Genomic DNA, 228628 nt, shown 5'->3' with positions numbered 1-228628 from the left:
TGATCACATCATTATTTGAAAAAGAAGGCTGGCGGAGACGAAGGGATTCGAACCCTCGATACCCTTTTGAGGTATACTCCCTTAGCAGGGGAGCGCCTTCGACCACTCGGCCACGTCTCCACTAACCGGTGTAGCCGGGCTTGCACCGCGCGATCAAGTCGCTCGCGCCTCTCAGCTGCAGTTTATGCTGTAATGGGCTGGTTATCAGTCCGCTCGGCTTTGCGTTCTGGCGCAGGCTCACCTATTTCAGCTGCATGAACGACATCGTGCTCAACGCTCTCGCCTCCGTCGCCGACCCGGCCACCGGGGCGCCCTTGAACCGGTCAGACCGCATTGACGGCGCGGATTTGCGTGACGGCGTGGCGACGCTGGTGCTCAAACCCGGCGGGGCTGATGAGGATGCGGGCGCCTTGCGGCAGGCAATCCAGACGGCGCTGACCGCCCATCCTGAGATCGAGCGCGCCCGAGTGATCATTGAGACCTCGCTCAGCGCCAAAGCTTCAAAACCTGTGAAACCTGAATCATCCGCGCCGAAAGCACCAGCCAAGGCTGTGATCGCGGTGGCGTCGGGCAAGGGCGGCGTCGGTAAATCCACCACTGCGGCCAATCTGGCGGCGGCCTGCGTAAAGATGGGTTTGTCAGTGGGATTGATGGACGCCGACGTTTATGGCCCGAGCGCGCCTCGAATATTTGGCCTGACAGGTGCGCCGGGCTTGCAAAAGACGGATGGCGGTATCGAGCCGTTGGAAGCGCATGGCGTCAAACTGGTGTCCATGGGCTTTTTAGTGGGCGAGCGGGACCCGGTGGTCTGGCGCGGACCCATGGTGACAGGCGCGATCCGGCAGTTCCTCAACGAGGTGAATTGGGGCGATCTGGATGTGCTGATCATCGACATGCCGCCCGGCACAGGCGATGCGCAGCTCGCTATCGCGCAGAGCGCGCCAATCTCAGGTGTTGTGATTGTGTCGACCCCGCAAACCCTGGCGCTTGATGATGCGCGCAAGGCTGTGGCGCTGTTTGATCGCACGGCGATCCCCATCCTCGGAATTGTCGAGAATATGAGCTTTTTCCTGTGTCCGTCTTGCGGCGAGGGAACCGAGATTTTCGGTCGGGGCGGCGCGCGGGCGGAAGCCGAGCTTCTGGGCGTGCCCTTCCTGGGTGAAATCCCGCTGCATCCTGAATTGCGTGAAGCCAGTGATGAAGGCCGGCTGGTGGCCTCGGGTGACGGCCCCGTCGCCAAGGCGTTCCATCGCGCTGCATCGGGCATGCTGCATGCCCTGGAAGGCGCGCATCGGCCCGCGCCTGAAATCGTCTTTGAAGACTAAAGCTCTACAATGGGCTCAAACCCGCCAAAGATCATACGCTTGCCGTCAAAGGGCATTTGCCCAAGCGCTTCCATGCGCGGGTCGTCCATGATCGCGCGCCAGCCTTCATCGCGTGTGGCTTTGTCTGGCCACACCATCCAGGAGAGGACCACGCTTTCTCCGTCCTGAAGCTTCACCGCCAAGGGAAATGAGGTCAGATCGCCTTCGGGGACGTCTTCGCCCCAGCATTCTATCAAAGTCAGTAAGCCATGATCCTTGAAGATGGCGCCGGTCTGGCGCGAAAACTCTTCATACACTGCCCTGTTCGCATTGGGCACGGCGCTCACTGCCGCTTCGATATATGTCATCCTAGTCTCCCCTGACTGTCTGCGCGCACTTTATCAGCGCCGCCTATGCCAGCGAAACAAATACTCGGGTGCGCCAATATCAGATACGGCCCTTGTAAGGGGTGTCAAACTTGTCAAAATTGATAATTGATGAAGCGCAAAGCGTGCGCGAGCTGTATGGAGTGCTGACAATGGTAGACTGGTCCCCCGAGCAGGTGGATGCGGCCCTCAAAGCGGGTGAAATCATCCTCGTGGATGTGCGTGAACCGGGCGAGTATGAGAACGAGCGCATTCCCGGCGCGCTGCTCTTGCCGCTGTCGACCTTTGACCCGGCGGCGCTGCCGACCGGGCAGGGGCGCAAAGTGGTGCTGCATTGCGCGGCGGGCGGTCGATCCGGCAAAGCCTTGCAGGCCTGCGCCGCCGCCGGATCCGAGGTGACAACGCATATGGCGGGCGGCATGGGCGCCTGGAAAGCCGCGGGGCTTGGCTATTATAGAATTGAACCGTCAACCGGGCAGATGGTGCTGCAAGCCTGACCGGTTCAATCCCTGAATGAAAAAGGGCGCGCAAGAGATTGCGCGCCCTTTATGTTGGGTGATGCGCTGGATTAGTTGTTGAGGAAATCGCGCACCAGTGCGGCGGTTTCAACCGGCCATTCCTCCATGGGGACATGGCCGGTGTTATCCATCAGCACCAGGCGAGAGTTGGGAATGGCGGCGTCAAAGCGCGGACCGTGGGTGGCCGGGATCATCGCGTCGTTACTGCCCCATACGATCAGGGTGGGCGCGGCGATGCGGGCGAGGTCCGGGTTGGGGTCAGGCAGAGTGAACTGCTCGATCCGTGCGATCAGCGCCTGGCCATTGCCCTCGACCCGCATCATGGCGCGGATACGTTCAAGCTGTTCAGCCGTGACGCGTGAGGGGTCTGCATACAGGCTGGAGGTCGCATAGGCGACGCCGGCTTCCGGGGCCAGCGAGAGATAGGCGCGCATGGCGTCCGGGACCGGGGCGGGATCATCGCCCACGCCCAGATTGGGATAGCCGCCCGGATCGATCAGAATCAGATGGTCCACGCGATCAGCATGGTCCGCGGCATAGCGCCAGGCGATCAGCCCCCCCAGCGAATTACCGCCAATCGCGAATCTGTCGGGCGCAATCATATCCAGAAGGGCGCTGACCTGGGTCACGGTGTCAGTCACGGAATAGGCCTGATCGGCGCGCGGGCCGGTCAATCCGTGTCCGGGAAGGTCAAACCGGATGATGCGGAATTGGTCTTCAAGCTCGGCCGCCATAGCCTCCCAAGATTCAAGCGAATGACTGAATCCGTGGATCAGGACGAGGGCCGGAGCGTTTTCAGGGCCGCTTTCGCGGACGCGCCAGTCTTCTCCATCCACCGTGACGAAGCGGTCTTGCTCAGTCATCCATTGCTGGCTGACCGCGTCCATATCAAGCGGACGCAGCGTCCAGGCGAAAAAGGCGATCACCAGAACCGCCAGCAGGATCACCCCGCCCAGAATACGCAGCAGCATGTCAGTCATTCCTCAGATGCCTCAGTCCAGACGACTCAAGAAGGCCTTGATCGGCTCAAGCGCGGCCGGTTCTGTCAAAAGGGGAGCATGGCCGACATCAGGGACCTGGGCCAGCTCCATCGCGCGATGGCGATGTGACATTTCATTGACACACTCCATAGCCAGAAGGTCGGAAATGGCGCCACGCACCAGCAAGAGAGGCGTGCCCTTCAAGCCTTCAAAGAACGGCCATAGATCGGGCGGCGCCACATCGCCGTCTTTGACCGGTTTGGAGATGTTGGCGTCGTAATCGAGCACGATCTCGCCTGTGTCGATGGACCGGCAAGTGCGTTTGGCGAACGCGATCCAGAAGTCCGCGCCGGTCTCCTTCGGGAAGGCGACGCCGTTGATGGCGCGCAAGGCCTCTCCGGCTTCCTCCCAATTGGCGAAGCGTCCGGCCCCGCCCACATAGCCCTGGATGCGGGCCAGACCGGCCGGGTCGAGCTCCGGGCCAATATCATTGATCACCGCGCCGGTCAGAAGGCCCGGGCGAGTAGTGGACAAGATCATCGTCATCAATCCGCCCATAGAGGTGCCGACCGAGATCACAGCCTTCCAGCCCAGCTCATCCAGAAGGCCTTGTACATCCTCGACATATTTGGCCGGATTATAGTTTTCGATCTGGCTGTCGTAATCCGATTTGCCACGTCCGCGGACATCCACAGCCACGACCGTACGGCCCATTTCGGCGATGATCGGCGCCAGATCCTCAAAATCACGGCTATTGCGCGTCAGGCCATGCAGGCAGATGACCGGCCTCTTGCCGCTTTCGCCCTGCGCCGGATAGCGTCTGTAATAGGTGCGGACGCCATCGGGGGCGGTGAAGTAATGCTCTGAAAACGGGGTCATCAAACCGTCTCGGCCTCCTGGTTCTTGCTCGATTGACGTTGCGCCAGACGCTGAAAGCCTGCGGCGAGAAATTCAGGCATGCGCTCGGTCACAGCCTCTAGATCGCTTGATTTGCACAGACCGCCTGACAGCGCGTCTACGCGTCCGGTGTCGGCAAAGGTCAGAACCAGCGCGCCGGACAGGAAATGATAGCTCCAGAACAGCTCTTCTTCTGGCGCATCGGGCAGGGCGCGCCGGACGGCATCCAGAAAATGGCGCACAATGGGGTCAAAATATTTGGACATGATCGCCACGCCCCATTCCGGCGAGTTGGTGACCTGGCCCACCAGGGCGAAATAGCTTTTCCAGCCCGGGCCGCCATTGGCGCTGCGGTCCAGCAATGGATGGGTGAAGGCGTGAATGATCGCCTCCAGCGTCGGGCCATCCGGGCCGGCATTGGCCTCGCACGCTTCCAGTTCAGCGAGGCGAATCGTATTCAACTCCTCGGCGCGGCGCAGAAGGACCGCGTCGAACAATTCTCGTTTGCCGCCAAAATAATAGGCCACGAGCGCCGGGTCGCTGTCTGCCTGGCGGGCGATGGCGCGCACAGTGACGCCATGAAACCCCTTTGCGGCGAACAGGCTCTCTGCGGCGTCAAGCAGGCGTGTGCGGGTGCGCTCTCCCCGTCGCGTTCCTCCGGCGTCGGTCATGATGTTAGTCCTCCCTTAAGCCCTTTTAGAGCCCGGAGCCTAGGATTGACCAGACTTTGCCTGTGTCAGGGCCTGTGTCTGGGAAGCCTCAGCTCTTCTGTTTGTTATGACCGAAGTCCTAATGGTTCTTGACTTTTCATTCAACGTTGAATTTACCTCATGCAAAAGCTCATAGAGGCTACTGTTCACAGGGAGGGATTACCCCATGACTATGAAACGCACCGTATTGAGTGCGGCCGCATTACTCGTATCTGCGTCCGCTCTGCCGTTCGCCGCGACGGCCATTGCTCAGGAGACCGGGGCTTCAGACGGCCCGGCCCGCGACGTGGTGACCGTCACCGCACGCCGCCGTGAAGAAACACTGACGGACGTCCCGATCTCTGTGACCGCTTTCTCCGGCGATCAGCTGGACGCTCTTGGCGCGCAGGACATCACCGCAGTGGGTCAGGTGACCCCGAACGTGACGCTGGAAGTGTCGCGCGGCACCAACACCACGCTCAGCGCTTTCATCCGCGGCGTTGGCCAGCAAGATCCGGTTGCAGGTTTTGAAGCCGGCGTGGGTATTTATCTCGACGATGTCTATCTGAACCGCCCCCAGGCTGCGGTTCTGGACATTTACGATGTGGAACGCATCGAGGTTCTGCGGGGTCCGCAGGGCACGCTTTACGGCCGCAACACCATTGGCGGCGCCGTCAAATACGTGACGCGCGGCCTGTCAGACGAGCCGACCGCAAGCGTCCGTGTGAATGTGGGCAGCTATAACCAGCTTGATGTCATCGCATCCGCTTCCACCCCGCTCTCCGATACGGTTCGGGTCGGCGGCGCCTTGGCGCGTCTGTCGCACGAAGGTTATGGCGACAATCTCTACAACGGCATTGATAACTACAATAAGTCAGTTTGGGCTGGACGGCTCTCGGCGGAGTTTGACCTCTCTGAAACCTTTCAGGTCCGCGTATCTGCTGATTACACCGATGACGCCTCCAACGCCCGTCAGGGGCATCGTCTGATCCCTGATCAGTTTCCGACCTTCGACTATCCCGTTCTCGATGACGAGTTTGATACGCGCGCCGGCCTCGATTTTCCCGAGCAGTCAGTTGAAGCGTATGGCGGCTCGATCACGGCGGAATGGATGGTCAATGACTCCATCACGTTGAAGTCGATCACCGCCTATCGCGAAGATGAGAGCACCACGCCCATCGACTTTGATTCGCTGCCGGAAGCGGACCTGGACGTACCGGCGATCTACAAGAACGACCAGTTCTCTCAGGAATTCCAGATGCAGTATTCCGGCGACCGCCTGAACGGCGTGGTCGGCGCATACTATCTGGACGCCAGCGCCTCCACGGCGTTTGACGTGATCCTGGCCACAACGGGCGCCATCATCGGTTTGCCGGGTCTGAACGCGCAGACCTTTGGTGACGTCTCCACGGAAACCTGGTCAGTGTTCGCAGACTTCACCTATGACCTGACTGATACGCTCGAGCTGTCTCTTGGTGCGCGCTACACCGAAGACGAGCGCTCCTCCATCGTCCGCCGCACCACCTTCATCGGCGGTGCGTCCGACATCTTCGGCGGCAGCGCGGTTCCGATCGCTGTCACTTCGGACTTCAATGGCACTGCGGACTTTGACGACTTCTCGCCGCGCGCGTCCCTGGCCTGGTCGTTTGCGGATGGCCAGAACGTTTACGCGACCTACTCCCAAGGCTTCAAGGGCGGCGGGTTCGATCCGCGCGGCCAGACCAGTGCTGCGCCTGATTTTGACAATGACGGCACGGTTTCGGACGGGGAAGTCTTCCGCTTCATGCAGTTCGATCCCGAGGAAGTGAACAGCTATGAGCTGGGCTGGAAAGCCGATTGGGGCAATGGCTGGCGCCACTCCCTGGCCGTATTCCAGATGGATTACACCGATGTTCAGGTCCCAGGTTCCGTGGGTGTCGATACTGATGGCGACGGCGTCGCCGACACCTTTACGGGCGTCACCACCAACGCCGGTGAAGCAACCCTGCGCGGCGTGGAATTCGAACTCTCCGGCGCCTGGGAGACCAACGCTTTCGTCGATGGCGATTACATGAGCCTGAACGCGACCGTAGGCTTGCTGGACGGTGAGTATGACCAGTTCATCAATGCGTTCGGTCAGGATATCTCAGACCAGGCCTCGATCCAGAACACGCCGGAAACGACGGCTTCGCTGTCGCTGGGCTATAGCGTGCCGGTTTATTCTGGTGAGCTGAACCTTCTGAGCACGGTCTCCTATCGCAGCGACTCCCAGCAGTTTGAGTTGGCGAGCCCACTGATTGACCAAGAGGCCTATACCCTTTGGAACGCCAGCGCTGTCTGGAATTCTGACGATGGCGTCTGGTCTGCGGGTCTGTACGGTCGCAACCTGACCGACGAACGTTACAAAGTCGCTGGATATGATTTTGTTGATTATTCCAGCAATAGCGGTCCGTTCACCCCGACTCTGGGGCTTGAAGGCACGCTGACCGCCTTCTACGGCGATCCGCGCACCGTGACGGCTTCAATTACCTACCGCTACTAATTGCGCCTAAGGTGAGAACGCCGCCAACCTGTCCGGGTTGGCGGCGTTTTTTCTTTGCCTTTTGAAGGTTTACCCCTTCAGTATGTGGAGAGCGCCACAGAGCGCTTCCAAATAGAAAAGACCAGGGGAGAGACATGACCACTCAAACCGAGGCGAAGCCTGGAGCCCCGCTCGCGCCCCCTAGCAAGGGGTACAGCGCATGGGTTCTCGCCATGCTGTTCATCGTCTACGCGTTCAATTTCCTGGACCGGCAGATCATTTCCATTCTGGCGATCCCGATTCAGGAGGAGCTGGGCTTGTCGGATCGTCAGCTCGGTCTTCTGGGCGGGATCGCTTTCGCTCTGCTGTATTCCACGCTGGGCGTCCCGATCGCCTGGCTGGCGGACCGCACCAAACGCACCTGGATTATCACGATTTCGCTGTCGGTCTGGTCCGGGTTCACAGCGTTGTGCGGCCTTGCGACCAATTTCACTCAGCTGTTCCTGGCGCGCGTCGGGGTCGGTGTGGGCGAAGCCGGCGGGGTCGCCCCGTCCTATTCCCTGATCGCAGATTACTTCCCACCGCAAAGCAGGGCGAGGGCGCTCGCCATCTATTCGCTGGGAATCCCGATCGGCTCCGCCTTTGGTGTGATCGCCGGGGCGCAGATTGCGGGGGGCGCAATGGGCGAAAACCTGGATTGGCGTACGGCTTTCATCATCGTCGGGCTCGCCGGCATCGCGATTGCGCCCTTGTTCAAACTGACCGTTCGCGAACCCAAGCGGGGCGGCCTGGACATCAAGGCGGAAGAGGTCGCGACGGGGATATCCGCCGAGGCGGAGGCGACGGGCGGAGAACCTGTCTCCAGCGCTGCGCTGAAGGCCGACGGCGTGGCCCTGCGGCCTGGGCCGGTGGCCTCTATCATTACCGCGTTGGGGCGCCTTTTGCAGTTTGGCGGCCGGGCCCGCAGGTCAGAATTCTGGTGGTTCACCACGGCGTTGATCTGTGTGACCGCGGTTCTGGTTGCGATCGGACTCTTCATTAGCGAGCTGGCGGCGTTGGCGACCTATGGACCACTTGTGATGGTGCTCGCCCTGCCTGCGGCGTTGCGGCGCGTTCATGATGCCGGAAAAAGCATCACGGCCATGCTGCTGCCGCTGGTGATCGCCGCCGCCGGGTTTGCCGTCGCTCTGGTATCCGGTGAGGCCGTTCTCTTGGGTCTGGCTGGCGCTGTGGTCGGCATTGTCGGGCTTGTAATGCTGGCGCTCATTCTCATTCAGCGTTCAGACGCGGACAATCGCTATGGCGCACAGTTATTGCCTGAGGGCTACGAAGCCATTATGCGCCAGAAGACCAGCCCTGGCTTTTTGGATGTACTCGCCATCCTCAGCAGCAAGCGGTCCTTTTTCCTGCTTGTGCTGGGCGCCTCTTGTTCATCCATGATGGGCTATGGCGTGTTTTTCTGGGTGCCGAGCTTTTTCGCACGCAGCTTTCAACTCGATATCATCACCACCGGCTGGTATTTCGGCGGGGTCCTGCTGATCGGCGGTACGCTGGGGATCTTGCTCGGCGGGGTTCTGGGCGACTTGATGGGCAAGGGCTCTCGGCGCATGTTCGCGATTGTGCCCGCTGTCGCTTTCCTTCTGACCTTCCCGATGTATGTGGCCGGCACCTTGTCGCCGACAGCGATCATCGGGGCGATGCTGTTCATCATTCCGACAGGGCTGGGACTTGCCTGGTTGGGGCCGACGCTGTCCGCGTTTCAGCATCTGGCGCCGCCGAACATGCGCTCCATGGCTTCGGCGATCTTCTTGTTGGTCAATAACCTTCTGGGCATTGGCGTCGGGGTTTATGTTCTGGGCGAACTCTCGACTCTCATGACCCCGATTTTTGGTGACGAGGCGTTGCGCTACTCCATCATGATCGGCGCCTCGCTGTACCTTGTGGCTGGCGGTTTGTTCCTCCTGGCCGCTCGGACGATTACCCAGGACTGGGAAAACGCTTGAGCCTTCATGGATGCGTCATGACGAAAAACGCCCCGGCCTGAGGCCGGGGCGTTTGCATCTCTAAAGCATAACCTGAACGGTCAGGCGGCGGCGGCGGTCATCGACATCGCCTTGATGAACAGGCTGCGTGCGTCAGAGCGTGCATCTTCACCATCCGCGGCGAACAAATCGCCCTTCAGAGCCAGAACCGCTTCCGAGTTGGGGTTTGCGGTCTCGGCGATCTCGGCAACCATGGCCACAGCTTCGCCCAGGGCGCATACCGGGGCGCCCGCGCGCAGGAAGTCCGCGATCAACAGGCGTGAGTCCTGATCATTACGCAGTCGCTCAATGCTTGCGGCGCCAGCAGGAATGACCAGGCCTGTGAACGCGCTTGCGGCCTTTTCACCCGGCTGGGCGTCGACCACGAAATTCATTTCATCGCCGCCTTCAGGGCGACCTGTGATCAGACCTTTCTTGGGGCTGATCATCACAGTCCGGTAACCGGCGCGTTCAGCCGATCCGGCAATATCGGTCAAATCACCGGCGTCAAATCCGTCCACCGCGAGAACCGCAATGTCACCGGACGCGCCCAGGTGTGTGAGATCGATTCGATTTTGACGTGCATTGGGTTTGGAAAAAGCCACATGTCCTCCTGCCGCTGCCAGCGGCTCTAAATGAATGAAAGGGTGATTGCTAATGATACATAGGAGTGTTTGGGGTCAGGTCAAGGTGATGCGCAGATAAGAGTGCAGACAATCGCAAGAAAGCATCGAGATTCACCTGTAGATTAACCCATTAAACAGTAATGTATTAACTTTAACTCTATCAGACCATATTCAATCTTATAAATAATCGGACGGGCGAATACTCTGAAAGTATGCCAGTGTATGCTCGACGCAGGTGGTGCGATTTGACGCGCAGCGCGCGCTTGCATGTTTGTCGGGCGGCAGGCATCCGAGAGGGCGTCGAAAGGGATACCATGTCTGAACCTGTCATTCGCACCGCATCCGCCCGCCAATCCGAGATCGCCCGCCAGGCCGAAAGCATGGGCGTGGACGAGGCGTTCATTTCTGATCTGGTTGACGCGTTTTATGCGCGAGTACAGGCGGATAAGGATCTTGGTCCCGTGTTCGAAGCGGCCATTGGAGATGACTGGACCGGGCATCTGGTCACCATGAAGCAGTTCTGGTCGTCTATCGCGCTCAACGCGGGTACGTATGGCGGTCGGCCGATCCCGGCCCACCACAAGCATTTGGACAAAATCCGTCCAGAGCACTTTTCGATCTGGCTATCCCTGTTTCGACAAACCCTTCAAGATCGTGCGCCAAGCCCGGAAGCGACTGCATTCTTCTATGAGCGCGCTGAGCGAATTGGTCTGAACTTTCAGAATATTCTATTCAAATAACGGCCACTGCACCCGCACCATTGTTTTATCACGCTAACACGCTATAACGCCTTCTCGAGTTGGAGGTGAGTGATGGCTGATCCCATGTCGGAGACCCGTGTCGGCGGCCCCGAGGACATCAGCGCCCTGTGTGAGGCGCTGTTGACCTTGCGTGATGGCGACGAGATGCGTCGGTTCCTGCGCGACCTGACCACGCCGGGCGAAATGCAGGCGCTGGCGGAGCGTTGGCGTGTCGCACGGCTGTTGTCAGAGGGGAAGAAATCCTACCGCGAAATCAGCGCGGATACCGGGGTCAGCACCACCACCGTCACGCGCGTGGCGCGTTTTCTCAGTCAAGAAGATCATCAGGGATACCGGCTGGTGCTGGATCGTTTGAAGGAAAAAGGCCAATGAATGAGACCCGTTTGACCCTGGCTGTTCAGAAAAAGGGACGTCTGGCCGAGGGCGGGCTGGACCTGCTCAAGCGCGCGGGCGTGAAGCTGGCCTATGGTCGGGATGACCTGCTGCGCCGCTCTGAAAATCAGCCCATCGACCTGATGTTGATCCGCGATGACGATATTCCCAGCTTTGTCGCCTCAGGTGCATGTGACTACGGCATTGTTGGTGAAAACGTTCTGTACGAAGCGCAAAACAAGACCGCACGCATGGCGGATCTCGAGATCGCGCTGAAACTGGGGTTCGCCCGTTGCACGCTGAAGCTGGCGGCGCCTAAGGACGGTTCAATCACCAAGGCTTCAGACCTTGAGGGCAAGACGGTCGCCACCAGCTATCCGGCGTTGACGGCAGCGTATCTGAAGGAGCGCGGCGTTAACGCCGAGATCGTCGAGATGGGCGGCAGCGTGGAAGTCGCGCCGCGCATGGGCGTTGCGGATGCGATCTGCGATCTGGTCTCGACCGGGGCCACTCTTGAGGCGAATGGGCTGGCGGCGTTCGAGACGGTTCTTGAAAGCGAAGCGGTTCTGGTGCGTCGCAAGGGCGCCCAGACAGACGGCGTATCTGAGACCGCAGAGCGCCTGATCGAGCGTTTCAAAGGCGTCATCGCGTCTCGCCAGACGAAATACATTTTGCTGAACGCCCCGAAGGACCGGCTGGAGGAAGTCCGCGCCATTCTGCCGGGCACCGATGCGCCCACCGTCGCGCCTGTAGTGGGGCGTGATGATGTGGTTGCAGTGCACGCCGTGTGCACAGAGGCTGTGTTCTGGTCCACGCTCGAGCAACTTAAGGCCGCAGGCGCCCGCTCCATCCTTGTTATGCCCATTGAAAAGATGATGGCCTGACATGTTGACCCGAATTGAGTGGAAAACGTCTGACGCTCAGACCCGTCAGCGCCTGTTTGAGCGGCCGTCGCTGGGCTCTGACGCGGTCGCTGTGGCTCAGGAAATTCTAGACGCTGTGCGCGCCCGTGGCGAAGCTGCGGTGCGTGAGTACGCCCTCTCGCTTGATGATTGGGCGCCAGAAGCCGGATTCCGTGTTCCTGACAGCGCCCTGTCGGAGGCAGAGCGAGCCCTGGCCGATGAAGACCGTGACGCGATCCTTGCGGCGGCGGAGGCGGTGCGCGCGTTTCACGCTGAACAAGGGTATCGCGAGTACGAGGTTCAGACCTGGCCGGGCGCACGCGCCAACAGGCGGGCGACGCCGATCGACGTGGCGGGTCTGTATGTGCCGGCAGGCACGGCGCCGCTGGTCTCCACCTTGATCATGCTGGCGATCCCGGCGCAGCTCGCGGGCGTGCCGCGCATCGCGGTCATCGCGCCGCCGCGCAAGGGGCAAGGCGTCGAGCCGACTGTTCTGGCCGCCGCCAAACTGCTCGGGGTTGATGAAGTCTACGCCATCGGCGGTGCGCACGGTGTAGCCGCGCTAGGGCTCGGGGTCGCTGGACTGCCCAAGGCGGACAAGATTTTCGGTCCAGGGAACGCTTATGTCGCCGCCGCCAAGGCATTGTTGTCACAAAGCCCGAACGGCGCTGCGGCGGATTTGCCGGCAGGTCCGAGCGAAGTCATGGTGGTGGCTGATGACGCCTCCGACCCTGAGCTCGTTGCGATCGATCTGCTCAGCCAGGCTGAGCACGATCGGATGGCGCAAGTGGTGCTGGTCGCTTACTCCGAAACATTCACCGCACAGGTGGAAGCGCACATCGATGGCTTGCTCACACAGCTGCCGCGGGCGGACACGGCGCGGGCTGCGCTGGCCAATTCTCGGGCGGTCATCGTCGCTTCAGAGGATGAAGCGGTGGATGCAGCCAATGCTTACGCCAGCGAACACCTGATCGTTCAAACCCGCGATCCGCGCGCCTTTTCGGACCGTATACGTCATGCCGGGTCGATTTTCCTGGGGCCATGGACGCCTGAGGCGGCGGGGGATTACGCCGCGGGGCCAAACCATGCTTTGCCGACCGCAGGCGCTGCACGCGCCTATGGCGGCGTGACAGTTGAGATGTTTCAGAAGACGACAACGCTTCTGGAGCTGAGTGAAGAGAGCCTTGAGTCCATCGCGCCCGTGGTTGAACGCCTGGCGGCGCTTGAAGGACTGGATGCACACCGCCTGGCGATGGCGTTGCGACGAAACAGAAAGACGGATCAATGAGCGGCGTATTTGACCTCTCCAAACGTCCTGAAGACATGCGCGCAATGAGGGAAACCATGTTGCTTGAGCGCTTGTCGAGCCTTCTGGAAATTCCAGCCGCCAATCTGTCGCTGGCCTCCAGCACGGACGAAGCCCGTCAGGCGGTCTGGAGCAGTGATCTGACCTTGGTGCACGACTTTGGCGCTGACGGCGTGATTGCGCTGGACGAACCGGCCCAGCACGGACTGACACTCTACAGGATCGGCGGACAACAAACGCCCATCACCGTTTTGTCGGCCGTTGATGAAGACCAGGCATCGTTGTTGCGCACCAAGCTGAATGCGGTGCCCTATTGCCTGCTTGAAGAGGCCATGAAGCAGCTGAGCCCTGGCGCCCGTCTTGCGGCGCGCAAGGACCGTCAGGAGCGCGACGCGATCCTGATGGATATCGGTCAAGCGTTGGCTGAAGAACTCGGTGAGGTGGGGCAGGTCACCGCCCGGGGGCTGGTGTATGAGCACACCAATCTCAAAACTCTCAGCCGGCTAGGCCTTGTTCTGGCCGAGGATGGCGAAGGGCTGGTCGGCCATGTGCGAGACGCACAGACGGCCCGCGAATTGCGGGCTTTCCTGGGCCTGCGCACTCAGCGACGCACAGCCACCATTCGCCGTGTCACCAAGGAGACGGAGATCACGCTGAGCGTCGATCTGGATCAGGAAGGCGCGCGGATCGACACTGGGCTCGCCTTCTTTGATCACATGCTTGAACAAGTGGCCCGACATGGCGGGCTGGCGTTGGACGTGTCGTGTGAAGGCGATCTGGACGTGGATTCCCACCACACGATTGAAGACGTATGTCTGGCGCTCGGCGAAGGGCTGAAGGAAGCGCTTGGCGACAAGCGCGGCATTGGGCGCTTCGGGTTTGAAGTGCCGATGGATGAAACGCGCGCGGGCGTCTGGATCGACTTGTCAGGGCGTCCCTATGCGGTGTTTGAAGGCGACATCCCTGGCGAGCGCGTCGGTGATTTTCCGGTTGAGATGTGTGCGCACGCTTTCCGCTCTATCGCGGAAAGCCTGAAAGCGGCGCTGCATGTCAAAGTGGAGGGTGAAAACGCCCACCACATGATCGAAGCCTGTTTCAAGGCGTTTGGCCGCGCCTTGCGGATGGCGTCCCGGATTGAAGGCGAGGCCTTGCCGTCCACCAAGGGTGTGTTGTGATGACCACGGCGATTATCGACACCTCGACCGCGAACATCGCTTCGGTGCGGTATGCGCTGGAGCGCCTGGATGCCCGCTATCGACTGACGGAGACGCCGGACGAAGCGCAGGGTTGCGACCGCATTATCCTGCCGGGCGTGGGCGCAGCCGGACCAGCCATGAAGCGTTTGCGCGAGACCGGCTGGGCGAAAGCGCTGCAGACCGATCAACGCCCTCTGCTGGGGGTGTGCCTGGGCATGCAGCTCTTGTTTGACTATTCGGTCGAAAGCGAGTGCGAGCTGTTGGGCCTTATCCCAGGGCGCATTGAGCGCCTGGATCAGGGCGTAGCCGGGCCTTGGCCGCATATGGGCTGGAACACCTTGACTCAAACGAGCGCCGACGAGCCTTTGCTCGAAAGTGTTGAGACGGGCGCGCACGTCTATTTCGTCCATGGCTTTTATGCGCCCGTAGGTCCGTACACAGTCGCCTCCACCCGATACGGGCCTGAAATCACGGCCATCGCCCGCAAGGGCCATGTGGCCGGTTGTCAATTCCATCCCGAGCGTTCGGCCAAAACCGGCGCACATATCCTGACCAATTTCATAAAGGGCGCGGCATGATCCTCTATCCCGCCATCGACGTTCTGGACGGCCGCGTGGTGCGGTTGGCCAAGGGCGATTTCGACGCTGTGACCGAGTATGGCGACAACCCGGTTGCGGTCGCTGAGCAGTTCAAATCCGCCGGCGCCGACTGGCTGCATCTGGTGGATCTGTCCGGCGCGCGCGACGGCGCGCGGCGTCAGCAGGACCTGGTGCGCGCCATCGCCGGTGTGGGGCTGAAGGTTCAGACCGGCGGCGGCGTGCGATCGCGTGAAGATGTGGACGCCATCCTGAACGCTGGCGCCAGCCGCGCGGTGATCGGCAGTCTGGCGGTCAGCGATCCGCAGACCGTGATCGGCTGGATCGCGGCCTATGGCGCTGAACAGATCGCCGCGGCGTTTGACGTGAAGATCGCAGACAACGGTGTCGCCTATCCCACCCTCAAGGGCTGGACTGAGCAATCAGTGACGCCGCTTGCGGACCTTCTGTCGGAATACCGGCTGGCGGGGCTGAGCCACGCTCTGGCGACCGATGTGGCGCGCGACGGCATGCTCGAGGGTCCCAATCTTGAGCTTTACCAGGATCTGGCGAAAATCCGGCCTGACATGAACTGGCAGGCGTCCGGCGGGGTGTCCTCACTTGACGATCTCCGTGCGCTCAAGGCGAACAAGCTGTCCGGCGTCATCATCGGGCGAGCCCTGTTTGAAGGCCGGTTCACGCTGGAGGAGGCGCTGGCATGCTAGCGCGCCGCATCATTCCCTGCCTCGATGTGCGCGATGGCCGCGTGGTTAAAGGCGTGAAATTCCAGAATCACGAGGATGTGGGCGGAATCGAGGAATTGGCGCGCCGCTATGCCTATGAAGGCGCGGATGAGTTGGTCTTCTATGACATCAGCGCCAGCCCGTCGGGCCGAACGGTGGAGCCGGAATGGGTGGGCCGCGTGGCGCGCCAGATCGACATTCCGTTCTGTGTGGCGGGCGGCATCCGCTCGCTCGAGCACGCGCGGGCGCGCCTGTTTGGCGGGGCGGACAAGATCTCGATCAACACGCCCGCGCTGGAAAATCCCGACCTGATTGACGCGCTGGCGACCGAGTTTGGTTCGCAATGCGTCGTCGTCGGGATCGACAGCCGGGTGATCGATGGCGTTTGGCGCTGCCACAAGAACACGGGGGATCCCTCCAAGACTTCCACCGAACACCGCAAGACGCTGGACTGGATCCGCGAAGTCATAGACCGCGGCGCGGGCGAGATAGTCCTAAACTGCATGGATCAGGACGGCGTGCGCGAAGGTTATGACATCGACCAGCTCTCCGCCGCCCGCGAAGCGTGTTCCGTCCCCCTGATCGCTTCGGGCGGAGCCGGGGCAAGTGAGCATTTCCGCGACGTATTCCAGCAGTCGAATGTGGACGGCGCCCTGGCGGCAAGCGTCTTTCATAAAGCCGTGATCGCCATTCCGGAGCTTAAGGCCTGGCTGGCGAGCGAAGGTGTGGAGATGCGTGTATGACCTTGCAGATCGACTGGAAGAAGGGCGGCGGGCTCGCCCCCGCCATTGTGCAGCACGCCGACACCGGCGAAGTGCTGATGCTGGGGTATATGAACGCCAAGGCGCTTGATGAGACCCAGACCCGGGGCCTCGTCACCTTCTGGTCGCGCTCCAAGGAGCGGCTCTGGACGAAGGGCGAAAGCTCCGGCAACACGCTGTCTCTGGTGTCGGTGGCGACCGATTGCGATTCAGACGCCATTCTGGTGCGCGCGCGCCCGGCCGGTCCGACCTGTCACCTGGGAAGTCGGAGCTGTTTTGGTGAGACGCCCGGCCCGGAGATCGGCTTTCTGGGGCAGCTGTCGCACGTGATCGACACTCGCGCCGCGGACGACCCCGAAGAGAGCTACACCGCCAGGCTGCTGTCCAAGGGCGTGCTCAAATGCGCGCAGAAAGTCGGCGAGGAGGGAGTCGAGACCGCGCTCGCCGCCGCCGCTGAGGATGACGACGCCCTCTTGGGGGAAGCCGCTGACCTGATCTTCCATTTGATGGTGACGCTGAAAGCCCGCGGCCTGTCTCTGGCGGACGTGACGGCGCTGCTGGCGCAAAGGCATGCGGCGAAGGCCTAAGCAGCCAAGCCAGGTTTTGGTGACAGTGTAGAAAAAGGCCCGGTCTTTCGACCGGGCCTTTTCGTGTCTTTAGTCGATGGTGCGGCGACGCGGATTTCGGAAATCATCCCCGAAGAAAATCGCGTTCATGAACACCTTGGTCGGGCCGCGGAAATACGCCCGGTAATAGGGCGGATCGGCGAACAAGATCACCGAGCCTGCGCCCCGGCGTTCTGCAAATACCGACCCGGTTTGCGCTATGGCGCGCCGGATTTCTTCTGCAGCATATCCAGACTGTAGCGGATCCCCATCAACATAACGCACGGGGAGGGCGAACGGGTTGTCCCCGCTGTCAAACGCTGTTGTGCCGATGCGATGGGTCGACAGCGCTTCGTCGCGATAGCCAAAGCCGAGCGGGTGGGTGATGTCGATTTCAGCACCGAAGATGGCGCCTGAAATATTCATCTCCGTGTCCCACACAGACAGGCCGTCATAATTAGGCGGCGTTGCGCTGTCGGCGGCTTCCGTCTCAAGCTCTGCGATTGTGGCTGAGGTGAGCTCCTGATCGATCAGCCAATTGGCGCCGCTGCGCACGCCGATGACGACGCCGCCTGCGCTCACCCAGGCTTGCAGGCGTTCAGAGAACCCCTCATCAAGCTGGCCGTAAGACCCGCCCGGCAAGACAATATGGGTGTAACGGCTGAGATCTGCGCGTCCCAGATTGTCCAGATCGATCATCGAGACCGGCATGCGCATGTCATGGTCGAGCAGATGCCACAACTCACCCGCATCATTGCTGCTTAGGCCTCGGCCGGTGGCCAGAAGCACTTCGGGGCGCTCCACCGGCGACAGGGCGAAACCGCCCAGATCCGAGCCGCTATCCGTGTTGGAGCTGAGGGCGGCGTGGATCGTCACCCCATCCTCGCGCGCGGCCTGCACCATCAAGTCATGCAAAGCCTCGGTGCTGATGTCTTGCTGGTTGACCGGAATGACCACGGCGCCGCGCCCGGGCTGTTGCGCCCCGCGTGCGGTTTGCACAGTCATCTCGTCGGGCGCGACTTGCGCGCGTCCGCCAGCATCCAGAACGCGGTACAAGGCGCGCGGGGCGTAATAGCTGTCCCACTCCATCACATAGGCGATAGAGCTGCGGTCAGGCGCAGGCACGGCGATGTCGAAGCCGTCCGCGCGTTCGCCGATCAGCTGGCTGCGATATTGATTGCCGCGCAGTTCCACATAATCGAGATCATAGGCCAGCGGCTGGGTCCAGCCCGAGACATCATAGAATTCCACCTTGTCGGTAATCACGCGGGTCTCAAACAGGCCCTTGACCACGCGGTACTGATCCTGACGGACCGGTACGATGAAAGCTTGTCCCGGCTCAAAGCGCTGTCCGTTCTGAGTGACGGCCTGAGCCAGCTCATAAACCTCGACATTATGGGTTTCGAGCACGGTCATGAAATCATCCAGACGACCGCGATCTGAGGAGCCGAACAGATAACCACGCACCGAATCCGATTGCGCCATCTGGCGGCTTTCATCAAAGAATGTACGCAGATGGTCATGCAAAGCCGTGCGGTTTTCATGCCCGGCGCGGATCAGCGCCAAGGCTGCGCGCGCCTGCTGACCAATCTTGTCGTCATAGCGCAGGGTGCCGAAATCGGTTTCCTGGATGAGGCCGCGCACCGAACTTTGTTCAAACAGATAGGGGATCGCCCCAAGCAAGCCTGGATAGCTGGAACCGTATCCGAGGTAGAAATCGTCAAACACCTCTGCAGTGACATAGAGCGCGCCTTCACCGTCAAACTGGGCGTTCAGGTGCTCATTCATCTGAAGGTTCAGCTGCAGGCCGCGCTGGCTGAGCAGGGGATGCAGGCCGTCATGCGGCCCCGGTGAGAAGAAATAGGTCGAGTTCACGCCCATCTCATGGAAATCACCCGCGATATTAGGCAGCCAATCATGGGTGGCGCTGACCACCACGCGAGCTTCGGGCTGGGCGACAGGCAACCATTGTCGGTTCAGGTCAAACCAGTAATGGTTGGTCCGGCCCCAAGGCCATTCATGGTAATGCTCGCGATGTTGCGGGTCGGCTACCGGCGTATGAGCCCAATGGGCGTTGGTCCATTGCGCGAACCGGTTTGAACCGTCCGGGTTGACCATCACGATCTGGTGGATGACCGTCTCGTCCAGCAGGCGGTCAATCTCGGGGCCCTGAGCGGCGGCCAGATGATACAGAACCATCGGGGCGGCGTCATAGCTTGAGGGTTCAGATCCGTGAACGCCGTGGGTGAACTGAATGATCACCGGATGATCGGCGGGCGCTGCGGACGCGCCAGCCTGGCTCAGTCTCAGCTGGGTTTGCCGGATGCTGTCCAGACGCGCCTGATTGTCCGGCGATGTGATGGTGATGCGCTGAATGGGGCGGCCGAACTGGCTATGGCCGACAGTTTCCACGCTGACCCGGTCAGAAGCGGCGGCCACGGCCAGATTGTAGGCCATGTGCATGTCAGGCGTGAAAATGATCTGACCCAGCTCATAGCCCAGAACATCTTCCGGTTTCGGAATAGCGGCGTCGTATTGCGTATCCTGATCAAGCAGAACATCAATGGGCCTTGGGTCATAGGCCGAGGCGGCGCCCGCTGAGGGCAAGGCCAACGCCAGTGAAAGTGCGAGCGTACGCAGCATGGAAAACAGCTCCCCGATTGTTGTTTGGGAGGAACGGTAAGCGAGCAACGGGCGGGGTCAAGCGTGCTGCAGTGCAAACCTCTCTTACCAAAAGCACTTAAAGCACTACCTAGGGGCTGGTTAGTCAGGAGAATCCATAATGAATGTCCGTCACATCCGCCGTCTGTCTCTGGTCCTGTGTGTTTCCGGGCTGGCCTTTCCTCTGGCCCCGGCGACGGCTCAGACGGCGCAAGAGGATGTGATTGTGGTCACCGGCGCCCGTTCGGAAACACTGCGCAGCGACAGCACGCTTGCGACGGCCATACTGGAGGCCGAGGCCATTGACCGGGTCAGCGCACAGCATGTGAGTGAGGCGCTCAACCGTTTGCCCGGCGTCAACATCAATCGCGGCAATGGCGCTGAACACCTGACGGCGATCCGTTCGCCGGTCTTCACAGGCGGGCAGGGCGCGGGCAGCTTTCTGTACCTAGAAGACGGCGTGCCGCTGCGCGCCGCAGGGTTCTCCAATATCAACGGCCTATTTGAAGGTGCGGACGGGCTTGCGGACCGGATCGAGGTGGTGCGGGGGCCAGGCTCTGCGGCTTATGGCTCAAACGCGCTGCATGGTCTCGTGAACATCATCACCCCTGACCCGCAAGACGCAGAGCGCTCCTTGCGGCTGGAAGCGGGGTCTTTTGGACGGGCGGCGGCGCGGTTCAACCTGGCCGGTGAAACCGGGTTTGGGGCGGGCTGGCTGGGTCTGGGCGTGCGCCATGAAGATGGATGGCGCGACGACGCGTCAATGGATCGCCGCGTCCTTCAGGCTCGTTTGGACGGCGTTGCCGGGCAGACAGACTGGTCCTTGCGCCTGGCCGGTGTGGATCTGGAGCAGGAAACGGCGACATTTGTAAACGGGTTTGAGGCGTATAAGGATGAAGTGGCCTCACGCCGGAATGCTGACCCGGAAGCGTTTCGCAATGCCTACGCCCTCCGTGCCGCCTTGCATCTGAACCGCCCGATCACCGAGACGCTGAGCGCGCAGGCGGTCGTGTTCGCGCGCAGCAATGACATGCAGTTCCGCATGCATTTCCTGCCCTCCGAAGCGCTTGAAACCAGCGGGCATGATTCTGTGGGTTTTCAGTCCGCACTGGTCTGGACGCTTGATGAGAGCGTTCTTCGGCTCGGACTCGATACCGATTTCACCGAAGGTGCGCTCAGGGAATTTCAGACCCGCCCGACGGTGGGGCCGTTTGTTCAGGGGCTGCATTATGACTACGAAGTGCAATCACACACCGTCGCCGCTTTCGTCATGGGCGAACATCAGCTGACATCCCGGCTGAGGCTTGATGCAGGACTGCGATGGGAAAACACCCGTTATGACTACGCAAACCTGGCGCCCGACGGGCAGATCGGGCGCTATCTCCGGTTACCCGATCGCGATGACAGCTTTGACACGCTGGCGCCGCATGCGGGTTGGGTGTTTGAGGTGAATGACGCCCTGTCCACGTTCGGTCGCATCGCACGCGGTGTACGTGCGCCCCAGACCGCAGAGCTCTATCGCCTGCAACCCGGTCAAAGTGTTGAGGGCATTGAGCCAGAAACACTCGATAGCGCGGAAACAGGATTGCGTTTGCAGTTTGGTCGTACGGCGCAGCTGGAGATGAGCGGATATGTCATGCGCAAGGAAAACGTTATCTTGCGCGATGCAGACGGGCTGACGGTCACTGGTGCGAGCACGCGTCATCATGGCCTTGAACTTGACGGTGTCTGGTCGATCACTGACTCGCTCATGCTTTCGGGCGCGGTGAGCTGGGCCGTCCACGAATATGACTTTGACGGTGGAGCCGGGGCAGGCTCTGAACGCATCCGGAAAGGCGCGCGCATCGATACTGCGCCGGAATGGCTCTCCAATGTTCGCCTGCTCTGGCGCCCCGTTGACCAGGTTTTGGTCGAGACCGAATGGGCGCATGTGGGTGAATACTTCGCGGATGCAGGCAATACAGCCACGTATGACGGGCATGATCTGTTTCACCTGCGCCTTTCAACCGACATTCATGACCAGCTCCGGGTCAGCCTCGCCGTACGCAACGTGCTCGATGAGCGATATGCCGAGCGGGCGGACTTTGCGTTTGGGCGTTATCGCTATTTCCCTGGCGAGCCGCGGACGGTCAGCCTGTCCGCTACAGTCGGTTTCTAGAGCCGCGCCCCGAAGGGCGGTGACAGCAGAGATGACGGGAGGCTGCGTCGCCTGACGCTTGCCTTTTCCTGCCGGAGCGCGTTAGCAGATCAGGTCCACTTTAGCGGAGACCTTTATCATGCCCTCACGCACCGGCGCCGAGCATCTTATCGCCGCATTGTCCGCGAACGGCGTAGAGCGAATTTTCGGTGTTCCGGGAGAAAGTTACCTTGCCGCTCTTGATGCTCTGATTGAAGTGGATATTCCCTTCATCCAGTGCCGTCACGAAGCCGGCGCCGCCAATATGGCCGAAGCGCACGGCAAGCTGACCGGACGTCCGGGTATTTGTTTTGTGACCCGAGGGCCGGGCGCGACCCAGGCGGCGGTTGGAGTTCACACTGCGCTTCAGGACTCAACGCCCATGATTTTGCTGGTGGGTCAGGTTCGCCGCGAGGATGAAGGCCGCGAAGCGTTTCAGGAGCTTGATTACGCCCAGGCTTTTGCGGGCCTCGCCAAGGCCGCGTTCGAGATCCGAGATCCCGCCCGCGTGCCTGAAATGATGATGCGCGCCTTCGCGCTGGCTATGAATGGCCGCCCCGGGCCGGTGGTCGTGGGCTTGCCTGAGGATATGCTGACCGAGATTGCGGATGCACCTGAAGCCGCGCCGTTGATCCCGGCGCGCAGCGAAGTTTCCGCTGAGACGGCGTCAGAAATCGCCGCCATGATCGACGCCGCCGCGCGTCCTGTGATGATGGTGGGCGGGCCGGGCTGGCGCGACGAAGATCGCGAAGCGCTTCATGAGTTCGCGGTTCGCACCAATTGCCCCATCTTGACCAGCTTTCGCGTCAAGCATCTGTTTGACAACGCACATTCACATTATGGCGGCGAGGCGGGCATTGGCGCCTGTCCGGCCGTCGTGACCGCTCTGCGGGAGGCGGATCTGATTGTCGCGATCGGGCCGCGTCTGGGGGAGATGACCACGCAGAGCTATGATTTGTTTGACGTGCCTGAAGGCGTCGCTGATCGTCTGGTCCATATTCACCCGGGCGGGGAGGAACTGGGCCGGGTGTATCGTCCGAAACTGGCCGTAACCGCTCAAGCGGGCCCGGCGCTGAGCGCCATCAACGCCGCCGCCAAGCCCCAGAATGCGGCCTCCAGGGCTGACTGGGTCAAACAATGCCGCGCTGCCTATGACGCCTGGATTGAACCGGTCGAAGTGACAGGCGATGTGAACCCGTCCGTGATCTGGCGCAAGACATCAGACAAGCTCGGCGGACAGGCGATCATGACAAATGGCGCGGGCAATTTCGCCGCCTGGCTTCACCGTTATTGGGTGCACCGGTGTTGTCCCAGTCAGCTCGCGCCCACATCAGGTGCGATGGGCTACGGCCTGCCTGCCGCGATCGCCGCGAAGCTCCATTGCCCGGACCGTCCGGTGATCGCGGTGTGCGGGGATGGTGATTTCATGATGGCCGCGCCAGAGCTGGCGACCGCGGTTCAGCATGGCGCGAACATTGTCGTGTGCGTCTTTGACAATGGCGCCTATGGCACCATCCGCATGCATCAGGAAAAATCCTATCCGGGCCGGGTGAGCGGCACAGACCTCGCCAATCCTGACTTCAAACTGATGGCGGAAGCGTGTGGCTGCGCAGGATATTTCGTCGACAAAACCGAGGACTTCGCCGCCGCGCTCGATCAGGCGCTGATGGCCGGCAAGCCCGCGTTGATCCATGTCAAACAAAGCCTGGCGGACATTGCGCCGGGCAAGACTTTGTCACTTTAGGGCTGGCGCTCAACCTTGAGTCCGGCCAGCACATGAATCAGCGTGCACGCGCACTCGACAGCTTGCAGGTCATCGATGCCGATGATGGGTTTGTCGCAGAGCGTCTGGCCGGTCTGGTCCGAGACTCGGACCAGACACTGGCTTTCCCCACTGACAGGGCAGGGTTCCGGCGGCCAGATCGTGTAGCTCAACACACGTGTTGGGTCGTGAAAGTCAGCGCATTGGCCTGTCAGAAGCGGGGCGGGCTTGGCGATCATTTAGAGGTCCAACTCCTGCGTCTGTGATTGCCCAAACCAGTCTGCTCGCTTATCTCGCTGTTCGTCCACTCATTTGCCGGAGCGCTTCATGTCCCAGAGCTTTTATGACCGCCTGACCGAAACCCTCGCCGAGATCGATGCGGATGGGCTCTACAAGCGCGAACGCACCATCACATCGCAGCAGTATTCCGAGATCGATGTGCGCGGGACAGACGGGACCGAGCGCCATGTGCTCAACTTCTGCGCCAACAATTATCTCGGCCTCGCCAATCGGCCCGAGCTGATCGACGCCGCCAAGACGGCGCTCGACCGGTATGGATATGGCGTGGCGTCAGTGCGCTTCATCTGCGGCGCGCAGGAGGTCCATAAAGAGCTGGAAGCGGCCATCGCCGACTTCACCGGCCAGGAAGACGCCATCCTTTATGCGGCTGCGTTTGACGCCAATGGCGGCTTGTTCGAACCGCTTCTGGGCCCGGAAGACGCGATCATCTCCGACGCGCTCAACCACGCCTCGATCATTGACGGCGTGCGCCTGTGCAAGGCCAAGCGCTATCGCTACGCCAATTCGGACATGAATGATCTTGAAGCCCAGCTTAAACAGGCCCGCAAGGATGGCGCGCGGACGATCATGATCGTGACGGACGGCGTGTTCTCGATGGATGGCTATATCGCGGATCTGAAATCGATCTGTGATCTGGCCGACAAGTACGACGCTCTGACCATGGTCGATGATTGCCATTCCCATGGCTTTATGGGCGCAAAGGGCCGCGGCACGCACGAGCATTGCGGCGTGATGGGACGGATCGACATTATTACCGGCACGCTGGGCAAGGCGCTTGGCGGCGCCATGGGCGGGTTCACCGCCGCGAAAAAGCCGGTGATCGACATTCTGCGCCAGCGCTCTCGCCCGTATCTGTTCTCCAATTCACTAGCTCCGGCGATTGCCGGCGCCAGCCTGAAGGCGCTGGAGATGGTGCGCGAGGGAGATGATCTTCGAACGCAACTGTTTGACAACGCCAAACGCTTCCGCGCCGGCATGACCGACGCCGGCTTCGATCTGTTGCCCGGCGAGCACCCGATCATTCCGGTGATGCTGGGCGACGCCGCTTTGAGCCAGAAAATGGCCGACAAGTTGATGGAGGAGGGCGTTTATGTGATCGGCTTCTTCTATCCCGTGGTGCCCAAAGGCAAGGCTCGCATCCGCACCCAGATGAGCGCGGCGCATACGCCCGAGATGATCGACCGCGCCGTCGCCGCCTTCACCAAAGTTGGCAAGGAGCTGGGGGTGGTCTGATGGGAGACGCTGGTCGCCTTCAGAGAAAGTACCCTGAGTATTTTCTTGAGGCTGGGAAGCGCGCAGAAATAGATATTACCCGTGTTGTTCAAGCGCGAGCAATCTACTCTCAGGCAAAATTGGAAGGAGGGCCATTCCAAAGATTTTCGGGAACGTACAGGGGCAACGTAGCTCAATATTTATTAAATTCTTTGACCAACGAAATGGTGGCGGGTTTGTCCCGACTATTTGCTCCTGTTAGTAGTAAAAGACCTTTAAAGGAACGTGACAGGTCGCTTTGCCTTTCGGCGTATGCTCTCAAAAATGATGCTAAACTGATCGAGATATTTAAGAGAAATGCTCGTCGATGGGGTGCCTCAGGTGAGTACTCGCTTACTGAAAACGGGGTTGTCCGCCAAATGGGCTTCGCTGAAACTCTCCGCAACCGGATAAAAGGAGCGAGAGCGCAAGAGCGGATCGTAATGCTCGATGTGCAAGAGGCTGTTGCGGAAGTTGAAAGGTTTTCAGTCTCTGAGGCGTACGGTCGTGTGAGGTCGTATCGATCGGAGCGGCTATCTCATTCACTTTTAAAATCATCTGATCGTAGAAAATATCGCATTCCTGAGGACTATTCTCTTACATATGGCGATTTGATTGATGCTGTAGATGAGGGAATTCTTGTTGCAGATATCGCTTATGGTGCGTTTTACAGGACATCATTGGGGCTAGAGGACCTTTCTCAGATTTGGTCGCAATATGCACTTGAGTTTTGGCATGCCGCAGCGGAGCAAGAGCTTCCTCAACTCGATTTTTCAGATGTACTTCGATCTTAAGTCTCATGTTGAATCTACTTCAGCACTTCTAGTTTTTGCCTATCTATTTAATAGCGCCTTCGCCGCCTTCACCAAGGCCGGCAAGGAGCTGGGGGTTATCTGACCCAGACTTAAGACACTTAAGTCGCTTATTGCGGGCGTCAGGGTTTCAAGGCGTTGAGACATGATGTAGACCCCGGATCAATTCGGGAGTTTACATCATGTCAATTTCTGCGCTCGCCCTTGCGCTTTTTACCGCACAGCCTGTTCCGTCTTACGATCTCGTCATTCGCAATGTCGCGATCGCCAGTCCGGAGCGTGATGCGGTTCTGACGGGCCAGTCGGTGCGCATCCGCGATGGTCGGATCGTCGAGATCGGCGACAGCCCCATGAGAGTGTCTGAGGGAGAGGCGGTGCTGGAAGGCGAGGGGCGCTTTCTGGCGCCCGGCCTGACGGACTCGCACCATCATGTGTCTTTCGTGCCGGGCATGGGCGCGGTGGGCCTTCCGCCCGCGACGGAGCACCCCGAACTGGTCGCAGCTTACATGGCGCAACAGCCCCGCAGCCTGCTCTATCATGGCGTCACCCAGATACTGGACCCTTCCCCGCTGACAGGTTGGGAGGCATTCACCGATCAACCTCAGCATCCTGATCTCTTGCGCTGTGGCGAGGTTCCCGGACCCCATGACGGCTATCCGGTCAATCAGCGCGCGGGCCAGAACCCGGAAGACGCCTATCCCTACGATATTGACACGCCTGAAGACGCTGCGCCGGTCATCGCGCGCATGCAGGCGGACGGCGCGATATGCGTAAAAGTCTATCTCGAAAACGGGTTCGGCGCGGCGAGCGTGTGGCCTTTGATGAGCGATGCGACGCTGGACGCGATCAAGGCGGAAGCCTCAGCGCGCAACATGCCGGTGTTGGTGCACGCCAACGCCATCGACATGTATGAGATCGCACTTGATCACGAGCTAGGCGTCATGGCGCACGGCTTGTGGAACTGGCAATGGCCCGAGGGCGAACCGCCTGTCGTCGAAACGCTGGATCGTGTTATTGCAGGTGATGTGGGCTATATGCCGACTCTGCGTGTGATGGCTGGCCTGGCGGATCATGTGCGCCCTGGATCGCTCGACAATCCCGATCTTGAACCCGTGACGCCAAGAGACCTGATGGACTTCTACCGTGAGGGCGGGGCGGACTGGTTCGCCGATGAGCTGGCGTCGGACTTCCCTGCTGATATGCCGCGCGAGGAGATCGCTGATATTTTCGGCTTGGGCGTTCAACGCGGTCAGCGCGCGCTTGCCTATCTGCACGGGCAGGGCCATCCGGTGATGCTGGCGAGCGATTGCCCCGGCAGCCCCACCGCCATCAACCAGCCCGGCCTGTGCACAGTGTTGGAAATGGAAGCCATGGCTGCAGCTGGTATGAGCGCGAGAGATATCTTGCGTTCTGGCACACTGAGCATAGCTGAACAGTTCGGCCTTGAAGCCGAATACGGCCGGATCGCCCCTGGTTTTGTCGCCAATCTGGTGCTGCTGGAAGAAAACCCGTTTGAGAGCGTCAGGGCGTGGCGCAGCCTCGACGTCGTGATCCTGCGAGGCGAGGTGATTGAGCGGGACAGTTTGCGGGCGCGCTAAGCGTTTTTTGATCGGGTTCTTGGCCTGACCCGGTAAAAAGTCAGATCAGATGTGCATGACGGGCGCTCTTTTCTTTCAACGCGCGGCGTGTTCAAACCGAGCCGAGACGTCCACCTCTCACTCCGGGAGTCCCCCTCATGAAAGCCCTCGTCAAAGCCAAAGCCGAAGAAGGTCTGTGGTTGCAAGATGTCGACAAGCCCGAAATCGGGCCGGACGATGTCCTGATCCGTGTGCACAACACAGCCATTTGCGGCACCGACGTGCATATCTACAACTGGGACGCCTGGGCGCAGAAGAATGTGCCGGTGCCCATGGTTGTGGGCCATGAATTTGGCGGTGTGATCGAGGCGGTCGGATCCGATGTGCACCGCGTGTCAGTCGGCATGCGGGTGTCCGGCGAGGGCCATGTGGTGGGCGAAAAATCGCGCGCGGTGCGCGCAGGCCGGTTCCATCTTGATCCTGACACCAAGGGCGTGGGCGTGAATATGCCGGGCGCTTTCGCGGAGTATCTGGTGATCCCGGCGTTTAACGCTGTGCCTCTGCCTGATGACGTCTCCATGGAGCAAGCGGCGTTCCTCGATCCGCTCGGAAATGCCGTTCACACCGCCACCGCCTTTGATCTTGTGGGTGAAGACGTTCTGATTACCGGCGCCGGCCCGATCGGCATCATGGCCGCTGCGGTCGCACGCCATTGCGGCGCGCGCCATATTGCGGTGACCGACATCAATCCCGATCGCCTTGCGCTGCTTGAGAAGGTTTGCCCGACCGCCGTGCCGGTGAACACCACCACGGACGATCTCATGGATGTGCGCGCCCGCCTGAAGATGACTGAAGGTTTTGACGTCGGCCTTGAAATGTCGGGCGCGGAACCGGCCTTCAACCAGATGGTCGAGAACATGGTCATGGGCGGCAAGATCGCCATGCTGGGCCTGCCGGGAAAACCCTTCAATCTCGACATGGGCAGCCTGATCATGCGCGCCATCACCTTCAAGGGGATCTATGGCCGGGAAATGTTTGAGACCTGGCACAAAATGCTGGCCATGCTGCAATCAGGCCTCGATGTCAGCCAGCTGATCACCCATCGCCTGCCGGCGACCGACTTTCAGTCCGGCTTTGACGCCATGCGCTCGGGCAAGGCGGGCAAGGTGATTCTAGACTGGACGGACGTCTAGCGCGCCTGTCCGATCCGTAACTCGTCAGTTTCAGGGCGACATGCTTGCATGCCTTCGTATCGAGCGAAGGAGGGCCAAGCGTGATCTGGACAGACCTCTTACTGGCTGTCGCAGTTGGTTTATGTACGGGATTGGCGGTTTATCTGACCGCCCGCTTGTGTGTCGCCCTGGGCTTGGGATGGGGCGACGCAGAGCAGGTGCTCTTGCGCCTTCGAGTGCTACTGGGCGGCGGCGCACTTTTGGCCGCTATAGTCATCGTCACGGCTGAAACCTGGGACCGCCCCGTTTCTGTGGGGCAACTGACACTTGAGGTGGCGCTCCTGGGACCGCTGGTCCTGTTCTCAGGCGGCATGCTTCTCAATCTGGTTGCAGCTCAGCGCACCGAGCCGGATGAGACCAAACTGGCGCGGCATATCGGGCTTGGCATAGGTGGAATTGTGGGATCAGCGGCTGTCAGCGGCGTGCTTGTCTATCATCTGGGCGCAAATTGACCCAATGTGACCTCAGAGACGCTGACACCAGGCCTGCTTGATGACCCATCCCGTGACTCCGCTTGAGTTTTCCGAACTTCCCCCCGCTGAGATGCGTGCGCGGGCGGAGGCGTTTTACAACACCATGCGCCAGCGGCGCACAGTGCGCGATTTCTCGGACCGCCCGGTGCCGCGCGAGATCATTGAGACGGCGATCCTGACCGCAGGCACGGCGCCCAATGGCGCCAATCACCAGCCCTGGCATTTCACCGTTCTGGGGCAGGGGCCTCTGAGGACGCAATTGCGCGAGGCGGCGGAAGCGGAGGAGCGTGCTTTCTATGAGGGCAAGGCCAGCGCGGAATGGCTCGAAGCGCTGGAGCCGCTTGGCACGGACGCCAGCAAGCCATTTCTGGAAATCGCGCCCTGGATCATCGCGGTGTTTGCGCAACGCCGGGGCGGACCGAAACCGGGCGATGACCGAAAGAATTACTATGTCTCTGAAAGCGTCGGAATCGCCTGCGGTCTTCTGATCGCCAGCCTGCATCAGGCAGGGCTCGCCACTTTGACCCATACGCCAAATCCGATGGGCTTTCTGACCGAGATCTGCGAACGCCCGGTGACGGAAAAGCCGATGATGCTTGTGGTCTGCGGCTATCCCGCTGAGAGCGCGCAGGTGCCGTTACATGCGCTGGAGAAGAAAGCGCTTTCAGAGATCAGCGATTTTCGATGAGGTGAGATAAACGCGCCAGCGGCGCCAAAGCATTGCTGGCGCGGTGTCATCTCTAGGCCTTGCTGAGATCCGTTATCAGACGGTCGAGCGCTGTCAGCACGTCTTCAGACGATGCTTCCATCTCTTCTACAGCGGCTTCAGCGCCGTCGAAATCGCCTTGCGCGCAGAGACGGGCGGCGCGTTTGCCGCACTCATGCGTGCGCGCGTGCGGCGCTTCAATCGCAACAAAAGCCGGCATCGAGCCATACTGGCCGCGGGCCTTTTCATACCATTTGCCCAGGCGGCAGGACCGGTGATCGGAAAGTTCGCTCTCAGAGAGTTTGGTTGCACCCACCAGCATGCTGCTCAGACGCTTCTTCCACAGCAAATGATCAGACTTGGCGCAATGCAGCACGAAATTCTCGATATTGCGATCGCTCAGATCGCTCAGTGTCTGGCCAATGGTGGATTCCGTTCCGGCGCTGGCCTGAACCACATTCTCGACGCGTTCACGCGCTTTGGTGGCGCCATCCGCGATCTGGGTCACCGATTGTGACAACTCGGTCGTGGCGCTGGACTGTTCCTCGATCAGGCGCGCGATGTCAGAGACGATCTGGGCGCTTTCGCGGACCTTGTCCGTCACGGAATTGACCGCTTGTTCGGACGCATTGGCGGCATCAATTCCGGCGTGGATGGAGTTGGAGGAGTGCGACACCGCTTCGGTGATGGCCGTGACCTGGCGTTGCAAATGGTCCATGCGCTGGCGAATGTCTTCGGTCGCCTTGGCGGTTTGACCCGACAGCGCTTTGACTTCACCAGCCACCACAGCGAATCCCTTGCCCGCTTCGCCAGCGCGCGCCGCTTCGATCGTCGCGTTCAGCGCCAGCAAATTGGTCTGGTCCGCGATGGCGGCGATGGTGTCGACAATTTCGGCGATCTGGCGTGACGCCTGTTCCAGGTCGGTCACCCTGCCGGTGATCGTCTCGAACGCGCCGCCCAGTTGTTCAGTTTCAGAGCGAGTCAGCCTCACTGCTTCCAAACCGGATTGGGATTGTTCGACGCACAGGCCCAACGATTCAGCGCCACGATTGGCGAGCTTGGTGATTTCGTGAATCGAATGATCGAGCTCTTCCACAGCGGTCGACATGCCGCCTGCGTGGCGATCCATCTTGCGCACTTCGCCGGTTGCGCGCGAGACAGCAGCCATGGCGTTGGAGTTCTGCATGGACGCATTGACCGTCCGCTCAAGCTCAGCGGCGTTGCGTTGTGTCAGCTCTCGGTGCAAATCCGCAAGAGCCTCAGCCGCCTCACCTGGCAGACCATCCAGAACAGGCGCATGGCCAACTTTGATGCTGGCGATCGCTTTCGCGAACAGGCTGGACATATCCTGAGCGGGCGAGACGTGTTCTGCCGAGAAAGCAGGCTGGGCTGTGGCTTCCGACACGGCCTTGCGTCCAAAACTGAGCATGAAGTTTCCCCATAAAAATTATTGCTTTATGGGTAGCCAGTGTTTGGTAAACGCAGGGTTCACAAAGTCCTGGCTAAGCGCGAATGCGTCGCTCCACTGCTGTGCATGACCAGATCAGGGCGATCAGCCAGCCGATGACGGTCCATCCCAGCAACAGATTGGTCAGGAAAATCGCAAATCCGTTGTGATGGCCGCGCAGCAGCGCGATCAGCGTGGGCAGGAAATGCAGCACCGCCAGCAGAATCATTACGTCCATGACCAACCTCCTTATTGTTTGTCGATAAATGTGGGGAGGGCGGCGATAAACTGCAAGTGACGATCTGGTAAGGTCGCGCAGAAAAAACCCCGATGCAGCACACCGGGGTTTTGTCCGTCTCAGCCTGTGGCGAGCTGTTATTCAGGGAAGGTGTAGTCCTTGAACATCTCACGCAGCTTGGTTTTGAGGATCTTGCCCGTGGCTCCGATCGGCATTTCGTTGATGAACTCGATCCCGTCAGGCAGCCACCATTTTGGAACCCGCGTCGACAGATACTCGCGAATGGAGTCCGGCGTGGGCGTAGTGTTTGGCTTGGGCTGAACGATCAGAAGCGGACGCTCCTGCCATTTGGGGTGGGGCATGCCTACGGCGGCAGCCATTGCGACATCGGGATGACCCATGGCGGCGTTTTCCAGATCAATGGAGCTGACCCATTCGCCGCCGGACTTGATCACGTCCTTGGACCGGTCGGTAATGGTCATATAGCCGTCCTGGTCGATATGGCCGACATCCCCGGTCTTGAACCACCCGTCATCGGTGAAGCTGTCCGGGCCTGCGCCGCGATAATAGCTGTCGATGATCCAGGGGCCGCGCACATGGATATGGCCGGCGGACTGCCCGTCGCGCGGCAGCACATTGCCGTCATCATCTACCGTGCGCATTTCCACGCCGAACAGAAGACGGCCCTGTTTGAGCTTGATGCCGGCCTTTTCGTCCTCGGTCAGCTCTTCATGCTTGGGCAGGAGTTTGCCGACTGTGCCCAGCGGGCTCATTTCGGTCATGCCCCAGCCTTGTTGCATCTCGACGCCGTATTCGTTCTCGTATGCGCGCATCAGCGCTTCGGGCATGGCTGAGCCGCCCATCAGCACCTTCTGGACGCAATCAATCCGCTTGCCGCTGTCGCGCAGATACTGAAGCAGGCCCAGCCAGACCGTCGGCACGCCCAGAACCTGGTTCACCGCTTCGCCTTCGATCAGGCCTTGCAGGCTTTCACCATCAAGCTGTGCGCCCGGCATGACCAGTTTCGCGCCCGCCATGGCGGCGGCGTAGGGCACGCCCCAGGCATTGACGTGGAACATGGGCACCACTGGCATCACAACGCCGTCCGCGCCGACGCCGATGGCGTCCACGCTGCAACAGGCCATAGCGTGCAACACCGTTGAGCGATGCGAATAGAGTGCGCCCTTGGGATCGCCCGTCGTGCCGGACGTGTAGCACAGCCCTGCGGCGGCATTCTCGTCGAGCTCGGGGAAATCAAACTCGTCATGCGCGTTTTCGAGCAGGGTCTCGTAGATATCGATCTTTGTCTTGGTTTCAGGTTTGGTCGCTTCGCTGGTCATGGCGATCCAGCGCTTCACCGTCTTGCAATGCTTGGCCACCGCATCGACCAGCGGCGCGAAGGTTACGTCAAAGAAGACATGCTTGGCCTTGGCGTGATCAATAATCCAGGCGAGCTGTTCGGGACTGAGCCGCGGATTGGCGGTGTGAATCACAGCGCCCACGCCGGAGACCGCGTAATAGAGCTCCATATGACGATGTGTGTTCCACGCAATGGTGGTGATCCGGTCGCCCGGCTTCACCTTTAGCGGGCCTGTCAGCACATTGGCGAGCTTCTGGGTCCGCTTATAGCAATCGGCATAGCCATAGCGGTGTATTTCGCCAGTGTCGGGCAGGCGCGATACGATTTCACGCTGACCGTGATTGAGAGCTGCATGGTGTAAAATGTCCGCAATCATGAGCGGACGGTTCATCATCTGACCGCGTAGCAAGGCTCAGTCCTCCCCTGTGACCTGACGCTCAGCCGAGCCAAGCGCCGGTTCGTTTTGTTGTTGCGCCTATCAAAAGGCCCGAAAGCGCAGTACGCAATCCCTTTCGCACCAGTTTCTTGCAGCCGCACAAAAGTTCGAAAGGCTTTGTAGCCATGACGTCTCCGCTTCCCGAGTTTAAAGATGTCCGTGCAGCCGCCGCACGCTTGGAAGATGAGGCGGTCCGCACGCCTTTGCTGACCAATGCGGCGCTCGATGAGCGTCTGGGCGGACGAATTTTTTTAAAAGCGGAATGCTTGCAGAGAACTGGCACTTTCAAATTCCGAGGCGCCTATAACGCACTGTCCAAGCTCAGCGAATCGCAAGCCCGCAAGGGCGTGGTGGCGTTTTCCTCTGGCAATCACGCCCAGGGCGTGGCTGAGGCCGCCCGCATACTGGGGATCAAGGCGATTATCGTCATGCCCGAAGACGCCCCCGAGGTGAAGAAGGCGGGGGTTCTGGCGCGCGGCGCCCAGATCCGGTCCTATGATCGGGCGACCGAAAGCCGCGAAGAGATCGCCAAAGCGCTCTGTGATGAGAGCGGCGCGGCGTTGATCCCCTCTTATGATCATCCCGACATCATCGCTGGGCAGGGAACGTGCGGGCTGGAAATCTTTGAGACGCTCAAGACTGAGGGCGTTAGAGCCGATCAGCTGGTCTGCTGCGTCGGCGGTGGGGGGCTGATCGCTGGCATCAATCTGGCGGCGCAAGCCCTGTCGCCTGAAACAGCGATTTATGGCGCGGAGCCGGAAGACTTTGATGATCATGCCCGCTCCCTGGCCAGCGGCCATAGGGTCGAGAATAGTCGGAAATCCGGGTCATTATGTGATGCGCTTCTGAGCGAAACCCCAGGAAAGCTGACCTTCGCCATCAACCAGCCTCGGTTGAAAGGCGTGGGGGTCGTGAGTGATCTAGAGGCGTTGCAGGCCGTCCGGTTCAGCTTTGAAACGCTCAAACTCGTTCTGGAGCCCGGCGGCGCGGCGGCACTCGCAGCGCTCTTATCCGGCAAGATCGACGCGACGGGCAAAACCACAGTTGTGGTGCTGACCGGCGGCAATGTGGACAGCGCTGTCTTTCAAAAAGCGCTGTCCAGCTAGGTCTAACGGCCTTCAGCGCCGCCTTCTGCGTCTTCTTCCGGGGCGGTCAGGACGGGGGCGTTCGGGGAGGAGGCGTCTGCTTCGGCTTCCAGCGCGCGTTCCATCGCCTGGGCCTCTCGCAGAGCGGCGACGAAATCATCGGGCAGGGCCGGCAGATCGCGAGAGAACTGCCCGGAGAGGTCTTGGGTGATGTTGAGCGGCGTTGCTTCGCCATTGTTGAGGCGCGCGCGATAGACCTGAAGGTTCTCGATGATGCGTTGCACATAATTGCGCGTTTCCGAGAACGGTATGGATTCCACCCAGTCGATCGGGTCGATGTCATCGGTGCGCGGATCGCCATAGTTATCCACCCAGCGCCGCACCCGGTGCCCGCCCGCATTATAGGCTGCGAGCGCCATCACCAGCGAGCCTTCATAATCGGTCACCACTTCCTGAAGGTGGGCCATGCCCAGGGTCAGGTTGTACCCCGGATCATCTGTCAGCCATTGGAAGTTATAGGGCATATCCAGCTGGCGTGCGGTCTGGCGCGCGGTGGCGGGCATCATCTGCATCAGACCGCGAGCGCCGGCGCCGGACACGGCCCGGGGGTCAAACTCTGTCTCCTGACGAATAACGGAATAGGTCAACGCCACTTCTGGCGCCATGGGCGCAGCGTCCGGAAGGTCGATCATCGGATAGGCGCGTTCCGCCAGGATCATGCCTTGCAAACGGCCCGCTTTCGCGGCGCGTACAGCCTGACGGATCTGGAAGTATTCCAGCGCAATGTCAGTGATCATCGCCTGTTCCTCAGGCGTCTGCATCTCATCATCAAAATGGTACATGAAGACCCGGAACAGATAGTCCGCATTTACTTCCGCCAGTAAGCGCAGAGCCTGGATTTCGGGCCTGGCGTTGAAGGCGGCGCGCGCTTCTTCGCTGGGAACGGGGTCTGGCGGCAGATCAAGCTCGGCGGCGTCCGGCCCCAAAGCCAGCAGCGCCAGCTGCCCGTAATATGCGGTCGGGTATCCCGCCGCTGCGGTGAAGCGTTCTGAGGCCAGTTCCAGCTCGCCCGACGCTTCTGCAGCGCGCCCCTGCCAGTAGAGCGCGCGTGATGTGGAGACCGGCGTCGTGACGCCGTCTTCCAGGCGTTCGAAATGCGCGAACGCAACGCCCGGTTGGTCGAGTTTGGTCAGCGCCAGCCAGCCCGCCAGGAATTCGGCGTCGGCGAATTCCACGCCGCGCTCCATGCCATTGGCGGCGGCCAGCTCATAAGCGGTGTCGAATTCGCGATCCCGGATCAGGTCCAGGATCATCAATTTGCGCTCGGTCCACATGGATTCAAGCGCTGCCTCATTGTCATAGCTGTCAGGCAGCTCGAGCAGCAGCTCCAGAGAGGTGTCCAGACCCCGGCGGCGACGCCACCGTGCGCGCTCATAGACCAGGCCTGGAGTGTCGCTCAGCGAATCCGGAACGGCTGACACTGCGCTATCCACACCGCTGGAGCGGCTGGCCAGACGGATGCGTGCTTCCGCCACGCGACGTTCACCAGCAGAAAGCTCTGGCAAGAGGCGGCTGGCGGCGGTGCGCTGACCGGCCCACAACAGGTAATCGACGCGAGCCGCGTGATCATCATCAGTCAACAGATCGTCATGCTCACGCAGAACGTCGCGTTGATTTGACAGGCGCATGCTTTGGGTGCGCCAGGCGGTGCGGATCTGCTCGGCGCCTTCCTCTTCGCGTCCCAGTGCAATGAGCGATTCGCCCAGGGCGATGCGGCCTTCGCCGGTCACCGGCTCACGGTTTTCAAACCAGGCGACGATCAGGGGCGGGCTGAGCCCTGAATCCTCGATCTTCCATTCCGCTTCACGCAGGATCGAGGCGTGGCGCGGCCAGCCGTCCAGCTCATCGATGGCGCGATCCAGGTCTGAAAAGGGCGCGCGGGCGTCGCTGACCGCAATCCGCCACAGCAGAACGTGGTCCGCGACCGGATTGTCGAGCGCAATAATGGCGGCGCGCACATCATCCCACTCGTCATCGTCGGCGGCGCGCATGCCGTGCCTGAACGCCGTGAAGTCGGCGTCTGACAGCAAGACCGAATGGTTCGGCACAGGCGGTTTCAGCCGCGGTTCAGGCGTTTGAGCCTCCGCGGTTGTCAGCGGCAGGGAAAGGGCGAGCAGGAACAGCGCGGCGCGGGCCAGGGTCACGTCTGTATGTCCTATGTAAGAGCCGGATAAAGGGCAGGGTGAGCCAAGTGCAAGCCGCTGTCCATGATTGTCCTCTGCACTTGGCGCAAATCGGCGCGGCGCGTATGGTCCGCGCCCAAATTTGAAGTTCCCATGAAGGTCCGTCCCATGTTCCAAGGCTCCCTGACAGCGCTCGTCACTCCGTTCAAGAACGGCGCCGTTGACGAGAAAGCCTACGCCGCCCTGATTGAGCGTCAGATCGCAGCGGGTACGACGGCGCTTGTTCCGGCGGGCACGACAGCGGAAACGCCGACCCTGACCCACGCCGAGCGTCTGCGTAGCGTTGAGCTGTGCGTGGAGATCGCAGCCGGGCGGATCCCTGTGATCGCAGGGGTCGGGGTCAACGCCACAGCGGCGACAATCGAGCTTCAGGAACACGCCAAGCGGATCGGCGCGGACGCCGGTCTTGTCGTGGCGCCGTATTATAACAAGCCGTCTCAGGACGGGATCATCGCCCACTTCACCGCCATCGCGGACGCCGTCGCCCTGCCAATTTTCGTCTATAATATTCCGGGCCGGTCCATTGTGGACATATCAGTCGAGACCATGGCGGAGCTGGCGCGTCATCCCAATATCATCGGGGTGAAGGACGCGACAGGCGACATCCAGCGTGTGACCCGGCATCGCAATGTCATTGGCGAAGACTTCATCCAGCTGTCTGGCGAGGATGCTTCGGCTCTGGGCTATAACGCCCATGGCGGTCACGGCGCGATCTCCGTGACGTCCAATGTGGCGCCGGAATTGTGCGCCCGGTTTCAGAGCGCCTGCCAGGACGGCCGCTGGGATGAGGCGCGGGCGCTGAATGATCATCTGCAGCCTTTGCATGAGGCGTTGTTTTCCGCGCCCAGCCCGGGGCCCAGCAAATATGCGCTGTCGCTTCTGGGGCTGTGTGATGAAGAGGTGCGCCTGCCGCTGGTGGCGTGTCCTGACGCCGTGAAGGTCAAAGTCCGCGCGGCGATGGAAGGCTGTGGTCTGCTATGAGCAAGAAAAAAGAGGATAACGGCGTCGTGGCGGTCAATCGCCGCGCCCGGTTCGACTATGAGCTGGAAGACACGTTTGAGGCCGGCATCCAGCTTGTGGGCACAGAGGTGAAATCCCTGCGCGCGGGGAAAGCCAATATCGCTGAATCCTATGTCAGTCCCGAAGATAACGAGATCTATCTGATCAACGCCGATATCCCGCCCTATGACCATGGCAATCGCTTCAATCATGCGCCGCGCCGGCGTCGCAAATTGCTGCTGAAGAAAAAAGAGATCAACAAGATCGCAGGTTCAGTGGCGCGTGATGGCCGGACGGTCGTGCCCTTGCGCATGTATTTCAACGAGCGCGGCATCGCCAAGCTTCAGATTGCGCTCGCCAAGGGCAAGAAGACCGTGGACAAGCGCGAGACCAAGAAAGAACGCGACTGGCAGCGCCAGAAGTCCCGCCTGATGAAGAATTTCGGTTAGAGACGTTCAGCTTTCGTCCAGATGCGCCCGCGCGGCGCGAAACACGTCATGGAACATGGCTTCGGTTAGCCGTCCGGTGTTCGTATTGTAGCGCGAGCAATGATAGCTGTCGAACAGCGCCAGCGGACCGTTCGGCCCCTCCACATCGTGACCTGCGCCATGGGCGAACTTGAACGCAGATTGCTTATAGCCAAGCGCCTTGAGCGTGTTCTCATGCGAAACCCGGCCCACGCAAATAAGGGTTGAAAGCCGGGGCAGGGCCTCGATCCGGGCTGTCAGGAACGGCCGGCAATTATTCATTTCAGCGCCGATGGGCTTGTTCTGCGGGGCACGCAGCGCACAGCGTTGGTGATCATGGCGTCCACAAGTGTCAGATCGTCCTGGCCGTCAGGGTCGAACTGTCCTGTCGAAAAGCCGAACGTTTCGAGCGTCGGATAGAGCAGATCACCCGCCCAGTCGCCCGTAAAGGGGCGGGCGGTGCGATTGGCCCCGCCACGGCCGGGCGCCAGCCCGACGATCAGAAGGCGTGCATTCTGATCGCCAAAGCTCGGCACGGCGCCGTTGAACCAGTCTGGTTCAGCCGCGATGTTTTCAAGCCTGTACTCGACGAGGCGAGGGCAGAGCGCGCAATCGGGCGCTGGCTCCGCCGGGGCCTGACTATTCGTCATCACCGTTTTCGCCGTCTTCAAACTCGCGCTGGCGGCGCTCACGGCCTACCAGCTGCCCCAGGTCGCGCAGTTCGATGAAGGTGTCGGCCTGGCGGCGCAGATCATCGGCGGCCATGGGCGGGGAGGATTTCAGGGTCGAGACCACAGACACCCGGACACCTTTGCGCTGGACCGCTTCGACAACCTTGCGGAAATCGCCATCGCCGGAAAACAACACGATATGATCAAGGTAATCCGCGGCTTCCATCACATCGATGGCCAGGTCCACATCCATGTCGCCCTTGATGCGGCGACGCCCTGAATCGTCAGTATATTCCTTGGCCGCCTTCGTGATGACCTTGAACCCGTTATAATCGAGCCAGTCGATAAGGGGACGGATGGGCGTGTACTCTTCGCTTTCAATCAAAGCGGTGTAGTAATTGGCCCGGACCAGGCGTCCGCGCTTGCGAAACTCTTCGAGCAGACGTTTGTAATCAATGTCGAAATCAAGGTTTCTGGCGGCGGAATACAAATTTGCGCCATCAATGAATAAACCGAGCTTCTCGTTCGGGTAGAAGGTCATGTCTATGCCTTTCCAACAATCTCTATGTTTCAATGAGGCTCAGCGGGGCATATTCATCGCCCTGGGAGCCAATCGACCTTATCGCCGTCACACGCTGTTTGAAAACCTGCAGTCTGCGCTGCAACTGCTATCCCAGCGTGAGGTTTTGGTCCTTTCGTGTTCGCGGCCCTGGCGGACGCCCGCCTGGCCTGATCCGTCTCAACCGCCTTTTCTGAACGCCGTCGCCCAAATTGCTTGGGCGGGTGAAGATCCGGCGATCCTGATGCAGACCCTGCACGAGGTTGAAACGGCTTGCGGGCGGGTCCGATCCGTTCGGAATGCGCCGCGCACGCTTGATCTTGACCTGATTGATTTCAAAACAAGGGTCCAGGCGCCAAAGACTGCAAAGGATTTGGCGCTGCCGCATCCGCGCGTCAATGACCGCGCCTTTGTGCTCTTGCCTCTGCGCGAAATTGCGCCACACTGGCGATGTCCGACCAGCGGGGCGTTCATAGATACGCTGATCAGTCGGCTAAGCTGGAACGACCGCAAGGGCTGTCGCCCTGCGGGCGGAGTGCTTCATGCTGCGACGCACAGGTTGAAGCCCGACGCCACATAAGCTATCAGCAGTCTTTCAAGTTTTACGTATCCAAGGAGCGCCCCGGCATGGCTCGCGTTACCGTCGAAGATTGCATTGACAAGGTCGACAACCGGTTCCGTCTGGTTCTTTTGGCCGCGCACCGTGCTCGGAACATCTCCGCCGGCGCGGAGCTGACCCTGGATCGCGACAACGACAAGAACCCGGTTGTGGCCCTGCGTGAGATCGCTGATGAAAAGCTTGATCTGGATACGCTGGGTGAAAGCCTCGTCTCCGGCCTGCAACGTGTGATCCCGTCTGACGATGAAGAGGGCGGTATTGAAGAGCGCGTGCCGCAGACTGAAGCGCCCGCCGCACCGGCCCTGCCTGCGCCTGAAATGGACGAGACCGCCATGCTCAAAGCGTTGCAGTCAGACCGTGACGGCCCCGCTGACGGCCGCCTCTAAGCCTCATGAGTGCGCTGGCGTCTCCGTCTGCGCTCGCTTCCGCCGACGCGATCCCGAGCGCCGACGATCTGATCGCGCGCGTTCAGGCCTATTATCCGCAAGCTGATGCGGATCTTATCCGACGCGCTTACGACTTTGCACGCGACAGCCATGAAGGGCAGTCGCGTCAGTCGGGACATCCCTATTATTCTCATGTCGTCGCCGTCGCCATGCTGCTGGCTGAGTTGCGTCTGGACGTGGCCACCATCTGCACGGGCCTGTTGCATGACACGGTCGAGGACACGCCCGCGACGCTAGAGGATGTCGAGCGCCTGTTTGGCGCGGACGTCGCCCAGCTGGTGGACGGGGTGACGAAGCTGGGGCAGATGGAGCTGGGCTCCAAACGCACCAAGCAGGCGGAAAATCTCCAAAAACTCGTCGTCGCTATTACCCGCGACGTGCGCGTCCTGTTGGTGAAGCTGTGTGACCGGCTGCATAATATGCGCACTCTGCATTATGTGCCCAAGCCAGAAAAGCGAGAGCGGGTCGCACGCGAAACGCTTGAAATCTATGCGCCTTTGGCAAGGCGGATCGGGGTCAACCGCGTTTGCGTCGAGCTGGAGAACCTTTCCTTCCAGAACGTCAATCCGGCAGCTTATGAATCGGTCACCCGTCGTCTGACAGAATTGCGCGAAACCCGGGCGGACGCCGTCTCGATCGTCTCCTCCACTCTGTCCGAACGACTGACCGAAGCCGGCATTGAGTGCCGTGTCTTCGGACGGGAAAAGCGGCCGTATTCGATCTGGCGCAAGCTGGAGAAGAAGGGGGTGTCGTTTGATGATATCGCCGACATTTACGCCTTCCGCATCCTGACGGAAGATGCTGAGGCCTGCTACGCTGCATTGGGCGTTGTCCATCGGACCTGGCGCTGCGTGCCAGAGCGGTTCCACGATTACATTTCGACGCCGAAGCCCAATAATTACCGCTCGCTTCACACCACCATCATCGGTCCGGGCAATATCCGGATCGAATTGCAGATCCGGACGGAAGAGATGGAGCTGGTGGCGGATACCGGCGTCGCGGCGCACTGGCGCTACAAGACCGACGACGGTTACGCCTATGATCCCAACGCCGCGCGCGAGGCGGGCGGTGATCCGCTGGATCGCTTGCGGCCCTTCGTTGAAATTCTGGAGCAGGGCGGCGATCCGGACGAATTTCTCGAGCACGCCAAGCTCGAGATGTTTTCAGACCAGGTGTATTGCTTCACCCCCAAAGGCCGCCTGATCGCCTTGCCTAATGGCGCGACACCGCTGGACTTTGCGTTCGCGGTGCATACCGAGCTTGGATATTCCACAATTGGCGCGCGCATCAATGGACGCGAACGTCCCTTGAGGACGCGTCTGGGCAATGGCGATGTGATCGAGATCGTCAAGGGTGGCGAACGCCATCCTCCCGCAGGGTGGGAGGACATGGTCAGCACAGGCCGCGCCCGGGCCGCAATCCGCAAACTGATCCGCGAATCTGAAAGCGAAGAATTCGCCCGGATCGGCCGGGTGATTGCGGAACACGCTTTCGCACGCGAGGGCAAGGAGTTCCGCGACAGTGCGCTTGGCGATGCGCTCAAACGGCTGGAGCTGGACGATGTCGAGGCCCTGATGATCGCTCTGGGGCGCGGCACGGTCAGCTCGTCAGAAATGTTGGACGCAGTCTTTCCCGGTCAGCGCGAATATGACGGCGATTCCCTGTCTGATCGCGAGCGGATCGAGGACGGCAAAGGATCGCTCTTCGTGCATGGTCGCGGGCTGACGCCGGGCGTCTCGCTTCATTTTGCGGAATGCTGTTCGCCCATGCCCGGCGACCGGATTGTCGGCGTAATGCAGCCAGGTCGCGGAGTCGTGGTGCATGTCATTGATTGCGAACGGTTGGCAGAGTTTGAAGACGACGCCAGCCTGGCGAACTGGATTGACCTGAAATGGACGCCGGAAGCGGATACGCGCGGCGTCTCCATTGGCCGCATTCACGCGACCGTGCGCAACGAGCCGGGGGTGCTGGCCGAGATCGCAGGCGTGGTCGGCGATGCGCGTGGCAACATCACAGATGTAAAAACGCTGTCGCGCACGCGTGACTTTTTCGAGATGGCGTTCGATGTGGAAGTGTTCGACGCGCGCCATTTGTCCAATATTGTCTCGGCGCTGAAAACCAGCGACCGGGTGGTGTCGGCGGAGCGCGCGCGCTTCACTGAAGACCCTGCGTTAAAGGAGACCGCATGACCACCGAGGACGTGCTGGCGGAGTTCAAGGAAGCGGGTGCGCTTCTTGAAGGTCATTTCATTCTCTCATCCGGGCTGCGCAGTCCGGTCTTTTTGCAAAAAGCCCTGGTGTTTCGCGACGCGGCGCGCACAGAGCGCCTGTGCAAGGCGTTGGCGGAGGGTTTGAAAGCGGCCGGTCACGGGCCGTTCACCGCCATTGTGTCGCCCGCCATGGGCGGGATCATCCCTGGCTATGAAACCAGCCGTCACATGCAATTGCCCTTCATGTTCGTGGAACGTGAGAATGGCGAGTTCGCCCTGCGCCGCGGGTTTGAGCTGACTGCCGCTGACCGGGTTCTGGTCATTGAGGACATCGTCACGACGGGCCTGTCCTCACGCGAATGCATTGCCGCTATTGAAAAATCCGGCGCAAAAGTGGTGGCGGAAGGGTGTCTGGTGGACCGGTCCGGCGGTAAAGCGGATGTGGGCGTGCCGTTGGTGGCGCTCGCTACGGTGAATTTCCCGGCTTATCCCGCTGACGCACTGCCAGAAGATCTGGAGCGCATTCCGGCGATCAAGCCAGGCAGCCGAGGGCTGGCCTGATGTCGGAGCCGCGCCAGCGCCTTGGTTTGAATATCGACCATGTGGCGACCATCAGGAACGCCCGCGGCGGCGTGCACCCTGATCCCGCGCGGGCGGCGGCTATGGCGCATGCGGCCGGCGCAGACGGTTTGACCATACATCTGCGCGAAGACCGTCGTCATATCCAGGACGCGGATTTGCAAAAGGTGCGCGAAGCCTCGGACTTGCCGATCAATCTTGAAATGGCGGCGACCGAGGAAATGACCGAGATCGCGGTGGCGTTCAAACCACACGCCGCCTGCATCGTTCCAGAAAAGCGCGAGGAGCGCACCACCGAGGGCGGGCTCGACGTGGCGGGGCTGCATAATCAGATCGCGCCCATGGTGCGGCGATTGGCGGATGCGGGATGTCGTGTCTCCCTCTTTATTGAGCCGGACCCCGTTCAGATCGCGGTCGCGGAAGTTCTGGGCGCGCCGGTCGTCGAGCTGCATACCGGGCGTTATGCAGAGTTGTGGCTCGAAGGCGGTTCGGATGCGGCGTCCTCCGAGCTGGAGCGCATCCGCCTGGCGGCGGTTGAAGCGCGCAAGCGCGGTCTGGAGCCCCATGCCGGCCACGGCCTGACGTTTGACAATGTGAAGCCGATCGCCGCCATTCCGGAAATCGCGGAGCTCAATATTGGTCATTTTCTGATTGGCGAGGCGATTTTTACAGGTCTCGATGCGGCCGTGAAACACATGCGCGCCTTGATGGATGAAGCGCGGGCGGAGCGCGCCCGGTGATCCTGGGGATTGGATCAGACCTGACCGATATTCGCCGCATCGAGCGGGCGATCACCCGGTTTGAGACGCGGTTTCTCAATCGGATTTTCACTCCCGCTGAGCAAGCGCGCGCGGAAGCCCGACCAGGGCGAATAAATACATATGCCAAACGGTTTGCCGCGAAAGAGGCCTGCGCCAAGGCCTTGGGCGGCGGGTTGTGGCGCGGGGTCAGCTTCACCGATATCGAGGTCATGAACCTGAAGGGCGGCAAGCCCAGCATCGATCTTAATGGCGCGGCGAAAACCCAGCTCGAGGCCTTGTGTCCTGAAGGTCACGAGACACGCATTCATCTCACAATGAGTGATGAACCGCCCTATGCGCAGGCTTTTGTGGTGATCGAAGCGGTTGACCCAAGGGCCAGTTGAGAGAATGAAGCCCCGTATCATGAGTGATCGGATCAAAGATTTTGAAGCGCGCATACACTACCGGTTCAAGGACCGGGAGCTTCTCGAGCGCGCGCTGACCCATGCCTCCCACGGTGATGGCCGTTCGCGGGCCGCCTCTAATGAGCGCCTAGAATTTCTCGGAGACCGGGTTCTAGGGCTGATGGCGAGTGAAAAGCTCTATGAAACCTTCCCCAGTCTGGAAGAAGGCGGGCTGGCCCAGCGTTTGAACGCGGTGGTGAACAAATCCGCCTGCGCTCGCGCGGCGCGTCGGTGTGATCTGGGTGAGGGATTGCGGCTCTCCGCCGCCGAGGAACGCTTGGGCGGACGTGAGAAGGAATCCATCATCGCTGATGCGTGTGAAGCGGTGATCGGAGCGCTCTATCTGGATGGCGGTCTGGAGGCCGCGCGGGCCTTTTTCACCACCTTCTGGGCGGACGAGTTTGATAAGCTGACCCGTCGCCCCAAGGACGCCAAATCCCAGCTTCAGGAATGGGCGGCGCAAAAAGGCTATGGTGTTCCGGTTTACGAGACCGTGGCGCGCAAAGGGCCGGATCACCGACCGATGTTTGAAATAGAAGTCCGGCTCGACGGAGTCGCGCCGGCCCGCGGCGAGGGCGGATCCAAACAGGATGCGCAGCGCGCTGCGGCCTCGGAAATGCTTAAACGGGAGGCCGTGGATGGCTGAACAAAACGCCACGCGCGCGGGCTTTGTCGCCATTATCGGTGCGCCGAACGCAGGCAAATCAACCCTGGTGAACGCTTTGGTGGGCCGCAAGGTCTCCATCGTCACCCCCAAGGTCCAGACCACGCGCTTTCAGGTGCGCGGCGTCATGATGCATGGCGCAGCACAATTGGTGCTGGTGGATACGCCCGGCGTGTTCGCCCCGCGCCGTCGCCTTGATCGCGCCATGGTCGCCAGCGCCTGGGAAGGCGCCGATGATGCGGACGCCATCGTCCATGTGGTGGACGCCGCCGCCCAGATCAGCAAGGCGCGTCGCACCATGGAAGATGTAGAGCGCGTGATCGACGGCCTCAAAGCCCATGATCTGAAAGCCGTTCTGGTCCTAAACAAGATTGATCTGATCAAGCGTGACGAATTGCTGTCCTTGTCTAAAAAGCTATTTGAATCAGGGGTCTATAGCGATGTCTTCATGATCAGCGCCAGCAATGGCGACCGTATCAAGGATTTGGCGGACTTTCTGGTCACCCTGATGCCGGAAAGCCCGTATCTCTACCCTGAGGACCAGATTGCGGATCTGTCAGAGCGCATGCTGGCCGCCGAGGTGACCCGCGAAAAACTCTATCTGCGCGTTCACGACGAGTTGCCTTATGGGCTGACAGTGGAGACGGAAGGCTGGAAGGACCAGCGTGACGGCTCGGTTCGGATCGAACAGACAGTGTATGTGGAGCGTGAAGCACACAAGCCGATGATCCTGGGCAAGGGCGGTCAGACCATCAAATGGGTCTCCACCGCCGCGCGCACCGATCTTGAGGAACAGCTGGGCCGCAAGGTTCACCTCTTTCTCTTTGTGAAAGTGCGTCCCAACTGGGGCGATGAGCGCACCCGCTTCAACGCGCTCGGGCTCGATTTCGACGCCTGATGGAGTGGACCGCCTCAGGCCGCATCATCGCCGTGCGCCCTCATGGGGAGACGAGCGCGGTGATTGAGGTTCTGACGGCGGAGCATGGCCGACATGCTGGCCTTGTGCGCGGCGGACGATCCCGCGCCATGCGCCCTATCTTGCAACCAGGCAACCGCGTGCGCGCTGTCTGGCGCGCCCGGCTTGAAAGCCATCTGGGCGGATTTCAGGTCGAGGGTGAAGATCTGTCCGTCGGCGTCGTTATGGATGACCCGCTGGCTCTGTCAGGTCTGAACGCCGCCTGCGCCATGGCCTCCTTATGCCTGCCTGAGCGTGAAGAGCATCCAGCGGTTGCGAACGCGTTTGAAGTGCTGATCGCGGCTCTGGAAGACCCGGATCTTTGGCCTGCGCTCTATGTGCGGTGGGAGGCGGGGCTGTTGTCTGATCTTGGCTATGGCCTGGACTTGCGTCGCTGTGCGGCGACCGGCGTCGAGACGGATCTGGTGTATGTGAGTCCCAAGTCAGGTCGCGCGGTCAGCGCCGAGGCGGGCGCGCCTTATCAGGATCGCATGCTCGCCTTGCCTGATTTCATGAAGGGCGGCGGCGCCATCCGCGAAGGCGATGTGGGCGCGGGATTGAAACTCACCGCTCATTTTATCGAGCGCCGCGTGCTCTGGCCGATGGACCGTATGCTGCCGGACGCGCGTACGCGCATGATCGAACGGCTTGAGGGCGAGGGGCGACTTTAGGGCGACGGCCGCAACTGTTGAAAAGCCTGCGTCATGACCTGCCCTGACACGACGTTCCGCTCCATACTGGTGCCCAATCGAATCACTAAGGTGACCTGAGGGACTTTGGATGGGCGAGCAATTTCCGGGCGATGGCGGCCGTATTTTCGATGAGAGCTTCAATGAGGCGCTCTCTTCTCGCTATCTCGCCTACGCCCTGTCCACGATCACCCAGCGGGCTCTGCCTGATGCTCGCGACGGTCTGAAGCCGGTTCACCGGCGCTTGCTTTATGCGATGCGTCTTCTGAAACTGGCGCCGGACACGGCGTTCAAGAAATGCGCCCGTGTGGTCGGCGATGTGATCGGCCGGTTCCACCCCCATGGCGATCAGGCCGTTTATGAAGCGCTGGTGCGTCTGGCGCAGGATTTCTCCTCGCGTTATCCGCTGGTCGAGGGTCAGGGCAATTTCGGCAATGTGGACGGCGATGGCGCCGCGGCCATGCGATACACCGAAGCGCGCCTGACCGAAGCCGCCCAGCTGATCTTGCAAGATTACGATGACGGCACGGTCGATTTTCGCGAGACCTATGACGGCGAGGACAAAGAACCGCTGGTTCTGCCCGCCGCCTTTCCAAACCTGCTGGCCAATGGTTCCGCGGGCATTGCCGTGGGCATGGCGACCAATATCCCGCCCCATAACGCGGCCGAGCTGTGCGACGCCGCGCGCCATCTGATCAAGACGCCGGGCGCTGCAACAGAAACCTTGCTCAACTACGTGCAGGGGCCAGACTTCCCTACGGGCGGGGTGTGCGTGGAGACGCGCGAAAACATCCTCGACGCTTATGAGACAGGCCGGGGCGGCTTTCGCCTGCGCGCCCGCTGGGAGGTTGAAGAGCTGGGCCGCGGTCAATGGCAGATCGTGGTCACCGAGATTCCATATCTCGTTCAGAAGGCCAAGCTGATCGAGCGTATCGCCGCGCTTCTGGATCAGAAAAAGCTGCCGCTTCTGGCCGATGTGATGGATGAAAGCGCGGAAGATGTTCGCCTGATCCTGGAGCCGAAATCGCGCACGATTGATCCGGCCTTGCTGATGGAATCCGTTTTCAAGCTGACTGATCTCGAAATTCGCTTCGCGCTGAACCTCAATGTCCTCGACCCGACCGGCGCGCCGCGCGTGGTGGGGCTGAAGGAAGCGCTGCAGATCTGGCTCAACCACCGCCGTGACGTGGTGGTGCGCCGCGCCACCCGCCGACTGGAGCAGGTGGAGGACCGGCTGGAAGTCCTGTCGGGCTTCATGGTCGCCTATTTGAACCTCGATGAAGTGATCCGCATCATTCGGTTCGAAGACCATCCCAAAGACCAGCTGATCATGACCTTCTCACTGACCGACCGTCAGGCCGAAGCCATCCTCAACATGCGCCTGCGCAGCTTGCGCAAGCTTGAAGAGATGGAGATCCGCGACGAGCAGAGCCGGCTTGAAGGCGAGCGCGATGAGCTGACCGACCTGATCGGCGATGAAGCCCTGCAATGGAAAAAGGTCGACAGCGAAGTCGCGGACGTCAAAAAGCGCTTTGGTCCGAACACGCCGCTGGGCAAACGCCGCACCACCTTCGCTGATGCTCCGGACGCAGATTTCGCCGATATGGTGGAAGAAGCGCTGATCCCGCGCGAACCCATCACGATCGTGTTGTCGCGCATGGGCTGGATCCGGGCGCTCAAGGGCCATACCGACGATGTAACCGGCATCAAGCACAAGGATGGCGACGAGACGGCGTTCTCGCTAAAAGCGGAGACCACCGACAAGATCCTGATGCTCACGACCGATGGTCGCGTCTACACGCTCGACGCCTCCAAACTCCCCGGTGGGCGCGGCTTTGGCGAGCCGGTGCGTCTTCTGATTGATATGGATGAAAGCGCGGAGCCGGTCGCTCTCTTTAAATACAAGGCGGATCGCAAACTGCTACTCGCCTCCACCTCGGGGCATGGCTTTGTGGTGGCGGAAAAAGACCTGCCCGCCATCAAGCGCGCCGGGCGTCAGGTGCTCAATGTGATCGACGGGCACAAGGCCATGATGGCGCTGCCGGTCACGGGCGACCGCATCGCGGTGCTGGGCGAGAACAAGAAGCTGCTGGTCTTTAACGCCAATGAGATCCCCGAAATGGTGCGCGGCAAGGGCGTGCGCCTATTGGGCGGCAAGTCTGGTGATGTGGCCGATATCAGCGTCTTCAATTCAGAAGAAGGCCTTGTACGCGTCGATCCGGCCGGCCGCCGTCATCTGGTTGAAGACTGGCGCTATTATGAAGGTAAACGCGCCAGCGCCGGCAAACTCGCCCCGCGCGGCTTCGCCAATAAGAGCTTTGGCGGACGCTAACCACAAACGAAGAGGCCTAAGCCCTTCACCGCGCTGTCACTTGGCCTTCTCCCCCAATCGGAGTAAGGCTTTAACCCGTTTCCCTTCAGCGCCATCAAGGAGCGTTTCATGGAATTGCTGATTACTTTCGGTGTGATCGTCCTGATCGGCCTGTTCATCATGACGATCTACAACCGTCTGGTGGCGCTGCGTCAGACCACGCGACAGGCCTGGGGCGATATCGATGTCCAGCTCAAGCAGCGCCATGATCTGGTGCCCAACCTGGTTGAAACCGTCAAAGGCTATGCCAGCCATGAGAAAGAGACGCTGGAAAGCGTCGTGAAGGCCCGCCAACAGGCCGTGGACGCGAGCTCGGTCAAGGATCTGGCCGCCGCCGAGAACGTCCTGTCCGGCGCGCTGCGTCAGCTCTTCGCCCTGTCTGAAAGCTATCCGGATTTGAAGGCGAACGAGAACTTCCTGTCGCTGCAGAACGAGCTGGCCGATCTTGAAAACAAGATCGCCGCCGCGCGTCGCTTCTTCAACAATGCGGTCAGCGAATACAACACCGCCCGCGAGCAATTCCCCGCCGTGGTGCTGGCCAATTCCTTTGGCTTTAACGAGGCGGATTTCTTTGAAGTCGCCGCCAATGAACGCGCCGCCGTCAACGCCGGCCCGTCTGTGAAGTTCTAGGGCCATGCGCAGGCAGGAGGAGGGCGCATCATGATCGCCGCCGCCGGCCTGCGCACCCATATCTGGAACAATAATCTCAAATCCATCGCGCTGCTCGCCGGCTTTCCTGTTCTGGTGCTGGCCATCGTGTTCGCTGGCGCTCTGGCCTGGAGCGGATATGCGGACGCCCCCGCCAAAACCGGCGCCTCTGCCGACGCGATGGGACCGGCGCTTGAACTGACCTTGCGCGCCTTTCCGTCTGTGATGATCGGCGTCGCGGTCTGGTTCGTCATCGCCTGGCTGAGCCATCAGGCGATGATTGATGCGGCGACCGGCGCGCGCAAAGTGAGCCGCACCGAAGAGCCCGAGCTTTATAACCTTCTTGAAAATCTGACGATTTCACGCGGCATGCCAATGCCGTCCTTGCGCATCATCGAGACCGATGCGCTGAACGCCTATGCATCGGGTCTGAGCGAAAACAAAGCGGTCATCACCGTGACTCGCGGTCTGATGAACACGCTGAACGCACAAGAGCTGGAAGCGGTTCTGGCCCATGAATTGAGCCATGTGATCAACCGCGATGTCCGGCTGTTGGTGATCGCGGTGATATTCGTGGGGATCATCTCCTTCACGGTCGAGATCGCCGCGCGGGGTCTGTTTCATGGTTCGCTGGCCCGCGCGGGCGGCGGTCGCCGCGGGCGATCGGGTAATGCGGGCGTGATCTTGCTGGTGGCCGTGCTGATCGTCGCTCTGGCCTATGCGCTCGCGATCGTCATCCGCTTCGCCCTGTCACGCTCACGCGAATTTATGGCGGACGCCGGGGCGGTGGAGTTGACCAAAAATCCTGACGCCATGATCTCAGCATTGGAAAAGATTTCAGGTCGTAGCGAAATCAAGTCCGCGCCGGAAGAAGTGCGTCAGATGTTTATCGAGAACAAACCCAAGGCGAGCTTCGCCGGCCTGTTCGCCACCCATCCGCCGATCGAGAAGCGCATCGAGGCGCTGGAGACCTATGCCGGCGGGCGTCGTCGCCCGCGCGACACCTCGATCCCGTCCATCTAGTTTGCGCCTGAGTCCAGGTCGTTTTCAGGGTGGTCTTCATTCAGAAGCGGCGCATAGGACTGGGCGTAGAGATACCAGACCGAGGCGAACAGGGCTGCGATCATGGGGCCGACAATCAGGCCCACGGCGCCAAACAGTGTGAGCCCGCCCAGGGTTGAGATCAGGATCATCAGATCAGGAAGCTTGGCGTCCTGTCCCACCAGGCGGGGACGTAAAAGATTGTCGATCAGCCCCACCACGAGCGCGCCCCAGGCGATCAGCAAACCGCCTTCGACATAACGGCCGCTGGCGATCAGCCACAGTCCCGCGGGGCCCCAGACCAGCGGCGGGCCAATGCCGGGAATGACCGACAGCACGGCGGTGAGCGTCGCCAGGAACAGGGCGCCAGGGACTTCAGCCAACGCCAGCGCGCCACCCGTCAGAACGCCTTGAATAATGGCGATGACGAACGTGCCTTTCACGGTGGCGCGAATGGTGGACATGGCGCGCTCGACCAGCAGATCGCGATCTTCAGACGGCATGGGCATGAGCTTCAGCCCCTGACTGGCGAGGCGAGGGCCCTGGGTTAGGAAGAAGAACAAGGCGAACAGCATCACCACCAAATCGAGGAATGCGCCGAAAGTGCCCGAGGTCGCTCGGCGTAGAGCCTCCACCAACCAGCCACCGGCGTTCGATGCGAACTGCGCGGCCTGACTGGTGATGTCCTGCTGGTAGGGCGCCAGACTTTCGCGGAAGGGCAACCAGGCGGGCAGAGCTTCAAGCCCGCCTTCGCGGATGGCGGCGATCTGGTCTTGCAGCCAGGGCGCGACCGCGCCGGTCACCTGCACGGCCTGATCGGCGACAATCACCAAAATGGCGGCCAGCGGGATCAGCACGACCACTACAGCCAGAAGCAGCACCACGCCGGCGGCGGCGGAGCTGGAGCCAAACAGAACCCGTCTCATAAAGCGATGGACGGGATGCAGGAACATCGCGAACACAGCCGCCATGAAGAGCGGGCTGAGAAAGCCGCGGATCATCCAGATGAAGATGACTGAAATACCGAGCGCCAGCACCACGATGAACAGGCGCTGCAGCGCTTCACGATCAGACATCAGGGCGGAGATGTTGCTGCCGCTGGGTGAGGCCTCGGATTTGTTCTGATCAGTCATACAGCAATCCCGGAAGCGCGGTCGCCAGCCAAGGCATCAGCGCGACCATAGCGATCATTAGAAGCTGAATTATGACGAAAGGCGCAGCGCCCCGATAGATCGCGCCCGAGGTCAGCGAGGGCGGCGCAACGCCGCGCAGATAGAACAGCGCAAAGCCGAATGGCGGTGTCAGGAAACTGGTTTGAAGATTCAGCGCCATCATCACGCCCAGCCAGACGGGGTCCACCCCCATCATGAACAGCACCGGAGCCACGATCGGCACAACAACAAAAGTGATCTCGATGAAATCCAGGAAGAAGCCCAGAAGGAACATCACCACCATCACCACGATCAGCGCACCGGTGACGCCGCCGGGCGCGGCTTCCAGAGCCGTGCGGACCGTGTGATCGCCGCCGAGCTCGCGGAAGACGAGAGCGAACAGGCTGGCGCCGATCAGAATGACGAAAACCATCGCCGAGATTTGTGCCGTGGACCGCATCACCTGATCCAGAACCTCGGTCTTGAACAGTCGCATGCAGGCGAACAAAACGCCCAGGCCCGAAAGCGCTGACAGCCCGTAGGCCAACCCCATCTGCACCCCCGAGCCGCCCGCTCGCAGGTCAAGGACAAGCGGTGAAAGCAGTAGCAAGAACAGGCTTATTGAACCGATGATGATGACGGTCTGGCCAAAAGCGGGATTGTCCGTCCCACCACTATTGCGATAGCCCGCCAGCAAAATCGCACCCAGCGCGCCCACGCCCGCAGCTTCCGTAGGCGTGGCGAGCCCGCCCAGGATCGAGCCCAGCACAGCAATGATCAGGATGAGGGGCGGAATCAATGCGCCCAGCAGCTTGCCCCAATCGGCATGGATTTCATCCGGGGGGATCGCGGGCGAGGCGCTTGGACGCACAATGGCGACGCCGACCTGATAGAGGATATAGACGGCGACCAGCAGCAGGCCGGGGATCAGCGCGCCTGCGAAAAGATCGCCCACCGAGACGATGTCAGGCGAGAAGATGCCCTGCGCCCGTTGCGCCTCGGCATAGGCGGAAGACAGCTGATCGCCCAGCAGAACCAGAACGATTGATGGCGGGATGATCTGGCCCAGCGTGCCGGCGGCGGCGATGGACCCGGCGGCGAGAGACGGCGAATAGCCGCGTTTGAGCATGGTGGGCAGGGACAAAAGCCCCATGGTAACGACCGTGGCGCCCACAATGCCGGTTGAGGCGGCCAGAAGCGCGCCGACGATCACGACCGAGATCCCCAGCCCCCCGCGCAATGTACCGAAGAGCGAGCCCATGGAGTCGAGCAATTGTTCGGCGATGCGAGACTTTTCCAGCATCACACCCATGAAGACAAAGAGCGGCACCGCCACCAGAATGGCTTTGTCCATCTCCATGATGTTGCCGTAGATGCGCTGCGGGAAGGCGCGCAGATGGAAGGGATCAAACAGACCCAGCACCAGTCCAATCAGGGCGAATGCGAGACCGACACCCGCGAGGGTGAACGCCACCGGAAAGCCGCGCAGCAGGGCGGCGAAGGCCGCAACAAACATCGCAAAGGGCAGGAGACTAAAAATCAAATCCATAATTTAGTCTCTAAAGCTCATGTTCTGCATTATCGCAACCCACAGGAGGCGGGGTTTCGCCAGATAGCGTCAGCGCGGCGCGAGACGCCAGGGCGAAGCCCTGGCCAATCATCATGACAGCGAAGACAGGGATGGCGGTTTTCAGCAAGAAGACCAGCGGCAGACCGTCGCTTTCCCGTGATCGCTCGAGGATGCGCCAGGCGCCGCCCACATAGCTCTCTGCCGTGATAAGGATCAGCCAGCACATGGGGATGAGGGCGAGATAGACGCCGAAGAGATCGGTCCAGGCTTTGCCGTGATCAGAGAGCTTGGAATAGACGATATCTACTCGGACATGACCGCCATTATAAAGCGTCGCCGCGCTTGAGAGCAGAAACAGGATGGCGTGCAAATAGATCACGCTTTCCTGCAGCTTGGTCAGAGAGACGCCGAACACATAGCGCTGCACCACAATCAACCCGGTCACCAGCACCAGCGCCAGCGCCGCCCAGCGCACCATGTCGCCAACCGTGACGGAAATGGCGTCAAACAGCGCGATCAGTCGACGCAGCAGCCTGGATACCGGAGCGGGCAAACCCTTGAAGCGGCCATAGATCGCGCACACCAAGGCGATCAGCAGGAACGGGCTGAGCGCCCAGCCGAGATAACCCAGGACACGCCCGGTGATCGCAGCGACAGCGCTGATATGATCCGTCAACACAGCGCCGATTGCGCCCTGTGAAAAGGCGTCGGCCGCAAGCAATAGAGCCGTGACAGCGATCACGGCGAGCAGAAGGCGATCCGCAAGTTTCATGGTCTATCGGCCAAGCACCATTTCACGCTTCTGGTAATAGGGGGCTTCAGACACATTGGCCCAGTCCCGGCCCAGGCGTCGGGCTTCGCGATAGCTGTCATAGACGCGGCGGCTCAAAGGATCCGCATTAGCGGTGTCAGCGACAACGGCTTCTGAAATGCGCCCCACTTCTCGCCAGATTTCGTCTGAGAATTCACGCAGCTGCACGCCATGCTCGCCTGTGAGAGTGCGCAGGGCGAGGCCGTTCTGGTAGGTGAACTCGGCCAGAGATTGATTGTTTGCTGCGCGAGCGGCGGCGCGGACGACAGCTTGTTGATCCGTCGGCAGGGAATCCCACACGCCGCGATTAAGGCCGACTGCCAGAGACGAGCCCGGTTCATGAAAGCCCGGCCCGTAATAGTAAGGCGCCTCTCGGTAAAATCCGAAGGCGAGGTCATTCCAGGGGCCGACCCATTCGGTTGCGTCAATGGCGCCAGATTGAAGCGATTGGTAGATTTCACCGCCTGACAACGCGACAGCAGCGCCGCCCAACTCGCGCAGGACCGAGCCGCCCAGGCCCGGAATGCGCATGCGCAGGCCGCGGAAATCTTCCAGTGTATTGACTTCACGTTTGAACCAACCGCCCATCTGGTGACCGGAATTGCCAGCCTGGAACGCGATCAGGCCAAACTGACCAGACAGTTCCTCCCACAATTGCTGACCGCCGCCATATTCCACCCAGGCCATGATTTCATGGGCGGTCATGCCCAGGGGCACGGCGCAGAAAAAGTTGAAGGCGGGCGAACGGCCCTGCCAATAATATTCGGCGCCATGATACATGTCGGCGACGCCGTTGGAGACCGCGTCAAAGACTTCAAACGCGCCGACGATTTCACCTGCGCCATAAACTTCGACTTCAAGCGCGCCACCGGTCATCTCGGTGATGAATTGCGCCGTGCGCTCGGCCGCAGAGCCTAGACCAGGAAAGCCTGTGGGCCAGGTGGTGACCATGCGCAAACGTCGCGTGCGATTGCGGTTCACCGCTGGCGCGGCAGGCGCTGACTGTGCGCCCGTATCCTGCGAGCAGGCCGATGCGGCGCCAGCGGCGACCACCGCGGCGCCGGACAAAAACGTACGACGATCCATCTATTCCTCCCCAGGCGGACAGACTGATTATGGTTCAGTGCTTGTCCGTGATGTCAGCGTTTGATCACTCTTGTGCTTTCGAGGGCGGCTGCAAGGGCCGCCAGCCTTCAGGTTCAAGCACTTCGAGCGGTTTGTAATGAGCCTTGTAGTCCATTTTCGGACTGCCTTGCACCCAGTATCCCAGATAGACAAACGGCAAATTCTCGGCGCGGGCGCGCTCGATATGATCGAGGATGATGTAAGCGCCCAAGCTGTCCTTGACCCGTTCGGGTGCAAAAAAACTGTAGACCAGTGAGAAGCCGTCAATCAGCCGATCGACCAGAACGCAGGCGATCAGCTGACCGTATGCGTCACGGTATTCGACGAGCTCGGTATGCTCGGCGCCATCCTCGATCATGGATGCAAAGTCGAAGAAATCCATGCCCGCCATATCGCCATCACCATGGCGAGCGTTGAGATAGCGGCTGAGCAGAGCGAATTGTTCTGGCATCGCTTCGGCCGGGCGAGGCAGGCGCAACAGTCCGGCATTGCGTTTCAGCACCCGGCGCTGCGTGCGCGAGGCTTTGAATTCAGATACCGGGATGCGGGCGGATTTACACGCCGAGCACATCTCGCAGGCCGGCCGATACAGGATGGATTGTGAGCGTCTGAACCCGGCATGGGTCAGGATGTTGTTCAGATGCGCCGTCTGTTCGCCATCCACCCGCGTGAAAATCTTCCGCTCCATCCGGCCCTCAAGATACGGGCAAGCGGTGGGCGCTGTCAGGAAGAAGGGCAGTTGACGGGTCGCAAACGGGCGAGTCACGAGCATCCTCTTAAACGCTAAAGTCCAGCCATCCTAACCTGAGCTAGGCCAAGGCGAAACTGATGCCAACCAAAACGGTGAAGGCAAGCCATATCAAAACAGCGAGGGGTGCGCCGGCGCGAATGAAGTCCGCAAAGCGGTATTTTCCAGGCCCCATCACCAGAAGATTGGTCTGATAGCCGATCGGCGTCGCAAAACAGGTGTTGGCGGCGAACAGCACCGTCAATGCGAAGAGCGTTGGGTCTGCGCCCACAGAGTTGGCCGCCGTCACTGCAATGGGGGTGAACAGGATGGCGGTCGCGTTATTGGACAACACATTGGTCAGAACCATCACCAGGAAGAACAGAGCCGAGACCAGCGCTGTCGTGCCCAATGGCGAAAACACATGCACTACGCCCATGGCCAGGACCGTCGCGCCGCCCGTGGCCTCCATCGCTGTCCCCAACGCAAAAGCTGAGCCGATCAGCAGATAGAGCTTGAGGTCGAACGCTCGCGCGGCCTGACGCACATTCAGGCACCCCGCGCCGATCATGGCCGCCGCGCCAATCAGAGATGCGACGACGATGGGGAGCAGACCCGTGGAAGCGGCCAGCACGACACCGCCCAGAATCGCGCGTGCGATGGACGCCTTGCGAATATCAGGCAGATCAGAGGTCGCCCAATCCATCAAAAGAACATCTCGATCCGCTCGCAGGCGGCGCATGGCGTCCGCACCCCCAAAGAGCAGCAAGACGTCACCGGCTTCCAGGCGGATTTCGCCCAGCTTGGCGCGGATCATTCGCGAGCGCCGCTGCACCCCCAGAACAATGGCGCCAACAGCATGACGGAACCCGATCTGGCGCACGGTGCGGCCGATGAGACGCGAACCCGGTGAGACCACTGCCTCAGTCAGCGCCAGGCGTTCTCCGCGTGTGGGCAGATCTGCTGGCCCCGCGGACCGCAGGACGCCTTCGACGAATTCAGCGCGACTGGAGAGAAGTTCTGTGAGTTTCTTGCGGGTGGCGGCGATGATGATCAGATCGCCCTGTTTGAGTACGATGGAGTCAAAAGGCGGCAAAAACGCATCTTCATTGCGCTGAACCATCCGCACAGTGATGTCGCCCAGCTCAGTGAACATGCCGGCCACCGGCTTGGCCCCGACCAGCGGATGACCTGCGGTCACTTCGATCTGGGCGATATACTGCTTGCCCGGCGATCCCGCCTTGTCGTCTTCGGATTCTTCACGCTCTGGCAGCAGCTTGGGCATGATAAAAGCGATATAGATCATGCCGACGATCGAGAGCATGACGCCCATTTGGGCGGGTTGGAAAAAGCCCAGCGTCTCGCCCGTGCTCGCCAGCAGGCTGTCAGCCACCAGAAGGTTGGTGGACGAGCCGATGAGCGTCGTCATGCCGGCGAAGATGCACACAAAGCTCAGAGGCATCATGAAGACCGACGCCGAGCCGCCCATCCGAGCCGCCACGGCGCCCAGTATGGGGATGAACATCACGACCACGGGCGTATTGTTGATGAAGGCGGAGACGCCAAACACCAGTGCAAACAGCGTCACAATGGTCAGCTTGGGCCGTACATCGAACATGGACAGCAAAGTGCGGGTCGGGCCATCCAGCGCACCGGTGTGGAAAATGCCCTGACCCACGACCAGAAGCGCCATGATCGTCAGAAGGGCCGGGTTAGAGAAACCCGCCAGGAGCGCGGCGGCTGTGGGGGCGTCATCTGCGCCGAAGAGTTCAAAAAAGACCAGCGCAGAGCACAGGATTACGACCGAGACGAGCTCTAAAGCGAACTTCTCCCAGCAATAAAAAACGATGGCTCCGCCGACACCGACCAGAACCGCCCACATTCGCCAGTCCGATAATACGGAGAGGTCGTCCATGCCCGTCACTCTTGCCCCGCGCGGATTCGCGCCAAAGTGAGCAGGTTAACGCCTTTGCAGCATGATGCGAGCGTGAACCGCTGTGCGCAGAGACTCTTTTAGGAGAGCCTCTGCGTCCGGCTAGAGCGCATGACCGGGCGGAATGGCCGGAGCCTCGCGCAGCAGGGTGATCGACAGACGGCGATTGCCCGGCAGATAGGGATCGTCAGGGAAAAGCGGCTCCGCACCGGCTTTGCCCCGGACTTCCGCGATCCGATGATCGGGGATGCCAGCGTTCGCCATGATGTTCAGAGCCGCGTTGGCGCGGGCCGACGACAGTTCCCAGTTGGACGGGCCGCCAACCGGCGCCGGGCTGGCGTCCGTATGACCAGACAGGGTGATGCGGTTCGGCAGACGCAGAACGATCTCGGATATGGTCCGCAACAGGACGCGCGCCCGGCTGTTAGGCTCAACCGCGCCAGGCTCGAACATCGGACGCCCTTCCTGGTCGATCAGCTGGATGCGCAATCCTTCTGGCGTTTCTTCAATCAAGACGTGCCGCGACAGCTCGGCCAGTTCGGGCATGTCTTGCAGGGCCTGACGCAGGGACTGCTCGGCGCTTGCAAACTCAGCTGCTTCACGGCGGGCGAGGGCGCTGGCGAGGGCGTCGGTTGAGGCCTGCGGCTGACCGCCGGCCGCGCCGGACGCTTCATCAGCTTCCTGTTCGCGAGACACGTCCTGTTCCGAACGGGGCGCAAGGCGCTCGACAACAGAGGACGAGCCCGAGCCGCGTGCGCCGTCATCGCCGAAGCTGGTGCCGCCCAGAACACCGCCGGAACCCGATGTGGTGCGGCTCACGCTGGCAGGTGCGAAATAGTCCGCAATGCCCTGTCGCTGTTCGGGTTCTGTGTTATTGATCAGCCACATCATGAGGAAGAACGCCATCATGGCCGTCACGAAATCGGCATAGGCGACCTTCCAGGCGCCGCCATGATGTCCATGGCCGCCGCCCTTTTTGACTTTCTTGATGACGATCGGTTGATCCGAGCTCATATCCACCCACCTTCGGCATTTGAGGCGGACACTCTGGAGCAACAGGGTTAAATCTGCGTTGTCAAAACGAATCAGGAGCGAATTTTGTCACTTTTTGAGCGCGAATTTCGCGATTGCCTGGGACGATTCCCCACAGGCGTGGCCCTGATCACGGTCATGAATGAAGGATCGGCGCGGGCAATGACGATCAATTCCTTCTCGTCCGTCTCTCTCGATCCGCCACTTATCCTGTGGTCTTTGGCCAAGGACAGTCATCGCTATGAGCGGTTCCTGAACGCGCAGGATTTTGCCGTGAACATTCTGGCGGCGGACCAGGCGGACTTATCCACAGCCTGCGCGCGATCGGATGATCTGGAAGCGAATGGCGGGCGCTGGACGCCTGCCGGAAACGGCGCTCCCCTACTAAAGGGCGCCATTGCGCGATTTGAGTGTCGTCGGCATCAGGTCTTTGCAGGCGGAGATCATGATATCATTCTGGGCGAGGTGCTCAGCGCCGACCGGCCTCGTGATACAGACGCATTGGTGTTCGTGCGTTCAGGCTATTCGAAAATCTGAAGGGGGCGCGCATGCTCACAGACGTCAAACGCCTGCAAACCGAGTTTGACCAGATTTCCGAGTATTGGTCGCCGCGCGTCATCGCCAGGGTCAATGACCAGTACGTCAAGCTGGCCAAGCTCAAGGGCGAGTTCGTCTGGCACGATCATGCGGATGAAGACGAGATGTTCTTCATCGTGAAGGGCCAGCTCGAGATGCAGTATCAAGACGGGTCAGTGATGCTGTCTGAAGGCGACATGCACGTCGTGCCAAAGGGCGTCCGCCACAATCCGGTGGCGGAGCAAGAATGCTGGGTGATGCTGGTTGAACCGGTCGCCACCAAACATACAGGTGATGTGTTGGCGGACAAAACGCGCAGTCTGGACGAACAATTGGCCGGAAGCGGCCTTGAGGGAGCATAATATGGCGAATGTCGCGTTTTTGGGGCTGGGCGTGATGGGCTTTCCCATGGCCGGGCATTTGTCCAAGGCCGGTCATGCGGTCTCGGTCTGGAACCGAACCGCCGCCAAGGCACAGGACTGGTCAGGCCAGTATCACGGTCAGGCCTGTGACAGCGTCGACATCGCCGTGGCAGACGCTGATTGCGTCTTGATGTGTTTGGGCGACGACCCGGATGTGCGCGCGGTCGCTGAAATCGCACTCCCCGTCATGAAAACCGGCGCCGTGCTTGTGGATCACACCACGGCCTCCGCAGAGTTGGCGCGTCAGCTGGATGAGGCAGCCAATGCTCGTCAGATCGGTTTTCTGGATGCGCCCGTGTCGGGAGGGCAAGCGGGCGCAGAAAACGGTCAGCTTTCGATCATGTGTGGCGGAGATGAGGGTGTTTTCGCCAAGGCTGAGCCCATCATGGAGGCCTACGCAAAGGCCATCGTGCATGCGGGGCCGGCTGGGGCCGGGCAGTTGACCAAGATGGTTAACCAGATCTGCATCGCCGGGTTGGTGCAGGGCCTGGCGGAAGGCCTGCATTTCGCCAAGAAAGCCGGTCTTGATCCCGAAACGGTTATCTCGGCGGTCTCCAAAGGTGCGGCGCAAAGCTGGCAGATGGAAAACAGATGGCGCACCATGGTTGATGGTGATTTCGATTTTGGATTTGCAGTCAATTGGATGCGTAAAGATCTTCGCATAGCGCTGGACGAGGCCCGCAGCAATGGCGCACGCTTGCCGGCCGCGGCCTTGGTCGATCAGTTTTATGCCGAAATCGAAGCCATGGGCGGCGGGCGTTGGGATACGTCCAGCTTGATCGCCCGGCTTGAAAACGCGGATCGGAACTGATCGCGATGCGCCTGATAGAAGTGACTTTTCCCGACGGCGACAAGGTTCAGCCCATTCTCAAGGCGACGCTGAAGACCGAGCCATTGGACCATCGCCTGACTGAACCTGATACTCAGGGAAAACGGCTGTTGCGGCTGACATTCCGTGATGGCGATGGACAGAAGGCCATAGACGCCGTTCAGGCGATCCTTGAGGGCGAACAAAACTGGCGTCTTGTGGTTATTCCCATCGAAGCGAGCGTCCCGCGCATTGATGAAGACGCCGACGAAGCCACGCGGAAGAAACGCCGGCTCGCCTTGCGCGAGGAAATGTATCAAGACATCGACCAGGGTGCACAGATCAACTCCGACTTTCTGATGTTGACGGCTCTGTCCACGGTCGTGGTGGTCTTTGGCCTGTCCGCAGACAATGTGGCCGCTGTCATCGGCGCCATGGTGATTGCACCGCTTCTGGGGCCGATCCTGGCGTTCTCCTTCGGGTCGGCGCTCGGCGACCTGCCCTTGATGATCAAGGCGGCGAAGACGGCTGTCACCGGCCTGGCGTTTGGACTGGCGCTCAGCTTTGCGGTCGGACTGGTTTATGAGCCCAATCTCTATTCTAACGAATTGATGAGCCGAACGGTTGTGGGCCCTGACTCCGCCGCTCTGGCATTGGCGGCTGGCGCTGCGGCTGCGTTATCCATCGCCACGGGTTTGCCGGCGGCGCTTGTGGGCGTGATGGTGGCGGTGGCTTTGTTGCCGCCTGCGTCTGCGGCGGGGCTGCTGGCGGGTAGCGGAGAATGGCAACTCGCGGGACGCGCAGCGCTCTTGCTGTCGATCAATGTGGTGGCGGTCAATCTGAGCGCCTTGATGGTGTATTATTTCAAGGGTGTGCGCCCGCGTACCTGGCTGGAACGACGTTCAGCAAAGCGGTCGGTGTATGTGAACGCTGGCGTGTGGATCACCTTGATCCTGTTGCTCTCGGCGCTTGCCGCTCATTTCGCCGCCACAGGCGGAGAAGGCGTGCAGTTGTGAACGTCGCACTCGTTTTTATCATCCTCAACTATATCGGCATTTTCGTGTTCGCGCTTTCCGGCGGCATTTTGTCAGCGCGCAAGCATCTTGATCCGTTCGGCGCGGCCGTGATCGGCGCGGTCACGGGCATGGGCGGCGGTACGCTGCGGGATGTGCTGCTCGGGCGTTTGCCGGTCTACTGGATCGATGCGCCACATTATCTGATCCTGGCGCTCGCGGGCGGCGTGATCGGATATTACGGCTCTGAGCTTGTCCGCGGCGAAGAAGGTGCGCGCTATCGCGCCCTGATCTGGGCGGACAGCGCCGGTCTCGCCGTGTTCTGTGTCCTAGGCGCTCAGGCCGGCCTGATGGCTGGTGCGCACTGGTCGATTGCGCTGGTCACCGGAGTGATGAGCGCTGCCTTCGGTGGTCTCGTGCGCGATATCATCGTCAATGATGTGCCGCTGATCTTGAGAGCGGATGTCTACGCGCTCGCGGCCCTGTTTGGCGCTGCTGTGTATGTGGGGGCGCTGGAACTGGACGTACCCACAGGGGCTGCGGCGGTCGGCGCGGCCCTCGCAGCCTTTGTGCTGAGGGGCTGCGCGATCATTTTCAAGTGGTCGATTCCGCCGATCGGGCGCGTGGATTAACGCGCGATCGGGCGGAAGGCGCACAGGGCGAGATAGCCGCACACTCCGATGAGGGTCGGGATCGCAAGGCCCGCCATCACGACAGGCATGATCGAGATCGTCATCAGCAGTGCAATGACGCTGGCGATGACCATGAAGACCATCAACAACATCATCGAACGTGACACATCCCAGCCATAACGCTGTCCACAGTGCAGGCATGTGGACAGCGTATTCGGGTTCATGCTGAGCAGGGCGGCGCCGCCCAAGGACTCAAGACAATGTGGGCATCGATACATAGGCGATCTCAGGTGAATATACTCGCCCGAGAGTTTAATTTTAGACGCGGTCTAGAGCAAGACACAGATCTTCAATCAGATCCTCCGCCGCCTCGATCCCGCATGACAGCCGCACTAGATTATCGGGTGTCGGACTACTGAGCCCTTCAATAGGCTTTCTATGCTCAATGAGGCTTTCCACTCCGCCAATGGATGTGGCTTGCATAAACACTTGAGTAGATGCGCAAAGTTTGCGCGCAGCCTCCGCGCCGCCCTTGAGCCGGATCGAAAGCAGACCGCCAAACCCGTTTGTCATCTGACGCGCGGCGATGGCGTGACCGGCATGCTCCTCGAGCCCCGGATAGAGCACATGAGTGACAGCGCCATGGGCTTTCATCGCTTCAGCGACTTTCAGGGCGTTCGCGCTCTGGCGCTCAAAGCGGACAAACAAAGTCCGCAGTCCGCGCATCATCAGCCAGCTGTCAAATGCGCTCGGAATAGCGCCTGTGAGGCTGTGTCCTGCGCAGAGCTTTTCCCAGCGTTCATCCGTGGTTTTCGTCACCACAGCGCCCATCAGAACGTCGGAATGGCCGTTGAGATATTTGGTCGCCGAATGCATGACGAGGTCAGCGCCCAAATCAAGCGCGCGCGTGGTGCAGGGCGGTGAACACGTGCCGTCCACCCCCAGTATCGCGCCGGCGGCATGTGTGATCTCGGCCGCATAAGCCACATCGACCACCGCCCAGCTGGGATTGGCGGGGGTTTCGATCCACACAAGCTCGGTCTTTCCCGATTGCACAGCCTGCTTCAGACCCGCCTTGTCATGAGGTTCGAAGAAGGTGAGAGAGATCAGCCCCTTGGCGGCGAGATGATGGAGCAGTTTCTTGGCGCCGTAATACATTTCTGTCTGGGCGACCACGTGCGCGCCAATCTCCAGCGTATCCAGAATGGCGGCCAGCGCAGCGAGGCCGGAACTGAACAGGCGTGCATCCGCCGCACCTTCGAGCGCCGCCAGCACGTTCGCCGCCTGTACTTCGGTCGGTCCCTTGGGGCGGCGATAATCCATGTCGCCGACAAGCGCGTTTTTCGCGTCGCGCATGAAGGTTGTCGCAGGATGGATGGGCGGGATGACCGCGCCGGTTTCAAGGTCCGTCTGGTGCAGGGCCTGGGCGGCGAGAGTTTCGGGGCGTTTAGTCATTGAGCAATTCCGCCGCCTTGGGTGCAAAATAAGTCAGCACGCCGTCCGCGCCCGCGCGTTTGAACGCCAGCAGGCTTTCCATCATGGCGCGCTCGCCATCAATCCAGCCATTTTGTGAAGCGGCCTGGATCATCGCGTATTCGCCAGACACCTGAAACGCATAGGTGGGCATTTCAAACGTCGCTTTCAGGCGCGTGACGATGTCGAGATAGGGCAGGCCGGGTTTGACCATGACCATGTCCGCGCCTTCATCGATATCGAGCGCAACCTCGCGGATCGCCTCATCTGTGTTGGCGGGGTCCATCTGATAGGTCTTCTTGTCGCCTTGGAGCGCCTTCGCGCTGCCAATGGCGTCACGATAGGGGCCGTAGAACGCCGAAGCATATTTGGCGGCGTAGGACATGATCAGCGTGTCCTGGAAGCCTTCAGAATCGAGCGCTTCGCGAATCGCGCCGATTCGTCCGTCCATCATGTCGGATGGCGCGACCACATCGCAGCCGGACGCTGCTTGCATCAGCGCCTGACTGCACAGACGTTCCACGGTCGCGTCATTCAGGATCACACCGTCTTCCATCAGCCCGTCATGGCCGTGATCGGTGAACGGGTCGAGAGCGACGTCGCAGATGATACCGACCTCTGGCGCCGCGTCTTTCATCGCCTTGATCGTTTGCGCCACCAGACCGTCTGGATTATCCGCCTCGCGGCCGTTTTCGTCTTTCAAAGATGGGTCGAGATGAGGAAAAACAGCGATGGCGGGAATGCCCAGATCCCGCGCCCGCCGGGCGGCGTCCGCCGCGGCTTTGACGTTCAGGCGCTCTACGCCGGGCATGGAGGCGACTGGCTCTGTGGGATTGGCTGTGTCGGAGACGACCAGCGTCCAGATCAGGTCATTTGGCGTCAATGTGTTCTCGCGCATCAGGCGGCGCGACCAGTCATTGGCGCGCATCCGGCGCATACGGGTGGTGGGAAAAGCGGCCATCTTGGTCTATCTCGCTTGCAGCAAATCAGGACACATCGCGTTTCATGCGGTCGGAACCGGTTCAACCCGGTCTGTTTAGGAGGTTTCCCCGTGCATTTCGAGCTGACTGAAGAGCAAGCACTGATTCAAGACGCAGCCCGCAAGTTCGCGGACGATCGTCTCAAGCCCCATGCAGCGGAGTGGGACGAGAATAAACACTTCCCCGTGGACGTGCTGAAAGAAAGCGCCGCCATGGGCTTTGCCGGCATCTACACCCGCGATGATGTGGGCGGATCGGGCATGAGCCGGGTCGACGCGGCGCTGATCTTTGAACAGCTCTCGCGCGGGTGCGTGTCCACGGCGGCCTTCATCTCCATCCACAACATGGTCAGCTGGATGATCGACAGCTGGGGCAGCGAAGAGCAGCGCCAGCGCTGGCTACCGGACCTGACGGCGATGAACACGATCGCGTCTTATTGCCTGACCGAGCCAGGCGCGGGCTCAGACGCCGCCAATCTGCGCACCAAGGCGGTGCGTGATGGCGATCATTACGTTCTGAACGGCTCGAAAGCCTTTATCTCCGGCGCGGGAACAAGCGATCTCTACGCCGTGATGTGCCGGACGGGCGAGGACGGACCCAAGGGCATCTCCACCATTATCGTCGAGAAAGACACGCCGGGTCTCAGTTTTGGCGCAAACGAACGCAAGATGGGCTGGAACTCCCAACCCACACGCGTCGTCACATTTGAAGACTGCCGTGTGCCCGTCGAAAACCGGATCGGCGAGGAGGGCCAGGGCTTCGGCTTCGCCATGCAGGGCCTGAATGGCGGCCGCATCAATATCGGGGCGTGCTCGCTCGGCGGCGCAGCCGAAGCCGTCGATCTCGCCATCGAATACGCCAAGGGGCGCAGCCAGTTCGGCCGTCATATCGCGGATTTCCAGGCCACCCAGTTCAAGCTGGCTGACATGGTCACCGAGCTCGACGCGTCGCGCATGATGCTGTTGCGCGCCGCGGACGCGGTGGATCGCAAGGATCCGCAAGCGGCGAAATACTGCGCCATGGCCAAGCGTTTCTCGACCGATCTGGGTTCCAAGATCGCCAATGATGCGCTGCAGATCCATGGCGGCTACGGCTATCTGAAGGATTACCCGCTGGAGCGCATTGTGCGCGATCTGCGGGTTCACCAGATCCTTGAAGGCACCAACGAGATCATGCGCGTCATCATCGCCAAAGACGTGCTGCGCTAAGTCGCGGTATCCTCAGGCTCGATTATGCCTAAAACGAGTTTCAATTGGCCTGTGTTTCAGCAGGGCCAGAAGCAGAATTCCGTCCGGAGAAGCCTCTCATGACTGAAGACGTCATCACTCGCAAAGTCGGCTCTGTCGGCCGTATCACGCTGAACCGCCCCAAGGCGCTCAACGCCCTGAATCAGGACATGGTCACCGCCATGGTCGAAGCGCTCATGGCCTGGCGCAATGATGACAGCGTGAAGGCCGTCATCGTAGATGGCGCTGGCGAGAAAGGCTTCTGCGCGGGCGGCGATATCCGCATGCTGGCGGAAAGCGGTCAGGCGGGTGATGACCGCGCCTGGACCTTCTGGCGCGACGAATATCAGCTCAATACTCTGATTGCGGAATATCCTAAGCCTTATGTGGCGTTGATTGACGGCATCACCATGGGTGGCGGCGTCGGCGTTTCCATTCATGGCGAATTCCGCGTCGCGGGCGACCGGACCCTGTTCGCCATGCCTGAAACCGGGATCGGCTTTCACCCGGATGTGGGCGGCGCGTTCTTCTTGCCGCGCCTCATGGGGGAGCTGGGCGTCTGGATGGGCCTGACCGGCGCACGTCTGAAAACAGCGGATTGCATCGCAGCAGGGGTCGCCACTCATTATGTGCCGACCGATTCCCATCCGGCTCTGATTGAGGCGCTCGAAAGCGAAGCGCTGGATGACGATGGTGAGAAAGTTGACGCCATCCTCGCCAGGTTTGTCGGCGATCCGGGCCAGTCCGATCTGGGCATGATTCAGCCGCTGATTGATGCGGCGTTTGAAGGTGATGATCTGGACATCATTCTCAACCGACTGGAAACGGCAGATGACGCGTGGTCCAAGGCTGTGCTGAAAATCCTGTCGGGTAAGTCGCCAACAGCTGTGAAAGTGACGCTGGCGGCGCTGCGTAAGGGCGCAAATCTGTCGCTTCGAGACGTCATGGTGCAAGACCTTCGAGTGTCGAGCCGCTTTCTCAATGAGGGGTCTGACTTTTACGAAGGTGTTCGCGCCGTGATCATTGATAAAGACAATGCGCCGAACTGGTCTGCGCCGATCAATGACGCTGATGTGGCGGCCTATTTCGAGCCGCTTGCGGCTGACATGGAAATGACGTTCCTCGACTAGGAACACCGGGCAGGGCGGATCAACCGCCCGCCCTGGAGAACACAAGGGAGGACCGCATGGCGGTTGTTGCATTTATCGGCCTTGGCAATATGGGCTCAGGCATGGCGGCCAACCTCGTGAAGGCCGGTCATGACGTGCGCGCGTTTGATCTGAACGCGGACGCTGTGGCGGCGCTGGTCGGTAAGGGCGCGACAGCGGCGTCTGACCTCACCCACGCCGTCAACGGCGCTGACGCCGTGGTCACCATGCTGCCGGCCGGACCGCATGTGCGCGGCGTGTACCTTGATGACGGGGGCGTGCTGTCTCTGGCGAGCAAGGATGCCGTGCTGATTGATTGCTCCACCATTGATGTGGACAGCGCCCGCGCCGTGGCGGCGAAAGCCGCTGAGGCGGGATTTGCGTTTGTGGACGCCCCTGTGTCCGGGGGTGTAGCGGCGGCTGAGGGCGGTACGCTGACCTTTATGGTTGGCGGTCCTGAAGACGCTTTCACAAAGGCTGAGCCGATCCTGTCCAATATGGGCAAGGCCGTGATTCGCGCGGGGGAAGCTGGCGCGGGGCAGGCGGCGAAGATCTGCAACAACATGCTGCTCGGCATACACATGATCGGCACCTGCGAAGCGATGAATCTGGCGATCAAGCTGGGCCTTGATCCGCAGAACTTTTTTGACATCGCCTCCAAAGCATCGGGTCAGAACTGGTCTCTGACCAGCTATTGCCCGGTTCCAGGCCCGGTTCCTGCGGCGCCGTCAAACCGTGACTACAAGCCGGGCTTCGCAGCGCCGATGATGCTGAAAGATTTAAACCTTGCCATGCAGACATCGAAAACGGCTGGCGTGAATACGCCTATGGGCGAAAAAGCGCAGACCATCTATGACGCTTTTGTCGAGCAGGGCGGTGAGGACATGGACTTCTCTGGCGTGATCAAATGGCTCGCCGGAGAGATGAAGTAAAGCACACTTGAGTTTGCGACGCGCTATCAGTCAAACCGCGACCTTTGGTCCCTGACCGATGATAAGACAAGCTCAGAATCCTATGTCATTGTGCTGATGACATGCTGACCTCTAAGGAGAGCCGCTCGCACTGAAATGCGAGTGCAACAACAATGGATTACCGCAGCGCTTTCAAAGCCTCAGTCGCGCGCGTCCGCGCCGAAGGCCGTTATCGTGTGTTCGCCAATCTGCGTCGCGTGAAAGGGCAGTTCCCCCGTGCACGCCTGCGCACCGATGAAGGCGACACGCGCGATGTGGTAGTGTGGTGTTCCAATGACTATCTCGGTATGGGGCAAAGCCCCTGCGTCACCGGCGCTATGAAACAGGCGATAGACGATGTAGGCGCTGGCGCTGGCGGCACGCGAAATATCTCCGGCACGACGCATTATCATGTCGAGCTCGAAGCCAGCCTAGCTGATTTGCATGACAAGGAAAGCGCGCTGCTTTTCACCTCGGGCTATATCGCCAATCAGGCGACGCTTGCCACCTTGGGCAAGATTCTGCCCGGCCTGATCATCTTCTCTGACGAGCTCAACCATGCCTCGATGATCGAGGGCGTGAAGGGCGCTAAGTGCGAGAAGCATGTCTGGCGGCATAACGACGTCGAGCACCTGGAAGCGCTTCTGAAAGCAGCGCCGCAAGACGCCCCCAAGCTGATTGCCCTGGAATCAGTTTATTCCATGGATGGCGATATTGGCCCGCTCGAAGCTGTTTGCGATCTGGCGGACAAGTACAACGCACTGACTTATCTTGATGAAGTGCACGCGGTCGGCCTGTATGGCCTGCGCGGCGCCGGCATCGCTGAACGCGACGGGCTTCTCGACCGGTTTGACATCATTGAAGGCACGCTGGGCAAGGCGTTTGGCGTCATGGGGGGCTATATCGCCGCCGACGAAGTAATCGTGGACGCCATCCGGTCCTGGGCGCCAGGTTTCATCTTCACAACCTCATTGGCGCCGGCTCTGGCGGCTGGCGCGCGCGCCAGCGTTGAGTACCTCAAGAGCGCTTATCATCTGCGTGAGCAGCATCAAGAACGCGCCGCGACCTTGAAAGCGCGCTTTCATGACGCTGGCATTCCGGTGCTTGAATCTGTCACCCATATCGTGCCCGTCCATGTGGGCGACCCGGTGCTCTGTAAGCGCATGACCGATGAACTTCTGGACGTTCACGGCATTTATGTTCAGCCCATCAATTACCCCACCGTGCCCAAAGGCACGGAGCGGATGCGTCTGACCCCGACGCCCATGCATGATGACGCCATGATGGACGAGCTACTGGAGGCGGTGAAAACCGTCTACGCCAAACATGTCGGCCTCAAGGTCGCATAATGTCTGGCGGTCCCGGTCCGGATCGTGAGTTTATATTCGAGTTTGTGTCCGTGGGTGATTCTGTCCGGGTTGCGGCGGTGGATGTCGAAACCGGCATAGAAGTGGTCGTTTTCGGGCCCATTAAAACCCGTCAGGATGACCTTCAGCGTCTGGCAGCGCGCAAACTGGTGCGCCGTCTGGAGAAAGAGGGGCTGACGCCTGAGTCAAAAACGCCCCGACCAGGCGGTCGGGGCGTCATTGTCTAACACTTTACTTCGAAGCGCTTATTTCTTGCGTGCGCCGCGACCGAGGCCGATTTCCTTGGCGAATTCCGAACGGCGCTTGGAATAGTTCGGAGCAACCATCGGATAGTCAGCGGGCAGGCCCCATTTGCGGCGGTAATCTTCCGGGGACATGTCGTATTGCGAGCGAAGATAACGCTTAAGCATTTTCAGCTTTTTGCCATCTTCCAGGCAGACGATGTAATCATCGCTGACTGAGCGAGAAACGGGCACAGCCGGTTTGGCTTTGGGTTCAGGTTTGGCCGGCTCACCCGAAATTTCTTTCATGGTAGCGTAAACCGATTTGATCATATCCGGGACGCTCTCCGCCGGCACAGAGTTGTGCGACAGAAAAGACGCGATGATATCTGTGGTCATACGCATCAATTCTTCATTGTCGACGGGCAGCAGTGTCTCTTCAGTCATGTTCTGATCCTTGCGCAACATGGTCGCGTTTGCGTCTGAAAACGAGATGTCTTGTGTTTAATGACAGTATATTCGCTATACAAGTATTGAATTGAGAAATCTGCAGATACCATAGCATTTTTAAGGTTGCTGAATGCACCCCTTAAACTTTGTTGGTGCAATGAGATGAAAATACGCCTGGTCTCCGCCTTGTCCGCGACCCTATCCAGCCGTATGTAGCTATCTAGATCCGCTATATGGAGTGCGAGCGAGATGGCTGACGTTCAATCGACCGCCCAGAACACCTCTTTCTTTGCCCAGTCTCTGGCTGACGCCGATCCTCAGCTCGCCTCGGCGATCAGCAAGGAAATACAGCGCCAACAGACCCAGATTGAACTGATCGCGTCCGAGAACATCGTTTCGCGCGCTGTTCTGGAAGCGCAGGGCTCGCCGCTGACGAATAAATACGCCGAAGGCTATCCGGGCCGTCGCTATTATGGCGGATGTGAGTTCGTCGACATCGCTGAAGAGCTTGCAATTGAACGCGCCAAGAAACTGTTCGGCGCCGCTTACGCCAATGTTCAACCCAATTCCGGCAGCCAGGCCAATCAGGCTGTGTTCCTGGCGCTTCTGAAACCGGGCGACAAGATTCTTGGGCTGGATCTGTCTTCAGGCGGGCATTTGACCCATGGCGCCCGGCCGAACATGTCCGGCAAATGGTTTGAAGCGCATGCCTATGGCGTCCGCGAAGACAATGCTCTGATTGATTACGACAAGCTGCGCGAGCAGGCCAAAGAGATCCAGCCGCAGATGATCATTGCGGGCGGTTCGGCATATCCGCGCGAAATCGATTTCCAGGCGTTCCGCGATATCGCCGATGAAGTCGGCGCCTACCTGCTTGTGGACATGGCGCACTTTGCAGGCCTCGTCGCAGGCGGCGTTTATCCCAACCCCGTTCCGCTCGCCGATGTGTGCACGACCACCACGCACAAGACCCTGCGCGGACCGCGCGGCGGCATGATCATCAGTCGCGATGTAGCTTTGGGCAAGAAATTCAATTCCGCCGTCTTTCCCGGCCTGCAAGGCGGGCCCTTGATGCATGTGATCGCCGCAAAAGCGGTCGCATTCGGCGAAGCGCTGCGCCCGGAGTTCAAGGCCTACGCCGCGTCCGTGATCGAGAACTGCCGGGCCATGTCTGGCGCGCTGGTTGAAGCGGGCTATGACATTGTCTCAGGCGGCACCGACAGTCATCTCGCTTTGGTGGATTTGCGCCCCAAATCGTTGACGGGCGATATCTCCGAAGCCGCACTCGAGCGTGCGCACATGACCTGCAACAAGAACGGCGTCCCGTTTGACCCCGAGAAGCCGACCGTGACGTCTGGTCTTCGGGTCGGCGCGCCTGCGGGCACCACAAGGGGATTCGGCGCCGCCGAGTTCCGCCGCGTGGGTGAGATGATGGCGGAAGTCCTGGATGCGCTGGCGGTCAATCGTGAAGGCGACGCCAAGGTCGAAGCCCGGGTGCGTGATGAAGTGGTCGCACTGTGCGAACGCTTCCCGATCTACCCTGCGCTCGGCTAGGATCAGGGCATGCGGTGTCCGTTTTGCGCCAACCCTGATACTCAGGTGAAGGATTCACGCCCGGCTGAAGACAGCCAGGCGATCCGACGCCGCCGTCATTGCCCGGCATGCGGCGGCCGCTTCACCACGTTCGAGCGCGTGCAGTTGCGCGATCTTCATGTCCTCAAGTCCGACAACAAGCGTGAAGCGTTTGATCGCGACAAGATGGCGAGATCGGTTTTACTGGCGACCCAGAAACGCGCCATTGAGCGCGAACGGGTCGAGCAGATGATCTCCGGCATTGTCAGGCGTCTGGAAAGCCTGGGTGACCCGGATGTTCCCGCCAGCGTTATCGGTGAGCTGGTGATGGACGGATTGCGCAATCTCGATACGGTCGCCTATGTGCGTTACGCCTCGGTCTATAAAGACTTTCAGGAAGTTGATGACTTCTCCGAGTTCATCAAGGGCGAAAAACTCGGGCATGAGGATGATCTGGACGCAGATCAATGACAGCGGCGCACCCCCTGCGCGTCACGTTGAAACTCGCCACCAGCCTTGATGGCCGCATCGCTCTGGCCAATGGCCAGTCGCAATGGATCACAGGCCCTGAGGCCCGCGGGCAAGTCCATCGCCTGCGCGCCGAACATGACGCCATATTGACGGGCATCGGGACGGTGCTCGCCGATGATCCACAACTCTCAGCGCGTCCGAACGGCGTTGTCAGCGGGGACCAACCGCAACGCGTGGTGATGGACTCTCGACTGCGTATGCCGGCTGACGCCGCCATGCTCACCGGTACGCCGGTATGGGTTTTTCATGCATGTGATGCGTCCTATGGATTTGCAAACGCCAAACTGATCCAGACCGAGGCGGATGAGGCGGGCCGTGTCTGTTTTAAAGCTGTCCTGGACACACTTCGCTCGAAAGGCGTCAAGAGCGTCATGATTGAAGCCGGGGCTGAGATCGCGGGCTCGGCAATAAGGTCGGGGCTCGTCACGCACATTGAATGGTTTCGCGCGCCCATGCTGATCGGCGCAGAGGGAATTGCGTGTATCGCAGGGCTTGGGCTTGAGGAACTGGCGCTCGCGCCCACATTCCAACGCATATCTGTTCGCGCCTGCGGCGCGGATCTCTGGGAAACCTATCAACGGGGATGATCCCATGTTCACCGGCCTAGTCTCTGCTCTCGGGCGGATCGTTTCTGTTTCTGAAGGCGATGTGCGCCGCATGACGGTGTCGAGCCCGTATCCGGCGTCATCCATCGAGCTTGGGGCGTCAATCGCTCATGCCGGAGTCTGCCTGACGGTGGTGGCTTGCCGGGATGTGGGCGAGGGGGCCGAATATGATCTCGACGTGTCGCCCGAGACCCTCTCCAAAACCACGCTCGGAGGCTGGAAATCGGGGGATACGGTCAATCTCGAGCGCGCCTTGAAAGTCGGCGACGAGCTGGGCGGACATATTGTTCAGGGCCATGTGGACGGCGTCGGGAGAGTGGTCTCCCGATCTGACGAAGACGGCTGGATCCGCTTTCTCGTAGAAGCCCCTACAGAATTGAGCGCTTTCATCGCCTATAAGGGATCGATTACGGTCGATGGCGTCTCTCTGACGGTGAACCGGGTCGACGGTGATGAGTTCGAGTTGATGATCATTCCCCATACCGCCGAGGTCACGACATTGGGATCTTTGCAGGCTGGGACGCGCGTCAACCTTGAGGTTGACGTCATGGCGCGCTACGCCGCGCGTTTAATGGAGGCGCGTGCAGACGGCGCCGCGAATAATGAGGTCCAGTCGTGAGCGAAGCCGCCCCCCAATCCGCGCTGTCGCCGGTGGAAGAGATCATCGACGAGGCCCGCAACGGTCGCATGTTCATCCTGGTGGATGCTGAAGACCGTGAGAATGAGGGGGATCTGATCATCCCCGCCCAGTTCGCCACCCCGGACGTCATCAATTTCATGGCGCGCTATGGCCGTGGCCTGATCTGCCTATCGATGACCCAGGACCGGGCGAAAACTCTGCAGCTGCCCTTCATGAGCCAGCGTAATCAGTCGCGACACTCCACCAATTTCACGGTGTCGATTGAGGCGCGCGAGGGCATCTCGACGGGCATTTCCGCCCATGATCGGGCGTTGACCGTCGCCACTGCGATCGATCCCTCAAAAGGCTCCGAAGACGTGGTCTCGCCGGGGCATGTTTTTCCGCTGGTGGCGCGTGATGGCGGTGTACTTGTGCGCGCCGGTCATACAGAGGCGGCAGTGGACATTGCGCGTCTGGCGGGTGTGAACCCCGCCGGTGTGATCTGCGAGATCATGAAGGATGACGGGACGATGGCCCGTCTTCCCGACCTTATCGAGTTCGCCAAAGAGCATAATATGAAGATTGGCGCGATCGCCGATCTGATCGCCTATCGCCGTCAACATGATCGCTTTGTGGAGCGCCGGATGGACACCGAAGTGTCCACTCAGGCGGGCGGTCCGTTCAAACTGACGGTGTTCCGCTCTCTGGTGGATAATGTGGAGCATGTGGCTCTGCATAAAGGAGAAATCACCGCGGATTCGCCGGCTCTGGTGCGCATGCACAAGGTCAGCTTCGCGGATGACGTGTTGGGCGCGCTTGGCGGACGCACGGGTCTGGTGGATAAGGGTGTGAAAGCGCTGTCAGGCCATGACGGTCCAGCGGCCATGGTCTTCATCCGTGAGACCAATCGCGCTGCGATCACCGAGCGGTTTGGCGCAGCGCCGTCAGACCCGCCGGATACGCGCGAAGAGCGTCGCTTGCGTGAATATGGTCTCGGCGCGCAAATATTACTGGATCTGGGCGTGCGCAAGATGATCCTCTTGTCTACTGCGCCGCAAAACATTGTGGGGCTGGACGGCTACGGTCTTGAAGTCGTCGAGCAACGCGAAATTGATTAAAGGAGGCGCTTGTGAGCGCTGAAACACGTGTGCTGCTGATTGCAGCGCCTTTTTACGAAGACATCACCGAACAGCTGGTTGCTGGCGCTCAGGGCGCATGCGAGGCAGCAGGCGTCACGGCGGAGGTGGTTGAAGTGCCTGGCGCGCTTGAAATCCCGGCTGTGATCGCGCTGTCCGAGCAAGGCAAGGCGCCATACGACGCCTATGTCGCCTTGGGATGCGTGATCCGCGGTGAAACCAGCCATTTTGATTATGTGTGCGGGGAATCTGCGCGCGGCCTTATGGATTTGACGCTGAAGGGCGTGCCGGTCGGCAATGGCATTCTGACGGTTGAGAATATCAAGCAGGCCCGTGTGCGCGCTCATGTTGATGAGAAAAACAAGGGCGGTGACGCCGCGAACGCCGCTCTTGCGCTGTTGAGTCTGAAGAAGAAGTTCGGGGCGGCCTGATGAGCGGCAAGTCACAGGAAGCGTCATCTGACAAACATGCCCGGATGCGTCGCGCCGCGCGTCTCAGCGCTGTGCAGGCGCTCTACCAGATGGAGACATCCGGTTCCGGCGCCGCTGCGGTCGTGAAGGAATTTCGCGATCACCGGTTCGGTTATGAAGGCGAGCCGGGTGATTTTGTCGAAACCGATGAAGTGTTTTTTGAGGACCTGGTGACGGGCATCATCACGCACCAGGCGGATGTAGACACGCGCTTGTCCGGCGTTCTGAAAGAGGGCTGGAAGCTGTCGCGTCTCGACGCCACCGTCCGCGCGATCTTGCGAGCTGGCGGTTATGAGCTGGTCGCGCGCAAGGATGTGCCGGCCGCCGTGGTCATCAATGAATATGTCGATGTCGCACATGCTTTCTTTGACGGGTCTGAATCAGGCTTTGTGAATGCGACGCTGGACGCTCTGTCCAAGCAGGTGCGCAAGCCCTGATTGATATGAGCGGATCGGGCGAGTTTGATTACATACGGACGCGGCTCGCCCCGCTCAGCCTTGGATTGCCGGGCGCCGCTGCACTCACAGATGACGGCGCTGTTCTGACGCCTCCTGAGGGCTGTGACTGGGCGGTGACGGCGGACACGCTGATCGAAGGCCGCCATTTTCCACACAACGAAGATCCTGCGCTCGCCGCCCGTAAGGCTTTGCGCGCAAACCTGTCTGATCTGGCCGCCATGGGCGCGGACCCCCACGCATATATGGCGTGTGTGGTCTGGCCCGAAACGGGTCGCGAAGCGCGCATGAGCGGCTTTGCGGATGGGTTGGCTCTGGACCAGGATATTTTCAGCGTCCATCTGGCGGGGGGCGACACCACCAGCGCTCCCGGACCCTGGATGATCTCCATCACCGCCTTTGGCGCGGTCCCCAAAGGACAAGCAGTCCGGCGCAGCGGCGCTCAGCCGGGGGATCAGGTTCTGGTGACCGGAACCCTTGGGGATGCAGGTCTCGGCCTAAAAGCAAGACAGGGACTCCATGCGCCCGCGAAGCTGGACGCTGACTATCTGGCCCGGCGCTTCACCTTGCCTGAGCCGCGCTGTGCGCTGTCAGGGCTGGTTCGCCAGCATGCGCATGCCGCGATTGATGTGTCCGATGGTTTGTTGGCGGACACTCGACACATCGCTGACGCGTCCAACTGCACGATTGAGCTAAAGCTGGAAGATGTTCCGCTCTCAAAGCCCGCGCGCCATTGGCTTTTACAACAGCCGGATCGGTCACAAGCCTTGCTGGAGCTGGTTTCGAGCGGTGATGATTATGAGCTGGTGCTGTCGCTGTCAGCGGACGCTGCGCGAGACTTTATCGGTGCGGCAAGCCGTCTTGGCGTTCCAGTGACACGCCTGGGTGAAGTCACTTCCAAGGGCGACTCACAGGGCGGTTTGATCGTCTTGATGGACGGCGAGCCCATCACGCCTTCGTCTTTTGGATTTACGCATTTTTGAGTCTTGCCTGCTAAGCAGGATCTATGATTCGCCATTTCGCATATGCACTCTGCGCCGCATTTCTGCTCTCCACGCCCGCTCTTGCGGCAGTCGGTGGAGGGGGCGGGCCCGGCAAGCCCAGCGGTCCCAGCGGACCTGGCGCTGTGACGTCTACGGACTTGCCGCTTTACAACTCAGTCGAAGAGGCCACCCAGGCGTTGATGGCGGAGTTTGGCGAAGACGAGACCTGTCCCCGCAGAGTTGATGTGCCTTCGATTGTCATTCCTATTGAGTCTCGGCGGCACCTTTACGGCTACGCCTTTGTAACGCCTCGTATTTGCCTCGCGCGTGGCGTGAGTGCGACCCGCTTTATTGAAGACTTGCACTTCCTGGTCGACACCATGGTGCGGTCCGCCCATCGCCATCCGTTTGTGATGGATGATGCGGGCGAGATTGACCGTGAATCCACGCGTCAGATTCTGTACGCGGCGATCGGTGAAGTTGTAGATCCAACCCAGATCGAACGTCTTGATCTTCTGGGCGCAGACATTCGCCCCATTCATTGATTTGAGAATATAGCTGCACCGCAGCATTTCTCTTTACTGTTGCATATCCCTAAAAACCGGGACTAGGCTTTCATTGTCAAAGCAATAGCCGCCCATGTCTTGGAAGCGTCCAAGAACTCGATGCGGCGTTGCAAGAAGCCTTTAGACGCTCGGGGAGGGTGTCATGCAATCAGTGTATATCTGGCTATGGATTTCCTTAGCCTGCGGGGGACTTGCGGTTCTCTACGGTGCGGTTCAGATTCGCTCCATTCTGGCGGCGAGCGCGGGTTCCGAGCGCATGCAGGAAATCGCCAGCGCCATCCAGGAAGGCGCGAACGCCTATCTCAAACGCCAATATATGACGATCGCCGCCGTTGGGGCGGCGATTTTGATTCTGGTCGGGTTTTTGCTCGGTCCGGTGGTCGCCCTGGGCTTCCTGATCGGGGCGTTGTTATCGGGCGCAGCCGGTTTCATCGGCATGCTGGTGTCTGTCCGGGCGAATGTGCGGACCACGCAGGCGTCAATGGTCTCGCTTCAGGCGGGCTTGTCCATGGCGTTTCGCGCCGGAGCGATCACCGGGATGCTGGTGGCGGGGTTGGCGCTGCTGGCTGTTACCGGATACTATCTCTGGCTCACTCAAGGCGCATCATTTGGCGCTGCCGAGGATTCCAGACAGATCATTGACGGGCTCGTCGCCTTAGGTTTCGGCGCCTCGCTGATCTCGATCTTCGCGCGTCTGGGCGGCGGTATCTTCACCAAGGGCGCCGATGTGGGCGGGGATATGGTTGGCAAGGTCGAAGCCGGGATTCCCGAGGATGACCCGCGTAACGCCGCCACCATCGCAGATAATGTGGGCGACAATGTTGGCGATTGCGCCGGCATGGCGGCGGATCTGTTTGAAACCTACGCCGTGACCATTGTGGCCACCATGGTGCTCGCCTCGATCTATTTCCGTGATGCAGCGGGCGCGATCACGCTGGACGCCATGATGATTTACCCGCTGGCGATTGGGGCTGTCTGTATGGTCGCCTCCATCCTGGGGGCGTTCTTTGTCCGCCTTGGCAAGGGCTCAACCAATGTCATGGGCGCGCTCTACAAGGGGTTTTTTGCTGCTGCGATTTTCTCCGCCATCGGCTTGGCGATCGCCACGCATTTCGTACTGGGTTTTGACGGCGTCGTTGAAAGCGCGAACGGTCTGCAAATTTCAGCGATGTCGCTGCTTTATTGCGGCCTGACCGGTTTGGCGGTGACGGGGCTGATCGTCTGGATCACCGAGTTCTATACCGGTGTGAACTACGGTCCCGTGAAGTCTGTCGCCAAGGCGTCTGAGTCCGGCCATGGCGCGAACGTCATCCAGGGACTGGCTGTCTCCATGGAAGCCACGGCGCTTCCGGCTCTGGTGATTATCGGCGCCATCATGCTGACCTTTAACCTCGCTGGGTTGTTCGGCATCGCGATCGCGGTGACGACCATGCTGGCGCTGGCGGGCATGGTTGTGGCGCTCGATGCGTTCGGCCCGGTGACCGACAATGCTGGCGGCATTGCTGAAATGGCGGGGCTGGAAGGTGCGGTGCGCGACACAACCGATATGCTCGATGCCGTCGGCAACACCACCAAGGCCGTCACCAAAGGCTACGCCATTGGTTCAGCGGGGCTGGGCGCGCTTGTGCTCTTCGCCGCCTACACCGAGGATCTGGCGTATTTCGCGTCAAACCCGGAGACCTATCCCTTCTTTGCCGGTTTGACTGTCAACTTCTCGCTCTCAAACCCCTATGTGGTCGTCGGGCTGCTCTTTGGCGGGCTCTTGCCCTTCCTGTTCGGCGGCATGTCGATGACGGCTGTGGGGCGCGCCGCCCAGGCGGTGGTCGAAGAAGTGCGTCGGCAATTCCGCGAGAACCCTGGCATTATGAAAGGCGAGGTGAAGCCTGATTACGGCCGCGCGGTGGATTTGCTGACCAAGGCGGCGATCCGGGAGATGATTATTCCCTCGCTCTTGCCCGTGCTCAGCCCGATCGTGTTGTTCGTCGTCGTCAACTTCATCGCCGGACGGGCCGAAGCGCTCGCCAGCGTGGGCGCGATGTTGCTCGGTGTGATCGTGACAGGCCTTTATGTGGCGATCTCCATGACCGCCGGCGGCGGGGCCTGGGACAACGCCAAGAAATACATCGAGGACGGCCATCATGGCGGCAAGGGCTCTGAAGCCCACAAGGCTGCCGTGACGGGCGACACCGTAGGTGATCCCTATAAGGACACCGCAGGCCCGGCAGTGAACCCGATGATCAAGATCACCAATATCGTGGCCTTGCTCATGTTGGCGGTGCTGGCGGGGATGTAGCGCCTCCGTCCAAGCAAAAGAAAACCCCCGGCGCTCGGCGTCGGGGGTTTTCATATTCCAAGATGAGAGCGTCTAGCCGCCCGGACGCGGGCCGCCGGCGCCGCCGGGCAGGTTCTGCTCGCCGCCAAACTGTTCGCTCGGTAGACGCCCCACATTCCCGAGCAGCTGTTCGAGAATGGTCAGCTCACGACCGCGGGTCGGGGTTTCACGATCCACAAAGGCCACCACGCGGCCGTCCTCCATGCCGAACTCATCCACGGCGCTTACCGTGCCGTCTTCGTCAAAGCGCACGGCGATGATGCGGCGTTCACGGGTGTCTGGGCGCAGATAGGCGAGATACTCGCGCGTCGCCGAAATGTAATACCAGGTGTCTTGCTCGAACGTGCCGCGAGTGGACGGATTGCCCAGCGTGGCGAGCACGGTGGACTGGCTGTCCACGCCTACGGTCAGCTCGGGGACTTCGCCATCAGGATAGCGGAAACCATGGCTGCGCAGGGTCGGGTTACAGGCCGTAACCACGGCCGCGCTGAGAGCGACAGTGGTGGCGAGGATCACTCGGCTGAGGCGCATGGAGGCTCCATTGATAGCGTTCGAGACGTCAACGTCGGTGGTCAGTCAGCTTGCGCAGGACTATCTGCTTGACGTAACCGGATGGAACCATAGCCGCAAGCGCTCAGTGAGGGGAGCCTGTTAATACATGTTCAGTCGTTTGTTCAGGAAAGATCGCGGCAAGCAGATCGCTCGCAGCCTTTATGATTCCCTCGTGCGCTCGGCGCGTCGTCCCGCGTTTTACGGGCCTGACGGCGTGGAGGACAGCGTGGACGGTCGCTATGACATGATCGTTCTGCACGCTGTTCTGGTGATGCGCCGCCTGCGTGAAGGCGGCGATATCGGCCGTGATCTCGCACAGCGCATCTTTGACGTCATGTTTGACGACATGGACGCGGCTTTACGCGAAATGGGCACCGGAGATCTCAGCGTCGGCAAGAAGATCAAGGAGATGGGCGAAGCGTTCTATGGCCGTGCCAAAGCCTATGAAACACCGCTTGCTGAAGGGGATCTGGCGGCGCTCTCCTTGGCCTTTGAACGCAACATGCTGGAAGAAGGCGAGCCCAATCCCGATGTTTGCGCACGCCTTGCGGACTATGCCCTCAAGAGCGTCAAAACACTTTATGCGCAACCGATCGAAGCGCTGATGGCCGGCGAGGCGCCGCGGTTTGCTGAGGCTTGAGCTGCGGCTTGCGTCGCTTGCAAAGAGAGGGTCAATCGCTAAGGTTCGCCCGCCGTCGGCTGCCTGTCGGCGCATAAATTGTTTTAAGACGGATTGTCTATGAGCTCAGCGCTGGTCCTTTCCATTGACGCCATGGGCGGCGATGACGCGCCGGAAATCGTCGTTGACGGCGTCGCGCATTTTCTCAAAGGCCGCAAACGTGCGGTGCGTTTCATTCTTCATGGCGACAAAGCGCAAATTGCGCCTTTGCTCGACCGACATGAAGGCTTGGCTGAAGTGTGCGACATACGCCATTCAGACACCGAAGTGGATATGTCCGCCAAGCCGTCTGAAGCCGTGCGCCGGGCGCGCGGCTCATCTATGTGGAACGCCGTTCTGTCCGTGAAAGACGGCGAGGCCCAGGTCGCGATCTCGGCGGGCAATACCGGCGCACTGATGGCGATCTCAAAGGTCATCCTGCGCATGAAAAAGGGCGTTCATCGCCCCGCGATCGCCGCTAGCTGGCCAGCGCCGACAGGCTTCTCCACTGTCCTGGATGTGGGTGCGAATGTGGATTGTTCGCCGTCGCAACTCGTCGAATTCGCCGTTCTGGGCGAAGCCTTTCATCGCGCCGTGCATGGCGAGAAGGCTCCGACGGTGGGCTTGCTTAATGTCGGCCAGGAAGAGCTTAAAGGCGATCAGACGATCCGGGATGCGGATGCGTTGATCCGCCAAGCCGAGCTTGACCTTGATTACCGCGGCTTCATCGAAGGCGATGATATTTCCGCCGGCACCACCAATGTGGTCGTCACCGATGGCTTTACCGGCAATGTGGCGCTGAAGACAGCTGAGGGCACGGCGCGGCTTGTGGGCGGCTGGCTGCGCGAAGCGCTGACCAGTTCAATCATCGCCAAAATCGCGACAGGGCTGTTGAGTCTCGGCGCGCTTGGTCAGCTGCGCGCCAAGATGGATCCGCGCAACGTCAATGGCGGCGTGTTTCTCGGGCTCAACGGCGTCGTGGTGAAAAGCCATGGCGGCACGGACGCGCTCGGCTTCGCCACCTCCTTACGCATTGCGCTGGAAATGGCCGATAGCCGCTTTCTGTCCGAGATCGAACGCAATCTTGAAAGACTGTCTGCCTTGCAAGCAGATAGCGTGTCCGAGGGGGAAAGCGCTTGACCTATTCACGCATCGCCGGGATCGGTTCCTACCTGCCTGAGAAAGTCCTGACCAATAAGGGCATGGAGGCGATTGTCGAAACCAGCGACGAGTGGATTCGCGAGCGCACAGGCATCAACAAGCGTCATATCGCTGGTGATGGCGAGCGGACCTCTGACCTCGGCGAAGCCGCTGCTCGCAAGGCTGTCGAACATGCCGGACTGGCATTGGAGGATGTAGATCTGATCGTTGTGGCCACGGCCACGCCCGATCTGACCTTTCCCGCCACCGCCACCATCATTCAGCACAAACTCGGCGTGAAGAACGGCTTCGCCTTTGACGTTCACGCTGTCTGTTCTGGCTTTCTCTACGCCCTAGCCACAGCGGACACCTTCATCCGCACCGGACAGGCGAAATGCGCCCTGGTGATCGGAGCGGAGACGTTCTCACGCATTCTCGACTGGACGGACCGCACTACCTGCGTCCTGTTCGGGGACGGCGCTGGCGCGATGGTCCTGACAGCGGAGGACGGTGAGCCGGAAGAGTACAAGGGTGTTTTGAAAACCCATTTGCGCTCGGATGGCGAGTATTGCGACCTGCTTTACGTCGATGGCGGCCCCTCCGCGACAAAAACGGTGGGCCATTTGCGCATGCAGGGCAATCAGGTGTTCCGTCACGCCGTGACGAAAATCTCTGACGCCATGACCACGCTATGCGCCCAGACGGGCGTTGACATCGCAGATATCGACTGGGTCGTGCCGCATCAAGCCAATCAGCGCATTCTGTTGGGCGTTGCGAAAAAGCTAGGGATTTCAGTAGAGCAGGTGGTCTCCACTGTCGCTGAACACGGCAACACCTCCGCCGCCTCCATCCCGCTCGCCTTTGACGCCGCGGTCAAGGATGGCCGCATCAAACGCGGTGATACAGTATTGATGGAAGCGCTCGGCGGAGGTTTCACCTGGGGCGCCGCGTTAGTGCGTTATTAAGCGCGTTGATTGTGCGACCTATGGTTAACGTTGACCAGTAAGCGGTTTGCGACGTAACGTCTTCATCGCAGACATTAAATGGGGGCCAACATGGGTTCGAAGACTGTCACGCGCGCAGATCTGTCAGATGCCGTCCATCGCGAAGTCGGCCTGTCCCGACATGAAAGCGCGGAGTTGGTGGAAGCCGTCCTCGACATGATCTCTGACAAACTTGTGGGCGGGGAATCGGTCAAGCTGTCGTCTTTCGGGTCATTCCTGTTGCGCGATAAAACCGGACGCGTTGGACGTAATCCGAAAACCGGCGAAGAAGTGCCGATCGAGCCGCGCCGGGTTCTGGTGTTCAAACCCTCCCAGGTGCTCAAGGACCGGGTCGACGCCGCCCTGTCCAAATAGGACACGCCATGAGCGATAAAGCGCCAGACGCTTACCGGACCATTTCCGAAGCCGGGGAGGAGGCGGGACTGCCCCCTCACGTCTTGCGATTTTGGGAAAGCAAGTTCGCCCAGCTCAAACCGGTGAAACGCGCCGGCGGCCGTCGCATGTATCGCCGCCAGGACGTGCAGCTCCTCAAAGGCTTGCGTCGGCTGCTTTACGATGACGGATACACCATCAAGGGCGCACAGAAATATCTGCGCGAACATGGCGTTGCGTCTGTCGCGGCCCTGGCTGAGCCAAGCACGCCCAGCCCGGACCCTGCTCAGGAGATCAAGGCCGCGCCGGTGGAGCCTCAAGCCCCCGTCCAGGCTGACAGTGCGCCTGTGACTCACCCCAGTGACGCACCGCAGCAAGCACCGAGATTATCCGGTAGCCAGATCGACTTGGCGCGCAGCGCGCTGTCCCGTCTGGAAAAAGCGAGGGCGCGGCTCACTGAAGTGCTTGAGAAGACGGCCTGAGCATTCCGCCCGCACAAGGCTGCAACAGGTCTGCGACACACCGCGCAGAATGGTTGCCTGTCCGCTTTTTGGCCCTTATACGTCTCTCCTCTCCGAACGCCGGGACTTGTTCGGAGACTGAAAAGTCGGAACGTGGCGCAGCCCGGTTAGCGCACTGGTCTGGGGGACCAGGGGTCGCGAGTTCAAATCTCGCCGTTCCGACCATTTCCCTTCTTCACGACTTCTGATTTGTCCTCTGCAAACTCATGAAACATATGACGATACTGTGAGAAGATCAGTGCGCTGTCTTCTGGTATCCGCGTATGAAAGTCTGCTTGTTTGAGCGGGGTTCAAAAGGATGAGCAGAGGGAGAGACGGATGCGATGTCTACCGCAGGCCATAGCGCTTGCGCTCACAGTGATGCTGAGCGCCGCCTCTCTGACAGAAGCGCAATCTGAAAATCAGGCCGAGATCGTCCGCCAAGAAGTCGAGGCCATGATGGCGCAGAACGGATTTGGTGCTGTATCCGTGGCGATTGTTGAGCAGGGAGAAATTTCGACCTATCACTTCGGACAGCTGTCCGATGGTGCGGCTCCTGATGATGAGACGCTGTATGATATTGGCTCTTTGACCAAGACACATACCGGCCTGTTATTGGCGCTGGCTGTCTCTGATGGGCTGCTCGCTCTGGATGATCCTGTGGCGCTGTATATGCCGGAACTGGATCCAGGGGTGTTCTCGAAAAACGGCGAGCACGCCACGATCCGACATCTTGCGACCCATGTCTCCGGCATGCCTCAGGATCTCGCGTGCGACGCCTCTGATCTGCCCCCCGACGCGCTGCTCGTCTGTTTTCTGGACCATGACCAGACAGACCTAATGAATCGCTTGCAGTCCATGGAGCTTCTCTCAGTCCCTGGTGAGCAATACCGATATTCCAATGCAGCTGTGCGTCTACTTGGCGTGATACTAGAGCGTGTCTACGAGACATCGTACGATGAGCTCCTGACCGAACGGGTTTTTCCCCGCACTGGCCAGACGCAAACCTATAGCGCGCTCACTCCAGAACAGCACACTCGCTGGCAAGTCGGGCGGCAATCCAATGGCGAGCCTGCGCCGGACGCATCAATGTATTTCAATGCGGCGGGCGGGTTGAAGTCCACGGCTCCGGATATGAGCCGATATATGCGCTATTATTTGACCAGTGGGGAGCCGCTGGCGCGGGACGTCGTCACATTGCTGGTAGGCGAGCCTGACGGACTTGGGCGCGCCTTCATTTGGAACACCTTCAATCTCGATACTGTCGGTCAGCTTTATCATGGCGGCGGCACGTTCGGGACTTCCGCTTGGATTTCCATTTATCCCGAAGCGGGATTGGGCATTTTCATGGTGACCCCTTCTGTCACTTCGACCGCCCAGGCGGACCTGAATGGCGCTTCAAACGCGATTATTGCGCAGTTGCGCGATGATAACTGACGCAAAAAAGTTGAGCCGTCTGGCGCGTCTGTAAAGTTAGGAGGGATTTGCGGATTAATCCGTCCGATTTCCCTTTCCGAACAAACTCATGATAAGCCAAACGGATGCTCTCGTATCCGCTTATGCTCATGATGGGGTTCGATGACTGATTATGATGAAATCCTGATCGCCTTGCGCCGGATTACGCGCGCGATTGACATTCACTCCAAACGGCTTGTGAAAAGCTCAGGTCTGACAGCGCCGCAGCTCGTAGTGATCCAGGCCTTGCGCAAGGATGGCGAACTGGCCCCGAGCGCGATTGCGCGAGCCGTGTCGTTGAGCCAGGCGACCATCACATCCATCCTGGATCGTCTTGAAAACCACGGATATGTCGTCCGGCGCCGTAGCGAGAACGACCGCCGGGTCGTGATGGTGGGGCTGACATCGGCCGGGCTTGAGAAAGCCGACAGTGCGCCTGAGCTTTTGCAGGCTGGATTTCTGCGCGCCTTTCGGGAGCTTCCCAGCTGGGAGCAGCACATGCTGATTGCGTCCGTCCAGCGGGTGGCGGAGCTGATGGACGCCGAGGATATTGACGCGTCACCGATCTTGCTGGCTGGCGAAATGAAGCAGCTTTATGAACTGGGGGCTGACGCCGCCCAGGCGCAAACCGATCCGACGAACGAGACCGATCCCTCATGAACAAAAAAGGCGGAGCCGCAGAACGGCCCCGCCTTGATCTGGAGACAAGCGGCGACCTAGTAGCCGCTCATTCGCGCCACTTCGCCTGCGTTAAAGGCGTCATCGCCCATAAACTCGCCCGCCGCCTGCGCGCGCTTGTAGTACAGACCGATATCATACTCGTCGGTCATGCCGACCCCGCCATGCATCTGGATGCCTTCGGCGGCGGCGAGCCGGGAGACTTGGGTCGCCTTGGCTTTCGCCGCCACACACCAGAGCGGCGCCTGGCTGGGCTGGGTGTCGAGCGTGGTGAGCGCGCGGCGCACCAGAGAACGGGCCAGTTCCAGCTCGCCCAGAAGATGGGCGGCGCGATGCTGCAAGCCTTGAAAGCTTGAGATCGGCACGCCGAACTGCTCGCGTTCTGAGATATAGGCGATGGTGTCGTCAAACGCCTGTTCGGCGACGCCCAGGGATTCTGCTGCCTGACACGCCCGGCCGGCGTCCAGAAGACGGCGATAGGCCGCATCCGCGTCTTCAGCGCTGGACAAATAGGCGTCGCCATCCAGTTTCACATCTTCAAACTCGAAATCGGCGGGCACATGGCTGTCCACCGTACGGCGGTCGGTGCGCGTCACGCCGTTCGCTTTGGGATCCACGAGGAATAGACCAATTTGGTCGTCATCCGTGCGGGCGACGACGATCAGCATATCCGCGCCGGCGCCTTCATTCACGAAACGCTTTTTCCCTGACAGAACAAAGCCGTTGCCGTCTTTCTTCGCGCGGGTCTGGATGTGGTCAGGGTTATGTCGCGCCCGCTCGTCCAGCGCCACTGCAATAACGGTTTCACCCGCAGCGATTTTCGGAAGCCAGTTTGATTTTTGCGCGTCCGTTCCGGCCAGGTTAAAGGCTGTGGCCGCCAGAACCGACGTGGACAGGAAGGGTGATGAGGCGAGGGTGCGGCCCATTTCTTCAAGCACAAGGCCCGCCGCCGCATAACCCATATCCACGCCGCCATGGTCTTCGCTGACCAAAACGCCGCTCCATCCCATTTCCGCAAAAGACGACCACAGATCGGCTGAAAAACCGGTCGGGCTCTTCTCGTCCCGCAGGGCGCGCAGAGCGGTCACGGGCGAGGATTCGCTCAAGAAAGCGCGCGCAGAATCACGCAGCATCTGTTCGTCTTCGTTGAGAACAAAGCTCATCGATTAATTCCTTACTCTGAAATACGCGGCTTAAGCGCCCGGCAGGTTCAACACGCGCTTGGCGACGATGTTGAGGTTGATCTCGCTTGTGCCGCCCTCAATGGAGTTGGCGCGTGAGCGCAGCCAGGAGCGCGCCGGATCGCCATCGCTCTCTTTTTCACCCTCCCACAGCAGTCCATCAGAGCCCAGAGCCGACATGTTCAGCTCATTGCGGCGCTTGTTGAGCTCCGTGCCCATATATTTGAGCAAGGATGCGCGTGCGCCGACGCCTTCGCCGTGATCGGCCTCTTCCTTGACCCGTCGCATAGTGGCTTCGAACGCCAGACCATCAATGGTCAGGCGCGCCACATCACCGCGCAGGATCGGGTCCGACATCTTGCCGTCAGAGTCTACTTCACCGGACTGATGCGCTGCGCTGACCGGGTTCAATCCGCCAAAAGCGGCTTCAGACACAATGCCGGCACGTTCGTGGCTGAGTAGGTATTTCGCGATTTCCCAGCCCTGACCGGCATTGCCAACGCGGTTTTCCACTTTGGCCTTGGCGTCATCAAAGAAGGTTTCGCAAAACGGCGATTTGCCCGAGATCAGCTTGATGGGCTTGGTGGTGACGCCCGGCTGGTCCATGTCGATGAGCAAGAAAGAGATGCCATTATATTTGGGCGCATCCGCTTCGGTGCGAACCAATGCGAAAATCCAGTCAGACTGGTCCGCGTAAGACGTCCAGACTTTCTGACCGTTTACGGTGTACTGGTCGCCGTCGAGCACGCCCTTGGTGCGCAGGGAGACGAGGTCGGAGCCCGCGCCCGGCTCTGAATATCCCTGACACCAACGGATTTCGCCACGAGCGATCGGCGGCAGGAATTTCAGTTTTTGCTCGTGCGTGCCATATTTCAGAAGCGCCGGGCCAAGCATCCAGATGCCGAAGCTGTCGAGGGGCGAGCGCGCATTGATCGCCTTCATTTCCTCTTTAAGCACGAAGGCTTCGTCCTTGCTCAGACCGCCACCGCCATATTCTGTCGGCCAGGTCGGGACGGTCCAGCCGCGCTCGGCCATGCGCTCAAGCCAGAGTTTCTGATCTTCGCTGGCGAAGGTCCAATTGCGGCCACCCCAGCAGATATCAGCTTCGGACCGGATCGGCTGACGCATGCTCTCAGGACAGTTGGCCTGGAGCCAATCTTTTGTTTCCTTACGGAAATTCTCAAGCGACATGATGCGCTCCTCCCTTGCGTTTGTCAGAAAGGTAAGGCGCTAAGCAGTTTCTGGCCAGTCCTGATCGAAGGCCTCATGCACTGACCATTCGCCGCACGGGCGCCTTGCCCCCGGCCGTCTGTCAGATATGTAGCTATCAAAGACGACCGGTTCTATCAGGATCTGACATGACTTCGCATGCCTTGCCCAAGCCCTTCACCGCCGCTGATACGCATCGCGGCATGTTCTGGTGGCTGGTGGTCGTGGGCTTGTTTGTGTGCTCGATGATCGTGGTCGGCGGGGCGACCCGTCTGACAGATTCAGGGCTCTCGATCACTGAATGGCAACCCATCACCGGCGCGCTGCCGCCGCTGACCGAAGCAGGGTGGGAAGCCGAGCTCGAAAAATACCGCCAGATCCCTGAATACCAGGAACAGAACCGCGGCATGAGCATGGCCGAGTTCCAGTTCATTTATTGGTGGGAATGGGGGCATCGCCAGTTGGGGCGGACGCTGGGTCTCGTTTATTTCGTCCCCTTCGTCTTCTTTCTCGCCACTCGTCAGGCGCCCCGTCGCCTGTTGGTGCGTTTGTGGGTGCTGTTTGGCCTGGGCGGCCTTCAGGGTGCGATCGGATGGTGGATGGTGTCCTCAGGGCTCGTGGACCGATTGGATGTCAGCCAGTACCGGCTAGCAACGCATCTGAGCATGGCCTTCATCATTCTGGGGCTTACGCTCTGGACGGCGCTCGAGCTGCGATATGGACAGGCGCTCGCGCTGACCCGGTCCCGGCTGTTCAGATGGGCCTGGATTTTCTGGGCGGCCGTGCTGGTGCAGATTGCACTCGGCGCCTTCGTGGCAGGACTGGATGCAGGCCGGATTTTCAATACATGGCCGGGTTTTCAGGGCCAATTGATCCCTGACGATTATCTCAGCGGCATGCCGTTCTGGCAGGCGATCTTTGAAAGCCGCCCGGCGGTGCAATTCCAGCATCGCTGGTTCGCCTATCTGCTGTTGGCAGGCGGATTATGGCTCTGCTGGACAGTGATCAAAAGCCCGGCGCCTGAGCTCAAGCGCATGGGCTGGTTCGTCGCAGCGGCCCTGATCGTTCAGGTGGTTCTGGGCATTGTCACTCTGATCTATGTGGCGCCGCTTTCGCTGTCACTGATGCACCAGGCGGGCGCAATCATCCTGTTCTTGGCCAGTGGCGGTCTGGCCTGGACGGCGGCGCGGGGCGCTATTCCGGTTGAGCCTGAAACGACCCGCTAGGCGTCGTCTGAGCTCACCACCGTGCGCGACAGGACTTCGCGGGCTACCAGTTTGATCCGTGAATCGGCTGCGTCATAGGTCGCCAGGATTCCGCTCGAAAACGCCATGCCGCCATAATTGTCTTCGGTGACCGCGAGCGCGGTCGGCCGAACAAAGGCTGGCGCACTGAGACCATCTTCAAACTGCACGTCTGTGATCAGATCGAGCGTGCGTGCATCATAAACAGACACAAGACCGGTCTGGGACGAGGCGACCAGCGCGACAGGTCGTCCAAGTAGTTCGGTATAGGCCACGTCCGCCACGGACAGACCGGCGGCAAATGCGGATTGCTCTCCGCTGGGTGAAACGCGCGAAAGCCCTGCGGTTGGTCCGGCCACCAGAAGATCGTCATTCGCCGCCGCGCAAGAGCGAGCCGGGAAGGGCAAGGCGCGAGCATTGCGAGGCTCAAGGGTCAGGCCATCGCCGCCCGCATCGCGAATGCGGACGAGCTGGGCTGACGAGTCTTCACCCAATAGCGCCAGCTCGACATATCCAATGCCCTGATCATAGAGACAGACGCCTGCAGCGCTGGACAGGCTTGCCTCCGACTCTAGCGGCAATTCGATCACTTCACGGGTCTCGCGAACCACGACGAAGCTGCGCAGCACGCCCAGATCATCAACGCCAAATAGCATTGGGAAGGTCTCGCCGCGCAGGGCGAAATCCGGCACGCCCGCCAGACCGCGCAATTGCGGGCCGCCGGCGCTGATCAGCACCTGGCCGTCTACATTGAAGATGTCAAAACCGCCTCCTGACAGGGACGCCGCCAACAATCCTGTCCATGGCGCTTCCGTATTAGGAAGGAATAAAAGCGATTCAGCACGGCCAGCAGAGTCAAATGCGCCTGTAACGACGGCGCTGCGCGTTTCTTGGGACGAAGCAGCGCTGTCTTCGGTCGTTTCCGGCGCTTCACAACCTGCCATCCAGAACAGTCCGCCGGACAGGGCTGCGGTAAGGAGTAGGCGGGAGCGACGTGCGGTCATGATCGGCCTCTGCGGTGAACAGGCGAAAAAGTGTGTCAGCGCACACTATATTCAATCCATCACGCCGTCACATGACGCGTGCAGCCTATAGTCCGACAACACCGCCTGACATTACGGTAACTGAGTACCTTATTCTTAAGTAACTGAAAAACAGTCAACTTCACAACAGGTGTTGACGTGACTGTTTGCGACGCGTAGAAGCCGCTCACCTTCATGACGGGGATGGGCCCTGTCATGGCGAACGCACACCAAGGCAGAGCGATGAAGACCTTTACCGCCAAGCCCGCGGACGTTGAAAAAAAGTGGGTTGTGATTGACGCAGAAGGCGCCGTTGTCGGCCGCCTCGCAGCGTACATCGCCACGCGTCTCCGCGGCAAACACCGTCCTGATTACACCCCGCACGTTGATACGGGCGACCATGTGGTCGTTATCAACGCTGACAAGGTGGTGTTCACGGGCCGCAAATTCCAAGACAAGCGTTACTATCGCCACACCGGTCACCCGGGCGGCATCAAGGAAACCTCTCCGCGCAAAGTGCTGGAAGGCCGTTTCCCTGAGCGCGTGGTGGAGATGGCCGTCAAGCGCATGCTTCCCAAGGATAGCTCCCTGGCGCGCGGGCAGTTCACCAAACTGCGCGTTTACGCTGGCGCGGAGCATCCGCATGAAGCGCAAAATCCTGAAGTCATCGACTTCAAATCCATGAACACCAAGAACGCGCGGGGCTAATGAACATGGCTGATGAAGCTCGTTCCCTGGAAGACCTGAAGTCTGCTTTGCAGGATGCAGGTTCCGAAATCGTTCCGGAAGCTCCGGAAGAGCAAGTGCTCGCCGAACCGAAAATCGACGAATTCGGTCGCTCTTATGCAACCGGTCGTCGTAAAGACGCCACGGCGCGCGTCTGGATCAAGCCAGGCTCTGGAAAGATCATCGTCAATGGCCGCGATCAGGAAGTGTATTTCGCACGTCCGGTTCTGCGCATGATGATCGCACAGCCCTTTGAAGCGGCTGAACGCGTTGATGCATTTGACGTGTACTGCACGGTCAAAGGCGGCGGTCTGTCCGGTCAAGCTGGCGCGGTCCGCCACGGCATCTCCCGTGCACTGACCTATTACGAGCCCGCCCTGCGCGGCGTGCTCAAGGCAGGCGGCTTCCTCACCCGCGACTCCCGTGTGGTTGAGCGTAAGAAGTACGGCCGTAAGAAAGCCCGTCGTAGCTTCCAGTTCTCGAAGCGCTAAGACGGTTTTCAAATCGACTTTTGGGGAAGGGCGGCTCGTTTGGGTCGCCCTTTTTCGTTTGTGCTGCGCTTTCATGATCGCAACGCTCATGCTCTCATTACCCAAAACAAAAAACCGGAGGAGACGATCATGATCGAGGTGACGCCCAGCGGCGGGCCCTGTGGTGCACATGTGCGCGGCGTGGACTTGTCCAGGTCATTGTCAGACAGCGAGATCGCCGAGATCAATGCAGCCTGGCTGGAGCATCACGTGCTCGCTTTTCCGGACCAGAAGCTCATCGATGATCAGCTTGAGGCCTTTTCCCTTCAGTTTGGCCGCTTTGGTGAAGACCCGTATTTCAACCCGATTCCGGGCCGAACCCATATCGCCGCCGTCAAACGCGAAGCCACGGACACAAACCCGATTTTCGCCGAGCACTGGCATTCAGACTGGAGCTTTCTCGCGCATCCGCCCAAGGGCACGGTGCTCTATAGTCTCGATATTCCGCCCATGGGCGGCGATACGCTGTTTTCTAACCAGCATCTGTCGTTTGACGCCATGCCTGATGAAATGCGCGCCCGGTTTTCGGACCTCAAGGCGATCCATTCCCCGGTCATGGGCTATTCGCTGCAAGGCGCGTATGGCGATGTGACGAAAAACGGGGCCATGGACATTCGTCCATCCGAAGAGGCCGCCCACATTCGTTACACACACCCGCTCGCACCCCTTCATCCCGAAACAGGACGGCGCGGTTTTCTGAGCGGGATCGGCTATCTGATCGGATTTGAAGGCGTGGACGACAAGACCGCGCTTGACCTGATCCTGGAGCTCAATGAATGGCAATCTCGGCCTGAATTCGTGTACGCCCAGAAATGGGAAACGGACATGCTCGTGATGTGGGACAACCGTAGTGTCGTCCACAAAGCGACTGGCGGCTATGAAGGCTATCGCCGGGAATTGCACCGCATCACGCTGTATTAGAGGGGGTGTGGCGTCGGCGTGGGCTTACATGCCGCCCACGCCTGTTCACACGCTCTCAGAAGCAGAGCGTCAGACCGCTGCAAGCGATCGCGTTTCCCAGGGGCCTTTCACCGCAAAGGTCCGCCCCGGGCCGTTCTGGACATTGAAGAACAAGGTTGAGCCGTCTGGCGAAAAGCACGGACCGGTGATCTCGCTGTAATCGCCCTCGGCGTCAGACGCGGCGTTGCGACCGATAGTGTAAACACGGCCATCAGGGGTGACGCCTCGAATGAATTGCTCGTTATCGCCATCCTCGACCACCACAAGATCGCCCCAGGGTGCGACCGTGATGTTGTCGCACTTTTCCAGAATGCGCTGGTCTGTTGTTTGAACCAGCAAAGTCAGTTCGCCGGGCTGCGCCGCTTCACCGGATTGTCCCTCAGCCGGGGAGGAACGGTAACGCCAGATCTGGCCGATCCGGTCTGGGCCGCCATCTGTGCAGCAAAAAAACATTTCGCCATCACCGAACCACATGCCTTCACCGCGGGTGAAGTTCGCGGCGCCCGCGTCCACAAGGCGGCTGGCCAGATCGTTATGCGGATTGTCGACGCCATCTACGTCAATCCATTCGCACGCCAGCGTTTCGCCCACATCGACCGTCTGCGCGTCGGCATCCCAGTTATGCGTGTTCAGGCCCGGACGACCGCGAACAACGAGCGCCTGCAAACGTCCGCCCTGATGCAATTCATCACCGACTTCAGGCAGGAACCGTGTGATCAGGGATGGGCGCGCATCTTCAGTCTGATAAACAATGTTGGTGCGTGGATCGATCGCGCACGCTTCACGGTTGAACCGGCCCATGGCGGTCAATGGTTCAGCGGTTACAAGCCCCATCGCTTGTGAAGGCACTTCAAACGCATAGCCATGATCGCGCAGTCCATAGCCTGCGCCGGCTTGCGTCAGGCTTTCTTCGCACGTGATCCAGCTGCCCCAGGGCGTCGGTCCGCCCGCACAATTGCGTTCGGTGCCGCCCAGTGAAAGGAACTGGCGCACGACGCGGCGTGTGGCGAGATCCACATGGAGCGTTGTGGTGCCGCCCAGATGCGTCAGGCCACCCTCATCATGGTCATAGAGCTTGGCGGCGTCGATCCGGGCGAGCCCGCTGCCGTCGAGGCCGAAAGGCGATTCATCAAACTGATCGGGGGAGAGTTCATGGTTGCGGACCAGAATGACCTGACCGTCTTCCAGCCCGGGAAAGCAGGCCGTGCCGTCATGGTCGCCAGGCACGATCAGACCGTCATCCATGGGCTCACCGGTTTCCGACAACGTCACATAATCAAACCCGGCCGGAAGATCGAACAGCCCGTTCGGATCGGATTGCAAATCTCCATAGCCCTGCACTTGATTGATATAGGCGGCAGAGCCCTGCGCGAGCGCGCGGGCGCTCAGCAAAGGCAGGGCGCTAAACGCCGTACTGATGGCGGCGGCGTTCGTGAGAAAGCTGCGACGGGACAGAGACATGAGAGGCTCCTAGTGTGCGGTGTTATTTCATAACGCTTTCATCACACCTTAGGTGAGGAGTGTGACACTGTCGTTTCATCGACTTCATGTTTGAGCGCTGAGGTTAGATGATCAAAGACAAGCCGGATGCGTGGATTGGTTTGCAGTTCCCGATGCGTCACCAGCCAGACCGGAAACTTGATGTTCACATCCTGAGGCAAGACGCGTTCAAGCCCTTCACAGTATGTCCCGCAGGGCAGAATACAGATACCCAGGCCTTCACGGGTCATGGCGACCAGCACTTCGCCATAGCCGCTGCGCACCTGCATCCTGTCTGGGGCGACTGTAATCCCGAGCTCTTTATAGTATTCAAATGAACGCGCCGCTTCGTCAAAGCCAATAAAGTCATGACCTTCAAGTTCAGCAATTGTCTTCGGGCGACCGACACGGTCCAAATAGTCTGGTGAGGCGAAAAGACCCGCAGCGTGTTCACATACCAGCTTGCCGATCAGATCGTCCTGTTCTGGACGAACATGCCGGATCGCGATGTCTGCTTCACGGCGTTTCAAATCCTGAACCGAGTTGGAGGCGATCACATCAAGCTGCAGGTCCGGCGCCATCCGCTGCAGCCGGGCCACAACCGGGGGCAGATATTGCATGGCGATCAGGCTGGTCGCCGTGATGGTGACGACGCCGTGCAAATTGGACGCCTGTCCATCTGCTGCAAGGGATAGCGCAAAGGCGCCGTCGAGCATCATTTCCGCCGGCTCCAGCATGGCTGCACCGGCCTGAGTCAGGGTCATTGAGCGTTTGCCGCGCTCAAACAAAGTGACCCCAAGTCGCGCTTCCAGCCCGCTGACCTGGCGCGATAATGTGGGTTGCGTGAGCCCCAAAGCTCTGGACGCGGCGGAGAATGAGCCCTCGCGGGCGGTGGCGACGAACGCTCGAACCTGGTTCCAGTCAAAATCGAGGGCTGACCACTTCATCGTTTTGCGTATATCAGATGCGCGTATTTACTCAATATTCAAATAGGTCGGTCCGCGCTATCGAGAGGAAAAGAACAATACAAAGACGGTCAGGACCTCTCCATGTCGAACGATAAAGCCTTCTGGGATCGCATAGCGCGAAAATACGCCGCCGATCCCATCGCTGATGAGGCGACCTATCAGCACAAGCTCGAGAAGACGCGCGAATACTTTACGCCAAACTCGCGCGTTCTTGAGTATGGTTGCGGCACCGGCTCCACGGCTTTGCTACACGCGCCCTTCGTCAAAGAGATCATCGCCACCGATGTGTCTGACGGAATGATTGAGATCGCGCATGAGCGGGCCGCGGAGGCCGAGGTGGACAATGTGCGGTTTCAAGCTGTCGACGTCGCAGACCTTGCTGAACCCAATGAGAGTTTTGACGTCGTCTTGGGGCTCAATGTCCTGCACCTTCTGCCCAACAGACGCGAGGTGATGACGCAGAGCTATGATCTGCTCAAACCCGGCGGAGCATTCATAACGAGCACAGCCTGTCTGGGAGACGGAATGTGGTTTCTGGCGCTGATTAAACCCATCATGCGTCTGTTTCGCGGCTGGCCCGATTTTCAGATCTTCCGCGAAACCCGGCTGATCGACGAAATGCAGCAGGCAGGCTTTGACATCACCTATAGCCATCGCCCAGCCAAAGCGCCGACGGTCTTCGTCATCGCACGCAAGCCGGTGGCCTAGCTTCGAACTTTGACGTACTCCCCCGGCGCCGGGCAGAGCGACGCTCTGACGCCGCCGCCCGGTTGCCGCGCCGGGACCTGTTCATCACTGAGCGCCATCAGCCAATCACGCCAGTACGGCCACCAGGAGCCGGGATGCTCGACCGCATCCTTTTCCCAATCCTCGCGGGTTTCAGGCAGATGGGTATTGACCCAGTGCTGATATTTCTGAGCGTCGGGATGGTTCACCACGCCTGCGATATGGCCTGAACCGGCCATCATGTACTCGACCGGCCCGCCAAACAGACGCGCTGAGCGATACACGCTATCCGCTGGCGCGATATGGTCTTTCTGGCTTGCCTGCATGAAGATCGGGATCTGGATGTCTTTCATGTCCAGCATATGACCATCGAGCTCCAGCTGGCCTTGCGCGAGCAGGTTCTGGCGATAGAACGCGTTCAGGTAAAACAGATGCAGCGTCTTGGGCATGCGCGTCTGATCGGCGTTCCAGTATAGTAGATCAAAGGCCTGGGGCTCACGTCCCAAAAGGTAGTTCTTGATCACAAACGACCAGACGAGATCGTTGGAGCGCAACATGTTGAACGTGTCCGCCATCGTGCGGCCGTCCAGAACGCCGCCCTGTGCGTCCATCAGGCGTGAGATTTCGGCGATCCATTCTTCATCCGCGAAAACGAGCAGGTCGCCAGCGAGCTTGAAGTCGTGCTGGGCTGCAAAGAAAGTCGCGGAGGCGATGCGATCATCGTTTTTCGCCGCCATCCAGGCCAGGGCCGTGCCCAGCATGGTGCCGCCAATACAATAGCCCACCGTGTCGACCTGACGTTCGCCGGTTACCTCTTCAATGACCTCAAGAGACTGGAACAACCCTTCGGTGATGTAATCCTCGAAGGTCACGTCTTTCATTGACGCGTCAGGGTTCACCCATGAAATCAGGAACACCGTGAAGCCTTGCTCGGTCAGCCAGCGGATCATCGAGCTCTTGGGGCGCAGGTCCAGAATATAGAATTTGTTGATCCAGGGGGGCGCAATGAGCAAGGGACGTTTGCGAACCTGTTCTGTGGCGGGCGCGTACTGGATCAACTCCATAACCCGATTGCGATAGATCACCTCACCGGGCGTTGTCGCCAGATCCTTGCCAACCTCAAAGCCAGTCATGTCAGTTTGGCTGAGCGCCAGGCGACCCTCGCCGCGCTCAAGGTCCTCCACCAGACGCATCAGGCCGCGTGTGAGGTTCTCACCCTTGGATTTGACGGTTTCTTCCAGCACCTCGGGATTGGTCAGGGCGAAATTGGTCGGGGCGAGGGCGTCCACCAATTGCTGAGTCAGGAACTGGACCTTGCGTTTGGTCGCTTCATCAACGCCTTTCGCGCCTTCCACCAGCCCCATCAGAAATCTCTGATTGAGCAAATAAGACTGCTTCATGGCGTCAAACAGGGGATGCTCGCGCCAGGCGTCGGACTTCCAGCGTTTGTCAGTGGGATCAGGCTCAATCACCGGCTCTGTCGGCTCACCGCTCATGATCCGGCGCGTGGCGTTGGACCATAGATCCAGATACCCCGCATAGAGATCCGCCTGAGATTGCATGAGCAATTCAGGGTCGGACAGGATATGCTCCCACGTGTTCAGAACTTCGGGATTGGCGTGAAGCGGATCCGCCTGGGGCATCATGGACGTATCGCCTTCCAGCGATCGTCGCACGCGCTCACTCAAGAGTTTCTGACCGCTCAGGGACGCTTTGAGCACATTGCGTGAAATTTCGTCCAGTTTTTCCAGATACGCTTGCGGCATATGGCCCAAATGGTCGTCCATCTGGTCCTGCGTTTGCGGTTGCGGCGCTTCAGCTTCGGTTCTGGCGTCTGCTTTCGCTTTGACGGCGGATGCTTTGGGAGCGCGCTTTCTGGCAGGTTTCTTCGCCTTTGAAGCGGCGGCTTTGGGAGTCGGTGTCTTTTTCGGTTCGGTTTGCGATCCGTCGGAGGACTTGGAAGATGATTTGCGCGTTGTCATTTGCCCGGACTCCTTACAGTGGGTGACAGCCACGGGACAAAGCGTATAGAAAGCCACGACCGCGTCCACCGGTCAGGAGGTCGCTGGAAGGCCATGACACTGAAAAAAACACTTTTGCTCATGTCATCCATGCTGCTCACCGGCTGCATGATGGCGCCAGCCCAGCAAGATCCCCGCTGGACCGATGACGCTTTGGCGGCGCAACCGGCTCATGATGCGCCTGTATTCGTGCCGACACTGCGCCTGTCCGAAGATGAACGCACCGATTTGCTGGTTCAGGAAGCCGATGTGCTCCGTAGCGGCCTCGCTGTCCTGGACGCCGGACAGGCCTTGCGCGGACCGGTTCCTGATTCTGAACGCTATGCTGCTGAACAGCGTGCCCGCACACAACGGCCTCAATAAACACCGATTTACTCCGGATTGCCTGAAGGAAGACTCTCCATGTCCGATGGTTTCGCCCTCGATCGTCTTGTCACTGGTGCGCTGAATGCGGCTGAAATGGCCGCTATCGCCGCCTCCGCCCTCGTGGGACGAGGCGACAAGATCGCCGCTGACCAGGCCGCTGTGGACGCCATGCGCACCGGACTGAATGCGACCGAGATGAAAGGCCGTATCGTCATCGGTGAAGGCGAGCGCGACGAAGCGCCGATGCTCTATATCGGTGAAGAAGTGGGAACGGGCGAGGGGGCTGAGATCGACATCGCTCTGGATCCGCTGGAAGGCACCAGCCTGACCGCAAAAGGCATGGCGAACGCCCTGGCCGTGCTGGCGCTGGCGCCGCGAGGCGGCCTCTTGAATGCGCCTGACACCTATATGGACAAGATCGCCATCGGCGCGGGATATCCTGAAGGCGTCATCGATCTCGACGCCAGCCCGGCGGACAACATCAAAGCGCTGGCGAAAGCCAGGGGCGTCGCCCCATCCGACATGACCGCCTGCGTCCTCGATCGCGAACGTCATGAAGACATAATCGAATCGATCCGCTCCACAGGCGCGCGCGTCAACTTCATCACCGATGGCGATGTGGCGGGCTGCATCAACGCTGCGGACCCGGACGGTGAAGCCGACATTTATATTGGTCGTGGCGGCGCGCCCGAAGGCGTGCTGAGCGCAGCGGCGCTGAAATGCCTGGGCGGCCAGATGCAAGCGCGTCTGTATTTCCGGACGGACGAAGAACGCGAGCGCGCCAAGCGTGTCGGCATCTCTGATCTGGACCGCAAATATGATCTCAACGAGCTGGCGTCTCAGGATTGCCTGTTCATCGCAACGGGCGTCACCCATGGTGAAATGGTCTCAGGCGTCACCTTTGGTCCCGGATATGTCGAGACACAGTCTCTCGTCTTCTCGTCCGCTTCCGGACTGCGCCGCGTCATCACCACTCGGCGCCCGCATCAGTCTTGAGCTCGATGACCGCCGAGCCGCTCTTTGGCGTCCGCCAGTCTCTGGGCGGACGCACCTGGCGGTTGAAAGCGGCTGACGACGCGGCCGTACAAGCCATCGCCCGCGCAACAGGCGTCACTGACGCTCTGGCACGGTTGATGGCGGCACGTGGGCTGACCGCTGACGCCGCCCCGGCCTTCCTCGCACCCAAACTGCGCGACAGTTTTCCCGATCCCACCAGCCTGAAAGGCATGGACGAGGCCGCGTCTCGCATCTGGGACGCCGTCGAGGCGGGTGATCGCATCGCGCTGTTCGCAGATTACGATGTCGATGGCGCCACCTCCGCCGCCCAGCTGGGCGGGTGGCTGCGAGCCTTGGGTTCAGAGCCCATCATTTACGTGCCCGACCGAATTGAAGAGGGCTATGGCCCGAACGCTCCGGCGCTCAAACATCTCAAGGCGCAAGGCGCCCGTCTGGTCATCACGCTTGATTGCGGGGCGGCGTCCGTCGGACCGTTGACGGCGGCGCACAAGATGGATTTGCCGGTTGTGGTGATTGATCACCACCTCATGGAGGGTGAAATTCCACCCGCAGATGCTCTGGTGAACCCCAATCAACCGGGCGATGCGTCTGGCTGCGGGCATCTGGCGGCGGCGGGCGTGACGTTCGTCCTGTTGGCGGCGCTGAACCGGGAAGGCCGCAAACGCGGCGCGTTCAACGACCGTGTCGAGCCCAATATTCTTGAGTATGCCGATCTGGCTGCGCTTGGAACGATTTGTGATGTGGTGCCGCTGACAGGCGTCAACCGCGCGATCGTCACCCAGGGGCTGAAAGTGATGAGCACCTGGTCGCGTCCGGGCATGGCGGCTCTGGCGGCGGCTGCGGGCGTCACAGGGCCTGCCTCGCCCTATCATGCGGGTTTCCTTCTGGGGCCACGCATCAATGCGGGCGGTCGCGTCGGACAATCTGATCTCGGCGCCCGACTGATGATGACATCAGACCCGGCTGAGGCCGCCCATATCGCCCAGACGCTTGATGCGCTTAATGCGGAACGCCGGGCTATTGAATCTGATGTGCTGGACCAGGCGCTGACCCAGGTCGACGCGCAATCCATTACAGATGACACCTCAATCCTCGTCGCGTCAGGCGATCATTGGCATCCCGGCGTCATCGGCATCGTTGCGGGCCGCATCAAGGAACGCTTCAACCGTCCCGCCATCGTCATCGGCATTGATCCTGAAACCGGGCTCGGCAAGGGCTCCGGCCGCTCCTGCGCCGGGGTCAATCTGGGTGGTGCGGTGGCGGCGGCGCGTGAAGCAGGGATTTTGGAGGCAGGCGGCGGTCACGCCATGGCTTGCGGTCTGACGATCCAGGCCTCGCGAATCGATGAACTGACTGAATTCCTGACTGAAACGCTCAAGGATGAATGGGCTCAGGCGGACGAAGCGCGCACCTACCAGGTCGACGCCGTCGTCAGCCCCTCTGCCGTGAGCTTTGAGTTCTGCGAGGCCTTGTCCGCCGCGGCGCCCTATGGCGCGGGCAATCCTGAGCCTCGATTCGCGTTTTCATCCCTGCGGCGCAGTTACGCGCAACGGGTCGGGACCGATCATGTGCGCTTCACGTTTGAATCGCCGGGCGGCGGGCGTCTGACCGGGATCAGCTTTCGAACGGCCGACGGCCCGATGGGGCAGGCGTTGCTGAATGGACCTGACAGCCTTTGGCACGTGGCGGGCAAGTTGAAAGCCGAAGATAATCGCTATGGCCGCAAGGCGGAACTGCATCTGGAAGATCTGGCCAAGGCGGACTGAAACGATCTGCACCGATTGCTGTAAAACCTACACAGACATGCTTGCATGACACCGCCGGGACAGATATATCACCGCCTCCACACCGATGCGGGCCCTTCGTCTATCGGTTAGGACGCCAGGTTTTCAACCTGGAAAGAGGGGTTCGATTCCCCTAGGGCCTGCCATCGGTGTGTAAATCGAAACAGAGTGACCGCCCTCGTGGCGGTTTTTCTTTTTGCGCAGGTAGCTTGGGGCCGAACACCTTCAGCTCTGCACATGGCGAGCGCAGCCTGTAAATGGTTGCTTGCCACACACTATGGGGACCGGTATACGACCGCTCCCGACGCGCTGCGGGCCCTTCGTCTATCGGTTAGGACGCCAGGTTTTCAACCTGGAAAGAGGGGTTCGATTCCCCTAGGGCCTGCCACGCGTCCCGGACTTTTCACCATTTCATCTCTCACAGCTGCATGCCTTGGGCGGGCCAGACTTGCGCACAAGAAAAACGGCGCGCGAGACACTCGCACGCCGCTTTCCAAACCCGTGTGGGCGAGGGCATCAGCCCTTCTTCACGCGCTCCATGGCGGCCGTGATCATCTCGCGGGCGCGCTCGACGCCGTGCCAGCCCTGAACCTTCACCCATTTATTGGGCTCGAGATCCTTGTAGTGCTCAAAAAAGTGCGTGATCCGCGCCAGCTGAGCGCCGTGGACGTCATTAAAGTCTTTGATGTCGTCATAAAACGGGGTCAGCTTGGCGTGCGGGGCGGCGAGGATTTTCTCGTCCTGGCCGCTCTCGTCTTCCATCATCAGCACGCCGATCGGACGGGCGCGCACAACGCAGCCCGGCACCAGTTCGGTCTGGCCCAGAACCATCACGTCGATGGGGTCGCCATCATCGGACAGGGTGTGCGGCATGAAGCCGTAATTGCACGGATAGCGCATCGGGGTGTGAAGGAAGCGGTCGACGAACACCGTGCCTGAGTCTTTGTCCAGCTCGTACTTGACCGGTTGGCCGCCAACGGGAACCTCGATGATGACGTTGATGTCTTCAGGCGGGTTCACGCCAGCGCTGATTTTATCAATGCGCACGTATAGTCCTCCAGCGAAACGCGAATGTTGGCGCGCAAAAAACCGTGTTGAGCGCTCAGCTGCAAGTGATTTGTGCGGTGCAAGACAATTTATGATTTTCAAACCCGCTGCAGGCGCGTTGAGTGATTGCACGCAAAGCCGGGCGGAGCTAGCTTGCCGCCCATGATGATCGGAACTCGCATTCTTGCCCTGGCTGCCGCCGCATTTGTCGGTTTCGGCTCCGCCGGCTGCGCCCTGGCGCAGTCTGTCGACCCCACTGCGCCTGACGCTGTCGTTGAGTATGGCGGACCTGACCCGCTCACCATTGAAGGGGATTTCGGATCCCATACCTTCACGGTGGAAGTGGCTAACACCGACGCGTCCCGTGAGCGCGGCTTGATGCATCGCGACTCCATGGATCCCGATGCGGGCATGCTGTTTGATTTCGGGCGTGAAGATTTCATCTCCATCTGGATGGAGAACACGATCATTCCGCTCGACATTCTCTATGTGCGGGCCAATGGCGAAATCGCCAAGATCGTCACCGGGGCGCAGCCGTTTTCGCGCCGTCCCATGTCGTCGGACTATCGCGTGATCGCCGTGGTGGAGCTGAATGGCGGACGCACGCTGGAACTGGGCATTGAGCCGGGCGACCTGGTGCGTCACCCGCTGTTCGGTAATGTCTCCACCGAAGAAACGGTTATGGCTGCCGATGACACTGCGGAAGAAACAGATCCGCAGCGCTAGGGAGGTTGCGCGAGACGGCGCAGCCGCCTAAACGATTTGCATGTCGGGGCGTAGCGCAGCCTGGTAGCGCATCTGGTTTGGGACCAGAGGGTCGCAAGTTCGAATCTTGCCGCCCCGACCATTATCTTCAGGGCTTTTTAGGAAGCTTTGGGTGAGACAGGACTGTCGACAGCCACGTCTGGACGAGAATCATGTTCGCGAAGATCTACCGCCCGTCAAAAACCGCCATGCAATCAGGCCGCGCCAAGTCTCAGGACTGGGTGCTGGAGTTTGAGCCCGCCATGGCCAAACGTCCCGATCCTTTGATGGGCTGGGCGTCCAGCGGCGACACCCGCCGTCAGATCCATCTTCATTTTGACACCAAGGACGCCGCCGTCTCTTACGCCCAGCGTTACGGCATTGCGTTCCAGGTCCGTGAAGTGCGCGAAACCCCGCGCAAGATCAAATCCTACGCCGCCAATTTCGATGCGGACCGTAAGGAGCCCTGGTCTCACTAGACCGCCTACGACCACATCAGACCGCTCCATCGCCCGCTTTCGCAACGCCGTGTCTTCACAGGATGCGGCGTTCCGTTCTAATGAGGGTGACGGTCAGGCCCCGTAGCTCAACTGGATAGAGCACCGGACTTCTAATCCGACGGTTGTAGGTTCGAGTCCTACCGGGGTCGCCATGGGCTGAAGGCGCGGGGGCAGTCATGACAAACGACAGTGAAGGGCAAGGGCGATTGCGCTTTGCCTTCGATGAAGAGCGCGACATTCTGGAAGTGGTCTACCCGACCTGTGTGGATGTCCCGGCCGTTCGCGAAGCCATGGCTTACATGCAAACGGGTCCGGTATCGAGCCATGGCCGGGCTCTGATCAATCTCACAAAAGTTGAAGAGACCACGCTGACCTCCGCCGACCTTGTGAGCTTCGCCAATCAACGCGCGCGCGATTTCGGCGACAAATCCCGCACGCTCCAGTTCAATGCGTTTTATGGCGTCAAAGACACTGTCCGTGACACGATCGACGCCTGGACGCGGTTCTTTCCTACAGGCGGCGGCGCTGTGGAAATGCGGCTGTTTGAAGCGCGACATGACGCCATCTATTGGCTGATGGGGTGCTCGGCCCGTGGCAAGGGCTAGTGCCCCCCGCCGAAGGCGCCGGTCTTCACTGAATAATCTGTCGCGATCTGATACTCAGGATCATCGTCTGAATCGATCATCAGCTGACCGGCTTTCGCCAGCAGCTGGTGGCAATCGCGAGACAGGTGACGCAGGCGCAGCGCTTTGCCGCTCGCTTCGTATTTCAGCGCCAGATCTTCAATGGCCTGCAGGGCGGATTGGTCGACCACGCGTGAACGCTTGAAGTCCACGATCACCACGTCAGGGTCGTTCTCGATATCAAAGAGTTCGCTGAAATTGTCGGTCGAGGCGAAAAACAGCGGACCATCCAGTTCATAGGTTTTGGCGCCGGGCACCGTATGGCTGTCATGGGCGGAGATGTGCAGACGCTTTGCCGAGCGCCACGCATAGACGAGGGCGGAGACAATCACGCCAGCGACGACCGCCACAGCCAGGTCGTACTGAACGGTCACCACCGTCACCAGTATGATCACCAGCGCATCAGAACGTGGGATCTTGAGCATGATCCGAAGCGAGTTCCAGGCGAACGTGCCGATCACCACCATGAACATCACGCCTGTCAGCGCCGCCAGAGGGATCTGTTCGATCAGCGGCGCTGCGAACAGGATGAAACTCAACAGGAACAAAGCCGCCATGATCGCGGCGAGGCGTGTGCGGGCGCCCGATTGCACATTGATCATGGATTGGCCGATCATGGCGCAACCGCCCATGCCGCCGAAAAAGCCGGTGACGACATTGGCGGCGCCTTGAGCCACACATTCCTGAGACGCGCCGCCACGCTTGCCGGTCATCTCACCTACGAGGTTGAGCGTCAGAAGGCTTTCGATCAGGCCGATGGCGGCCAGAACCAGCGCGTAAGGGAATATGATCTGCAGCGTCTGGAAATTTAAGGGCACAGTCGGGATATGAAAGCTCGGAAGCCCGCCTTGAATGCTGGCGAGGTCGCCTACGCGCGGCGCGTCAAGTCCAAATCCGATCACGATCGCGGCGGTGATGGCGATGCCCGCCAGCGGCGCAGGGATCGCCTTGGTGAATTTGGGCAAAACCCAGATGATCAGCATGGTCAGGCCCGTGAGTCCCAGCATCACCATGAGCGGCATGCCGGTCAGCCAGTCGCCGCCCGCCAGTCCATGTCCCCCGCCGCCATGGTCGGATCCCGGCACCTGGAATTGGCCTAGCTGGGCCAGGAAAATCACAATGGCGAGGCCATTCACAAAGCCCAGCATAACCGGGGTCGGCACCAGCCGAATGAACTTGCCAAGCTTGAAGATGCCTGCGCCCAGCTGGAGCACCCCCATCAGCACGACGGTTGCAAACAGATATTCAACGCCATGCTCGGCCACCAGCGCCACCATGACGACAGCGAGCGCGCCCGTTGCGCCTGAAATCATGCCCGGACGGCCGCCGAACAACGCCGTGATCAAGCCGACGATAAAAGCTGCGTACAGTCCCACCAGGGGATGCACGCCCGCCACAAAGGCAAACGCCACAGCTTCCGGCACCAGCGCCAGCGCCACCGTCAAGCCGGCCAACACCTCTGTTTTCAGGCGATTGGGATTGGTCAGAGACAGGTTTGCGTCCTGCTCGGTCAGCGAAAGACGCTCCACAAGCGCATTAAGAGTGGCTTTGACCATCACGATAGATCCCGGCTGGATGAGACAGTGTTGCGCCTTGGGCTGCAAACAAGCTGCGTGCTCTGACACGGGCCTTGCTGCAACGCAACACTCGCGCCTGATTAATTTTCGCGCATTGAACGGATTTGCCACCGGGTGACACCTGTCACTAACGCGTGATCGAACGCTGCGACAGTGTGTGAACCATAGGCGCCATGGCGCGGGCCACGCCTGGTTTTCGGCGCCCGTGACGGGAAATGGTACACTGCTCGAGCGAATGGCGCACAGGGGACAGACGAATGAACGACGAACGCACAGAGCAATTACACTCTCTCACAATTGAGCGAACCGAAGACACGCAAGCCTCAGGCGGTCCCGGATGGGCGGCGCTGTTGATCGCCATCGTCCTGGCGGGCGGCGGGGGCGCGGGCGCGGCTTGGTACTTGACGTCAAATTCTGAACCTGCACCGGCCGTGGTGGCGCAGAGCCCCGAACCCACTTCCGAGGCAGCGCAATCCACAGCCGCCGCAGAGCCTGTGTCGTCAACGCGCTCAGCTCCCAGCTCCGGCCTTGTAGCGTCAGGCTATGTGGTGGCGCGTCGACAGGCGACGGTCTCAGCCGAAATTACGGGACGCATCCGCGATGTCCTGATCGAGGAAGGCGCCGTGGTCGAAGCGGGCGAGGTGCTGGCTTATCTTGATGATGATCGCGCCCGGATTGATCTGGATCTGTTTGAAGCCCAACAAGCGGCCGCAGCCGAGCGGGCGCAATCGCTCGCCGCGCAAGTGACTGAAGCGCGCACCCAGCTGACCCGAACCGAACAGCTGATCAGTTCAGGTTATGCGACCGATTCACGACGCACCGCCGAACAAGCCCAGGTGGACAGCCTGCAAGCGCAGCTCAGTGCGGCGCGCGCCGATCTCGCCGCCGCCCGCGTGCGCGTCCGCAGTCAGCGTGATTTTGTGGACCGCCACGTGGTGCGTGCGCCGTTTGGCGGCGTTGTAATCGCCAAGAACGCTCAAGTGGGCGAAATCCTGTCGCCTGTCTCCGCCGGCGGCGGCTTCACACGCACCGGCATCGCGACCCTGGTCGATATGGAGAGCCTTGAGCTGGAAGTGGATGTGAACGAGGGCCAGATCCAGCGTGTACGCGCGGGCCAGCGCGTCGAGGCCATTCTGGACGCTTATCCGGACTGGCGCATTCCCGCCCGGGTGGAAGCCATTATTCCCACAGCAGACAGGGCGCGCGCCACCATTCGCGTCCGCGTCGCCCTGGGCGAACGCGATGACCGGGTCCTGCCGGACATGGCCGCCCGCGTGACGTTTCTTGAACAAAACTGAACACCGATCTCAGCACCAGGCGATAGGGACAGACCATGACTGACGTGCTCTACGAACTCACAAATCTCTCCAAACGCTATACGCGCGGCAAGGAAACCGTCGCGATTTTTGAAGACCTGACGATGACCATCAATCGCGGTGATTTCATCGCGATCATGGGACCATCCGGGTCTGGCAAGACAACCTTGCTCAATCTACTCGGCGGCATTGACAAGCCTTCGGGCGGACAAGTGGTCTGCAACGGGCTCAGGATCGACAATCTCAGCCAGGCCAAGCTCGCCAAATGGCGCTCGAGCCATGTGGGCTTCATCTTCCAGTTCTATAATCTGATGCCGACGCTGACCGCGGCCCAGAATGTGGAGCTGCCGCTCTTGCTGACCAATCTGTCGGGCAAGGAACGCAAGCGTCGGGTCCAGACGGCCATGGAAGTGGTCAAGCTGGCCGAACGCGCCAAGCACCGCCCCCGTCAGCTTTCTGGCGGTCAGCAGCAGCGTGTGGCGATCGCACGTGCGCTGGTGGCGGACCCGGATGTGCTGCTCTGTGACGAGCCGACGGGTGATCTTGATCGCACCACGGCCGATGAAATCCTTGAGACGCTTCAGCTTCTCAATTCCGAGCTGGGCAAGACCATTGTCATGGTCACCCATGACCCGGCGGCCGCCAAATACGCCCGACGCGAATTGCATCTCGACAAGGGCCGCTTCGTAGAATCCGGAGCGATGGCATGAATGACCTCACGCTCATCCGCAAATCCCTGTTCAGGAAGAAAACCCGTGCGATCCTTCTGATCCTGTCGATCATGACGGCCTTTCTGATCTTCGGCGCACTGGCGTCCATTGATCGGGTGCTCAACTCTTCTGAAGAGCTGTCGCGGGCTGACCGCCTGGTGACGGTGAACAAGATCAATTTCACCCAGACCATGCCCTTCGCCTATTGGCGCAGGGTTGAGGGTGTGGACGGTGTGCAGGCTGTCACGCACGCCTCCTGGTTTGGCGGCTATTTCCAGGATGTGCGCAACTTCGTGCAATCCTTCGTCGTAGATATGGACAGCTATCTGGTCGTCTATCCTGAGCTGGAACTGCCCGCCGACCAGCGCGCCGCACTGGCTGAACGCCGAGACTGCGTTGCGGTCGGAGCGGATCTCGCCGAACAATATGAGTGGAGTGTCGGAGACCGGTTTCCGCTCAGCTCGAACATCTGGCGGCAGCAAGATGGCTCCAGCGCGTGGGATGTGGAGGTTTGCGCGATCCTGACCACACAAGATCAGGATCTGCCCACCAATTATCTGTTGATGCAGTATGACTATTATAACGAAGCTCTGGCCTTTAATCGTGACCAGATTGGCTGGATGATCATGCTGACGGGCGACCCGGCGATCAATGATGCGGTGTCTCAGCGCATTGACGACATGTTCGCCAACTCTCCGGCTGAAACAGAAACCACCACAGAAGCCGCATTCTCACAGGCGTTTGTCGAACAACTGGGCAATATCGGGTTGATCCTGAGCCTCGTCGTCAGCGCCGCCTTCGCCACCATTTTGATGATCGTCGGCACCACTATGGTGATGGCCATCAATGAGCGGACCAAGGAAGTGGGCGTCATGAAGACGCTGGGCTTCTCATCCTCACGCATTTTCACCCATGTGTTGTCTGAATCGGTTCTGCTGAGCTTGGTCGGCGGTCTGCTGGGACTGGGCCTCGCAGTGCTCTTGCTCAGCGGCATCGCCCAGGTCGCAGGCGGACAATTGCCCGGTCTGGGCGTGTCCAGTGAGACCTGGTTGCAGGCGATTGGCCTGATGATCGCTTTTGGTCTCATCACCGGGTTTGTGCCCGCCCTCAACGCCATGCGTCTTAAAATCGTCGACGCCTTGGGTAAGGAGTAATCGCCATGATCTCGCAAATACTTGCGGTCACCTCGATCAATCTGCGCTCCATCCCACAACGTTGGGGCATGTCGCTGGCGACTATTTTGTCCATCGCGTTGGTGGTGGGCGTCCTTCTGGGTTTTCTCGCCATGGCCAATGGCTTTCGCGCCACGGTCAGCGGAACCGGATCTGAACAAATTGCTGTGCTGTTGCGAGCGGGCTCACAGGCGGAACTCAATTCCGGCTTTGGCCGGGATACGGTGCGCCTGATTGAAACGGCGCCCGGCGTGGCGCGCGATGACGACGGCAACGCCATTCTGTCGGCTGAGCTTTACGTCATCACCGACGCCACCAAGCGTTCAACAGGCAATGACGCCAGCCTGTCCCTGCGGGGGGTCGACGACATGGCGCCGCGCCTGCGTGAAAACTTCCAGATCGTTCAGGGCCGCATGTTCTCTGAAGGCTCGAATGAAATCGTGGTGGGCGAGGGCGTCATTCGGGAATTCTCCGGTTTCGATCTGGATACCACCATTCGCATGGGTCCCAATGAATGGCGCATTGTCGGCATTTTTTCGACCGGCGGCTCGGTGTTTGATTCTGAAATCTGGGCTGATATCGGCACGGTGCAGAATCTCTACAATCGCGGCGCCAGCTATCAGTCGATCCGGGTGGAACTGGACGGTGAGGGCGGTCTTGAAGCGCTGCGTCAATACGTAGAGGACGAGCCGCGGCTCGATCTCGATGTTGAGACGGAGAAAGAATTCTTCGCCCAGTCTGCAGGCGGTCTGTCCAATCTGATCATGTATCTGGGCTGGCCTTTGGCGATCATCATGGCCGTCGGCGCGCTCGCGGGCGCTTGGAACGCCATGTACGCATCGGTGGACTCGCGTATTCGCGAGATCGCAACCTTGCGCACGCTGGGCTTTTCCGGCTTCGCCGCCTTTGTTGGAACGCTGGTGGAGTCGCTGATGCTCGCCTTCATCGGCGGCCTTGTGGGCGCCGTGATCACCTATTTCGTCTTTGACGGCGTCAGCGCGTCGACCCTGGGCGGCAGCTTCACACAAGTGGTGTTCTCGTTCGCCGTAACGCCCGCTGCGGTGGTCAGCGGGGTCATCTTGGCGCTGCTCGTAGGCTTGTTGGGCGGATTCTTCCCGGCCTTGCGCGCCTCACGTGTGCCGCTTCTGGAAGTGCACGGTTAGACGCCTTCAGGGCGGGTCTGGTTCTTAGCGTAAAGCTTGAGCCAGATCCGCCCAAAGGTCGTCCACATCCTCAAGCCCCACAGACAGGCGTAATAACGCGCCTTCGGCGTTCCACGGCACTGCGGTGCGACGGATCTGGCGGTCGCAGGGCAGGATCAGGCTCTCATATCCCCCCCAGCTGAACCCAAGTCGGAAAAGATGCAAGGATTCTGCGATCGCTTCGCCAGCTCGCGCGTCTACGCCATCCAGCACAAATGCGAAGCAGCCTGACGTTCCGTTGAACTGACGGTTGAACACCTCATGATCGGGATGGCTCTCCAGACCCGGATGCAAGACCCGCGAGACCTTGGGGTGCGCTTCAAGCTGACGAGCGATAGCAAGCCCTGACGCGCCGGAACGTTCGATCCGCAAGGACAGCGTGCGCAGTCCGCGCAGGCACAGATAGGCGTCATCTGGGGAGACATGGCCGCCGAACAGAACATGCTTGTCTTTCAGGCGCGCCGCAGCGTTTCCTCGGGCCACAACCGCGCCCATCAGAAAGTCAGAATGACCGCCCATATATTTGGTCAGCGCCTGGGCCGCGTAATCCACTCCCAACTCCAACGGGTTCATCAACAGGCCCGCGCTCCAGGTGTCGTCGATGACGCTGGCGGCGCCGGCGTCTCGGGCTGCCTGCGCGATGGCGGCGATATCCTGAACTTCAAACGTCAAGGATCCCGGCGCTTCCAGCAGCACGACCGCTGTGGGCTGTTCGAGTAATAGCGCAATATCCGCGCCGATACGCGGATCGTAATACACAGGCGTCACGCCATAGCGCGGCAATTCCTCATCACAGAAACGACGCACCGGGCCGTAAGCGGAATCCGTAATCAGCGCCTGCATGCCGGAAGGCTTCTCAGGCAAGGCTGTGCGAAGCGCCAGAATCACGCTCGCCAGACCGGACTGCGCCAGCGCCACATGGTCGCCATCATAAAGCTGAGCAATCGCGTCCCGGAGTTCCGTGTTGGGGCTCAAACCGCCACGCCCATAATGGCGGCGAGGCGGAGTAGGGTTGTAAAGCTCGGCCGTTGAGGGCGCGACCACGGTCGAAGCGCGCTCGATCGGCGGGTTGACCAGATCATCGCTGCGGCGCGGCTGACCGGAATGGATCAGTCGGGTGTCGCGTTTCATGTCGACGCGCTCCCTTCTCTTCGTTACACCTGAGGTATTGTTTTCAGCATGTAAGGCGGTTGGACCGATGACGCCAGCGTCTTTGTTCGACCTGATGGATCCGCGTCGCCTCGCAAAAGGGGCGACGGCGTTTGCATTGGGCTTCGCAGTGTCTCAAAGCGATGTGGCGGCCTCTCGCTCTCACATGGCCGAGATACAAGCGCGCGGCGTGCTCAAATGCGGCGTCGATACAGGCCTGACGGGTTTTGCTGAAACCGATGAAAACGGCGCCTGGAGCGGGTTTGAAGTCGATCTGTGCCGCGCCTACGCCGCTGCGTTTCTCGGCGATCCCGACCGTACTCAGTTTGTGCCGACGACAACGCTCGACCGGTTTCAATCCCTGCGTGATGGCGATGTAGACATCCTGTTGCGTAACACGAGCTGGACACTCTCGCGCGCCTCAACTCAGCAAGTCCGCTTCACCGGTGTTTATTACTATGACGGACAAGGCTTTCTTGCGCCCGCCGATCTGGGGCTCACATCCGCGCAGGAGCTGAGCGGCGCGCGTATCTGCGTGCAGCCGGAAACGACCAGCGCGCTTAATCTCGATGATTATTCAGAACGCTACGGCCTGAATTTCACTACAGTGTCTGTTGAGACCGTCGCAGATGCGCGCATCGCCTATCAGGCTGGAGAATGCGATGCGTTCACCAGTGATGTCTCTCGCCTGGCGGGTTTCAGGCGCAGTTTGACAGAGCCTGACCGACATATGGTCTTGCCAGACGTCATCTCGAAGGAACCCCTGACCCCGGTGGTGAGAGCAGGCGATCCCCGGTTCGAGATGGCGGTGGAATGGGTGCTGATGGCGCTGATCGCGGCCGAAGAATACGGAGTCACCCAGAACCAGCTGTCAGAGCCTGGCCAAATCTCAAACCGACCGGAAGTCCGCAGGCTTCTTGCTGTAGACGAAGATATCGCCCTAAGCCTTGGTGTTGACGAGAACTTTGCCCGGCGCGCTATCGCTGCTGGCGGTCATTACGGCGAACTCTTTGAACGCAATCTGGGAGAGGCGTCCCCGCTTCAGCTGGAGCGGGGACTGAACGCCCAATGGAACCAGGGCGGGCTGTTATATGCGCCACCCGTGCGCTGAACGTGCGGCCTAGTCGAGCCAGGGCGGGATCGGCAGGCCTTTTTCACGCAGGAAGTCGGGGTTGTAGAGCTTGGACTGATAGCGAGAGCCATGATCGCAAAGAATGGTCGTGATGGTGTGTCCCGGACCCATTTTGCGCGCCAGACGCACCGCGCCGGCGATATTCACGCCAGCAGACCCGCCCAGGCACAGACCTTCTTCCATCACGAGATCATAGAGAATAGCCAGCGCTTCCTCATCTGGAATGCGGAAGGCCTCATCAATTTGGGCGCCTTCAAGATTGGCGGTGATGCGGCTTTGCCCGATGCCTTCGGTGATCGAATTGCCTTCCGCTTTCAGCTCGCCATGGGCGTAATAGCCATAAAGCGCGGCGCCGCCGGGGTCCGCCAAAGCGATCTTGATGGCGTCATTTTGGGCTTTCAACGCGTCTGACACGCCCGCAATCGTGCCGCCGGACCCGACGGCGGCGACGAAAGCGTCAACCTTGCCGCCAGTTTGCCGCCAGATCTCAGGGCCTGTTGTCTGGGCATGGGCGCGGCGGTTGGCGGTATTGTCAAACTGGTTCGCCCAGATCGCGCCATTGGGTTCAGTCGCGTTGAGCTCTTCCGCCAGCGTGCCTGAATAGCGGGCATAATGGTTTGGGTTGGCGTAGGGGACCGCATCGACTTCGATCAGTTCAGCGCCCATCAGGCGGATGGCGTCCGCCTTTTCGCGGGACTGCGTGCGCGGAAAGACAATCACCACCTTGTAGCCTAATGCGCGCCCCACCATGGCAAGGCCAATGCCGGTATTGCCCGCCGTGCCTTCGACAATGGTTCCGCCCGGCTTGAGCGCACCGCTAGCTTCCGCTTCGCGGATAATGCCAAGCGCGGCGCGATCTTTCACGGACCCGCCAGGATTGAGGAACTCGGCCTTGCCCAGAATTTCACATCCGGTTTCATCTGAGACCTTGTTCAGACGAAGCAGCGGCGTGTCGCCGATGAGATCAATGACGGTGCGGGCGGGGCGGGGGGTCATGGCGTGCCTCTCTTCAGCGTTCTAGGCGCCAAGTTAGAAGCTGTCTGATGCGGCTGCAATCAAACGGACGCGCCTTAACGCAGGCGTGATCCGTTTTCATCGCGTTTGCGTAAAACAGCATGAATAAATGGAGTAACTGGAATGCACACGCTTGACGCGGCATGGATGGTTGATGTGGCCAGCGGCGCAGCGCCCAAAGCTGTGCAGGTGCTTGCCGCCTGCCACGCAGAAATGAATGCGAGCGCCAGCGCGCTGCTGCATCAGGCCGAGCATGTTATGGGCGGATTGCTTGAAGACACCGAACCGGTCGCCATGAATATTGGCGCGTTTGAGGCTTTGTCTGAAAAGCTGGGCGGCCTTTCCTCTCCCGTCATTCCGCCACGTCCACGTCGGCCTGAGACACTGAATCTGGATCTCCCTGAGACTCTCAAGCGCGTATTGAGCGATCATCCGCATCCTATCTGGATGAACAAGATGGGCGGATTTCAAGAGATGCCGCTTGAGACTTTGGAAGAAGACGGCGTCCATGTGCGCCTTCTCAGCCTCCCTTCCGGACGGGGCGTCGCCGAACACACCCACCAGGCAGAAGAACTGACCTTGGTGTTGCAAGGGGGGTTTAATGATGGACATGCTGATTATCGCGCCGGCGATGTCTGCCATGCCGATCCGTCCCTGACCCATAATCCGCGCGCGCATGCGGATGGCCCTTGCGTCTGTCTGTCTGTTGAAATGGGACGTTTAGAGTTCACCCACCCGGTCATTTCTCTGGCCAGCCGCATGCTAGGCTGGGACCGATCCTGATCCTTATGTCTGGAGTCTTCACTATGTTAAGACTGATCATGACGACCATGAGTGCAGGCGCTGTGTTGTCGAGCCCCGCATGGGGTTTTGCCGATAACGCGCCTTCGATCAACCCAATGCCAAATGCCGGCGAGAGCATCATTTTTGACGTCTATCGCGATGGCGACAAGCGGATGGGTACGCACGCAGTCCATTTCGAACAGGATGGCGGAGATTTGCTGGTCTCCGTCGACATCGAGCTCCGCGCCGGTCTGGGACCGATCACTGTCTTTCGGTATGAGCACCAGTCCACAGAACGCTGGCGTGAAGGCCAGCTGATAGGGCTGAACGCTGAGACCCTCAAAGATGGCGAGACCTATCGTGTCGAGGCTCAGTCGACCCAGGACGGGCTGGATGTGGAAGGCGAAACGCCAGACATGGGCGCGATTTCCCTGGAATTTCCGCTCTCGGTTCTGCCCAGCTCGCACTGGCGCGGCTATCGCACAGGCGAATACGACATCCTGAATACCGAACATGGCAGCGAACTGGATGTGACGGTGGATTATCTGGGCGAAGAAATGCTGGCGGCCGATGGCGCACGCATCACCGCCCATCGTTACCGGCTCTCAAGCGAGCTGACCGTCGACCTCTGGTATGATGAAAACGGCCGTTGGGCCGGCTGTCAGTTTGAAGCGAGGGGCCAGACCATTCGCTATGAACGCCGCGCGGACCCGATGAGGGGCTGATGCCAACCCTCAGACTCGTTCTCGGCGATCAGCTCAGCGCATCCATATCAAGTCTTGCTGATTACGAAGATGGCGACCTAATCTTGATGGCGGAAGTCGCTGAAGAAGCGACATACGTTCCGCATCACGCCAAAAAGATCGCCTTCATCTTCTCCGCCATGCGTCATTTCGCCTCCAGCTTGGAAGGGGGCGGCAAATCCGTGCGCTATGTGAGACTTGATGATCCTGAAAACACCGGCGCTCTCAAATCGGAAGTGAAGCGAGCGCTTCAGACGAAAGCTTTTGATAAAATCGTCTTGACGGCCCCGGGCGAGTATCGCCTGAAGACGGATATGGAGCGCTGGTCTGACGCGTTCGAGTTGCCGGTTCAGATCCGTCGTGATGATCGCTTCATCTGTTCGCTGGACCGGTTTGACGCCTGGGCGGACGGGCGCAAGCGCCTGACCATGGAGTATTTCTATCGCGAGATGCGTCGGGAGACCGGCATCTTGATGGATGGAGACAAGCCCACCGGCGATCAATGGAATTTTGATCAGGATAACCGCAAATCGCTGCCCGCTGATGTGACCCCGCCCGACCGTGCCTGGGTCGAACCCGACGCCATGACCCGGCAAGTGATCGACCTGGTCGGGGAACAGTTTCCTGATCAGTTCGGTGACCTTGAACCATTTGGCTACGCGGTGACCGCTGAAGACGCAGACGCGCAGTTGGATTGGTTTCTAAAAAATGGCCTTCCCAACTTCGGCGATTATCAGGATGCGATGAAGCTGGGTCACGCATTCCTCTTTCACTCAGTGATCGCGCTCTATCTCAATATCGGTCTTCTTGACCCGCTCAAGGTCTGCCGAAAGGCAGAGGCCGCTTATGAGAAGGGCGATGCGCCGCTGAACGCCGTGGAAGGATTCATCCGGCAAATTCTGGGCTGGCGTGAATATGTGCGCGGGATCTATTGGCGGTTCATGCCGGACTATCTTGAGCGCAATGCACTTGAAGCCAAACGGCCTTTGCCGGATTTTTACTGGACGGCCGACACCGACATGGCGTGCGTGCGCGATGTCGTCACCACGACCCGCAAACACGCCTACGCGCATCATATTCAGCGGCTGATGGTGACGGGAAACTTTGCCTTGCTGGCCGGGATTGACCCCAAGGCGGTCAATGACTGGTATCTCGCCGTTTACGCAGATGCGTATGAATGGGTGGAAGCGCCCAATACCCACGGCATGGCGCTTTACGCTGATGACGGCTTGATGGCGACCAAGCCGTACGCCGCATCGGGGAGCTATATCAACAAGATGAGCGATAGCTGCAAATCATGCAGCTATGCCGTGACCAAGAAAAATGGCCCCAAGGCCTGTCCGTTCAACTATCTGTACTGGAACTTCCTGATCGAGAATCGGGAACGCCTGAAGGGCAATCACCGTTTGTCCATGATCTACAAGACGCTGGATCGGATGACGGACGAAAAAACCGATGCCATCGCCGCCGACAGCCAACGGTTTTTCAAACGCATCGGCATCGCCGAGTGAGGACTGGACATGAAAACGCCTGTAATTCCGTCGCCCGCTGACGGGCTGTGCTGGCTGACCGGCGCCAGTTCGGGAATTGGTGAAGCTTTGCTCGCTGATCTGGTCAAGGACGGCTGGCGTGTGGCGATCTCGGCCAGAAGCGCTGACAAGCTTGATGCGCTATCGCAACGCCACCCCGGCAAGGTTTTTGCCTATCCCGTTGATATCAGTGATGATCGCGCCGTCGCGGCCACAGTTGATCAAATCGAGTCCGATCACGGTCCAATCGCCAGAGCGATCCTGAACGCTGGTGTCTATATCTCGATCGAGGCTGAGAGGCCGCGATTTGAGGACTACGCCAAGACGTTTGATGTGAATCTAAAGGGGGCGACTGCGTGTGTCTGTGCACTGACCCCGCGCTTTTGTGAGCGCGGCAAGGGTCAGCTGGTGATTGTCTCATCCGCCACAGCCTTTGGCGGCATGCCCACCGCAACGGCTTACGGGGCGACAAAAGCTGGACTTCTGAACATGGCGGAAGGCCTAGCCATAGAGCTTCGTCGCTATGGGGTGAAAGTCCAGTGCGTTACGCCCGGCTTCGTGGACACTCCGGCTCAGGATGATAACGCCTTCCCCAAACCCTTCATGGTGAGCGCGGAGACCGCGGCCAAACGCATCTGCAAAGGGATGAACCGCAACGGGTTTGAGATCACCTTCCCGAAACGCTTCACCTGGATCTTGAAACTGATCTATGCCCTGCCGCGCGATTGGCACATCGCCTTGGTCCGAAAGCAAACGGGTTGGGACAAACCACCGGACGAAAAAAAGCCCGCATGATGCGGGCTTTTTAGTGGCCTATCAGGCGCGGCAAATCGTGAACTGGCCCACATCAATGCGCCCGGTTCTGAATCCAGCCTCGCAATAGGCGAGGTAGAAATCCCACATGCATTTGAACCGCTCGTCAAAACCCATAGGCTCAATTTTGGGCCAGGCGTCATCAAACCGCTCTTTCCACAACTTCAGCGTGTCCGCATAGTCGAGACCGAACTGGTCGGTTTTGAGCAGGTCAAGCTTCGCCGTCTCAAAACAGGCTTCAAGTTTCTCGACACTCGGCATCATGCCGCCGGGGAAAATGTAGCGCTGGATGAAGTCTGCGCGTTTTGAATAGGTCTCAAACAGGTCGTCGCGAATGGTAATAATCTGAAGACCAGCTTTCCCGCCCGGCTTCAGAACCGACGACACCTTATCGAAAAAGCTGGGCCAGAATTCCTGTCCGACAGCCTCAAACATCTCGATCGAGGCCACCCGGTCATACGCACCCGTCTCGTCGCGATAATCTTGCAGCTTGATCGTCACCTTGTCAGACAGACCCAGACTCTCGATCCGCGCCAGAGCATAGTCTCGCTGCGCGGGAGACAGGGTCAGGCATGTGACGTTCGCGCCAACTGTACCGGCTGCGTATTCGGCGAACCCGCCCCAGCCACAACCGATCTCAAGAACCTCGTGATCCGCCTGCAAGTCCATGGACCGGGCGAGGGCGGCGTATTTCTCGGTCTGCGCCTCTTTCAAAGACGTGACGCCATCGGTGAACCGGGCCGACGAATAGGTCATCGTGTCGTCTAGCCACAACTCGTAAAAGCTGTTGCCCAGATCATAGTGAGCTTCGATGTTCTTGCGCGCCTGGCTTTTCGTATTGGCGCGCCGCAAATGGTACAGCCAGTGGAAGAACCGTGTGATTGGCCCGCCACGGGTGATGTGCGCCATTTCGTCGAGATTGGCGGAAAAGACGGTAAGGACGGCCGCCAGATCCGGCGTCGTCCAGTCCCCATCCATATAGCTTTCCGCAAAGCCGACATCGCCGCCCGAAATCACTTTTCGAACGACAGAATAATTGGCCAGTTCAATGACGGCGTCAGGGCCTTCACGTTGGCCCTCAAACTGTACAGCTCGGCTGTCAGGCAACACCACAGTCAGTGTTCCGACCTTCAGTTTCAACAACATGCGAAGGGTTAGTCGCACCCCCCGCGGCACGCCCTTCAGGCGGTCGATCACAGCCGGAGAGTCAGCCCGAACCAGCGGGTCTGCGGCGAAGTCGGTCATTGGCGGCTCCGTCGGTTACGCATTTGCGTGTAACGCCAAGTTTACAATTAATCCCGCTCGGCGCCAAATCCGGCGCGCGAGGATCGGGATACGGGATGCGCCAGAGAGGCATTGGCGGATGAAGGATTGCGCTTGTGATAGACAGCGCCCTTGATCCAGAGCCGCAAAGCCTCCCAATGGATGGCGAGAATGGTTTTCAAACTCGAAAACGGTTGGGTCAGGAACAATCGCGCGAGTTGAGCGGTGTTTAACGGCGCACGCTTCATGGCCATGGTCGCCAGAAAATCCGGACCGTCTTCACGCTGTTTGAAAATCGTCAGATGGAAGCTGTCGTCAGGGTCACGCAGCGTGAACTCATAACGCCCGCCCAGATCGAAGAACGGAGAGACGTGAAAGATTTTCTCAGCGTCATGGGTTTGTCGGGCTCCTTCACTGGCCTTCGCCACATAACAATGACTCTCGCCAAAGGTGTTATGGACTTCGTAGATCAGACCTTTCAATCGCCCGTCGCCGTCATGGGCGAAATAGATCGACAGCGGATTGAACTGATAGCCCAGTACACGCGGGGCGCAGAGCAGGGAGAGCCGGTCTTGCGCCTCCACCTCAACCCCGGAAGTCGCGAACAGATTGCGTGCCCAGGATGACAGATCGCCACCATCGCGCGGACCGAGATCCTTGGGATAAAAGCTGTAAAGGTTGAACCGCCCAACCGAGAAGATCGCGCTGAGCCGATCCGCCGCACTGAGCCGATCTAAGTCCAACAGCATGGAGCCGAGCCGGTAGCTGAACCGGTGCAGGAACGGCGCGCGGCGTTCATGCACAGTCTTGCCGACATACAGACTGCCCGCAGGTTGAGGGTCGGCTATCATCTTATTCAGCTGCGACATGGGCTTTCAGACGAGACGGCTCAGCGGGTCTCGACCAGGCGCCTCCATCCACGTCACCCTCTGCGAAGGTCCACGGAATCTGACCTCCCAGCCGCAACGCGACACGCAGACCGGCGCGCAAGCCATCTTCATGAAACCCGTAGCCCAACCACGCGCCCGCAAACCAGGTGTTGCGAACGCCCTGAATGGAATTGAAGATCCGCTGCGCGGCGAGGGCGGGCGCATTGAATTGCGGATGATCGTACTGATAACGGCCGAATACGGTTTCTGGTCTTGGCTGGCGGACCGGGTTCAGCGTCACATAGAGCGGCCGGTCTGATCGAATGCCCTGCAAGCGATTCATGTCATAGGTAACCGCTGCTTCAGCGCTGCCTTCACGCAGATAGGTCCAGGCTGCCTGAGCGCCCTTGCGAGCTGGAGTAAGGCTCGTATCGCAGTGCAGGACGGCTTCATTAGCCCCATATCGGATCGCGCCCAGAAGCTGACGCTCGTCTTCATCCGCATCCTTCAGTAAAGCCAGCGCCTGATCGGAATGGCAGGCGAGGATCACCTCGTCAAACTGGTGCGTCTGACCATTTTCGTCCTCAATCGTCACGCCTTCTGCGGTGCGACTGACAGAGCTTGCCTGCGCTTGAAACTCGACGCCGGCATCGAGCAGGTCGGCTTCCAGTTTTTTGACATAGGTGCGGCTGCCGCCTTGCACCGTATTCCATTTGGGCCGTTTGGCGTGCATCAGCCGATGATTTTTGAAAAAGCGGATGAAGGTTTCAGCCGGATAGTCTGACATGCCCGCTTCAGACGAGGACCAGATGGCGGCGCCCATGGGCAAAAGATATTGCGAGCGGAAAGCCTCGCCCAGACCGAGGCGGTCCAGATATTGACCCAGGCTCAAGCCCTCAAGACCACCAGTCTCGAGGTCTCTCTGCGCGGCTTTGTTAAACTTCAAGATGTCGCGCAGCATGCGCAGATAACTGAGATTAAAGAGGTTGCTGGGGTCGGCAAAGAGACCCTTAAGGCCGTTCGAGGACCACTCAAACGTCCGGTCCAGGCTAAATCCAAAGCTCATATCCGTGCGGTAGCTCTCCACGCCAAGATGAGCGAACAACGCAATCAGATTGGGGTAGTTGAGCGGATTAAAGACAATGAAGCCCGTATCCACATCGATCTGCGCACCGTCATAGTCAATGCGCACGGTATTGGCGTGACCGCCCAACCGCTCTCGCTTTTCAAAGACCGTAACGTCGTGAACATTGCGCAGCGCCCAGGCGGCGCCAAGACCGGAAACGCCCGCGCCAATAACAGCGACACGCAAGGGGTGGGAATGCAAAGGCGTAATCGGGCTCATGCGGAGTCCTTGATCTTTTCAAAGGCGGCGAGTGCGCGTTTGCGCGCTTCACCATGGTCGACGATCGGCTCGGGATAGGTTTCACCCAAGTGGACGCCAGCTTTTTTCAGGACCGACTTATCCGCCGTCCAGGGGGCATGAATCGCCTTGTTCGGTAAATTCGTCAGCTCTGGTAACCACCTACGAAGATACTCACCATCTGGATCAAACTTTTCTGACTGCCCGATGGGGTTGAAGACTCGAAAATACGGGGCTGCGTCTGCGCCGGACCCGGCCGTCCATTGCCAAGACGCTGAATTGCTCGACAAGTCCGCGTCAACCAAAGTGTCCCAGAACCAGGCCTCGCCCTCCCGCCAGTCAATCATCAGGTCCTTGATCAGGAAGCTGGCGACGATCATGCGGACACGATTGTGCATCCATCCAGTCGCCCAAAGCTCGCGCATGCCGGCATCCACGATCGGATACCCTGTGCGTCCCTGACGCCATGCCTCCAGATCCTTCGACTGTCCCGTCCATTCAAATCCGTCAAACTTGGACTGGAAATTCGACTCGGGCAGGTCAGGAAAATGATACAGGAGATTGTAGCTGAACTCTCGCCAGGCGATTTCACTCAGGTAAGTGTCTGCGTCCTCTGATTGCCCGTGCTCGGACCGTTTGACTGCATGCCAGACCTGGCGCGGGCTGATCTCGCCGAAATGCAGATGCGGCGACAATTTCGAGGTGCCATGTTCCGCCGGCAGGTTCCGGCGATCTGAATACTCTGTGACGCTATGCTGGAGAAATTGACCAAGCCGCCCGTGCGCCGCCGCTTCGCCAGGCGTCCAACTCTCTCTCAGACCGCCCGCCCAATCGGGCTTGGTGGGCAAGAGCTTCAACGCCTCAAGCGTGCATCCGCCTTGATAGTCCTGGAAGGTCAACTCGTCAGGGCGAGAGGACGGCTCAGACGGCGTATGCCCCGCTTTCAGGGACCGCCAGAAAGGTGTGAACACTTTGTAGGGCGCGCCGGCTTTCGTCGCGATCTCCCAAGGCTCCACAATCAACGAGCCGTTGAAGGATCGTGCTTTGACGCCAGCATCGTTCAGCGTTGATTTGATGGCTTCATCGCGCTTGCGGGCCCAGGGTTCGTATTGACGATTCCAGAAAACCGCGTCCGCTCCTGTATCTTCAATGATCGCTTCGAGGCAGGACTGCGCCGGGCCTTGCTGGATAATCAATCGCCCGCCCATTTGCTCGATATCGCGGGAAAGTGAGGCGAGCGAATGGTGCAACCACCACCGGCTCGCGCCGCCAGGCTTCCATTCGCCTGGTGCGTCATCGTCAAGGATGTAGACAGGCAACACAGACGCGCCAGTAGCAGCGGCGGCGAGCAGGGCAGGGTTGTCAGACAGTCTAAGATCTTGGCGGAACCAGACAATTACAGGTTTTTTCAAATCAGTCATGGGTTTGCAATGCACGCGTTCTGGGACGAAGTATGGTGTCTGGCTATACGGTGTTTTATATCCTCTGGATCAGGGGCTGACACATAGCCGTCTGTCCCAACGCCAAGTGGAGAAGCGTTTCTCATGAATCCGAACGCCGTCGTCGAAATTCCGCTGCCCAAGGGCGGCGTGCTGGAAATGGGTAATGAGAAGCCGCTCACCATTATCGCGGGTCCTTGCCAGCTTGAAAGCCGCGAGCACGGCCTTGAAGTTTCCATGGCGCTCAAGGAGATCGCAGACCGCACCGGCGTCAATCTTGTCTACAAGACATCTTTTGACAAAGCGAACCGCACCAGCCTGTCCGGCAAGCGCGGTTTGGGTCTGTCAGCGTCTCTTGAGGTCTTTAATGAAATCCGGGAGACCAGCGGTCTGCCGCTGCTGACCGACATTCACACAGCTGAACAGTGCGCCATTGTCGCCGAAGCTGCAGACATTCTGCAGATCCCGGCCTTTCTCTGCCGCCAGACGGATTTGCTGATCGCTGCCGCGCAAACCGGCAAGGTGATCAATGTCAAAAAAGGCCAGTTCCTGGCGCCTTGGGACATGCCCAACGTGATCGGCAAACTGACCGGAGCCGGAAACCACAATGTGATCGCCACCGAACGCGGCGCCAGCTTTGGCTATAATACGCTGGTTGTGGACATGCGCAGCTTCCCGATCATGAAGCAGACGGGCGCGCCGGTCGTGATGGACGCCACGCACGCTGTTCAGCAGCCTGGCGGGCAGGGCGGCTCTTCGGGCGGTCAGCGTCAGTTTGCACCGCATCTGGCGCGCGCGTCGGTCTCTCTGGGTATTGCTGGCGTCTTCATGGAGACCCACCCGGATCCGGACAATGCCCCCTCTGACGGCCCGAACATGATCCCGCTCAACCGGTTTGAAGAGGTTGTGCGCGATCTGATGGCTTTTGACGCGCTGGCCAAGTCCAATCCCGTCATTCAACTCTAATCGCTCTGGAGAGCGCCATGTTGCGTGAACGGGCTGCGCACCTTCTAGCCGCCATTCAAAATCGCCGCGCCGTCGTGCTGGGCGATCTATTGTATGACAGCTTTGTCTATGGCGACACGCATCGGATTTCGCGTGAAGCGCCCGTGCCGATCCTGTCGGAAAAACGCCGCACGGCCATGCTGGGCGGCGCTGGCAATCTTGCACGTAATCTCTCAAGCCTTGGCGCAGAGGTGCGTCTGATCTCAGTCGCCGGGACCGATGCAGAGGGCGAGGCCGCGATTGATCTGGTCAAGGCCGCCTGTGGCGATGCGGAAGGCGTCGTGCGGACGCCCGAACGTCCCACGCCGTCGAAAATTCGCTATGTGTCGAATAACCAACAGATGTTCTGCGTGGATCGTGACCCGGTCGAGGCGATCCAGCCCCATACTGTGACAGACCTTCTCAATTACATAAGAAAAGCCCTCCAAAATTCTGATATATTGATTGTTTCAGATTATGGTCGCGGTGTTGTGACGCGTGATCTGGTGCAAGCCGCTATCGCTCTGGCGCGCGAAGCGGGCAAGCCTGTGAGCGTCGACCCGCGCGGTTATGATTACAGCCGATATGACGGCGCCAGCATCATCAAACCCAATGCCGGTGAGCTTGAGGCAGAAACAGGAATACGCGTTTCCAGCGACGAAGACGCTGCAACAGCGCTCAGAGCGCTCAAGGCTCAATTGTCGCGAACACAGGCTGTGATGGTTACGCGCGGGGGCGCGGGCATGACTTTGCTCGACGAAACCGGATCCCTTCACCACCACCGCTCCCGCTCGCGCGATGTCTATGATGTGTCAGGCGCAGGCGACACAGCGCTGGCCGGGCTATCGCTCGCCATTGCGGCGGGCGCATCCTTGAAGGACGCTATGGAATTCGCCGACCTCGCGGCCGGTGTCGCGGTCGGCAAACCCGGCACAGCCACCGTTTCGCCAGAGGAAATCCTGGACGCCGCGCAAGTGGGAGAAGAGGCGCCGGACTGGCGTGTCATGTCCCGCCCTGCAATGGCTGAATTGTCAGCAGACTGGCGCGACAGCGGCTTGAAAGTCGGATTTACCAATGGCTGCTTTGATCTGCTGCACCCAGGTCATTTGTCGGTGCTGCGCCATGCCGCCTCGGTGTGTGACCGCCTTATCGTTGGACTGAACGCTGACGCCTCGGTCAAGCGCTTGAAAGGCGATGACCGTCCCATCAATGATCAGGCGACGCGCGCGACCATGCTCGCCTCGCTCGAAATGGTGGACCGTGTGGTGATCTTTGACGAAGACACGCCCGCCGAGTTGATCTCGGAAATCCGCCCCCATGTGATGATCAAGGGGGCCGACTATGTGGCCGAAGAACTGCCGGGCGCAGACTTTATGCGTCAGTCTGGCGGAGAAATCGTGCTTGCGCCGCTCATGGACGGGCTTTCCACCACCAATATCGTCAATCGCCTGAGACAGGACGGCTAGCGCCTAGCCGTCAATCGGGGTTATGGGCGCGACGTCCACTTCCACGGGCGCATCCAGCGCAGGCGCATAGCGCGCCTCGTCCGCCATGACGGCGCGTATTGTGTTGAGCCGGGTTTCAGCATTGGCGCGGATATCCATGTAGAACAGGTTGGACGACCGGACGCGGCGATCCTCCGCCAAGCGCCCAGATCGACGCAGGGCGCGGGCCCGCGGCTGGTCAATCATCAACAGGCCGCTCTGGCACTGCGCGCCTGTCTGGTTGGTCATGGGCGAGGGCGTGTCAGTGAGCGACAGACCTTCTGCAGCTGCAGCCCCCCGATGCAGACGTGCCGGCGCGTAATCTTCATTCGCCGTCCAGAGAACGGGATTGACGCAGAGCAAAGCCCGACCCTCAACCGCGGTCAGGCGCCCCCTGGCGTCAAGCGCCCGAGAGCGTTGTGTCAGGGCCTCAATGCGCGCCGTTTCTTGTGGACGCACGGCGATCCAACTGACCACACAGCGAATGTCGGACGGATCCGCACATACCGGAATGGTCGAGAGCGGCCCCGCCAGCAGGTCGAGCGGTGTAGGAGAATCAATGATGTAAGCGGCGGCCAATCGCCGGGCCACAGCCGGGTCTGGCGCTACGCGCCGCGCCAGTACGTCCAGAGCAATCGCGCCGCCCTGACCGACACCGACTATGAAAAACGGCTGTTCTGGATCTGCTTCGCGCAGGAACTGGGTGAAGGCGCGCTGGATATCCGTTTGGGCCAGCTCGCGAGCCAACACCGAATCTTCGCGATTATTCATGAAGGTATAAAGCGACGCCTGACGGTAACGCGGCGCATAAAGCTCCACATCCTGCACCAGAAAGGGCGCGGCGTAGTTCGGCAGGATAATCTGGGACACCTCCACAGCTTCCTGGGGCCGGTCAAAGGGCGCATTCCAATGGCTGCCACCGTCATATGTGGTCGGATGAATGAAAAAGACAGCCGGATGCCCCGCCTCGTCATGCAGGCGTACGCCCGGTCGGGCCGCCCAGGCTTCATCCTGTGTGTAGTCAGGGGCCGGAGGGCGTTCATAGGTCTGAAACGGTACGCCGGGATCCAGGAAAGTCTGGAAAATCTGGTCGCGCAGAACAAAGGCGCTGAGCGCGGACAACAGGACAAAGCCACCCAGAGCGCTCAACAAAAGCCAGCGCAACCAGGCGGTGAGGGGGATGTTGAAAGGGCCGTTCATGCTCACACTCATACGCTTGCAACTGGGACGTCAGCAAGAGGCAGCCTTGATTCCTCCCATATTCGCGGGCATTGCAGAGAGGCGTCCGATCTGGACGCAGTAAAAGGAGTTGAGCGACGTGCTTCGCTGGCTACGCAATCGCTTTTTGACCGGCGTCGTTGTCGCCGCCCCCATCGGCATCACATTCTGGCTGATCTACAGCTTCGTGACCTTCGTGGACCAGGTGATCAAGCCCCTGGTTCCGGCCCGCTACAATCCTGAAAGCTATCTGCCCTTCGCCATACCGGGCATGGGGCTGTTGATCGCCGTGCTGGGCCTTACCTTGCTCGGGGCGCTGGCGGCGAATATTTTCGGGCGCAGCCTGCTCGATCTGGGCGAGCGCGTGCTGAATTCCGTGCCGCTGATTCGTAATATCTACGCCGCGCTCAAACAGATCGTGGAGACCGTTTTTCAGGGCCAACAGAACTCCTTCAAGGAAGTGGTGCTGGTGGAATATCCGATGGCGGGCAGCTATGCGGTCGCCTTCGTGGCCTCGAAGGGCCGCGGCGTCATCCGTTCTGTGGTGGGCCAAGGCGATGACGTAATCGGTGTCTTCATACCCACCACGCCGAACCCGACCTCTGGGTTTTTGTTGTTCGTACCAAAGTCCAAGGCGATCGCGCTTGACCTGACGGTGGAGGAAGCCGCCAAGCTCATCATCTCCTTTGGCATGGTGACGCCCGATCGCTTGCCCGATGGCGCGATCCCTCAGGCGGAACCGCGCAAGGCCGGTACTGGCCTGATGCCTGACGACCCACTGACGGGTGAGAATTCATCATCAGAAGACACCGACCCTAAAAAGCCCTGACATCAAGGTTGCCGGGGAAAGGGGCATAAAAAAGCCCCCCGGATGGATCATCCGGGGGGCTCTTCATCCAATCTTTTCAGATCAGATTAGTCGGCTTTCGCAAGCGAACCTGCGGAAGTTTTGCCGCTTTTGTGGTCGCGCTCTTCTTCATAAGAAATGCGCTGACCTTCGGTGAGCTCGGGCATGCCCGCACGCTCAACGGCGGAGGCGTGCACGAACACGTCCTTGGAACCGTCGTCAGGCTGAATGAAGCCGTAGCCTTTGGTGGAGTTGAACCATTTCACAATGCCGGTAGCCATTGTTGTGTGTCCTTTGTAGACAAGAATTAAGCACCATAACCCCCGAGTGGAGCTGTGGCGGACATCGACATGTGGAGGGAGTGGAGTTCAGCGCCGAGGCGCTTGTGACCGAAAACCTGGCCATAAATCGATTGGCAGCGTTCTAGCAGAATTTCAGAGGCTTCGCCAGCGATATCTCATCCAGACCGCATAAGCCGAACGCCTTCATCGCGCTCAAACAAGTACAGCAAGGTGCGCAGGGCCTCTCCGCGATCCCCTGCGAATACGTCTTCGCGCGCGGTTTCGTACTGCGCCGCGTCGCTGGCGAGCTCCAAAAGGTCGGCATGAGCGGCCAGATCGGCGATTCGGTAATCCGGCAGGCCCGATTGTTTCAACCCAAGAGGATCGCCCGAGCCGCGCAAACGCCAGTCTTCCTCAGCGATGACGAAGCCGTCATCGGAATTGCGCATGATCTCCAGCCGCGCGCGCGCCGTCTCTCCCAGCTGCCCATGATAGAGCAAGAGGCAAGTGGAGGGTTTGTCGCCCCGGCCCACACGCCCGCGCAGCTGATGAAGTTGCGCGAGGCCAAAGCGTTCAGCGTGTTCGATCACCATGATGGTCGCGTCCGGCGCATCCACGCCCACTTCGATCACCGTGGTCGCGACCAGCACGTCAATCTCGCCGGCGCGAAAATCCTCGGCGGCTTTTTGCTTGTCGCGCGCCGGCATGCGGCCATGCACCAACCCGATGCGTGTATTTGGCAGCATTTCAGACAGCATGTGATGGCGCGCTTCGGCGGCGGCGAGATCAGAGGTGTCGCTATCCTCAACCAGGGGACAGACCCAATAGGCGCGCTCGCCCTTGGTTAGAGCGCGCTTGAGCCCTTCGACAATCTCAAAGAGCCGCTCGCCAGACACAACACGGGTGTCGGGCGGAATGCGGCCTGCGGGTTTTTCATCGAGACGGCTGACATCAAGATCACCGAAGGCAGCCAAGGTCAGGGTGCGCGGAATAGGGGTGGCGGACATGGCGAGCACGTCCGGCGCGCGACCCTTCATGGTCAACTTACGGCGGTCCGACACCCCGAAGCGGTGTTGCTCATCAATCACCACCAGTCCCAGATCGGCGAAATCGACACTGTCCTGGAACAAGGCATGGGTGCCGCACACCACTTGCGCTTCGCCCGAGGCAATCTGCGCCTCCAGCTCCTTGCGCGCCTTGCCCTTGTCGCGCCCGGTGAGCGCCACGACCGATATCCCGGCGGGCGCTAGCAATTCGCGCATCACCTTGGCGTGCTGGCGCGCGACGATTTCAGTAGGGGCCATCAAGGCAGTCTGCACACCAGCCTCAGCGGCATGGGCGGCACAGAGCGCAGCGACAAAAGTTTTGCCAGAGCCCACATCACCATGAACCAGCCGCATCATGCGCTGCGCACTGTCCATATCCGCCTTGCAGGCCTCAAACGCGCGCATCTGCGCGCCGGTCGGGGTGAAGGGTGCATGGTCTAAAAGCTGCGTCACGCGGCGGCCATCCCCCGCCAAGGGCCGTCCTTTGCGAGCCTTACGGTCCCGCCGCGCCAGTTTCAAAGCCAGCTGATGCGCGAATAATTCGTCAAACGCGAGGCGTTTGCGAACCCGCGACGCCGGCTCCAGATCAAGACCCGATCGCGGGGCGTGCAGCTCCAGCAAAGCCTCGCGCCAGCCCGGCCAGTCCTCACGCGCTTTGAGCGGCAAATCGATCCATTCAGGCAGATCCGGCAGGCCGCTGAGCGCCTCCGTCATCGCCTTGCGCATCACATTGACCGACAGCCCCGCCGTCAGCGGATAGACGGGCTGCAAGAGATCCTTGTCCTCGACCGCTTTGGGATCAGCGATCAGATCCGGATGCACCATCTGGATTTCGCTGGCGAACCGCTCCGCCTTGCCCGACACCAACCGGGTAGAGCCTTCGGGCAGCATGCGGCGCAGATAGTCCGCCTTGGCGTTAAAGAACACCAGATGAAGCCAGCCCGTTTCGTCGCGCAGGCGCACCTTGTAGGGCTGCTTCATCGTGGGGCGGGGGATATGCGCCTCCACCTCCGCCTCAATGGTGACGAGCACCTGATTGCCGGCGTCGCCCGCGTCAGAGATCGACACCCGGTGCGTCCGGTCCACCAATCCTGTGGGCGCGGTGAAGATCAGATCCTTTACCCGCGGCCCCGCTACCTTCTCCATCAACGCCGCAAGCCGAGGCCCCACGCCCTTGAGCGTGGTCAGATCGGCAAAGAGCGGGAAGAGCGATTGAGGGCGCATGTCGCTAACATCGCCCGTGAACTGGATTCGCGAAAGTCTCGCCCTTCACCCAACCGCACCTGCGCGCTATATGCGCTCTCATGAGTGATAATCCTTTCTCCGATCCGAACACGCCCATCGACCCTGACGCGCGGCTGAAGCGACTGACGTTTCGCGCCTGGCGGCGAGGCTTCAAGGAAGCTGACCTGATCATGGGACGCTTCGCGGACACGAAGCTCTATGACCTGTCGCCAGACGAGGTCGATGAGTTTGAACGGCTTCTGGATGCGCCCGACACTGAAGTGTATGCTTGGATCTGCGGCACGATCGAGACCCCGTCAAATTATGAAGGTCCGGTACTGGATGCGCTGAAGAGCTTTGACTATGAAGCGCTCGCCGCCGAGGGCGACGGCCCGTCCAGCTAACATGCAATCCGTCTGACGCCTCTTTCCCGGCGAAAGCCGGAATTCAGAGCGCGCGTGATTTTGATGAGGTTGCGCTTTAACCGCTTTTCCCCGGGCTTCATCGGGGGCGAGCAATAGAAATGTGAAAAACACCCCCCGTCAAACTGGCGCGGGGGCGAAATTGTATTGAGGACGCCCGACCGTGAACGATTACAAAGCGCTTGCAGAGTCCTCCCAATCACTAACGGTTTGCGGCGCGCCTGAAGGCTTTGACGCCCTGATTTTCTGTGACGCGTTGCGAGCACGCGGCGGAGTGGGGCTCTACATCGCCACCGACGAAGCCCGCGCCAGCGCATTCGCAGCGGCGGCGAAATTCTTTGCGCCCGATCTCGAGCAATTACGGCTGCTCGGCTGGGATTGTCAGCCCTATGACCGGATCAGCCCCAGTCCGCGCACTGCGGCCCGCCGCGCCGGGGCGCTTCATGCGCTGGCGCAACGCGAGCCGAAAGAGACAAAACCGCTTCTCGTGATTTCCACGGTGTCGGGCGCTCTTCAGCGCTGCGCGCCAAAAGCTGCCCTGTCAGGCGGCGGTTTGAGCGCCAACCCCGGCGGCGTGCTCGATTCCGAAGTGCTCAAACAGCATCTGGCGGAAAACGGCTATGTGCGCACCGCCACCGTCACCGAACGCGGCGATTACGCCGTGCGAGGCGGGGTGATCGACGTGTTCCCTGCGGATGCGGAAGAGCCGGTGCGACTCGATTTCTTTGGCGATGTTCTGGAAAGCGTGCGCGGCTTTGACCCTGAGACCCAACGCACAACCACTCAGCTTAAATCGGTCAGCTTTGCGCCCGTGAGCGAGATTGTGCTGAACGCGGACGCCATTTCGCGTTTCCGCTCGGGCTTTTTGAAAAACTTTGGAGCGGTCGGATCCGGCGATCCGATTTATGATTCTGTCAGCGTCGGCGCGCGCCCGAACGGCGCCGAGCATTGGCTGCCTTTGTTTCATGATCATCTCGACACGGTTTTTGACTATGTGGGCGAGGGCGCTCTGGTGGGGCTCGACCCGCTGGTGAAAGACGCGCTGGACGAACGCCTTGAGCAGATCCGCGACTATTATGACGCGCGGCAGGCCGCCTCGAAATCCGGGGCCGGAGCGATGGGCGCGCCTGCCTATCGCGCGTTGGAGCCCCTATCGCTCTATCTGGATGAAGACGAGTGGGCGCGTGAAACAGATCAGCGCGCCGCGCGCCGCTTCACGGCGTTTCAGGAAGCCGGTGAGAATGTCATCGATATGGGCGGCAAACAGGGCCGCAGCTTCGCCGCCGAACGCCAGGCCGATCAGAATGTCTTTGACGCTGCGGCCAAGCACGCTGTTTCGCTGCGGTCATCCGGCAAGCGCGTACTGTTCGCCAGCTGGTCAGAAGGCGGCTCTGACCGCCTCGCCAGTGTGCTGGGCGATCATGGCCTGAAACCGATCATGGAAGCGGCAGACTGGCGCGCGACCAACAAAATGAGCGGACAGACGATCACACGCATTGTCTTGCCGCTTGAACACGGCTTTGAGACGCCTGATTTCGTGATCATCGCAGAGCAGGATGTTCTGGGTGATCGCCTCGCGCGGCCACGCCGGAAGAAAAAGACGGCGGACGTCATCGCCGAAGCCGGGACGCTGACTCCCGGCGATCTGGTGGTGCACGCCGATCATGGTCTCGGGCGCTATCTGGGGCTTAAAACCCTCTCGGTGGGCGACGCGCCGCACGATTGCCTGGAGCTTGAATACGCCGGCGCCAGCAAGCTTTACCTGCCAGTTGAAAATATCGAGCTCTTGTCGCGCTATGGCCAGGAGAGCGAAACCGCCCAACTTGACCGTCTGGGGGCGGGCGCCTGGCAGGCGCGCAAGGCCAAGGCCAAGAAGCGTCTGCGCGACATGGCGGATCAATTGATCAAGATCGCCGCGACCCGAAATGCACGCGACGCCGAAGTGCTGACCCCGCCCAGCGGGCTCTATGACGAATTCGCCGCCCGCTTCCCCTATGTCGAAACAGACGATCAGCTCCATGCCATCGACGATGTGTTCTCAGATTTCGCCAAGGGCCGCCCGATGGACCGGTTGATCTGCGGTGATGTGGGCTTTGGCAAAACCGAAGTGGCGTTGCGCGCGGCGTTCGTCGCCGCCATGAGCGGGCGGCAGGTCGCCATCGTTGCGCCGACGACTTTGCTTGCGCGCCAGCACTTCAAGACCTTCTCCGAACGCTTCAAAGGCTGGCCGGTCAAAGTGCGACAGCTCTCCCGGCTCGTGCCTGCGAAAGAAGCGACCGCTACACGTAAAGAGCTGGCGGAGGGCACCTGCGAGATCGTGATCGGCACCCACGCCATCCTGGCGAAGACTGTGAAGTTCGCCGATCTGGGCCTTTTGGTGATCGATGAAGAGCAACGCTTTGGCGTCAAACACAAGGAACGCCTCAAGGAGCTCAAATCGGACGTCCACGTGCTGACGCTGACGGCGACACCGATCCCGCGCACCCTGCAGCTGTCCATGGCGGGCATTCGTGATCTGTCCATCATCGCCACACCGCCCGTAGACCGTCTGGCGGTGCGCACCTATGTGACGCCGTTTGACAGTGTCACCGTGCGTGAAGCCCTGCTGCGCGAACGTTATCGCGGCGGGCAGAGCTATTATGTGGCCCCGCGCATTTCAGATCTCGAAGACATCTCGAAGTTCCTGCGCGAACAGGTGCCTGAGGTCAGCTTTGTGGTGGCCCACGGCCAGATGGCAGGCGGGCAACTCGAAGACATCATGACGGCGTTTTATGAGGGCCGTTACGATGTGCTGGTCTCCACCACAATCGTGGAATCCGGCATCGACATCCCCACCGCCAACACCATGATCATCCACCGCGCCGACATGTTCGGCCTGGCGCCGCTTTACCAGCTGCGCGGCCGGGTGGGCCGCGCCAAGGCGCGCGCCTACGCTTACCTCACGACGCCCGCCAATCAGAAACTCACCGCCACCGCCGACAAGCGCCTGAAAGTGCTGCAATCGCTTGATAGTCTCGGCGCCGGTTTCACTCTGGCGAGCCATGATCTCGATCTGCGCGGCGGCGGCAATCTTCTGGGCGAGGAACAATCAGGTCATATCAAGGATGTGGGCGTGGAGCTTTATCAGTCCATGCTCGAAGAAGCTGTGGCGACCCTTCAGGGCGATTCCAGCCTGGAAGAGCGTGACTGGTCGCCCGCCATCAATGTGGGCGCGGCGGTGCTGATCCCTGAAGACTATGTGCCCGATCTCGACGTCCGCATGGCGCTCTATCGCCGCCTGTCGTCTCTGGACACAAAACAGGAGCGCGAAGGCTTCGCTGCAGAGCTGATCGACCGGTTCGGCAAGCTCCCCGATGAAGTTGAGAGTTTGCTTCAAGTTGTTGCGCTTAAAGCCCTGTGCAAAAGGGCGAATGTGGCCAAGCTCGATGCAGGCCCCAAAGGGGCGGTCGCCACGTTCCGCGAGCACGGCTTCGGCGATCCAGGCGCGCTGGTGGAGCTGATGACCAAGCGCCCGACCGATTACAAATTGCGACCGGACAACACGCTGGTGCTCAAAGGAGATTTCCCCGATCCGATGGACCGTCTGAAAGGTGCGCTCCGGCTGTTGGCGCCGGTGGCCGACGCGGCGCGTCGGGCCAAGGAAGCAGCCTAGCCGGTTCTGGCGGAACTGAACGGCAGCACATTCGAGCGGCGCACCATCTGGTCGATCAGGGCTTCAGCGCTGGTTTCACCGCCGGCTTCCTCGATGGATGGGCTCAATTCGAGCCGGAAGGGTTTGAGTGGGTCTGCGCCTTCATAGGCCGTGCATTCGGCGATGGCGGAGACGCGATTGGACACCAGAGTCGCTTCCACTTTGGGCGTTTTGGGAAGAGCGATAATGAAGCGGTCCTGCCCGAGGCGCACAACAAAGTCTTCCGCGCGCACGCAATGGCGCAACATGCCGGCGAACTGGTCGGACGCCTTGGCGAAACCGCTCATGCCCGCCTCTTGCGGCGCGCTGACCGTCAACATGATCAAGCTCAGCGGTTCAGCGCGCGCTGCAGCCTGATTCATCAGGCTTTGCAGGTGAACACGGCCAAAGCGTTCATTGTAGAGGTCTGAGGTTTCGTCGAGCAGGCTCGGCAAACGGCACGTTTCCAGCCGCGCCTTGGCCAGGCGGCGGCGCCGGCGTTCTGACGCCAGCGCCATCACGCGATCCCGCATGTCGTCATTGCTGGCGGCGTCAGAGAGAATATCAGATGCGCCCCGCGCGAACGCTTCATCCGCACCCGCATAATCGGTCTCGGCGGTGAGAAGGATCGCCGGCGTATGATAGAGGCGCGTATTGCGGCGCATGGCGGAACAGACCGTATGCGCCAGACCCGGTTCCGGACGCGTGTTCAGGATCACCGCGTCAAACGTGCGCTCATGCAAATAATCAAAGGCGTTGAAAGTCGAAAACGCGGCGATGGTCTGGATACCCGCCTTTGACATCGCAAACTGCAGCCGCATGAAGGAGGGGCCAGGCGCGCCGACAAACAACACCGTTGAATCATCATCATTCACCGGAACCGGCGCAGGCTGATACCCTGCTTCCTGAGCGCTTTGCAGTCTGAGTTGCGCCGTATGCTCAAGCACTTTCAGGCGAGACAGGGCGCGCAGACGTGATGCGATCTGTATAGGATGGGCGTTCAGGGGCAGCCGTGCATCCAGACGGGCGCACTCATGTTCGCCAATCGCCAGATGCAAAAGGTCTGATGGAAGATCCTCGTTGAGCGGGCCGAAACTCACGACAGCTTCGCAACCCGTTTCAATGTGGGTTGCGACCTGAAACCCCATTTGCGCCAGTAGCTCGGCGGTTTCACGCGCACCGGCGTCATCGCCCATGACTGCTATGGAAAACATCCGCCCCGTCTGCCCCCCTCGACCCGAGGCAGCAAGATTGTGTCGTTCTGAGTTCAGTGTCAAAACTTTGATTCCTGAAATTGTCACAAAGCGATTCAGCACCATGCCTACCGATACAAAAGCACAAGGCCCTTTGCGTGGCGTTAAAGTCCTGGAATTTGTTGGATTGGGACCTGCGCCCTTCTGCGCCATGCTGCTCAGCGACCTTGGTGCAGAGGTGATCCGGATCGATCGTCCCCATGCTGGCGGCGGCGGCCCGGCGGAGATCCTGGCGCGCGGTCGGCGATCGGCGGCGTTCAATCTCAAAAGCCCGGACGCAGTGAAAGCGTGCCTGAAGCTGATGAAAAAAGCTGACATCATCCTTGAAGGCTATCGCCCGGGGGTGATGGAGCGTTTGGGGCTGGGACCTGAACAGGCCCTGAAAGCCAATCCCGCGCTCGTCTATGGACGCATGACAGGGTGGGGGCAGCATGGCCCGCTCGCCCACGCCGCGGGTCATGACCTCAATTATATCGCTTTGACAGGCGCGCTCGACGCCATTGGGCCCAAGGAGAAACCGGTTCCGCCGGTCAATGTGGTGGGCGATTTCGGCGGCGGCTCGATGTATCTCGCCGTCGGGGTGCTCTCGGCATTGCATCACGCCCGTGCGACGGGCGAGGGGCAGGTCGTCGACGCCGCGATCGTGGATGGCGCTGCGCACCTGATGGGCGCGGTGCATCAGCTGGACGCCATGGGATTGTGGAGCCAGCCTCGGGGCGAAAACCTCCTGGATGGCGGCGCGCCCTTTTATGATGTCTACCCGTGTGCAGATGGCGCCTTCATCTCGATTGGCGCGCTGGAAGCGGAATTCTTCCTGCTGTTGCTCGACAAGCTGGGCTTGTCTGACCATCCCGCCATGCAGGCGCAATATGACGCCAAGACCTGGCCGGACATGCGGCGAACGTTCGAGGATACTTTCAAAGCCGAACCGCAATCGCACTGGGTGTCGCTATTAGACGGCACCGACTGCTGTTTTGCGCCCGTGCTCGACACCCAGCACGCGACAGATCATCCCCACATGAAAGCCAGAGGCGTGTTTGTCGAGGTCGAGGGCGTAAGGCAGGCCGCCCCTGCGCCGCGCTTCTCTCGCACGCCCGGCGCCATTCAAGGCGCTGCGCCCAAGCCCGGCGAGCATACTGAAGAGGTCTTGCACGACTGGGGCTTTTCCGACGCAGACATCACTGCACTGAAAAACGCCGGGGGTTTAGGCTGACAGGGGGATGAAAGAGGCGCTAAACAGTCGCAAATCGCGGGCGCAAGGCCTTCGGTGGTCTTTAGGCTCGAACAGGTTTGAACGCTGAGCGCCATGCCGCTGGTCAAAATCAAGTCCCTGATCCGTTTCGCCTGGGGCATCCCGGCGATCAAGATTACTGTGCGGGCCGTCGACCGCATGATGGCGCGCGAGGTGATGCTGTTCGCCGGGGGCGCGGGCTTCTTTGGCCTATTGGCGCTGGTGCCCGCCGTTCTGGTGGCGGCGTCTGTCTATGGCTTGCTGTTTTCTGCTGACGACGCTTTGAACCAGGTGGCTCGGCTTGAGGTGACTGATGTGTTGCCGCCATCCGCCAACACTTTTCTGACAACCCAGCTCTCTGAGCTTGCCGGAACGTCAAACGCCTCTCTGACCTTGCAAGGCGCTTTGGCTTTATTGATCGCCTGGTTCGCCGCCGCCCGCGGGGCCAAAGCAATGATTGCGGGCCTCAATCAAATCGCCCGGCGGGGTGATCTGCGCAATATTCTGCATTTCAACCTGTTGGCCATGGGCGCTGTGATCGCGGGCGGCGCCTTGCTGGTCCTGGCCAATCTGGCGATCTTGACGATCCCCAACATGATCCGCCCCGCCTTGCGCATGTTGGGCAGCGAAGCAGCGGATTTTGGCGCCAGCCTGATCAATGAATGGTCGATTTCCTATCTGGCCATGCTGACGGCGCTGACGCTGCTCTATCGGTTTGTCATGCAGCGCGCCGGAGAGACCAGCTGGCCCGCTTCACTGATCGGCGCCGGCGCGGGCGCGAGCTTGTGGCTGATCGCGTCCAAAGGCTTCACGCTCTACGTGGCGACCATCGTCAATCCCAGCACCTACGGGCCGCTAGGCACGCTGATCGTGTTTCTGTTATGGGTCTACTGGTCGGCCTACGCCGTGTTTTTCGGTGGCGCGCTCGCCGTCGAGATTGATCGCCACAGAGGCGAAGCTCACCCCGATCAAAAGCCGGCTCCGGAGGAAAAGGACTAGCCTCAAGAGCCATATCGGCTATAACGCGAACCCAAATTAAACGATCGTTGAAAAACTCAGGGAAGGAGACCGCGCGGTGGCGGATAAAGTCTACCCAGATGCAAAAACGGCCCTCGAGGGGCTGACTTTTGACGGCATGACCGTAATGGCGGGCGGCTTCGGGCTGTGCGGCATTCCGGAAAACCTCATTCTGGCGCTGCGCGATAGCAACGCCCAGAACCTGACGGTGATCTCAAACAATGCGGGCGTGGACGATTTTGGCCTGGGTCTGCTGCTGCACACCCGCCAGATCAAGAAGATGGTCTCCTCCTATGTGGGTGAGAACAAAACCTTCGAAAAACAGTATCTGAACGGCGAGCTGGAGCTCGAATTCAATCCCCAGGGCACGCTGGCGGAACGCATCCGCGCCGGCGGCGCCGGCATTCCGGGCTTTTACACCAAGACCGGCGTCGGCACGCTGGTGGCGGACGGCAAGGAGCACAAGGATTTCAATGGTGAAACCTACATCATGGAAACCGGCCTGGTCGCGGACGTCTCCATCGTGAAAGCCTGGAAAGCGGACAAGGCGGGCAATCTGGTGTTCCGCAAGACCGCCCGCAACTTCAACCCGATGATGGCGACCGCCGGCAAGGTGACCATCGCCGAGGTCGAGGAAATCGTCGAAAACGGCGAATTGGACGCCGACCATATCCACACGCCGGGCATTTTCGTTCAGCGCCTTGTTCAAGGCACGTTCGAAAAGCGCATCGAGCAGCGCACCGTGCGCGCGTAAGCAGGAGGATCTCACACATGGCTTGGACGAGAGAACAACTGGCTGAACGCGCGGCCAAAGAGCTGCAGGACGGTTTCTATGTGAACCTCGGCATCGGCATTCCGACCCTGGTGGCGAACTTCATCCCGGACGGCATGGACGTGACCTTGCAGTCGGAGAACGGCATGCTTGGCATGGGCCCGTTCCCGACCGAGGGCGAGGTGGACGCCGATCTCATCAACGCCGGCAAACAGACCATCACCGAGCTCAAGCAAACGAGCTATTTCAGCTCGGCCGACAGCTTCGGCATGATCCGCGGCGGACACATCAACCTGTCCATTCTGGGCGCGATGGAAGTGGCCGAAAACGGCGACATCGCCAACTGGATGATCCCGGGCAAGATGGTGAAGGGCATGGGCGGCGCGATGGATCTGGTCGCCGGCGTCCAACGCGTCGTGGTGATCATGGATCACACCAACAAGGCGGGCGACAGCAAGCTCTTGAAGGCCTGCACCCTGCCGCTGACCGGCCAGGGCTGCGTGGATCGTGTCATCACCACGCTGGGCGTGTTTGACGTGGTCGAGGACGGCCTGAAGCTCGTAGAGCTGGCCGATGGCGTGACTCTCGATGAGATCGCCGAGAAGACCGAAGCCAAATACACGGTGGCTGAGGAGCTAGCGGCTTAACCGGTGTCAGTGGCGCTGAAGTAAAAACCCCGGGGCCGATGCTCCGGGGTTTTTCTTTGTCATCCGCTCGTCTGCCTCAACACACCGGCACGTTCACCGCGAGACCTCCTGTAGAGGTCTCCTTGTATTTGTCATTCATGTCGGCGGCGGTTTGGGCCATGGTCTCGATCACCTGATCGAGTGAGACTTTGTAGTCCGCATCCTCGCTCATCAGCGCCAGGCGCGCCGCGTTGATCGCCTTGATCGCGCCGATGGCGTTGCGCTCGATGCAGGGGATCTGCACCAGCCCGCCGACCGGGTCACAGGTAAGGCCCAGATTATGCTCCATGGCGATCTCGGCGGCGTTCTCGATCTGACGGTTCGTACCGCCCAGCGCAGCGGCCAAACCGCCGGCCGCCATGGAACACGCCACGCCTACTTCACCTTGGCAGCCCGCTTCCGCGCCTGAGATCGACGCGTTCTGCTTGTAAAGCGCGCCAATGGCGGCGGAGGTCAGGAAGAAGCGCGCAATGGCGTCGGGATCATTCGTGCGGCGGTGGTGGCGATCATAATAGCGCAAGACCGCCGGGATAATGCCCGCTGCACCATTGGTGGGCGCAGTGACGACCTTGCCGCCGGCCGCGTTCTCTTCGTTCACCGCCATGGCCCACAGATTGACCCATTCCATGGAGGCGAGAGGATCCGTCTCCGCCCGTGCGGCTTCCGCCATCAACTTGTCGCGCATCAGGGGGGCGCGGCGTTTGACGTTCAAACCACCGGGCAATTCGCCGCGCTGGCGTACGCCGCGCTCAATGCAGTCTTCCATGGTCTGGGTCACGCTGGCGATCCAGCCGCGCACGTCGCTTTCTTCACGGAAGGCGGTTTCGTTGGCCATCATCAGCTCTGGGATCGTCAGACCTTCGCGGTCGCAAATCTCCAGCAGCTCATCACAGGAATTGAACGGATAAGGTTCGCCCTTGAGCGCTTCTGCCGCTGAATTGCGGCCCGCTTCCGCCTCGTCAATGACGAAGCCGCCACCGATCGAATACCAGATCTCCTCGCGCAGAGGTTCGCCAGACTCGTCAAAAGCGATGAACTTCATGGCGTTGGAGTGAAAGGGCAGACGCTTGGAACCGTTAAACAGCAGATCCGTGTCCCAGTTGAAACCGATCTCGTGCGTATCCAGCAGTTTCAGCGTCTTGTCAGCCTTGATGCGCTCGACACGCGCGGGCAGGGCGTCCGGGTCCGCGCCTTCGGGCGTCACGCCTTCTAGCCCCCACAGAATAGCCTTGTCCGTCGCGTGGCCGGAGCCGGTGAGCGCCAGGGAGCCATAGGCTTCCGCTTGCACGTGTTTGACGCTGGACAAGCCATGCTCTTCATCCACACGTTCGAGAAACAGGCGGGCCGCCTTCATCGGCCCTACCGTGTGCGAGCTCGAGGGACCGACGCCGATCTTGAACAGGTCGAAAACGCCAAAATGCATGACTTAATCCAGGCCCTGACCATGATCTGGCGTAAAGGCGTTAAAGCATATCAGGGTCTGGGTGTCCTTCACCCCGTCAATCGTCTGCACCGACTTGTTCACGAAACGCCCGATATCGGCGTCATCCTCGACGGCGAACTGGGCTAGCAGGTCAAATTCGCCCGACACAGAATGCACCTGACGGGTCTCGCTGACTGTATCGACGATGGCGGACGCCACGTCATAGGTGCGGCCCAGTTCGCATTTGATGAAGATGTAGAAGCTGCGCATGGAAGACCTCCGAGGCGAGATTAAAGCTGTGTGCGAACGGTCCAGAGTTCCGGGAACAGGCGCAGATCAAGCGCCTTGACGAGATAGCTGACACCGCCGGAGCCGCCAGTGCCGCGCCGAAAGCCGATGATCCGCTCGACCGTCTTCATATGGTTGAAGCGCCATTGCTGGAATTTCTGCTCCAGATCGACCAGTTTTTCGGCGAATTCATAGAGTTCCCACCATTTTGCGATGTCGAGATAAACCTCGCGCCACATCGCTTCGACCTCGGCGTTTGGCTCATAGGCTTTAGACCAATCCCGCTCAATGACGTCTGCGGGCAGCACAGCGCCTTTTCGGGCGGCGAGCTTCAATGTCTCATCATAAAGCGACGGCGCGTTGAGCGCGGCGGTCACGGCGGCGTGCGCCTCAGGCTCGTTGGCGAACACGCGGGCCAGCGCCGCGTTCTTGTTGCCCAGGCGATATTCGAGGATGCGATATTGATGGCTCTGAAAGCCCGAGCTCTGGCCCAGCGCATCACGGAATTTCAGGTAATCGGCTGGTGTCATGGTGGACAGCACAGACCAGGACTGGGTCAGCTGTTCCTGAATACGAGCGATGCGCGCCAGCATTTTCATGGCGGGGCGGACTTCATCGTTTTGCAGATGGGACAGGGCGCCATTGAGCTCGTGCAGACACAGTTTGAGCCAGAGCTCAGACGCCTGATGGATGATGATGAACATCATCTCGTCGTGCTCATCGGTCAGCGGCGTCTGCGCGCTGAGCACCTGATCCAGCCCCAGATACCGGCCATAGGACAGACCCGCGTCAGGATCCCAATGAATATCCTCGCCCTGAAGGTCGACAGATGTCTTGAACTGATCGCTCATACCGGTCCCGTTCGCCGCCACATCGCCCCGCATGTAGACAGGCTGAGCCAAGCGGGCAAGCCAAGAGGGCTCCTCTTCGCCAGAGCCGCAAAGGGTGCGACAGCCAGAAACGCCGTCCTAGACCAGAGTGAAGCGCAGAGGGGGCAGATCTGTGATGGAGGCCTCTATCTGGTCGCCTCGAACCACAGGTCCGACGCCGGCCGGTGTTCCGGTGAAAATGAGATCACCCGGCTCCAGGCGGAAAAGGCTCGACAGATGTGAAATCACTTCAGCGCTGGACCAGATCATCTGCGCCAGGTCACCCGACTGCCGGGTTTCACCGTTCACCGTCAGCGCAATCGAACCTTCGGAGGGTGAGTGCCCAGGACGGATCAGGCCGATAGGGGCAGACTGGTCAAAGCCTTTCGACGCATCCCAGGGACGCCCGTTTTTCTTGGCGACGGACTGCATGTCACGGCGTGTCAGGTCCACGCCGACCGCCGCGCCATAGATCATCATTTTCGCGCGTTCCGGGCTCAAATCCGCGCCGCCGGCGCCAAGCGCCAGCACAAGCTCCACTTCATGATGAAGGTCTTCAGTTGCGGGCGGGTAGGCGACTTCGCTGCGAGAAGTCACCGCATCACGGGGTTTGGAGAAAAAGAAGGGCGCTTCGCGATCGGGATCGGCGCCCATTTCACGGGCGTGATCGGCATAGTTTCGGCCGACGCAGTAAAGTCTCCGGACGGGAAACTGACCACCGCCCTCCACCGGAAGCAGTGTTTCAACCGGCGGGTTGATGACATAAGCGGTCATGGCGTGATCTTTCTGACTGACTCTCCTCACGAAACTAGCGAGCCTGCCGCCGACCGCAAGCTCCGGCTTACGCTTCCGGTGCGTCCGGTTTCGGAGGAATCGGAGCCTTGGACAGTTGGCCCAAAAGATCAATCGGCATGGGGAAGACGATGGTTTGCGTGCCTTCACTGCTGATTTCAGTCAGCGTGCCCAGATAGCGAAGCTGCAAGGCGCCGTCCTGGGACGACAGGACTTGCGCGGCTTCTGCGAGCTTGATCGAGGCTTGCTGTTCACCCTCCGCTGAAATGATTTTGGCGCGACGTTCACGCTCCGCCTCGGCCTGCCGCGCGATCGCTCGGATCATGGAGGAATCCAGATCCACATGCTTGATCTCGACATTGGCGACCTTGATGCCCCAGGCTTCGGTCTGGTCATCCAGGATTTGCTGGATGTCACTATTGAGCTTGTCGCGCTCGGCCAGCATTTCATCTAGTTCATGCTTGCCCAGGACAGAGCGCAGCGTGGTTTGCGCCAGCTGGCTGGTGGCCATGCGGAAATCCTCGACCTGGTTGATCGCCTTGGCGGGATCAATGATGCGGTAATACAGCACCGCATTCACCTTCACCGAGACATTGTCCTGGCTGATCACGTCCTGGCTGGGCACATCCTCGGCGACGGTCCGGATATCCACCCGAACCATTTGCTGGATGAAGGGGATCAGGAGGATTAGTCCAGGCCCTGAGGTCCCGGTATAACGGCCAAGTGTGTAAATCACCGCCCGCTCGTATTCGCGCAGGATTTTCAGCGCTGAGGAAATCACGCCGAAGGCGACAAACGCCAGGGCGACCCATAGGCCGAGATTCACGCCGAGTTCAGCCATGTTCAATACTCCGTCTTGCGCCAGTTGGGTGGCGGGTTCGATTGCTTGCTGAGGCTTCATCCGCTCGCCTTCACATTAAGGGTCAGTCCGACCAGCTTGGTGACCACGATGGTGTCACCGGGGCTCAACGTCGTCTTCGCCACCGCTTTCCAGCGCTCGCCCTGAACCTGAACAAACCCGGACTGTCCCGACCATTCAAGCACATGCCCCTGAGCACCGATAAGGCTTTTGCCCCCTGTGGTGACTTTGCGGGCCTGAGCGGCAAGGCCATAGCTGAGCATCGCAAACAACGTCCCGCCCAGCACGACGGCCATGACGGCGATCAATCGCCAGTCAATCCGGAAAGCAGGGGCGTCCGTCTCAATCAGCATCAGCCCACCCAGCACAAATGCGACCAATCCGCCCAGCGCCAGGAGCCCTGAGGACGCGAAAAAGGCTTCAGACACCAACAGGGCGAGCCCGAGCACCACCAAAGCAGCGCCCGCAAAATTCACGGGCAGGGTGTTCAGGGCGTAGAATCCGACGATCAGACAGATCACGCCCGCAATCGCGGTAACAGGCTCCAGCCCGTTATAGAAAGACACCAAAAGGCCCACAAAACCCAAGTTGACCAGCAAGAACGCGATATTCGGGTCTGTGATCACCGAGAGAATGTCTTCGGCGACGGTTTTCTCGATGCGTGTAATCTGCGCCTCCGCAACATTCAGAACGCGTTCCTCTCCGGACCCCAGAAACACGCTCTGACCGTCTGCCTGCGAAAGTAGGTCTGACAGATTATTCGCCCGGATTTCAATCACGCCCAGCGACAGGGCCTCATCCGCAGTCGCACTGACGCCGTCGCGCACCGCACGCTCCGCCCAATCCGCATTTCGGCCCCGCAGTTCGGCCAAGGACCGAATATAAGCCACGGCGTCATTCACGGCCTTATTGCGCAGGGCCTGAGCATTTCCAGTCGCGTTTTGTGGTGTTACGCCTGTCTCTTCCCCTGATCCCTCAGCAGCGCTTTCGAGCGCAGGATCAGTTCCTTCAGGCGCCGGGGCCTGTTCACCCCCTGGCATTCCGCCCAATTGCACGGGCGTCGCCGCGCCCAGAGAGGTGCCGGGCGCCATACCGGCGAGATGACTGGCGTAGAGGATATAGACGCCTGCGCTGGTCGCTCGCGCGCCCGAAGGGTGAACAAAAACGATCACCGGGGTTTGGCTGGACAAGATGGCGCGATTGATGTCGCGCATGGCCGTATCCAGGCCGCCAGGCGTATCCATTTCTACGATCAGGGCCTGTGCGGTCACCTGACCCGCCAGTGTAATGGCGCGCTGGATATAGGCGGACGTGGCGGGACCTATCGGTCCGATGATCTCTGCGCTCATGACACGCGCCTGATCCATTTCGGCCTGCCGCGCTGTGCTGTCTGCGACCCAGACGAGCGCGCCTAGCAGTATCAGGGTGAGCGCCAGAGCACGAAGTCTGAACCGGGCAGGGCGGCGCATCATGAGCGTCCTTCTTTGCGTCCTTAAGTGGATATACCTTAACCCAGTCTGAGGCCTGCATGAAGGAAAACCCGAACCCTATTTTGGTCTGTCCTTGCAGGCTTCCGTCTTGCGCGATCGATCTGAATGCGCCATCGCAGTGCCTATGACCCGATCTTCTTCTCCCTATGACGCTGTGGTTCTGGGCGGCGGCGCCGCCGGGCTGTTTTACGCCGGTCAAGCCGGGGCCTTGGGATTGTCCGTCCTGGTGCTCGATCACTCGCAAAAACCCGCTGAAAAAATTCGCATTTCAGGCGGCGGACGCTGCAATTTCACCAATCTGGGAACCCGGGCCTCCAACTTCCTCTCGGCCAATCCTCATTTCGCCAAATCCGCTTTGGCCCGGTACACACCGACTGATTTTCTGGCGCTGATGGAGCGTCATGGGCTGAGTTGGCACGAGAAGACTTTGGGTCAGCTGTTCTGCGATCAGAAATCGGGCGCGATCATCACCATGCTGCTTGATGAAATGCGCAATGTGGGCGCAGTGCTCAAGCTCGGCGTCGAGGTCTCACAAGTGGTCAAAACGGATGATCTGTTTGAGCTGACAACCTCAGACGGTCCTGTCAAAGCCCGCCGACTGGTCATAGCCACAGGCGGGCTCTCCATCCCGAAGATTGGCGCGACCGGTTTCGCCTATGATCTGGCGCGCCAGTTCGGACATGAGATCATCACGCCTGAGCCCGCCCTAGTGCCGCTGACGTTTGAAGGCGAGGCCAAGGCCGACTTCGCCAGCCTGGCCGGGGTTTCCACACCGGTAATCGCCAGTGCTGGCGATGGCAGGTTTGAAGAAGGGATGCTCTTCACACATCGTGGATTATCGGGGCCGGCAATCTTGCAGGTCTCCTCCTATTGGCGACCGGGCGATGAAATCGAGATCGATCTGTTTGCCGGCGGTCAGGGCGCAGAGCGCCTTAAGACACTGAAGAAAGACATGCCCATGAAGTCGCTGGGCAAGGCGCTCGAAACTATCCTGCCCAAGCGCCTTGTCGATCACCTGGATCAAGGCGGTCAATTGCCGAATTGGCCGCGACTGGCGGATATTGCCCACACCGATTTGGAAGCGCTTGCAAACGCCCTGTCGCACTGGCGCCTGAGGCCTGCAGGCACCGAGGGGTATCGCACCGCTGAAGTAACGCTCGGGGGCGTTGATACGGCGGGCCTGTCGTCCAAGACCATGGAAAGCCGGAAGTGTCCGGGGCTCTATTTCATCGGCGAATGCGTCGATGTAACAGGCTGGCTGGGCGGTTATAATTTTCAATGGGCCTGGGCCAGCGCCTATGCGGCCGCGCAAGCAAGCGTGGACTATTGAACAAATGCAGAGCAGCCCTGATCAGATTGCAGACACCCAGAAAGCGCCTACACAGACGAGGACAGCGACTCCGACCAGTGCCTTTTTGTAGTGCGCTTTCATAGCGCTGGAGAGGAGTGCATATCCGAACCCGGCGCTGCACAAGATGATTGCGGCAACCAGAAAGTCAAAACCATTCCAACGCACTTGATTTGTTAGCTGCATTGCAATCATGGGCACAAGCAATAGCATTGCTGGTGCAGCGGTCCATGCCATCAATCGCTGTGCGCGATGAGTTCTAATACAATTGCTCATCGCTTAGCCCGCCTGCAACTCTTCAGCGACGATACTGTGTCGACACTCAGGCGGCAATCGAGAGTGGGGCTGTGCCTGTTGCGGCTTTCCCAGAGTGTTCTGATCCAGAGCGTCCTGGCCGTGAAGAAAAAATCGTTCAAGCGCACAGACCAACTCGCGCAGGGGCCTGTTTTGTCAGGCTGTCAGTCGCGGGTTAGGGGCGGTCATATCTAGGGGCGTGTGGCGGAGGGGGAGGGATTCGAACCCCCGGAACCTCGCGGCTCAACGGTTTTCAAGACCGCCGCAATCGACCACTCTGCCACCCCTCCGTCACACAGTTACTAGCCTGCGATGGGGGGCTGGCACAAGCTGGCGCTGACGCGACGTGCAGTATTTCGTGCAGCTCATAACTCACACACGTTCCAAACCTTAAAGATCGTTTGGATGCTGATCATGGTGATACAGGATCCTTGCTGCAATCAGACCCCGTGTCTTGCGTACTTTCGCCACACTGACGATGAATTAGACTGAGGTCAGCAGTCAGGTTCAGCTCATGCATGCACGTCTCTCAATCAAGACCGTTTATTGCCTCTGGTTTCTATCAGCCATCGCCCTGGCGGCCTGTTCGGTCCAGTCTCCACCTCCAGCACGGCCTGATTTGCAGCCAGTCTCGGCGCCCTCCCACAGAACACCCATCGCGCCTGACCTCGTACCGTCACTCGCACCGCAAAGTGTGCAAGTTGGTCTCGCCAGCTGGTATGGTCCGGGGTTTGAAGGTCGGCAGACCGCCAATGGCGAGATATTCGATTCTTCGCTGCTCACCGCAGCACACCGGTCAATGCGCCTGCCCAGCCGGGCTCGCGTGACACGGCTGGACACCGGCAAGAGCATTATCGTGCGGGTCAATGATCGTGGTCCCTATATCGATGGTCGCCTGATCGACCTCAGCCATGCCGCCGCTCAGGCCTTGGGCTTTGAGCATGACGGGCTGGCTGAAGTGCGCGTGGAAGGGCTTGGCCCCGCTGACCCTGAAGACCGCGAGGCGCCGCCCATCTTCTTTGACCCGTCAATCGGGCCGCCAGGCGCTCACAATCCTGCAAACACCCAAAATCTGGGCGATACGCTTCAGCCCGGTTCCGATGAAGGCTAGGGTGTTCCCAATCGCTCACCGATTCCGCTGCAACCGCCAAACTGGGACCACTCTCATGCGTCGACTGCTTTGCCTGTTCGCCCTGATCACCCTGAGCCTGACGCCTGCAACGGCGCTGGCCCAGAGTGCGTTTGATACGCGCGCCTCATATGCGGTGATCCTGGATCATGAGACCGGGGACATGCTGTTCTCCAAAAATGGCGACACGCCCATGCCGCCGGCAAGCATGTCCAAGCTGATGACCGCCTTGATGGTGTTTGAAGCGCTTGAAGACGGACGACTGACCCTGGAAACAACCCTGCCGGTGAGCGAGAACGCCTGGCGCCGGGGCGGCGCAGCGTCCGGCTCTTCCACCATGTTTCTGGATGTGAACTCACGCGCAGCGGTGGGCGACCTCATCCGCGGGATCATCGTTCAGTCCGGCAATGACGCATGCATCGTGGTCGCAGAGGCGCTGGGCGGCACTGAAGAGAATTTCGCCCAGATGATGACCGAACGCGCACATGAACTGGGGCTTGAGAGCGCGAGCTTCGCCAACGCGACAGGCTGGCCTGACCCAGACCATCGCATCTCGGCGCTCGACCTGGCTCGTCTGGCCCGCCACATCATCACGGCCTACCCGCAATACTATGACATCTATGCGGAAAGCGAGTTCACCTATAACGGCATCCGTCAATTCAACCGCAATCCGCTACTTGGCGTATTCGAAGGCGCAGACGGGCTGAAAACCGGCCATACCGAAGAATCCGGTTATGGGCTGGTCGCCTCGGCGGAACGGGACGGCGTGCGCCGGATCGTGGTGTTCAACGGCATGGAATCCAATCGGGACCGCGCCGACGAGGCCGAGCGCCTGATGCGGGCCGCCTTCTCTGAATTCTCAACCCTGGATCTGGTGGCCGCTGGCGACGTACTGGGGCGCGCCGATGTTTATCTAGGGCTAGAGCCCACCGTTGAGCTGCGTACGTCTGAAGCCTTGTCGTTTGGTTTGCACCGCCGCGACCGCGACGGCGTGACTGCCGAGCTGGTGTATGAAGGACCGCTGCACGCACCCGTTCAGGAAGGCGATATCGTGGGGCGGCTTGATGTGACTTTACCTGATGGCCGGGAGCTGAGCGTACCGGTTGAAGCAGCCCAATCGGTGGCCCGCAAAGGTGCGTTTGGCCGCGCTGGGGCAGCGTTCGCACGCCTTATCCGCGGCGGCTGAAGGCATGACGCACGGACGATTTATCACCCTTGAAGGCGGCGAGGGCGCAGGCAAGACCACGCTCGCCAAAGCCCTGTCGGTCGGCTTGCAGGCCCAGGGCTGTAAAACCCTGATCACGCGCGAACCTGGCGGCACGCCCAACGCGGAAGCGCTGCGCCATTTGCTGGTGGAGGGCGAAACGGAACGCTGGTCTCCGCTGGCGGAGACCTTGCTGCTCTATGCGGCGCGCGCAGACCATGTAGAACGCCTGATCAAGCCGGCTCTGGAGGCTGGAACCTGGGTGATCTGCGACCGATTTTCAGATTCCACGCGCGCTTATCAGGGCGCAGCAGGCGGACTGGCCTCTGAGCGCATCGCTCAGATCGACTCCGCCTGCCTTGACGGCTTTGGACCGGATCTGACCTTCATGGTCGATCTCGACCCTGAGATGGGGCTCGAACGCACCAGAAAGCGCGGCGAAGAGGCGACGCGGTTTGAACGGCAACCGGGCGCCTTTCACCATGCCTTGCGTCAGGCGTTTCTCGAGATCGCAAACTCCGACCCTGGCCGCTGTGTGATCCTAGACGGATCTCAAAGCCCCGACATCGTTTTTGAGCGCGCAATGGCAGCCGTTAAAGACCGTCTGGAGGTCGCAGTGTGAGTGATGACGAACGGCCAGAAGCGGACCGGGAAGGGGGGCTGCCCCATCCACGACGGGTCTATGAGCTGTTTGGCCAGGACAAGGCGCTTGAGGACGCGCAATCCGCGATCGACAGCGGGCGGATTCACCATGCCTGGATGATTTCAGGCCCGAAGGGCGTAGGCAAAGCCAGCTTCGCCTACCGCCTGGCGCGTCGCCTGTTGGGGGCGCAAGCTCAGGGTGAAGGCGGATTGGCCAGCGCCCATGACGATCCGGTCTGCCGACGGCTTGAAGCGCTGTCACATCCAGATTTCTTGCTGATCCGTCGCCCCTATAATGACAAGACGGGCAAGCTGAAGGGTGAGATTCCGGTAGAGGAGGCTAGGCGGGCTCCGGAGTTTTTCTCCAAGAGCGCCAGCAGCAAGGGCTGGCGGGTCTGCATTGTTGACAGTGCTGATGAGCTAAACACCAATTCCGCCAACGCATTACTTAAAACTCTTGAAGAGCCGCCCAAGCGAGGCATCCTCATTCTGATCGTCAACACGCCCGGACGGCTGCTCCCGACCATTCGTTCGCGTTGCCGCCGCCTGATCTTGCGCGCGCCCAGCATCGAAGCCACGACTCAATGGCTGATCGAAGCCCACGCCATGAACGCCGACGACGCCCAGCGGGCCTCAGCGCTGGCCAATGGCGCACCGGGGCGCGCCTTGGCTCTGGCTGAAACCGACGCGCCGTCCATCAAGGCGACGATCGATGCCGCTCTTGAAAGCCTCCCTCGGCTGGATCGAGGCGCTATCGCCCAGATCACCGCCGCCGCCGGTCGCAAAGGCGGCGAACAGATCAAGCCGATTACGCTCGACTTTCTGATCGCCAACGCCCAGGACCGGGCCAGGGCCATGGCCTTGCAAAGCGGCGGCGCTGATCAGGCAGGCGCATGGGTGGATGCTGCGGATCGACTGACCCGTCTGGCGAGAGAAAGCGAAACGCTCTATCTGGACGCCAAACAAACTCTCTACGCTGCGTTCAGCCTTATGCAGGACGCGGCCCGCACCGAATAAGGCAGACATGCTGATCGATACTCATATCAATGTGCATGGCGATGCATACGCCGAGGATCTGGATCAGGTTCTGGACGCCGCCCGGGCGGCGGGCGTGTCACCGATGATCGCCATTTGCTGCCGACTTCATGAATTTGATGAGGTAGCCGCGATCGCGGACAAGCATGATGATGTCTATTGCACGATCGGTGCGCACCCCCATCACGCCAAAGACCGACCCGACATCACCGCTGATGAGCTCCTTGAGATCGCCAAGCACCCCAAAGTGGTCGCCATTGGCGAGACCGGCCTCGATTTCCACTACAATTACAGCCCGGCCGAGGATCAGTATCCGTCTTTGCGCGCCCATATCGAAGCAGCGCGACGCGCCGATCTGCCGATTATCCTGCACTGCCGTGAAGCGGACACGCAGATGGCGGATTTGCTGGAAGAGGAAATGGGGAAGGGGGCGTTTCGCCCGCTGCTTCATTGCTATACCGGCGGGGCCGAGTTAGCGCGACGCGCATCAGCCCTGGGGGCTTATTTCTCCGCCTCCGGCATCATCACATTCAAGAAAGCCGAAGATGTACGGTCGGTGTTTCGCGATATCGTGCCTGAAGATCGCGTCATCATTGAAACCGACTGCCCGTATCTGGCGCCAACTCCCCATCGCGGTAAGCGCAATGAACCAAGCTACTTACCTCATGTTCTTGAGAAACTGTGCGAGGTGAAGGGCTGGGATGCAGACGAGGGGGCGGCGCGCACAACGCAAGCAGCCTTGAGATTGTTTGACCGGATTGCAACGTCATGAGCGACGGGCCGGTTTTGCGCGCCCGCATCCTGGGCTGCGGATCTTCCGGCGGCGTGCCGCGTGTTGATGGCGATTGGGGCGATTGCGACCCGAAAAACCCGAAGAACCGCCGGCTGCGGTGCAGTTTGCTGGTCGAGCGCGCTGAGACCATGAGCGCTCTGAACGCCGGCGATGTGACACGAGTGCTTGTGGACACATCTCCCGATCTTCGGCAACAAATGCTCAATGCGAGCATTCCCACAATCGACGGCGTCGCATTCACGCACACTCACGCTGACCAGGCCCATGGCATTGATGATGTTCGTGCTTTCGTCTATCGCCGCGGAAAGCAGCTCACCGCGATCATGAGTCCGCAGACGCGGCAGCTCTTAAGGGAGCGTTTTGGCTATATTTTTGAAACTCCTGAAGGATCAGGCTATCCACCGCTTATGATCGACCGGATGCTCGATCCTGGCGAGACCGCCATCATTTCAGGGGCGGGCGGCGATATCGAGCTCTCCCTTTTTGATGTGCTCCACGGTCGCGAACCTTGTAGCGGCGTGCGCCTCGGACCGTTCGCGTACACGCCGGACGTCAACGGTCTGAACGACACTGCGATGACGACTCTGCGCGGCGCAATGGTTTGGATCGTCGACGCCTTGCGCGACAAACCCCATCCGAGCCATGCCCATGTCAATTTAACGCTCGACTGGATCTCTCAGATCAAGCCAGAGCTTAGCCTGCTGACCAACCTTCACATCGATCTTGATTACAAAGACTTGCTCAAGCGCCTGCCTGAGGGCGTCAGACCGGCTTATGACGGCCTGGAAGTGACGATACGCCTGAGAGACAATACGATTATCGACCTGTCTCGCGCCTGATAGAACACTCATTATTTCTCATAATATATCTTATGCGTCATTTTGTAGAAGCGGCAGTTAAGTCATATCCGGCTTCAGATCGTAAGAAATGTCGCACTTCGTGTGCTCCATGCCCTGCCATGCCCGTCGTTCAAACATCAGGCTCAATGGCTGGCTCCCCCCCAATTCCTGAGGGCGGCGTTCGACCTCGTGCAAAACCCTGCGTTAATCAGGATCGATATCTTGATATACGCAGAACCTCATCAAGCTCACATCAAGATTTCATGGGGTCTGGAGGAGCACATGTCGTCCGCCACGCAACTTTCAGAATTGCGCCGCACCTTCCTCAGTCGCGCACATGAAGACATTCTGGCGCTCCACGAACGACTTGATGACGCCGATAACCCTGAAACCTCGCGCACGCTTCTGCATGAAATCGTCCAGCTGTCGCATCGCCTGTTAGGGTCTTACGGCTCGTTTGGCTTTCCAGCCATGGCGCGCAATTTTGAGCTCATTGAAGACGTCGCGCTAAGCCAGATGTCTGAAACCACGATCGCACTACCTCTTCTGACGCAAACCCGCCTGCCCGGCATGATCGCCGACATGGTCGAACAAGCGAGCTTGCTTGAAAATCTTGGTTATGAGCCGCATCCGACAGAGGCGAGCCTGACCCCGCTTGTGGATCGCGAAGATCAGAAGAGCATTCTGTTCGTCGATGATGACGTCGCTCTGCATGGCCTCGCAGAAATGTTTCTGAAAGAGGAAGGTTACGCCGCTATCGCCTGTGAAACATGCGCCAAAGACGCCGCGGACTACCTTTCACACAGCCTCGTTGACGCCATCATCTGTGATTGGCAGCTCGAGGGTGATACCGGACTGGACCTCCTGAGAAAGCTGAGATCTGGCGGATTACGCCCATCAAAAGAGACACCGTTCATATTCATGACGGTGCCTTCCTCCAAACAAGCCATTGAACGCGCGGGGCTCTATCGTCCTGACGGCTATCTGCTCAAGCCTTTTGATGCGCAACGCCTTCATAGCGTACTGGCGCGCGCCTTGATAAACTGACCAAACATCTTGGGTAACGTTTCAAATACAACACTGGCATACGCTATCTGCACGCAAGTTGGAGATACGCATGCCAGGCGCCAATCCAAGACGTGTCGTTGAACAGTTCTGCACAAGATTTCCAGATCAGCTCGTCAGCCTGACTCGTATTGTCGGGAATGAGAAAGCATCCCAGTTCCAACTCAAGCGCAATTTGAAAAAGCTACATGAAGAAAGTCACCGCCTCAAAGGCGCCAGCTATTGCATGGGCTTTCCAAGGATCGGTGCTGAGTTTTTCAAGCTTGAGCAAGACACGCAGCGCCTGCTGGACTCCGAAGAAGACGTCACACCCAAGTTGATGGAGCGCATTTACCTGGACCTCTCAAGGATCGCCAAACTGAGACGCAGTGTTGATCCTGAGCAATCCAAACTTGTGCAGAGTTTTGAAAATCCGGTCCGGCAAACCTTGGGCGACGCCGATGCCGCAGCCCTGAAGCAGCTATTGAAAGCCCAGCATCTTTTATTTGTCGAAGACGATATCTCAGTGCGAAATCTGGTTCGTGAGTTGCTGTCTGACATGGGTGTTGGCGAAATCCGGATGGCGAACTCCGGTCAGGAAGCGCTGGACGTCATGCGCAGTTTCACGCCGACACTTGTCATATCTGACTGGCACATGAAACCTGTGGATGGGTTGGCTCTGCTGCGGCAGATCCGCTCCGGCGCAACGCCCTTGAAGGTGCAGACGCCGGTGATCTTCCTGACCTCTGAAAACAACGCTGAAAATATCCACACCGTCATTCGTAATGGCGTAGACCACGTCCTGGTCAAACCGTTTAATCGCTCAGTGGTCACACGCGCGATTGCCCGTGTCGTGCAACAAAATCAAAGAGCGCATTAGAGCTTCGAAGCCTCTATCCGGCTCCATATCTCCCTCACCTGTTCGGGTAAGGTCATTGGGTCAAAAGGCTTGATGATGACGGACTGTGCACCGGCTCCGATATAGGTATCGAGCTCGTGCGATTGCGCCTTGGCCGTCATGAACACGACCGGCGTTGTCGCGAATTGCTCGCTGCTGCGCAATGCGCCCAACACCTCAAGTCCGTTCATGCCCGGCATCATCATATCAAGCATGATCATCTGCGGATGACTATCCGGCAGCCCTTCCAGCGCACTGGGGCCATCCTCGAATAATTGAACCTGATACCCGCCAATATCGCTCAATGAGAGCTCTAGTATGGTTCGGATATCGAAATCATCTTCGACGCAACAAATTCGTTCCAGCTCAGCCATGAAGTGAATACCTTAGCCAATGCCTTGATAGAGCTTTGAAAAAGTCTCATCCATCTCGTCTGAGACAGATGCGCTCGCCGAGGATGCAATGGGCAGTGTGATGTGAAAGACGGTCCCTGCCCCGACGGTCGTGTCAAAACTGACCTCGCCATCAAACGCCTCAATAAGAGTTTTGGTGATGTTCAGTCCCAATCCATTTCCGCCAACACGGCGTGTGGTGGAGCTATCGGCTTGGGAGAACCGGTCAAACAGGCGAGCCTGAAAGTCTTCCGGTATGCCCGGACCATTATCGGAGACTGAGATACGAATGCTGTCACCCGACAGTCTTCGCGTCGAGATTGTAACCACTTCGCCGTTTGGTGAATACTTCGCTGCGTTCGACAACAGATTCACAAGCGCCTGGTTGAAGCGCGAGACATCCAGGCGCACCGGCGGGTCATCGGCCTGAAGGTCCAGCTTGAACGTCACGCCATGCTCTTCGCCAAGCATGCGATGACTTTCCACCACATCCTGAACCAGGTCATCGCAAGGGATGATCTGCATGCGGTATTCAAGCTTGCCGGCGGCGATCTTCTCCAAATCCAGGATGTCATTGACCAGAAGGGTCAGACGATCGCAGCTGCGCTGCGCCATGTTCAATAGCATCGAGGCTTTGTCATCATCATTGAGCTTTGTTTCGAGACGTTTTTTGAGCAAGCTCAGGGAACCGAGCATTGAGGTCAGAGGCGTTCTAAGCTCATGATTTACAGTTGAAACAAACTCATCCTTCATCACTTCCATCTGCTTTCGCGCGCTGATATCGCGCATCAGCAGACTGAACAGCAATGTGTCAGGTCTCTGCACTTCACTGAGCGTCAGCTCCACGTGTAAAGGCGTTGAGTTTTTCTGTTTGGCGACAGCCTCGAACGTTTCCCCTACAAGTTGGCTATCGATAAAGCAGGGAATGTGTTTGAAAGCCCCGTCACGTTCAAGGCGCGCGCCGTCAGGAAGCAGCACCGAAACATCCTGTCCGACCAATTCGTTTTCAGCATATCCGAACATGAAACTGGCGGCCGGGTTCATCGCCTGAATGGCGCCGTCTGGCGTAATCAGGATCAGTCCATCGATGATGTTTTCTATCGTGTTGGCGGTTAGCTCGTTCTCTTCCAACGTTCGGATCATGTCGCAGAAAGCACGCCCGAGCTCACCGATTTCATCATTGTCGCTGATCGCAAGATCCATCGGAGTGCGGTTCTGGGCATAACTGCGCACCGCATTGGTCAACTGCCCCAAAGGACGTGTCAGGCTGGTGACAAACAGCAAAGACCCGATCGCGGTCAGAACAACCAGGTTGACAGCGAGCAATATGGATTGTTTGCGAATGGCGTACGCACCGCTCATCAATTCATGCGTCGGTTCGCCGACCAGGATGCGGAAACCGAGCCCTCCACCATTACGTCCAGTATGGAAGCTGTATGAGGCATATGTGAACCCGTCCGCCTCATAGAGATTATCACCGTCCCGACTAAGCAGTTCCGGCGGATCAAAGCTCTCCTGGAAAGAGAATTGCGAATGCGTCATGCCATCGGTCGGGCTGTAATGAATGTAATTATTGTAAGAATCAGAAATGTATACGTTATAGGTGGGCGTTACGGCGGCCAGCGCGTTCTCAAGTACGATGCGGATGTCGGCATTGATCACCAACAGTCCATAAAGTTGACCATCGGGCCTTGCGACAGGGAGAACCGTTCTGACAGTCGGCATCAGGTCAGGAGCGGGCGCCCCCTGCTCTCTATTGACGGTAATCGGAGAGGTATATGTTGAGGTAGGCTCCATTGAGAGGGCGGCTTGAAAGTAGAATTCTTCGCTTTTGCGCTGAAGCGCCGACCGGGGCACAACATTGATCTCCCCTTGCAGTCGATCCACACGGACAACTTCACGTCCCTGATCCGCCAGTCCGATAAGCCGCAATTGGGTGTACTCGTTCTGAACCAGTAGAAGAGACGTGAAAACCGCTTCCAGGCGTTCCCGCCAAGTATCAATCAGACTGCCATCGTACGGATCAACACCGGCATTCGCCTGCGCCCGGATTATCCCATCAATCGGAGGTGTATTCCTGAGGATCAAAGCGTGGTCGTTAGCAACCTGGAACGCACTTTTGACATGTGCTGAAATCGCTCGCGCTTCAGCGTATAATTCCGCCTCTGCTGCAGTACGGCTTATTGATCGCGCCTGGATAAAGTTTGCGAAGCCGACAACCATGGCCACCGATACGGTGACGGTGACCACCAACACCAATATTCTGGTTCGCAATGAGACGGACATGAGGACAAACAGACTTGCAGCGAACACAACCAGTGAACGCAGTCAGAGTCGCTTGCGCCACTAAAGAATTATTAAACCATCAAAACAAACCGCTCTGGCGGACACATTCCACTCCTCAAAATCTCCCGAAGCACCGCGGTGGAAACCACCCTTGGAAGCGTCCATGACCGATACATCAACACCGAAAACCGGCTTTCCTCACCGAAACCGAGACGCGATCAATGCAAGCCAGACTGGCGCGCTCGACCGTTTGCTTGCGATCATGGACCGGCTGCGGGACCCTGATGGCGGATGTCCGTGGGATGTTGAGCAAAGCTTCGCCTCCATAGCGCCATACACAATTGAAGAAGCCTATGAAGTCGCGGACGCGATTGAACGCCAAGATATGGCGGACCTGAGAGACGAGCTCGGTGATCTCTTGTTTCAAGTGGTGTTCCACAGCCAGATGGCTCAAGAGGCCGGCCTGTTTCAGTTCGAAGACGTAGCGGACGCAATCAGCGAAAAAATGTTGCGTCGTCACCCCCATGTGTTCGCGGACGCGGATCCGCGTGACGCTCAGGACCAGATCAATGCCTGGGAGCTCGTAAAGGCTGAAGAGCGCGCCAGAAGCGGCAAGACTGACAGCTCTGTCCTGGCCAATCTGCCCGTCGCCCTTCCCGCCCTGCTACGCGCTGAAAAGCTGTCAAAACGCGCCGCGCGGGTGGGGTTTGACTGGCCAGATCTGAGCTCGGTATTCGACAAGATCCATGAAGAAATCGAAGAGGTCAAAGAAGCAATTGAAGAGAAAGACCCTGCGCATATTCAGGAAGAAGTCGGGGATCTGCTCTTTGCCGTCGCCAATCTCGCTCGCAAGGTCAAAGTCGATCCCGAAAGCGCACTGCGCAGCGCCAACACCAAGTTTGACAGACGTTTTCGCGCTATCGAATCTCGGCTCAACGCGACAGGGTCCTCGGTTCAGGAGGCGGACCTTGACACCATGGAAGCGCTTTGGCTTGAAGTAAAAACCACCGAATAAGCGCCCTACCCGGCTGGCGCTTCCAGGCCATTGAGCGCGCCATATCGCTGACGCAGCCGCCCCGCATCAGCTACGCTCAATCGGGCATGAATGCTGACGCGTCCGGTCTCCGCATCGGTATGCTCTGACAAGATCGCGCCATGGCGATGCACGAACGCAAGCGCTTCGCCGTCAGCGGCGCCGAACTCCAGCTGCAGCGCCACATCATCTACCGAAAGCGCCATCTCAACCTGATCGAGCAAGGCGTCAACGCCCGCACCCGTCACCGCAGAGGTGACAATGCAGACGGGTGCATCCTGTGATTTGGGCAGTTTGGCGCGCCAGACCAGCTCTTCATAATCATCAGCGGGGAGTTGATCGGCTTTGTTCCACGCCTCGATCACATGCTGGTCAGCTTCGGCGCCGGCGCCGAGGGCGGCCAGAACCTGTTCCACGTCCGCCTTGCGCCCCTCATGGTCGGGATCAGCCATATCACGCACGTGAATGAGCACATCCGCCTCAATCACCTCTTCCAGGGTCGCCCGGAAGGCGGCGATCAGTTCGGTGGGAAGGTCGGTGATGAAGCCCACCGTGTCACTCATCAGCACACGACGCCCCGAAGGCAGCTTCACACCGCGCACAGTGGGGTCCAGCGTTGCAAATGGCATGTCCTTGGCCAGAACCTGCGCATTCGACAACAGGTTGAACAAGGTGGATTTGCCGGCATTCGTGTAGCCCACGAGCGCTACCGTCGGCCAAGGTGCGGCCAGACGCTTTTTGCGATGCAGTTTGCGGGTCCGTTTGACTTCATCAAGCTCACGACGGAGCTTGGCCATCTTGTCCGCCAGCAAGCGGCGGTCAGTCTCGATCTGGGTTTCCCCCGGCCCGGCGAGAAAGCCGCGCCCGCCGCGCTGACGCTCAAGGTGTGTCCAGGTCCGCACCAGACGTGAACGCTCATAGGCCAGACGCGCCAGCTCGACCTGCAAGCGCCCTTCCCGCGTCTGCGCGCGGAGACCAAAGATTTCAAGGATCAGGCCCGTGCGGTCAATGACCTTCGCGTTGAGCTTTTTTTCCAGGTTACGTTGCTGAATAGGACTCAAAGCCGCGTCAACAATGACGACCGTAACCTCAAGCGCCTCTACGCGCTCGGCGATCTGCTCGATCTTGCCCGAACCAAAGAACCCGCCGGCCTCGACGCGGCGCAAGGGTTCGATACGCGCTTCAGCGGTGACCAGATCCAGAGCTTGCGCCAGCCCTGTGGCTTCTTCCAGTCGCGCCTGAGCGCGATTGGCGTCTGTCCCCGGATGTTGCGGAGACAAGATGAGAGCGGTTTGCGGCGCGGGCTTTCGGTCGATCAATCCTCGGCGTCTCCTTCAGCCTCGTCCTTGTCAAAAAGTTGGACGGGCTGGCTTGGCATGATGGTCGAAATGGCGTGCTTGTAGACAAGCTGGATTTGACCTTCGCGGCGCAACAGCACGCAAAAATTGTCAAACCAGGTCACAACGCCCTGAAGCTTAACGCCATTGACCAGAAAGATGGTGAGCGGAGTCTTGCCCTTGCGAACGGTGTTGAGAAAAACGTCCTGCAGGTTTTGTTTCTTATCGTTAGACATTGGCCTTATCGCACATATTTCCCGGCGCAGTCCGTGCGCCCCCTAAAGCTAGGTAAACATACCTTCGCTCCGCTGCAACCGGCTTGCCCTGCAAGCGTCTCAGTCAGTCCCGGGCGAAGATCACGTAAATCGCAGCCGCAGCCGCCAGAACTTCAAGGCGCCCCAGCACCATAATGCCGGTGGAAACAGTAAGCGTTGCAGGGGAAAGCGTAGCATAATCAACGCCTGCCAACGGGCCTGCATTGACCAAGGCCGCGGCCGACACCGCCCAGCTGTCATGAAAACTGGCGCCCGACACCCCGAGAGCGACCGCGCCGAGCCCCAAAGCCGCCGGATAGGCAAGCGCATAGACCCAGACACCCGTCAGCGCCGAATCGCTGACCGGCCTGCCGATAAAGCGCGTACGAACGGCCGCAGAGGGATGGCTGAGGCTGGAGAGCTCTCCGCCAGCGCGTCTCAGCAAGAGAAGAATGCGCGGCATCTTTATCCCGCCCGATGTCGAGATGGTGGAGCCGCCCGCCATGGCCAGCAACACCAGCAAGGTCAGCGGAAGAACCGAAGTGGACGCTGCCTGGTAACCTGTCGTCGTGATAGCAAACAACATGTCGAGCCCTGACGCCCAGGCTTGGGAGATATCGCCCGTAAAGCCGGCATACAGCGCTGCGCCCAATCCCAGCACCAGCATGGCGCGCAATTCGCCCGTTCCCCGACTGACCCGGCGGCGCGAAGCCAGGTCGTATTGTACGGCCATGTTCCACGCGCCCATCAGGCACAAAAGCGCGAGAACGCCTTGAGCAGCGGGCGACAACCAAACGTCCAGCGCTCCCGACTGCGGAGCGAGACCTGCTGTTGCGATGCCGGACAGAGCAAGACACAAGCTGTCAAACGGAGCCGTGCCCAGCAACATCAGAAGAACGAACCCAGCCAAGGTCACGCATACATAAATGGCCCCAAATCTGCGAAGCGCGCGTCCGAAATTTGTGAACAGGTCAGAATGCTCTACCGTCAACAGATAGGTCCGTCGCAAGCCGACCCCGCGGCGGTCGAGCGCCGCAAACACGGTTGCAGCCAGAACCAAGCTTCCCAATCCGCCCAGCCAGGCCAGAACGCAGCGCCACAGAGTGATGGTGAGGCCCGCCTCTTCCGGGCTTTGTATGATTGCGCCCGTGGTGGTCAAAGCTGAGTAGGCCTCGAAAATGCCTGATGACATGGAGCCTGTCGCGGCGATCAGTGGCGGGGCCGCCAGCAGTGGAGCCAGAACCCAGCCAAAAAACGCCAGCCGCAAAGCTGCGCTGGCGCCGGCCGGGCGATTGACCCGCCCGGTCCCTGCGAGAACGATGCCGCCAATAAACGCGCCGATCGCCACGGTGACCGTAAATCCCCGCGCGACGTCGCCTCGGCCTTCAAGTCCTGCGAACAAAATGAAGGGCAAAGCGGCCAGGCTGATGAAGATCATGCACCAGGCCAGAGCGCGAAAAAATCGGGGCGACCATTTCATCGGCCTAGAAGTATTCCAGGCTGACGCGGAACAATTGCTCCACCTTGGGCACTGAAGCTTTCAGCGCGAAAAAGACCACGCGGTCATTTTCTTCAATGACGATGGAATCCCTTCGGAAATACACCCTGTCTCCGCGCACCATGGCGCAAACGGCCACGCCTTCGGGTGGTTCGAGCGTGCTGAGATTCTGGCCCACCAGCGGTGACGTGGACAAGGTGACCCCTTCCAGCGCTTCGGCCATGCCGTCGCCCATGGTCTGAAGCCCCGTAATCCGTCCACGCCTGATGTGCTGCAAGATGGTGGAGACTGTAACCGCACGCGGATCGATCATTACGTCCACGTCCAGCGCTTCCTGGACAGGATGAAACGCCTGATTGTTCACAAGGCAGAGCGAACGCGCAGCGCCTTCTTTCTTGGCCATGACGCCGCTGAGCAAATTCACCTTGTCATCATTGGTCAGACACAACGCCAGCTCGGCGTCTTCCACGCCGGCTTCTCGCAGCACATCGCGATCCAGACCGTCGCCATGCAGGACCACGGTGCGGCGCAGGGCGTCGGCCGCCTGTTCAGCCTGGGCCTTGTCATTTTCGATCAGACGGACCCGCACGCCGCCCACACGCTCCAGCGCCTTGGCCACGTACAAACCAATATTGCCCGCCCCGACAATCACCACCCGGCGTGCGCGCGGCGCGGCGCGGCCAAACACATCAAGCGCGCGTTTCACATGCCCGGCGGCCAGGCTGACATAGATGTCGTCGCCCGGCATCAGAGGATCGTCATCTTGCGGAATGAAAAGGGTCTGATCGCGCTGCACGCCAACTATATCGAACCCCAGATCGGGGAATAGCTCCGCCATCTGAGCCCGTGTGCTGGCGGCGACTGGCGATTGCTCGTCCACCCGCAGGCCCAACACCTGAACGCGGCTATTGGCGAAAGGCGCGGTCGCGAAGGCCCCTGGCGTTTCGAGACGCTGCAATATTGAGCGGCTCACCTCGAGTTCAGGGGAAATCGTCACGTCAATCGGCAAGGCGCCCATCGAAAACAGATCGCCCCAGCGTTTGTCGAGATAACTCTGCGCACGCACCCGCGCAATGCGCGTCGGGGTGTTGAACAATGAGTGCGCCACCTGACAAGCGACCATGTTAGTCTCGTCAGAATACGTCACCGCCACAAGCAAGTCAGCATCCCGAACACCGGCGCGGTCCAGAACGTCGGGGTGAGAGCCATGTCCCACCACGCCGCGAACATCCAGATCGGTAGTGACCTTGTCGATCAACTCACGCGACCAGTCCACCACGGTGACGGCGTTGCCTTCAGAGGCGAGCTCTCTGGCGATGCCGTAACCCACACGCCCGGCCCCACACACAACAGCTTTCATGAGATGATTTCAGCCAGCGTCTAGCCAGCGTCCTCTGTATCGACGTCATCACCTTTGCGGTTCAAACTCGCAACGCCAAGGGTTTTCAGCTTGCGATGAAGCGCTGAGCGCTCCATGCCGATGAAATTTGCCGTGCGCGAGATATTGCCGCCAAACCGGTTGATCTGCGCCTTGAGATATTCTCGTTCGAAATTCTCACGGGCGTCACGCAAGGGCAAGGCGATCATGCGCTCGGCATCGAGACCCGTCTCAGCACTGGTCGCGCGTCCCGCCACTTCAGACGGCAGGGAGTCCAGCGTCACAGGCTCGTCAGGCGACCCGGTGGCGAGGATGAGCAGGCGTTCGACGTTATTGCGCAACTGCCGCACATTGCCCGGCCAGTCATGCGCCTGGAGCGCCGCCATGGCGTCCTCGCCGATTCTGCGCATGGGAAGACCCGACATCGCGGTCAGGCGCTCAAGGAAATGGGTGACGAGAAGCGGAATATCTTCGCGCCGTTGCGACAAAGACGGCACATCCAGCGGCACGACCGCCAGGCGGTGATAGAGGTCTTCACGGAACAGACCCTGCTCAATCATGCCTTGCAGATCACGCGCGGTGGATGACAGGACCCGGACATTGACCTGGACATCCTGAGCCCCGCCGATGCGACGGAAGCGCTGCTCGACCAGCATCCGCAAAAGCTTGGCCTGGGTCGCGATCGGCATGTCGCCGACCTCGTCGAGGAAAAGCGTGCCACCATGGGCCTGTTCCAGAAAGCCGACGCGTTCCACGCCGCTTTCTGTCTCAGCGCCGAACAACTCTGCTTCGACCCGGTCCGGCGCCATCATCGCCGCCGAGACCGGAATGAAGGGGCCGTCCGCGCGGGTGGATTGAGCATGAATGAGACGGGCGATCAGCTCCTTGCCGGATCCTGACGGCCCGGCGATCAGCACGCGCGAATTGGTTGGCGCGACCCGGTCCACAGTCTGCCGCAGCTGAACCGCTGCTGCAGACTCCCCGATCAGATCATTGTGGATTTCTGATTTGGCGCGCAGCTCGGCGTTTTCACGACGCAAACGACTGGCCTCAAGCGCCCTCTCAACAGTTAGCAGCAACTTATCGGATTTAAAAGGCTTTTCGATAAAATCGTAAGCCCCTTTCCGGATCGCGGCAACCGCCGTTTCAATCGTGCCATGTCCGGAAATGACCACCACAGGAAGATCAGGGGCGACACGCTTGATCTCGGCGAGCAGCTCGATCCCATCCAGGCGACTGCCTTGCAGCCAGACATCAAGCACAGCCAGGGCTGGCTGACGTCGCCGCACAGCTTCCAGCGCCGTATCGGAATCCCCGGCGTAACGCGGTTCATAGCCTTCATCTTCCAGAAGCCCGCCAATGAGCTCTCGAATATCGGCTTCATCATCAACAATCAGAATATCGAGCGACATTGCGTTCAAGCCTCCGCCTGCGCCGGCGTGTCCGGCGCGTTCGTATCGGGTTCAAGCAAGGGTAGGACCAACCGGACCACGGCGCCTCGCACCAGATCCGGACGGTCATCCAGTTCCAGTCGCCCGCCATGGTCTTCCATGATGCGGCGAACAATAGCGAGGCCAAGGCCCGTGCCCTTCGCGCGCGTGGTCATATAGGGTTCTGTAAGACGCGCCCGATCATGCTCGGGCCAGCCCAGTCCATTATCGGTAATCTCGATAATCGCCTGTCCCGTCTCCGAGCCGATTGAGACCGCGATCTGACCGCCCGCTTTCGAGCCGTCTTGCTCCATGCGGGCCGACACGCTTTCAGCGCCGTTCTTGAGCACATTGGCCAAGGCCTGCCCAATCAGCCGGGAGTCGCATTCCACTGAAATCGGCCCGCCTTGCACCGTCAGCAAGACCTGAAGATCAGGCGAGGCGACACGCTGAGCGAAGACGCAGGCATTGGCGACATCCACAAGATCAGCGACTTCCATCTTGGGCGCAGGCATACGCGCAAAAGCGGAGAACTCATCCACCATGCGACCAATATCGCTGACCTGCCGCACGATGGTGTCTACGCATTTGTCAAACGTCTCAAGGCCATCCTCATCAATCTGCTTGCGATACCGACGCTTCAGTCGTTCCGCAGAGAGTTGGATCGGCGTCAACGGGTTCTTGATCTCGTGCGCGATCCGGCGGGCAACATCACGCCAGGCGGCGCTTCGCTGCGCGGCGACAAGTCGAGAGACATCATCAAACGTGATCACCACGCCGCCATCATCATCCTGAGCCGCGCGAACGCTCAGGCTGACCGTCGCGCCGCCCTCTTCCATAAGATCGATCTGGCGTTCGGCGATTTCGTCAGGGCGCCGATGGACCGCCTGAAACACTTCCGCGAACTCCGGCATCACCGTCTCGATCATATCGCCAACCAAAGCGCCGGGCTCGCGCCCCAGAAGTTGCGCAGCCGACCGGTTGACCAGAGAAACGCGTCCATCGGGCTCCAGCCCGATCACCCCTGCGCTGACACCGGTGAGCACGGCTTCGATAAACGCTCGACGACGTTCAGATTCCGCATTGCTTTCGAGCAAGGCGCCGCGCTGGCTTTCCAATTGCCGGGTCATCCGGTTGAAGGCCCGGCTCAAGGCTGCGATTTCGTCATTATCGCGCGCCACCTGAACGCGGGCGCTCAATTCGCCGCGTCGCACAAGCTCCGCCGCCGCAACCAATCGGCTGACCGGCGAGACCACCTGCGCGGCCGCGCTCAGAGCCAGCCAGACCGCGCCCAGAAACACCAGCACGGCCGCAAGTGCGTAGACGAAGAAAAAGCTGATCCTCATCTGTTGTTCGCTGGCGATCGCTTCGCGGAAAGACTGGGTGGCTTGCAGCGCTGCGCTCAACAGGCTGAAATCGACAAACACCAGTGAATACAGATAGGCGTCTTCATACTCCGGCATTCGCAGCAAGACGCGCACATAGTCAGGCCCGTCGTCACGACGCACAGGGGCTGAGGCGCTGATGTCGCCTTCATTGGCGATGTCGAACAAGGACTGCGACGGTGCGGCGAAGCCTGGCGTGTCCGGCGCCTCATCGCTGCGCGCCAGGATAGTCGCTTGACTATCGATGACATACAGCGCCGGCAAATTGCGCAAGCGCGCCTGGTTCGTCAGATAGCCGCTATACAGGATACGTTGATCCTGAAGAGAGTTGACCGCTTCGGGCGCCGCCAGATCCTGAACGATCCCGCGCATATGGTCGCCAGTCTGGCTCAAGGCGACTTGCGGCCATTCATTCCCAAGCTCTGCGGTCGTCTCCACCAGCGTATTCACGCGCTCTGCAAACCAGAATTCTACGCCGCGATTGAGCACCAGCGCCTGAAAACCGGCCATCAGCACCGCCGGGACCACCGCCGCGACCGCGAACAGGGTGATGAAGCGCATCTGCAGACGAGGCGCGGCGGATGCGCCGCCTTGCGTACCCTTGAGTTGCCGCATAACACGCAGATAAACCGCAACCGCGAGCACGCCCAGCAATGCCGCCACGCTCGCCATAAGCGAGATGAAGCCCCATCCGCCGGGACCGAACCGCCCCTCGTGGAAAACTGACAGCAGCGCGAGCAAAACCACGCCCAGCGCCGCAACAACGTAGCCGAGTAAGAATAGCGTGGATTGTCGCCAAGCTGGATTGCCCGCAAACTTTGGCAAGTTGCGCGTCTCCTTGCGTCCCCTCTGACACAGCTTGGCCTATATGTGACGGAAATTCAACGGGTGTGGCTTCTAGGTCTCATCGCTGTCTGCGCTCAGCGCCGAAAGCCGCCTCGTCAGCGTATTCCGATTTAAACCCAGCAACTTCGCAGCATCTTGGCGCACACCATTTGACGATTCCAGAGCCGCAGAGAACAGACCGCGATCCACGGCGATCTGTGCTTTTTCACCGATGCCGCTCTCTCCCAACGCCAAAGCCGCCCCGAAGAATCGCGCTGCAGCCTCGCTGAGATCCGCCCCGGGGTCCCGGCTGGAAAATTCATGGATAGCGGCTTCCACTTCCTCGATTGATAACGGACCGCGGGCGCCTTGCATGCTGAGATGCAGCGCGACACGCTTCAGACCGAGCACTTCACCCGGCCAGACTTGGGTGTTGATGAAAGCCCGCAGCTGATCATGCATCTCGCGCGGACTGGCGTGTTCCGCAAGAAAATGGGCGAACAAAAGCGCCCGGTCCTCACCGCGTTCGCGCAAGGGCGGCAGTTGAACCCGACCTATGGCCAGGTGAGACAACAAAGCCGGCCTGACATGCCGTCCAATATCAGGCGTCGCTGTCGCCAGAATGCGCGGACTATCGCCCCGAGGCGTTTCAAGCGCCTCGATCACCCAGTCCTGAGTGTCGTCATCCCAGTGTTCGGCCCGGCGCAGGATCAACGCGCCGCCTGCCGCAGTCTCCAGAAGCGCGGGACCTTCTCGCCGCATGCGTGCAGGCCCCGCTTCGATCACCGGGCCTCCAACCCCGCTTTCCGCCACCAGGACACGCGCGCTGTGCGCGCGCCCGCTTCCGTCAGGCCCGGTGAACAAAACCGGCGACGATGTTCGCGCCAGACGCCCCAAGGCCCGGAACGCTTCCTGCATGGCGGGCGACCGGCCGACCAACCCTCCGAAGCCCTGTGACGAAGACACAGGAATAACCGGCCCCGCATCTTCGAGAGATCTCTTAATAACCGCCACCATTTCATTGAGATCAAATGGCTTTGGCAGGTATTCAAACACACCGGCCTTGCCCGCCTCGATCGCAGTGCGCGCGGTGGTCTGGGCGCTCATGATGATAATGGGGATATCGGGCCGGACGCGGGTGACTTCGTTCAGACGATCCAGAAAGCTGTCCCGTCCCAGCAAGACGTCAGCAAGCAGAACATCGACCTCACGACGCGCCAGACGCTCAAGCGCCGCATCAACCGATGCAGTCGCGCGCACCTCAAATCCGGCGCGCGACAGCGCCTTGGCGATCACGAGACGCAGAGATTCATCATCTTCCAGTATCAGAACCCGATGCGCCATCAGCCGTCCTTACGCTCCACAGGCAGGTAAAAATGAAACTCCGTTCGTCCCGGACGGGTCTCAAACTCAACACCACCATTGAGAAGGTCTGCAACGCGGCTGACAAGCGCCAGTCCCAGCCCTTCCCCCGCCGGCTTGCCCGTGACGAAAGGATTGAAAATCGCTTCTCTGAGCATTTCATCCACACCCGGCCCGTCATCTTCAATGGCGATTTCAAGACGGGCGTCCGGCGCCGGACCCCCCGGTCGAGGCTGACGATAGCGCGTATAAACCTTGACCCGACCGCCCCCCTGACAGGCCGCTTCACCGGCGTTGATCAAAAGATTGAGCACCGCTTGGGACACCAGATCGCGATCCGCCAACGCATCGGGCAAGGACGGATCGAAATATTCAAGCCAGACCACTTCCGGCGAGGCGGACGCCCGTGCGGAACGCACCGCTTCACGCACCAACGCATGAAGATTGACCCGCCCCAGACGCGGCGGCCCTATATCGCCCACCCGGCTCCAGCGTTCCGCGATACGGCGGGCGCGATCAAGCTCTGTGATGATCAGCGCCGCAAGCTCGCGGCTTTCCTCGTCTTCACTCTGGGCAATGAGTTGCGCTGCGCCACGCGCTCCCGCCATCGGATTTTTCAGTTCGTGCGACAACATCATGCCAAAGCCCGCCGCAGCATTGGCGGCCACATCGCTGCGCGCCCCACCGCCAGATTCAGGCCAGGGCCGAAGACACACGCAGACGCCCGCCTCATCCGGTGAAGCGTCCACAGACAAGCGCAAGGCGCGATCCGTTAGACCCACCGGCAAATCATGCGCATACACAGAGCGGTTTTCATCAAGTGCGCGCCGCGCAAGCTCTGCTGACGCCTCACCCACCGGGCCTGTCGCTTTGAGTGTTTTGCCGACCAATCTCTTGCGAGATCGACCGAATAAAGTCTCAGCCCGTGCATTGGCGAAGATGATCTCGCCCTTGTGATCGAGCAAAACCAGCGCGATTGGCGCCGACTCCGCCGCACGCGCCGATAAAGAGGGTTCGCCGCTACTCAAGCTGCGCTCGCCTGACGGCTCTGAGCGAAAGTCATCAACTCAGACCGAGCCTCCGCTTCGGTTTTCGCCCGGCATAACTGGCCGCGCCAGGCGCGTGCGCCATCAGGGTCTGAAACCGCCCAATCCACAAAACTCGCAAAATGCTTGCGCATGGTCCGCACACCCAAGGCTTCGCCATAGAGCGTCACGCTGTCTTGCAAGGCATCTGACAGAGACTGCGCTCCGGTCGCAATATCAGGTTCACGAAACGCGGCGCCCTCACATAAGACGTCCGCGATGACGCCAGTCAGCCAGGGCCGCCCTTGGGACGCGCGACCGACCATCACGCCATCCGCGCCCGATTGTCTCAACGCCTCAGACGCCTCTTCAGGCGTGCTGATATCGCCATTGACGATCAGCGGTATGGACACGGCGTCTTTAACCCGCGCGACCGCGGCCCAATCGGCCTGATCCTTGTAAAATTGCTGGCGTGTGCGGCCATGAACGGTGACCATCTTCACGCCAGCATCTTCAGCGCGGCGGGCCAGCTCAGGCGCATTCAAAGAGTCATGGTCCCACCCCAAGCGCATCTTGAGCGTCACAGGCACTGACACCGCCTTCACCGTCGCCTCGATCAGGGTCAGGGCATGATCAAGATCCCGCATCAAGGCGGACCCGCTCAGCCCTCGCGTCACTTGCCGCGCCGGGCAACCCATATTGATGTCAATCACATCCGCGCCCGCTTCCGCAGCCAGGCGCGCCCCGACCTCCATCCATTTTGCTTCGCGGCCCGCCAGCTGAATGACGTGCGGACCACAATCGCCATCTGCGCGCATTCGCCGGATCACGTCCTCACGCCCTTGCGCCAGGGTCTCACACGCGACCATCTCGCTCACCACAAGGCCAGCGCCGAACTTGAACGCCTGTTTGCGGATCGGCCAATCGGTCACGCCCGACATCGGCGCCAGCAAAACGGGCCGGTCGACACGAACCGGGCCAATGTCAAAACCCGTCAGATTGGGATGAACAACAGTCATACTCATGAGATACCGCGTCTGGACCTCTACATAAAGTCACCGTATCGCTAGTGCAGCAGGGTTGGTGAGCCAGACAATAATGACCTATAGCGCATGCATCGTCGCTGCCGGACGCGGAACGCGCGCTGGCGGCGGCACGCCCAAACAGTTTCGTAGTTTGGCGGGACGCCCCATGCTGTCTTACAGCATCGACCGGTTCGCACAGGATCCAGCCTGTGGGCAACTCATCGTCGCCCATGCGCCGGGTCAGGCAGAGAGGGTGCGCGCCTGTCTGAACGGTGCAGAGGCCGTCCTTGTCGAAGGGGGCGAGACGCGCACCCAGTCTGTTCGAAACGCCCTCGCACACGTGACGCAAACCCAGGTTCTGATCCATGACGCCGCCCGTCCGCTTGTGTCGAAGGCGATCATCGCACGCTTGCGCACCGCGCTGGACAACACCCCGGGCGCAGCGCCTGCCCTAGCTGTCGCAGACGCGCTGGCGCGCTCTGATGAGGCTGGCGTCATGCCTGTCAGTCGTAATGGTCTTTATCGCCTTCAAACACCGCAAGCGTTTCAAACCGTGCTTTTGCGCGAGGCTTTTCAGGCCGCGTCAACCGATTATCCTGATGAGGTTTCGCTCGCCCGCGCGAGCGGGCTTGATGTCGTGCTGACTGAGGGCGAGGAAAGCAATTTCAAAGTGACCTATGCAGATGATTTTGAACGCGCTGAGCGGGTTCTGACTGGCGGCGCGCCTTCAACGCTCACCGTTACCGGAATAGGGTATGACGTGCATCGGATTGCGCCGGGCGACGGGATGCATTTATGCGGGGTCTTTATCGATTGCCCCTACCGACTGATTGGGCATTCAGATGCGGATGCGGGCCTGCACGCTATAACTGATGCGCTATTAGGCGCGGCAGGACTTGGCGATATCGGCGACCATTTCCCGCCCAGCGATGACCAATGGAAAGGCGCGGATTCAGCAATGTTTCTCGCGCACGCAGTCAAAATCGCCGCCGAGGCGGGCGCACGTGCGGTCCATGTGGATGTGACGCTGATTTGCGAACGTCCGAAAATTGGCCCGCACAAAGCCGCCATGACGTCTCGCGTCGCTCAGATCCTGAACCTTGATCCCGAGCGTGTGAACATCAAGGCGACCACCACCGAGAAGCTTGGCTTTACCGGTCGCTGCGAAGGGCTGGCGGCGGAAGCGATTGTAACGGCGGTGCTGTCATGAGTCCGGCGCATAGCTACGCACAAGCGGTCATCGAACGCGCTAAGGCGCGCGGCGTCATGATTGCAACAGCGGAATCGTGCACCGGCGGTTTGATAGCAGGGGAATTGACCGCCATTCCGGGCTCGTCGGCGGTCGTGGACCGGGGGTTTGTCACCTATTCAAACGACGCCAAAATAGAAATGCTGGGCGTGCCGCAACACACCATCGAGACCTACGGCGCCGTCTCAGCTGAAACGGCGAAGGTCATGGCGGAAGGCGCCCTGGCGCACAGTCGGGCCGATCTCTCTGTGTCTGTGACGGGAATAGCAGGCCCGGGCGGCGGCAGCGCGGACAAACCCGTGGGGCTGGTCTGGTTCGGCTGCGCACAAACCGGCAAACCGACGCAGACGCTGAGCCGCCGCTATGGCGATGTGGGCCGAGATCGCGTGCGTGCGCTCACGGTTGAAGAGGCGCTTCAGCTGTTATTGCAGAGCCTAGGTTGAGGCTTCGGGCGTGGGAATGCGCTTGAGCGATTCCGAATAATCGAAATCAGGGTCGCCGACCGGCTCAAACCGCTTTGCCGCTTCGGCCTCGAACGCGCCGATCAAATATCGGATCGCCCGCGTCCGGCTGCCGTCAAGCAGCATTTGAAGGACCGGGTTCTTGAACCCGTAGCAGATCCAGAAATCAACAAGGGTCGAGCCGTCCTCAAGACGATGAAACCGCCAGCGATTGGCCAGCTCGTGGAACGGGCCGGACAGATAGGTCACGTCAATGGCGAGCGACGGCGCGTCAAGCGTCACACGGGTGGAGAAGCCTTCACGGACAAATTTGTAGCGAACGCGCGCTTCGGCATCGAGTTCCCCAACCCCATCCACAACCGCGTCGCGAGTCACGCGCATGGCGGTGATCAGTTTGATGAAATCCGGATAGCGACGCACGTCGCTGACCAGCGCAAAAAGATCTTCAGGCCGGTAGCGCAAGCGCATCCGTTCGACGTGTTCGGCGCTCATGGAACTCTCTAGAGGGTTTTGCCGGACGCCAGCGCAGCCTCACGCGCGGCGCGCATGCGCTCGAAATCGTCCCCGGCGTGGTAGCTCGACCGGGTGAGCGGGCTGGCGGACACCATCAAGAACCCTTTCGCGCGGGCGATGGTCTCATAGCTTTTGAATTCTTCCGGGGTGACATAGCGGTCCACCGCGGCGTGCTTGCGGGTCGGCTGCAGATACTGGCCGATGGTCAGGAAATCGATGCCGGCGGAACGCATATCGTCCATCACCTGCATGACTTCTTCCTTGGTCTCACCCAGGCCGACCATGATGCCCGACTTCGTGAACTGGCTGGGATCGCGTTCTTTCACGCGTTCCAGAAGGCGCAGCGAATGATAATAGCGCGCCCCCGGACGAATGCCGAGATAGAGCCGCGGCACCGTCTCCAGATTGTGATTGAACACGTCTGGGCGCGCGTCGATAACGACTTCCGCCGCTCCCGGTTTGCGCAGGAAGTCCGGGGTGAGAATTTCAATGGTCGTGCCCGGCGCGGCTTCCCGGATCGCACGGATCACCTGAGCGAAATGTTCCGCCCCGCCATCGGCGAGGTCATCGCGATCCACTGAGGTGATGACGACGTGCTTGAGCTCCATGGTCGCCGTGGCGTGGGCGACGCGGCGCGGCTCATCAGCATCCAGCGCATCCGGCAGGCCGGTCTTCACATTGCAAAAGCTGCAGGCGCGGGTGCAGGTCTCGCCCATAATCATGAAGGTGGCGTGTTTTTGCGACCAGCACTCGCCGATATTGGGACAGCCCGCCTCTTCACACACAGTGACGAGATTGTTCTCTTTCACCACATTGCGCGTCTCGGAGAACACGCCGCCCGTCGGGGCCTTCACGCGAATCCAGTCCGGCTTGCGCAGTACCGGTGTATCGGGACGCTTTTGCTTTTCCGGGTGCCGCGCGGCGCGAGCGTCGTGCGAGGTGGAGCGGGGGGATGAGATCAGGTTGACCATACGCCCCAGATAAGCCCCCCGGCCCTTTCCATCAAGTTCACAAACAGCGCCCGTGTCGGTCATTTAGACAAATGACGAATTATTAGCTTGCTTTCATTTCGACGATTAGCTAATTGTCTATTCATGAGCACCGTATTCAAAGCCCTCTCTGACCCCACACGACGCCGGGTTCTTGAGCTGCTGCGCGAACGCCCCATGACGGCGGGAGAGCTGGCGGCAGAGTTCGACGTCTCCAAACCCACCATGTCAGCGCACTTCTCCGTGCTGAAGGACGCTAATCTGGTGGACGCGACTAAAACAGGAAAAACCGTCACTTACCGCATCAAGCTTAGCGTTCTTGAAGACGCGCTCCTCGGGTTCGCCAAAACGTTCGGCCTGGGTGACGGCTCCACCACAGACACAAAGGACCAAGACAATGGCGCAGACTAAAGCTCCGTTTTATTCCACTGCCGCCATTTTGGCTCTGAGCTTTCCGCTGGCCGGCGTCATGGCTGTTCGCGAACCTGGAGAAGCCTGGATGTTTATTCTGGGCGCGATTTTCTTACCCGTCGCCTGGTTGATCGTGGAAACCCTCAAATTCAGCAACCAGCATAACAAGCCGCCCGAAGAAGATCGCGTCACGCTGCGGCAGTCGATTCGCTCCGCCGGAATTCTGATCCTGATCCCGATGGGTTTAACCGTCGTGTTCACCTCCGGGTTCACCTGGATCACCGACGCCTGGGAGGTGCGTATTCTGGGCAGCGCCTTCGGCATCGCCATGATTGTCATCGCCAATGCGATCCCGAAACGCCCGACCTCGTTAAGCTCGGGAGGCGCGTCCCAAGCCAAACGCCAGGCCGTCGCCCGGTTCTCCGGGCTGGTGCTGATGATCACGGGCGCGCTCTACATCCTCGCCGCTTTCATCACACCTCAAGATTATTCAGCGCTCGCACTCACTGCTATTGCCGTGTGCGGCTCCCTTCTCGTGGTGGCCCGGTGCCTGACGGTCATGCTGGGCTCAAACTCACAAGCCTGACGTCCGTCCTCCGGCGCGTTTGAAGCGCTCCGGCTCCCCTTATTCTGACAGGGCTCAACAGCGGGTTTCGCCGCTGAACAGGAGAGCTGTGTCCACTCCAATCACAAAAAGAAAGAGGTACTCCATGGCCAAAAAGCACTCCTCCCTGTTCACGATACTGGCTGGCGGATTTCTGATCTTGCTGGTTACAGGTCTCGCCAGCGCGCAATCGATCACGGATCGCTCTGGAGACTGGCTGGCGACACTTGAAACGCCGGGCGGAAACATCCGTCTTCAGGTCACAGTCACCCTTGATGAAAACGGCGGTCAGACAGCGGTTCTGGAGAGCCTCGACCAGGCCCCAGGCCAATTTATTCCGATCAGCACCGTATTGATCACCCAAGATCGCTTTGAGTTCACGATCGCAGGAATCGGAGCCAGTTTTGAGGGCGAGTGGAACGACGCCGAAGCGAGTTATGACGGCGTCTTCACCCAAGGCATGCAGATTCCCACAAGCTTTGCGCGACCGACAGAAGACGCCGCCGTCTTCATCGACGGCCTGGACGGACGTTGGGAGGGTCAGCTGGTCCGCAACGATACCGAGCTGAAGTTCGTATTGAACATCCAGACCGACGGAGGCGGCACACAGGTCACGCTCGATTCCGTCTCACAAGCCGCCTACGACATTCCAGTCCGCAACTTACGCCGCTCCGGCGATGCAGTGTCCTTTCAGGTGCCCGCCGCCAATGTGACCTATCAAGGCCAGGTCAATGACAACACATTGAGCGGCGACTGGATCCGTCCCGGATTTGAGACCGTCACGGTCACGTTTGAGCGCGTATCCCAGACTGTGGAAGCTCTCAATCGCCCCCAAACCCCGCAAGCGCCCTTCCCTTACACCATCGAAGAGGTCCGGATCGACAATCCCGACGCCGAGGGGGTGACGCTGGCGGGCAGCCTGACCCTGCCCGAAGGCGAAGGCCCGTTTCCGGGCGTGGTGCTGATCTCAGGCTCCGGCCCGCAAGACCGCGACGAGAGCGTCTGGACCCACCAGCCTTTCGCGGTTCTGGCTGATCATTTGACCCGTCAGGGCATCGCCGTGCTGCGTTATGATGATCGGGGGTTTGCGGACTCGACCGGTGATTTCGCCAGCGCAACTTCATACGACTTCGCCTCTGACGCCGCCGCAATAGCGGACTGGATGCGCAACCATCCTCATATCAATGCTGTCGGATTAGCCGGTCACAGCGAGGGCGGGCTGATCGCGCCGATCGTCGCCGCCGAACACAGCGAAACCGCCTTCGTTATTGTGTTGGCGGGGCCTGGCACGCCAGGGCATCGCTTCATCATTGACCAGATCGTGGCGAACTCTGACGCCATGGGCCTTGATCACGCAGAAACCCGCGCGCGCGTCGAGGTTATGGAGACGCTGGTGGACGCGGTACGCCATGCGCGTGACCGGGAAAGCGCCGAAGACGCGCTGGAGGGCCTGTTGACGGACGAGACCCTCGCCATTCTTCAAGTGCCGGTCGATCAAAAGACGACCTTCATCAATTCCATGAGCCGGGACTGGTACCGCACTCTGGTGAACTATGATCCGGCGGACTGGTTCGCACAGATGGATCAGCCTGTTCTGGCCCTGCAAGGCACGCTGGATCTACAGATCGTCGCCGAGCCCAACGTGGCTGGCCTGGAGACCCTGATGGCTGACCTGCCCGATGCGCAAATCGTCGTGCTGGAGGGACGCAACCATCTGTTCCAGAACGCCCAGACCGGGCTCATGACTGAATATGCCCAGATTGACGAAACCTTTGATCCCGAAGTCATGGCGCTGATCGCCGACTGGATCAATGAACGCTTCGGCTCCTCGCACTAGAAGCGCGCGCGTCCAGGCGCCCGGGAGTCCGGTCCCTGGGTCAGGGACTGGACATCCCCACCCAGACGAATGTTTGTCAAATTGGACTGGCTGGGGAGAAAATCCACCAGCAAACGGTTGTCGATAATCACGGACGCCCCGGGCTCAGGCGCGTCTCCGACAAAATAGAAGAAGGTGAATTCGCCATCAGGTTCAGCGCCGACATAGCGCAGCGGCATTGGCCCCTCGCCTTCAACACGCATGGAGAAACGCGCAGCAGCGTAAGCGCCCAGACGCAACAAGCCTTCGCGGGTCTCGTAAAGCTCTGTGTCGTCAATGGCGTTAAACCCGATCGCGGGGTGCAGGTCGTGCGTATAAAGCCGGTGTACGACCTCAAGCTCGCCCGTGGTCGCATTGACCGAGATATCCGTCAGTCCGGCATGAAGCCGATGGGCGTAAGCGGAACTGGCCGTTGCGCAAAGCGCAACGGCCAGAACCAGCGTCCGGATAACGGACCCCATGCTTACTGATCTCGAGTCTGGATGCTGCCGCGTTCAACGCGCAGATCCATATCGTCCATCAGCGAGGACGGGCTGGAGGTGTTGCGATACACCTCAAGACGGCTCGGCTGGATTCGCGGCGGATAATAATTATCCGTGCGATCCGCGTCTGCGGTCTCAAGATGCGGGTCCAGCTCCACGGAAACGACTTGTTTGTCTGTGATGTAGCGCCAGATCGCGGCTTCAGGGTTGAAACGCCAGATTTCAGCCGGAATACGCACTTCGTCCGTCGTTCCGTCCGCGAAGCTGAACTCCAGGATGACCGGCATCACGACACCGCCCTGGTTTTCCAGATTCACGAAGTAGACATAGCCGTCAAAATCAAGCGCAGCTGCTTCATGCTCGGGCAGATCACCATCACGCAAGCTTTCATAAGCTTCACGCTGGCGGTTGGTGACGATATGCGGATCATTGGCCGAGTAGAAGTCTTGGATTTCAGGGTTCTCGTCTTCGTAGAAGGCTAGGCCCTCTTCGATATTGTTCTGCAAGGTCGTGGAGTTTGAGGTCTCCGCATCCCGCTGACGAGCAAGCGCATTCTCGATCTCGGGGTCTTCAGTGTTCACCGTGCCTTCTGTGACGCTGGTGATGGCGATGTCCACATGGTCGGTGGAGTAAAACCAGCCCCGCCAGAACCAATCAAGGTCGATGCCTGAGCTCTCTTCCATGGTGCGGAAGAAGTCATACGGCGTCGGACGCTTGAAGCGCCACCGCTCGGCGTATTCGCGGAAGGCCCGATCAAAGAGCTCGCGCCCCATTACGGTTTCCCGCAGCACGACCAGGGCCGTGGCCGGCTTGCCATAGGCGTTATTGCCAAACTGCGGGATGGAATCAGACTGGGTCATGATCGGCACCTGATTGGTGGAGACCATGTAATTGGCGATCAGGTCGGGATCACCGCGACGCACCGGATAGTCTTCTGACCAGCGACGCTCGGCCTGGAATTGCAAGAAGGTGTTCAGGCCTTCATCCATCCAGGTCCATTGACGCTCATCGGAATTCACCACCATCGGGAAATAGATATGGCCGATCTCGTGGATGATCACCCCGATCAGGCCATGCTTGGCGCGGCGTGAATAAGTCAGCTCGCCATCATCGCCGATCACCGGGCGGCCATAGCTCGCGCCGTTAAACGTGATCATCGGGTATTCCATGCCGCCTTGGGGTCCCGAAATCGACTGTGCGGTCGGGTACGGATAGGGGAAGGAGAACTCGTTATAGACGTCGATCGTGTGCTCGATAGCGCGGGTCGAATAGGTCGACCAGAGCGGCTCGGCCTCATTGGGATAAAAGCTCATCGCCATCACGCGGTCCGGCGCTTGCCCGCCGCCATCCTGTTCGACGCCGACGGCGTCCCAGATGAATTTGCGCGAGGTCGCCCAGGCGAAGTCACGGACATTCTCAGCCGAGAATTCCCAGGTCGTGGTGGAGCGGGTGCCGCGGCGTTCATTGGCGCGGGCCTCGTCAGGGGTGATGATGAAGACCGGCTCGTCAGATGTCGCAGCCTCTTCCAGTCGCTCGCGCTGGGCGTCGGTCAGGACGGCGTCCGCGTTCTGGAGCTCGCCGGTCGCAGCGACCACGAAATCCTGCGGCACAGTGATGGCGACGTCATAGTCACCAAATTCCAGCGTGAACTCGCCGCGGCCCAAAAAGGCTTTATTGTGCCAGCCTTCATAATCTGAGAAGGCGGCCGCGCGCGGGAACCATTGCGCCATCTGATAGATGCAGTCGCCGCCCTCGCCGTCTTCGTCAAAGCATTCCCAGCCTGACCGTCCGCCGATCACGGCGGTCTCGATCAGGACGTGGTCCCAATCGATCGTGAAAGTGACGGAGTCACCCGTTTCCAGCGTTTCGGGCAGATCAATTCGCATCAGCGTATCGACCACTGTGAAGTCGAGCGCCTGACCGCCCTCAAGCGTGACGCCATTCACGTTGAAGCCAAGCCCGTCTGCATCCAGACGCCGGGCGCGATTGAGCGTCCGCGCAGACACGCCGTCGACGCTCGCCGCGGCTCCGGTGCGCGAATTGGCGCGGGAGGCGCCGCCGACCGTTTCCGTCATGACGGCGATGGAGTCCGGACGGAAGCGGTTCTGATCCATCAGGAACCACAGATAGTCCAGCGTATCCGGGGCGTTATTGGTGTAGGTGACCGTGGCGGAGCCGGTCAGCACGCGCGAGTTCTCATCGAACGCCACGTCGATGTCATAATCGACTTGCTGCTGCCAGTAATCCGGCCCCGGCGCGCCCGTGGCGCGGCGTTCGCGGTTGGGTGAAGGCCAGTCCTCATCCTCAAGCTGGCGGAAGGCGTCGCGCCAGTTATTGGTGGTCTGACGGATAGGATCAGCAAAGCTGGGCGCACTGATCACCAGTGCTGCGCCAGCCGCCAAGGCGACTTTAAACAAGGACATGAGCGCTCCCCCGATTGAAGCAAGTCTGCGGTTCTATGCCCGCTTACGAACAAAAAAATCCCGGCCAACCTACAAGGTCGACCGGGATTGTAACAGGGTAACGCTGTACTTAATTCATTACACGGCATCCATGTTGGGCGTCGGTTTCGTGCGTGAGAACAAGGCGATCGTCCACGCGCCCAAGCCGATACAGAACACGATCATGCTGATCAGCCAGCCCAGGAACGGGATCACAGACAATAAGCCCAGCACCAGTAGCGCGACCAGCAAGGAGCCCGCCCGCAAACCAAAGCCCGCCGGCTCGCCCGTCCGGTTCATGATCAGATCGCCGACAACAACGCCGCCGAACACGTAAGACAGGAACAGGACGATCGGCAGCGCGAAGATCAGCAGGAAAGCCAACGGAATACCGATCACTGTGGCCAGCAACAACACGAACAATGTGATGGTCAGGATCGGCAGCACAGCCAGAACCACCAATCCCAGCAGACCGGAAACCCAGGGTTTGCGACGGAACGCACTGGCGATGCTCGCCACACCTTTGGGACTCGCCAGGGACACCAGAAGGCCCAGCAGAAAGGCGCTCGCCGTAAACACACCGCCAATCGCCCACGGGCTCGGCGCGAAACCAAGATCATCAATCCCGATATTGACGTTCGGTCCATCAAAGTCGGTCTCGTCATCAAAATCGTACACCTGGTAATCCAGTTCACCGATTTGCGCTCCCTCCGCCACTTGCGGCGGCTTGGGGGCCCGCACGGTGATCGGTCCTGTAATCACAGCGCTGCTTTCGATGACGACGTCACGCGCACGAATATCCAGGGGACCCTCAATTGTGCCGGAAATCACGACGTCACGCGCATGAATTTCGACAGCCTGGCCCAAACGTCCTTCCATGTAGAGCTCGCGTGCGCCGATCTCGGTTTCACCAGAAACAACGGCGTCCGGCGTCAGAATGACAGTTGACCCTGCGAGAGAGGCATTGCCCGCGACTGTCCCGTTCAGCGTCAAGTCAGCGCCCGCTGCGTCCAGATCGTCAAACAGCTCGGCGCCAACGCGGATATCCGCCCCCGCCAGCCCGACTTCGCCCTGGATTGAGCCGTCCAACTCGATATCCGCGGCGACGATCTGCACTTCGCCCTCCACGGTCACATTCATGCGAACATCAGCGGCGAACACCGTGAGATCGCCCCCGATACGGCCCTCGCCCACCACATCGGCCGCCAGCACCAGAACATCATCATTTTCATCAAGCGAGAGGTTGAGATCTCCGCCGATATACTGCCCCGCCTGGGCTGCGCCGCTCGCCGCGCCACACAGGAACCCGGCGACCAGTAGGGAATGCAATTGTCTTTTCAGAGACTTGATCATCAAACCTCTCCTTTTACGAGTTGCGTTCGCAACGCTGGCCATTGCGGGCCGTGAAAGTGATGTCGGCAGCCTGAGCGCCATCGCGCAGTTCAGGCGGCGCATCCGCCATGATGGTCAGCGGGCCAGTCACCTGCCCTCGCACAACCACGCGGCGCGCACAGATCGAACCGCCGACCGAGCGGCCGTTCAGTTCAACCAGACCATCTTCGGGATCCAGACGTCCGCGTCCGGGATCCACATTCAGAACCATTGGGGCGTTCAGATCGCCATTGAGCCAGACCGAGCGGGCGCTGAGGTCGAGACGACCGTCAATGACTCCATCATGTTCAAAATCAGCCACATTGGCGCGAACATCGCCCTGGACATGGCTGTGGCGGTCCAATTCCAGATCCGCGGCGGACACTTCCAGGTCATGGAAAACGCCCGACAGACGGGCATCTGCGACCTGGGCGAACAGGCGTCCGTCAAGACGACCGTCAAAGTCCAGATCCGCCGCCCGGATCTCAGCGCTCTCGCCAATACTGCCGCGCCAGCTCACATCCGACGCGGTGAGCGTCACCGGCCCATCCACATCGCCAGTGAAGGCGATGTCGGCCGCCGTGACCGTCAAGGCGCCGGCGTGAAAATCACGCGCCACGAAATCGGCTGCGCTGACCCGCAGCCGTCCCGAGACTTCACCAGACACGCGCACATCGGCGCCCGCCAGTCGAAAATCACCAGGCTCATCCAGAACCGCCGTAAAATCCCCGCCTCTGAGGCTCGTATCATTGCTTGAGGCGTAAGCCGGCGTTCCAATCGTTACATCTATGCAGCCGGTCAACGCCAGAACGCTGGCGACGGCTGTCGTGAGAAGGAGACGTGTCATTTCGGGTTCCCCGATATTTCTTATATGACCAACCTTATCGAAACTCGATATCATATCGAAACTCGATAAGGAAGCGAAATTTTTCGAAAAACGATAAATATTTTCATATCTCGGGCCGAAACGGGCTCAAATCAACAATAAGGCGGCCCGCATCACGGACCGCCTTTCCAACATGAAATCAGGATGTAATGGGCGCACGCTCGCCCTCGCAGCTTCGTCAGTTTAGTCGGGTCGAAGCGTGTCGAGGATTTGTGCGTCCACCCAAAAAATATCGACATCAGGCAGACCGTCGCCGTCCGCGGGCCGAATCATCCTGTGAAAGAAGAGATACTGTCCATCCGGGGTGACGCTCGCAGAGGCTTCCCAGGCGGGTGTATTGATCGCCTCGCCCAGATTGATCGCCGGGCCCCATTCACCATTAGCCTGCCGGAAACTGACATAGATATCCGAGCCGCCAAATCCGCTCGGCCTGCGGCCATCCCATAAAATATAAGACTCATCGGGTGCGATGAACGGATGAGCGTTGAAGGTTCCGGTATTGATCGTCGCGCTGAAAGGCTTGGGGGCTTCTCGAACGCCATCCACCAGCCGCGAATATCTCAGCACACCGTCCCCGTCTGCAGAGCCGATCTCATCAAACACATAGGTTCCAGCGGACGACGCCGTCAGACGCATGATTTGAAAGGTATCGAACGGTGGACCCAGCGAATAAATCTCTGACCATCCCGTATCGGAGCGCTCCATATACCGCCTGCCCAGATGCAGCGTGGCTCCATCAGGGGCAATAAAGGGCTGACCGACCCGAGGCGACAGCACCGTCTCGCGCCAGCCTTCCTCTTTATAGTCGAAAACGACGAAGTCTTGTGCAGCGCCCTCACCCCTGCCCCGGATGAAATAGAACGCGTCCATCTCCGGCGAGAACACGCCGCCATATTCATAGCCCGGAGACGAGACCAGTCCGGGAGCGAAAGGTTCGGGTGTCAGACCAGGCGGTTGTTGTCCCAGATAGGGTATGGGGTTGAGAGATTGCGCAAAGGCTGAGCCGGCTTGCACGGATGCGCCAGCCCCCAGCACAAATAAACCCGATAAAAGGCCTGTCCATACGCGCTTCATGCCCCGCCCTCGCAGTGTTTTCATCTTCGTGAGATTTAACCGGCGATGGGTTGGCGGATCGAGTGAACTCTATGTGAGGTTACAGACGTCATGAAAAAGGGCAGTCAGATGACTGACCGCCCCTCAACTGTCTCAGCTATCGCTGTCAGAGCGAATCGCAACGCGCTCCATTGCGCGGTTCGAACTCGACCATTTCAGGCGCAATGCCCGCCGGCAGATCGGGGGTCGTATCCGCACGAACATGCAACACGCCGCCCAGGCTGGCGCCCCGCTCAAAGATGACCTCATGGGCGCAGACTTCCCCGCCAACCGCCAGATGGCCTTCGATTACGAGCCGTGATTGATCCTGGCGCTCCCGACCCAGGAAATTACGTTCACGGCCTTGCCCGGCGAAGCGAACCGGAGCGGCGTGATCCCCCTCAAGCGTTAACGCGCCCGCGTTCGCTGTCAGTTCACCAGCGTATCGCCCCTGCAATCTTGCATTGCCCGCGTTCAATGCAACCGGCCCCAGATAGACCCCCTCAAGCTGCGCAGACCCGGCGTTGATTTCACTGGCGCCGGCGATCTGGCCGTCCACTTCGACGCTTGCGCCGTTCGCTTCCAGGTCGCCGCCAATATCAGCGCGAACATCCACCGATGCGCCATTCATTTCGACCCATCCGCCCACGCGGCCTTCCAGCGTAACCGCAGCGCCGTTCATCGCCACATTGCCATTGGTGTCGACCGTGCGGCGGCCCGCAAGACCATCAAATGTGGTGGTGGGGCCGTCAGACGCCTGTACGCAGCCGGCCAGCATCACTGATCCCAAGAGGGCGCTCAAACTCATCCGTACCATGTCTGCTCTCCCAGAGTTGAAGATCGCCCCGTATGGGGAGACTTGCAGGGGAGATGCAGGCTGAACCCGATCTGGATGCAGAGCGAGTGAAGTTTTAGCTGTTCAGCGTGCGTCCATAAGCGTCGAGCACGCTTTCCTTCATCATCTCGCTCAGCGTGGGATGCGGGAAAACGGTGTGCATCAGCTCCTCTTCGGTGGTCTCAAGTCCCATAGCGACCACGAAACCCTGGATCAGCTCGGTCACTTCCGCGCCCACCATATGCGCGCCCAGGAGCTCGCCGGTGTTTTTATCGAAAATAGTTTTCACCAGTCCATTGTCTTCACCGAGCGCGATGGCCTTGCCATTGGCGGCAAAGTTGAAACGGCCGACCCGAATGTCGTGACCCGCCTCTTTCGCCTTTGCTTCAGTCAGCCCCACCGACGCCACTTGCGGGTTGCAATAGGTGCAACCAGGCACCTTGAGCGGCTCCATGGGATGGACGTTCTCAAGGCCGGCGATTTTCTCCACGCAAATGACGCCTTCATGCTCGGCCTTGTGCGCCAGCATGGGCGGGCCGGCCACATCACCAATGGCGTAAAGCCCATCCACATTGGTGCGGCCATAGCCGTCAATCACCACGCAGCCGCGCTCGGTCTTCACGCCCAGCTCTTCCAGGCCGAGATTTTCGATATTGCCCTGAACGCCCACCGCCGAGATCAGTCGATCCGCCTTCACCTCCTGGGTCTTGCCGTCAGACGTCTCTACATGGGCGGTCACAGCGTCCTTGTGCTTGTCGACTTTCGTAACCTTCGCGCCGGTGATGATCTTCAGCCCGCGCTTTTCCAGCGCCTTGCGGGCGATCTTTGAGATTTCAACGTCCTCCACCGGCATGATCCGGTCCATCAGTTCGATGACGGTCACATCCACGCCCATGGAGAGATAAAAGCTGGCGAATTCGATGCCGATCGCGCCCGAGCCCATAACCACAAGGGACTTTGGCAGCTTTTTCGGCTTCATCGCCTCAAAATACGTCCAGATCAATTCTCCATCCGGCTCAATGCCCGGCAGCGCCCGTGGGCGAGCGCCTGTGGCGATCAGGATGTGTTTGGCGGTGTAGCTCCCCTCGCCCAGCGTATTTTTGGGCTGGGGGTGTTGGGGTTCGACGGCGGGCTTTGAGGGTTTGGAGACCTTGATTTCGCCGGGCTTGGTCAGCTTCGCCTCGCCCCAGATCACGCTGATCTTGTTTTTCTTCATCAGCATGCCGACACCGCCATTGAGACGCGCCGAGACCTTGCGGGACCGGTCCACAACCGCGTCGACATCAGGTTTCATCTCGCCCTCCAGCACCAGGCCATAGGATTTGGCGTGATTGGCGTGATCGAGGATTTCCGCCGAGCGCAGCAAGGCTTTCGTCGGAATACAGCCCCAGTTCAGACAGATGCCGCCCAGATGCTCGCGCTCGACAATGGCTGTCTTCAGGCCCAGTTGCGCGGCCCGGATCGCGGCCACATAACCGCCGGGCCCGGAACCGACCACGATGACATCAAAGCTGTTTTCCGACATGGGGCTCTCCGGGAACTATGAAGGACGCATCGCCTGATCGAGCGCGCAGCTCGGGGCGGGCGATTGGTCGTTGAAAAAGGCGTCGAGGCTCTGCTGCACACACGTTTGTGCAAAGAACCACACTGCATGAGGTGCATTTTCGACGATGACGAAATCCACATCGCCGCCCGCCTCACGCATGTCCGCGACATGCCGCTCGGCGCCTGCCAGCGGGGTTTTGGGATCAAGATCGCCCTGCAGCACCAAAATAGGCGGCAAGTTGCCATACGGCGCGTCAAAATAAGCGTCGCGCTCATAAAGCGGCATCTGGGTGAAGGTCTGAACCGTAGTCAGGCTTGAGGTAAAGCCCAGTCCGGCTTCCTCTCGCGCCACCTCCTCGGCCGTCATGTCCGGACGACGATTGGTCTCGGACTCGCCAATCAGGCCCGCGAGCGTGATCGAAAAGGCGGTGTCAGGATAAGACTGCACGGCGGCGAACAGATCAAAGGCGGGCGTGACCTCAGTCTCAAAGAAGGCCGGCAAATTCTCTGGGGTTTCAATCGCCAGGACCAGCGCGTCAAAGATCAGGGCGCGGCTTTGCGGCGTATCGAGCATCATGCCGAGCGCATGCTTGAGATTGCCGCCAGGCACATATTCTTGAAGGTCAGGCCGCTCGCCAGCATCGATCTCGGCGATCAGCTGGTTGAACGCGGCGTCGACCCCGCCTTCAAACCGGGCGTCACAGACAGGATCCGTTGCGCAGCGCGCAATCAATTCGCGCCCCACAGCATCATAAGTGTGAGATCGGTGACTGAGGTCATGCTCGGCGTCATCCAGCGCCGGAACAAGAGAATCCAGAACCAGCCCGTCCACAGCGACCGTGCGCAGCTGGCTAAACCGCATGGCCAGACCTGTGCCATAAGATACGCCATAGACATACCGGCGACCTTCGCCGCCAAGCTGACCGATCAGATAATCAAGATCATGGGCGGCGTTGGTCATTGAAAAAGCGATGGTTCGATCTGCCTGTTCCCAGATCTCACCAAAACACGGGCCGAACTCCTCACCAGAAAGCGCTGTTCCCGCCGGACTGTCTGGCGTCTCGCCCGCGCACAGACGCGTGGACTGCCCCGTCCCGCGATGGTCTGGAATGAAGATGTCATAGCCGGGGAACGCCGTCCGGAAATCCGCGATCTCGGTGTAATAGCTCTGCCCGGTTTCGCCCGGCCCGCCCGCCAGCATCCAGATCTCGCCCACGCGATCACCTTGGGCTGGTAATTTGCGCACGAACAGATCAACACGGCCAGCGTCCGGCATTTCAGGGTGAAGCGGCGCTTGGATGATCGCGCACAAGCTGCCCGACAGCTCAGCGAAATCGCCAGCATCTTGGCAACGCTCAAACGCGAGCTCTTCGCCGGTTGGTGCGGGTCTGGGGGCGGACGTCGTCGCGCAGCCCGCAGCAAACAGCGCAACAGAGCCGGCAAAGCAGAGTGTGGACAAGCGCATGATCTTCAATCCTTTGGAGTTTCGCCTCTCATAAGGATGCAGGTGCGCCCACGATTGGTTGCAGCCAATGGCGAGCGCGACACAGCGCTTACATCAGCATGGTCATCGGATCTTCGATGAAGCCCTTGAAGGCGGACAACCATCGCGCGCCATTGGCGCCGTCAACGACACGGTGATCACAGGTCAGGGTGACCGTCATCACCGTCGCTTTCGCCAGCGCGCCATCTGTGATCACCGGACGCTCCTCGCCCGCGCCCACGCTCAAGATCATGCCCTGGGGCGGATTGATGATCGAAGAGAAGGAGGCGATGCCAAACATTCCCAGATTGGACAGGGAGAAGGTGCCGCCCTGATATTCCTCAGGCTTGAGCTTGCGGTCCCGTGCGCGGGCGGCGAGGTCTTTCATCTCAGCGGAGATCTGCGCCAGCCCCTTCTGATCCGCATCCTTGATGATGGGCGTGATCAGACCGCCCTCGATCGCCACGGCGACAGAGACATCTGCGTGCTTGTGCAGAGCGATCCGGCCATCCTCGATCCAGCTGGCGTTCGCTTGCGGGACTTTCTTGAGCGCCAGACCTGACGCCTTGATCAGGATGTCATTGACCGACACCTTCACGCCCTCAGGCGTCTTGGCGTTGATGTCCTTGCGGAATTTCAGCAGCGCATCGAGACGGCAATCCACATTGAGCGGGAAGTGTGGAATATCGCGGAAGCTCTCGGACAAACGCTTGGCCGAGATCTTGGTGATATTATCGGCTTTCTTGATCTCATAGCGGTCCGCGCTGATGCCGTATTGCGCCAGCGGCTCATGCTCGTCGACCGGCTTGGAGGGCTGAGATTTCGGCGCCTCAGACTTCGCCGCGGCCTTATCTTCGGCCTTGCCGACGCCCGTCTCCTTGGCCTCTTCGATATCGCGTTTGACGATCCGGCCTTTCGGGCCTGAGCCGTCGAGCGCTTTGAGATCAAGACCCGCGTCCTTCGCCATGCGGCGCGCCAATGGCGACGCCTTGATGCGCTCGCCTTCGTAAGAACCAGAGGCCGGAGCTTCGGATTTCGACTGGGAAGCGGCTTCCGACTTGCTCTCGGAGGCCGTGTCTTCGCTCTTGGGCTTGTCATCAGACGCCTTGGAGTCTGTATCGTCAGACGTCCCGCCCTCGGCCCCCTTGGGCGTGTAGCCGTCCAGCGCGCTCTTGTCCTCGCCGTCTTCGAGCAGCAGGCCGATGGGCGCGTTCACCTTCACGCCTTCCGAGCCTTCTTCGACAAGGATTTTGCCCATCACGCCTTCATCGACGGCTTCGACTTCCATCGTCGCCTTGTCGGTTTCGATCTCGGCGATCACATCACCGGAGCTGACGGTATCGCCTTCTTTCACCGTCCATTTGGACAGTGTGCCCTCTTCCATGGTGGGCGACAGGGCAGGCATCAGGATTTCGATGGGCATCAAAGGGCTCCGTCAAGCAGAACCGCCCGGCCGCGCGTTCGAGCGCAACGTGGAGCGGGCGAAAAAGGTCAAGAAGAACAGCGCGATGTAGACAACCACAAGCGCGCCATTCATCGAATTCTGGATCAGCTCGTCAACGCCTGTCAGGGCATTGTCCAAAGCCGCCTGCCCGGTGGGCGAAAGGCCGACCGTCTGATCGAGCTCGATCAGGGTCTGGACAAAGCCGTCATGAATGCGTTGCGAGCCGTAGGCGACACGCCCGAGAAAGGCGAGCACCAGAGTGAGAAAGAAAAACGAGAAGAGCCGCAGACCGAACCCGGCATGGCGCAGGAAGACCCACACCGCCACCACATAGGCCGACACAACCGTGAAGAAGACCTGGACCCCGTTCAGGAGGATGTCCTGGTACTCCACCATCTGTTCGATGACATCGGCCTCGGTCATGCGGCGTCTCCTAGTCCGCGTAACACACCTGCTTGGCGGCCTTGATGATGTCCTCCACGCCCGGGAGCGACAAGGCTTCAAGGTTCGCGGCATAGGGCAGCGGAACGTCTTTCTGGAAGACCCGGGTCGGCGGGGCGTCGAGATAATCAAAGGCGTCCAGCGTCACCCGCGCAGCGATTTCCGCGCCGACACCATGCTGGCCCCAGCCCTCCTCTGCGCAGACGATACGGTTGGTTTTCTTGACGGACTGGATGATCGTATCGGTGTCGAGCGGACGCAGGGTGCGAAGATCGATCACTTCCGCCTCGATCCCCTCTTCAGACAGCTTTTCAGCGGCCTTGAGGGCAAAGCCCACCATGCGTGAATGCGCGGTGATGGTGACGTCAGAGCCTTCACGGCGGATCTTCGCCTTGCCGATGGGCAGCACGAAATCATCCATGTCAGGGATTTCAAACGTCTCGCCATACATCAGCTCGTGTTCCAGGAACACGACCGGGTTCGGATCGCGGATCGCGGCTTTCAGAAGCCCTTTGGCGTCCGCCGCATCATAGGGTGCAATCACTTTCAGGCCCGGCACATGGGCGTACCAGCTTGAATAATCCTGGCTGTGCTGGGCGCCGACGCGCGACGCCGCGCCGTTCGGGCCGCGGAACACCATGGGGCAGCCCATCTGGCCGCCGGACATGTAGAGGGTCTTCGCGGCCGAGTTGATGATGTGGTCAATCGCCTGCATGGCGAAATTGAATGTCATGAACTCGACGATGGGCTTGAGACCGCCAAACGCCGCACCGACACCCAGGCCCGCAAAGCCGTGCTCGGTGATCGGCGTGTCGACAACGCGCTGATCTCCAAACTCTTCGAGCAATTCGCGAGTCACCTTGTAAGCGCCCTGATACTGGGCGACTTCCTCGCCCATCACGAACACGGTCTCATCCGCCCGCATTTCCTCCGCCATCGCGTCGCGCAGGGCGTCGCGAATGGTGATCTCCTTCATCTTCGTCCCTTCGGGAATGTCAGGATCGGAGAGGATCTGGCCTTGAGGTTTTTTCGGAGCGTCGGCCTTGTCATCAGATTGGGACTGAGATTTGGCCTCGCCTTTGGTGTCTGACGATTGTTCATCCGCGTCAGCTTTGGCGCTTTCGCTGTCGTCATCCGCTTCAGGGTCATATCCCTCAAGCGCGCTATCGTCCTCGCCCTCTTCCAGAAGGATCGCGATGGGCGCGTTCACCTGAACGCCTTCGGTTCCTTCATCCACGAGGAGTTTGCCGACCTTGCCCTCTTCGACGGCTTCGACTTCCATCGTCGCCTTGTCGGTTTCGATCTCGGCGATCACATCGCCGGAATTCACCTGATCGCCGGGTTTGACGGTCCATTTCGCCAGCGTGCCTTCTTCCATAGTGGGAGACAGGGCGGGCATGAGCACTTTGATTGGCATGTGTCTTAACCCTCGATCAGAACGTCGGTGTAGAGCTCGGACGGATCGGGCTCAGGGCTGTCTTTGGCGAAGTCGGCGGATTTGTTGACGATCGCCTTCACCTCTTTGTCCATCTCCTTGAGCGCGTCCTCGTCGGCATAGCCTTTGTCGAGGATGATCTTGCGCGCCAGATCGATGGGATCCTTGTGGTCACGGATGTCGTTGACCTCGTCGCGGGTGCGGTATTTCGCGGGGTCGGACATGGAGTGGCCCCGATAGCGATAGGTCTTCATCTCCAGGATGAACGGACCCTTGCCGGAGCGCGCATGCTCCACAGCGCGGCTGGCGGCGTCATAGACGGCGGTCACGTCCATGCCGTCCACTTCTTCACCGGGAATGCCGAAGCTCGCGCCGCGCTTATAGAGATGCTGCTCAGAGCTGGCGCGGGCCACAGACGTGCCCATGGCGTACTGGTTGTTCTCGATGATGTAGACCACCGGAAGATCCCAGAGCTTGGCCATGTTGAAGCTCTCATAGACCTGGCCCTGATTGGCGGCGCCGTCGCCAAAATAGGTGGCGCAGACCTTGCCGTTCTTATTGTACTTGTCAGAGAAGGCGAGCCCGGTGCCGATGGAGACCTGAGCGCCGACAATGCCATGACCGCCGAAGAACTGCTTGTCGCGGGAGAACATGTGCATGCTCCCGCCCTTGCCCTTGGAATACCCGCCTTCACGACCGGTCAGCTCGGCCATCACCCCGTTGGGGTCCATGCCGGTAGCGAGCATGTGGGCGTGATCGCGATAGCCTGTGATCACCTGGTCGCCCTCTTCCAGCGCGCCCTGCACGCCGACCACGACCGCTTCCTGGCCGATATAGAGGTGACAGAATCCCGCAATCAGGCCCATGCCGTAGAGCTGGCCGGCCTTCTCCTCAAAGCGGCGCATCAGCAGCATGTCTTTGTACCAGCTCATCAACTGGTCTTGAGAGACTTCGGATTTTTTAGAGCGCGCGGAGGAGGACTTGTTCGCAGCGCTGGTCGAGCGTTTCGTCGCCATATATTTTACATGCGAACCAATGGGTTCGCACTCCCTGTTGACGTCACTCCAGCCTTTAACAGGGATGATGAGATCACGTAAAGCACGCAAATTATGTTGCGCGTGCGAACAATTAACCGTGATCGGAGGAATTAGCCGCCAAATTCAGGCTGAGCGCCCCGATCAATCTGAACGACAATTTCGTCTGGGTGGGCGAAACGCAGCACGGCGCGCGCGCGTTCTTCAAGATAATCCACATCCACAGACCCATCAGGGCCCTCCGCCTTCAGGCGTGCGACGCGATCTTCCATGTGCTGACGGGTTTCACGTACGTCAGACAGCTCGGCTTCAGCGGCCGAAATCTGCGCCTTGATGCGCAAATGATTGAGATAACCCTGCTCGCCATGGAGCGCGTGATAGCTGAGATAGCCAATCACCAAAGCCAACCCAATCAAGGGGATGAAGCGCTTCAGCACCTTCATCATAACCCATCCATCCACCGCCCGCCTTTTGCGGATCGTTCTGAGAAGACGATAGGCAATCTCAGTAAAGGAAGGGTTATGGCGAATCAGAAATCAGGTGATTCGTCTGGTTGTAAAGCTATTCAGAATAAAAAACGGCCCGGGCGAACCCGAGCCGTTTCCACATCATGGTGTGTGCGCTCGAGCGCTTAGCTGGCGGCGATCGCCGTGCGGCCGGCATAAATCGCCGCATCGCCCAGTTCAGCTTCAATACGCAGCAGCTGGTTGTATTTCGCCGTACGGTCCGAACGCGCCAGTGAACCGGTCTTGATCTGACCGCAGTTCAGCGCGACAGCCAGGTCGGCGATGGTGGTGTCTTCGGTTTCGCCCGAGCGGTGGCTCATCACCGCGCCATAGCCTGACCGCAGGGCCATTTCGACTGCGTCCATGGTTTCAGACAGCGTGCCGATCTGATTGACCTTCACAAGCAGCGCATTGGCAGCGCCCACTTCAATGCCGTGCGCCAGACGCTCAGGGTTGGTGACGAACAGGTCATCGCCCACCAGCTGTACATCGCCGTCCAGCATGGAGGTGACGGCCCTCCAGCCTTCCCAGTCGTCTTCAGCCATGCCGTCCTCGATAGAGATGATCGGATAGGCCGAAGCCAGCTCTTTGAGGTATTCGGCGAACTCGTCCGACGTGCAGGTGCGCCCCGCCCCTTCCATGACGTATTTGCCGTCCTTGAAGAACTCGGTGGAGGCCACATCAAGCGCCAGGGTCACGTCAGAGCCCGGCTCATAACCTGCGGTCTCGATCGCCTTCATGATGGTATCAAGGCACGCTTCCGCGCTTTTGAGGTCTGGCGCAAAGCCGCCCTCATCGCCCACATTGGTGTTCAGCCCGTCGGCTTTGAGCTGGGATTTGAGGGCATGGAAGATTTCCGCCCCGCAGCGCAGGGCTTCCGAGAAGGTCGCAAGCCCGGTCGGCATGATCATGAATTCCTGAAAATCGACCGGGTTGTCGGCATGGGCGCCGCCATTGAGGATGTTCATCATCGGCGCAGGCAAAACACGCGCATTGGCGCCGCCCACATAGCGATAAAGCGGCAGGCCCGACGCTTCAGCCGCCGCCTTAGCGGTGGCCAGAGACACGCCCAGAAGCGCGTTGGCGCCCAGACGCTCCTTGTTCTCGGTTCCGTCGAGGCCGATCAGAAGCTCGTCGATCAGGCGCTGCTCGCGTGCATCGATGCCGGCGATGGCTTCAAAGATCTCGGTCTCGACCGCGGTGACGGCCTGCAGGACGCCCTTGCCCTTATAACGGTCTCCGCCATCGCGCTTTTCCACGGCTTCGTGCGCGCCGGTGGAAGCGCCTGACGGAACAGCCGCGCGCCCCATGGAGCCGTCTTCCAGGAAGACATCCACTTCCACAGTCGGGTTGCCCCGGCTGTCGAGAATTTCACGGGCGGCGATATCGACAATGGCGGTCATGGCGCGGATGTCCTTCAAATAGGATCAAGCCGCGCATCCCTGCCCGGCTCGTGAACGTTTCATGCGCGCTTCATAACCGAGGCGCGTAAACGCGAAAAGCCCTGCACCGGATATGGTGCAGGGCTTTTTCTGTCAGACTGCGCGCCGCACGTGCGGCGCGGTGTCCGGCTTAGTCGTCCTGGCCATCCAGAACCTGACGACCGCGGTACATGCCGGTCTTCAGGTCGATATGGTGCGGACGGCGCAGTTCGCCGGAATCCTTGTCCTCGATGTACGCCGTCGTGCCGATGGCGTCGTGCGCGCGACGCATGCCGCGCTTGGACTTGGTGACTTTATGCTTAGGGACCGCCATCGGTCTCTCCTTAAGTTCTCAAACGCGAATAACTCGGGATCGCATCAAAGCGGACTTTGTGCGAGTGAGCCGCGGGCTATACCGGTTTGCAGGCTGATGTGCAACAGGGCTGTTACACCAGACGGCTATGATCCTTGGCCGCCGCCACGAAGCTCGCGAACAGCGGATGCGGGTCAAACGGACGCGATTTGTATTCCGGATGGTATTGCACGCCGATGAACCACGGATGGTCGGCATACTCCACGATCTCGGGCAGAACCCCGTCCGGCGACAGGCCGGAAAACACCAGACCGGCTTCTTCAAGCTGCTCTTTATAGGCGATGTTCACCTCATAGCGGTGACGGTGACGCTCATGGATCGCGGCCTGGCCGTAAATCTCGCGCACCTTGGAGCCGTCTTTGAGAGAGGCCGGGAACGCGCCTAGACGCATAGTTCCGCCCAAATCCCCGTCCACATGGCGACGCACGGTCTCGTTATCCTTGACCCATTCGGTCAAAAGGCCGACCAGCGGCACTTTCGGATCGCCAAACTCTGAACTGCTGGCGCCCTCAAGACCGGCCAGGTTGCGGGCCGCCTCGATCACCGCCATCTGCATGCCAAAGCAAATGCCGAAATACGGGATCTTGCGCTCGCGGGCGAACTTCGCCGCGGCGATCTTGCCTTCCGCGCCGCGCTCGCCAAAGCCGCCGGGCACCAGAATGGCGTGCACGTCTTCCAGCTCGACAAGGTTTTCGTCTTCCTCGAACTGGCTGGCGTCCAGCCATTTGACCTTCACTTTCACGCCATTGGCGATGCCGCCATGATTCAGCGCTTCCAGCAGCGATTTATAGGCGTCCACCAATACGGTGTACTTGCCCACAACCGCGATCGTGACTTCACCGTCGGGATTGTTCACGGCTTCGGAAATGCCGTTCCAGACCGTCAGGTCCGGCTCTGGCGCATCACCGAGGCCAAAGCGTTCGAGCACGACCCGGTCAAAGCCCTGATCATGATATTCCAACGGCACATGGTAGAGCGACGATGCGTCACGACCTTCGATAACGGCGTTTTCAGGCACGTTGCAGAACAGCGCGATCTTGCGCTTGTCGCTCGGATCAATCGGGATTTCGCACCGGCACAGCAAGATGTCGGGTTGAATGCCGATCGAGCGCAGCTCTTTCACGGAGTGCTGGGTGGGCTTGGTCTTCATCTCGCCCGCCGCCTTGATGAAGGGCAGCAAGGTGACGTGGATGAAAATGGCGTTGTCCCGGCCCAGTTCCTGACCGAGCTGACGGATCGCTTCAAAGAAGGGCAAGCCTTCGATATCGCCCACCGTGCCGCCGATTTCGCACAGCACGAAATCCACGTCGCCCGCATCGGACAGGACGAAATTCTTGATGGCGTCGGTGACGTGCGGAATCACCTGCACGGTTGCGCCCAGATAATCGCCGCGACGCTCGCGCTCGATGATCTCGGAATAGATCCGGCCCGTGGTGATGTTGTCGCTCTGATGGGCGGATACGCCGGTGAAGCGCTCATAATGGCCCAGATCGAGGTCTGTCTCGGCGCCATCGTCAGTGACATAGACTTCGCCGTGTTGATAGGGCGACATCGTGCCCGGATCCACGTTGAGATACGGGTCGAGCTTACGCAGACGGACTTTATACCCGCGCGCTTGCAAAAGCGCGCCGAGTGCGGCGGAAGCGAGGCCTTTACCAAGGGAGGAGACCACGCCGCCGGTTATGAATATGTATCGCGGCATGGGCGGACTGCTTAGCGCAGAATCGCGGCGGACAAAAGCGTCTGTTCTGATACTCGCCGTGGAAATCGCGGTTAAGCGCTGCTGAAAGCCTGAAAGAAGAAGCTCAGCCACAATCCGGCAAGCGCTGAAAAGTTTATGGCGAACACAAATCCACGCAAAAGGACAGCGTCTGACAGGGCCTGAACGCCTGTGTGCAACACACGCCCAAACACGAAAACCCATGCCAGCCAGAGTTGGCCTTGGACAGGATCACCGGCCAGGACCAGCGCCAAAATGAGCATGTGGAAAAACGGCGGCGCTTCAAACTGGTTACACAGATTGGCCGCCACCCTCGCCCCGCGACCGGCATCGCCGCCTGGACGCGCGAAGTCGGCGTACCGGTTGCGCTGCTTCAGGACCGAGAGCGCACGTTCAACACTCAGCCACACATACAGAAAGGCCGTCAGCGCCAAATGGGCGGCTGACGGCCATAAGAGTTCTGTAGGTTCTATCAGCGCGGTTTGAAACGCACCGAACACGCCCCTTACCGGTTCGGCAATTCGGCCGGCTCATCTTCGGCCGGCGGGTCTTGCGCCGGGACGTCTTCAACAGGCTCAGACTCGGTCGGGATCGTCGCCTCAGGCGCATCGATCGCTTCGGCGTCGAGACCCTGAAGATCGCCGAACGGAAGATCGGAACTGGTTTCGCTCTGGCCCACGCGATCCAGCACCGACCCCGTGCTGGTGGTGACGCCGGACATAATCGCCAGCAGAATCGAATTGCCGATGAACAGCGCGCCCAGGATCATGGTGATCCGGGTCAGGAGGTTGGCGGCGCCGCGGCCGCTCATCATGCCGCTCGGGCCGCCGCCGCCAATGCCAAGCGCACCGCCCTCAGAGCGTTGCATCAAGATCACCCCGGTCAGTGCAGCGGCGATAAGAACGTGAATGATCAGAAGGACAGCAGTCATTGCGCGGCGTTTCCGAATAAACAGAGTTTCGTCCGCGCGAGGGCCGCGACGGACTAGTTGGCCGCGCGTTTTAGCTCAGCTGGAGGCGGAGCGCCACCTTCCACCTGTATCTTCCGCGCCGAAGCCATCGCCATACGCTTTTGAAGCGCCTCAGCCGCCTTCGCCATTTCGTCCTGTGAGCGCTCCATGCCGTCATCGCCGGCATAGGCCACATAGGCGGCCATGGAGAGTTCCTTGGCCAAAGACAGATTCGCGAGACTGAGCCCTGCTTGCTCTTGCAGCTCCAGCGAGATGTCGACGAGTGCTTTTGCAACCCGCGATGCTTCGCTGGACCGGAATTTCGCCATGCGGGCGCGCAATTCACGCGCGCTGTTCTCAAATTCCTTGAGATCGATGGCGGGCTGACGGCCTGCTTTCATTTCGCGCATGCCCGCTTCGGCGCCCACAATGATCCGCATGCACAGACGGCGCAGACGCTCGCCTTCAACGGTGCGCTGGGCCTCGTCGATCCAGGCGTGCGCCCGCTGAAGCGCCTCGATGTCATTGGTGACCACCGCCTTGAGCACGTTGGGCGCCTCGATAGGCTTGGCTGAGCCTGCGCCGCGGTCCTTATCCTTGCGCCGGTCTGGCCCGATATAATCGCTGGTCACAATAAACGGCTTGCGCGCCCGGACCAGCGTCCGCACACGGTCTTCAACAAAGCTGTTTGACAATGGCCGGATCAAGAGATCGTCCGCGCCGCAGCCAATGGCGCTGCGCACGAGATCCGCATCACGTCGCCAGGATGTCAGCAGCAAGGCCACAAAGGGGTTGTTAGACACTTCGCCCGAGCGGATGGAGCGGACAAGACGAAACACTTCTGCTTCGTGATCCGCCGTTTCCGCGATGATCAGGTGTGGGGCGTCGTCCTGAACGATACGGCGCAGTTCCGCCAGCGTATTGAGCTGAAAGATGTCGCGAAAACCAATCTCATGCAGTGAATACCGCGTGGTGCGCTGGTTCACAGACACCGGATCATAGAGCGCGACGCTCGCCCGGCTGTAATCGATATCGCTCATTCACCACCCCGCCTGTTTTTCAGGCCATGTCATTATTCAGGGATGGACGTTACCCAGAAACTCTGAAGATCGCCTTACCGGGCCGATTGGATGATTCGGGCGAAGTCTTGAGGCTTCAAACTGGCGCCGCCAACAAGTCCGCCATCAATACAAGGCTGATTGAGTAGAGAGTCTGCATTGCCGGGATTCATCGAGCCGCCGTAAACAACGCGCAGCGCATCCCTATCATCTCCGGGCCAGGCCGCCCGGATGGCGGCGTGCATAGCTTGCGCATCCTCAGGCGTTGCGGTGCGCCCAGTTCCTATCGCCCAGACAGGTTCGTAGGCGATGACGATCTTGTCCGCCGCACAGCGTGGCAGGCTGGCCAGAAGCTGGGTGACCACAACAGATTCCGCCTCGCCCGATTCACGCTCCTCCAATGTCTCGCCCACACACAGGATCGGAGTCAGGCCGACCTCGAGCGCAGCCTGGGCTTTCGCCTTCACGACTTCATTGGTCTCCCTGTGATCCGTCCGGCGTTCACTATGGCCGACAATCACATGAGTACACCCCAGGTCCGCCAGCATGGCGGCGCTGACATCACCTGTGTGCGCGCCCGAGGCTTGGGGTGCGCAATCTTGCGCGCCCAGCTGGAGCCAGTCGGGCTTATGCGATGACATCAGGGGTAAAAGCGTCACTGGCGGGCAGAGCAGCACATCGCAGCGCGGTTCGGCGTCCAGAGCGTCAGACAGCGCGCTCGGGAAGTCGCGATCCTTAACCAGACCGTTCATCTTCCAATTGCCCGCCACTAGCTTGCGCCGCATCATCGCCATCCCCGATTTTTGTCTTGTTTATGTCCAACGCCTCTGTGGATCAGACGCGGCGCGCTGAAATAGCAGTGTAAGAGTGAGGCCGCAACGCACTGGCCTGCTTGCCGCACAAGCCCCGCCCGGCTACGGTCCCGCCGCTATGCTCACCAGCCCTTTGGACTGATCTGGAACGCTCAATGCTGTCGCTTATCCGCTCGCTCGCCCGTTCGCCCATTATCGGCGGTATGATTATCGCGCTGCTTATCGCCGCCTTTGCGTTGTGGGGCGTGACAGATATCTTCCGCAGCAACAGCAGCGCTGCTCTGGTGGTGGGGCCTGAAACGGTCAGCGCATCCGAGCTGGCGCGCACCTATGAGCGCCAACTGTTTCAGATCCAGCGCGACAATCCCGAAATCACCCGTGAACAGGCCGATCAGATGGGCTTGGGTGATTCTGTGGTGCAACGCCTGATCGCGGAAACCGCGGTTGACGCAAAGGCTGATCAAATGGGCCTGACAATCTCTGACAACACCTTGTTTGAGACCCTGCGCTCCATTGACGCCTTCCAGAACCCGTTCACCAGCCAGTTTGATCCGAACACCTACGCCTCGGTGTTGCGCGATAACGGATATCGCGGTCCGCTGGCCGAGCGCCAGTTTGAAGGCGACATCACCAGCGAGCTGCGTCGCGGACAGTTCATCTCCGCGGCTCTGGGCGGCGTCTACGCGCCCGAGATTTTTAGCGACATCCGCGCCGCCTATAACGGCGAGCGCCGCAGCCTGCGCGCCGTGTTTCTCCAGCCCAGCCTGGTGGATGCGCCTGAAGCGCCCGATGATGACACGCTAACGGCTTTCATCGCTGAAAATGCTCGAATCTTTGAACGTCCTGAACAGCGTCGCATAACGCTCATGCGCATCAGCCCGACAGATTTCCTGCGTGATGTCGACGTGTCTGACGAAGACCTCCAGGCGCTTTATGATTTTCGTCTTGAGAACGGCGATCTGGCGGAACCTGCAACTCGCTCTCTGACCCAGTGGCCGGCGCCAGATCAGCAGACAGCCGAAGCCGCCGCCGCGCGCCTCAGCGCTGGCGAGACGGTTTCAACGGTTGTGAGCGAATTGAGCCTGGGCGAGGAAGTGGCTCTCGCCGACGTGCAATCCTATCAGGTGCCCGACGGTCAGATCGCCGAGCAGGCGTTCACCATGAGTGTCGGCGAGATCGCCGCCATTGAAAGCCAGCTGGGCTGGCGTGTGGTGCGCATTGACGCCGCATCTGACCCTGATACGCCTTCGCTTGAAGAGCTTGAAGCTGAATTGCGTGACGAGCTGGCGCGCGATAACGCCGAAGGCATGATGCTGGACGCCTTGGGCGTTTTCGAGGAAGAACGCGGCAATGGCGCGACGCTTGAAGAAGCCGCCATGGAAGCGGGCTTGATCGCCGAACGGATCGATTTCGTCGCGGCGAACGGCTATTCAGCCGACCGCGAGCCGGCGCTCACCCTGCTGCAAAACCCTGACCTTCTCACGGCTGCATTCAGCGCTCAACAAGGCTTCGCGACCGATCTTGAAAGCTATGGCGAAGATGGCGGGTATTTTGTGGTTCGCGTGGATGAAATCGAGCCTGCACGCCTGTCAGAGCTTTCTGAAGTGCGTGAAGACGCTGCGCAATTCTGGACCATGCGTGAAACGGACAACCGCCTGCAAACTCTGGTCGATGAGGTGCAAGCGCGCCTGGATGCGGGCGAATCGGCTGACGCCATCGCCGACTTCCTTGGAACCGGCGCCCGGGTTGAAACGGCGGTTCTGGGACGTGGCGAGACGGCGGGCCCGTTCAGCGCCCAGCTGGTCGGCCAGGCCTTCCGTTTGCCTGAGGGAGAACGCTTCGCCTCCCGCGCCGGCAACCAGACCACCCGCGCCATTGTCATCGTGGATGACGTGATCGCAGTGGACCCGGCGCAGGCGGAACGCCCGTCACAGCAAGAGCTGACGGGTGAGCTGCGCAATGACGCCACCCAGATCGTCACCAGCGCGTTGATCAACGCCTATGACGTCCGCACAGACCAGGCCCTGATTGATCAGGCGCTGGGTCGGACCACGACGCAATAACAGGCCCTAGCGTTTCATGACTGTCTTCGCTCCGGACATCGACACGGCGACCGAGCTGTGCGCGCGCGGTCAGACCGTGCTGCTGACCGCCACCCGCGTTGACGATCTTGAGACGCCTGTTTCGGCCTATCTCAAACTCGCGTCTCACAACGCCAACACCTTCTTGCTGGAAAGTGTGGAAGGCGGCGCGTTCCGCGGCCGGTATTCCGCCATCGGCCTGGATCCCGACTTGATCTGGCGCTGCCGCGGGGATCAGGCCGAAATCGCCCACGCGCCCGCCCCCGGCGTTGCGCCTGGCGCGTTTGAACCCTGTGCGGACAAACCGCTCGACTCGCTGCGTCAGCTGATTGAAGACAGCCGACTGACCCTGCCGTCTGGCCTGCCGCCCATCTCTGCGGGCCTGTTTGGCTATCTGGGTTATGACATGATCCGGCAGGTCGAGCGCCTGCCCGATCAGGCCGCGCCCGAACCGCTGGGCCTGCCCGAAGGGCAATTGTTGCGTCCGCGCGTGATGGTGGTGTTTGACGCCTTGCGTCAGGAAATCCTCGCCGCTGCTCCCGTCCGGCCCGTGCCCGGCGCCGACCCTGACTTGCAAGTCGACGCCGCGCGGCGCCGGATCGAAGCGGTCTTCGCCCGGCTGGACGCCCCGGCCCCGATCGCCAGCGCGTCTGAACCCTGGTCCATACCCGACCCGGTCAGCAATATGGAACCCGCCCAATACCGCCAGAATGTCGAGACCGCGAAAGACTATATTCGCGCCGGCGATATTTTTCAGGTGGTCCCAAGCCAGCGCTTCTCCGCGCCCTATACGGCGACACCGCTCTCGCTATATCGATCCTTGCGCCGGACCAACCCGTCGCCCTTCCTGTATTTCTTCAACCTGCCCGGCTTCGCCATTGTGGGTTCAAGCCCGGAAATACTGGTGCGCTTGCGCGGCGAAACCGTCACTGTCCGCCCGATCGCCGGAACCCGCCCGCGCGGCAATTCTGAAGAAGCCGATCAGGCCCATGAAGCGGATTTGCGTGCAGATCCCAAGGAACGCGCTGAACATTTGATGCTGCTCGACTTGGGTCGCAATGATGTGGGCCGGGTCGCCAAGCCGGGCACAATTCGCATAACAGAGCGCGAGATCATCGAGCGCTACAGCCATGTCATGCACATCGTCTCCAATGTGGAAGGCCAGTTGGCGGACGGCGAAGATGCGATTTCTGCCCTGATGGCCGGCTTCCCCGCCGGCACGGTGTCCGGCGCGCCGAAGGTTCGAGCCATGGAGATTATCGACGAACTCGAACCCCATCGTCGCGGCATCTATGCCGGCGCCGTTGGGTATTTCGGCGCCAATGGCGATATGGATATGGCGATCGCGCTGCGCACCGCCATCGTCAAGGACGGCCGCATGCATGTGCAGGCAGGGGCTGGCGTCGTGCTCGATTCCGATCCGGAATCCGAACACCAGGAGACCGTGAACAAGGCTCGCGCCCTGTTCCGCGCCGCCGCAGAAGCCTGGCGTTTCGTCTAACTGTCTGCGGCTTGAGACTGAGCAGCGCCCAATGCGCTAATCGTCACCAGTTCCACGCCCACAGCGTCCGCCCGGCGCGACAGATCCGCCAGCACCGCCAGGGTTTCAGGGCGCGGATGACCGATGGCGATCGCCTGCCCGTTCTGCAGCGCCAGAGCCAGCGCCTGGTTCAGCTGCACGCTCACAGACGCCTCGTCCGGCACATGGTCCAGAAACACATCGCGCGTCATCGCCGTCAGGCCCGCAGACAGCGCCGCAGAGGCGGCCTGCGAGCGCGGATGGGTCAGCGAATCCACGAAAATCATGGAGCGGGGCAAACCGCTTGCTGAAAAAACCGCATCCATGGCGCGCCGATCCGAGGTCAATCGGCTGCCCATGTGATTATTGAACCCCACAGCGCCGGGCACACGCGAAAAGGCCCAATCAATGCGAGACGCCATTTCGGACGGGCTCTGAACTTCAGTCAGGGCGTGCGGGCCGGGGTCTTCCACGCCCACCGGCTCCATTGGCAAATGCACGAAGACTTCCCGTCCCGCCTCTGCAGCTTCACGGGCGATCACCGACGCCGCCTCGGCATAGGGCAGGATGGACAAGGTGACAGGCGCATCCAGTGCGATCAGACGCCGGGCCGTTCCAATATCCAGACCTACATCATCAATGATGACAGCCAGTTGCGGACGACGGGGCGTCGCAGCCGACGTTAACAGCATGGGCGCAACCGGGTCTGGCTCGAGGACTGAAGGCTCAGCGGCAGAACGCTCAGGCGCGGCGTCGAGTCCCTCCGCCGCCTCGACACGGATCACGCCAGGCCAGGACGAGGCGAGTTGGCGAGAGGCGAGATCTACAGGCGCAGCGACGGCGCGCGCCTCGGCTTCGCTGCTCTTGGCGCCCAGATTATACGCGAGCGCCGCCACGAGCATAAACCCAGCGGCCAAGGCCGAGCCCAGATGCGGCGCATATGAAGCAGTACGGATCATCTGTACCTATTTACAGCGAGTCGCGGTTGGCGGCGCGTGTCGCCTTGCTTAAGTTCCACATCAGTTTTCACCGATGCCGCGAGCGCCCCATGCTGTTGATCATCGACAATTATGACAGCTTCACCTTCAACCTGGTCCATTACGTCCAGGAGCTGGGCGCGCCGACCCGCGTCATTCGCAATGACGCGATGAGCGCACAGGAGGCGTTGGCGCTCAGTCCGCAAGGCGTGCTGATCAGCCCTGGCCCTTGTGATCCGGACCGTGCGGGCATCTGCCTGGATCTGATCAGAAGTGCGCGGGAAGACCTGCCGATCTTTGGCGTCTGCCTGGGCTTTCAATCCATCGGTCAGGTGTTTGGCGGCAAGGTCGTGCAGGCCAAGGCCATCATGCACGGCAAGACCAGCCCGATCCGCCATGACGGCACGGGCGTCTTCGCCGACCTCCCCTCGCCCTATCAGGCGACACGGTATCACTCTCTGGCGGTGGATCTGCCCGACGGCACGGACCTGGTCGCCAATGCCCATACCGAAGACGGCGAGATCATGGGTCTGAGGCACAAGACCCGCCCCATTCACGGCGTTCAGTTTCATCCTGAATCCATCGCATCCGAGCATGGCCATGCGCTGATCGGCAATTTCCTGCGTCTGGCGGGACTGTCTGCTGAGCAAGCGGCATGACCCGCATGCGTCCCGCCATTCAGGCCCTGGCTCAGGGTCAAGAACCCGATGAGACCGCGCTGGCCGACGCCTTTGACGCCCTGATGGAAGGTCAGGCCGATCCCGTCGAGATCGGCGGGTTTCTGTTGGCGTTGACCGCTTTGGGTGAAAGCCCGCAAGCGCTGATGGTCGGCGCCAGGGCCATGCGCGCCCGCATGACGCCTGTCAGTGCGCCAGACAGCGCGATCGACACGTGCGGCACCGGCGGCGATGCGCGCGGCACCTGGAATATCTCGACCGCCGCAGCACTCGTAGCCGCGGGCGCTGGAGCCGTCGTGGCCAAACACGGCAACAAGGCCGCCTCGTCCAAATCAGGGTCTGCGGAAGTGCTGGAAAGCCTGGGCGTGAACCTGTTCGCCAGTCCGGAACAGGTCAAAGCCGCACTGGACCAGGCGGGTGTGGGCTTTTTGTTCGCCCAGGCCCATCACGGCGCAGTGCGCCATGTGGGGCCCGCGCGCAAAACGCTGGGCGTGCGGACGATCTTCAACATGCTGGGTCCGCTATCCAACCCCGCCGGCGCGAAACGTCAGCTGCTGGGCGTGTTTGACCGCAAATGGCTGGTTCCGATGGCTGAAGCCTTGCGCGGCCTCGGCGCGAACGCCGCCATGATCGTGCATGGCGAAGACGGACTGGACGAAATCACCACCACAGGCGTCAGCTATGTGGCCGAACTGACGCCGAACGGTGAGATCCTTGAATACGAGATCACGCCTGAGAATGCGGGCCTCAAGCGAACGGCGCTGGAAGATTTGCAGGGCGGGGACCCTGAGGAGAACGCTGAGGCGATCCGCGACCTTCTGAAAGGCGCGCCCGGCCCCTATCGCGATATTGTCCTGATCAACGCCGCCGCCGCCCTCAAGCTCGCCGGCCTCGCAGATGATCTGAAGATGGGCGCCGAGCTGGCTGGCGCCGCGATTGATGACGGCCGCGCGCAATCCGCCCTCGACGCCCTTGTCAAAGCCAGCAACGCCTAAGCGTCTATCCCTGTTAAGAGAACGCCCCATGAGCGACGTCCTGAACCGTATTGAAGCCTATAAGCGCGCCGACATCGCCGCGCGTAAAGCTGCGATGAGCTATGACGCGGTCTGCGAACGCGCTCGGGACGCCTCGCCTGTGCGCGGGTTCAAGGCGGCGCTGGACCGTGATGCGGCTGCGAATGGCCTCAGCCTGATTGCTGAAGTGAAAAAAGCCAGCCCCTCCAAGGGATTGATCCGCGCAGACTTCGACCCGCCCGTACTCGCCAAGGCCTATGAAGATGGGGGCGCCAGCTGCCTGTCTGTACTGACAGACGCGCCCAGCTTTCAGGGCCATGACGAGTATCTGGTCGCGGCGCGTGCAGCGGTGTCCTTGCCAGTCTTGCGCAAGGATTTTCTCTACGATCCCTGGCAAGTCGCCGAATCGCGCGCGCTCGGCGCGGATTGCATCCTGGTGATTCTCGCCAGCGTGGATGATTCGCTCGCTGCGGCGCTGATCGAGGAAGCGTTCAAATGGAACATGGATGCTTTAGTCGAAGTGCATGACGCCGCCGAGATGGAACGCGCTCTGGCCCTGCCCAGCCCGCTTGTAGGGGTGAACAACCGCAATCTGCGCACCTTTGAGACATCACTGGAAACCTTTGAAACACTTGCCCCCATGGTGGGTGACGACAGGCTATTGGTGGCGGAAAGCGGCATCTTCACCCGTGACGACGCGGTCAGATTGCAGCACGCTGGCGCGACGTCTCTGCTGGTGGGTGAAAGCCTGATGCGGCAAGACGATGTCACAGCGGCGACGCGGACCCTTATGGGGCGATAAAGGCATCGCAGCTTCACTTGACGTTAAGACGGAACATGCATAGAACACTTTTAGTAAGTTTCTATTTTGTTCCAAGAGGCGGTTATGCTGACCAAAAAGCAGCACGAGCTTTTGCTCTACATCAACAAGCGTCTGTCTGAAGACGGTGTGTCGCCTTCCTTTGATGAAATGAAAGAAGCGCTCAATCTCGCCTCCAAGTCCGGCGTGCACCGTCTGGTCAGCGCTTTGGAAGAACGCGGTTTCATCCGGCGGCTGGCGCACCGAGCGCGGGCGCTCGAGGTGCTGAAACTGCCGCAAACCGGCGCGCCCTCGCCTGCTCCCCCCTCGAATGTGGTGAAAGCCCCCTTCGGCGCGCCCTCTCATGAGGACAGCAGCCAGGGCGTGGAGGTTCCGGTTCTGGGCCGGATCGCGGCCGGCGTGCCGATCGAAGCGATTCAGCATGAAACCGATCGCTTGCCCGTCCCCGCGAACATGATTTCCGGCGGCGAGCATTTCGCGCTCGAAGTGCACGGCGATTCCATGATCGAGGCTGGTATCCTTGACGGCGATCTGGTGGTTATCAAACGCGGAGACACCGCCAATACCGGCGATATCGTGGTTGCACTGGTCCATGACGAAGAAGCCACGCTGAAAAAACTGCGCAAAAAGGGCGGCTCCATCGCTCTGGAAGCGGCGAACCCGGCCTATGAAACCCGGATTTTCGGCCCCAACGAAGTCAAGGTTCAAGGACGGCTTGTCGGCTTGATCCGGCGCTATCACTAGGCGCGCTGTTTGGAGCGGTTTAGTCTGCGCGACAGGGATTGCCCCAATCAGGACAGTGCAGACATGACAGACCAGGCCGCGCTCAGCTTTGACCTCTATTGGTCGTTTCGTAGTCCCTACAGCTATATCGCGGCGCAGCGCCTGCTGGCGCTTCGCGACCAATATTGTTTTACGGTGAATGTGCGCATCGTGCGGCCTTTGGCGGTGCGCAGCCCTGAATTCTTTGAAGAACGCGATTCGCGCTGGATCCATTATGTGCTCATCGATGTGGCGCGGGAGGCGGAACGCCTGGGTCTGCCCATCAGCGCCCCTACCCCGGATCCGATCGTTCAGGATCTCAGCACACTGAAGATCGCCCCAGAACAGCCGCGCATCACTTACCTCAACCGACTGGGCGTTCTGGCGACGCAGACAGGCGATGGCCTGGCGTATATCGCCGCCGCCAGCCGACGCATCTGGGGCGGCGCCAGCGCGGGCTATGAGACACCCTGGACCGATGACGGCGCGCTGGATGAAGCCGCGCACAAGGCCGGGCTCGACCCCGATTGGCTCAATACGGAAGCGGATGCCCAATCGAGCCAGATTGACGCTCAGATCCTTGAGAATGAATCCAATCAGGACGCAGCAGGCCATTGGGGCGTGCCGCTGATGGTGTTTAACGGCGAACCTTTCTTCGGTCAGGACCGCATAGACACTCTGCTCTGGCGCATGGCGCAATCCGGGCTCAAGCTTCAATAGGCTAGCTGCCCTGCGCGCCGCCCCATAAACGGCCCTGGCGGGCTTGCTCGGCGCTGCGCATACGGACAACCCGGCCCTCATGCACCCAGAATTCGAGCCCGCCGAGATCGGCCCGCGCCTCATCATCTAAAAGCAAGGCCGCGCAGCGGCGCTTGCGCCAGGCGGAGACGACCCCGTCAAAAACGATCAGATCCGCCCGGTCACAGTCTTCTTCCAACGCTTCTGGCTGATCAGTGACGGCCAGCAACAAGCCCTCCGCGGTGCGCCCCGTGCATCCCAGAGCATCACAAGCCAGCGCCGCGCGTTCCGGGCGATAGCTCGCTCCGGTGCGTTGCAGGAAGACGCGCGCATCAAAGCGGCCGCGCCTTCGGTGTGTCACAGTGAAGTCGTCGCCGCCCCCCTCAAAGCGCGCCAGCACCACGCCTCCGTCCGTGATCATCATCTGAGGCGGCGCCTGCACCATGAATAGCGCCAAGGCCGCGCAAACCAGAACACCACCGCTCAGACGCATCCACCCAAGCCCGATCACCAGACAGGCAAAGCCCAGACCGTATAATGCCAACAGAGCGGGATCGGCGGCGTTCGCGCCCACCACAGCGCCCTCGAGCGAGGACGCCCAATACGCCACGTCCAGAACCCGTCGCAGCCCCTGATCCATAACCCAGAGAAACGGTCCTTCGAGACCAATCACCGAAAACAGGAGCGCCGCGCCGCCTGCCGGCATCACCCAGAATGTGAACAGCGGCATAGCGGCCAGATTGGCCAACAATCCATAGGCCGCCATGCGTTGAAAATGAAACACCGCGAACGCCCCGGTCGCTGATCCTGCGATCAGCGAGGTCGCGCTCAATCCGGCTATCGCGTCTTTGAGCTTGGCGAGGAGCGAGGTTGAGCCTCCGCCCTCTGGCCGCCAACGCCGAAAAACGTCAAAGCTGGCGATCAAGGCCGCAACAGCGGCGAAGCTCATCTGAAACCCCGGCTCGATGACGCTTTCCGGCGTTATGAAAATGATGAAAATCGCCGCCAGAGCCAAAGACCGCATGGAGAAGGCCTGCCGGTCGCACAAGACGCCGACCAGCACCACGAACGCCATGATATAGGCGCGCTGGGTGGACACCGCCGCCCCTGACACGACCAGATAGAGACTCGCGGCCACCAACGCGCCCAGGGCGGCGGGCTTTCGTGGGTCATGGCCCCGCGCCCAAGGCTCCCAGGCTGCGAAGAGCAGACGGATCAGCCAATACGCGCCGCCCGCAAACAAGGCCATGTGCAAGCCGGAAATCGCCAGGATGTGGCCAAGCCCTGACAAACGCAGCGCTTCTGCGTCCTCAAAAGACACTCGCGCCCGCTCCCCGGTCAGCAAAGCCGCCGCCACAGCGCCTGTGCGTGGCCCAGCCCCCGCTTGCAAACGCTCTGACAAGCGCCATCGAAATTGCGCCAACTCGAGCATAACGGGTCTTGGCGCGGCGATCTCAGCGGGTTCAAGCTCTGAGATCGCGTATCCCGTCAGTCCAATCTGATCAAACCAGGCTGCTCGGCCCGGATCATACCCCCCTGCGGCGACCGGCGCAGAGGGCTGCGACAGGCGGGCGCGAACATGCACCGCGTCGCCCGGTTCAAATGCGCCCAGCCCCGCCCGGACGCGCACGCGAAGCGGCGGCACGTCGGCATGTTCCAGCTCATGGACCCGGATCAACAGTCGCGCGCGCCCGTCCAATCGTTCCACGCGTTCGATCCAGCCTGTCACTTGCGCGCTGCGTTCGCTGACGAAACGCTCGAGCGGCGGCGGCGCCAGCGCATGGCTGCGATGGCCCGCAAGAACAAAGCCCAGACAGATGCAGCCGAGTAAAACCCACAGATACAGCGTGCTGACATCGCGGCGCACGCACCAGGCCAGACCACAAACCGTGGTCAGCACAAGGCCTGCCAGGACTGGGATGCCACCTGGTTCATCCGGCCAGGAGAAATAAGACGCCGATCCCACCGCAAGTGCGATCGGGGCCCATAAGATCAGCCGATATGGATCAGGTGCATTTACCGTCAACGGAGCGCCCAACCCGGCGAGGAGCGCCTGGCGCAGGGCGGGGATTTCCCCTGAGGGTGGAAATCTGAGCGGCTTCACACCTTCATTTTGGCGTGAACATCAGGCTGAGGCTATGACGGAAGCGGTTTGGCGTGCTAAAGAGCACGACCCTTCGCACTGCAGCATGAATTCGCGATTGCAAGATCATATGAAAATCATCACCCGGTTCGCCCCGTCCCCGACTGGCTATCTGCATATTGGCGGCGCTCGCACCGCATTGTTCAACGCGCTTTTCGCGCGGGCCAATGGCGGTGAATTCAAGCTGCGTATTGAAGACACCGATCGCGCCCGCTCAACGGACGAGACGGTCCAGGCGATCGTGGACGGGCTGAGCTGGCTTGGCCTTGATTGGGATGGCGAGACCGTCTCTCAGTTCGCGCGCGCCGACCGTCACCGTGAAATCGTGGATGCGCTGATCGAAAAAGGCGCTGCATTCCGGTGCTATTGCACGACGGAAGAAACAGAAGCCCTGCGCGAACAGGCGTTCGCTGAAGGCCGGGCGCTGCGCTCGCCCTGGCGCGACCGCGCTGCGTCCGAAGCGCCTGCTGATGCGCCTTTCGTAGTGCGCTTTCGCGCCTCGGACACCGATACGGTGATCGAGGATGCGGTCCAGGGACAGGTGCGCTGGGGCGCCAAGGAATTTGACGATCTTGTGCTTTTGCGCGGTGACGGGAACCCCACTTATAATCTCGCCGTTGTGGTCGATGATCATGATATGGGCGTGACTCATATTATCCGCGGCGACGACCACCTGACCAATGCTGGGCGTCAGGCCCAGATCTATACTGCGCTGGGTTGGGACATCCCCGTCTTCGCCCATATCCCGCTCATTCATGGTCCCGATGGCAAGAAATTGTCCAAGCGTCATGGCGCGCTGGGCGTGGAAGCCTATCGCGATATGGGCTATCTGCCTGAAGGATTGCGCAATTATCTGCTGCGGCTGGGCTGGTCCAAAGGCGACCAGGAATATTTCACCGACGCTGAAATGATTGAGGCCTTTGACCTGAAAGGTCTCGGCAAAGGCCCGGCGCGGCTGGATTTTGACAAGATGTCCAGCGTCAACGCCTGGCATATGAAACGCGCGGACGATGCGCGTTTGACCGATCTGCTCTGGAACCGCCTTGAGGGTCGCGAGGATGTGCGGCTGGATGATCAGGCGAAAGTCTGGGTGTCTTCAGCAATGAAAGTGCTGAAAGAACGGGCGGCGACCCTCGCAGAACTGGACGATCAGACCTATTTCCTTATCCGTTCTCGTCCGATCGAGATAACGGGCAAAGCTGCGAAGGCGCTCAAAGATGACGCCAAAGCGCTCTTATCGCGTCTTGCGGTGGTTTTAAGGGAGACGCCAGACTGGACCGAGGCGGCTCTGGGCGAGGTGCTTAATGCTTTCGCAGAAGCTGAAGACGTTGGATTTGGCAAGGTGGGTCAGCCGCTCCGAGCGGCCCTCACCGGTGGCGCGCCAGCGCCGGATATGAGTTTCGTACTGGCGGTTCTGGGACGAGATGAAGTTCTGGATCGGCTCAATGACGTGATGGACTAGGTCGCGCCCCTTCACAGGCCGCGTTCATCATGACCCATAGAAAAGGGGTTGGAGATATGGAAAACAAGATTCAACCGAAAGGTTCCGCACAGCTGTCGATTAACGGCGAGACTTATGACCTGCCTGTGTATGGCGGCTCCATCGGTCCGGACGTCATCGACATTCGTGCGCTTTATAAAAATGCGGGTGTTTTCACCTTTGACCCCGGTTTCACGTCCACTGCGTCGTGCGAAAGCCAGATCACCTATATTGACGGCGACGAAGGCACGCTTCTGTATCGCGGCTATCCGATTGATCAGCTGGCCGATAACGCCAGCTTCATCGAAGTCGCCTATCTGCTTCAAAACGGTGAGCTGCCGAACGCCAAGGAACTCGAAGAGTTTGATTGGACGATCCGTCGCCACACCATGCTGCACGACCAGTTCGACCAGTTTTTCCGCGGCTTCCGCCGTGACGCCCACCCGATGGCGATCATGGTCGGCACTGTGGGCGCGCTGTCCGCGTTCTATCACGACTCAACAGACGTCAATGACCCGCAGGCGCGTCTGATCGCGTCTCACCGCATGATCGCGAAGATGCCGACCATCGCGGCGCGGGCGTACAAGTATCACATCGGTCAGCCCTTTGTGACGCCGCAGAACGATCTCGATTACGCGTCGAACTTCCTGCAGATGTGCTTCGCGGTCCCGGCGGAGAAATACGAAGTCTCCCCGACCCTGGCGCGCGCCATGGACAAGATCTTCACCCTGCACGCCGACCACGAACAGAACGCGTCGACCTCGACCGTGCGTCTGGCCGGCTCTTCGGGCGCCAACCCGTTCGCCTGCATCGCGGCCGGCATCGCCTCGCTGTGGGGCCCGGCCCATGGGGGCGCCAATGAAGCGGCGCTGAACATGCTGGCGGAAATCGGATCGGTGGAGAACATCCCCGAATACGTCGCCAAGGCCAAGGACAAGAACGATCCGTTCCGCCTGATGGGCTTTGGCCACCGCGTGTACAAAAACTATGACCCGCGCGCCAAAGTGATGCGCGAGACCTGTCACGCCGTGCTGGACGAACTGGGCGTGCGCAATGATCCGCTGCTGGCTGTGGCCATGGAGCTGGAGAAGATCGCGCTGGAAGATCCATACTTCGTAGAGAAGAAGCTCTATCCGAATATCGATTTTTATTCGGGCATCACCCTGAAAGCCATGGGCTTCCCGACCGAGATGTTCACCGTGCTGTTCGCCCTGGCCCGCACCGTGGGCTGGATTGCGCAATGGTCGGAAATGATCGAGGATCCGAGCCAGAAAATCGGTCGTCCGCGTCAGGCCTTCACCGGCGCGACCGCGCGCGACTTCGTCGGTATCGACAAGCGCTAATCTACGAACAACTAAATCTAAAAAGACCGGCGGAGCAGCAGCTTCGCCGGTTTTCTTTTATGGGTCCACTAAGTCTTTAGCGCCCCAAACCCGTCCCGTGAAAACAAATCATCCAGGCCAACGCTCAGTGTCTCAGACAAGCGCAACGCGATCTCGATGGTGGGATTGAACTGGCCGCGTTCGATCGCGCCAATGGTCTGCGGATGCACCTGTACACGGTCCGCCAGGGCCTGACGCGACAGGCCCCGATCTACCCGATAGGTCTTCACCCGGTTCTGGAAGGCGACGGGATCAGCCATCGGCGTCCTCATCCTCATCGCCTGAAAAGTCAAAATCAGTCGGGCTCAACGACCACGCCAGCACCAATTGTGGTCCGGACAGGGCCAGGGTGACCGCGGCTAGACCCACGCCAACCGAATATCCTGCCGGCAATGGAGATGCGCCCACCGCCGCGACCATGACCATAAGCCCGAGCGCCAGCTTCAGACCCTGCCGCGTCGCCATGGCGACAAGGGCTTGCTGACGCTCGTCATATGGCTCGCCCGGTACGGAAAAAGCAGGACGGCTTGCGAGAAAGAGCTGTCTGTCCAGCCAGAACGCCAGAACCGAGCCAATCAACAGTACCGGAGCCAGACCTGAGACGGACTGGGTTATCGATGTTTGTGAGATCAGCGCCTGTATAACGCCTTCGCTTACAAGGGATAAGGCAAGGGCGAAGACTGCAAAGATCAACAGCGCAAAAAACACCAGACTGCGTCGCTTGGACGTCGGCGCCCACGCGAGCGCCTTGCTTGGATCGTCATTCGCGTCCGCACTGTACAACCCGTGAAGCGGCCCCTGGGCACGCATGACAGCCTCCTGTTTAAGCTTTAAAATGTAGTATATATACTACCTTTCAATGCACAAGCCTGTCGCCATGGTTCAACGCAGGTTTCGTCTAAATCAGGGATAACACGGCTGCCGCAGCGTTCGCAGACGGCGATCCACCCTCGCCGCGCATATGGTCGGTGACCGCGCGCAGCTTGGCCGACAGGTCAGACCGTCGCGCCGGATCGTCCAGCAAGGCGGCAACGCTGTCTGCGAGCACATCGCCCCGGCATTGGGTCTGGACATGTTCGGGGATCAGCATCTCGTCTGCGGCAATATTGGCGAGCGAGATGTATTTCGACTTCATCAGGAAAAAGCGCGCCGCCGCCCAGGCCAGCCAGCCCAAACGATAGGCCGCCACAGTGGGGACGCCCAATCGCGCCAGCTCCAGCGTCACCGTGCCTGAGCAGGCCAACGCCACATCAGCGGCGTGGAAGGCGTCCCGGCGTTCCTCGCCATCCACAATGAGCAAATTATCAAAGGCGGGCTCGGCCTTGATCATCTCCCGCGCCTTGTCGGCAATCGAGGGAGCCAGCGGGGTGATGAGTCGGAGCTTGGGGCGCTCGGCTTTCAACCGGCGAGCGGCGTCAGCGAAGCGCGGGAACAACCGGGTCAATTCCGACATCCGGCTGCCGAACAAGACCAGCAAGAGCGGATCCTCAGGGCTGACGCCGTGACGGGCGCGAAAAGCTGCGCCGTCGCCGCTCAGATCCCGCTCGAGCGCGGGATTGCCCACAAAGCTCACATCCATGCCATGCTCGGTGAAGTATGGCGCGTCAAACGGATGGATCGCCAACAGATGATCAAATGTGTCGGCGGCGACCTTGGCGCGCTCGCGCCGGGCTGCGAACACCTGGGGCGCGACATATTTGATCAGCGGCACGCCAGGCAACGCCTCACGCAGTTTCCAGGCGGCGCGCAGCATGAACCCCCAGGAATCAATGAGCACGACCGCATCCGCGCCAAATGCCTTGGCGGCGTCCGCTGTTTCCTGGGCGCGCTGATGGACAAGGTTGATGATTTTCAGCCCGTCAAACAAACCAAAAACCGACAGTTCTGAGATATCAAAAGGCGAGACGGCGCCGCGCTTGGCCATCTCTGGCCCGCCTACACCGGCGATATCCACATCTGGGCGCAAGGCGCGCAGCGCGTCGATCAGGTCGCCCGCCAGCGCATCGCCAGACGGTTCCGCCGCCACCAGGAAAATCCGCGGCGCACGCGCCAGTTCAGTCTTCACGGTCAGAGGTTCGGTCATCACAGACACCCGGCAGCTCGTCCAGTGTTACGGCCCAGACCGCCAGCCCTGCCGCATCGGCGGCGCGCGCAACAGCCTCTCGGCCTAAAACCATAGCCCCGCCGGCAGGGATGACGATACCGGCTAGCCCTGCGCGCGCTGCGCCTTCAACCGTGGAGACACCGATCACCGGCAAATCAATGCGTCGTTCCTGATCAGGTTTGGGGCGCTTGGCGAGAACCCCCTTGCGAGTGATGGCGGAGCCTCTCAGCTCGGGCGGCAAGCCAGCGACGCGCGCCAGCATCTGATCGGTGCCTTCCTGAGCTTCCACAGCCAACACCAGCCCGTCGCAAACCACAGCCCCCTGTCCGATATCCTCAGCGCCTGTGACCCCGGCGATGTGAAGCGCCTTTGCGGCGTCAGCACGCACGCCGGGACCCGGCTCGACCGCGCCAATCAGGCCAGGCGCGACCAGAAGTTCATCTGCGATGTCGTTGGCGCCAACAACGGTGAAGCCCTCTTTCTCAAAAAAGCCGACAATCGCCCGCAGGAGCGCGTCATCTCCCCGGGTCGCGGCCGCGAGCGCCTGAGGCAGGAACGCCATGCCCTTGAGGTCAGGCTTGAGCGCGGAAAAGTCAGGACGCGTAACGATGCCCGCGAAGCAGACAGCATCGCAATCGGCCAATCGCAGATCCTTGACCACCTGCCCGAGCTGAGCGATGCCGCGAATGATCGGACTGTCATAGCGGGTCGGGTCTGCAAACCCTTTGAGCGCAATCACGCACGCCAGACGATCACCGCCCTGAGCCGCTTCGGCCACATAGACCGGAAGGTCCCCGCCCCCCGCAATCAGGCCCAGACGCTCAAACACCGCCAAAACCTACCGCCCCTCTGGAGAACAGAGCGGACGCTTGGCAGGGGTGCGGATGAATTCAACGATATCCATCACTTCCGGTCGGTTTTCAAACAGACGCGCCGCATCCTCGATCCGTTCGTTGAACGCGCCTTCATTGGCGAAGACCAGGCGGTAAGCCGCACGCAGATCATGGATCGCATCGCGTGCAAAGCCGCGGCGTTTGAGCCCTACGAGATTGAGGCCTGCCAACGCGCCCAGATTATCCACCATGCCATAGGGAATGACATCGCCGGTCACCGGCGCGCCGCCGCCGATAAAGGCATATTTGCCGATCCGGCATTGCTGGTGCAAAGCCGACAGCCCGCCCATGATCACGTAATCGGCCACCGTGGAATCACCGCCCAGCGTCGCATTGTTGGCGAAGACCACATGATTGCCGACCGTGCAGTCATGGGCCACATGCGCCCCGACCATAAAGAAATTATCTGAGCCGACCTCGGTCACGCCCTTTGCGCTCTCGGTGCCCATATGCATGGTCACCTGCTCACGCAGAATGTTGCGATCCCCGACAATCAGACGCACATCGCCACCCTTGAACTTGAAGTCCTGGGGCGGCTCACCGAGTGAAACGAAGGGATGCAAAACGCAATCGGCGCCCAGATCGGTCTGGCCGTTCAGCGTCACATGGGAGATCAATCGCGTCCGGTCGCCGATCTTGACGTTCGGACCGACAATGCAGAACGGGCCGATCTCGACGCCGTCGCCGAGCCGGGCGCTGTCGTCCACAAGGGCGGTGGGATGGATGGTGTGAGTCATGCTCGCTCCGTCAGGCGTCGCGCGGGGCCGAGGTCGCGGAGAAGGTCGCATCCGCGCACCGAACGCCGTTGACGCGCGCTTCGCCTTTGAACTTGAAAACGCCGCGGCGATTGGCTGTCACCTCAACGGGCATCTCCAGCACATCGCCCGGACGAACGGGGCGGCGGAACTTGGCCTGTTCAACGCCCATGAAATAGATCAGGGTATTGGAGATGTCCGCATCGAGCGTTTTTGACATCAGGATCGCGCCCGTCTGAGCCAGCGCTTCGATGATCAGCACGCCCGGCATGACCGGGTTTTCGGGGAAATGTCCCTGAAAATGCGGCTCGGCCGCCGAGACGCATTTGAACCCGACAATGGACTCGCCCGGCACATAGGCTTCAGCCCGGTCCACCATCAAGAACGGGTAACGATGGGGCAACCGGCGCAGGATTTCATCAGGCCCGATGGTCATCGTCTCTTCGCTCATGTCTCATCCTTCTTGCGCTCAGGCTTGGACTTGCGCCCAACCGCGCGCCGCAGCCACGCTGTTTCACGCATAAAGCTTTGAATGGGTTGTGCAGGCGACCCCGCCCAGGTCTCGCCAGGCGGCACGTCTTTCATAACGGCCGCATCCGCAGCAAGCCTGGCCCCGGCGCCAATTTTCAAATGATCCGCCACGCCCACACGACCGCCAAATTGCGCACCGGCTCCAATGACCGTGCTGCCTGAAATGCCGGCGAACGCCGCCATCACGGCGTATTCGCCCACATCCACATTGTGTCCGATATGGCAGAGATTATCGATCCGCGCGCCTTTGCCGATCCGGGTGTCACTTAGCATGCCGCGATCCACAGTCGCATTCGCGCCAAGCGTCGCCTCATCCTCGACGACGACGCGGCCCAGATGCGGCAAGGTGAAAACCTCGCCTTTTTCATAAGCGAGACCAAATCCGGCTTCGCCCACCACCGCGCCAGCGGAAATTTCACACTTCACCCCAATCAACGCGCATTGCACATTTGCGCGTACGCCGATCCGGGTTTGAGCGCCGATGACGACGCCCGGTCCAATGATCGCTCCCGCCTCAATGCGCGCACCCTCGCCAATGACAGCGTCCGGCCCGACAATGACACCTGGCGCGAGGCGGGCCGTCGCAGCGATCTGTGCAGAGGGGTGAATAAAGTCGCCGCCGTCATGGAAACGGGTGGCCAACAGCCGGGCCGCGGCTTGCGCAAACCCTGCGCGCGGCGCCCTGTGGACCAGAACCGTCTCGCACTGGGGCAAAGCGTCAGCCCAGCTCGCATCCGGCACAATGGCGACGCCTGCAACTGGCGGCGTTTCCGGCGGCGCCTTGCCAGCCAGAAACAACAATTCTCCCGCCGATGCGGCGTCAGGCGTGGAGACGTCAAAAACAGCGACATCGCCGTCGCCGATCAGGTCAGACCCGATAAGCGCGGCGATGTCAGAAGCCTTGAGCGGGCCGAGCCGCTCAAAAAATCGCGGGTCGGCCCCCATATCAGACCAACCTTATTGCTGCTGTTGAGCAGGCTGGGTGGGCACGCGCACGCGATTGACCGGCGTGGTCGAGATCCGCTGGTTCAGACGCTCGATCGCAGACTGGCTGATGTCGACGGAATCAGCGGCGAAAACCACCACCGAGCGATCAATGAGCACGCTGGCGTTCCGCTCGGTGACGATCTCTTGCAGCACTTCCTGAAGGATAGGCAAAACCGGACGCATGGCCTGCTGTTCGGTGGCTTGCAGCTCCTGGGCGCGGATACGGCGGGTCTGCTCGAAGGTCGCGGCGTCTCGCTGCAGGCTTTCATACCGTGCGGCCAGATCCGGACGCTGACGGATCGCGTCCTCAGACAGGGCGGACAGTTCAGCGTTAAGCGCTTCGCTTTCAGTCTGGATGGCCGTTTGCTGCGGTCCGAGTTCGGCCTGGATTTCCTGGCCGATGGCTTCCAGACGGGAGGCGATGTGCTGACCGACAGCGCTCTCTCGGAGGATGCGCTGTTCGTTCATGACGAGCACACCCTGAGCAAAACTCGCAGCGCTGAAACCAATGGTCAGAGCGAGAGCTGCAGCGAGCATGCGCAGCGGGCGCATAGCGGCGAAAATCTGACGTTTCATGAGTTTAGAACCCCGTTCGTGTGCTGAAGCGGAAGAACGCCCCTTGGTCGTAATCTTCCTTGATAAAGGCGTGCGCCAGGTCGAACCGCACCGGGCCGAATGGAGAATCCCAGAAGATGCTCATGCCGGCCGATGCGCGCAGCGCCAGGTCGTCAACGGTGAAGATGGCGGACTCTGTGCCATCATCGTCGATCTGGTCGTCGTCAGGCAGGACGCCGACCGTACCGAATTCTGTAAACAGGCTGCCGCGAATGCCGTACTGCTCCGGCAAGCCGAGTGGGAAGCCCATTTCAAAAGCGCCAATGGCGTAGAAATTACCGCCCAGAGCATCGCCGGACACAAACTCGTCGCCATCTTCAAGGGGTTCGGCCCGGCGCTGGACGACCCGGGGGCCGATGCCGGCCGTTTCAAAGCCGCGGAAGGAATTGCCGCCTTTGAAGAAACGGTCGTTAATGCGCGCGGTGTCGCCGCCCCAAGAGAACAGATAGCCAGCTGAACCGGTGGCGCTGAAGACCAGACGATCGCGCCAAACGCTGCGATAAACGCCGCCTTGAAGTTCAGAACGGACATAGCGGACATCGCCGCCAATCCCGGCGAAATCCTGGTTGAAGCTCAACTGGAACCCGCGTGTCGGTTCACGGAAATCATCGGTCCGGTTCCAGCGCAGCGAATAGCCCAGCAAGGATGTGACCCGAGAGCCCGCCGCGCGCTGGATGGATTCTGAAACGCCGGCAAACGTGGTGACATCATCGGTCCGCATCGTGTAGCTGACGCCCGCTTGCACAGCCCGCGTCAGCGGGAAGCCGGCGCGCAGCGTGATGCCGGTAGACTCTGTCTCAAACGACGCTTCGCTGGAGAAGTCAGACCTCACGCGGAACAGATCAAAACCTGCCGCAAGATTGCGATCGAGAAAGCGCGGCTCGGTAAAGCGGATATCGATCTGCTGCTGGCGCGAGCTGGTGGAGACCCGCAAGCGCAGGAACTGGCCGCGACCGCGCAAATTGCGCTCAGAGATCGAAAAGTCGACCAGGAAGGAATCCGTCGAGGAGAATCCCGCGCCGAAAGCCAACTCACCCGTGGGCTGCTCGGCAACCCGCACCTGAACCTGGGCGCGATCGGGAGCGCTGCCCTGGATTGGCTCGACCTCCACATCTTCAAAGAAGCCCAGCTGACCGACACGGGAGCGCGAAACGTTCACAAGCGCCTGGTTAAAGGCGTCGCCTTCCACCAGATCGAGTTCACGTCGGATCACACGGTCCAGGGTCCGGGTGTTGCCGATAATGTCGATGCGTTCAATGTAAACGCGTGGGCTTTCCTCGATGACATAATTGATGTCGACTGTCTGGTCTTCGCGGTTCAGCGACACGCGCGGACTGACATCCACAAAAGCGTAACCGGCGGCTCCGGCCGCAAAGGTCAGCGAATCCGTGGCGTCCTCGATCAGGCTGCCCACATAGAGCCGTCCAGGCTGGGTGGGCAGCACCGCTTCAAGATATTCAATGTTCAGATCCGAGATCTCGGTCTCGACGGTGATCTCGCCAAATTCATAGCGCTCACCTTCGTCCATGGTGAAGGTGACGTAGAATTCAGACTGGTCAGGCGCGAGTTCAGCGGAAACCGAGGTCACGCGGAAATCCGCAAAACCGCGGTCATTATAGAAGGTGCGCAGCTGCTCACGGTCATATTCGATCCGGTCAGGGTCGTAATTGTCGTTGGAGCTGAAGAATTTCCACCACCGCGCCTCGGTGGTGACGATCTCACCGCGCAGGCGGCGATCAGAATACGCCTCATTGCCGACAAACGAAATGCGCTCGACGCCCGTCACCGGTCCTTCCGAGATTTCAAAAACAAGGTCGACGCGGTTCTGGGGCAGTTCGACGATCTGCGGCGTCACCTGAGCGGCGAACCGGCCCGAGCGTCGGTAGACTTCGAGTATGCGCTGCACATCAGATTGCACGCGCGAGCGCGTGAAGAGGGCGCGGGCCTGAAGCTCAATTTCATCAGTGATCTTGTCATCGCCAATCGCACGATTGCCTTCCAGAATCACGCGGTTAACGATGGGGTTCTCTTCCACGTAAAGAACCAGCGACGCGCCGTCGACGGCCACTCTGACGTCGGAGAACAGATTGGTGCTGTAAAGGGTCTGGATCGACAGATTGATCAAACGCGAGTTGGGAAGATCTCCGGGCTGGATCAGCAGATAAGACAGAATCGTATCCGCTTCGACGCGCTGATTGCCTTCCACAAGGATCTGCAGGATGGGCTGCTGAGCTCGTTCCGGTGAGCTTTCCACCTGCGCCGTCTCGGAGGCGGAGGTGACGGGGTTAACGCCCGCATCCTGCGCATGGCCGACGCCTGCGGTAATCACGCTCAGGAGCGCAGCCGCCAATCCTTTGAAAATCACATTCATGAAAGGCCCTCGTCCCTCGCCCGCGACGCCCCCTGTCACAGGAACTGTCCGCGCAAATAACTCAAATCATTCCAAGTGGCCACCAAGAACATGGCCAAAATCAAGCCAAGACCCAGCCGAAACCCAATTTCCTGAACGGAGGGGCTTGGCGGGCGCTTCGCTATCGCTTCATAGGCGTAGTACACAAGGTGCCCGCCGTCGAGAACCGGAATGGGCAGAAGATTCATTAACCCCAGTCCGACGCTTAACAGAGCCGACAGCGCCAGCATCACCACAAACAGCCGTTCAAGCCGCGTCAGCAGACCCACAGGCTGCGCCGCGCCCCCATCACTGACCGCCAGATTTGCCAGCTGACCCGCTGTCGTAGCGATGCCAACAGGGCCATTGATATGCTCGGTAGAGGCGCGGCCGGTGACCAGTCGCGAAAGATAGCTGATGATCATGCCGGTGGTGTCGACCGTCCGTGTCACGCCATAAACCGGCGCTTCCCAGAGCGCGGGACGCACCACCTGTATCTGCGCGTCCTGAGAGACGCCGACGCCCATGAAGCCCACAGCGCGCTCGCCGCCCAGACCGTCAGGCCGCAAGGTGCGATCTGGCGTGACCGTCAGTTCGACAGGCGCTCCGTCCCGCTCGACCGTAAAGCGAATGGGTTGATTGGCCCGGGTGGCCACATATTCGCGGATAGAGTTGAAATTGTTGATCTGTGATCCGTTGATTTCGGTCACCAGATCTCCGGATTGAAAACCGCCTTGCGCCGCCGCCGAACCTTCTTCCACGACACCGATGCGCGGTTCGATCACCTGCTCGCCGTTCATCACCCCGAGGACCGAGAACAGCACCATCGCCAAGAGGAAATTGGCCAGCGGCCCCGCCGCCACGATGAAGGCGCGCTGCCAGACCGGTTTGAAATGCAGCACGCTGTCCGGATCGGGATGCTCCGCGCGCAGTCTGTCGAGCGTGTCGTAATCGGGCGCGCTGGCGGCGTTGGCGTCGCCGCGGAACTGGACATAGCCGCCCAGCGGCAAGGCGCTGACCTTCCAGACCGTCCCCAGCTTGTCGGTGCGCGAGACCAGCGTCGGGCCAAAGCCCATGGAAAACGCGTCCGCATGCACGCCGCACATCCGCCCGGCCCAATAATGGCCCAGCTCGTGAATAATCACGACAAAGCCCATCACCAGGATGAAGGCGAAAATGGACAGGGTTCCGGACCCAAGCCAGTCGAGCATGTAGTCTCCTTACGCAGCAGCCGCTTAGCGCACTCGCTGCTTAACCGCGTCCATCGCCAACCGACGCGCTTGCCGGTCTACGTCTAACACAGCCTCAAAGCCAGATGGCTGCACGGATGCGACGCCGTCTGCTTCCCCTCGCTCCAGAGAGTCAGAGACGCATGCCGCGATGTCAAGAAAGCCTATCTGACCATTCAGAAAGGCGGCGACCGCAACTTCATTCGCGGCGTTGAAAATCGCCGGCGCGCCCCGCCCCGCATCAAACGCCGCACGCGCCAGGCCAAGCGCTGGAAACCGAACCGGATCAGGAGCTTCGAAGGTAAGCTGGCTGAGCTTGGCGAGGTCCAGCCGTTCCACAGGGGTCTCAAGCCGATCCGGCCAGGCCAGAGCGTGAGCGATGGGCGTGCGCATGTCCGGCATGCCCAGCTGCGCCAGCATTCCACCATCAACATACTCAACCAGGCCATGCACAATGGAGTCCGGGTGCACCAGAACATCCACTTCGGTCTGCGCCAAGCCAAACAGATGGCACGCCTCGATAATCTCAAGGCCCTTATTCATCATGGTGGCGCTGTCCACCGAGATCTTGGCCCCCATGGACCAGGTGGGATGGGCCACGGCCTGAGCGGGACTCGCCTGTCCCATCTGCTCAAGCGACCAGTCTCGGAACGGGCCGCCCGATGCAGTCAGAATGATCTGGCGAATGCCGGCGCGTTGCTGCTCGTCAAAGGCCTGGAAAATGGCGTTATGTTCTGAATCAACTGGCAGCAGACGGGCGCCCGCCTCTCGCGCAGCTGTCATGAACAGATCGCCGGCGCAGACCAGCGCCTCTTTGTTCGCGAAAGCCACGGCGGCGCCCCGGCGCACAGCCTCCAATGTCGGCGGCAGTCCGGCTGCGCCGACAATCGCCGCCATCACCCAGTCCGCGGACATGCGCGCGGCTTCACAGACGGCGTCAGGACCTGCAGCGTTGCGAATAGCCGTCCCCTTCAGCGCGGCCGCCAGCGCCTGACCTGCTTCAGGGTCGGCGACGGCGCAAAAGCGCGCCTGTGTCCGAATCGCCAGCTGCGCCAGATCCTCCGCCTGACTGTTCGCCGTCAGCGCCACGACCTCGAAAGCTCCGTCCGGCGCACGCTCGATCAGATCCAGCGTGGCGCGCCCCACAGAGCCTGTTGCGCCCAGAATTGTGACTGTCCGTGCGCTCATGCGCTTCCTCCAGGCCAGCCGCCCGGACCGATCCACGACCAGAGCCCGGCGAACAGAGCCGCCATCATCAGCGCATCCACGCGGTCCAGAACACCGCCATGCCCGGGGATCACCGTACCGGCATCCTTGACGCCGAAGCGGCGCTTGGCCAGCGACATCAACAGATCACCCGCCACCGCCATAAGCGCCGTGGGGGCCGCCAGAATCGCGCCATGCCTGGGGTCCCAGCCGGCCCACCAGGCCGCGAATGCGCCCGCGATCACGCCAAAGGCGAGCCCCGCGACCAACCCCGCCCAGGTCTTGTTCGGGCTGGCGGCGGGCAACAGTTTCCAGCCGCCCAGCCAGGATCCCGCCAGATAGGCGAACGTATCTGCGGCCCAGACCACGCTGATCAGAAAGACGACGCCCGCCAGCCCAGCGGTGTCCTCATGCCGCAATGCGCCCAGCACGCTGGCGGCCAACGCCACATAAGCGACGCCGAACAACGCTTCATACCCCCGTCCGCGTGGCCGCCGATCGGCATAGGCCGCCAAAGCGCCGCCCAGAATCCAGACGGCAGCCCCCAGCAGTTCAAGCTGGCTGGCGAGCAACACCCCGCCCACCGCCGTGCTGGTGGCGATCGCAAACGCGCGCGGCGGAGCCATAGGGTCGGACATGCGCACCCATTCCCACGCCATGGCGGCGGAAAAGGCGGCGATGAAGATGGAAAAGGCAGAGCCGCCCCAGATCACCAGCCCGATTGAGACAGGGGCAAGCGCCAACGCGGATAACACCCGGCGGGAGAACATGGGATCGCCGCGCACAGGCTTGCGAGGCATGTTTACATCGTCAGCACGGTCGGGGTCAGCCATGACGCACGCCGCCATAGCGACGGTCCCGGCTGGCGTATTCGGACAAGGCGTCCTGAAAGGCTGACTTGTCAAAGTCAGGCCAGAGAACGTCCATGAACACAAATTCCGCGTATGCGGCCTGCCACAAGAGAAAGTTGGAGATGCGGTGTTCGCCGCTGGTGCGGATCACCAGATCAGGGTCAGGCAGACCCGCAGTGTCCAGATACCTGGCGAAATCTGCTTCTCTCACCTGTGATAAATCGCCGTCATGCGCCTCGGCCGCCCGGCGCGCCGCACGAATAATCTCGTCACGGCCACCATAATTAAAAGCGATGTTGAGAAAGAAGGCGTCATTGCCCGCCGTCCGCGTTTCCACAGACTCAATCAGGCTCAACAATTCCTCTTTAAGCCCCTCATGGCGCCCGAGAATTCGCACGCGAACGCCTTCGGCGTGCAACCGGTCCAGATCCGCCGCAACGAAATGCCGTAGCAGCTCGAACAACGCCTCGACCTCTGAAGCCGGACGGTTCCAGTTCTCGGTGGAAAAGCTGAACAGTGTGAGATAACGCACGCCCAGCTGGCCGGCGGCGCGCACGGCCTCGCGCACCGCCTCGACCCCTTTGCGATGACCAAAGGCCCGCGGGCGCCCCCGAGACGCCGCCCAGCGACCATTGCCATCCATGATGATGGCGACGTGCCGGGGCGTCTGGCCGGACGGTTCGGTCTCGCTCATGGAAACGGCCCTCCCGCCGTCGCAGGGCGCCCGCAAGCGAGCGCCCGTCCCATCAGACCTGAGTGATCTCGTCCTGCTTGGTCTTCAGCAGGGTGTCGATGGACGCCACTTTGGCGTCTGTGAGTTTCTGGATCTGATCAGCCAGCTTCTTGTGCTGGTCTTCACTGATCTCATTGTCTTTTTCGTCGCGCTTGAGCTGATCCATACCATCACGGCGGACATTGCGCACGGCGACTCGGGCGTTCTCGGCATAGGAGCCCGCGGTTTTGGCCAGCTCCACCCGGCGCTCTTCATTCAGCGGCGGAATCGGAATGCGCAGAGTTTCGCCCTCAGACACCGGGTTCAGACCCAGCGAGGAATTGCGAATCGCTTTTTCCACAGCACCGGCCAAGGTCTTGTCCCAAACCGAAATTGTGATCATGCGCGGCTCAGGCACAGACACGTTGCCAACCTGGTTGATCGGGGTCAGCGCGCCATAAGCCTCAACCTTGATCGGGTCGAGCAAGCTGGCGTGAGCGCGGCCGGTGCGCAGGCCGGCGAACTCTTTCTTGAGCGCTTCAATCGCGCCATCCATGCGGCGCTCGATGTCTTTAATGTCGAAACCGGACATGTCCGTGTCTCCCCTTTTATTGCGGCTTCAGGTGGATGAGCCGCCGACGACCGTACAGGTGCCCTCGCCATCCAGAACCCGGGCGAGACCGCCCTGTTCGCGGATATTGAACACAACGATCGGAATCTGGTTGTCGCGCATCAGCGTCACCGCCGAGGCGTCCATAACTTTCAGATCGCGCGCCAGAACGTCGATATAGTCAAGAGACTCAAAGCGTTTGGCCTGCGGATTTTTACGCGGATCATCATCATAGACGCCATCCACGCTGGTGCCTTTGAACAAGGCGTCGCACCCCATCTCGGCGGCGCGCAAGGCGGCGGCCGTGTCGGTGGTGAAAAATGGATTGCCCGTGCCGGCGGCGAAGATCACCACGCGGCCACGCTCCATATGACGCACGGCGCGGCGGCGAATATAAGGCTCGCACACAGTGGTCATGGGAATTGCGGACTGAACGCGGGTCTGTACGCCAACACGCTCGAGTGCGGTCTGCATGGCCAGCGCGTTCATCACGGTCGCCAGCATGCCCATATAGTCAGCGGCCGCGCGTTCCATGCCTTTCGCGGCGGCGGTCAGGCCGCGGAAAATGTTTCCGCCGCCGATCACCAGACACAGCTCGTAGCCGGCCTCGACCGCTTCGCCGACTTCGCGGGCGATGCGGTCTGCAGTTGTCATGTCGATGCCGTAGGGCTGATCGCCCATCAGGGCTTCACCGGAAACCTTCAAAAGAACCCGTTTATAGGGGCCTTTAGGCGTAATTAGCGGTCGGTCCTCGGTGTCGGTCACGGCAAGCTCCGCATGATTGCTGTCTTCAGATGGAGTCCGGCCCGGACGTGTCTTCACACGCCCGGGCCGAAATTGTTAGCCTTTAGCGACGGCTGCGACTTCAGCGGCGAAGTCTTCTTCTTTTTTCTCGACGCCTTCACCCAGGACCATGCGAACAAAACCGGTCAGTTCGATCGGTGCGCCCGCATCACCTTCAGCGGCCTTGATGGCTTCTGCGACGGTCTTGTCGGTGTCAAACACGAAGACCTGCTTCAAAAGCACAACTTCTTCATAGAATTTGCGCAGACGACCTTCGACCATTTTCTCAACGATCTGCTCAGGCTTGCCGGATTCGCGGGCCTGGCCTGCGAACACCTGGCGTTCTTTTTCGACCACAGCCTGATCGAGCTCGCCCTCGTGGACGGCCAGCGCCGGTGCGGGCGAACCCGCCGCAACGTGCATGGCGACCTTCCGGCCCAGCTCGGCGAGAACCGCCTTGTCGCCTTCGGACTTCAGCGCAACCAGCACGCCAATTTTGCCCATGCCGTCGCCGGCGGCGTTGTGCACGTAAGCCGCGACGACACCCGGATCCACAGACAGGGTGGCGGTGCGGCGAACCGACATGTTCTCGCCAATCTGAGCGATCAGATCGGTCATGGTGTCGGCCACGGACTTGCCCGAAGACATCTGAGACGCGTTCAGGGCTTCCACAGAATCCGCTTTGATCGCCAGACCGGCGATCTCGCCAACGGCGTTCTGGAAGATCTCGTTGCGAGCCACAAAGTCGGTCTCGGCGTTCACTTCAACAGCGGCGGCGGACATGCCAGCGCCGGTGTCTTCCGCTTTAACGGCCACCAGGCCTTCAGCCGCGACGCGGTCGGCTTTCTTTGCGGCCTTGGACAGGCCTTTCTTGCGGAGCCAGTCGACGGCGGCTTCCATGTCGCCGTCAACTTCCACAAGCGCCTTTTTGGCGTCCATCATGCCGGCGCCGGTTTTGTCGCGAAGCTCTTTGACGAGAGCAGCGGTGATCTGAGCCATGGGGAGGTCTCCTTGGATCGCGCTAGGGCGCTATTAGGATTTGGCGTCTTCAGCCGGCGCTTCCGCAGCTGCGGGCGCGGCTTCGGCGGCGGGTTCTTCGGTCGGAGCGGCTTCACCGTCGTCCACGCCCAGAGCCACTTCGCTCGGCGCTTCAGATTCACCCAGATCCATGCCCAAAGCGGCCTGGCTGTCGGCGATGCCGTCCAGAACGGCGTCAGCGATCAGGTCGCAATACAGCGACAGAGCGCGAGAGGCGTCATCATTGCCCGGGATCGGGAAATCAATCGGATCCGGATCACAATTGGTGTCCAGGATCGCCACCACCGGAATGTTCAGGCGCTTGGCTTCCTGAATGGCGATGGACTCCTTGTTGGTGTCGATCACGAACATCAGGTCCGGCGTGCCGCCCATTTCCTTGATGCCGCCCAGGGAGCGCTCGAGCTTTTCACGCTCGCGGGTCAGCATCAGGATTTCTTTCTTGGTCAGACCGGTCGGGCCGCCTTCGGCGTCCAGAAGGGTCTCCAGCTCGCGCAGGCGCGCGATGGAGTTGGAGATGGTCTGCCAGTTGGTGAGCGTGCCGCCCAACCAACGGTGATTCATGTAGTACTGTGCACAGCGCGACGCGGCCTGCGCAATCGGCTCGGCAGCCTGGCGCTTGGTGCCCACAAACAGAACGCGACCGCCTTTGGCGGCGACTTCACGCACTTTCACCAAAGCCTGGTGAAGCAGCGGAACGGTCTGCGACAGATCGAGAATGTGGATGTTGGCGCGTTCACCGAAGATGTAATCTTTCATCTTCGGGTTCCAGCGGTGGGTCTGGTGACCGAAGTGACAGCCGGCTTCAAGCAGCTGACGCATGGAGAATTCAGGAAGAGCCATAATTTTAGGTCCTTTTTCCGGTTGGCCTCCGCGGAGCGGAGCCGCTCGCCGCACCTGTCATCCAGCTGGACATCAGACACGACTTGCGACACCGGAGCGACTTTTCACCTGAAAAGCCGAAGCTCCGCGTGCGGGATCGGGCGCGCTTATACGAGCCGCAGCGCAAAGCTGCAAGCCGTGAGAGCGGACTTTCCGCCTCTCAAACCCGCCTGAACTGACATTTTTGAAGTCTGTCCGGCCTGATGGGCGCCTTAGAGCGTTTCCACCTCCAGAACGCCGGCGACCGCCTTCACCGCGGCGCGGGCGGCGGGGTCGACGGCATGGCGTCCCGGCAAACGCACTTCCGCGAGCCGTCCGTCAGATAAAGGCACGATCAGATGTATGGAGCCTTTCACCGCGCCCTCCCGGCCGTCGGCCCGGTCAATGCGCTTTCGCAAGGGTTCAAGCGCTCCCGATTGCCCCAGCCGGATCTTGAGGCCCTGACCAATATGCTCAGCGGCAAAGGGATCAATGGTGTCGGCCCCGTCTATGATCAGCCGCAGTCCTTCGTCCTGCGCCTCGATCTTGGCGTTCACCAGCACCGATGCGCCCGGTTCGATCACCTCGCGGATTTCCCGCAGCACCTTGGGGGGAACCAGCGCCTCAAATTCGCCCGAAGGGTCTGACAGTGTGACGAACGCAAATTTCTCGCCTGAACGCTGAGAGACTTTTTCCTGACGACGGCGCACCACGGCGGCGAGCCGCGCGGCGCGCGCGCCCTCCGCAGCTTTTGACGCCAGGTCGGCAAACACCACCACGCCGCGCCGGGCCAGGGCCGGCATCATATCATCGAGCGGGTGACCGGACAGGTAAAAGCCGATGGCGGCGAGCTCTTCATCCAGTCGCCGAACCGGATCCCAGGGTTCGGGGTCAGGCAGATTGGGGCGCTCAAGTTTGGCGCCGCCTGTGTCCCCGCCCCCGCCGAACAAGGACGCTTGCGCGCTGTCGCGTTCGGACTGGGCGTTCTGAGACACAGATAACAGCATTTCAGCGGACGCCAGCGCCTTGGCCCGATCAGGCTCCAGAGTGTCGAAGGCCCCGGCGCGCGCGAGGTTTTCAAAAGCGCGCTTGTTCACCTGACGCGGATCCACCCGTTCGGCGAAATCAAACACGTCCTTGTAAGGCCCGCCTTTACGGCGCACCTCGGCCACATGCTCCATCGCCGAATACCCGACATTTCGGATGGCGCCGAGCGCATAGCGGATCTTGCCCTCTTCAAGGGCGAAGTCCGCCTTGGACGCATTCACATCCGGCGGCAAAACTTCGAGACCGATCCGTTTGGCTTCCTGGAAGAAGACAGCGAGCTTCTCGGTGTTGGCGCTATCGAGGCTCATCAGGCCGGCCATAAAGGCGGCGGGGTGATTGGCTTTCAGCCACCCCGTCTGATAGGCGATCAGGGCATAGGCGGCGGCGTGGGATTTGTTAAAGCCATAGCCGGCGAATTCGGCCACCAGATCAAAGATATAATTGGCCTTGTCTTTGGGTACGCCGCGCTGCTCCGCTCCTTCGTTGAAGCGTACGCGTTGTTTGTCCATCTCCTCCTTCTTCTTCTTGCCCATGGCGCGGCGAAGAAGGTCGGCCTCTCCAAGAGAATAGCCGGATAGGATCTGGGCGATTTGCATCACCTGTTCCTGATAGATGATGACCCCGTAGGTCTCTTTCAGGACAGGCTCGAGATCAGTGTGCAGATAATCGGGCGCCTTGCGTCCGAATTTGCGGTCCACATAGACGTCGATATTCTTCATCGGCCCGGGCCGATACAGCGAGATCAGCGCGATGATGTCTTCGATGCTGTCAGGCTTGAGCTTGCGCAGCGTGTCGCGCATGCCCGTACTTTCAAGCTGGAACACGCCGATGGAGGACCCCGCGCCCAGAAGCTCATAGGTGGCGGGATCTTCCAGACTGATCTCGTCCATGTCCGGGCGCGCCAACCCCGCGCTTTCAATATAGCTCAGCGCCCGAGCAATCACGGTGAGGGTTTTCAGACCCAGAAAGTCAAACTTCACAAGGCCCGCAGGCTCGACCCATTTCATATTGAACTGAGTGGCGGGCAGGTCCGAGCGCGGATCCTGATACAGCGGGACAAGATCCGTCAGCGGCCGGTCGCCAATCACGACGCCGGCGGCGTGAGTGGAGGCGTTTCTGAACAGGCCCTCCAATTGCAAGGCCACAGTGATCAACTGATCGACCATGTCGTCGGTGCGCTGCATTTCCTGCAGCTTGGGCTCGGTCTTCACCGCTTCCGCCAGAGTGACGGGCTGGGCGGGATTGTTCGGCACCTGCTTTGCGATCCGGTCCACAAGCCCGAACGGCAATTGCAACACCCGGCCCACATCACGCACCACCGCGCGCGCCTGCAAGGTGCCGAAGGTGATGATCTGCGCCACCCGATCCTGACCGTAACGCTCTTGCACATAACGGATCACCTCACCGCGGCGATCCTGGCAAAAGTCCACGTCAAAGTCCGGCATGGACACGCGTTCAGGGTTCAAGAAGCGCTCAAACAGCAGGCCGAACCGTAGCGGATCCAGGTTGGTGATGGTCAGCGCCCAGGCGACCAGGGAGCCTGCGCCCGACCCCCGCCCAGGTCCCACCGGGATATCGTGGGATTTCGCCCACTGGATAAAGTCCGACACGATCAGGAAATAGCCCGGAAACCCCATGCGCTCGATGACGCCAAGCTCGTAATCCAGGCGTTCGAAATAGGCTTCGCGCGTATCGGCCATCTCGATTCTGGAGAGCCGGTCTTCCAGACCTTCGGTGGCCCGGGCGCGCAATTCCTCAGCTTCATTTCGATCGCCTTGAGTGGGAAAGCGCGGCAAAATCGGCTTGGAGGTGCGCGGCCGGAACGCACAGCGTTTTGCGATTTCCAGCGTATTGGTGATCGCTTCTGGCAGGTCGGCGAACCGCTCCGCCATGGCTGCGCCGGATTTAAAGTCATGTTCAGCGGTCAGCTTGCGCCGCTCATCCATGCTGACATAGGCGCCTTCGGAGATGCACAGCAACGCATCATGAGCCTGATAGAATTCAGGCTTGGAGAAATACGGCTCATTCGTCGCTACAAGCGGCAGATCCAGGCCATAAGCCTGATCGATCAGCCAGGCTTCGGCGGTAACGTCATCGGCGCGGCCGTGACGCTGAAGCTCAAGATACAACCGGTCCGGA

General features: G+C 60.3%; 217 protein-coding genes, 7 tRNA genes and 1 pseudogene (1 of these 225 only partly in view). 121 read left to right on the top strand and 104 right to left on the bottom strand.

The window, feature by feature from the left end; all coding sequences use genetic code 11:
• Nucleotides 1–29: 29 nt before the first annotated feature.
• Nucleotides 30–120: transfer RNA gene (locus ACP154_RS12870), tRNA-Ser, on the bottom strand.
• Nucleotides 121–254: 134 nt separating this feature from the next.
• Between ACP154_RS12870 and ACP154_RS12865 the strand changes: the two genes are divergently transcribed.
• The gene (locus ACP154_RS12865) at nucleotides 255–1325 is read left to right on the top strand and encodes a P-loop NTPase (protein ID WP_424993787.1); all 1071 of its coding nucleotides are present in this window, start codon (nucleotides 255–257) and stop codon (nucleotides 1323–1325) included.
• On the opposite strand, the gene ACP154_RS12860 is transcribed toward ACP154_RS12865, so the two are convergent.
• The gene (locus ACP154_RS12860; RefSeq protein WP_421858550.1) at nucleotides 1322–1672 is read right to left on the bottom strand and encodes a DUF1428 domain-containing protein; all 351 of its coding nucleotides are present in this window, start codon (nucleotides 1670–1672) and stop codon (nucleotides 1322–1324) included. The two genes, ACP154_RS12865 and ACP154_RS12860, sit on opposite strands and share 4 nt — an antisense overlap.
• Nucleotides 1673–1782: 110 nt before the next feature.
• Between ACP154_RS12860 and ACP154_RS12855 the strand changes: the two genes are divergently transcribed.
• Nucleotides 1783–2187, top strand: coding sequence for a rhodanese-like domain-containing protein (locus ACP154_RS12855; protein WP_421858553.1), 405 nt, complete (start codon nucleotides 1783–1785; stop codon nucleotides 2185–2187).
• Between the two features lie 71 nt (nucleotides 2188–2258).
• On the opposite strand, the gene ACP154_RS12850 is transcribed toward ACP154_RS12855, so the two are convergent.
• From ACP154_RS12850 to ACP154_RS12840, 3 genes are read right to left on the bottom strand one after another with little or no spacing between them, the layout of a single operon-like run.
• Complete coding sequence (locus ACP154_RS12850; protein ID WP_421858555.1) at nucleotides 2259–3179, bottom strand: alpha/beta fold hydrolase; 921 nt, start codon at nucleotides 3177–3179, stop codon at nucleotides 2259–2261.
• A 21-nt stretch (nucleotides 3180–3200) separates the two neighbouring features.
• Complete coding sequence (locus ACP154_RS12845; protein WP_421858557.1) at nucleotides 3201–4067, bottom strand: alpha/beta fold hydrolase; 867 nt, start codon at nucleotides 4065–4067, stop codon at nucleotides 3201–3203.
• A complete protein-coding gene (locus ACP154_RS12840) occupies nucleotides 4067–4756 on the bottom strand; it encodes a TetR family transcriptional regulator (RefSeq protein ID WP_421858560.1) in 690 nt (229 codons plus the stop codon). The genes ACP154_RS12845 and ACP154_RS12840 overlap by 1 nt, the downstream gene beginning before the upstream one ends.
• Nucleotides 4757–4961: 205 nt before the next feature.
• Between ACP154_RS12840 and ACP154_RS12835 the strand changes: the two genes are divergently transcribed.
• Both ACP154_RS12835 and ACP154_RS12830 read left to right on the top strand, forming a co-directional pair.
• Entirely contained in the window at nucleotides 4962–7295 is a 2334-nt protein-coding gene (locus ACP154_RS12835) for a TonB-dependent receptor (protein WP_421858563.1), read from the top strand.
• Nucleotides 7296–7507: 212 nt separating this feature from the next.
• Nucleotides 7508–9277 (top strand): MFS transporter, encoded by a 1770-nt coding sequence (locus tag ACP154_RS12830; RefSeq protein WP_424993796.1) that lies wholly within the window; start codon nucleotides 7508–7510, stop codon nucleotides 9275–9277.
• Nucleotides 9278–9357: 80 nt separating this feature from the next.
• Here ACP154_RS12830 and ACP154_RS12825 read toward each other — a convergent pair whose 3' ends face one another.
• Entirely contained in the window at nucleotides 9358–9900 is a 543-nt protein-coding gene (locus tag ACP154_RS12825; RefSeq protein WP_158267911.1) for a DJ-1/PfpI family protein, read from the bottom strand.
• Between the two features lie 335 nt (nucleotides 9901–10235).
• Between ACP154_RS12825 and ACP154_RS12820 the strand changes: the two genes are divergently transcribed.
• From ACP154_RS12820 to hisIE, 9 genes are all read left to right on the top strand, one after another.
• Nucleotides 10236–10661, top strand: a complete 426-nt coding sequence (locus ACP154_RS12820) for a group III truncated hemoglobin (RefSeq protein ID WP_421858565.1) — start codon at nucleotides 10236–10238, stop codon at nucleotides 10659–10661.
• 72 nt (nucleotides 10662–10733) lie between these two features.
• Entirely contained in the window at nucleotides 10734–11054 is a 321-nt protein-coding gene (locus tag ACP154_RS12815) for a YerC/YecD family TrpR-related protein (protein ID WP_421858567.1), read from the top strand.
• Nucleotides 11051–11938 (top strand): ATP phosphoribosyltransferase, encoded by an 888-nt coding sequence (gene hisG, locus ACP154_RS12810; RefSeq protein WP_421858570.1) that lies wholly within the window; start codon nucleotides 11051–11053, stop codon nucleotides 11936–11938. The genes ACP154_RS12815 and hisG overlap by 4 nt, the downstream gene beginning before the upstream one ends.
• A gap of 1 nt (nucleotide 11939) precedes the next feature.
• The gene (gene hisD, locus ACP154_RS12805) at nucleotides 11940–13244 is read left to right on the top strand and encodes a histidinol dehydrogenase (protein ID WP_421858572.1); all 1305 of its coding nucleotides are present in this window, start codon (nucleotides 11940–11942) and stop codon (nucleotides 13242–13244) included.
• Nucleotides 13241–14437 carry an imidazoleglycerol-phosphate dehydratase HisB gene (gene hisB, locus ACP154_RS12800; protein ID WP_421858575.1) on the top strand — a complete coding sequence of 399 codons (1197 nt, stop codon included), beginning with the start codon at nucleotides 13241–13243 and terminating at the stop codon, nucleotides 14435–14437. The genes hisD and hisB overlap by 4 nt, the downstream gene beginning before the upstream one ends.
• The gene (gene hisH, locus ACP154_RS12795) at nucleotides 14437–15036 is read left to right on the top strand and encodes an imidazole glycerol phosphate synthase subunit HisH (protein WP_421858578.1); all 600 of its coding nucleotides are present in this window, start codon (nucleotides 14437–14439) and stop codon (nucleotides 15034–15036) included. The genes hisB and hisH overlap by 1 nt, the downstream gene beginning before the upstream one ends.
• Nucleotides 15033–15758 (top strand): 1-(5-phosphoribosyl)-5-[(5-phosphoribosylamino)methylideneamino]imidazole-4-carboxamide isomerase, encoded by a 726-nt coding sequence (hisA, locus tag ACP154_RS12790; RefSeq protein ID WP_107713312.1) that lies wholly within the window; start codon nucleotides 15033–15035, stop codon nucleotides 15756–15758. Before hisH ends, hisA begins: the two co-directional genes overlap by 4 nt.
• The gene (hisF, locus tag ACP154_RS12785; RefSeq protein WP_107713311.1) at nucleotides 15752–16519 is read left to right on the top strand and encodes an imidazole glycerol phosphate synthase subunit HisF; all 768 of its coding nucleotides are present in this window, start codon (nucleotides 15752–15754) and stop codon (nucleotides 16517–16519) included. The genes hisA and hisF overlap by 7 nt, the downstream gene beginning before the upstream one ends.
• Nucleotides 16516–17124, top strand: coding sequence for a bifunctional phosphoribosyl-AMP cyclohydrolase/phosphoribosyl-ATP diphosphatase HisIE (gene hisIE, locus ACP154_RS12780; protein WP_421858581.1), 609 nt, complete (start codon nucleotides 16516–16518; stop codon nucleotides 17122–17124). The genes hisF and hisIE overlap by 4 nt, the downstream gene beginning before the upstream one ends.
• Nucleotides 17125–17193: 69 nt before the next feature.
• Here the strand turns inward: hisIE and ACP154_RS12775 are convergent, their stop codons facing one another.
• Nucleotides 17194–19785, bottom strand: coding sequence for a M14 family metallopeptidase (locus ACP154_RS12775; protein WP_421858583.1), 2592 nt, complete (start codon nucleotides 19783–19785; stop codon nucleotides 17194–17196).
• Between the two features lie 139 nt (nucleotides 19786–19924).
• On the opposite strand from ACP154_RS12775, the gene ACP154_RS12770 reads away from it, so the two are divergent.
• Nucleotides 19925–21961, top strand: a complete 2037-nt coding sequence (locus tag ACP154_RS12770; RefSeq protein ID WP_421858586.1) for a TonB-dependent receptor — start codon at nucleotides 19925–19927, stop codon at nucleotides 21959–21961.
• A gap of 118 nt (nucleotides 21962–22079) precedes the next feature.
• On the top strand, nucleotides 22080–23723 hold the full coding sequence (locus ACP154_RS12765) for a thiamine pyrophosphate-dependent enzyme (protein ID WP_421858589.1): 1644 nt from the start codon (nucleotides 22080–22082) through the stop codon (nucleotides 23721–23723).
• On the opposite strand, the gene ACP154_RS12760 is transcribed toward ACP154_RS12765, so the two are convergent.
• Nucleotides 23720–23980 carry a hypothetical protein gene (locus ACP154_RS12760; RefSeq protein ID WP_421858591.1) on the bottom strand — a complete coding sequence of 87 codons (261 nt, stop codon included), beginning with the start codon at nucleotides 23978–23980 and terminating at the stop codon, nucleotides 23720–23722. The genes ACP154_RS12765 and ACP154_RS12760 overlap by 4 nt on opposite strands.
• Before the next feature lie 88 nt (nucleotides 23981–24068).
• Here ACP154_RS12760 and ACP154_RS12755 point away from each other — a divergent pair, with 88 nt between their 5' ends.
• The 6 genes from ACP154_RS12755 (at nucleotide 24069) to ACP154_RS12730 (ending at nucleotide 30074) form a co-directional block, all read left to right on the top strand.
• Nucleotides 24069–25274 carry a glycine C-acetyltransferase gene (locus tag ACP154_RS12755; RefSeq protein ID WP_107713306.1) on the top strand — a complete coding sequence of 402 codons (1206 nt, stop codon included), beginning with the start codon at nucleotides 24069–24071 and terminating at the stop codon, nucleotides 25272–25274.
• Entirely contained in the window at nucleotides 25274–26086 is an 813-nt protein-coding gene (locus ACP154_RS12750) for a hypothetical protein (protein WP_421858594.1), read from the top strand. Before ACP154_RS12755 ends, ACP154_RS12750 begins: the two co-directional genes overlap by 1 nt.
• 200 nt (nucleotides 26087–26286) lie before the next feature.
• Nucleotides 26287–27702, top strand: a complete 1416-nt coding sequence (locus ACP154_RS12745; RefSeq protein ID WP_421858597.1) for an amidohydrolase family protein — start codon at nucleotides 26287–26289, stop codon at nucleotides 27700–27702.
• Nucleotides 27703–27839: 137 nt separating this feature from the next.
• Complete coding sequence (gene tdh, locus ACP154_RS12740) at nucleotides 27840–28874, top strand: L-threonine 3-dehydrogenase (RefSeq protein WP_421858600.1); 1035 nt, start codon at nucleotides 27840–27842, stop codon at nucleotides 28872–28874.
• 80 nt (nucleotides 28875–28954) lie between these two features.
• Nucleotides 28955–29365 (top strand): hypothetical protein, encoded by a 411-nt coding sequence (locus ACP154_RS12735; RefSeq protein WP_421858603.1) that lies wholly within the window; start codon nucleotides 28955–28957, stop codon nucleotides 29363–29365.
• Between the two features lie 40 nt (nucleotides 29366–29405).
• On the top strand, nucleotides 29406–30074 hold the full coding sequence (locus ACP154_RS12730) for a nitroreductase family protein (protein ID WP_421858606.1): 669 nt from the start codon (nucleotides 29406–29408) through the stop codon (nucleotides 30072–30074).
• A 52-nt stretch (nucleotides 30075–30126) separates the two neighbouring features.
• Here ACP154_RS12730 and ACP154_RS12725 read toward each other — a convergent pair whose 3' ends face one another.
• The 3 genes from ACP154_RS12725 to ACP154_RS12715 form a co-directional block, all read right to left on the bottom strand.
• Nucleotides 30127–31521 carry a methyl-accepting chemotaxis protein gene (locus ACP154_RS12725; RefSeq protein ID WP_421858609.1) on the bottom strand — a complete coding sequence of 465 codons (1395 nt, stop codon included), beginning with the start codon at nucleotides 31519–31521 and terminating at the stop codon, nucleotides 30127–30129.
• 73 nt (nucleotides 31522–31594) lie between these two features.
• Nucleotides 31595–31777 carry a superinfection immunity protein gene (locus tag ACP154_RS12720; protein ID WP_133723355.1) on the bottom strand — a complete coding sequence of 61 codons (183 nt, stop codon included), beginning with the start codon at nucleotides 31775–31777 and terminating at the stop codon, nucleotides 31595–31597.
• A gap of 137 nt (nucleotides 31778–31914) precedes the next feature.
• Complete coding sequence (locus tag ACP154_RS12715; protein ID WP_424993795.1) at nucleotides 31915–33531, bottom strand: long-chain-fatty-acid--CoA ligase; 1617 nt, start codon at nucleotides 33529–33531, stop codon at nucleotides 31915–31917.
• A gap of 167 nt (nucleotides 33532–33698) precedes the next feature.
• On the opposite strand from ACP154_RS12715, the gene ACP154_RS12710 reads away from it, so the two are divergent.
• The gene (locus ACP154_RS12710; protein ID WP_421858615.1) at nucleotides 33699–34679 is read left to right on the top strand and encodes a threonine ammonia-lyase; all 981 of its coding nucleotides are present in this window, start codon (nucleotides 33699–33701) and stop codon (nucleotides 34677–34679) included.
• A gap of 2 nt (nucleotides 34680–34681) precedes the next feature.
• Here the strand turns inward: ACP154_RS12710 and ACP154_RS12705 are convergent, their stop codons facing one another.
• On the bottom strand, nucleotides 34682–36862 hold the full coding sequence (locus tag ACP154_RS12705) for a lytic transglycosylase domain-containing protein (RefSeq protein WP_421858618.1): 2181 nt from the start codon (nucleotides 36860–36862) through the stop codon (nucleotides 34682–34684).
• A 147-nt stretch (nucleotides 36863–37009) separates the two neighbouring features.
• Here ACP154_RS12705 and dapA point away from each other — a divergent pair, with 147 nt between their 5' ends.
• Both dapA and smpB read left to right on the top strand, forming a co-directional pair.
• Nucleotides 37010–37882, top strand: a complete 873-nt coding sequence (dapA, locus tag ACP154_RS12700) for a 4-hydroxy-tetrahydrodipicolinate synthase (protein ID WP_421858622.1) — start codon at nucleotides 37010–37012, stop codon at nucleotides 37880–37882.
• A complete protein-coding gene (gene smpB / locus ACP154_RS12695) occupies nucleotides 37879–38349 on the top strand; it encodes an SsrA-binding protein SmpB (RefSeq protein WP_107713296.1) in 471 nt (156 codons plus the stop codon). Before dapA ends, smpB begins: the two co-directional genes overlap by 4 nt.
• Nucleotides 38350–38355: 6 nt before the next feature.
• Here the strand turns inward: smpB and ACP154_RS12690 are convergent.
• Both ACP154_RS12690 and ACP154_RS12685 read right to left on the bottom strand, forming a co-directional pair.
• Nucleotides 38356–39017: pseudogene (locus ACP154_RS12690) on the bottom strand (uracil-DNA glycosylase).
• The gene (locus tag ACP154_RS12685; protein ID WP_107713294.1) at nucleotides 39007–39579 is read right to left on the bottom strand and encodes an NYN domain-containing protein; all 573 of its coding nucleotides are present in this window, start codon (nucleotides 39577–39579) and stop codon (nucleotides 39007–39009) included. The pseudogene ACP154_RS12690 and the gene ACP154_RS12685 overlap by 11 nt, the downstream one beginning before the upstream one ends.
• On the opposite strand from ACP154_RS12685, the gene folK reads away from it, so the two are divergent.
• From folK to ACP154_RS12625, 12 genes are all read left to right on the top strand, one after another.
• Complete coding sequence (folK, locus tag ACP154_RS12680) at nucleotides 39578–40177, top strand: 2-amino-4-hydroxy-6-hydroxymethyldihydropteridine diphosphokinase (RefSeq protein WP_421858629.1); 600 nt, start codon at nucleotides 39578–39580, stop codon at nucleotides 40175–40177. The genes ACP154_RS12685 and folK overlap by 2 nt on opposite strands.
• A 47-nt stretch (nucleotides 40178–40224) precedes the next feature.
• The gene (gene rpoZ / locus ACP154_RS12675; RefSeq protein ID WP_107713292.1) at nucleotides 40225–40602 is read left to right on the top strand and encodes a DNA-directed RNA polymerase subunit omega; all 378 of its coding nucleotides are present in this window, start codon (nucleotides 40225–40227) and stop codon (nucleotides 40600–40602) included.
• Between the two features lie 5 nt (nucleotides 40603–40607).
• The gene (locus ACP154_RS12670) at nucleotides 40608–42851 is read left to right on the top strand and encodes a RelA/SpoT family protein (protein ID WP_107713291.1); all 2244 of its coding nucleotides are present in this window, start codon (nucleotides 40608–40610) and stop codon (nucleotides 42849–42851) included.
• A complete protein-coding gene (pyrE, locus tag ACP154_RS12665; protein ID WP_421858633.1) occupies nucleotides 42848–43432 on the top strand; it encodes an orotate phosphoribosyltransferase in 585 nt (194 codons plus the stop codon). Before ACP154_RS12670 ends, pyrE begins: the two co-directional genes overlap by 4 nt.
• Nucleotides 43432–44190 (top strand): pyridoxine 5'-phosphate synthase, encoded by a 759-nt coding sequence (locus ACP154_RS12660; protein WP_107713289.1) that lies wholly within the window; start codon nucleotides 43432–43434, stop codon nucleotides 44188–44190. Before pyrE ends, ACP154_RS12660 begins: the two co-directional genes overlap by 1 nt.
• Entirely contained in the window at nucleotides 44187–44594 is a 408-nt protein-coding gene (gene acpS / locus ACP154_RS12655) for a holo-ACP synthase (RefSeq protein WP_421858636.1), read from the top strand. The genes ACP154_RS12660 and acpS overlap by 4 nt, the downstream gene beginning before the upstream one ends.
• A gap of 19 nt (nucleotides 44595–44613) precedes the next feature.
• On the top strand, nucleotides 44614–45300 hold the full coding sequence (gene rnc / locus ACP154_RS12650) for a ribonuclease III (RefSeq protein WP_421858638.1): 687 nt from the start codon (nucleotides 44614–44616) through the stop codon (nucleotides 45298–45300).
• Nucleotides 45293–46216 (top strand): GTPase Era, encoded by a 924-nt coding sequence (era, locus tag ACP154_RS12645; protein ID WP_421858640.1) that lies wholly within the window; start codon nucleotides 45293–45295, stop codon nucleotides 46214–46216. Before rnc ends, era begins: the two co-directional genes overlap by 8 nt.
• A complete protein-coding gene (gene recO, locus ACP154_RS12640; protein WP_421858642.1) occupies nucleotides 46216–46944 on the top strand; it encodes a DNA repair protein RecO in 729 nt (242 codons plus the stop codon). The genes era and recO overlap by 1 nt, the downstream gene beginning before the upstream one ends.
• 109 nt (nucleotides 46945–47053) lie before the next feature.
• On the top strand, nucleotides 47054–49294 hold the full coding sequence (gene parC, locus ACP154_RS12635) for a DNA topoisomerase IV subunit A (RefSeq protein WP_421858645.1): 2241 nt from the start codon (nucleotides 47054–47056) through the stop codon (nucleotides 49292–49294).
• Nucleotides 49295–49402: 108 nt separating this feature from the next.
• Nucleotides 49403–49963, top strand: a complete 561-nt coding sequence (locus ACP154_RS12630) for a LemA family protein (protein ID WP_133723342.1) — start codon at nucleotides 49403–49405, stop codon at nucleotides 49961–49963.
• A 30-nt stretch (nucleotides 49964–49993) separates the two neighbouring features.
• Complete coding sequence (locus ACP154_RS12625; protein ID WP_421858647.1) at nucleotides 49994–51004, top strand: M48 family metallopeptidase; 1011 nt, start codon at nucleotides 49994–49996, stop codon at nucleotides 51002–51004.
• Here the strand turns inward: ACP154_RS12625 and ACP154_RS12620 are convergent.
• The 7 genes from ACP154_RS12620 to ACP154_RS12590 all read right to left on the bottom strand — a co-directional run bounded on the left by ACP154_RS12620 (nucleotide 51001) and on the right by ACP154_RS12590 (nucleotide 59353).
• Nucleotides 51001–52155: an AI-2E family transporter gene (locus ACP154_RS12620; RefSeq protein WP_421858649.1), complete on the bottom strand. Its 1155-nt coding sequence runs from the start codon at nucleotides 52153–52155 to the stop codon at nucleotides 51001–51003. The two genes, ACP154_RS12625 and ACP154_RS12620, sit on opposite strands and share 4 nt — an antisense overlap.
• Complete coding sequence (locus ACP154_RS12615) at nucleotides 52148–53722, bottom strand: TRAP transporter large permease (RefSeq protein ID WP_421858652.1); 1575 nt, start codon at nucleotides 53720–53722, stop codon at nucleotides 52148–52150. Before ACP154_RS12615 ends, ACP154_RS12620 begins: the two co-directional genes overlap by 8 nt.
• Before the next feature lie 10 nt (nucleotides 53723–53732).
• Nucleotides 53733–54515 (bottom strand): TRAP transporter small permease subunit, encoded by a 783-nt coding sequence (locus ACP154_RS12610; protein ID WP_421858655.1) that lies wholly within the window; start codon nucleotides 54513–54515, stop codon nucleotides 53733–53735.
• Between the two features lie 3 nt (nucleotides 54516–54518).
• Nucleotides 54519–55640, bottom strand: a complete 1122-nt coding sequence (locus ACP154_RS12605) for a TRAP transporter substrate-binding protein (protein ID WP_421858658.1) — start codon at nucleotides 55638–55640, stop codon at nucleotides 54519–54521.
• A 64-nt stretch (nucleotides 55641–55704) separates the two neighbouring features.
• On the bottom strand, nucleotides 55705–56451 hold the full coding sequence (locus ACP154_RS12600) for an arginyltransferase (protein ID WP_199235545.1): 747 nt from the start codon (nucleotides 56449–56451) through the stop codon (nucleotides 55705–55707).
• Between the two features lie 37 nt (nucleotides 56452–56488).
• Entirely contained in the window at nucleotides 56489–58321 is a 1833-nt protein-coding gene (locus ACP154_RS12595) for an SLC13 family permease (protein ID WP_421858660.1), read from the bottom strand.
• Between the two features lie 120 nt (nucleotides 58322–58441).
• Complete coding sequence (locus ACP154_RS12590; RefSeq protein ID WP_107713277.1) at nucleotides 58442–59353, bottom strand: flagellar motor protein MotB; 912 nt, start codon at nucleotides 59351–59353, stop codon at nucleotides 58442–58444.
• A gap of 84 nt (nucleotides 59354–59437) precedes the next feature.
• On the opposite strand from ACP154_RS12590, the gene ACP154_RS12585 reads away from it, so the two are divergent.
• Genes ACP154_RS12585 through ACP154_RS12565 form a run of 5 tightly spaced genes read left to right on the top strand, consistent with a single transcriptional unit; the run spans nucleotide 59438 to nucleotide 62822 of the window.
• Nucleotides 59438–59908, top strand: a complete 471-nt coding sequence (locus ACP154_RS12585; protein ID WP_421858663.1) for a flavin reductase family protein — start codon at nucleotides 59438–59440, stop codon at nucleotides 59906–59908.
• An 11-nt stretch (nucleotides 59909–59919) separates the two neighbouring features.
• Nucleotides 59920–60309 carry a cupin domain-containing protein gene (locus ACP154_RS12580; protein ID WP_421858666.1) on the top strand — a complete coding sequence of 130 codons (390 nt, stop codon included), beginning with the start codon at nucleotides 59920–59922 and terminating at the stop codon, nucleotides 60307–60309.
• Nucleotide 60310: 1 nt separating this feature from the next.
• On the top strand, nucleotides 60311–61180 hold the full coding sequence (locus ACP154_RS12575; RefSeq protein WP_421858669.1) for an NAD(P)-dependent oxidoreductase: 870 nt from the start codon (nucleotides 60311–60313) through the stop codon (nucleotides 61178–61180).
• A gap of 5 nt (nucleotides 61181–61185) precedes the next feature.
• A complete protein-coding gene (locus ACP154_RS12570) occupies nucleotides 61186–62193 on the top strand; it encodes a TIGR00341 family protein (protein WP_107713273.1) in 1008 nt (335 codons plus the stop codon).
• Nucleotides 62190–62822 carry a trimeric intracellular cation channel family protein gene (locus tag ACP154_RS12565; RefSeq protein ID WP_107713272.1) on the top strand — a complete coding sequence of 211 codons (633 nt, stop codon included), beginning with the start codon at nucleotides 62190–62192 and terminating at the stop codon, nucleotides 62820–62822. Before ACP154_RS12570 ends, ACP154_RS12565 begins: the two co-directional genes overlap by 4 nt.
• Here the strand turns inward: ACP154_RS12565 and ACP154_RS12560 are convergent.
• From ACP154_RS12560 to hemB, 3 genes are read right to left on the bottom strand one after another with little or no spacing between them, the layout of a single operon-like run.
• A complete protein-coding gene (locus tag ACP154_RS12560) occupies nucleotides 62819–63100 on the bottom strand; it encodes a hypothetical protein (RefSeq protein WP_421858672.1) in 282 nt (93 codons plus the stop codon). The two genes, ACP154_RS12565 and ACP154_RS12560, sit on opposite strands and share 4 nt — an antisense overlap.
• Nucleotides 63101–63140: 40 nt before the next feature.
• A complete protein-coding gene (locus tag ACP154_RS12555) occupies nucleotides 63141–64277 on the bottom strand; it encodes a trans-sulfuration enzyme family protein (protein WP_421858675.1) in 1137 nt (378 codons plus the stop codon).
• Nucleotides 64270–65256 carry a porphobilinogen synthase gene (gene hemB / locus ACP154_RS12550; RefSeq protein WP_421858677.1) on the bottom strand — a complete coding sequence of 329 codons (987 nt, stop codon included), beginning with the start codon at nucleotides 65254–65256 and terminating at the stop codon, nucleotides 64270–64272. Before hemB ends, ACP154_RS12555 begins: the two co-directional genes overlap by 8 nt.
• A gap of 90 nt (nucleotides 65257–65346) precedes the next feature.
• Here hemB and ACP154_RS12545 point away from each other — a divergent pair, with 90 nt between their 5' ends.
• From ACP154_RS12545 to ACP154_RS12525, 5 genes are all read left to right on the top strand, one after another.
• The gene (locus ACP154_RS12545; RefSeq protein ID WP_421858679.1) at nucleotides 65347–66483 is read left to right on the top strand and encodes an isobutyryl-CoA dehydrogenase; all 1137 of its coding nucleotides are present in this window, start codon (nucleotides 65347–65349) and stop codon (nucleotides 66481–66483) included.
• A 98-nt stretch (nucleotides 66484–66581) separates the two neighbouring features.
• Nucleotides 66582–67631 (top strand): enoyl-CoA hydratase/isomerase family protein, encoded by a 1050-nt coding sequence (locus ACP154_RS12540; RefSeq protein ID WP_421858681.1) that lies wholly within the window; start codon nucleotides 66582–66584, stop codon nucleotides 67629–67631.
• 56 nt (nucleotides 67632–67687) lie between these two features.
• Nucleotides 67688–68581 (top strand): 3-hydroxyisobutyrate dehydrogenase, encoded by an 894-nt coding sequence (mmsB, locus tag ACP154_RS12535; RefSeq protein WP_421858684.1) that lies wholly within the window; start codon nucleotides 67688–67690, stop codon nucleotides 68579–68581.
• A gap of 152 nt (nucleotides 68582–68733) precedes the next feature.
• Nucleotides 68734–69948 (top strand): 5-aminolevulinate synthase, encoded by a 1215-nt coding sequence (hemA, locus tag ACP154_RS12530; RefSeq protein ID WP_421858687.1) that lies wholly within the window; start codon nucleotides 68734–68736, stop codon nucleotides 69946–69948.
• Nucleotides 69948–70193, top strand: coding sequence for a DUF6898 family protein (locus ACP154_RS12525; protein WP_421858690.1), 246 nt, complete (start codon nucleotides 69948–69950; stop codon nucleotides 70191–70193). Before hemA ends, ACP154_RS12525 begins: the two co-directional genes overlap by 1 nt.
• A gap of 18 nt (nucleotides 70194–70211) precedes the next feature.
• On the opposite strand, the gene ACP154_RS12520 is transcribed toward ACP154_RS12525, so the two are convergent.
• The gene (locus ACP154_RS12520; RefSeq protein WP_028284842.1) at nucleotides 70212–70634 is read right to left on the bottom strand and encodes a MucR family transcriptional regulator; all 423 of its coding nucleotides are present in this window, start codon (nucleotides 70632–70634) and stop codon (nucleotides 70212–70214) included.
• Between the two features lie 252 nt (nucleotides 70635–70886).
• Between ACP154_RS12520 and glyA the strand changes: the two genes are divergently transcribed.
• The 10 genes from glyA to ACP154_RS12470 all read left to right on the top strand — a co-directional run bounded on the left by glyA (nucleotide 70887) and on the right by ACP154_RS12470 (nucleotide 79867).
• A complete protein-coding gene (gene glyA, locus ACP154_RS12515; protein WP_421858693.1) occupies nucleotides 70887–72191 on the top strand; it encodes a serine hydroxymethyltransferase in 1305 nt (434 codons plus the stop codon).
• A 9-nt stretch (nucleotides 72192–72200) separates the two neighbouring features.
• Nucleotides 72201–72680, top strand: a complete 480-nt coding sequence (gene nrdR / locus ACP154_RS12510; protein WP_107713263.1) for a transcriptional regulator NrdR — start codon at nucleotides 72201–72203, stop codon at nucleotides 72678–72680.
• A complete protein-coding gene (locus ACP154_RS12505; protein ID WP_421858696.1) occupies nucleotides 72677–73327 on the top strand; it encodes a RibD family protein in 651 nt (216 codons plus the stop codon). The genes nrdR and ACP154_RS12505 overlap by 4 nt, the downstream gene beginning before the upstream one ends.
• A gap of 4 nt (nucleotides 73328–73331) precedes the next feature.
• Complete coding sequence (locus tag ACP154_RS12500) at nucleotides 73332–73964, top strand: riboflavin synthase (protein WP_421858699.1); 633 nt, start codon at nucleotides 73332–73334, stop codon at nucleotides 73962–73964.
• Nucleotides 73961–75082 (top strand): 3,4-dihydroxy-2-butanone-4-phosphate synthase, encoded by a 1122-nt coding sequence (gene ribB / locus ACP154_RS12495; protein ID WP_107713261.1) that lies wholly within the window; start codon nucleotides 73961–73963, stop codon nucleotides 75080–75082. The genes ACP154_RS12500 and ribB overlap by 4 nt, the downstream gene beginning before the upstream one ends.
• A gap of 11 nt (nucleotides 75083–75093) precedes the next feature.
• Nucleotides 75094–75531: a 6,7-dimethyl-8-ribityllumazine synthase gene (locus ACP154_RS12490; protein ID WP_421858702.1), complete on the top strand. Its 438-nt coding sequence runs from the start codon at nucleotides 75094–75096 to the stop codon at nucleotides 75529–75531.
• Nucleotides 75531–76007, top strand: coding sequence for a transcription antitermination factor NusB (gene nusB / locus ACP154_RS12485; protein WP_421858705.1), 477 nt, complete (start codon nucleotides 75531–75533; stop codon nucleotides 76005–76007). Before ACP154_RS12490 ends, nusB begins: the two co-directional genes overlap by 1 nt.
• 5 nt (nucleotides 76008–76012) lie before the next feature.
• Nucleotides 76013–77008 (top strand): thiamine-phosphate kinase, encoded by a 996-nt coding sequence (gene thiL, locus ACP154_RS12480; protein ID WP_421858707.1) that lies wholly within the window; start codon nucleotides 76013–76015, stop codon nucleotides 77006–77008.
• 143 nt (nucleotides 77009–77151) lie between these two features.
• On the top strand, nucleotides 77152–77553 hold the full coding sequence (locus tag ACP154_RS12475; protein WP_421858710.1) for a hypothetical protein: 402 nt from the start codon (nucleotides 77152–77154) through the stop codon (nucleotides 77551–77553).
• Nucleotides 77554–77716: 163 nt separating this feature from the next.
• Nucleotides 77717–79867 (top strand): sodium-translocating pyrophosphatase, encoded by a 2151-nt coding sequence (locus ACP154_RS12470; RefSeq protein ID WP_107713256.1) that lies wholly within the window; start codon nucleotides 77717–77719, stop codon nucleotides 79865–79867.
• Nucleotides 79868–79939: 72 nt separating this feature from the next.
• On the opposite strand, the gene ACP154_RS12465 is transcribed toward ACP154_RS12470, so the two are convergent.
• On the bottom strand, nucleotides 79940–80437 hold the full coding sequence (locus ACP154_RS12465; RefSeq protein WP_421858713.1) for an outer membrane protein assembly factor BamE: 498 nt from the start codon (nucleotides 80435–80437) through the stop codon (nucleotides 79940–79942).
• 127 nt (nucleotides 80438–80564) lie between these two features.
• On the opposite strand from ACP154_RS12465, the gene ACP154_RS12460 reads away from it, so the two are divergent.
• The 8 genes from ACP154_RS12460 (at nucleotide 80565) to ACP154_RS12425 (ending at nucleotide 86247) form a co-directional block, all read left to right on the top strand.
• Nucleotides 80565–81098 (top strand): ubiquinol-cytochrome C chaperone family protein, encoded by a 534-nt coding sequence (locus ACP154_RS12460; protein ID WP_421858715.1) that lies wholly within the window; start codon nucleotides 80565–80567, stop codon nucleotides 81096–81098.
• A 99-nt stretch (nucleotides 81099–81197) separates the two neighbouring features.
• Nucleotides 81198–82256 (top strand): phosphate acyltransferase PlsX, encoded by a 1059-nt coding sequence (gene plsX, locus ACP154_RS12455; protein ID WP_133723316.1) that lies wholly within the window; start codon nucleotides 81198–81200, stop codon nucleotides 82254–82256.
• On the top strand, nucleotides 82253–83221 hold the full coding sequence (locus ACP154_RS12450) for a beta-ketoacyl-ACP synthase III (protein ID WP_107713252.1): 969 nt from the start codon (nucleotides 82253–82255) through the stop codon (nucleotides 83219–83221). Before plsX ends, ACP154_RS12450 begins: the two co-directional genes overlap by 4 nt.
• A 90-nt stretch (nucleotides 83222–83311) precedes the next feature.
• The gene (locus ACP154_RS12445; RefSeq protein WP_022702219.1) at nucleotides 83312–83614 is read left to right on the top strand and encodes an integration host factor subunit alpha; all 303 of its coding nucleotides are present in this window, start codon (nucleotides 83312–83314) and stop codon (nucleotides 83612–83614) included.
• Between the two features lie 8 nt (nucleotides 83615–83622).
• Nucleotides 83623–84114, top strand: coding sequence for a MerR family transcriptional regulator (locus ACP154_RS12440; protein WP_421858719.1), 492 nt, complete (start codon nucleotides 83623–83625; stop codon nucleotides 84112–84114).
• A gap of 126 nt (nucleotides 84115–84240) precedes the next feature.
• Nucleotides 84241–84318, top strand: a tRNA-Pro gene (locus ACP154_RS12435).
• A gap of 153 nt (nucleotides 84319–84471) precedes the next feature.
• Entirely contained in the window at nucleotides 84472–85569 is a 1098-nt protein-coding gene (locus ACP154_RS12430) for a serine hydrolase domain-containing protein (RefSeq protein WP_421858722.1), read from the top strand.
• 141 nt (nucleotides 85570–85710) lie between these two features.
• A complete protein-coding gene (locus ACP154_RS12425; RefSeq protein ID WP_133723310.1) occupies nucleotides 85711–86247 on the top strand; it encodes a MarR family transcriptional regulator in 537 nt (178 codons plus the stop codon).
• A gap of 56 nt (nucleotides 86248–86303) precedes the next feature.
• Here ACP154_RS12425 and ACP154_RS12420 read toward each other — a convergent pair whose 3' ends face one another.
• On the bottom strand, nucleotides 86304–87428 hold the full coding sequence (locus ACP154_RS12420) for an acyl-CoA dehydrogenase family protein (protein ID WP_421858725.1): 1125 nt from the start codon (nucleotides 87426–87428) through the stop codon (nucleotides 86304–86306).
• Nucleotides 87429–87458: 30 nt separating this feature from the next.
• On the bottom strand, nucleotides 87459–88640 hold the full coding sequence (locus ACP154_RS12415; protein ID WP_421861454.1) for an acyl-CoA dehydrogenase family protein: 1182 nt from the start codon (nucleotides 88638–88640) through the stop codon (nucleotides 87459–87461).
• Nucleotides 88641–88804: 164 nt separating this feature from the next.
• Between ACP154_RS12415 and ACP154_RS12410 the strand changes: the two genes are divergently transcribed.
• On the top strand, nucleotides 88805–89881 hold the full coding sequence (locus ACP154_RS12410; RefSeq protein ID WP_421858728.1) for a COX15/CtaA family protein: 1077 nt from the start codon (nucleotides 88805–88807) through the stop codon (nucleotides 89879–89881).
• Here the strand turns inward: ACP154_RS12410 and ACP154_RS12405 are convergent.
• The gene (locus ACP154_RS12405; RefSeq protein ID WP_421858731.1) at nucleotides 89878–90903 is read right to left on the bottom strand and encodes a hypothetical protein; all 1026 of its coding nucleotides are present in this window, start codon (nucleotides 90901–90903) and stop codon (nucleotides 89878–89880) included. The genes ACP154_RS12410 and ACP154_RS12405 overlap by 4 nt on opposite strands.
• Nucleotides 90904–91164: 261 nt before the next feature.
• Here ACP154_RS12405 and rplM point away from each other — a divergent pair, with 261 nt between their 5' ends.
• From rplM to ACP154_RS12390, 3 genes are all read left to right on the top strand, one after another.
• Nucleotides 91165–91629, top strand: coding sequence for a 50S ribosomal protein L13 (rplM, locus tag ACP154_RS12400; RefSeq protein ID WP_107713244.1), 465 nt, complete (start codon nucleotides 91165–91167; stop codon nucleotides 91627–91629).
• A gap of 5 nt (nucleotides 91630–91634) precedes the next feature.
• A complete protein-coding gene (gene rpsI / locus ACP154_RS12395; protein ID WP_421858734.1) occupies nucleotides 91635–92138 on the top strand; it encodes a 30S ribosomal protein S9 in 504 nt (167 codons plus the stop codon).
• 129 nt (nucleotides 92139–92267) lie between these two features.
• Nucleotides 92268–93098: a TauD/TfdA dioxygenase family protein gene (locus tag ACP154_RS12390; RefSeq protein ID WP_421858737.1), complete on the top strand. Its 831-nt coding sequence runs from the start codon at nucleotides 92268–92270 to the stop codon at nucleotides 93096–93098.
• 69 nt (nucleotides 93099–93167) lie between these two features.
• On the opposite strand, the gene ACP154_RS12385 is transcribed toward ACP154_RS12390, so the two are convergent.
• Nucleotides 93168–94598 (bottom strand): alkaline phosphatase PhoX, encoded by a 1431-nt coding sequence (locus ACP154_RS12385; protein ID WP_421858739.1) that lies wholly within the window; start codon nucleotides 94596–94598, stop codon nucleotides 93168–93170.
• Between the two features lie 41 nt (nucleotides 94599–94639).
• Nucleotides 94640–95563 (bottom strand): LysR family transcriptional regulator, encoded by a 924-nt coding sequence (locus ACP154_RS12380; protein WP_421858742.1) that lies wholly within the window; start codon nucleotides 95561–95563, stop codon nucleotides 94640–94642.
• 102 nt (nucleotides 95564–95665) lie between these two features.
• Here ACP154_RS12380 and ACP154_RS12375 point away from each other — a divergent pair, with 102 nt between their 5' ends.
• Nucleotides 95666–96292 carry a class I SAM-dependent methyltransferase gene (locus tag ACP154_RS12375; RefSeq protein ID WP_421858745.1) on the top strand — a complete coding sequence of 209 codons (627 nt, stop codon included), beginning with the start codon at nucleotides 95666–95668 and terminating at the stop codon, nucleotides 96290–96292.
• Here ACP154_RS12375 and phaC read toward each other — a convergent pair.
• Nucleotides 96289–98292, bottom strand: coding sequence for a class I poly(R)-hydroxyalkanoic acid synthase (gene phaC / locus ACP154_RS12370; RefSeq protein ID WP_421858748.1), 2004 nt, complete (start codon nucleotides 98290–98292; stop codon nucleotides 96289–96291). The genes ACP154_RS12375 and phaC overlap by 4 nt on opposite strands.
• Before the next feature lie 93 nt (nucleotides 98293–98385).
• On the opposite strand from phaC, the gene ACP154_RS12365 reads away from it, so the two are divergent.
• From ACP154_RS12365 to ACP154_RS12345, 5 genes are all read left to right on the top strand, one after another.
• Nucleotides 98386–98694, top strand: a complete 309-nt coding sequence (locus ACP154_RS12365; protein WP_107713238.1) for a hypothetical protein — start codon at nucleotides 98386–98388, stop codon at nucleotides 98692–98694.
• 39 nt (nucleotides 98695–98733) lie between these two features.
• Nucleotides 98734–99693, top strand: coding sequence for a class II fructose-bisphosphatase (glpX, locus tag ACP154_RS12360; RefSeq protein WP_107713237.1), 960 nt, complete (start codon nucleotides 98734–98736; stop codon nucleotides 99691–99693).
• Nucleotides 99694–99698: 5 nt separating this feature from the next.
• A complete protein-coding gene (gene recJ, locus ACP154_RS12355) occupies nucleotides 99699–101480 on the top strand; it encodes a single-stranded-DNA-specific exonuclease RecJ (protein WP_421861458.1) in 1782 nt (593 codons plus the stop codon).
• 89 nt (nucleotides 101481–101569) lie between these two features.
• Nucleotides 101570–101644 (top strand) — tRNA-Glu (locus ACP154_RS12350).
• A gap of 167 nt (nucleotides 101645–101811) precedes the next feature.
• Nucleotides 101812–101886 (top strand) — tRNA-Glu (locus ACP154_RS12345).
• Nucleotides 101887–102014: 128 nt separating this feature from the next.
• Here the strand turns inward: ACP154_RS12345 and ppa are convergent.
• Entirely contained in the window at nucleotides 102015–102545 is a 531-nt protein-coding gene (ppa, locus tag ACP154_RS12340) for an inorganic diphosphatase (protein ID WP_107713235.1), read from the bottom strand.
• Nucleotides 102546–102707: 162 nt separating this feature from the next.
• On the opposite strand from ppa, the gene ACP154_RS12335 reads away from it, so the two are divergent.
• From ACP154_RS12335 to ACP154_RS12315, 5 genes are all read left to right on the top strand, one after another.
• Nucleotides 102708–103271, top strand: coding sequence for a DUF192 domain-containing protein (locus ACP154_RS12335; RefSeq protein ID WP_421858752.1), 564 nt, complete (start codon nucleotides 102708–102710; stop codon nucleotides 103269–103271).
• Between the two features lie 44 nt (nucleotides 103272–103315).
• Nucleotides 103316–103392 (top strand) — tRNA-Pro (locus ACP154_RS12330).
• Nucleotides 103393–103462: 70 nt separating this feature from the next.
• Nucleotides 103463–103768 carry an ETC complex I subunit gene (locus ACP154_RS12325; protein ID WP_107713233.1) on the top strand — a complete coding sequence of 102 codons (306 nt, stop codon included), beginning with the start codon at nucleotides 103463–103465 and terminating at the stop codon, nucleotides 103766–103768.
• Nucleotides 103769–103864: 96 nt separating this feature from the next.
• Nucleotides 103865–103941: transfer RNA gene (locus tag ACP154_RS12320), tRNA-Arg, on the top strand.
• 24 nt (nucleotides 103942–103965) lie between these two features.
• Nucleotides 103966–104394, top strand: a complete 429-nt coding sequence (locus ACP154_RS12315) for a hypothetical protein (RefSeq protein ID WP_421858755.1) — start codon at nucleotides 103966–103968, stop codon at nucleotides 104392–104394.
• Here ACP154_RS12315 and ACP154_RS12310 read toward each other — a convergent pair.
• Complete coding sequence (locus tag ACP154_RS12310) at nucleotides 104391–106028, bottom strand: SulP family inorganic anion transporter (RefSeq protein WP_421858758.1); 1638 nt, start codon at nucleotides 106026–106028, stop codon at nucleotides 104391–104393. The two genes, ACP154_RS12315 and ACP154_RS12310, sit on opposite strands and share 4 nt — an antisense overlap.
• A 278-nt stretch (nucleotides 106029–106306) precedes the next feature.
• Here ACP154_RS12310 and ACP154_RS12305 point away from each other — a divergent pair, with 278 nt between their 5' ends.
• From ACP154_RS12305 to ACP154_RS12290, 4 genes are read left to right on the top strand one after another with little or no spacing between them, the layout of a single operon-like run.
• Nucleotides 106307–107347: an efflux RND transporter periplasmic adaptor subunit gene (locus ACP154_RS12305; protein WP_421858761.1), complete on the top strand. Its 1041-nt coding sequence runs from the start codon at nucleotides 106307–106309 to the stop codon at nucleotides 107345–107347.
• A gap of 35 nt (nucleotides 107348–107382) precedes the next feature.
• A complete protein-coding gene (locus tag ACP154_RS12300; RefSeq protein ID WP_107713229.1) occupies nucleotides 107383–108075 on the top strand; it encodes an ABC transporter ATP-binding protein in 693 nt (230 codons plus the stop codon).
• Entirely contained in the window at nucleotides 108072–109229 is a 1158-nt protein-coding gene (locus ACP154_RS12295) for an ABC transporter permease (RefSeq protein ID WP_421858765.1), read from the top strand. The genes ACP154_RS12300 and ACP154_RS12295 overlap by 4 nt, the downstream gene beginning before the upstream one ends.
• Before the next feature lie 5 nt (nucleotides 109230–109234).
• Nucleotides 109235–110410 carry an ABC transporter permease gene (locus ACP154_RS12290; RefSeq protein ID WP_421858768.1) on the top strand — a complete coding sequence of 392 codons (1176 nt, stop codon included), beginning with the start codon at nucleotides 109235–109237 and terminating at the stop codon, nucleotides 110408–110410.
• Between the two features lie 24 nt (nucleotides 110411–110434).
• Here ACP154_RS12290 and metC read toward each other — a convergent pair whose 3' ends face one another.
• On the bottom strand, nucleotides 110435–111580 hold the full coding sequence (gene metC, locus ACP154_RS12285) for a cystathionine beta-lyase (RefSeq protein WP_421858770.1): 1146 nt from the start codon (nucleotides 111578–111580) through the stop codon (nucleotides 110435–110437).
• Between the two features lie 67 nt (nucleotides 111581–111647).
• On the opposite strand from metC, the gene ACP154_RS12280 reads away from it, so the two are divergent.
• On the top strand, nucleotides 111648–112709 hold the full coding sequence (locus ACP154_RS12280) for an amino acid ABC transporter substrate-binding protein (protein WP_421858773.1): 1062 nt from the start codon (nucleotides 111648–111650) through the stop codon (nucleotides 112707–112709).
• Nucleotides 112710–112718: 9 nt separating this feature from the next.
• Here the strand turns inward: ACP154_RS12280 and ACP154_RS12275 are convergent, their stop codons facing one another.
• Complete coding sequence (locus tag ACP154_RS12275; RefSeq protein WP_107713224.1) at nucleotides 112719–113726, bottom strand: cysteine synthase A; 1008 nt, start codon at nucleotides 113724–113726, stop codon at nucleotides 112719–112721.
• A gap of 141 nt (nucleotides 113727–113867) precedes the next feature.
• Here ACP154_RS12275 and ACP154_RS12270 point away from each other — a divergent pair, with 141 nt between their 5' ends.
• The 4 genes from ACP154_RS12270 to ACP154_RS12255 are packed head-to-tail and all read left to right on the top strand — an operon-like array spanning nucleotide 113868 to nucleotide 117594.
• Nucleotides 113868–114527: a cupin domain-containing protein gene (locus ACP154_RS12270; RefSeq protein ID WP_107713223.1), complete on the top strand. Its 660-nt coding sequence runs from the start codon at nucleotides 113868–113870 to the stop codon at nucleotides 114525–114527.
• A 38-nt stretch (nucleotides 114528–114565) separates the two neighbouring features.
• Nucleotides 114566–115252, top strand: a complete 687-nt coding sequence (locus ACP154_RS12265) for a DUF6134 family protein (protein ID WP_421858775.1) — start codon at nucleotides 114566–114568, stop codon at nucleotides 115250–115252.
• Complete coding sequence (locus ACP154_RS12260; RefSeq protein WP_421858778.1) at nucleotides 115252–116781, top strand: cryptochrome/photolyase family protein; 1530 nt, start codon at nucleotides 115252–115254, stop codon at nucleotides 116779–116781. Before ACP154_RS12265 ends, ACP154_RS12260 begins: the two co-directional genes overlap by 1 nt.
• Before the next feature lie 9 nt (nucleotides 116782–116790).
• Entirely contained in the window at nucleotides 116791–117594 is an 804-nt protein-coding gene (locus ACP154_RS12255) for an SDR family NAD(P)-dependent oxidoreductase (protein ID WP_421858780.1), read from the top strand.
• A 21-nt stretch (nucleotides 117595–117615) separates the two neighbouring features.
• Here ACP154_RS12255 and ACP154_RS12250 read toward each other — a convergent pair whose 3' ends face one another.
• From ACP154_RS12250 to ACP154_RS12235, 4 genes are read right to left on the bottom strand one after another with little or no spacing between them, the layout of a single operon-like run.
• Entirely contained in the window at nucleotides 117616–118857 is a 1242-nt protein-coding gene (locus ACP154_RS12250) for a class I SAM-dependent methyltransferase (protein WP_421858782.1), read from the bottom strand.
• A gap of 47 nt (nucleotides 118858–118904) precedes the next feature.
• Nucleotides 118905–119726 carry a DUF1365 domain-containing protein gene (locus tag ACP154_RS12245; protein WP_421858784.1) on the bottom strand — a complete coding sequence of 274 codons (822 nt, stop codon included), beginning with the start codon at nucleotides 119724–119726 and terminating at the stop codon, nucleotides 118905–118907.
• 1 nt (nucleotide 119727) lies between these two features.
• A complete protein-coding gene (locus ACP154_RS12240) occupies nucleotides 119728–121089 on the bottom strand; it encodes an NAD(P)/FAD-dependent oxidoreductase (protein ID WP_421858786.1) in 1362 nt (453 codons plus the stop codon).
• Nucleotides 121086–122528 (bottom strand): cryptochrome/photolyase family protein, encoded by a 1443-nt coding sequence (locus ACP154_RS12235; RefSeq protein ID WP_421858789.1) that lies wholly within the window; start codon nucleotides 122526–122528, stop codon nucleotides 121086–121088. Before ACP154_RS12235 ends, ACP154_RS12240 begins: the two co-directional genes overlap by 4 nt.
• A 123-nt stretch (nucleotides 122529–122651) precedes the next feature.
• Between ACP154_RS12235 and kdsA the strand changes: the two genes are divergently transcribed.
• The gene (kdsA, locus tag ACP154_RS12230) at nucleotides 122652–123512 is read left to right on the top strand and encodes a 3-deoxy-8-phosphooctulonate synthase (RefSeq protein WP_421858792.1); all 861 of its coding nucleotides are present in this window, start codon (nucleotides 122652–122654) and stop codon (nucleotides 123510–123512) included.
• Nucleotides 123513–123529: 17 nt separating this feature from the next.
• On the top strand, nucleotides 123530–124996 hold the full coding sequence (gene rfaE2 / locus ACP154_RS12225; RefSeq protein WP_421858794.1) for a D-glycero-beta-D-manno-heptose 1-phosphate adenylyltransferase: 1467 nt from the start codon (nucleotides 123530–123532) through the stop codon (nucleotides 124994–124996).
• A gap of 3 nt (nucleotides 124997–124999) precedes the next feature.
• Here the strand turns inward: rfaE2 and ACP154_RS12220 are convergent, their stop codons facing one another.
• On the bottom strand, nucleotides 125000–126214 hold the full coding sequence (locus tag ACP154_RS12220) for a DUF3089 domain-containing protein (protein ID WP_421858797.1): 1215 nt from the start codon (nucleotides 126212–126214) through the stop codon (nucleotides 125000–125002).
• 118 nt (nucleotides 126215–126332) lie between these two features.
• Here ACP154_RS12220 and ACP154_RS12215 point away from each other — a divergent pair, with 118 nt between their 5' ends.
• Nucleotides 126333–127061 carry a DUF502 domain-containing protein gene (locus tag ACP154_RS12215; RefSeq protein ID WP_421858799.1) on the top strand — a complete coding sequence of 243 codons (729 nt, stop codon included), beginning with the start codon at nucleotides 126333–126335 and terminating at the stop codon, nucleotides 127059–127061.
• 86 nt (nucleotides 127062–127147) lie between these two features.
• Here the strand turns inward: ACP154_RS12215 and ACP154_RS12210 are convergent, their stop codons facing one another.
• Both ACP154_RS12210 and recG read right to left on the bottom strand, forming a co-directional pair.
• Nucleotides 127148–127360 (bottom strand): cold-shock protein, encoded by a 213-nt coding sequence (locus ACP154_RS12210; RefSeq protein WP_107713215.1) that lies wholly within the window; start codon nucleotides 127358–127360, stop codon nucleotides 127148–127150.
• Between the two features lie 176 nt (nucleotides 127361–127536).
• Entirely contained in the window at nucleotides 127537–129630 is a 2094-nt protein-coding gene (recG, locus tag ACP154_RS12205) for an ATP-dependent DNA helicase RecG (protein ID WP_421858801.1), read from the bottom strand.
• Between the two features lie 80 nt (nucleotides 129631–129710).
• On the opposite strand from recG, the gene ACP154_RS12200 reads away from it, so the two are divergent.
• On the top strand, nucleotides 129711–130034 hold the full coding sequence (locus ACP154_RS12200; protein WP_133723276.1) for a succinate dehydrogenase assembly factor 2: 324 nt from the start codon (nucleotides 129711–129713) through the stop codon (nucleotides 130032–130034).
• A 181-nt stretch (nucleotides 130035–130215) separates the two neighbouring features.
• Nucleotides 130216–133704 carry a transcription-repair coupling factor gene (mfd, locus tag ACP154_RS12195; RefSeq protein WP_421858804.1) on the top strand — a complete coding sequence of 1163 codons (3489 nt, stop codon included), beginning with the start codon at nucleotides 130216–130218 and terminating at the stop codon, nucleotides 133702–133704.
• On the opposite strand, the gene ACP154_RS12190 is transcribed toward mfd, so the two are convergent.
• Nucleotides 133701–134936 carry a diguanylate cyclase domain-containing protein gene (locus ACP154_RS12190; RefSeq protein WP_421858807.1) on the bottom strand — a complete coding sequence of 412 codons (1236 nt, stop codon included), beginning with the start codon at nucleotides 134934–134936 and terminating at the stop codon, nucleotides 133701–133703. The genes mfd and ACP154_RS12190 overlap by 4 nt on opposite strands.
• Before the next feature lie 103 nt (nucleotides 134937–135039).
• Between ACP154_RS12190 and ACP154_RS12185 the strand changes: the two genes are divergently transcribed.
• From ACP154_RS12185 to ACP154_RS12170, 4 genes are all read left to right on the top strand, one after another.
• Nucleotides 135040–136188: a CaiB/BaiF CoA transferase family protein gene (locus tag ACP154_RS12185; protein WP_421858810.1), complete on the top strand. Its 1149-nt coding sequence runs from the start codon at nucleotides 135040–135042 to the stop codon at nucleotides 136186–136188.
• Nucleotides 136189–136281: 93 nt separating this feature from the next.
• Nucleotides 136282–137205 carry a YihY/virulence factor BrkB family protein gene (locus tag ACP154_RS12180; RefSeq protein WP_421858812.1) on the top strand — a complete coding sequence of 308 codons (924 nt, stop codon included), beginning with the start codon at nucleotides 136282–136284 and terminating at the stop codon, nucleotides 137203–137205.
• A 76-nt stretch (nucleotides 137206–137281) separates the two neighbouring features.
• The gene (locus tag ACP154_RS12175; protein ID WP_107713209.1) at nucleotides 137282–137977 is read left to right on the top strand and encodes a CoA transferase subunit A; all 696 of its coding nucleotides are present in this window, start codon (nucleotides 137282–137284) and stop codon (nucleotides 137975–137977) included.
• 17 nt (nucleotides 137978–137994) lie between these two features.
• A complete protein-coding gene (locus ACP154_RS12170) occupies nucleotides 137995–138642 on the top strand; it encodes a CoA transferase subunit B (protein ID WP_421858815.1) in 648 nt (215 codons plus the stop codon).
• A 76-nt stretch (nucleotides 138643–138718) separates the two neighbouring features.
• Here ACP154_RS12170 and ACP154_RS12165 read toward each other — a convergent pair whose 3' ends face one another.
• The 6 genes from ACP154_RS12165 to ACP154_RS12140 form a co-directional block, all read right to left on the bottom strand.
• The gene (locus ACP154_RS12165; RefSeq protein WP_133723268.1) at nucleotides 138719–140104 is read right to left on the bottom strand and encodes an L-serine ammonia-lyase; all 1386 of its coding nucleotides are present in this window, start codon (nucleotides 140102–140104) and stop codon (nucleotides 138719–138721) included.
• Nucleotides 140105–140107: 3 nt separating this feature from the next.
• Nucleotides 140108–140374: an Lrp/AsnC ligand binding domain-containing protein gene (locus tag ACP154_RS12160; RefSeq protein WP_107713206.1), complete on the bottom strand. Its 267-nt coding sequence runs from the start codon at nucleotides 140372–140374 to the stop codon at nucleotides 140108–140110.
• Nucleotides 140375–140394: 20 nt separating this feature from the next.
• Nucleotides 140395–141243 carry a tryptophan 2,3-dioxygenase gene (kynA, locus tag ACP154_RS12155; protein ID WP_421861460.1) on the bottom strand — a complete coding sequence of 283 codons (849 nt, stop codon included), beginning with the start codon at nucleotides 141241–141243 and terminating at the stop codon, nucleotides 140395–140397.
• Between the two features lie 117 nt (nucleotides 141244–141360).
• Nucleotides 141361–142035, bottom strand: coding sequence for a fumarylacetoacetate hydrolase family protein (locus tag ACP154_RS12150; RefSeq protein ID WP_421858818.1), 675 nt, complete (start codon nucleotides 142033–142035; stop codon nucleotides 141361–141363).
• A 67-nt stretch (nucleotides 142036–142102) separates the two neighbouring features.
• Nucleotides 142103–142894 carry a slipin family protein gene (locus tag ACP154_RS12145; RefSeq protein ID WP_421858821.1) on the bottom strand — a complete coding sequence of 264 codons (792 nt, stop codon included), beginning with the start codon at nucleotides 142892–142894 and terminating at the stop codon, nucleotides 142103–142105.
• Between the two features lie 56 nt (nucleotides 142895–142950).
• Nucleotides 142951–144384, bottom strand: coding sequence for an NfeD family protein (locus tag ACP154_RS12140; RefSeq protein ID WP_421858824.1), 1434 nt, complete (start codon nucleotides 144382–144384; stop codon nucleotides 142951–142953).
• A 142-nt stretch (nucleotides 144385–144526) separates the two neighbouring features.
• Between ACP154_RS12140 and ACP154_RS12135 the strand changes: the two genes are divergently transcribed.
• Entirely contained in the window at nucleotides 144527–145732 is a 1206-nt protein-coding gene (locus ACP154_RS12135) for an NAD(P)/FAD-dependent oxidoreductase (protein WP_421858827.1), read from the top strand.
• A 514-nt stretch (nucleotides 145733–146246) separates the two neighbouring features.
• Here ACP154_RS12135 and ACP154_RS12130 read toward each other — a convergent pair.
• Nucleotides 146247–146334 (bottom strand) — tRNA-Ser (locus ACP154_RS12130).
• 404 nt (nucleotides 146335–146738) lie between these two features.
• On the opposite strand from ACP154_RS12130, the gene ACP154_RS12125 reads away from it, so the two are divergent.
• From ACP154_RS12125 to ACP154_RS12090, 8 genes are all read left to right on the top strand, one after another.
• Complete coding sequence (locus tag ACP154_RS12125; RefSeq protein WP_421858830.1) at nucleotides 146739–147155, top strand: septal ring lytic transglycosylase RlpA family protein; 417 nt, start codon at nucleotides 146739–146741, stop codon at nucleotides 147153–147155.
• 55 nt (nucleotides 147156–147210) lie between these two features.
• Nucleotides 147211–148359 carry a D-alanyl-D-alanine carboxypeptidase family protein gene (locus ACP154_RS12120; protein WP_421858832.1) on the top strand — a complete coding sequence of 383 codons (1149 nt, stop codon included), beginning with the start codon at nucleotides 147211–147213 and terminating at the stop codon, nucleotides 148357–148359.
• A gap of 4 nt (nucleotides 148360–148363) precedes the next feature.
• Complete coding sequence (tmk, locus tag ACP154_RS12115) at nucleotides 148364–148999, top strand: dTMP kinase (protein WP_421858835.1); 636 nt, start codon at nucleotides 148364–148366, stop codon at nucleotides 148997–148999.
• Nucleotides 148996–150036 (top strand): DNA polymerase III subunit delta', encoded by a 1041-nt coding sequence (locus ACP154_RS12110; protein WP_421858837.1) that lies wholly within the window; start codon nucleotides 148996–148998, stop codon nucleotides 150034–150036. Before tmk ends, ACP154_RS12110 begins: the two co-directional genes overlap by 4 nt.
• Nucleotides 150037–150043: 7 nt before the next feature.
• Nucleotides 150044–150826, top strand: a complete 783-nt coding sequence (locus ACP154_RS12105) for a TatD family hydrolase (RefSeq protein WP_421858840.1) — start codon at nucleotides 150044–150046, stop codon at nucleotides 150824–150826.
• On the top strand, nucleotides 150823–151686 hold the full coding sequence (locus tag ACP154_RS12100; RefSeq protein WP_421858842.1) for an MBL fold metallo-hydrolase: 864 nt from the start codon (nucleotides 150823–150825) through the stop codon (nucleotides 151684–151686). The genes ACP154_RS12105 and ACP154_RS12100 overlap by 4 nt, the downstream gene beginning before the upstream one ends.
• A 282-nt stretch (nucleotides 151687–151968) precedes the next feature.
• Nucleotides 151969–152733: a response regulator gene (locus ACP154_RS12095; protein ID WP_421858846.1), complete on the top strand. Its 765-nt coding sequence runs from the start codon at nucleotides 151969–151971 to the stop codon at nucleotides 152731–152733.
• Between the two features lie 70 nt (nucleotides 152734–152803).
• Complete coding sequence (locus tag ACP154_RS12090) at nucleotides 152804–153610, top strand: response regulator (protein WP_421858849.1); 807 nt, start codon at nucleotides 152804–152806, stop codon at nucleotides 153608–153610.
• On the opposite strand, the gene ACP154_RS12085 is transcribed toward ACP154_RS12090, so the two are convergent.
• Together ACP154_RS12085 and ACP154_RS12080 are read right to left on the bottom strand one after the other, a co-directional pair.
• Nucleotides 153607–154002 (bottom strand): response regulator, encoded by a 396-nt coding sequence (locus tag ACP154_RS12085; protein WP_421858852.1) that lies wholly within the window; start codon nucleotides 154000–154002, stop codon nucleotides 153607–153609. The two genes, ACP154_RS12090 and ACP154_RS12085, sit on opposite strands and share 4 nt — an antisense overlap.
• Nucleotides 154003–154014: 12 nt before the next feature.
• A complete protein-coding gene (locus ACP154_RS12080) occupies nucleotides 154015–156270 on the bottom strand; it encodes an ATP-binding protein (protein ID WP_421861463.1) in 2256 nt (751 codons plus the stop codon).
• A gap of 199 nt (nucleotides 156271–156469) precedes the next feature.
• On the opposite strand from ACP154_RS12080, the gene mazG reads away from it, so the two are divergent.
• Nucleotides 156470–157321, top strand: coding sequence for a nucleoside triphosphate pyrophosphohydrolase (gene mazG / locus ACP154_RS12075; protein ID WP_421858855.1), 852 nt, complete (start codon nucleotides 156470–156472; stop codon nucleotides 157319–157321).
• 5 nt (nucleotides 157322–157326) lie between these two features.
• Here mazG and hflX read toward each other — a convergent pair whose 3' ends face one another.
• The 9 genes from hflX to dusB form a co-directional block, all read right to left on the bottom strand.
• Complete coding sequence (gene hflX, locus ACP154_RS12070; protein ID WP_421858857.1) at nucleotides 157327–158658, bottom strand: GTPase HflX; 1332 nt, start codon at nucleotides 158656–158658, stop codon at nucleotides 157327–157329.
• The gene (gene hfq / locus ACP154_RS12065; RefSeq protein WP_009800894.1) at nucleotides 158655–158912 is read right to left on the bottom strand and encodes an RNA chaperone Hfq; all 258 of its coding nucleotides are present in this window, start codon (nucleotides 158910–158912) and stop codon (nucleotides 158655–158657) included. The genes hflX and hfq overlap by 4 nt, the downstream gene beginning before the upstream one ends.
• Before the next feature lie 103 nt (nucleotides 158913–159015).
• A complete protein-coding gene (locus ACP154_RS12060) occupies nucleotides 159016–160368 on the bottom strand; it encodes a potassium transporter TrkG (RefSeq protein WP_421858860.1) in 1353 nt (450 codons plus the stop codon).
• A 46-nt stretch (nucleotides 160369–160414) separates the two neighbouring features.
• The gene (trkA, locus tag ACP154_RS12055) at nucleotides 160415–161788 is read right to left on the bottom strand and encodes a Trk system potassium transporter TrkA (RefSeq protein ID WP_107713190.1); all 1374 of its coding nucleotides are present in this window, start codon (nucleotides 161786–161788) and stop codon (nucleotides 160415–160417) included.
• A gap of 20 nt (nucleotides 161789–161808) precedes the next feature.
• Entirely contained in the window at nucleotides 161809–163218 is a 1410-nt protein-coding gene (locus ACP154_RS12050) for a sigma-54-dependent transcriptional regulator (RefSeq protein WP_421858862.1), read from the bottom strand.
• 5 nt (nucleotides 163219–163223) lie between these two features.
• On the bottom strand, nucleotides 163224–165446 hold the full coding sequence (locus tag ACP154_RS12045) for an ATP-binding protein (RefSeq protein ID WP_421858864.1): 2223 nt from the start codon (nucleotides 165444–165446) through the stop codon (nucleotides 163224–163226).
• 72 nt (nucleotides 165447–165518) lie between these two features.
• Nucleotides 165519–166790: a response regulator gene (locus ACP154_RS12040; RefSeq protein WP_107713187.1), complete on the bottom strand. Its 1272-nt coding sequence runs from the start codon at nucleotides 166788–166790 to the stop codon at nucleotides 165519–165521.
• Nucleotides 166790–167836: a two-component system sensor histidine kinase NtrB gene (locus ACP154_RS12035; RefSeq protein ID WP_421858867.1), complete on the bottom strand. Its 1047-nt coding sequence runs from the start codon at nucleotides 167834–167836 to the stop codon at nucleotides 166790–166792. The genes ACP154_RS12040 and ACP154_RS12035 overlap by 1 nt, the downstream gene beginning before the upstream one ends.
• Entirely contained in the window at nucleotides 167833–168852 is a 1020-nt protein-coding gene (gene dusB, locus ACP154_RS12030) for a tRNA dihydrouridine synthase DusB (protein WP_421861465.1), read from the bottom strand. Before dusB ends, ACP154_RS12035 begins: the two co-directional genes overlap by 4 nt.
• 79 nt (nucleotides 168853–168931) lie before the next feature.
• Here dusB and ACP154_RS12025 point away from each other — a divergent pair, with 79 nt between their 5' ends.
• Nucleotides 168932–170068: a bifunctional 2-C-methyl-D-erythritol 4-phosphate cytidylyltransferase/2-C-methyl-D-erythritol 2,4-cyclodiphosphate synthase gene (locus tag ACP154_RS12025; protein ID WP_424993786.1), complete on the top strand. Its 1137-nt coding sequence runs from the start codon at nucleotides 168932–168934 to the stop codon at nucleotides 170066–170068.
• Nucleotides 170065–170550 (top strand): CinA family protein, encoded by a 486-nt coding sequence (locus ACP154_RS12020; protein ID WP_421858873.1) that lies wholly within the window; start codon nucleotides 170065–170067, stop codon nucleotides 170548–170550. The genes ACP154_RS12025 and ACP154_RS12020 overlap by 4 nt, the downstream gene beginning before the upstream one ends.
• Here the strand turns inward: ACP154_RS12020 and ACP154_RS12015 are convergent.
• The gene (locus ACP154_RS12015; RefSeq protein ID WP_421858875.1) at nucleotides 170542–171060 is read right to left on the bottom strand and encodes a type II toxin-antitoxin system RatA family toxin; all 519 of its coding nucleotides are present in this window, start codon (nucleotides 171058–171060) and stop codon (nucleotides 170542–170544) included. The genes ACP154_RS12020 and ACP154_RS12015 overlap by 9 nt on opposite strands.
• A gap of 8 nt (nucleotides 171061–171068) precedes the next feature.
• Complete coding sequence (gene lipA, locus ACP154_RS12010) at nucleotides 171069–172052, bottom strand: lipoyl synthase (protein ID WP_107713716.1); 984 nt, start codon at nucleotides 172050–172052, stop codon at nucleotides 171069–171071.
• Between the two features lie 123 nt (nucleotides 172053–172175).
• Between lipA and ACP154_RS12005 the strand changes: the two genes are divergently transcribed.
• The 3 genes from ACP154_RS12005 to ACP154_RS11995 all read left to right on the top strand — a co-directional run bounded on the left by ACP154_RS12005 (nucleotide 172176) and on the right by ACP154_RS11995 (nucleotide 174922).
• Nucleotides 172176–172481: an autorepressor SdpR family transcription factor gene (locus ACP154_RS12005; RefSeq protein ID WP_107713181.1), complete on the top strand. Its 306-nt coding sequence runs from the start codon at nucleotides 172176–172178 to the stop codon at nucleotides 172479–172481.
• On the top strand, nucleotides 172468–173067 hold the full coding sequence (locus tag ACP154_RS12000) for a hypothetical protein (protein ID WP_421858879.1): 600 nt from the start codon (nucleotides 172468–172470) through the stop codon (nucleotides 173065–173067). The genes ACP154_RS12005 and ACP154_RS12000 overlap by 14 nt, the downstream gene beginning before the upstream one ends.
• Before the next feature lie 124 nt (nucleotides 173068–173191).
• The gene (locus tag ACP154_RS11995) at nucleotides 173192–174922 is read left to right on the top strand and encodes an alpha/beta hydrolase family protein (protein WP_421858881.1); all 1731 of its coding nucleotides are present in this window, start codon (nucleotides 173192–173194) and stop codon (nucleotides 174920–174922) included.
• On the opposite strand, the gene ACP154_RS11990 is transcribed toward ACP154_RS11995, so the two are convergent.
• The 20 genes from ACP154_RS11990 to tpiA all read right to left on the bottom strand — a co-directional run bounded on the left by ACP154_RS11990 (nucleotide 174919) and on the right by tpiA (nucleotide 196271).
• Nucleotides 174919–175422, bottom strand: a complete 504-nt coding sequence (locus ACP154_RS11990) for a DUF6702 family protein (RefSeq protein WP_421858883.1) — start codon at nucleotides 175420–175422, stop codon at nucleotides 174919–174921. The two genes, ACP154_RS11995 and ACP154_RS11990, sit on opposite strands and share 4 nt — an antisense overlap.
• Before the next feature lie 2 nt (nucleotides 175423–175424).
• Nucleotides 175425–177866 carry a M1 family metallopeptidase gene (locus ACP154_RS11985; RefSeq protein WP_421858886.1) on the bottom strand — a complete coding sequence of 814 codons (2442 nt, stop codon included), beginning with the start codon at nucleotides 177864–177866 and terminating at the stop codon, nucleotides 175425–175427.
• Between the two features lie 117 nt (nucleotides 177867–177983).
• Nucleotides 177984–179237, bottom strand: coding sequence for a hypothetical protein (locus ACP154_RS11980; RefSeq protein WP_421858889.1), 1254 nt, complete (start codon nucleotides 179235–179237; stop codon nucleotides 177984–177986).
• 13 nt (nucleotides 179238–179250) lie between these two features.
• Nucleotides 179251–180102: a hypothetical protein gene (locus ACP154_RS11975; RefSeq protein WP_107713175.1), complete on the bottom strand. Its 852-nt coding sequence runs from the start codon at nucleotides 180100–180102 to the stop codon at nucleotides 179251–179253.
• 222 nt (nucleotides 180103–180324) lie between these two features.
• Nucleotides 180325–181215, bottom strand: coding sequence for a hypothetical protein (locus tag ACP154_RS11970; protein ID WP_421858892.1), 891 nt, complete (start codon nucleotides 181213–181215; stop codon nucleotides 180325–180327).
• Between the two features lie 145 nt (nucleotides 181216–181360).
• Nucleotides 181361–182050, bottom strand: a complete 690-nt coding sequence (locus tag ACP154_RS11965) for a hypothetical protein (RefSeq protein ID WP_421858894.1) — start codon at nucleotides 182048–182050, stop codon at nucleotides 181361–181363.
• A gap of 94 nt (nucleotides 182051–182144) precedes the next feature.
• Nucleotides 182145–183593, bottom strand: a complete 1449-nt coding sequence (lpdA, locus tag ACP154_RS11960) for a dihydrolipoyl dehydrogenase (protein ID WP_421858897.1) — start codon at nucleotides 183591–183593, stop codon at nucleotides 182145–182147.
• A 15-nt stretch (nucleotides 183594–183608) separates the two neighbouring features.
• Nucleotides 183609–185078, bottom strand: coding sequence for an alpha/beta hydrolase (locus tag ACP154_RS11955; protein WP_421858900.1), 1470 nt, complete (start codon nucleotides 185076–185078; stop codon nucleotides 183609–183611).
• Nucleotides 185079–185166: 88 nt separating this feature from the next.
• A complete protein-coding gene (locus ACP154_RS11950; RefSeq protein WP_421858903.1) occupies nucleotides 185167–186519 on the bottom strand; it encodes a pyruvate dehydrogenase complex dihydrolipoamide acetyltransferase in 1353 nt (450 codons plus the stop codon).
• Between the two features lie 12 nt (nucleotides 186520–186531).
• The gene (locus ACP154_RS11945) at nucleotides 186532–186963 is read right to left on the bottom strand and encodes a hypothetical protein (RefSeq protein ID WP_107713169.1); all 432 of its coding nucleotides are present in this window, start codon (nucleotides 186961–186963) and stop codon (nucleotides 186532–186534) included.
• 10 nt (nucleotides 186964–186973) lie between these two features.
• Nucleotides 186974–188398, bottom strand: coding sequence for a pyruvate dehydrogenase complex E1 component subunit beta (locus tag ACP154_RS11940; RefSeq protein ID WP_421858906.1), 1425 nt, complete (start codon nucleotides 188396–188398; stop codon nucleotides 186974–186976).
• A gap of 5 nt (nucleotides 188399–188403) precedes the next feature.
• Nucleotides 188404–189432, bottom strand: coding sequence for a pyruvate dehydrogenase (acetyl-transferring) E1 component subunit alpha (gene pdhA, locus ACP154_RS11935; protein WP_421858909.1), 1029 nt, complete (start codon nucleotides 189430–189432; stop codon nucleotides 188404–188406).
• A 131-nt stretch (nucleotides 189433–189563) separates the two neighbouring features.
• On the bottom strand, nucleotides 189564–189893 hold the full coding sequence (locus ACP154_RS11930) for an FtsB family cell division protein (RefSeq protein ID WP_421858912.1): 330 nt from the start codon (nucleotides 189891–189893) through the stop codon (nucleotides 189564–189566).
• 188 nt (nucleotides 189894–190081) lie between these two features.
• The gene (gene eno, locus ACP154_RS11925; protein ID WP_421858915.1) at nucleotides 190082–191359 is read right to left on the bottom strand and encodes a phosphopyruvate hydratase; all 1278 of its coding nucleotides are present in this window, start codon (nucleotides 191357–191359) and stop codon (nucleotides 190082–190084) included.
• Between the two features lie 169 nt (nucleotides 191360–191528).
• Complete coding sequence (gene rpmF, locus ACP154_RS11920) at nucleotides 191529–191711, bottom strand: 50S ribosomal protein L32 (RefSeq protein ID WP_022699538.1); 183 nt, start codon at nucleotides 191709–191711, stop codon at nucleotides 191529–191531.
• 112 nt (nucleotides 191712–191823) lie between these two features.
• Entirely contained in the window at nucleotides 191824–193452 is a 1629-nt protein-coding gene (locus ACP154_RS11915) for a CTP synthase (RefSeq protein WP_133723221.1), read from the bottom strand.
• A gap of 71 nt (nucleotides 193453–193523) precedes the next feature.
• Nucleotides 193524–193970: an MAPEG family protein gene (locus ACP154_RS11910; protein WP_421858918.1), complete on the bottom strand. Its 447-nt coding sequence runs from the start codon at nucleotides 193968–193970 to the stop codon at nucleotides 193524–193526.
• A 5-nt stretch (nucleotides 193971–193975) separates the two neighbouring features.
• Nucleotides 193976–194401 carry a preprotein translocase subunit SecG gene (secG, locus tag ACP154_RS11905; protein WP_107713163.1) on the bottom strand — a complete coding sequence of 142 codons (426 nt, stop codon included), beginning with the start codon at nucleotides 194399–194401 and terminating at the stop codon, nucleotides 193976–193978.
• A gap of 53 nt (nucleotides 194402–194454) precedes the next feature.
• A complete protein-coding gene (locus ACP154_RS11900; RefSeq protein WP_107713162.1) occupies nucleotides 194455–195459 on the bottom strand; it encodes a response regulator receiver protein in 1005 nt (334 codons plus the stop codon).
• A 74-nt stretch (nucleotides 195460–195533) separates the two neighbouring features.
• A complete protein-coding gene (gene tpiA / locus ACP154_RS11895) occupies nucleotides 195534–196271 on the bottom strand; it encodes a triose-phosphate isomerase (RefSeq protein WP_421858921.1) in 738 nt (245 codons plus the stop codon).
• 173 nt (nucleotides 196272–196444) lie between these two features.
• Here tpiA and ACP154_RS11890 point away from each other — a divergent pair, with 173 nt between their 5' ends.
• Together ACP154_RS11890 and trpE are read left to right on the top strand one after the other, a co-directional pair.
• Entirely contained in the window at nucleotides 196445–198352 is a 1908-nt protein-coding gene (locus ACP154_RS11890; protein ID WP_421858923.1) for a SurA N-terminal domain-containing protein, read from the top strand.
• A 16-nt stretch (nucleotides 198353–198368) separates the two neighbouring features.
• Entirely contained in the window at nucleotides 198369–199871 is a 1503-nt protein-coding gene (trpE, locus tag ACP154_RS11885; RefSeq protein ID WP_421858925.1) for an anthranilate synthase component I, read from the top strand.
• On the opposite strand, the gene ACP154_RS11880 is transcribed toward trpE, so the two are convergent.
• A complete protein-coding gene (locus ACP154_RS11880; protein WP_421858928.1) occupies nucleotides 199868–200848 on the bottom strand; it encodes a divergent polysaccharide deacetylase family protein in 981 nt (326 codons plus the stop codon). The two genes, trpE and ACP154_RS11880, sit on opposite strands and share 4 nt — an antisense overlap.
• A gap of 89 nt (nucleotides 200849–200937) precedes the next feature.
• Here ACP154_RS11880 and ACP154_RS11875 point away from each other — a divergent pair, with 89 nt between their 5' ends.
• The 5 genes from ACP154_RS11875 to ACP154_RS11855 all read left to right on the top strand — a co-directional run bounded on the left by ACP154_RS11875 (nucleotide 200938) and on the right by ACP154_RS11855 (nucleotide 204858).
• Complete coding sequence (locus ACP154_RS11875; protein ID WP_421858930.1) at nucleotides 200938–201525, top strand: anthranilate synthase component II; 588 nt, start codon at nucleotides 200938–200940, stop codon at nucleotides 201523–201525.
• A complete protein-coding gene (trpD, locus tag ACP154_RS11870; RefSeq protein WP_421858933.1) occupies nucleotides 201522–202538 on the top strand; it encodes an anthranilate phosphoribosyltransferase in 1017 nt (338 codons plus the stop codon). Before ACP154_RS11875 ends, trpD begins: the two co-directional genes overlap by 4 nt.
• 28 nt (nucleotides 202539–202566) lie before the next feature.
• A complete protein-coding gene (gene trpC / locus ACP154_RS11865) occupies nucleotides 202567–203358 on the top strand; it encodes an indole-3-glycerol phosphate synthase TrpC (protein ID WP_421858936.1) in 792 nt (263 codons plus the stop codon).
• An 84-nt stretch (nucleotides 203359–203442) separates the two neighbouring features.
• Nucleotides 203443–204120 (top strand): transcriptional repressor LexA, encoded by a 678-nt coding sequence (gene lexA / locus ACP154_RS11860; protein WP_421858939.1) that lies wholly within the window; start codon nucleotides 203443–203445, stop codon nucleotides 204118–204120.
• Between the two features lie 63 nt (nucleotides 204121–204183).
• Entirely contained in the window at nucleotides 204184–204858 is a 675-nt protein-coding gene (locus ACP154_RS11855; protein WP_421858942.1) for a 2-hydroxychromene-2-carboxylate isomerase, read from the top strand.
• A gap of 1 nt (nucleotide 204859) precedes the next feature.
• Here the strand turns inward: ACP154_RS11855 and ACP154_RS11850 are convergent, their stop codons facing one another.
• Nucleotides 204860–206842: a ComEC/Rec2 family competence protein gene (locus ACP154_RS11850; protein WP_424993794.1), complete on the bottom strand. Its 1983-nt coding sequence runs from the start codon at nucleotides 206840–206842 to the stop codon at nucleotides 204860–204862.
• 247 nt (nucleotides 206843–207089) lie between these two features.
• On the opposite strand from ACP154_RS11850, the gene gltX reads away from it, so the two are divergent.
• Both gltX and gltA read left to right on the top strand, forming a co-directional pair.
• Complete coding sequence (gene gltX / locus ACP154_RS11845; protein WP_421858946.1) at nucleotides 207090–208481, top strand: glutamate--tRNA ligase; 1392 nt, start codon at nucleotides 207090–207092, stop codon at nucleotides 208479–208481.
• A 56-nt stretch (nucleotides 208482–208537) separates the two neighbouring features.
• The gene (gene gltA, locus ACP154_RS11840) at nucleotides 208538–209842 is read left to right on the top strand and encodes a citrate synthase (protein ID WP_107713151.1); all 1305 of its coding nucleotides are present in this window, start codon (nucleotides 208538–208540) and stop codon (nucleotides 209840–209842) included.
• Nucleotides 209843–209910: 68 nt separating this feature from the next.
• Here the strand turns inward: gltA and ACP154_RS11835 are convergent, their stop codons facing one another.
• The 18 genes from ACP154_RS11835 to dnaE all read right to left on the bottom strand — a co-directional run.
• Nucleotides 209911–210141: a helix-turn-helix transcriptional regulator gene (locus ACP154_RS11835; protein WP_107713150.1), complete on the bottom strand. Its 231-nt coding sequence runs from the start codon at nucleotides 210139–210141 to the stop codon at nucleotides 209911–209913.
• Nucleotides 210134–210691: a hypothetical protein gene (locus tag ACP154_RS11830; RefSeq protein ID WP_421858948.1), complete on the bottom strand. Its 558-nt coding sequence runs from the start codon at nucleotides 210689–210691 to the stop codon at nucleotides 210134–210136. Before ACP154_RS11830 ends, ACP154_RS11835 begins: the two co-directional genes overlap by 8 nt.
• An 88-nt stretch (nucleotides 210692–210779) precedes the next feature.
• Entirely contained in the window at nucleotides 210780–211964 is a 1185-nt protein-coding gene (gene lpxB, locus ACP154_RS11825) for a lipid-A-disaccharide synthase (protein WP_421858950.1), read from the bottom strand.
• Nucleotides 211936–212820, bottom strand: coding sequence for a UDP-2,3-diacylglucosamine diphosphatase LpxI domain-containing protein (locus ACP154_RS11820; protein WP_107713147.1), 885 nt, complete (start codon nucleotides 212818–212820; stop codon nucleotides 211936–211938). The genes lpxB and ACP154_RS11820 overlap by 29 nt, the downstream gene beginning before the upstream one ends.
• A gap of 3 nt (nucleotides 212821–212823) precedes the next feature.
• Complete coding sequence (gene lpxA, locus ACP154_RS11815; RefSeq protein WP_133723203.1) at nucleotides 212824–213615, bottom strand: acyl-ACP--UDP-N-acetylglucosamine O-acyltransferase; 792 nt, start codon at nucleotides 213613–213615, stop codon at nucleotides 212824–212826.
• A gap of 10 nt (nucleotides 213616–213625) precedes the next feature.
• Nucleotides 213626–214084, bottom strand: coding sequence for a 3-hydroxyacyl-ACP dehydratase FabZ (gene fabZ, locus ACP154_RS11810; protein WP_421858953.1), 459 nt, complete (start codon nucleotides 214082–214084; stop codon nucleotides 213626–213628).
• Nucleotides 214081–215109 carry a UDP-3-O-(3-hydroxymyristoyl)glucosamine N-acyltransferase gene (lpxD, locus tag ACP154_RS11805; protein WP_421858955.1) on the bottom strand — a complete coding sequence of 343 codons (1029 nt, stop codon included), beginning with the start codon at nucleotides 215107–215109 and terminating at the stop codon, nucleotides 214081–214083. Before lpxD ends, fabZ begins: the two co-directional genes overlap by 4 nt.
• Before the next feature lie 12 nt (nucleotides 215110–215121).
• Nucleotides 215122–215727, bottom strand: coding sequence for an OmpH family outer membrane protein (locus tag ACP154_RS11800; RefSeq protein WP_107713143.1), 606 nt, complete (start codon nucleotides 215725–215727; stop codon nucleotides 215122–215124).
• A 4-nt stretch (nucleotides 215728–215731) separates the two neighbouring features.
• Nucleotides 215732–218137: an outer membrane protein assembly factor BamA gene (gene bamA / locus ACP154_RS11795; protein ID WP_421858957.1), complete on the bottom strand. Its 2406-nt coding sequence runs from the start codon at nucleotides 218135–218137 to the stop codon at nucleotides 215732–215734.
• Nucleotides 218138–218172: 35 nt separating this feature from the next.
• Nucleotides 218173–219366 (bottom strand): M50 family metallopeptidase, encoded by a 1194-nt coding sequence (locus ACP154_RS11790; RefSeq protein ID WP_421858959.1) that lies wholly within the window; start codon nucleotides 219364–219366, stop codon nucleotides 218173–218175.
• A gap of 24 nt (nucleotides 219367–219390) precedes the next feature.
• Complete coding sequence (gene dxr / locus ACP154_RS11785) at nucleotides 219391–220572, bottom strand: 1-deoxy-D-xylulose-5-phosphate reductoisomerase (protein ID WP_107713140.1); 1182 nt, start codon at nucleotides 220570–220572, stop codon at nucleotides 219391–219393.
• A complete protein-coding gene (locus ACP154_RS11780; protein WP_421858963.1) occupies nucleotides 220569–221423 on the bottom strand; it encodes a phosphatidate cytidylyltransferase in 855 nt (284 codons plus the stop codon). The genes dxr and ACP154_RS11780 overlap by 4 nt, the downstream gene beginning before the upstream one ends.
• Entirely contained in the window at nucleotides 221416–222135 is a 720-nt protein-coding gene (gene uppS / locus ACP154_RS11775) for a polyprenyl diphosphate synthase (RefSeq protein ID WP_421858966.1), read from the bottom strand. Before uppS ends, ACP154_RS11780 begins: the two co-directional genes overlap by 8 nt.
• Nucleotides 222136–222187: 52 nt before the next feature.
• Nucleotides 222188–222745, bottom strand: a complete 558-nt coding sequence (frr, locus tag ACP154_RS11770; RefSeq protein ID WP_107713138.1) for a ribosome recycling factor — start codon at nucleotides 222743–222745, stop codon at nucleotides 222188–222190.
• A gap of 27 nt (nucleotides 222746–222772) precedes the next feature.
• Nucleotides 222773–223501, bottom strand: coding sequence for a UMP kinase (gene pyrH / locus ACP154_RS11765; RefSeq protein ID WP_107713712.1), 729 nt, complete (start codon nucleotides 223499–223501; stop codon nucleotides 222773–222775).
• Between the two features lie 102 nt (nucleotides 223502–223603).
• Nucleotides 223604–224545, bottom strand: coding sequence for a translation elongation factor Ts (tsf, locus tag ACP154_RS11760; RefSeq protein ID WP_107713137.1), 942 nt, complete (start codon nucleotides 224543–224545; stop codon nucleotides 223604–223606).
• Between the two features lie 33 nt (nucleotides 224546–224578).
• A complete protein-coding gene (rpsB, locus tag ACP154_RS11755) occupies nucleotides 224579–225424 on the bottom strand; it encodes a 30S ribosomal protein S2 (RefSeq protein ID WP_107713136.1) in 846 nt (281 codons plus the stop codon).
• 251 nt (nucleotides 225425–225675) lie between these two features.
• Nucleotides 225676–228628, bottom strand: the 3' portion of a protein-coding gene (dnaE, locus tag ACP154_RS11750) for a DNA polymerase III subunit alpha (RefSeq protein ID WP_421858970.1). It continues 500 nt past the right edge of the window; 2953 of the gene's 3453 nt are visible here — the last part of the coding sequence; its start codon lies off the right edge, out of view; its stop codon occupies nucleotides 225676–225678.

The organism is Oceanicaulis sp., assembly GCF_965249665.1.
GTDB lineage: Bacteria > Pseudomonadota > Alphaproteobacteria > Caulobacterales > Maricaulaceae > Oceanicaulis.
Note: the sequence above shows the minus strand (reverse complement) of the source record. Positions and strands in the feature narration are given on the sequence as shown.

Coding starts and splice junctions, on each gene's coding strand:
- ACP154_RS12865 (WP_424993787.1), top strand. CDS start 255: ATGAACGACATCGTGCTCAACGCTCTCGCCTCCGTCGCCGACCCGGCC.
- ACP154_RS12860 (WP_421858550.1), bottom strand. CDS start 1,672: ATGACATATATCGAAGCGGCAGTGAGCGCCGTGCCCAATGCGAACAGG.
- ACP154_RS12850 (WP_421858555.1), bottom strand. CDS start 3,179: ATGCTGCTGCGTATTCTGGGCGGGGTGATCCTGCTGGCGGTTCTGGTG.
- ACP154_RS12845 (WP_421858557.1), bottom strand. CDS start 4,067: ATGACCCCGTTTTCAGAGCATTACTTCACCGCCCCCGATGGCGTCCGC.
- ACP154_RS12840 (WP_421858560.1), bottom strand. CDS start 4,756: ATGACCGACGCCGGAGGAACGCGACGGGGAGAGCGCACCCGCACACGC.
- ACP154_RS12835 (WP_421858563.1), top strand. CDS start 4,962: ATGACTATGAAACGCACCGTATTGAGTGCGGCCGCATTACTCGTATCT.
- ACP154_RS12830 (WP_424993796.1), top strand. CDS start 7,508: ATGCTGTTCATCGTCTACGCGTTCAATTTCCTGGACCGGCAGATCATT.
- ACP154_RS12820 (WP_421858565.1), top strand. CDS start 10,236: ATGTCTGAACCTGTCATTCGCACCGCATCCGCCCGCCAATCCGAGATC.
- ACP154_RS12815 (WP_421858567.1), top strand. CDS start 10,734: ATGGCTGATCCCATGTCGGAGACCCGTGTCGGCGGCCCCGAGGACATC.
- hisG (WP_421858570.1), top strand. CDS start 11,051: ATGAATGAGACCCGTTTGACCCTGGCTGTTCAGAAAAAGGGACGTCTG.
- hisD (WP_421858572.1), top strand. CDS start 11,940: ATGTTGACCCGAATTGAGTGGAAAACGTCTGACGCTCAGACCCGTCAG.
- hisB (WP_421858575.1), top strand. CDS start 13,241: ATGAGCGGCGTATTTGACCTCTCCAAACGTCCTGAAGACATGCGCGCA.
- hisH (WP_421858578.1), top strand. CDS start 14,437: ATGACCACGGCGATTATCGACACCTCGACCGCGAACATCGCTTCGGTG.
- hisA (WP_107713312.1), top strand. CDS start 15,033: ATGATCCTCTATCCCGCCATCGACGTTCTGGACGGCCGCGTGGTGCGG.
- hisF (WP_107713311.1), top strand. CDS start 15,752: ATGCTAGCGCGCCGCATCATTCCCTGCCTCGATGTGCGCGATGGCCGC.
- hisIE (WP_421858581.1), top strand. CDS start 16,516: ATGACCTTGCAGATCGACTGGAAGAAGGGCGGCGGGCTCGCCCCCGCC.
- ACP154_RS12775 (WP_421858583.1), bottom strand. CDS start 19,785: ATGCTGCGTACGCTCGCACTTTCACTGGCGTTGGCCTTGCCCTCAGCG.
- ACP154_RS12770 (WP_421858586.1), top strand. CDS start 19,925: ATGAATGTCCGTCACATCCGCCGTCTGTCTCTGGTCCTGTGTGTTTCC.
- ACP154_RS12765 (WP_421858589.1), top strand. CDS start 22,080: ATGCCCTCACGCACCGGCGCCGAGCATCTTATCGCCGCATTGTCCGCG.
- ACP154_RS12760 (WP_421858591.1), bottom strand. CDS start 23,980: ATGATCGCCAAGCCCGCCCCGCTTCTGACAGGCCAATGCGCTGACTTT.
- ACP154_RS12755 (WP_107713306.1), top strand. CDS start 24,069: ATGTCCCAGAGCTTTTATGACCGCCTGACCGAAACCCTCGCCGAGATC.
- ACP154_RS12750 (WP_421858594.1), top strand. CDS start 25,274: ATGGGAGACGCTGGTCGCCTTCAGAGAAAGTACCCTGAGTATTTTCTT.
- ACP154_RS12745 (WP_421858597.1), top strand. CDS start 26,287: ATGTCAATTTCTGCGCTCGCCCTTGCGCTTTTTACCGCACAGCCTGTT.
- tdh (WP_421858600.1), top strand. CDS start 27,840: ATGAAAGCCCTCGTCAAAGCCAAAGCCGAAGAAGGTCTGTGGTTGCAA.
- ACP154_RS12730 (WP_421858606.1), top strand. CDS start 29,406: ATGACCCATCCCGTGACTCCGCTTGAGTTTTCCGAACTTCCCCCCGCT.
- ACP154_RS12725 (WP_421858609.1), bottom strand. CDS start 31,521: ATGCTCAGTTTTGGACGCAAGGCCGTGTCGGAAGCCACAGCCCAGCCT.
- ACP154_RS12720 (WP_133723355.1), bottom strand. CDS start 31,777: ATGGACGTAATGATTCTGCTGGCGGTGCTGCATTTCCTGCCCACGCTG.
- ACP154_RS12715 (WP_424993795.1), bottom strand. CDS start 33,531: ATGATGAACCGTCCGCTCATGATTGCGGACATTTTACACCATGCAGCT.
- ACP154_RS12710 (WP_421858615.1), top strand. CDS start 33,699: ATGACGTCTCCGCTTCCCGAGTTTAAAGATGTCCGTGCAGCCGCCGCA.
- dapA (WP_421858622.1), top strand. CDS start 37,010: ATGTTCCAAGGCTCCCTGACAGCGCTCGTCACTCCGTTCAAGAACGGC.
- smpB (WP_107713296.1), top strand. CDS start 37,879: ATGAGCAAGAAAAAAGAGGATAACGGCGTCGTGGCGGTCAATCGCCGC.
- folK (WP_421858629.1), top strand. CDS start 39,578: ATGTCTATGCCTTTCCAACAATCTCTATGTTTCAATGAGGCTCAGCGG.
- ACP154_RS12685 (WP_107713294.1), bottom strand. CDS start 39,579: ATGACCTTCTACCCGAACGAGAAGCTCGGTTTATTCATTGATGGCGCA.
- rpoZ (WP_107713292.1), top strand. CDS start 40,225: ATGGCTCGCGTTACCGTCGAAGATTGCATTGACAAGGTCGACAACCGG.
- ACP154_RS12670 (WP_107713291.1), top strand. CDS start 40,608: ATGAGTGCGCTGGCGTCTCCGTCTGCGCTCGCTTCCGCCGACGCGATC.
- pyrE (WP_421858633.1), top strand. CDS start 42,848: ATGACCACCGAGGACGTGCTGGCGGAGTTCAAGGAAGCGGGTGCGCTT.
- ACP154_RS12660 (WP_107713289.1), top strand. CDS start 43,432: ATGTCGGAGCCGCGCCAGCGCCTTGGTTTGAATATCGACCATGTGGCG.
- rnc (WP_421858638.1), top strand. CDS start 44,614: ATGAGTGATCGGATCAAAGATTTTGAAGCGCGCATACACTACCGGTTC.
- era (WP_421858640.1), top strand. CDS start 45,293: ATGGCTGAACAAAACGCCACGCGCGCGGGCTTTGTCGCCATTATCGGT.
- recO (WP_421858642.1), top strand. CDS start 46,216: ATGGAGTGGACCGCCTCAGGCCGCATCATCGCCGTGCGCCCTCATGGG.
- parC (WP_421858645.1), top strand. CDS start 47,054: ATGGGCGAGCAATTTCCGGGCGATGGCGGCCGTATTTTCGATGAGAGC.
- ACP154_RS12630 (WP_133723342.1), top strand. CDS start 49,403: ATGGAATTGCTGATTACTTTCGGTGTGATCGTCCTGATCGGCCTGTTC.
- ACP154_RS12625 (WP_421858647.1), top strand. CDS start 49,994: ATGATCGCCGCCGCCGGCCTGCGCACCCATATCTGGAACAATAATCTC.
- ACP154_RS12620 (WP_421858649.1), bottom strand. CDS start 52,155: ATGACTGATCAGAACAAATCCGAGGCCTCACCCAGCGGCAGCAACATC.
- ACP154_RS12615 (WP_421858652.1), bottom strand. CDS start 53,722: ATGGATTTGATTTTTAGTCTCCTGCCCTTTGCGATGTTTGTTGCGGCC.
- ACP154_RS12610 (WP_421858655.1), bottom strand. CDS start 54,515: ATGAAACTTGCGGATCGCCTTCTGCTCGCCGTGATCGCTGTCACGGCT.
- ACP154_RS12605 (WP_421858658.1), bottom strand. CDS start 55,640: ATGGATCGTCGTACGTTTTTGTCCGGCGCCGCGGTGGTCGCCGCTGGC.
- ACP154_RS12600 (WP_199235545.1), bottom strand. CDS start 56,451: ATGCTCGTGACTCGCCCGTTTGCGACCCGTCAACTGCCCTTCTTCCTG.
- ACP154_RS12595 (WP_421858660.1), bottom strand. CDS start 58,321: ATGGACGACCTCTCCGTATTATCGGACTGGCGAATGTGGGCGGTTCTG.
- ACP154_RS12590 (WP_107713277.1), bottom strand. CDS start 59,353: ATGAGCTCGGATCAACCGATCGTCATCAAGAAAGTCAAAAAGGGCGGC.
- ACP154_RS12580 (WP_421858666.1), top strand. CDS start 59,920: ATGCTCACAGACGTCAAACGCCTGCAAACCGAGTTTGACCAGATTTCC.
- ACP154_RS12575 (WP_421858669.1), top strand. CDS start 60,311: ATGGCGAATGTCGCGTTTTTGGGGCTGGGCGTGATGGGCTTTCCCATG.
- ACP154_RS12570 (WP_107713273.1), top strand. CDS start 61,186: ATGCGCCTGATAGAAGTGACTTTTCCCGACGGCGACAAGGTTCAGCCC.
- ACP154_RS12560 (WP_421858672.1), bottom strand. CDS start 63,100: ATGTATCGATGCCCACATTGTCTTGAGTCCTTGGGCGGCGCCGCCCTG.
- ACP154_RS12555 (WP_421858675.1), bottom strand. CDS start 64,277: ATGACTAAACGCCCCGAAACTCTCGCCGCCCAGGCCCTGCACCAGACG.
- hemB (WP_421858677.1), bottom strand. CDS start 65,256: ATGGCCGCTTTTCCCACCACCCGTATGCGCCGGATGCGCGCCAATGAC.
- ACP154_RS12540 (WP_421858681.1), top strand. CDS start 66,582: ATGACTGAAGACGTCATCACTCGCAAAGTCGGCTCTGTCGGCCGTATC.
- mmsB (WP_421858684.1), top strand. CDS start 67,688: ATGGCGGTTGTTGCATTTATCGGCCTTGGCAATATGGGCTCAGGCATG.
- hemA (WP_421858687.1), top strand. CDS start 68,734: ATGGATTACCGCAGCGCTTTCAAAGCCTCAGTCGCGCGCGTCCGCGCC.
- ACP154_RS12525 (WP_421858690.1), top strand. CDS start 69,948: ATGTCTGGCGGTCCCGGTCCGGATCGTGAGTTTATATTCGAGTTTGTG.
- ACP154_RS12520 (WP_028284842.1), bottom strand. CDS start 70,634: ATGACTGAAGAGACACTGCTGCCCGTCGACAATGAAGAATTGATGCGT.
- glyA (WP_421858693.1), top strand. CDS start 70,887: ATGGCTGACGTTCAATCGACCGCCCAGAACACCTCTTTCTTTGCCCAG.
- nrdR (WP_107713263.1), top strand. CDS start 72,201: ATGCGGTGTCCGTTTTGCGCCAACCCTGATACTCAGGTGAAGGATTCA.
- ACP154_RS12505 (WP_421858696.1), top strand. CDS start 72,677: ATGACAGCGGCGCACCCCCTGCGCGTCACGTTGAAACTCGCCACCAGC.
- ACP154_RS12500 (WP_421858699.1), top strand. CDS start 73,332: ATGTTCACCGGCCTAGTCTCTGCTCTCGGGCGGATCGTTTCTGTTTCT.
- nusB (WP_421858705.1), top strand. CDS start 75,531: ATGAGCGGCAAGTCACAGGAAGCGTCATCTGACAAACATGCCCGGATG.
- thiL (WP_421858707.1), top strand. CDS start 76,013: ATGAGCGGATCGGGCGAGTTTGATTACATACGGACGCGGCTCGCCCCG.
- ACP154_RS12470 (WP_107713256.1), top strand. CDS start 77,717: ATGCAATCAGTGTATATCTGGCTATGGATTTCCTTAGCCTGCGGGGGA.
- ACP154_RS12465 (WP_421858713.1), bottom strand. CDS start 80,437: ATGCGCCTCAGCCGAGTGATCCTCGCCACCACTGTCGCTCTCAGCGCG.
- ACP154_RS12460 (WP_421858715.1), top strand. CDS start 80,565: ATGTTCAGTCGTTTGTTCAGGAAAGATCGCGGCAAGCAGATCGCTCGC.
- plsX (WP_133723316.1), top strand. CDS start 81,198: ATGAGCTCAGCGCTGGTCCTTTCCATTGACGCCATGGGCGGCGATGAC.
- ACP154_RS12445 (WP_022702219.1), top strand. CDS start 83,312: ATGGGTTCGAAGACTGTCACGCGCGCAGATCTGTCAGATGCCGTCCAT.
- ACP154_RS12440 (WP_421858719.1), top strand. CDS start 83,623: ATGAGCGATAAAGCGCCAGACGCTTACCGGACCATTTCCGAAGCCGGG.
- ACP154_RS12430 (WP_421858722.1), top strand. CDS start 84,472: ATGCGATGTCTACCGCAGGCCATAGCGCTTGCGCTCACAGTGATGCTG.
- ACP154_RS12425 (WP_133723310.1), top strand. CDS start 85,711: ATGACTGATTATGATGAAATCCTGATCGCCTTGCGCCGGATTACGCGC.
- ACP154_RS12420 (WP_421858725.1), bottom strand. CDS start 87,428: ATGAGCTTTGTTCTCAACGAAGACGAACAGATGCTGCGTGATTCTGCG.
- ACP154_RS12410 (WP_421858728.1), top strand. CDS start 88,805: ATGACTTCGCATGCCTTGCCCAAGCCCTTCACCGCCGCTGATACGCAT.
- ACP154_RS12405 (WP_421858731.1), bottom strand. CDS start 90,903: ATGACCGCACGTCGCTCCCGCCTACTCCTTACCGCAGCCCTGTCCGGC.
- rplM (WP_107713244.1), top strand. CDS start 91,165: ATGAAGACCTTTACCGCCAAGCCCGCGGACGTTGAAAAAAAGTGGGTT.
- rpsI (WP_421858734.1), top strand. CDS start 91,635: ATGGCTGATGAAGCTCGTTCCCTGGAAGACCTGAAGTCTGCTTTGCAG.
- ACP154_RS12390 (WP_421858737.1), top strand. CDS start 92,268: ATGATCGAGGTGACGCCCAGCGGCGGGCCCTGTGGTGCACATGTGCGC.
- ACP154_RS12385 (WP_421858739.1), bottom strand. CDS start 94,598: ATGTCTCTGTCCCGTCGCAGCTTTCTCACGAACGCCGCCGCCATCAGT.
- ACP154_RS12380 (WP_421858742.1), bottom strand. CDS start 95,563: ATGAAGTGGTCAGCCCTCGATTTTGACTGGAACCAGGTTCGAGCGTTC.
- ACP154_RS12375 (WP_421858745.1), top strand. CDS start 95,666: ATGTCGAACGATAAAGCCTTCTGGGATCGCATAGCGCGAAAATACGCC.
- phaC (WP_421858748.1), bottom strand. CDS start 98,292: ATGACAACGCGCAAATCATCTTCCAAGTCCTCCGACGGATCGCAAACC.
- ACP154_RS12365 (WP_107713238.1), top strand. CDS start 98,386: ATGACACTGAAAAAAACACTTTTGCTCATGTCATCCATGCTGCTCACC.
- glpX (WP_107713237.1), top strand. CDS start 98,734: ATGTCCGATGGTTTCGCCCTCGATCGTCTTGTCACTGGTGCGCTGAAT.
- recJ (WP_421861458.1), top strand. CDS start 99,699: ATGACCGCCGAGCCGCTCTTTGGCGTCCGCCAGTCTCTGGGCGGACGC.
- ACP154_RS12335 (WP_421858752.1), top strand. CDS start 102,708: ATGATGATCGGAACTCGCATTCTTGCCCTGGCTGCCGCCGCATTTGTC.
- ACP154_RS12325 (WP_107713233.1), top strand. CDS start 103,463: ATGTTCGCGAAGATCTACCGCCCGTCAAAAACCGCCATGCAATCAGGC.
- ACP154_RS12315 (WP_421858755.1), top strand. CDS start 103,966: ATGACAAACGACAGTGAAGGGCAAGGGCGATTGCGCTTTGCCTTCGAT.
- ACP154_RS12310 (WP_421858758.1), bottom strand. CDS start 106,028: ATGGTCAAAGCCACTCTTAATGCGCTTGTGGAGCGTCTTTCGCTGACC.
- ACP154_RS12305 (WP_421858761.1), top strand. CDS start 106,307: ATGAACGACGAACGCACAGAGCAATTACACTCTCTCACAATTGAGCGA.
- ACP154_RS12300 (WP_107713229.1), top strand. CDS start 107,383: ATGACTGACGTGCTCTACGAACTCACAAATCTCTCCAAACGCTATACG.
- ACP154_RS12295 (WP_421858765.1), top strand. CDS start 108,072: ATGAATGACCTCACGCTCATCCGCAAATCCCTGTTCAGGAAGAAAACC.
- ACP154_RS12290 (WP_421858768.1), top strand. CDS start 109,235: ATGATCTCGCAAATACTTGCGGTCACCTCGATCAATCTGCGCTCCATC.
- metC (WP_421858770.1), bottom strand. CDS start 111,580: ATGAAACGCGACACCCGACTGATCCATTCCGGTCAGCCGCGCCGCAGC.
- ACP154_RS12280 (WP_421858773.1), top strand. CDS start 111,648: ATGACGCCAGCGTCTTTGTTCGACCTGATGGATCCGCGTCGCCTCGCA.
- ACP154_RS12275 (WP_107713224.1), bottom strand. CDS start 113,726: ATGACCCCCCGCCCCGCCCGCACCGTCATTGATCTCATCGGCGACACG.
- ACP154_RS12270 (WP_107713223.1), top strand. CDS start 113,868: ATGCACACGCTTGACGCGGCATGGATGGTTGATGTGGCCAGCGGCGCA.
- ACP154_RS12265 (WP_421858775.1), top strand. CDS start 114,566: ATGACGACCATGAGTGCAGGCGCTGTGTTGTCGAGCCCCGCATGGGGT.
- ACP154_RS12260 (WP_421858778.1), top strand. CDS start 115,252: ATGCCAACCCTCAGACTCGTTCTCGGCGATCAGCTCAGCGCATCCATA.
- ACP154_RS12255 (WP_421858780.1), top strand. CDS start 116,791: ATGAAAACGCCTGTAATTCCGTCGCCCGCTGACGGGCTGTGCTGGCTG.
- ACP154_RS12250 (WP_421858782.1), bottom strand. CDS start 118,857: ATGACCGACTTCGCCGCAGACCCGCTGGTTCGGGCTGACTCTCCGGCT.
- ACP154_RS12245 (WP_421858784.1), bottom strand. CDS start 119,726: ATGATAGCCGACCCTCAACCTGCGGGCAGTCTGTATGTCGGCAAGACT.
- ACP154_RS12240 (WP_421858786.1), bottom strand. CDS start 121,089: ATGAGCCCGATTACGCCTTTGCATTCCCACCCCTTGCGTGTCGCTGTT.
- ACP154_RS12235 (WP_421858789.1), bottom strand. CDS start 122,528: ATGACTGATTTGAAAAAACCTGTAATTGTCTGGTTCCGCCAAGATCTT.
- kdsA (WP_421858792.1), top strand. CDS start 122,652: ATGAATCCGAACGCCGTCGTCGAAATTCCGCTGCCCAAGGGCGGCGTG.
- rfaE2 (WP_421858794.1), top strand. CDS start 123,530: ATGTTGCGTGAACGGGCTGCGCACCTTCTAGCCGCCATTCAAAATCGC.
- ACP154_RS12220 (WP_421858797.1), bottom strand. CDS start 126,214: ATGAACGGCCCTTTCAACATCCCCCTCACCGCCTGGTTGCGCTGGCTT.
- ACP154_RS12210 (WP_107713215.1), bottom strand. CDS start 127,360: ATGGCTACCGGCATTGTGAAATGGTTCAACTCCACCAAAGGCTACGGC.
- recG (WP_421858801.1), bottom strand. CDS start 129,630: ATGCGCCCTCAATCGCTCTTCCCGCTCTTTGCCGATCTGACCACGCTC.
- ACP154_RS12200 (WP_133723276.1), top strand. CDS start 129,711: ATGAGTGATAATCCTTTCTCCGATCCGAACACGCCCATCGACCCTGAC.
- ACP154_RS12190 (WP_421858807.1), bottom strand. CDS start 134,936: ATGTTTTCCATAGCAGTCATGGGCGATGACGCCGGTGCGCGTGAAACC.
- ACP154_RS12185 (WP_421858810.1), top strand. CDS start 135,040: ATGCCTACCGATACAAAAGCACAAGGCCCTTTGCGTGGCGTTAAAGTC.
- ACP154_RS12180 (WP_421858812.1), top strand. CDS start 136,282: ATGCCGCTGGTCAAAATCAAGTCCCTGATCCGTTTCGCCTGGGGCATC.
- ACP154_RS12170 (WP_421858815.1), top strand. CDS start 137,995: ATGGCTTGGACGAGAGAACAACTGGCTGAACGCGCGGCCAAAGAGCTG.
- ACP154_RS12165 (WP_133723268.1), bottom strand. CDS start 140,104: ATGCATTTTGGCGTTTTCGACCTGTTCAAGATCGGCGTCGGTCCCTCG.
- ACP154_RS12160 (WP_107713206.1), bottom strand. CDS start 140,374: ATGCGCAGCTTCTACATCTTCATCAAATGCGAACTGGGCCGCACCTAT.
- kynA (WP_421861460.1), bottom strand. CDS start 141,243: ATGAGCGATCAGTTCAAGACATCTGTCGACCTTCAGGGCGAGGATATT.
- ACP154_RS12150 (WP_421858818.1), bottom strand. CDS start 142,035: ATGACCGCTTATGTCATCAACCCGCCGGTTGAAACACTGCTTCCGGTG.
- ACP154_RS12145 (WP_421858821.1), bottom strand. CDS start 142,894: ATGGCTGAACTCGGCGTGAATCTCGGCCTATGGGTCGCCCTGGCGTTT.
- ACP154_RS12140 (WP_421858824.1), bottom strand. CDS start 144,384: ATGATGCGCCGCCCTGCCCGGTTCAGACTTCGTGCTCTGGCGCTCACC.
- ACP154_RS12135 (WP_421858827.1), top strand. CDS start 144,527: ATGACCCGATCTTCTTCTCCCTATGACGCTGTGGTTCTGGGCGGCGGC.
- ACP154_RS12120 (WP_421858832.1), top strand. CDS start 147,211: ATGCGTCGACTGCTTTGCCTGTTCGCCCTGATCACCCTGAGCCTGACG.
- tmk (WP_421858835.1), top strand. CDS start 148,364: ATGACGCACGGACGATTTATCACCCTTGAAGGCGGCGAGGGCGCAGGC.
- ACP154_RS12105 (WP_421858840.1), top strand. CDS start 150,044: ATGCTGATCGATACTCATATCAATGTGCATGGCGATGCATACGCCGAG.
- ACP154_RS12100 (WP_421858842.1), top strand. CDS start 150,823: ATGAGCGACGGGCCGGTTTTGCGCGCCCGCATCCTGGGCTGCGGATCT.
- ACP154_RS12095 (WP_421858846.1), top strand. CDS start 151,969: ATGTCGTCCGCCACGCAACTTTCAGAATTGCGCCGCACCTTCCTCAGT.
- ACP154_RS12090 (WP_421858849.1), top strand. CDS start 152,804: ATGCCAGGCGCCAATCCAAGACGTGTCGTTGAACAGTTCTGCACAAGA.
- ACP154_RS12085 (WP_421858852.1), bottom strand. CDS start 154,002: ATGGCTGAGCTGGAACGAATTTGTTGCGTCGAAGATGATTTCGATATC.
- mazG (WP_421858855.1), top strand. CDS start 156,470: ATGACCGATACATCAACACCGAAAACCGGCTTTCCTCACCGAAACCGA.
- hfq (WP_009800894.1), bottom strand. CDS start 158,912: ATGTCTAACGATAAGAAACAAAACCTGCAGGACGTTTTTCTCAACACC.
- ACP154_RS12060 (WP_421858860.1), bottom strand. CDS start 160,368: ATGATCTTCATCAGCCTGGCCGCTTTGCCCTTCATTTTGTTCGCAGGA.
- trkA (WP_107713190.1), bottom strand. CDS start 161,788: ATGAAAGCTGTTGTGTGTGGGGCCGGGCGTGTGGGTTACGGCATCGCC.
- ACP154_RS12050 (WP_421858862.1), bottom strand. CDS start 163,218: ATGTCGCTCGATATTCTGATTGTTGATGATGAAGCCGATATTCGAGAG.
- ACP154_RS12040 (WP_107713187.1), bottom strand. CDS start 166,790: ATGGCGCATCGGGTTCTGATACTGGAAGATGATGAATCTCTGCGTCTC.
- dusB (WP_421861465.1), bottom strand. CDS start 168,852: ATGACTGTTGTTCATCCCAATCTGACGGGTTTTGACATTGGCCCGGTT.
- ACP154_RS12025 (WP_424993786.1), top strand. CDS start 168,932: ATGACCTATAGCGCATGCATCGTCGCTGCCGGACGCGGAACGCGCGCT.
- ACP154_RS12020 (WP_421858873.1), top strand. CDS start 170,065: ATGAGTCCGGCGCATAGCTACGCACAAGCGGTCATCGAACGCGCTAAG.
- ACP154_RS12015 (WP_421858875.1), bottom strand. CDS start 171,060: ATGAGCGCCGAACACGTCGAACGGATGCGCTTGCGCTACCGGCCTGAA.
- lipA (WP_107713716.1), bottom strand. CDS start 172,052: ATGGTCAACCTGATCTCATCCCCCCGCTCCACCTCGCACGACGCTCGC.
- ACP154_RS12005 (WP_107713181.1), top strand. CDS start 172,176: ATGAGCACCGTATTCAAAGCCCTCTCTGACCCCACACGACGCCGGGTT.
- ACP154_RS12000 (WP_421858879.1), top strand. CDS start 172,468: ATGGCGCAGACTAAAGCTCCGTTTTATTCCACTGCCGCCATTTTGGCT.
- ACP154_RS11995 (WP_421858881.1), top strand. CDS start 173,192: ATGGCCAAAAAGCACTCCTCCCTGTTCACGATACTGGCTGGCGGATTT.
- ACP154_RS11990 (WP_421858883.1), bottom strand. CDS start 175,422: ATGGGGTCCGTTATCCGGACGCTGGTTCTGGCCGTTGCGCTTTGCGCA.
- ACP154_RS11985 (WP_421858886.1), bottom strand. CDS start 177,866: ATGTCCTTGTTTAAAGTCGCCTTGGCGGCTGGCGCAGCACTGGTGATC.
- ACP154_RS11980 (WP_421858889.1), bottom strand. CDS start 179,237: ATGATCAAGTCTCTGAAAAGACAATTGCATTCCCTACTGGTCGCCGGG.
- ACP154_RS11975 (WP_107713175.1), bottom strand. CDS start 180,102: ATGACACGTCTCCTTCTCACGACAGCCGTCGCCAGCGTTCTGGCGTTG.
- ACP154_RS11970 (WP_421858892.1), bottom strand. CDS start 181,215: ATGAAGCGCGTATGGACAGGCCTTTTATCGGGTTTATTTGTGCTGGGG.
- ACP154_RS11965 (WP_421858894.1), bottom strand. CDS start 182,050: ATGGTACGGATGAGTTTGAGCGCCCTCTTGGGATCAGTGATGCTGGCC.
- lpdA (WP_421858897.1), bottom strand. CDS start 183,593: ATGTCGGAAAACAGCTTTGATGTCATCGTGGTCGGTTCCGGGCCCGGC.
- ACP154_RS11955 (WP_421858900.1), bottom strand. CDS start 185,078: ATGCGCTTGTCCACACTCTGCTTTGCCGGCTCTGTTGCGCTGTTTGCT.
- ACP154_RS11950 (WP_421858903.1), bottom strand. CDS start 186,519: ATGCCCATCGAAATCCTGATGCCTGCCCTGTCGCCCACCATGGAAGAG.
- ACP154_RS11945 (WP_107713169.1), bottom strand. CDS start 186,963: ATGACCGAGGCCGATGTCATCGAACAGATGGTGGAGTACCAGGACATC.
- ACP154_RS11940 (WP_421858906.1), bottom strand. CDS start 188,398: ATGCCAATCAAAGTGCTCATGCCCGCCCTGTCTCCCACTATGGAAGAA.
- pdhA (WP_421858909.1), bottom strand. CDS start 189,432: ATGGCGACGAAACGCTCGACCAGCGCTGCGAACAAGTCCTCCTCCGCG.
- ACP154_RS11930 (WP_421858912.1), bottom strand. CDS start 189,893: ATGAAGGTGCTGAAGCGCTTCATCCCCTTGATTGGGTTGGCTTTGGTG.
- eno (WP_421858915.1), bottom strand. CDS start 191,359: ATGACCGCCATTGTCGATATCGCCGCCCGTGAAATTCTCGACAGCCGG.
- rpmF (WP_022699538.1), bottom strand. CDS start 191,711: ATGGCGGTCCCTAAGCATAAAGTCACCAAGTCCAAGCGCGGCATGCGT.
- ACP154_RS11915 (WP_133723221.1), bottom strand. CDS start 193,452: ATGCCGCGATACATATTCATAACCGGCGGCGTGGTCTCCTCCCTTGGT.
- secG (WP_107713163.1), bottom strand. CDS start 194,401: ATGACTGCTGTCCTTCTGATCATTCACGTTCTTATCGCCGCTGCACTG.
- ACP154_RS11900 (WP_107713162.1), bottom strand. CDS start 195,459: ATGAGCGATATCGATTACAGCCGGGCGAGCGTCGCGCTCTATGATCCG.
- tpiA (WP_421858921.1), bottom strand. CDS start 196,271: ATGGCGATGATGCGGCGCAAGCTAGTGGCGGGCAATTGGAAGATGAAC.
- ACP154_RS11890 (WP_421858923.1), top strand. CDS start 196,445: ATGCTGTCGCTTATCCGCTCGCTCGCCCGTTCGCCCATTATCGGCGGT.
- trpE (WP_421858925.1), top strand. CDS start 198,369: ATGACTGTCTTCGCTCCGGACATCGACACGGCGACCGAGCTGTGCGCG.
- ACP154_RS11880 (WP_421858928.1), bottom strand. CDS start 200,848: ATGATCCGTACTGCTTCATATGCGCCGCATCTGGGCTCGGCCTTGGCC.
- ACP154_RS11875 (WP_421858930.1), top strand. CDS start 200,938: ATGCTGTTGATCATCGACAATTATGACAGCTTCACCTTCAACCTGGTC.
- trpD (WP_421858933.1), top strand. CDS start 201,522: ATGACCCGCATGCGTCCCGCCATTCAGGCCCTGGCTCAGGGTCAAGAA.
- trpC (WP_421858936.1), top strand. CDS start 202,567: ATGAGCGACGTCCTGAACCGTATTGAAGCCTATAAGCGCGCCGACATC.
- lexA (WP_421858939.1), top strand. CDS start 203,443: ATGCTGACCAAAAAGCAGCACGAGCTTTTGCTCTACATCAACAAGCGT.
- ACP154_RS11855 (WP_421858942.1), top strand. CDS start 204,184: ATGACAGACCAGGCCGCGCTCAGCTTTGACCTCTATTGGTCGTTTCGT.
- gltX (WP_421858946.1), top strand. CDS start 207,090: ATGAAAATCATCACCCGGTTCGCCCCGTCCCCGACTGGCTATCTGCAT.
- gltA (WP_107713151.1), top strand. CDS start 208,538: ATGGAAAACAAGATTCAACCGAAAGGTTCCGCACAGCTGTCGATTAAC.
- ACP154_RS11835 (WP_107713150.1), bottom strand. CDS start 210,141: ATGGCTGATCCCGTCGCCTTCCAGAACCGGGTGAAGACCTATCGGGTA.
- ACP154_RS11830 (WP_421858948.1), bottom strand. CDS start 210,691: ATGCGTGCCCAGGGGCCGCTTCACGGGTTGTACAGTGCGGACGCGAAT.
- lpxB (WP_421858950.1), bottom strand. CDS start 211,964: ATGACCGAACCTCTGACCGTGAAGACTGAACTGGCGCGTGCGCCGCGG.
- lpxA (WP_133723203.1), bottom strand. CDS start 213,615: ATGACTCACACCATCCATCCCACCGCCCTTGTGGACGACAGCGCCCGG.
- fabZ (WP_421858953.1), bottom strand. CDS start 214,084: ATGAGCGAAGAGACGATGACCATCGGGCCTGATGAAATCCTGCGCCGG.
- lpxD (WP_421858955.1), bottom strand. CDS start 215,109: ATGGGGGCCGACCCGCGATTTTTTGAGCGGCTCGGCCCGCTCAAGGCT.
- ACP154_RS11800 (WP_107713143.1), bottom strand. CDS start 215,727: ATGAAACGTCAGATTTTCGCCGCTATGCGCCCGCTGCGCATGCTCGCT.
- bamA (WP_421858957.1), bottom strand. CDS start 218,137: ATGAATGTGATTTTCAAAGGATTGGCGGCTGCGCTCCTGAGCGTGATT.
- ACP154_RS11790 (WP_421858959.1), bottom strand. CDS start 219,366: ATGCTCGACTGGCTTGGGTCCGGAACCCTGTCCATTTTCGCCTTCATC.
- dxr (WP_107713140.1), bottom strand. CDS start 220,572: ATGAGCGCACGGACAGTCACAATTCTGGGCGCAACAGGCTCTGTGGGG.
- ACP154_RS11780 (WP_421858963.1), bottom strand. CDS start 221,423: ATGGCTGACCCCGACCGTGCTGACGATGTAAACATGCCTCGCAAGCCT.
- uppS (WP_421858966.1), bottom strand. CDS start 222,135: ATGAGCGAGACCGAACCGTCCGGCCAGACGCCCCGGCACGTCGCCATC.
- frr (WP_107713138.1), bottom strand. CDS start 222,745: ATGTCCGGTTTCGACATTAAAGACATCGAGCGCCGCATGGATGGCGCG.
- tsf (WP_107713137.1), bottom strand. CDS start 224,545: ATGGCTCAGATCACCGCTGCTCTCGTCAAAGAGCTTCGCGACAAAACC.
- rpsB (WP_107713136.1), bottom strand. CDS start 225,424: ATGGCTCTTCCTGAATTCTCCATGCGTCAGCTGCTTGAAGCCGGCTGT.